At 65.1% G+C, this 230,686-nt stretch carries 199 protein-coding genes, 9 tRNA genes and 1 pseudogene (2 of these 209 only partly in view); 62 read left to right on the top strand and 147 right to left on the bottom strand.

Going from position 1 to position 230,686, the window contains the following annotated elements; translation table 11 throughout:
* The 4 genes from tadA to C7411_RS07710 form a co-directional block, all read right to left on the bottom strand.
* A protein-coding gene (tadA, locus tag C7411_RS07725; RefSeq protein ID WP_110384180.1) for a tRNA adenosine(34) deaminase TadA crosses the window boundary here: on the bottom strand, window positions 1-408 show its 5' portion. It extends 186 nt beyond the left edge of the window; 408 of the gene's 594 nt are visible here — the first part of the coding sequence; the start codon lies at window positions 406-408; its stop codon lies beyond the left edge, outside the window.
* Window positions 409-506: 98 nt separating this feature from the next.
* Window positions 507-917, bottom strand: coding sequence for a DnaJ family domain-containing protein (locus C7411_RS07720; protein ID WP_110384091.1), 411 nt, complete (start codon window positions 915-917; stop codon window positions 507-509).
* A 304-nt stretch (window positions 918-1,221) separates the two neighbouring features.
* Window positions 1,222-2,418, bottom strand: a complete 1,197-nt coding sequence (locus tag C7411_RS07715) for an amino acid aminotransferase (protein ID WP_110384090.1) — start codon at window positions 2,416-2,418, stop codon at window positions 1,222-1,224.
* Between the two features lie 43 nt (window positions 2,419-2,461).
* Window positions 2,462-3,856: an amino acid permease gene (locus C7411_RS07710; RefSeq protein WP_110384089.1), complete on the bottom strand. Its 1,395-nt coding sequence runs from the start codon at window positions 3,854-3,856 to the stop codon at window positions 2,462-2,464.
* Window positions 3,857-4,110: 254 nt separating this feature from the next.
* On the opposite strand from C7411_RS07710, the gene C7411_RS07705 reads away from it, so the two are divergent.
* The 4 genes from C7411_RS07705 (at window position 4,111) to C7411_RS07690 (ending at window position 7,749) form a co-directional block, all read left to right on the top strand.
* Entirely contained in the window at window positions 4,111-4,584 is a 474-nt protein-coding gene (locus C7411_RS07705) for an Lrp/AsnC family transcriptional regulator (protein WP_069265638.1), read from the top strand.
* A gap of 209 nt (window positions 4,585-4,793) precedes the next feature.
* Window positions 4,794-5,534: an ATP-binding cassette domain-containing protein gene (locus tag C7411_RS07700; RefSeq protein ID WP_110384088.1), complete on the top strand. Its 741-nt coding sequence runs from the start codon at window positions 4,794-4,796 to the stop codon at window positions 5,532-5,534.
* Between the two features lie 53 nt (window positions 5,535-5,587).
* The gene (locus C7411_RS07695; RefSeq protein WP_110384087.1) at window positions 5,588-6,583 is read left to right on the top strand and encodes an ABC transporter permease; all 996 of its coding nucleotides are present in this window, start codon (window positions 5,588-5,590) and stop codon (window positions 6,581-6,583) included.
* A 173-nt stretch (window positions 6,584-6,756) separates the two neighbouring features.
* Window positions 6,757-7,749 carry a sugar-binding protein gene (locus C7411_RS07690; protein WP_165822760.1) on the top strand — a complete coding sequence of 331 codons (993 nt, stop codon included), beginning with the start codon at window positions 6,757-6,759 and terminating at the stop codon, window positions 7,747-7,749.
* Window positions 7,750-7,846: 97 nt separating this feature from the next.
* Here the strand turns inward: C7411_RS07690 and C7411_RS07685 are convergent, their stop codons facing one another.
* From C7411_RS07685 to C7411_RS07665, 5 genes are all read right to left on the bottom strand, one after another.
* Window positions 7,847-8,773 (bottom strand): 3-hydroxyacyl-CoA dehydrogenase, encoded by a 927-nt coding sequence (locus tag C7411_RS07685; RefSeq protein ID WP_110384086.1) that lies wholly within the window; start codon window positions 8,771-8,773, stop codon window positions 7,847-7,849.
* Window positions 8,774-8,857: 84 nt separating this feature from the next.
* Window positions 8,858-9,814, bottom strand: a complete 957-nt coding sequence (locus C7411_RS07680; RefSeq protein WP_110384085.1) for a PDR/VanB family oxidoreductase — start codon at window positions 9,812-9,814, stop codon at window positions 8,858-8,860.
* A 6-nt stretch (window positions 9,815-9,820) separates the two neighbouring features.
* The gene (locus C7411_RS07675) at window positions 9,821-11,062 is read right to left on the bottom strand and encodes a porin (RefSeq protein WP_243413082.1); all 1,242 of its coding nucleotides are present in this window, start codon (window positions 11,060-11,062) and stop codon (window positions 9,821-9,823) included.
* Between the two features lie 60 nt (window positions 11,063-11,122).
* Window positions 11,123-12,475 (bottom strand): MFS transporter, encoded by a 1,353-nt coding sequence (locus tag C7411_RS07670; protein ID WP_110384083.1) that lies wholly within the window; start codon window positions 12,473-12,475, stop codon window positions 11,123-11,125.
* A 112-nt stretch (window positions 12,476-12,587) separates the two neighbouring features.
* Complete coding sequence (locus C7411_RS07665; protein WP_243413081.1) at window positions 12,588-13,859, bottom strand: Rieske 2Fe-2S domain-containing protein; 1,272 nt, start codon at window positions 13,857-13,859, stop codon at window positions 12,588-12,590.
* On the opposite strand from C7411_RS07665, the gene C7411_RS07660 reads away from it, so the two are divergent.
* The gene (locus C7411_RS07660; protein WP_309147576.1) at window positions 13,858-15,075 is read left to right on the top strand and encodes a LysR family transcriptional regulator; all 1,218 of its coding nucleotides are present in this window, start codon (window positions 13,858-13,860) and stop codon (window positions 15,073-15,075) included. The two genes, C7411_RS07665 and C7411_RS07660, sit on opposite strands and share 2 nt — an antisense overlap.
* 110 nt (window positions 15,076-15,185) lie before the next feature.
* A complete protein-coding gene (locus C7411_RS07655) occupies window positions 15,186-15,743 on the top strand; it encodes a hypothetical protein (RefSeq protein WP_207786526.1) in 558 nt (185 codons plus the stop codon).
* A 65-nt stretch (window positions 15,744-15,808) separates the two neighbouring features.
* Here the strand turns inward: C7411_RS07655 and C7411_RS39115 are convergent.
* The 8 genes and pseudogenes from C7411_RS39115 to guaB form a co-directional block, all read right to left on the bottom strand.
* Window positions 15,809-15,928 (bottom strand): annotated as a pseudogene (locus tag C7411_RS39115) (tyrosine-type recombinase/integrase); the annotation flags it as partial.
* A gap of 28 nt (window positions 15,929-15,956) precedes the next feature.
* Entirely contained in the window at window positions 15,957-17,204 is a 1,248-nt protein-coding gene (locus C7411_RS07645; protein ID WP_110384079.1) for a type II toxin-antitoxin system HipA family toxin, read from the bottom strand.
* Complete coding sequence (locus C7411_RS07640) at window positions 17,197-17,484, bottom strand: helix-turn-helix domain-containing protein (protein WP_243413080.1); 288 nt, start codon at window positions 17,482-17,484, stop codon at window positions 17,197-17,199. The genes C7411_RS07645 and C7411_RS07640 overlap by 8 nt, the downstream gene beginning before the upstream one ends.
* Before the next feature lie 663 nt (window positions 17,485-18,147).
* A complete protein-coding gene (locus tag C7411_RS07635) occupies window positions 18,148-18,825 on the bottom strand; it encodes an MAE_28990/MAE_18760 family HEPN-like nuclease (protein WP_133253622.1) in 678 nt (225 codons plus the stop codon).
* Window positions 18,826-18,854: 29 nt separating this feature from the next.
* Window positions 18,855-19,910, bottom strand: coding sequence for a DUF262 domain-containing protein (locus C7411_RS07630; protein ID WP_110384076.1), 1,056 nt, complete (start codon window positions 19,908-19,910; stop codon window positions 18,855-18,857).
* A gap of 754 nt (window positions 19,911-20,664) precedes the next feature.
* A complete protein-coding gene (guaA, locus tag C7411_RS07625; protein WP_110384075.1) occupies window positions 20,665-22,248 on the bottom strand; it encodes a glutamine-hydrolyzing GMP synthase in 1,584 nt (527 codons plus the stop codon).
* Between the two features lie 195 nt (window positions 22,249-22,443).
* Complete coding sequence (locus C7411_RS07620; RefSeq protein WP_110384074.1) at window positions 22,444-23,166, bottom strand: hypothetical protein; 723 nt, start codon at window positions 23,164-23,166, stop codon at window positions 22,444-22,446.
* Window positions 23,167-23,172: 6 nt separating this feature from the next.
* A complete protein-coding gene (guaB, locus tag C7411_RS07615; RefSeq protein WP_110384073.1) occupies window positions 23,173-24,633 on the bottom strand; it encodes an IMP dehydrogenase in 1,461 nt (486 codons plus the stop codon).
* A gap of 277 nt (window positions 24,634-24,910) precedes the next feature.
* Between guaB and C7411_RS07610 the strand changes: the two genes are divergently transcribed.
* Window positions 24,911-25,960, top strand: coding sequence for a DMT family transporter (locus tag C7411_RS07610; RefSeq protein WP_110384072.1), 1,050 nt, complete (start codon window positions 24,911-24,913; stop codon window positions 25,958-25,960).
* Window positions 25,961-26,056: 96 nt separating this feature from the next.
* Here C7411_RS07610 and C7411_RS07605 read toward each other — a convergent pair whose 3' ends face one another.
* Together C7411_RS07605 and C7411_RS07600 are read right to left on the bottom strand one after the other, a co-directional pair.
* Complete coding sequence (locus C7411_RS07605) at window positions 26,057-26,389, bottom strand: RnfH family protein (RefSeq protein ID WP_110384071.1); 333 nt, start codon at window positions 26,387-26,389, stop codon at window positions 26,057-26,059.
* A complete protein-coding gene (locus tag C7411_RS07600; RefSeq protein ID WP_042265786.1) occupies window positions 26,386-26,823 on the bottom strand; it encodes a type II toxin-antitoxin system RatA family toxin in 438 nt (145 codons plus the stop codon). The genes C7411_RS07605 and C7411_RS07600 overlap by 4 nt, the downstream gene beginning before the upstream one ends.
* Before the next feature lie 102 nt (window positions 26,824-26,925).
* On the opposite strand from C7411_RS07600, the gene smpB reads away from it, so the two are divergent.
* Window positions 26,926-27,372: an SsrA-binding protein SmpB gene (smpB, locus tag C7411_RS07595; RefSeq protein WP_042265787.1), complete on the top strand. Its 447-nt coding sequence runs from the start codon at window positions 26,926-26,928 to the stop codon at window positions 27,370-27,372.
* Between the two features lie 72 nt (window positions 27,373-27,444).
* Here smpB and C7411_RS07590 read toward each other — a convergent pair whose 3' ends face one another.
* From C7411_RS07590 to ppsA, 3 genes are all read right to left on the bottom strand, one after another.
* Complete coding sequence (locus C7411_RS07590; protein ID WP_110384070.1) at window positions 27,445-28,404, bottom strand: SPFH domain-containing protein; 960 nt, start codon at window positions 28,402-28,404, stop codon at window positions 27,445-27,447.
* 56 nt (window positions 28,405-28,460) lie between these two features.
* Window positions 28,461-28,946 (bottom strand): NfeD family protein, encoded by a 486-nt coding sequence (locus tag C7411_RS07585; RefSeq protein WP_110384069.1) that lies wholly within the window; start codon window positions 28,944-28,946, stop codon window positions 28,461-28,463.
* 142 nt (window positions 28,947-29,088) lie between these two features.
* Window positions 29,089-31,488 carry a phosphoenolpyruvate synthase gene (gene ppsA, locus C7411_RS07580; protein WP_110384068.1) on the bottom strand — a complete coding sequence of 800 codons (2,400 nt, stop codon included), beginning with the start codon at window positions 31,486-31,488 and terminating at the stop codon, window positions 29,089-29,091.
* Between the two features lie 399 nt (window positions 31,489-31,887).
* Between ppsA and ppsR the strand changes: the two genes are divergently transcribed.
* Entirely contained in the window at window positions 31,888-32,703 is an 816-nt protein-coding gene (gene ppsR / locus C7411_RS07575) for a posphoenolpyruvate synthetase regulatory kinase/phosphorylase PpsR (RefSeq protein ID WP_110384067.1), read from the top strand.
* A 69-nt stretch (window positions 32,704-32,772) separates the two neighbouring features.
* On the opposite strand, the gene C7411_RS07570 is transcribed toward ppsR, so the two are convergent.
* The 16 genes from C7411_RS07570 to rpsB all read right to left on the bottom strand — a co-directional run bounded on the left by C7411_RS07570 (window position 32,773) and on the right by rpsB (window position 49,167).
* The gene (locus C7411_RS07570) at window positions 32,773-33,558 is read right to left on the bottom strand and encodes a TrmH family RNA methyltransferase (protein ID WP_110384066.1); all 786 of its coding nucleotides are present in this window, start codon (window positions 33,556-33,558) and stop codon (window positions 32,773-32,775) included.
* Between the two features lie 103 nt (window positions 33,559-33,661).
* Window positions 33,662-34,450 carry a ribonuclease HII gene (gene rnhB / locus C7411_RS07565; RefSeq protein ID WP_110384065.1) on the bottom strand — a complete coding sequence of 263 codons (789 nt, stop codon included), beginning with the start codon at window positions 34,448-34,450 and terminating at the stop codon, window positions 33,662-33,664.
* The gene (gene lpxB, locus C7411_RS07560) at window positions 34,447-35,616 is read right to left on the bottom strand and encodes a lipid-A-disaccharide synthase (protein ID WP_110384064.1); all 1,170 of its coding nucleotides are present in this window, start codon (window positions 35,614-35,616) and stop codon (window positions 34,447-34,449) included. The genes rnhB and lpxB overlap by 4 nt, the downstream gene beginning before the upstream one ends.
* Window positions 35,617-35,619: 3 nt before the next feature.
* Window positions 35,620-36,408 (bottom strand): acyl-ACP--UDP-N-acetylglucosamine O-acyltransferase, encoded by a 789-nt coding sequence (gene lpxA / locus C7411_RS07555; RefSeq protein ID WP_110384063.1) that lies wholly within the window; start codon window positions 36,406-36,408, stop codon window positions 35,620-35,622.
* Between the two features lie 78 nt (window positions 36,409-36,486).
* A complete protein-coding gene (gene fabZ / locus C7411_RS07550; protein ID WP_028204052.1) occupies window positions 36,487-36,951 on the bottom strand; it encodes a 3-hydroxyacyl-ACP dehydratase FabZ in 465 nt (154 codons plus the stop codon).
* 235 nt (window positions 36,952-37,186) lie between these two features.
* The gene (gene lpxD, locus C7411_RS07545; RefSeq protein WP_110384062.1) at window positions 37,187-38,260 is read right to left on the bottom strand and encodes a UDP-3-O-(3-hydroxymyristoyl)glucosamine N-acyltransferase; all 1,074 of its coding nucleotides are present in this window, start codon (window positions 38,258-38,260) and stop codon (window positions 37,187-37,189) included.
* A gap of 72 nt (window positions 38,261-38,332) precedes the next feature.
* Complete coding sequence (locus C7411_RS07540; RefSeq protein WP_181431325.1) at window positions 38,333-38,878, bottom strand: OmpH/Skp family outer membrane protein; 546 nt, start codon at window positions 38,876-38,878, stop codon at window positions 38,333-38,335.
* A gap of 71 nt (window positions 38,879-38,949) precedes the next feature.
* The gene (bamA, locus tag C7411_RS07535; RefSeq protein ID WP_110384060.1) at window positions 38,950-41,256 is read right to left on the bottom strand and encodes an outer membrane protein assembly factor BamA; all 2,307 of its coding nucleotides are present in this window, start codon (window positions 41,254-41,256) and stop codon (window positions 38,950-38,952) included.
* Between the two features lie 68 nt (window positions 41,257-41,324).
* Entirely contained in the window at window positions 41,325-42,713 is a 1,389-nt protein-coding gene (gene rseP / locus C7411_RS07530) for an RIP metalloprotease RseP (RefSeq protein WP_110384059.1), read from the bottom strand.
* 109 nt (window positions 42,714-42,822) lie between these two features.
* Window positions 42,823-44,004, bottom strand: coding sequence for a 1-deoxy-D-xylulose-5-phosphate reductoisomerase (locus C7411_RS07525; protein WP_110384058.1), 1,182 nt, complete (start codon window positions 44,002-44,004; stop codon window positions 42,823-42,825).
* A 37-nt stretch (window positions 44,005-44,041) separates the two neighbouring features.
* Entirely contained in the window at window positions 44,042-44,851 is an 810-nt protein-coding gene (locus tag C7411_RS07520) for a phosphatidate cytidylyltransferase (RefSeq protein WP_110384057.1), read from the bottom strand.
* On the bottom strand, window positions 44,845-45,621 hold the full coding sequence (locus C7411_RS07515; RefSeq protein WP_110384056.1) for an isoprenyl transferase: 777 nt from the start codon (window positions 45,619-45,621) through the stop codon (window positions 44,845-44,847). The genes C7411_RS07520 and C7411_RS07515 overlap by 7 nt, the downstream gene beginning before the upstream one ends.
* Window positions 45,622-45,693: 72 nt before the next feature.
* Entirely contained in the window at window positions 45,694-46,254 is a 561-nt protein-coding gene (frr, locus tag C7411_RS07510; RefSeq protein ID WP_110384055.1) for a ribosome recycling factor, read from the bottom strand.
* A gap of 92 nt (window positions 46,255-46,346) precedes the next feature.
* Window positions 46,347-47,063, bottom strand: a complete 717-nt coding sequence (gene pyrH, locus C7411_RS07505) for a UMP kinase (RefSeq protein WP_042265870.1) — start codon at window positions 47,061-47,063, stop codon at window positions 46,347-46,349.
* 256 nt (window positions 47,064-47,319) lie between these two features.
* Complete coding sequence (tsf, locus tag C7411_RS07500) at window positions 47,320-48,201, bottom strand: translation elongation factor Ts (protein WP_110384054.1); 882 nt, start codon at window positions 48,199-48,201, stop codon at window positions 47,320-47,322.
* 210 nt (window positions 48,202-48,411) lie between these two features.
* Window positions 48,412-49,167: a 30S ribosomal protein S2 gene (gene rpsB, locus C7411_RS07495; RefSeq protein ID WP_110384053.1), complete on the bottom strand. Its 756-nt coding sequence runs from the start codon at window positions 49,165-49,167 to the stop codon at window positions 48,412-48,414.
* A gap of 432 nt (window positions 49,168-49,599) precedes the next feature.
* Here rpsB and map point away from each other — a divergent pair, with 432 nt between their 5' ends.
* The 4 genes from map to C7411_RS38725 all read left to right on the top strand — a co-directional run bounded on the left by map (window position 49,600) and on the right by C7411_RS38725 (window position 55,335).
* A complete protein-coding gene (gene map / locus C7411_RS07490) occupies window positions 49,600-50,421 on the top strand; it encodes a type I methionyl aminopeptidase (RefSeq protein ID WP_110384052.1) in 822 nt (273 codons plus the stop codon).
* Between the two features lie 280 nt (window positions 50,422-50,701).
* Window positions 50,702-53,281 carry a [protein-PII] uridylyltransferase gene (locus C7411_RS07485; RefSeq protein ID WP_110384051.1) on the top strand — a complete coding sequence of 860 codons (2,580 nt, stop codon included), beginning with the start codon at window positions 50,702-50,704 and terminating at the stop codon, window positions 53,279-53,281.
* Window positions 53,282-53,611: 330 nt separating this feature from the next.
* Window positions 53,612-54,400, top strand: a complete 789-nt coding sequence (locus C7411_RS38730) for a hypothetical protein (RefSeq protein WP_309147575.1) — start codon at window positions 53,612-53,614, stop codon at window positions 54,398-54,400.
* Window positions 54,397-55,335: a pseudouridine synthase gene (locus C7411_RS38725; protein ID WP_309147574.1), complete on the top strand. Its 939-nt coding sequence runs from the start codon at window positions 54,397-54,399 to the stop codon at window positions 55,333-55,335. The genes C7411_RS38730 and C7411_RS38725 overlap by 4 nt, the downstream gene beginning before the upstream one ends.
* Before the next feature lie 97 nt (window positions 55,336-55,432).
* On the opposite strand, the gene def is transcribed toward C7411_RS38725, so the two are convergent.
* From def to C7411_RS07455, 5 genes are all read right to left on the bottom strand, one after another.
* Window positions 55,433-55,966, bottom strand: coding sequence for a peptide deformylase (gene def / locus C7411_RS07475; RefSeq protein ID WP_110384049.1), 534 nt, complete (start codon window positions 55,964-55,966; stop codon window positions 55,433-55,435).
* Window positions 55,963-58,032 (bottom strand): NAD-dependent DNA ligase LigA, encoded by a 2,070-nt coding sequence (ligA, locus tag C7411_RS07470; protein ID WP_110384048.1) that lies wholly within the window; start codon window positions 58,030-58,032, stop codon window positions 55,963-55,965. Before ligA ends, def begins: the two co-directional genes overlap by 4 nt.
* 308 nt (window positions 58,033-58,340) lie before the next feature.
* Window positions 58,341-59,624, bottom strand: coding sequence for a cell division protein ZipA C-terminal FtsZ-binding domain-containing protein (locus tag C7411_RS07465; RefSeq protein WP_110384047.1), 1,284 nt, complete (start codon window positions 59,622-59,624; stop codon window positions 58,341-58,343).
* Between the two features lie 128 nt (window positions 59,625-59,752).
* On the bottom strand, window positions 59,753-63,271 hold the full coding sequence (gene smc, locus C7411_RS07460) for a chromosome segregation protein SMC (RefSeq protein ID WP_110384178.1): 3,519 nt from the start codon (window positions 63,269-63,271) through the stop codon (window positions 59,753-59,755).
* A 168-nt stretch (window positions 63,272-63,439) separates the two neighbouring features.
* Window positions 63,440-64,543 (bottom strand): DMT family transporter, encoded by a 1,104-nt coding sequence (locus C7411_RS07455; protein WP_110384046.1) that lies wholly within the window; start codon window positions 64,541-64,543, stop codon window positions 63,440-63,442.
* A 310-nt stretch (window positions 64,544-64,853) separates the two neighbouring features.
* On the opposite strand from C7411_RS07455, the gene dapC reads away from it, so the two are divergent.
* From dapC to cls, 6 genes are all read left to right on the top strand, one after another.
* Complete coding sequence (gene dapC, locus C7411_RS07450) at window positions 64,854-66,077, top strand: succinyldiaminopimelate transaminase (RefSeq protein WP_110384177.1); 1,224 nt, start codon at window positions 64,854-64,856, stop codon at window positions 66,075-66,077.
* An 81-nt stretch (window positions 66,078-66,158) separates the two neighbouring features.
* On the top strand, window positions 66,159-66,986 hold the full coding sequence (gene dapD, locus C7411_RS07445) for a 2,3,4,5-tetrahydropyridine-2,6-dicarboxylate N-succinyltransferase (RefSeq protein ID WP_110384045.1): 828 nt from the start codon (window positions 66,159-66,161) through the stop codon (window positions 66,984-66,986).
* Window positions 66,986-67,351, top strand: coding sequence for an ArsC family reductase (locus C7411_RS07440; RefSeq protein WP_110384044.1), 366 nt, complete (start codon window positions 66,986-66,988; stop codon window positions 67,349-67,351). The genes dapD and C7411_RS07440 overlap by 1 nt, the downstream gene beginning before the upstream one ends.
* A gap of 125 nt (window positions 67,352-67,476) precedes the next feature.
* On the top strand, window positions 67,477-68,616 hold the full coding sequence (dapE, locus tag C7411_RS07435) for a succinyl-diaminopimelate desuccinylase (RefSeq protein ID WP_110384043.1): 1,140 nt from the start codon (window positions 67,477-67,479) through the stop codon (window positions 68,614-68,616).
* Between the two features lie 33 nt (window positions 68,617-68,649).
* A complete protein-coding gene (gene prmB / locus C7411_RS07430; RefSeq protein ID WP_110384042.1) occupies window positions 68,650-69,546 on the top strand; it encodes a 50S ribosomal protein L3 N(5)-glutamine methyltransferase in 897 nt (298 codons plus the stop codon).
* A 53-nt stretch (window positions 69,547-69,599) separates the two neighbouring features.
* Window positions 69,600-71,042 (top strand): cardiolipin synthase, encoded by a 1,443-nt coding sequence (gene cls, locus C7411_RS07425; protein WP_110384041.1) that lies wholly within the window; start codon window positions 69,600-69,602, stop codon window positions 71,040-71,042.
* A gap of 18 nt (window positions 71,043-71,060) precedes the next feature.
* Here cls and C7411_RS07420 read toward each other — a convergent pair whose 3' ends face one another.
* Window positions 71,061-71,549: a glutathione peroxidase gene (locus C7411_RS07420; RefSeq protein WP_110384040.1), complete on the bottom strand. Its 489-nt coding sequence runs from the start codon at window positions 71,547-71,549 to the stop codon at window positions 71,061-71,063.
* A gap of 189 nt (window positions 71,550-71,738) precedes the next feature.
* Here C7411_RS07420 and C7411_RS07415 point away from each other — a divergent pair, with 189 nt between their 5' ends.
* Together C7411_RS07415 and C7411_RS07410 are read left to right on the top strand one after the other, a co-directional pair.
* The gene (locus C7411_RS07415) at window positions 71,739-73,697 is read left to right on the top strand and encodes an ATP-binding cassette domain-containing protein (protein WP_110384039.1); all 1,959 of its coding nucleotides are present in this window, start codon (window positions 71,739-71,741) and stop codon (window positions 73,695-73,697) included.
* 66 nt (window positions 73,698-73,763) lie between these two features.
* Window positions 73,764-75,002, top strand: coding sequence for a CaiB/BaiF CoA transferase family protein (locus C7411_RS07410; protein WP_110384038.1), 1,239 nt, complete (start codon window positions 73,764-73,766; stop codon window positions 75,000-75,002).
* Between the two features lie 70 nt (window positions 75,003-75,072).
* Here the strand turns inward: C7411_RS07410 and C7411_RS07405 are convergent, their stop codons facing one another.
* The 3 genes from C7411_RS07405 to alr all read right to left on the bottom strand — a co-directional run bounded on the left by C7411_RS07405 (window position 75,073) and on the right by alr (window position 77,941).
* Window positions 75,073-75,336: a DUF2866 domain-containing protein gene (locus tag C7411_RS07405; protein ID WP_042265827.1), complete on the bottom strand. Its 264-nt coding sequence runs from the start codon at window positions 75,334-75,336 to the stop codon at window positions 75,073-75,075.
* A 141-nt stretch (window positions 75,337-75,477) separates the two neighbouring features.
* Window positions 75,478-76,854: a DNA repair protein RadA gene (radA, locus tag C7411_RS07400; RefSeq protein WP_110384036.1), complete on the bottom strand. Its 1,377-nt coding sequence runs from the start codon at window positions 76,852-76,854 to the stop codon at window positions 75,478-75,480.
* 16 nt (window positions 76,855-76,870) lie between these two features.
* Window positions 76,871-77,941, bottom strand: a complete 1,071-nt coding sequence (gene alr / locus C7411_RS07395; RefSeq protein ID WP_110384035.1) for an alanine racemase — start codon at window positions 77,939-77,941, stop codon at window positions 76,871-76,873.
* A gap of 219 nt (window positions 77,942-78,160) precedes the next feature.
* Here alr and lplT (C7411_RS07390) point away from each other — a divergent pair, with 219 nt between their 5' ends.
* The gene (gene lplT / locus C7411_RS07390) at window positions 78,161-79,471 is read left to right on the top strand and encodes a lysophospholipid transporter LplT (RefSeq protein WP_110384034.1); all 1,311 of its coding nucleotides are present in this window, start codon (window positions 78,161-78,163) and stop codon (window positions 79,469-79,471) included.
* Window positions 79,472-79,587: 116 nt separating this feature from the next.
* Window positions 79,588-80,394 (top strand): bifunctional hydroxymethylpyrimidine kinase/phosphomethylpyrimidine kinase, encoded by an 807-nt coding sequence (thiD, locus tag C7411_RS07385; protein ID WP_110384033.1) that lies wholly within the window; start codon window positions 79,588-79,590, stop codon window positions 80,392-80,394.
* A gap of 16 nt (window positions 80,395-80,410) precedes the next feature.
* On the opposite strand, the gene C7411_RS07380 is transcribed toward thiD, so the two are convergent.
* The 4 genes from C7411_RS07380 to tsaB are packed head-to-tail and all read right to left on the bottom strand — an operon-like array spanning window position 80,411 to window position 83,694.
* Complete coding sequence (locus C7411_RS07380; RefSeq protein WP_110384032.1) at window positions 80,411-81,457, bottom strand: DUF1853 family protein; 1,047 nt, start codon at window positions 81,455-81,457, stop codon at window positions 80,411-80,413.
* A complete protein-coding gene (locus C7411_RS07375; RefSeq protein ID WP_110384031.1) occupies window positions 81,454-82,401 on the bottom strand; it encodes a uracil-DNA glycosylase in 948 nt (315 codons plus the stop codon). The genes C7411_RS07380 and C7411_RS07375 overlap by 4 nt, the downstream gene beginning before the upstream one ends.
* Window positions 82,388-82,882, bottom strand: coding sequence for a ribosomal protein S18-alanine N-acetyltransferase (gene rimI, locus C7411_RS07370; RefSeq protein WP_110384030.1), 495 nt, complete (start codon window positions 82,880-82,882; stop codon window positions 82,388-82,390). The genes C7411_RS07375 and rimI overlap by 14 nt, the downstream gene beginning before the upstream one ends.
* Entirely contained in the window at window positions 82,879-83,694 is an 816-nt protein-coding gene (tsaB, locus tag C7411_RS07365) for a tRNA (adenosine(37)-N6)-threonylcarbamoyltransferase complex dimerization subunit type 1 TsaB (RefSeq protein ID WP_110384029.1), read from the bottom strand. The genes rimI and tsaB overlap by 4 nt, the downstream gene beginning before the upstream one ends.
* A 189-nt stretch (window positions 83,695-83,883) precedes the next feature.
* Between tsaB and C7411_RS07360 the strand changes: the two genes are divergently transcribed.
* The 3 genes from C7411_RS07360 (at window position 83,884) to aceA (ending at window position 87,993) form a co-directional block, all read left to right on the top strand.
* Window positions 83,884-84,153, top strand: coding sequence for an acyl-CoA-binding protein (locus C7411_RS07360; RefSeq protein ID WP_110384028.1), 270 nt, complete (start codon window positions 83,884-83,886; stop codon window positions 84,151-84,153).
* Window positions 84,154-84,566: 413 nt separating this feature from the next.
* Window positions 84,567-86,264 carry a DEAD/DEAH box helicase gene (locus tag C7411_RS07355; RefSeq protein ID WP_110384027.1) on the top strand — a complete coding sequence of 566 codons (1,698 nt, stop codon included), beginning with the start codon at window positions 84,567-84,569 and terminating at the stop codon, window positions 86,262-86,264.
* 421 nt (window positions 86,265-86,685) lie between these two features.
* Window positions 86,686-87,993 carry an isocitrate lyase gene (aceA, locus tag C7411_RS07350; RefSeq protein ID WP_110384026.1) on the top strand — a complete coding sequence of 436 codons (1,308 nt, stop codon included), beginning with the start codon at window positions 86,686-86,688 and terminating at the stop codon, window positions 87,991-87,993.
* Window positions 87,994-88,091: 98 nt separating this feature from the next.
* Here aceA and C7411_RS07345 read toward each other — a convergent pair whose 3' ends face one another.
* Both C7411_RS07345 and C7411_RS07340 read right to left on the bottom strand, forming a co-directional pair.
* Window positions 88,092-88,526, bottom strand: a complete 435-nt coding sequence (locus C7411_RS07345) for a universal stress protein (protein WP_110384025.1) — start codon at window positions 88,524-88,526, stop codon at window positions 88,092-88,094.
* A 178-nt stretch (window positions 88,527-88,704) separates the two neighbouring features.
* Window positions 88,705-89,607 (bottom strand): LysR family transcriptional regulator, encoded by a 903-nt coding sequence (locus C7411_RS07340; protein ID WP_110384024.1) that lies wholly within the window; start codon window positions 89,605-89,607, stop codon window positions 88,705-88,707.
* 165 nt (window positions 89,608-89,772) lie between these two features.
* On the opposite strand from C7411_RS07340, the gene C7411_RS07335 reads away from it, so the two are divergent.
* Together C7411_RS07335 and aceB are read left to right on the top strand one after the other, a co-directional pair.
* On the top strand, window positions 89,773-90,546 hold the full coding sequence (locus C7411_RS07335; protein ID WP_110384023.1) for a haloacid dehalogenase type II: 774 nt from the start codon (window positions 89,773-89,775) through the stop codon (window positions 90,544-90,546).
* Between the two features lie 68 nt (window positions 90,547-90,614).
* Window positions 90,615-92,207, top strand: a complete 1,593-nt coding sequence (gene aceB, locus C7411_RS07330; protein WP_110384022.1) for a malate synthase A — start codon at window positions 90,615-90,617, stop codon at window positions 92,205-92,207.
* Between the two features lie 94 nt (window positions 92,208-92,301).
* Here the strand turns inward: aceB and C7411_RS07325 are convergent, their stop codons facing one another.
* Window positions 92,302-92,709, bottom strand: a complete 408-nt coding sequence (locus C7411_RS07325; protein WP_110384021.1) for a gamma-glutamylcyclotransferase family protein — start codon at window positions 92,707-92,709, stop codon at window positions 92,302-92,304.
* Window positions 92,710-92,895: 186 nt separating this feature from the next.
* Here C7411_RS07325 and C7411_RS07320 point away from each other — a divergent pair, with 186 nt between their 5' ends.
* Window positions 92,896-93,789 carry an AraC family transcriptional regulator gene (locus C7411_RS07320; RefSeq protein ID WP_110384020.1) on the top strand — a complete coding sequence of 298 codons (894 nt, stop codon included), beginning with the start codon at window positions 92,896-92,898 and terminating at the stop codon, window positions 93,787-93,789.
* A 16-nt stretch (window positions 93,790-93,805) separates the two neighbouring features.
* Here C7411_RS07320 and C7411_RS07315 read toward each other — a convergent pair whose 3' ends face one another.
* The 9 genes from C7411_RS07315 to gltX all read right to left on the bottom strand — a co-directional run bounded on the left by C7411_RS07315 (window position 93,806) and on the right by gltX (window position 97,112).
* Window positions 93,806-94,270: a GNAT family N-acetyltransferase gene (locus C7411_RS07315; protein ID WP_028204095.1), complete on the bottom strand. Its 465-nt coding sequence runs from the start codon at window positions 94,268-94,270 to the stop codon at window positions 93,806-93,808.
* A gap of 166 nt (window positions 94,271-94,436) precedes the next feature.
* Window positions 94,437-94,513: transfer RNA gene (locus C7411_RS07310), tRNA-Asp, on the bottom strand.
* A gap of 96 nt (window positions 94,514-94,609) precedes the next feature.
* Window positions 94,610-94,685 (bottom strand) — tRNA-Glu (locus C7411_RS07305).
* 82 nt (window positions 94,686-94,767) lie between these two features.
* Window positions 94,768-94,844 (bottom strand) — tRNA-Asp (locus C7411_RS07300).
* Between the two features lie 107 nt (window positions 94,845-94,951).
* Window positions 94,952-95,027, bottom strand: a tRNA-Glu gene (locus tag C7411_RS07295).
* A 71-nt stretch (window positions 95,028-95,098) separates the two neighbouring features.
* Window positions 95,099-95,175, bottom strand: a tRNA-Asp gene (locus C7411_RS07290).
* 75 nt (window positions 95,176-95,250) lie between these two features.
* A tRNA-Glu gene (locus C7411_RS07285) sits at window positions 95,251-95,326 on the bottom strand.
* Window positions 95,327-95,379: 53 nt separating this feature from the next.
* A tRNA-Ala gene (locus C7411_RS07280) sits at window positions 95,380-95,455 on the bottom strand.
* Between the two features lie 235 nt (window positions 95,456-95,690).
* The gene (gene gltX, locus C7411_RS07275; protein ID WP_110384019.1) at window positions 95,691-97,112 is read right to left on the bottom strand and encodes a glutamate--tRNA ligase; all 1,422 of its coding nucleotides are present in this window, start codon (window positions 97,110-97,112) and stop codon (window positions 95,691-95,693) included.
* A gap of 485 nt (window positions 97,113-97,597) precedes the next feature.
* Here gltX and C7411_RS07270 point away from each other — a divergent pair, with 485 nt between their 5' ends.
* Window positions 97,598-98,542, top strand: a complete 945-nt coding sequence (locus C7411_RS07270; RefSeq protein WP_110857266.1) for a patatin-like phospholipase family protein — start codon at window positions 97,598-97,600, stop codon at window positions 98,540-98,542.
* Window positions 98,543-98,631: 89 nt separating this feature from the next.
* Here the strand turns inward: C7411_RS07270 and C7411_RS07265 are convergent, their stop codons facing one another.
* The 5 genes from C7411_RS07265 to C7411_RS07245 all read right to left on the bottom strand — a co-directional run bounded on the left by C7411_RS07265 (window position 98,632) and on the right by C7411_RS07245 (window position 105,223).
* The gene (locus C7411_RS07265; RefSeq protein ID WP_110384017.1) at window positions 98,632-99,330 is read right to left on the bottom strand and encodes a C40 family peptidase; all 699 of its coding nucleotides are present in this window, start codon (window positions 99,328-99,330) and stop codon (window positions 98,632-98,634) included.
* A gap of 160 nt (window positions 99,331-99,490) precedes the next feature.
* The gene (locus tag C7411_RS07260) at window positions 99,491-101,119 is read right to left on the bottom strand and encodes an ABC transporter ATP-binding protein (protein WP_243413079.1); all 1,629 of its coding nucleotides are present in this window, start codon (window positions 101,117-101,119) and stop codon (window positions 99,491-99,493) included.
* Complete coding sequence (locus tag C7411_RS07255) at window positions 101,116-102,222, bottom strand: ABC transporter permease (protein WP_373682577.1); 1,107 nt, start codon at window positions 102,220-102,222, stop codon at window positions 101,116-101,118. The genes C7411_RS07260 and C7411_RS07255 overlap by 4 nt, the downstream gene beginning before the upstream one ends.
* Before the next feature lies 1 nt (window position 102,223).
* The gene (locus tag C7411_RS07250) at window positions 102,224-103,261 is read right to left on the bottom strand and encodes a microcin C ABC transporter permease YejB (protein ID WP_028204101.1); all 1,038 of its coding nucleotides are present in this window, start codon (window positions 103,259-103,261) and stop codon (window positions 102,224-102,226) included.
* 27 nt (window positions 103,262-103,288) lie between these two features.
* Window positions 103,289-105,223 (bottom strand): extracellular solute-binding protein, encoded by a 1,935-nt coding sequence (locus C7411_RS07245; RefSeq protein ID WP_110384016.1) that lies wholly within the window; start codon window positions 105,221-105,223, stop codon window positions 103,289-103,291.
* A 107-nt stretch (window positions 105,224-105,330) separates the two neighbouring features.
* On the opposite strand from C7411_RS07245, the gene fabI reads away from it, so the two are divergent.
* Window positions 105,331-106,119, top strand: coding sequence for an enoyl-ACP reductase FabI (gene fabI, locus C7411_RS07240; protein WP_028204103.1), 789 nt, complete (start codon window positions 105,331-105,333; stop codon window positions 106,117-106,119).
* A 149-nt stretch (window positions 106,120-106,268) separates the two neighbouring features.
* On the opposite strand, the gene C7411_RS07235 is transcribed toward fabI, so the two are convergent.
* From C7411_RS07235 to cysS, 8 genes are all read right to left on the bottom strand, one after another.
* Window positions 106,269-106,616 carry a hypothetical protein gene (locus C7411_RS07235; RefSeq protein ID WP_110384015.1) on the bottom strand — a complete coding sequence of 116 codons (348 nt, stop codon included), beginning with the start codon at window positions 106,614-106,616 and terminating at the stop codon, window positions 106,269-106,271.
* A 410-nt stretch (window positions 106,617-107,026) separates the two neighbouring features.
* Entirely contained in the window at window positions 107,027-107,404 is a 378-nt protein-coding gene (locus tag C7411_RS07230; RefSeq protein WP_110384014.1) for a hypothetical protein, read from the bottom strand.
* Window positions 107,405-107,825: 421 nt separating this feature from the next.
* Window positions 107,826-107,919: transfer RNA gene (locus C7411_RS07225), tRNA-Ser, on the bottom strand.
* A 132-nt stretch (window positions 107,920-108,051) separates the two neighbouring features.
* The gene (locus C7411_RS07220) at window positions 108,052-109,302 is read right to left on the bottom strand and encodes an aspartate kinase (protein WP_042265048.1); all 1,251 of its coding nucleotides are present in this window, start codon (window positions 109,300-109,302) and stop codon (window positions 108,052-108,054) included.
* A gap of 515 nt (window positions 109,303-109,817) precedes the next feature.
* Window positions 109,818-111,248, bottom strand: coding sequence for a tRNA lysidine(34) synthetase TilS (tilS, locus tag C7411_RS07215; protein ID WP_110384013.1), 1,431 nt, complete (start codon window positions 111,246-111,248; stop codon window positions 109,818-109,820).
* A gap of 41 nt (window positions 111,249-111,289) precedes the next feature.
* Window positions 111,290-112,261: an acetyl-CoA carboxylase carboxyltransferase subunit alpha gene (locus C7411_RS07210; protein WP_110384012.1), complete on the bottom strand. Its 972-nt coding sequence runs from the start codon at window positions 112,259-112,261 to the stop codon at window positions 111,290-111,292.
* A 127-nt stretch (window positions 112,262-112,388) separates the two neighbouring features.
* Window positions 112,389-113,273 carry a DNA-3-methyladenine glycosylase family protein gene (locus tag C7411_RS07205; RefSeq protein WP_110384011.1) on the bottom strand — a complete coding sequence of 295 codons (885 nt, stop codon included), beginning with the start codon at window positions 113,271-113,273 and terminating at the stop codon, window positions 112,389-112,391.
* A 47-nt stretch (window positions 113,274-113,320) separates the two neighbouring features.
* On the bottom strand, window positions 113,321-114,718 hold the full coding sequence (cysS, locus tag C7411_RS07200; protein WP_110384010.1) for a cysteine--tRNA ligase: 1,398 nt from the start codon (window positions 114,716-114,718) through the stop codon (window positions 113,321-113,323).
* A 275-nt stretch (window positions 114,719-114,993) separates the two neighbouring features.
* Between cysS and C7411_RS07195 the strand changes: the two genes are divergently transcribed.
* From C7411_RS07195 to C7411_RS07180, 4 genes are all read left to right on the top strand, one after another.
* Complete coding sequence (locus C7411_RS07195) at window positions 114,994-115,710, top strand: tetratricopeptide repeat protein (protein ID WP_110384009.1); 717 nt, start codon at window positions 114,994-114,996, stop codon at window positions 115,708-115,710.
* A gap of 58 nt (window positions 115,711-115,768) precedes the next feature.
* Window positions 115,769-116,353, top strand: a complete 585-nt coding sequence (locus tag C7411_RS07190; protein WP_110384008.1) for a peptidylprolyl isomerase — start codon at window positions 115,769-115,771, stop codon at window positions 116,351-116,353.
* A 160-nt stretch (window positions 116,354-116,513) separates the two neighbouring features.
* Window positions 116,514-117,008: a peptidylprolyl isomerase gene (locus C7411_RS07185; protein WP_069265573.1), complete on the top strand. Its 495-nt coding sequence runs from the start codon at window positions 116,514-116,516 to the stop codon at window positions 117,006-117,008.
* 33 nt (window positions 117,009-117,041) lie between these two features.
* Window positions 117,042-117,839 carry a UDP-2,3-diacylglucosamine diphosphatase gene (locus tag C7411_RS07180; RefSeq protein ID WP_110384007.1) on the top strand — a complete coding sequence of 266 codons (798 nt, stop codon included), beginning with the start codon at window positions 117,042-117,044 and terminating at the stop codon, window positions 117,837-117,839.
* A gap of 38 nt (window positions 117,840-117,877) precedes the next feature.
* Here the strand turns inward: C7411_RS07180 and cysE are convergent, their stop codons facing one another.
* Complete coding sequence (cysE, locus tag C7411_RS07175; protein WP_110384006.1) at window positions 117,878-118,702, bottom strand: serine O-acetyltransferase; 825 nt, start codon at window positions 118,700-118,702, stop codon at window positions 117,878-117,880.
* A 221-nt stretch (window positions 118,703-118,923) separates the two neighbouring features.
* The gene (locus C7411_RS07170; protein WP_373682576.1) at window positions 118,924-119,808 is read right to left on the bottom strand and encodes an RNA methyltransferase; all 885 of its coding nucleotides are present in this window, start codon (window positions 119,806-119,808) and stop codon (window positions 118,924-118,926) included.
* Window positions 119,809-120,286: 478 nt separating this feature from the next.
* On the opposite strand from C7411_RS07170, the gene C7411_RS07165 reads away from it, so the two are divergent.
* The 4 genes from C7411_RS07165 to C7411_RS07150 all read left to right on the top strand — a co-directional run bounded on the left by C7411_RS07165 (window position 120,287) and on the right by C7411_RS07150 (window position 126,787).
* On the top strand, window positions 120,287-121,087 hold the full coding sequence (locus C7411_RS07165) for an inositol monophosphatase family protein (RefSeq protein WP_110384005.1): 801 nt from the start codon (window positions 120,287-120,289) through the stop codon (window positions 121,085-121,087).
* A 155-nt stretch (window positions 121,088-121,242) separates the two neighbouring features.
* Window positions 121,243-122,541 (top strand): lysophospholipid transporter LplT, encoded by a 1,299-nt coding sequence (gene lplT / locus C7411_RS07160; RefSeq protein ID WP_110384004.1) that lies wholly within the window; start codon window positions 121,243-121,245, stop codon window positions 122,539-122,541.
* Between the two features lie 96 nt (window positions 122,542-122,637).
* Window positions 122,638-125,322, top strand: coding sequence for a DNA mismatch repair protein MutS (gene mutS, locus C7411_RS07155; protein ID WP_110384174.1), 2,685 nt, complete (start codon window positions 122,638-122,640; stop codon window positions 125,320-125,322).
* A gap of 73 nt (window positions 125,323-125,395) precedes the next feature.
* The gene (locus C7411_RS07150; protein ID WP_110384003.1) at window positions 125,396-126,787 is read left to right on the top strand and encodes a hypothetical protein; all 1,392 of its coding nucleotides are present in this window, start codon (window positions 125,396-125,398) and stop codon (window positions 126,785-126,787) included.
* An 11-nt stretch (window positions 126,788-126,798) separates the two neighbouring features.
* Here the strand turns inward: C7411_RS07150 and C7411_RS07145 are convergent, their stop codons facing one another.
* Window positions 126,799-127,344 (bottom strand): FKBP-type peptidyl-prolyl cis-trans isomerase, encoded by a 546-nt coding sequence (locus tag C7411_RS07145; RefSeq protein WP_042265025.1) that lies wholly within the window; start codon window positions 127,342-127,344, stop codon window positions 126,799-126,801.
* Between the two features lie 32 nt (window positions 127,345-127,376).
* Here C7411_RS07145 and C7411_RS07140 point away from each other — a divergent pair, with 32 nt between their 5' ends.
* Entirely contained in the window at window positions 127,377-128,609 is a 1,233-nt protein-coding gene (locus tag C7411_RS07140) for a ribosomal protein uL16 3-hydroxylase (protein WP_110384002.1), read from the top strand.
* A gap of 232 nt (window positions 128,610-128,841) precedes the next feature.
* Complete coding sequence (locus C7411_RS07130) at window positions 128,842-129,111, top strand: hypothetical protein (protein WP_110384001.1); 270 nt, start codon at window positions 128,842-128,844, stop codon at window positions 129,109-129,111.
* A gap of 166 nt (window positions 129,112-129,277) precedes the next feature.
* On the opposite strand, the gene yoaA is transcribed toward C7411_RS07130, so the two are convergent.
* From yoaA to C7411_RS07115, 3 genes are all read right to left on the bottom strand, one after another.
* On the bottom strand, window positions 129,278-131,548 hold the full coding sequence (yoaA, locus tag C7411_RS07125; RefSeq protein ID WP_110384000.1) for a DNA repair helicase YoaA: 2,271 nt from the start codon (window positions 131,546-131,548) through the stop codon (window positions 129,278-129,280).
* A 76-nt stretch (window positions 131,549-131,624) separates the two neighbouring features.
* The gene (locus tag C7411_RS07120; RefSeq protein ID WP_110383999.1) at window positions 131,625-131,858 is read right to left on the bottom strand and encodes a DUF465 domain-containing protein; all 234 of its coding nucleotides are present in this window, start codon (window positions 131,856-131,858) and stop codon (window positions 131,625-131,627) included.
* Between the two features lie 87 nt (window positions 131,859-131,945).
* Complete coding sequence (locus C7411_RS07115) at window positions 131,946-132,956, bottom strand: colicin transporter (RefSeq protein WP_373682579.1); 1,011 nt, start codon at window positions 132,954-132,956, stop codon at window positions 131,946-131,948.
* 193 nt (window positions 132,957-133,149) lie between these two features.
* Here C7411_RS07115 and C7411_RS07110 point away from each other — a divergent pair, with 193 nt between their 5' ends.
* Complete coding sequence (locus tag C7411_RS07110; protein WP_110383998.1) at window positions 133,150-135,504, top strand: Tex family protein; 2,355 nt, start codon at window positions 133,150-133,152, stop codon at window positions 135,502-135,504.
* Between the two features lie 98 nt (window positions 135,505-135,602).
* On the opposite strand, the gene C7411_RS07105 is transcribed toward C7411_RS07110, so the two are convergent.
* From C7411_RS07105 to ndk, 17 genes are all read right to left on the bottom strand, one after another.
* Complete coding sequence (locus C7411_RS07105) at window positions 135,603-137,489, bottom strand: potassium transporter Kup (RefSeq protein WP_110383997.1); 1,887 nt, start codon at window positions 137,487-137,489, stop codon at window positions 135,603-135,605.
* A 262-nt stretch (window positions 137,490-137,751) separates the two neighbouring features.
* Window positions 137,752-138,321, bottom strand: a complete 570-nt coding sequence (locus tag C7411_RS07100; RefSeq protein WP_110383996.1) for a phosphoribosyltransferase — start codon at window positions 138,319-138,321, stop codon at window positions 137,752-137,754.
* Window positions 138,322-138,344: 23 nt separating this feature from the next.
* Window positions 138,345-139,691 carry an adenylosuccinate synthase gene (locus C7411_RS07095; protein ID WP_110383995.1) on the bottom strand — a complete coding sequence of 449 codons (1,347 nt, stop codon included), beginning with the start codon at window positions 139,689-139,691 and terminating at the stop codon, window positions 138,345-138,347.
* Window positions 139,692-139,870: 179 nt separating this feature from the next.
* The gene (locus C7411_RS07090) at window positions 139,871-141,022 is read right to left on the bottom strand and encodes an ATP phosphoribosyltransferase regulatory subunit (RefSeq protein ID WP_110383994.1); all 1,152 of its coding nucleotides are present in this window, start codon (window positions 141,020-141,022) and stop codon (window positions 139,871-139,873) included.
* Between the two features lie 122 nt (window positions 141,023-141,144).
* Window positions 141,145-141,336: a DUF2065 domain-containing protein gene (locus tag C7411_RS07085; protein ID WP_028210024.1), complete on the bottom strand. Its 192-nt coding sequence runs from the start codon at window positions 141,334-141,336 to the stop codon at window positions 141,145-141,147.
* A 47-nt stretch (window positions 141,337-141,383) separates the two neighbouring features.
* Window positions 141,384-142,298, bottom strand: coding sequence for a protease modulator HflC (gene hflC / locus C7411_RS07080; RefSeq protein ID WP_110384172.1), 915 nt, complete (start codon window positions 142,296-142,298; stop codon window positions 141,384-141,386).
* A gap of 13 nt (window positions 142,299-142,311) precedes the next feature.
* Window positions 142,312-143,787, bottom strand: a complete 1,476-nt coding sequence (hflK, locus tag C7411_RS07075; RefSeq protein WP_110383993.1) for an FtsH protease activity modulator HflK — start codon at window positions 143,785-143,787, stop codon at window positions 142,312-142,314.
* A gap of 98 nt (window positions 143,788-143,885) precedes the next feature.
* Window positions 143,886-145,070 (bottom strand): GTPase HflX, encoded by a 1,185-nt coding sequence (hflX, locus tag C7411_RS07070; protein ID WP_110383992.1) that lies wholly within the window; start codon window positions 145,068-145,070, stop codon window positions 143,886-143,888.
* Between the two features lie 59 nt (window positions 145,071-145,129).
* On the bottom strand, window positions 145,130-145,366 hold the full coding sequence (gene hfq / locus C7411_RS07065) for an RNA chaperone Hfq (protein WP_027793540.1): 237 nt from the start codon (window positions 145,364-145,366) through the stop codon (window positions 145,130-145,132).
* Window positions 145,367-145,531: 165 nt separating this feature from the next.
* The gene (gene der, locus C7411_RS07060; RefSeq protein ID WP_110383991.1) at window positions 145,532-146,866 is read right to left on the bottom strand and encodes a ribosome biogenesis GTPase Der; all 1,335 of its coding nucleotides are present in this window, start codon (window positions 146,864-146,866) and stop codon (window positions 145,532-145,534) included.
* Between the two features lie 356 nt (window positions 146,867-147,222).
* Window positions 147,223-148,368: an outer membrane protein assembly factor BamB gene (gene bamB / locus C7411_RS07055; RefSeq protein ID WP_110383990.1), complete on the bottom strand. Its 1,146-nt coding sequence runs from the start codon at window positions 148,366-148,368 to the stop codon at window positions 147,223-147,225.
* Window positions 148,369-148,464: 96 nt separating this feature from the next.
* Entirely contained in the window at window positions 148,465-149,094 is a 630-nt protein-coding gene (locus C7411_RS07050; protein ID WP_110383989.1) for a YfgM family protein, read from the bottom strand.
* Between the two features lie 79 nt (window positions 149,095-149,173).
* Complete coding sequence (hisS, locus tag C7411_RS07045) at window positions 149,174-150,511, bottom strand: histidine--tRNA ligase (protein ID WP_110384171.1); 1,338 nt, start codon at window positions 150,509-150,511, stop codon at window positions 149,174-149,176.
* 63 nt (window positions 150,512-150,574) lie between these two features.
* Window positions 150,575-151,882, bottom strand: coding sequence for a flavodoxin-dependent (E)-4-hydroxy-3-methylbut-2-enyl-diphosphate synthase (gene ispG, locus C7411_RS07040; protein ID WP_181431324.1), 1,308 nt, complete (start codon window positions 151,880-151,882; stop codon window positions 150,575-150,577).
* Between the two features lie 124 nt (window positions 151,883-152,006).
* Window positions 152,007-153,185 (bottom strand): helix-turn-helix domain-containing protein, encoded by a 1,179-nt coding sequence (locus C7411_RS07035; RefSeq protein WP_110383987.1) that lies wholly within the window; start codon window positions 153,183-153,185, stop codon window positions 152,007-152,009.
* A gap of 213 nt (window positions 153,186-153,398) precedes the next feature.
* A complete protein-coding gene (gene rlmN, locus C7411_RS07030; RefSeq protein ID WP_110384170.1) occupies window positions 153,399-154,574 on the bottom strand; it encodes a dual-specificity RNA methyltransferase RlmN in 1,176 nt (391 codons plus the stop codon).
* Window positions 154,575-154,721: 147 nt separating this feature from the next.
* Window positions 154,722-155,147 (bottom strand): nucleoside-diphosphate kinase, encoded by a 426-nt coding sequence (gene ndk / locus C7411_RS07025; protein WP_042264931.1) that lies wholly within the window; start codon window positions 155,145-155,147, stop codon window positions 154,722-154,724.
* A gap of 303 nt (window positions 155,148-155,450) precedes the next feature.
* Between ndk and C7411_RS07020 the strand changes: the two genes are divergently transcribed.
* Complete coding sequence (locus C7411_RS07020; RefSeq protein ID WP_110383986.1) at window positions 155,451-156,149, top strand: Bax inhibitor-1/YccA family protein; 699 nt, start codon at window positions 155,451-155,453, stop codon at window positions 156,147-156,149.
* A gap of 121 nt (window positions 156,150-156,270) precedes the next feature.
* Here the strand turns inward: C7411_RS07020 and C7411_RS07015 are convergent, their stop codons facing one another.
* The 10 genes from C7411_RS07015 to C7411_RS06970 all read right to left on the bottom strand — a co-directional run bounded on the left by C7411_RS07015 (window position 156,271) and on the right by C7411_RS06970 (window position 165,483).
* Window positions 156,271-157,047: an MBL fold metallo-hydrolase gene (locus tag C7411_RS07015; protein WP_110383985.1), complete on the bottom strand. Its 777-nt coding sequence runs from the start codon at window positions 157,045-157,047 to the stop codon at window positions 156,271-156,273.
* Window positions 157,048-157,058: 11 nt separating this feature from the next.
* Window positions 157,059-158,198, bottom strand: a complete 1,140-nt coding sequence (gene bamC, locus C7411_RS07010; protein WP_110383984.1) for an outer membrane protein assembly factor BamC — start codon at window positions 158,196-158,198, stop codon at window positions 157,059-157,061.
* 136 nt (window positions 158,199-158,334) lie between these two features.
* Window positions 158,335-159,240, bottom strand: coding sequence for a 4-hydroxy-tetrahydrodipicolinate synthase (gene dapA, locus C7411_RS07005; protein WP_110383983.1), 906 nt, complete (start codon window positions 159,238-159,240; stop codon window positions 158,335-158,337).
* A 44-nt stretch (window positions 159,241-159,284) separates the two neighbouring features.
* Entirely contained in the window at window positions 159,285-159,917 is a 633-nt protein-coding gene (locus C7411_RS07000; RefSeq protein WP_110383982.1) for a class I SAM-dependent methyltransferase, read from the bottom strand.
* A gap of 8 nt (window positions 159,918-159,925) precedes the next feature.
* Window positions 159,926-161,128, bottom strand: coding sequence for a tryptophan--tRNA ligase (locus C7411_RS06995; RefSeq protein ID WP_042264918.1), 1,203 nt, complete (start codon window positions 161,126-161,128; stop codon window positions 159,926-159,928).
* A 4-nt stretch (window positions 161,129-161,132) separates the two neighbouring features.
* Entirely contained in the window at window positions 161,133-161,798 is a 666-nt protein-coding gene (locus C7411_RS06990) for a site-2 protease family protein (RefSeq protein WP_110383981.1), read from the bottom strand.
* 72 nt (window positions 161,799-161,870) lie between these two features.
* Window positions 161,871-162,509, bottom strand: coding sequence for an L-threonylcarbamoyladenylate synthase (locus C7411_RS06985; RefSeq protein ID WP_110384169.1), 639 nt, complete (start codon window positions 162,507-162,509; stop codon window positions 161,871-161,873).
* A 163-nt stretch (window positions 162,510-162,672) separates the two neighbouring features.
* A complete protein-coding gene (locus C7411_RS06980) occupies window positions 162,673-163,503 on the bottom strand; it encodes a 3',5'-nucleoside bisphosphate phosphatase (RefSeq protein ID WP_110383980.1) in 831 nt (276 codons plus the stop codon).
* Window positions 163,504-163,610: 107 nt separating this feature from the next.
* A complete protein-coding gene (locus C7411_RS06975; RefSeq protein ID WP_110383979.1) occupies window positions 163,611-164,504 on the bottom strand; it encodes an alpha/beta fold hydrolase in 894 nt (297 codons plus the stop codon).
* A 61-nt stretch (window positions 164,505-164,565) separates the two neighbouring features.
* The gene (locus tag C7411_RS06970; RefSeq protein WP_110383978.1) at window positions 164,566-165,483 is read right to left on the bottom strand and encodes a ferritin-like domain-containing protein; all 918 of its coding nucleotides are present in this window, start codon (window positions 165,481-165,483) and stop codon (window positions 164,566-164,568) included.
* 189 nt (window positions 165,484-165,672) lie between these two features.
* Between C7411_RS06970 and C7411_RS06965 the strand changes: the two genes are divergently transcribed.
* The 3 genes from C7411_RS06965 (at window position 165,673) to C7411_RS06955 (ending at window position 167,821) form a co-directional block, all read left to right on the top strand.
* On the top strand, window positions 165,673-166,197 hold the full coding sequence (locus C7411_RS06965; RefSeq protein ID WP_110383977.1) for a gamma carbonic anhydrase family protein: 525 nt from the start codon (window positions 165,673-165,675) through the stop codon (window positions 166,195-166,197).
* A gap of 79 nt (window positions 166,198-166,276) precedes the next feature.
* Entirely contained in the window at window positions 166,277-167,239 is a 963-nt protein-coding gene (gene hslO, locus C7411_RS06960) for an Hsp33 family molecular chaperone HslO (protein ID WP_110384168.1), read from the top strand.
* 249 nt (window positions 167,240-167,488) lie between these two features.
* Window positions 167,489-167,821: a hypothetical protein gene (locus C7411_RS06955; protein ID WP_110384167.1), complete on the top strand. Its 333-nt coding sequence runs from the start codon at window positions 167,489-167,491 to the stop codon at window positions 167,819-167,821.
* Between the two features lie 21 nt (window positions 167,822-167,842).
* Here C7411_RS06955 and ftsB read toward each other — a convergent pair whose 3' ends face one another.
* From ftsB to C7411_RS06910, 9 genes are all read right to left on the bottom strand, one after another.
* Window positions 167,843-168,265 carry a cell division protein FtsB gene (gene ftsB / locus C7411_RS06950; RefSeq protein WP_110383976.1) on the bottom strand — a complete coding sequence of 141 codons (423 nt, stop codon included), beginning with the start codon at window positions 168,263-168,265 and terminating at the stop codon, window positions 167,843-167,845.
* Window positions 168,266-168,366: 101 nt separating this feature from the next.
* Window positions 168,367-169,650 (bottom strand): phosphopyruvate hydratase, encoded by a 1,284-nt coding sequence (gene eno, locus C7411_RS06945; protein ID WP_110384166.1) that lies wholly within the window; start codon window positions 169,648-169,650, stop codon window positions 168,367-168,369.
* Window positions 169,651-169,924: 274 nt separating this feature from the next.
* Complete coding sequence (kdsA, locus tag C7411_RS06940; protein ID WP_110383975.1) at window positions 169,925-170,779, bottom strand: 3-deoxy-8-phosphooctulonate synthase; 855 nt, start codon at window positions 170,777-170,779, stop codon at window positions 169,925-169,927.
* Window positions 170,776-172,437, bottom strand: coding sequence for a CTP synthase (locus C7411_RS06935; protein WP_110383974.1), 1,662 nt, complete (start codon window positions 172,435-172,437; stop codon window positions 170,776-170,778). The genes kdsA and C7411_RS06935 overlap by 4 nt, the downstream gene beginning before the upstream one ends.
* Window positions 172,438-172,588: 151 nt before the next feature.
* Entirely contained in the window at window positions 172,589-173,392 is an 804-nt protein-coding gene (locus C7411_RS06930; protein WP_110383973.1) for an alpha/beta fold hydrolase, read from the bottom strand.
* 76 nt (window positions 173,393-173,468) lie between these two features.
* A complete protein-coding gene (locus tag C7411_RS06925; RefSeq protein WP_110383972.1) occupies window positions 173,469-176,117 on the bottom strand; it encodes a ComEC/Rec2 family competence protein in 2,649 nt (882 codons plus the stop codon).
* 90 nt (window positions 176,118-176,207) lie between these two features.
* Window positions 176,208-176,996, bottom strand: a complete 789-nt coding sequence (locus C7411_RS06920; RefSeq protein ID WP_110383971.1) for a TatD family hydrolase — start codon at window positions 176,994-176,996, stop codon at window positions 176,208-176,210.
* 21 nt (window positions 176,997-177,017) lie between these two features.
* On the bottom strand, window positions 177,018-177,749 hold the full coding sequence (gene lolD / locus C7411_RS06915) for a lipoprotein-releasing ABC transporter ATP-binding protein LolD (protein ID WP_110383970.1): 732 nt from the start codon (window positions 177,747-177,749) through the stop codon (window positions 177,018-177,020).
* Window positions 177,742-178,995, bottom strand: coding sequence for a lipoprotein-releasing ABC transporter permease subunit (locus C7411_RS06910; protein ID WP_110383969.1), 1,254 nt, complete (start codon window positions 178,993-178,995; stop codon window positions 177,742-177,744). Before C7411_RS06910 ends, lolD begins: the two co-directional genes overlap by 8 nt.
* Before the next feature lie 320 nt (window positions 178,996-179,315).
* Between C7411_RS06910 and C7411_RS06905 the strand changes: the two genes are divergently transcribed.
* The 5 genes from C7411_RS06905 (at window position 179,316) to C7411_RS06885 (ending at window position 186,197) form a co-directional block, all read left to right on the top strand.
* Window positions 179,316-180,443 carry a regulator gene (locus C7411_RS06905; protein WP_181431319.1) on the top strand — a complete coding sequence of 376 codons (1,128 nt, stop codon included), beginning with the start codon at window positions 179,316-179,318 and terminating at the stop codon, window positions 180,441-180,443.
* 33 nt (window positions 180,444-180,476) lie between these two features.
* Complete coding sequence (recJ, locus tag C7411_RS06900; protein WP_110383968.1) at window positions 180,477-182,183, top strand: single-stranded-DNA-specific exonuclease RecJ; 1,707 nt, start codon at window positions 180,477-180,479, stop codon at window positions 182,181-182,183.
* A 119-nt stretch (window positions 182,184-182,302) separates the two neighbouring features.
* Window positions 182,303-183,407, top strand: a protein-coding gene (gene prfB, locus C7411_RS06895; RefSeq protein WP_110383967.1) for a peptide chain release factor 2 whose coding sequence is annotated in 2 segments (ribosomal slippage) — window positions 182,303-182,383 and window positions 182,385-183,407 — 1,104 coding nt in all. Because the reading frame shifts where the segments join, the coding sequence is not laid out codon by codon here.
* A 211-nt stretch (window positions 183,408-183,618) separates the two neighbouring features.
* Window positions 183,619-185,154 (top strand): lysine--tRNA ligase, encoded by a 1,536-nt coding sequence (gene lysS / locus C7411_RS06890; protein WP_110383966.1) that lies wholly within the window; start codon window positions 183,619-183,621, stop codon window positions 185,152-185,154.
* 305 nt (window positions 185,155-185,459) lie between these two features.
* A complete protein-coding gene (locus C7411_RS06885; protein ID WP_110383965.1) occupies window positions 185,460-186,197 on the top strand; it encodes a glycine zipper 2TM domain-containing protein in 738 nt (245 codons plus the stop codon).
* Between the two features lie 90 nt (window positions 186,198-186,287).
* On the opposite strand, the gene iscX is transcribed toward C7411_RS06885, so the two are convergent.
* From iscX to C7411_RS06825, 12 genes are all read right to left on the bottom strand, one after another.
* Entirely contained in the window at window positions 186,288-186,485 is a 198-nt protein-coding gene (gene iscX, locus C7411_RS06880; protein WP_028204168.1) for a Fe-S cluster assembly protein IscX, read from the bottom strand.
* 30 nt (window positions 186,486-186,515) lie between these two features.
* On the bottom strand, window positions 186,516-186,857 hold the full coding sequence (gene fdx, locus C7411_RS06875; RefSeq protein WP_110383964.1) for an ISC system 2Fe-2S type ferredoxin: 342 nt from the start codon (window positions 186,855-186,857) through the stop codon (window positions 186,516-186,518).
* Window positions 186,858-187,041: 184 nt separating this feature from the next.
* Window positions 187,042-188,913, bottom strand: coding sequence for a Fe-S protein assembly chaperone HscA (hscA, locus tag C7411_RS06870; RefSeq protein ID WP_110383963.1), 1,872 nt, complete (start codon window positions 188,911-188,913; stop codon window positions 187,042-187,044).
* A 75-nt stretch (window positions 188,914-188,988) separates the two neighbouring features.
* Window positions 188,989-189,537 (bottom strand): Fe-S protein assembly co-chaperone HscB, encoded by a 549-nt coding sequence (gene hscB / locus C7411_RS06865; protein WP_110383962.1) that lies wholly within the window; start codon window positions 189,535-189,537, stop codon window positions 188,989-188,991.
* Between the two features lie 106 nt (window positions 189,538-189,643).
* On the bottom strand, window positions 189,644-189,967 hold the full coding sequence (gene iscA, locus C7411_RS06860; RefSeq protein WP_110384164.1) for an iron-sulfur cluster assembly protein IscA: 324 nt from the start codon (window positions 189,965-189,967) through the stop codon (window positions 189,644-189,646).
* 151 nt (window positions 189,968-190,118) lie between these two features.
* Window positions 190,119-190,523, bottom strand: a complete 405-nt coding sequence (gene iscU / locus C7411_RS06855) for a Fe-S cluster assembly scaffold IscU (protein WP_028216879.1) — start codon at window positions 190,521-190,523, stop codon at window positions 190,119-190,121.
* A 110-nt stretch (window positions 190,524-190,633) separates the two neighbouring features.
* On the bottom strand, window positions 190,634-191,857 hold the full coding sequence (locus tag C7411_RS06850; protein ID WP_110383961.1) for an IscS subfamily cysteine desulfurase: 1,224 nt from the start codon (window positions 191,855-191,857) through the stop codon (window positions 190,634-190,636).
* An 80-nt stretch (window positions 191,858-191,937) separates the two neighbouring features.
* Window positions 191,938-192,471, bottom strand: a complete 534-nt coding sequence (gene iscR / locus C7411_RS06845) for a Fe-S cluster assembly transcriptional regulator IscR (protein WP_042264865.1) — start codon at window positions 192,469-192,471, stop codon at window positions 191,938-191,940.
* Between the two features lie 154 nt (window positions 192,472-192,625).
* On the bottom strand, window positions 192,626-193,108 hold the full coding sequence (locus tag C7411_RS06840) for a low molecular weight protein-tyrosine-phosphatase (protein ID WP_110383960.1): 483 nt from the start codon (window positions 193,106-193,108) through the stop codon (window positions 192,626-192,628).
* A gap of 109 nt (window positions 193,109-193,217) precedes the next feature.
* Window positions 193,218-193,448 carry a hypothetical protein gene (locus C7411_RS06835; RefSeq protein WP_110383959.1) on the bottom strand — a complete coding sequence of 77 codons (231 nt, stop codon included), beginning with the start codon at window positions 193,446-193,448 and terminating at the stop codon, window positions 193,218-193,220.
* Window positions 193,449-193,607: 159 nt separating this feature from the next.
* Entirely contained in the window at window positions 193,608-195,044 is a 1,437-nt protein-coding gene (locus C7411_RS06830; RefSeq protein WP_110383958.1) for a lactate utilization protein B, read from the bottom strand.
* Between the two features lie 99 nt (window positions 195,045-195,143).
* Window positions 195,144-195,866: a (Fe-S)-binding protein gene (locus tag C7411_RS06825; RefSeq protein ID WP_110383957.1), complete on the bottom strand. Its 723-nt coding sequence runs from the start codon at window positions 195,864-195,866 to the stop codon at window positions 195,144-195,146.
* Between the two features lie 268 nt (window positions 195,867-196,134).
* On the opposite strand from C7411_RS06825, the gene C7411_RS06820 reads away from it, so the two are divergent.
* The gene (locus tag C7411_RS06820) at window positions 196,135-196,935 is read left to right on the top strand and encodes an IclR family transcriptional regulator (protein WP_028204180.1); all 801 of its coding nucleotides are present in this window, start codon (window positions 196,135-196,137) and stop codon (window positions 196,933-196,935) included.
* Between the two features lie 162 nt (window positions 196,936-197,097).
* On the opposite strand, the gene pbpG is transcribed toward C7411_RS06820, so the two are convergent.
* Window positions 197,098-198,282, bottom strand: a complete 1,185-nt coding sequence (gene pbpG, locus C7411_RS06815) for a D-alanyl-D-alanine endopeptidase (RefSeq protein ID WP_110383956.1) — start codon at window positions 198,280-198,282, stop codon at window positions 197,098-197,100.
* Window positions 198,283-198,994: 712 nt separating this feature from the next.
* Between pbpG and C7411_RS06810 the strand changes: the two genes are divergently transcribed.
* Window positions 198,995-199,567, top strand: coding sequence for a phasin family protein (locus C7411_RS06810; RefSeq protein ID WP_042264853.1), 573 nt, complete (start codon window positions 198,995-198,997; stop codon window positions 199,565-199,567).
* A 231-nt stretch (window positions 199,568-199,798) separates the two neighbouring features.
* On the opposite strand, the gene lpdA is transcribed toward C7411_RS06810, so the two are convergent.
* The 3 genes from lpdA to aceE all read right to left on the bottom strand — a co-directional run bounded on the left by lpdA (window position 199,799) and on the right by aceE (window position 206,130).
* Window positions 199,799-201,574, bottom strand: a complete 1,776-nt coding sequence (gene lpdA, locus C7411_RS06805; RefSeq protein WP_110383955.1) for a dihydrolipoyl dehydrogenase — start codon at window positions 201,572-201,574, stop codon at window positions 199,799-199,801.
* Window positions 201,575-201,669: 95 nt separating this feature from the next.
* Window positions 201,670-203,334, bottom strand: a complete 1,665-nt coding sequence (aceF, locus tag C7411_RS06800; protein WP_110383954.1) for a dihydrolipoyllysine-residue acetyltransferase — start codon at window positions 203,332-203,334, stop codon at window positions 201,670-201,672.
* A gap of 78 nt (window positions 203,335-203,412) precedes the next feature.
* Complete coding sequence (gene aceE, locus C7411_RS06795) at window positions 203,413-206,130, bottom strand: pyruvate dehydrogenase (acetyl-transferring), homodimeric type (RefSeq protein ID WP_110383953.1); 2,718 nt, start codon at window positions 206,128-206,130, stop codon at window positions 203,413-203,415.
* Between the two features lie 295 nt (window positions 206,131-206,425).
* Here aceE and fixL point away from each other — a divergent pair, with 295 nt between their 5' ends.
* From fixL to C7411_RS06775, 4 genes are all read left to right on the top strand, one after another.
* Entirely contained in the window at window positions 206,426-208,939 is a 2,514-nt protein-coding gene (gene fixL, locus C7411_RS06790; protein WP_110383952.1) for an oxygen sensor histidine kinase FixL, read from the top strand.
* Window positions 208,936-209,583 carry an oxygen response regulator transcription factor FixJ gene (fixJ, locus tag C7411_RS06785; RefSeq protein ID WP_042264842.1) on the top strand — a complete coding sequence of 216 codons (648 nt, stop codon included), beginning with the start codon at window positions 208,936-208,938 and terminating at the stop codon, window positions 209,581-209,583. Before fixL ends, fixJ begins: the two co-directional genes overlap by 4 nt.
* A 237-nt stretch (window positions 209,584-209,820) precedes the next feature.
* The gene (gene folD, locus C7411_RS06780) at window positions 209,821-210,675 is read left to right on the top strand and encodes a bifunctional methylenetetrahydrofolate dehydrogenase/methenyltetrahydrofolate cyclohydrolase FolD (RefSeq protein WP_110383951.1); all 855 of its coding nucleotides are present in this window, start codon (window positions 209,821-209,823) and stop codon (window positions 210,673-210,675) included.
* Between the two features lie 247 nt (window positions 210,676-210,922).
* Window positions 210,923-213,022, top strand: coding sequence for a M3 family metallopeptidase (locus tag C7411_RS06775; protein WP_110383950.1), 2,100 nt, complete (start codon window positions 210,923-210,925; stop codon window positions 213,020-213,022).
* An 83-nt stretch (window positions 213,023-213,105) separates the two neighbouring features.
* On the opposite strand, the gene C7411_RS06770 is transcribed toward C7411_RS06775, so the two are convergent.
* Window positions 213,106-214,392 carry an amidohydrolase family protein gene (locus C7411_RS06770; RefSeq protein WP_110383949.1) on the bottom strand — a complete coding sequence of 429 codons (1,287 nt, stop codon included), beginning with the start codon at window positions 214,390-214,392 and terminating at the stop codon, window positions 213,106-213,108.
* 113 nt (window positions 214,393-214,505) lie between these two features.
* On the bottom strand, window positions 214,506-215,675 hold the full coding sequence (gene dinB, locus C7411_RS06765) for a DNA polymerase IV (RefSeq protein ID WP_165822759.1): 1,170 nt from the start codon (window positions 215,673-215,675) through the stop codon (window positions 214,506-214,508).
* 180 nt (window positions 215,676-215,855) lie between these two features.
* On the opposite strand from dinB, the gene C7411_RS36945 reads away from it, so the two are divergent.
* Complete coding sequence (locus tag C7411_RS36945; protein ID WP_133253620.1) at window positions 215,856-216,569, top strand: aspartate/glutamate racemase family protein; 714 nt, start codon at window positions 215,856-215,858, stop codon at window positions 216,567-216,569.
* Between the two features lie 86 nt (window positions 216,570-216,655).
* Here C7411_RS36945 and C7411_RS06760 read toward each other — a convergent pair.
* Window positions 216,656-216,732 (bottom strand) — tRNA-Met (locus C7411_RS06760).
* 114 nt (window positions 216,733-216,846) lie between these two features.
* Window positions 216,847-217,413: a PadR family transcriptional regulator gene (locus C7411_RS06755; protein ID WP_110383947.1), complete on the bottom strand. Its 567-nt coding sequence runs from the start codon at window positions 217,411-217,413 to the stop codon at window positions 216,847-216,849.
* A gap of 188 nt (window positions 217,414-217,601) precedes the next feature.
* On the opposite strand from C7411_RS06755, the gene C7411_RS06750 reads away from it, so the two are divergent.
* On the top strand, window positions 217,602-218,591 hold the full coding sequence (locus tag C7411_RS06750) for an NAD(P)H-dependent flavin oxidoreductase (RefSeq protein WP_110383946.1): 990 nt from the start codon (window positions 217,602-217,604) through the stop codon (window positions 218,589-218,591).
* A gap of 64 nt (window positions 218,592-218,655) precedes the next feature.
* Here the strand turns inward: C7411_RS06750 and C7411_RS06745 are convergent, their stop codons facing one another.
* Window positions 218,656-219,276 (bottom strand): 2-hydroxychromene-2-carboxylate isomerase, encoded by a 621-nt coding sequence (locus C7411_RS06745; protein WP_110383945.1) that lies wholly within the window; start codon window positions 219,274-219,276, stop codon window positions 218,656-218,658.
* 100 nt (window positions 219,277-219,376) lie between these two features.
* Here C7411_RS06745 and C7411_RS06740 point away from each other — a divergent pair, with 100 nt between their 5' ends.
* Together C7411_RS06740 and xth are read left to right on the top strand one after the other, a co-directional pair.
* Window positions 219,377-220,105 carry an SDR family oxidoreductase gene (locus tag C7411_RS06740; protein ID WP_110383944.1) on the top strand — a complete coding sequence of 243 codons (729 nt, stop codon included), beginning with the start codon at window positions 219,377-219,379 and terminating at the stop codon, window positions 220,103-220,105.
* A gap of 83 nt (window positions 220,106-220,188) precedes the next feature.
* Window positions 220,189-220,974, top strand: coding sequence for an exodeoxyribonuclease III (xth, locus tag C7411_RS06735; RefSeq protein ID WP_110383943.1), 786 nt, complete (start codon window positions 220,189-220,191; stop codon window positions 220,972-220,974).
* Window positions 220,975-220,983: 9 nt separating this feature from the next.
* On the opposite strand, the gene C7411_RS06730 is transcribed toward xth, so the two are convergent.
* The 5 genes from C7411_RS06730 to C7411_RS36940 form a co-directional block, all read right to left on the bottom strand.
* A complete protein-coding gene (locus tag C7411_RS06730) occupies window positions 220,984-223,077 on the bottom strand; it encodes a prolyl oligopeptidase family serine peptidase (RefSeq protein WP_110383942.1) in 2,094 nt (697 codons plus the stop codon).
* A 117-nt stretch (window positions 223,078-223,194) separates the two neighbouring features.
* Window positions 223,195-224,778, bottom strand: a complete 1,584-nt coding sequence (gene ntrC / locus C7411_RS06725; RefSeq protein ID WP_110383941.1) for a nitrogen regulation protein NR(I) — start codon at window positions 224,776-224,778, stop codon at window positions 223,195-223,197.
* A 75-nt stretch (window positions 224,779-224,853) separates the two neighbouring features.
* The gene (gene glnL / locus C7411_RS06720) at window positions 224,854-225,996 is read right to left on the bottom strand and encodes a nitrogen regulation protein NR(II) (RefSeq protein ID WP_110383940.1); all 1,143 of its coding nucleotides are present in this window, start codon (window positions 225,994-225,996) and stop codon (window positions 224,854-224,856) included.
* Between the two features lie 243 nt (window positions 225,997-226,239).
* Complete coding sequence (gene glnA / locus C7411_RS06715; protein ID WP_110383939.1) at window positions 226,240-227,655, bottom strand: type I glutamate--ammonia ligase; 1,416 nt, start codon at window positions 227,653-227,655, stop codon at window positions 226,240-226,242.
* A 15-nt stretch (window positions 227,656-227,670) separates the two neighbouring features.
* Window positions 227,671-228,120, bottom strand: a complete 450-nt coding sequence (locus C7411_RS36940; protein WP_133253619.1) for a hypothetical protein — start codon at window positions 228,118-228,120, stop codon at window positions 227,671-227,673.
* Between C7411_RS36940 and C7411_RS06710 the strand changes: the two genes are divergently transcribed.
* On the top strand, window positions 228,119-228,583 hold the full coding sequence (locus C7411_RS06710) for a rhodanese-like domain-containing protein (protein ID WP_110383938.1): 465 nt from the start codon (window positions 228,119-228,121) through the stop codon (window positions 228,581-228,583). The two genes, C7411_RS36940 and C7411_RS06710, sit on opposite strands and share 2 nt — an antisense overlap.
* Window positions 228,584-228,699: 116 nt before the next feature.
* Here the strand turns inward: C7411_RS06710 and C7411_RS06705 are convergent, their stop codons facing one another.
* The 3 genes from C7411_RS06705 to C7411_RS06695 form a co-directional block, all read right to left on the bottom strand.
* Window positions 228,700-229,557, bottom strand: a complete 858-nt coding sequence (locus C7411_RS06705; protein ID WP_110383937.1) for a competence/damage-inducible protein A — start codon at window positions 229,555-229,557, stop codon at window positions 228,700-228,702.
* 35 nt (window positions 229,558-229,592) lie between these two features.
* A complete protein-coding gene (locus tag C7411_RS06700; RefSeq protein ID WP_110383936.1) occupies window positions 229,593-230,426 on the bottom strand; it encodes an EI24 domain-containing protein in 834 nt (277 codons plus the stop codon).
* A gap of 139 nt (window positions 230,427-230,565) precedes the next feature.
* A protein-coding gene (locus tag C7411_RS06695) for a sterol desaturase family protein (RefSeq protein WP_373682578.1) crosses the window boundary here: on the bottom strand, window positions 230,566-230,686 show its final stretch. It continues 887 nt past the right edge of the window; only the last 121 of its 1,008 coding nucleotides appear in the window; the start codon falls outside the window, past its right edge; it ends in the stop codon at window positions 230,566-230,568.

Genomic DNA, 230,686 nt, shown 5'->3' with positions numbered 1-230,686 from the left:
GTTGGCGAAGGCATCGACCACGCTGCCGCACGCGCCGGTTTTCGGGTCGGGCGCGCCGAACACCACGCGCGCGATGCGCGCATGCATGATCGCGCCGGCGCACATCAGGCACGGTTCAAGGGTCACATAGAGTTCGCAGCCCGGCAAGCGGTAGTTACCCAGCGCGTGCGCGCCTGCGCGCAAGGCCGCCATTTCGGCGTGCGCGGAGGGATCGTGCGCGCCGATCGGGTGATTGAAGCCCGAGGCGATCACTTCGTCACCGCGCACGAGCACCGCGCCCACGGGCACTTCACCGGCGGCGCGCGCCTGTTCGGCGGCGGCCTGCGCAAGACGCATGAAATGCCGGTCACGCCCGGAGACGGGATCGGGTTCGACGTCGGATAGAGGCACGGCCGCGGACGCCGTCACGAGCGGATCGGCCGGAACCGGTCCGGCAGGCGAAGCGACCGCCGGCTGAGCCTCTTCGCGTTCGCCGCCGGGGGCGTGTGGCTGGACGGGGGAGCCCGTCACGCGGCCCCCGCCGGGAGACCCGGGAGGTCGGACTCGCCTGCCGCACGTTCGGACAGACGCTCCGCGATGCGGCGGCAATATTCGTGCGGCACGACCATCGGTCCGCCGCGCAAGGATTCGAGCGCCATGTCGAGCGCCAGCATGCGCGCGCGCAGACGGCATTGCGCGGCCTTGTCGCCCATCGTGGCGAGCGCTTCCTCGAGGTCGCGCAAGGCCCGCAACTGTTCGACTGCGGGCGGCACGAAGCCCGCGTTCTTCAGGATGCGGTGGGCGATGCGCACTTCTTCGGGCACGAGCAGGTCGTCGTCGAGCGTCTGCGGCGCACCGGCGCCGGGCAGGTCGTCGAAGTCACCGCGCGCGGCCGCGGCGGCAATCCGTTGTTCGACGAGGGCATCAAGCAATTTCATCAGCAATCCACTACGTTGCGGCTCACGCATTCTATCAGGGTAAGACCTGGAAGACCGTGCGCGGCCGGCACGTGAGCCATCGACGCCCTGCAGCTTGACAGAACGGCGGCCTGATGCCGGACGAATAGAGGCAAGCGACGCAGCCCGGAATCGTCTGATAGCAGCCAGCGGCGGCGTTGCCGGTGGATGTGGCACCGGCATGCGGTTCTGGGGCTGGATGCAAAAACGCCGCTGGCGCGTCCGGCTCATACCGGCACGCCAGCGGCGCTCACGGGATATCGGGGCACTCGGCCCCACCCTTCCCTCAGTCCTTCATCACCTTGCCGACCGCGTCGACCACCACGCTCACGTTCTTCCCGTTCAGGCCTGCCACGCACATGCGGCCCGAACGCAGAATGTACACGCCGAATTCTTCCTTCAGGCGCTCGACCTGCTTCTCGCTCAAGCCCGTGTACGTGAACATGCCGCGCTGCTTCACGTAGCGCGCGAGCGCCGCTTCGCCCGCATGCGCGCGCAGGCCGTCGTGAATCGCCACGCGCATGCGCGCAATGCGCTCGCACATCGCGGCCAGTTCCTGCTCCCACGACGCCTTCAGTTCCGGCGTGCCCAGCACGCGCGTGACGATCTTCGCGCCGTGAGTCGGCGGATTGCTGTAGTTCGCGCGCACCGAGCCCGTGAGCTGGCCGAGCACACGGTCGGCGGCCGCCGCGTCTTCGCAGATCACATGCAGGCCGCCGCAACGCTCGCCGTAGAGCGAAAAGTTCTTCGAGAACGAATTCGCGACGAGCGCCGGCACGCCGCGGCGCGCAAGCTCGCGCACCGCGAACGCGTCGTCCTCGAGGCCCGCGCCGAAGCCCTGATACGCCATATCGACGAACGGCAGCAGGTCGCGTTTTTGCAGCACGTCGATCAGCTGCTCCCACTGCGCGCGATCCAGATCGACGCCCGTCGGGTTATGGCAGCACGCGTGCAGCAGCACGACGCTTCTCGCCGGCAGCGCGTCGATGGCGGAGAGCATCGCCTCGAACTTCAGGCCGCCCGTCACCTCGTCGTAGTACGGGTACGTGTTCACCGTGAACCCCGCGCGCTCGAAGATGAAGCGATGGTTCTCCCACGTCGGATCGCTCACCCACACCTGGCTGGTCGCAAAGTAGCGCTTGATGAAATCGGCGCCGACCTTGAGCGCGCCCGAGCCGCCCAGCGTCTGCACGGTCGCGATGCGGCCGGCCGCGCGCGACGGACAGTCGGCGCCGAACACCAGTGCCTGCACGGCGTCGCGGTACTGCGCGAAACCCGCCATCGGCAGATACGGCTTCGGACCCGGCTCCTCGAGAATCGCCGCCTCGGCCTTGCGAACGGCCTGCATGACGGGCAGACGGCCTTCGTCGTCGAAGTAGATGCCAATGCTCAGATTGACCTTGTTCTGACGCGGGTCCTTCTGGAAGTTCTCGTTGAGCGAAAGGATCGGGTCGCCGGGGTAGGCATCGATGTGTTCGAACATGCTGTTTAACTCTCTGGACGAAATTCGGGACGAATATCAGCGCTTACGGAGCCGGCACGCCACGTTGCAGCGCCGGCGCCGACTTGCGGCACCACAGGCGGTAGGCGAGCCCAAGCACGCCCAGCCAGACCGGAATCAGGTACACGGAAATCCGCAGATCCGGAATCAGATACATTACAACGAGAATGCCGCCGAGGAACGCGAGGCACACGTAATTCGTCAGCGGATAGCCGAGGCTGCGGAACGTGGTGCTTTGGCCGGTACGCGCCTTCTCGCGGCGGAATTTCAGGTGAATCAGGCTGATCATGGCCCAGTTGATGATCAGCGCGGACACGACGAGCCCCATCAGCAGTTCGAACGCCTTGCCGGGCATGAAGTAATTGATGATCACACAGGCGGCCGTGACGAGCGCCGATACGCCGAGCGCCGCCAGCGGAATGCCGCGCCGGCTCACCTTGAGCAGCGCCTTCGGCGCATTGCCCTGCTGCGCGAGGCCGTAGAGCATGCGGCTGTTGCAGTACACGCCGCTGTTGTAGACCGAAAGCGCCGCCGTCAGCACGACGACGTTGAGCACATTGGCCACGAGGTCGCTGTTCATCGCATGGAAGATCAGCACAAAGGGGCTGCCGCCGGCCACGACCTTCTGCCACGGATAGAGCGAAAGCAGCACACCGAGCGCGCCGATGTAAAAAATCAGGATGCGGTAGATCACCTGATTCGTCGCGCGCGGAATGCTATGCGAGGGATCGTCGGCCTCCGCCGCGGTGATGCCGACCAGCTCCAGCCCGCCGAACGAGAACATCACGACGGCCATGGCCATGACGAGACCCGAGACGCCGTGCGGGAAGAAACCGCCATTGCGCCAGAGGTTCGAGACGCTCGCCTCGGGACCGGCCGAGCCCGAGAACAGCAGCCAGCCGCCGAAGGCGATCATGCCGGCGATCGCCAGCACCTTGACGATGGCGAACCAGAACTCGAGCTCGCCGTACGACTTCACGCTCGTGAGGTTGATGCCGTTGATCACGACGAAGAACACCAGCGCCGAGACCCACGTGGGCAGCGTCGGCCACCAGTAGTGCATGTAGATGCCGACCGCCGAAAGCTCGGCCATGCTCACGAGCACGTAGAGCACCCAGTAGTTCCAGCCGGAGAGAAAGCCCGCGAACGGGCCGAAATACTTGTCGGCGAAATAGCTGAACGAGCCGGCGACGGGCTCGTCCACGACCATCTCGCCCAGTTGCCGCATGATGAAGAACGCAATGATGCCGGCGATGCCATAGCCGAGCAGCACCGAAGGGCCGGCGGTCTGAATCGTCTGCGCAATCCCGAGGAACAGGCCCGTGCCGATCGCCCCGCCCAGCGCAATGAGCTGAATGTGGCGATTCTTGAGGCCGCGTTTTAGCTGGCCGCGGTTTTCACGCGTGTCGTTTGAAACCATGTCTCTTCCTGTCTCCGACTTATCTGCGCGGGGCCAAAGCATCCGGGCAGGATGCCGGCTCCGCTCCACGAAATAAAATTGCGCGCACAACGTTCTGCGCCGGCGCGCTGCCAGGCTTGGGGTTATCGGCCGCCAGCCCGATCGGGTGCGCCCAGTGTATAGTTGGCGCGGAAAAATATGATTTCATCTCGTACGCAGGCAAACCCTGATTGATACAATTGTCTCTCGCCTCAAACCCATCTCACGCAAGATAAATGCAAAATCTCGCGCTCGACACGATCGACATGCGGCTTCTCGCTGCACTGCAGGAGCGCGGCCGCGCTTCGAACCTCGAACTCGCGGCCGCGATCAAGCTCTCGCCCGCTCAGACGCTCAGGCGTCACCGGCGCCTCGAAGAGCTCGGCGTGATCCGGCGCTACGAGACGCGCCTCGACGCGCAGGCGCTCGGCTTCGGCGTGGTCGCCTTCATCCAGGTAACGATGGAGCGCGGGCACATGCGCGAGCTCGTCAAGTTCAAGGAACTCGTCGCGACGTTGCCGCAGGTGCAGGAGTGCTACTCCGTGACTGGCGATATCGACTACGTTCTGAAGGTGGTGGCGCGCGATCTCAAGGCGCTTTCCGAGTTCCTGCTCGATACGCTGATGCGCGCGCCCGGCGTGAACAGCGTGCAGTCGATCGTCTGCCTCGATGAACTCAAGGGGACGAGCGCGATGCCGCTGGAAGCCTGAGACGAGCGCGCCAGGTCCGTCTGGCGGGGGTTTTCGGCAAAAATGCAATTTTATCTCATCGGCGGCCTGCTCGCGGCGCAGCAGGACCGGCCGATGAAATAGTCTTGCTAAAAGCGCCATCGTGCTCTAAAAAACAGGCTAGTTAGCATGTCGACTGGCCGCCCTGGACACTGCAACGGGCGGCCTCACAAGCGCGAGCGCGACAGTCCATGAGTCTTCTTGAACTCAGAGGCGTTTCCAGGCACTTCGGCGCCATTCAGGCGCTGACCGACGTCACGTTGAGCCTGGAACCGGGCCAGGTGGTCGGACTCATGGGCGACAACGGCGCCGGAAAATCGACGCTGGTGAAGGTCATCGCCGGCAACTTCCCGCCCTCTCACGGCGAAGTGCTCATCGACGGCAAGCCCGTTCATTTCAGCAGACCCGTGGATGCCCGCGCCAAGGGCATCGAGGTCGTGTATCAGGACCTCGCGCTCTGCGACAACCTCACGGCGGCGGCCAACGTCTTTCTCGGGCGCGAGCCGCGCATCGGCATATGGCCCTTTCGCGTGCTCGATCACGCGGCCATGTACCGGCGCGCCGCCGATCTGTTCAAGGAACTGAAGTCCGAAACGCGCCCGCGCGATCTCGTCCGGCAGATGTCGGGCGGTCAGCGCCAGGCCGTGGCGATCGCGCGCACGCGACTGTCCGAGGCGCGGCTCGTGCTCATGGACGAACCCACTGCCGCGATCAGCGTGCGCCAGGTGACGCAGGTGCTCGACCTCATCAAACGCCTGTCCGAGCACGGTATTGCCGTCATTCTCATCAGTCACCGCATGCCCGACGTTTTCGAAGTCGCCCACCGTGTGGTCGTCATGCGGCGCGGGCGCAAGGTTGCGGACAAGCAGACCGCGGCGTCATCGCCGGAGGAAGTCACCGGCCTGATCACAGGAGCCATCCCCGCCGCCTGAAGCCCCCGACAGGAGACCCGAAATTGAACGATGCGCCGCAAAGGCCAAACCCCATGCCGACACTGCTTGACGACCCCCAGTCCGCGAAGACCCACACGCGCTGGAGCGGATTGCTCGCGAGCCAGGTGTTCTGGGTCGTGCTTGCCACGCTCGTTGCCTGCGTCCTGCTCTCGTTCGTCACCTCGACGTTCGCCACGCAGCAGAACCTCTTCAACGTCACGCGCAACTTCGCTTTCGTCGCCATCGTCGCGCTGGGGATGATGGCCATCATCGTCACGGGCGGGATCGACATTTCGGTCGGCTCGACGATCGGCCTGAGCGGCATCGTGCTTTCCGTCACGATGAATGCGGGCTTCCCGATCTGGGCCGGCATCGGCCTCGGCCTGCTCACGGCGGGGCTCGTCGGCCTCGTGAACGGCCTGCTCATCGCGTATCTCAACATGCAGCCGTTCGTCGTGACGCTGGGGATGCTGAGCGTAGGCCGCAGCCTCGCGCTCGTGATCTCCGGCAGCCGGACGATCTTCGAATTCGGACCCGACGGACACAAGCTCCTCGTGCTCGGCGGCGGCAAGACGCTCGGCGTGGCCAATCCCGTGTGGTTTCTGATCGTCCTCGGCGTGCTGTTCTGGTTCGCCTTCGCCTTCACGCGCTGGGGCCGCTATGTCTTTGCGGTCGGCGGCAACCGTCATGCGGCGAATCTCACCGGCGTGCCGGTGCGCCGCGTGATCTGTTCTGTCTATGTGCTGGGCGGACTGATGGCAGGCGTCGCGGCCGTTCTGGAAGTGGGCTGGCTCGGCGCGGTGACTACCGGCCTTGGCACCGGCGACGAGCTGCGTGTGATCGCCGCCACGGTGATCGGCGGCACCAATCTCGCGGGCGGCGTGGGCAGCGCGTTGGGCACGATCGTCGGCGCCGCGCTCATCGAAGTGATCCGCAACAGCCTGATCCTGCTCGGCGTCGACTCGTTCTGGCAAGGCACCGTGGTGGGCGGCTTCATCATCATCGCCGTGCTGTTCAACCGGCTGGGCGGCGAGCGGCAAGAAGACTGAACCGGTTTCAGGGAGGCGCGGCCGGACTGCACGCGGAACCGCCGGGCGCCAGCCATCACACATAACGCAAGGTTCCGCAGGAAGCCCAAGGCACGGGCGCGGGCTTTCCTTCCGATGAAGAAAACTGTACGAGACACGCGCGCCGTACAACCGGCGCCAAACAGGAGGAAACCATGAAGAAAGCGTGGAAGTATCTCGCTGCGATCGGAGGGCTCGCCATGCTGGCCTCTTCCGCCTATGCAGCGGACAAGACCCTCGCGCTGGTCGTGAAGGGCCTCGACAATCCGTACTTCGATCTCATGCACCAGGGCTGCGACCGGGCGAACAAGGAGCTCGGCAAACAGGGTTACAACTGCTACTACACCGGACCCGCGACAGCCGCGGACGAAAGCGCCGAAGTGCAGATCGTCGACGACCTGCTGACCAAGGGCGTGGCAGCGATCGCCATTTCGCCGTCGAATGCGCCGGCCATTGCCGAAGTGATCCGCCGCCGCAACGCGAAGATCCCGATCATCACCGCGGATGCCGATCTGCTGCCGAAGGACCAGTCGCTGCGCAAGGCGTATGTGGGCACCGACAACTACGAGCTGGGCGTGAAGCTTGGCGAACAGTTGAAGATGCTGATGCCCAAGGGCGGCAACATCTGCCTCGTGATGGGCAACCCCGCGGCCGAGAACATCAACCAGCGCGCCCAGGGCACGCGCGACGTGCTCTCGGGCAAGAAAGGCATCAAGAAGCTGGCGGGCGAAAACAACTGGCATGAGATCAGCGCCTGCCCGCTCTACGTGAACGACGACGCCGCGAAAGCGAACCAGATGATGCAGGACACGCTCACCGCGAACGCCGGCACGCTGCAGGCGTTCGTGTTCGAGGGCGGCTGGCCGCTCTTCGCACCCGAGGCGTATTCGCAGGTCGTCGCGCCGATCATGGACAAGATCAACAGCGGCCAGTTCGTGATCGTTTCAGCCGATACGCTCGGGCCGGAGCTGCAGGCCCTCAAGGATCACAAGGTCAACGCGCTGGTCGGGCAGCGGCCTGAGGAAATGGGCTATCAGGCGGCGATGGTGATGCGCGATCTGGCGGAGGGGAAGACGGTGAAGCCGATCGTTCACACGGGTCTCGACGTTTGCACCTGGAAAAACGCGGATACGTGCCTGAAACATTGAGCGCGTAGCCGGGCGCGAGCCGGGGCCCGGATAGCCCGGCTTGCGCAGGAGGTTCGGCGGGTGGCGAGCCAGACCTTCCAGCGACCGCATCAAAACGTCAGACGGTGCTCGACTGCGCGCCGAGCACGCGCTGTTTGACGTCGGCCAGCGCGGCCAGACAACGATCTCGCCAGGCCCGCCGTGCAGGCAGATTCTCCGCGGCGGTCACCTGCCTGCACTGTCTCTCAACTTCAGCGACCAGATCGGGTCCCCATTCGCGCGCATCCGCCTGCTCTTTCGCGAGGCCGTAGTACATCGGGCCAAGGTTGCGGCAATATTCGGCGATGCCGTGCTGCGCATTCAGGTCGATCGTCTCGAACGGCCCCATGAAGAACCATCGCAGGCCGAGACCGTCCGCGATCGCGCGGTCTATATCGGCGACGCTGCACACACCGTCTTCCACGAGGCGAAACGCCTCGCCGAGCAACGCGCCCTGCAGCCGGTTGACGACGAAGCCGTTGATTTCGCGGGAAAGCCGGATGGGCGCCTGCCCCGCACGCACCATCAGCGCGGCGGCGCGCTCGACGACGCCATCGTCGGTCCAGGGAGCGGGTACCAGTTCGACGAGCGGAATCAGATGCGGCGGATTAATCGGATGCACGACGAGGCATCGCGCGCGGTTCGCCAGATGGTCGGTGAACGACGACGCGGGCAGACCCGAAGTCGAACTGGCGAGCACGACATCGCGCGCCGCGAGCGTATCGATTCGACGATACAGATCGCGCTTGATCTCAAGGCGCTCGGGCGCGCTTTCCTGCACGTAATCGACGCCGTCGAGCGCATCCTCCAGCGACGCGCAGACCCGCACGGGCGCAATCGTCGATTCGACGCCGTCGCGCACAAGCGCATTGCTCACGAATGTACTCGCCTGTCGGGCGACCTCCGGCGCGGCGTCCCACACCCTGACGTCGAACCCGGCCCGTGCAAATACCAGCGCCCACGACGACCCGACCACACCACATCCTGCAACGGCAACCTTTACCATAAGCTCTCCAGAATTTTCGGACCACGTGCGTGAACCGGAACGAACGCGCACATGCAACTGATTCGAAACAACGTATTTTCCAGGCTAAAGATCCAGCACAAGTAGCGGCCCGCGGCTGCCCGAGCAGCAGATCATCATGGTGTCGCCCTTCGCCCGTTCGGCCGCACTCAGTACGTGGTCGCGATGGTCGGGCTCACCGGACAGCACACGTGATTCGCAAACGCCGCACACCCCCTGTTCGCACGAGGACGGCATCGCGAATCCGGCATCTCGCAGCGTCTGCAGAATCGTATTCCCCTCTGCGACGAACAGCTGTTTTCCGCTGCGCTCCAGCCGCACCTCGAAGCCCCCTGCTGCAGCGATTCCCGTCGTCGCCGAAAAGCGTTCGAGATGCACTTTCTCCGACGGCAGGCCTGTCGCTGCGTCGACGAACGCATCGACCATCCTCTCTGGACCGCAGCAATAGAACTCACTGCCGGCGGGCGCGGCCTCGATGACCTTCGCAATATCGACGCGTCCGTCCCCGGGATGATCCGAGCGCACGATGCGAACCTTGTCTCCGTAGCCACGCAACGCCTCACCGAAGACGGTCTTCGCATCGCTGCGGACCGCGTAGTGCAATTCCCATGACGCGCCGCGGCGCTCCAGGTCGACGAGCATCCCGTAAAGCGGCGTGATCCCGATGCCGCCGGCGATCAACACGCTGTGGCTCGCGGTGCGTACGAGCGGGAAGTGATTGCGCGCCTCGCTTACGAAGTACACGTCTCCGACGTGCGCCTCGCGTGCGAGAAAACGAGACCCGCCCCGCCCCGTTTCGTCGGTCTGCACCGCGACCCTCAGGCGCCCGTCGTCGCCCGGCAGAAGCGAATACTGGCGCACCAGATCGTCTCTCAGCTGGAGATCCACGTGCGCGCCAGGTTCGTAAGAGCAGAATGGCGAACCGTCGAGCGTAGCGAATTCATAGATGTTCACCTGTTCGGCGGCCAGCCTGATTGCCATCAGCCTGACGGGCCACATGCTGCGATTGAGCAAACCTTTCATCGAATTTCAGAAACGGTGAATGATCCCAAGCCGGACGACAGCCTGATGATCCGTTGCCGAGGGCGACACACCCGTAATGGATGCCACGGCGGGTTGATTCAGCGAGTCTTTACCAGTCGCCTTCTGGTAGATCGCAATGGCATAGAGTTCGGTGCGCTTGGAAAGGAAATACGCAGCGGACAGGAGTCCCTGGTGATACGTCACACCGCCGGTCGGCCCGGCCTTTCCACTCACGCTCGATCCGTGCAGATAGTCGTATGCGGCCGCCACCTGAAATGCGGGGCCGAATGAATATCCGCCGTTGATTTCCACGTCGTTGAAAATCGCGGAACCGGCAAAGCCGAGTGGATTGGGTCCCGAGGTCAGATCGCCGAGATTGGCGAAATTTATGTGACTGAACGTGGCGCCGACGGTGCCGTCGCCGATCTGATACCGCGCTCCGCCTTCCGCGATGCGCAGGGAACGTGCGGACGCGTAACCCGAAAACACCGGATTCGACGAGGCCTCGGTTGCCGAGCCGATGGATCCCATGTTGTTGCTCGTCGCCGGGCCGGACGTCCCGCCCGTGCCGAAGTACGAGAGGTTGGGATTGCGCGCGTCGGTGTACCCCGCCGCGACGGTGAGCGGACCGCTTGCATAGCTCACGGCTCCCGACCAGAACTGCTTGCCGGTGAAATTGCCGGCGACGCCACCAAGCCCGTACATGCCACCGACGGTAAAGCCATGGAAAGTCGCCGACTTGAACTTGATCGTATTGTTGATGCGCTGCGAGTGCCCGAGATCGTCGATGTCGTCCGGATGCGCGCCCATATGTCCCGGCACGAGCCCCGCCACGGACGTCGGGAAAACAAAGTCGGTCATCGTGTTGTACTGGCGCCCGACCGTCACGGTGCCCATCGGCGCGGACAGACCGACGAACGCTTGTCGCCCGAACATCAGGCCACCTTGCGCGAGGCCTCCAGTATTGATGTTGAAACCGTTTTCGAGGGTGAAGATCGCCTTGAGACCGCCACCGAGATCCTCAGCACCCGTAATCCCCCAACGCGTGCCGCCGATGCCGGACGCGCCGTCGACGAGCGCCACCTGCGACTTGCCGTTGTGTGCCCCTGGGGCTGCGCTCGTCTGTACGCTATTCGTGTACATCAATCCCTCGTCGATCAGACCGTAGAGTGTCACGCTGGACTGCGCGTGGGCCTGTCCGGCGACGAACCCCAAAAACACGATACCGAGTCTCCTGTCCATTCTCATGATATATAGTCTTCCTAATTGTTATGTCGATTGCCGATTGGGAATCGGCATTTTTACGGCTCAGGATGCGACGATCGCGGACTTCCCCCGTTTCAGACGGGCCGCAAGGGTCAGCACCGCAATGCTCGCGATGACGAACACTCCGCAGACGATGGGAAAACCCGCGGTCAGGCTACCCATCCATCCCTGCACGCGGCCGATCATCGCGATCACGACGAAGCCGGTCATACTGCCCATCGCATTGACGAACGCGATACCGGTGGCGGTGATTTCCTTCGGCAGATACGACTGGGGCATCGTCCAGAAGATGGTATTGACCGAATAGACAGCGACATTCGCGATGACGAAGCCCACGATCGTCGCCGCCGGTCCGGCCGAAATCGTGACGACCACGTAGCCCAACGCGGCGACCAGCAGCAGGAAGAACGTGTGATAGACGCGCTCGCGCGTCCGGTCCGAGTGGCGGGCGATGAAGAACATGCCGACCACGGCCACGAGCGGCGGAATGGCCGCGACCGGCCCTATCCAGTGCAGCGGCAATCCGAACGAGCGGACGATCTGCGGCAGCCACGCACCGAGCGTCGCGAGTCCGCCGTAGATGCCCGTATTGACGGCGGCAAGCAGCAGCACGGTCGGGTGCCGCACGACGTCGCGCAGCCGCGCGTGCGGACTGCTGCCAGCCAGCAGCGCTTCGCGGTCGATCGTCGTCTGCAGCCAGCTCCGCTCGTCGGGCGTAAGCCAGTGCGCCTGGGCGGGCCGGTCCGTGAGATAGAGCAGCGTGATGATGCCGAGCGCGATGGCGGGAAAACCTTCGAGCAGGAACAACCACTTCCAGCCGGCCAGGCCAAACAGGCCGTTCATCTGCAGTATCGAGCCCGACACGATGGAGGCCACCGCATACGATGCGGGAATCGCGTACGCGAATACCGCGTTGTAGCGTGCCCGATACGAGTACGGAAACCAGTAGCTGATGTACAGCAGCATGCCAGGCGCCAGGCCCGCCTCGGCGGCACCGAGCAATGCCCGCAGCACATAGAACGAGGTGGGCCCCGTCTCGAACGCCATCAGCATCTGCACCAGCCCCCATGCGATCGCGATCCGCGCGATCGTGAGGCGTGCGCCGTAGCGAGCCATCATCATGTTGCTCGGGACTTCCAGCAGCGAATAGGCGAAAAAGAATACGCCCACGCCGATGCCGAAGGTGGCGCTGGTCAAACCGAGATCCTTGTTCATCTGCAGCGCGGCGAAGCCGAGATTGCCACGGTCCAGCACGGCGACGAAGTTCAGCGCGAACATCAGCCAGGTCATACGGCGACCGACCTTGCGAATTGTCTCCGGGCGATCGTCTGCTCTTGCTGCGAGTCGACCCAGTGCATCCGGCAACTCGACCGGAGCGTCTGCGTGGGGTTCCATGCGGGGTGTCTCTCCATCCTGACAGGTTATGTTGTGAGCCGTCGGCGCGCCTGCGTTGGAACGCGCCTTGTCCGGCTATCGACCGTCCGTCGCGTTGACGGGCGGGCGCAAGTCAGCCCGCGTCCAGTGCCCGCTCGGGTTCGCCCGCTTTACGCACAGCGAGTTCCAGATTCTGCTCGTAGGCCTGCTGCCAGTCGAGCTTGTCCGACGCGATGAACGAGCCGCCCCTCGCACCGAGATAGACATCCGGATTGTCGACCGCCTCCGGCGCTTCGCCGTTCTCCACGAGCGCGCGCGCCGCCTGGATCAGGCGACGACGCGTCACCATGATCATCCGGTCGCTCGCGGCCAGATGCTCGAAGGTGCGATCGACGACTGCCCCCATGCTCTCGATCACCGCCTGGTCCTGCCGCCCGATGCCCTGAATGCCGGTGAAGCTCACCGTGCGCTGCTGCTCGCGATCGATGAAGTAATCATTCTCGCGATTGGCCACGAGCCGCCAGCGGCCGAACCAGTCGTTGGTACGCGGCAGGAACTCCATATCGGCCGCGAGACCCGGAATCGGTTCCCCGGTCTTGAGCGTCTGCAGCGGCATGGTCCGCTTGTCCCAGGCAATACGATAGGACATCGTATGTTCGTCATCCATCGGCACGTTGATCGTGCATGCGATCAGATCGTTGAAGCTGCCATTGGGCGTGAACGTGAAGAACGGGAACAGGAAGTGGGCAAAGCGATAATACAATTCGCCCTGCTCGGCGGCGCGATACGCCGCGTACATCGTACCCCACGGCGTTTCCTTCACGCTGTATTCCGGCGCGCGGCCCACGATACCCCATTTGTGCATCGATTCGGGATCGACTTCGTCGACCTCCAGACCGCCGACATGAAGAAAACCGAAGTGCGACGTGTCGATATCGCCCTCGGCCGACTGAAGCCAGTTGCAGTCGCGCTGATGAACGAACACCGACCGCTCGCCTTCCGGAATCTGCAGGCAGTCCATGTTCGGGAACGCCGGCGGCTGCTCGCGCGGCCCCATGTAGGCCCACACGAGGCCCGTGCGCTCCAGCACCTTGTATGCCTTCGCCTTCACGCGGTTCTTGAAGTCCTGCTCGGGCGGCACGTTGGGCATGTCGACACAGTTGCCTTCGGTGTCGAATTTCCAGCCGTGGTAGACGCAGCGCACCCCGCCTTCCTCATTACGACCGAAATACATCGACGCGCAGCGGTGCGGGCAGCGGTGATCCATCACACCGACCTTGCCATCGGTGTCGCGGAACGCGATCAGGCGTTCCCCCAGCAACATCACGCGCAGCGGCTCCCCATCGCGGACAAGCTCGGATGAGAGACAGACCGGCACCCAGAACTGTCTCATCAGTTTGCCCATGGGCTTATCGGGGCCCACCTGTGTCAGCAGATCGTTATCGGAAGCAGCAAGCATTGAAATTCTCCAGGCAAAAGATTCACATATCAGCGCGCCGGGCGCCGTCGAAGTCGAAGCAGGGATGAACTACCGGTCTCGTGGACCGGTGCGCCGTACGGATGGCGTGCGGGCTATCGCTAATGTGCGACTGCACACGGTTGTGAAAAGATATGACGTGGATCAACGACGAACAATATCGGTTCGTGAAATCAGTTTTTTGGCTACTGGAAAACTGGAGTGGGGAGTGGACTACTGGAATCAGTTGCGCCTGTTCATTCAGATTGCCGAGACGGGCAGCATGAGCAGGGCCGCCGAAGCGCTCGGGCAATCGAACGCTGCGGCCAGCCGGTATCTCGCGGAGCTGGAGCGCCGCCTTTCTGTGCGGCTCGTCGAACGGAACACAAGGCGCCTGTGGCTCACGGAGTCGGGCGAAGCGTTCTACGCTCGCTGCAAGAGCGCTGTCGCCGAAATCGAGGAGGCCGAAACGGCGGCAGCGGCAGCGACGGCGCACGTTGCGGGAAATCTGCGCGTCACGGGGCCGCTCTCATTTTGCATGATCCACATCGGGCCATTGCTACCCTTGTTCAGACAGCGTTATCCCGATGTGATCGTCGAGGTGATTGCAGCCAATCGCTACGACAACATCATCGATAGCGGAATCGATGTCGCGTTCAGGACGCGCTACGCGGAACCCGATTCGAGCATCACTGTGCGGCGTCTCGCGCGCACCTCACGAGCGATCGTCGCGTCGCCGTCATATCTCGCGAGGCGGGGTACACCGACGCATCCCGATGACCTGGACGAGCACGATTTCCTGACCTATCTGCACACGACCTATCCGAAGGACCTGCATTTCGAGCGCGACGGCGAAACCATCACGAAAACGATACGCGGCGTGGCAAGCGCAAACGAAGCGCAGATTCTCAGACAGGCCGCGCTCGGTGGGTTAGGTATGCTCGTTCAACCCAACTATTTGCATTACGACGACGTGCGCGCCGGGTCACTCGTTCGCGTATTGCGCGACTGGAAGCTGCCGTCGATCGATATCAATATCGCGTATCCGAGCAGCAGCTATCTTCCGGCGCGCTCGCGGGCATTCATCGACTTCGTCATCGAGCATTTCAGGGCAATGAAATTCGAGCAGAAATGGACAGACCGGTTTGCGGAAGCAGGGTCATAAGTTTGACTAACAGATTTTCCCGCATTTGGCCTGCCAATGTTTGGCGTTTGGTGAAACCGTGTTTTCTGTGCCCCTATTCCTGGTATCACTCCAACAAGGAAGGAATCCATATGCGCCTTAAAAATCATCGTTTAGGTTACCTGCTGGCGTGCAGTGCGTTGTCGCTGACTGCCATGTCTTATACCGGCGCTGCTTTCGCGGCACCGGTCACGAGATCGGCAAAGGTCCGACTGAACCACGTGTTCGCGACGCTGCAGACCGGGCAGCCTGACCAGAAGCCGGAGGATATCGCCGCCTGCCGCAAGCAGGTGTCGTCTGCGAACTCGCGGTATCTGGGTATTACCGTCAGCACGCAATATTCGATCGATTCACAAACGCTGCTCATGAGCGCAGCGTCGATGCTACCGTCTCCGCAGGCTATAAAGCCGGCATTGCTCACGATCGAACTTGCGCCGCTGGGCATTGAGGGGCAGTACGCGTTCGGCGCGTTCCATCCTGATACGCTGCCGAACAATTATGTGTTGTTCTCGATCGGAACCCATTTCAAGGGCGCCAAATCGTCGATTCTGGTACTCAACAAGGGCAAGGCTTACAACTGCCTGGTCACCAGTGATGCGTCGCCGTTCAACAGTGCCTTGAGCGAAAAGTTCGAGGCTAATCAGCAATAAGGCATAGGCACACAGCTGCGCTTCGATGGCATCCGTGAGCACTTGGCGCGCTATGCTTTTGCACAGCGCGCCATCGCCAGTGAGATGCCGCCCGGGCCATAGCGCTTGACGGTCAGCGTCTCGCGGCGTCCATTGAGGTAATAGTCGTAGCGGAAGGTGACGGTACCGCCAGGCGATGCCGTCAGGCTCGTTCGGACGTGGTCCTTGATATCGTCACAACCGCAATGCTGCACTTAGATCGTCGTGCTCGAAGGCGCTTGCCATGCGGACGATCTCTGCGCGCCTGCAGCCAACCTCCTCGGCAACTGCTTGCCATGTCCGGGTCACGTCCGCCACCTCACGAATCGTGGCCCGAGCCTGTTTCAGCGACAAGCCGAAAAACTCCGCCGCATTTTCCAGGAGGCCGACCGAACACGTCCCCTCGTCGAGATCGATGTTGGTCGTCAGGATGCGCGCCTTGACGTCGGTTGGCGTGGGATTGAGGTCATAGGCCGGTGATAATACCCAGCCGTCGCGGCCGGCCCAGAGGAAACCGTGGTTGCGCAAATGGTCGTCGACATTGGAGATCAGAACATTGAAGGTCACGCGGCGATACAACTGTGCGGCATCGGCCCGCGCCTTCGCACCGTGTTGTGTCAGTACATCAACCAGTTCGGGATAGCTGCCGCGTTGGCCGTCCCGCGATCCTGTCATCGACATGGCCGAGAGAAAGGGAATGCGAATACTCCCGGCTCGATCGAAGCGACGCGACAGCAGCACAGGCTTGCCCGCTACCTGGAGCAGTTCGTGATGCGGGGTGGAAATGCCGGCACGTTCAGCCAATCGGAGGGCGACTTCCTCCCAGGCCTCGATACTGTATTCGTCGGTCTCTTTGGGGAATTTGGCAATCGACAAATGGCCGTGCTGGTCGATGACCGAGGCCTTGGGACGTGCGCCGCCGAGTGACGACCCAAGCGCGAAGATCAGTTGCAAATCCTCATCGGTCTCCTCGTCCCGCAGGATGCGCTCGGTGATTTGCAGCAGCCGCCCCAATTCGATCAGCGCAGGGACACCGGCAGGCACGGGCGCCTGGAGTTCGTCTTCTCCGTTCCAGCGAAATCGCAGCGCGCCCAAGCGCGTTTCATCCGCTACGCCCAGCAGATAATCCAGTTCACCTAGCGTGCGGACGCGCCGTCCTTCACGTTCCGCTTGTCGACGCTCCGCGCGCTGCATGAGGCGGCGTCCCCATGTATCGGGCGCCGAATCGCCAATCGAACCAAAGATGGATTGGTCAGGCGGCGGTGGGAAGACACCGCGCGTCAACGCCAGCGCCGGCTCAATCGAAAAGCGCTCGACGTCGGCCAGCCAGGTCTCGTCATATTCGAACGTGACCGTTTCTTCCCGACGCGACGCATGGCGCCGGAGCAGTCCCACCGGTTGCGGCGTGCCGGCGAGATCGATATGTACCTCGACATCAACCATGGTCGCCCTTCCCTCCGCCGCCACGCGGCAACCGGACCCGCTGAGGCAATGCGGCAGTTGCCAGCGACTGCCCCACTGTATCCCGGGCGGCGTCGGCAACCTCCAGTAGTCCATCCAGGAGCCCAAGCGCCTGCAGCACGGCCGCATAGATGCCGATGCTGACGCCGGGATCACCCGCCTCGACCCGCTGCAAAGTCGCTCTTGACGTGAAAGCCCGTTCGGCAATCACAGCCATGGTCAACCGGCGGCGGCGGCGCGCGTCGTGAATATCGGCGCCCAATTTGCGCAGCGCCCGCCGAACGCCGGCTGAGGGAGCGTGAGGGGTCGGCATTTTGCTATCTTCATGAGACTCTAATGACGTTAATGTATCACGAAGATAGCATTTATGCTCAATTCAACTAAACTGGTAGAGCAGCTTGACGTCATACGGACATGGGGCGCGCTCATCGCGAGTTTTTGACGACCACGACCTGCGTGCAACGGTCCGCCGAGCACATAGTCGACCTCCCGCCCTCGCGAAGCCACAGGCAGGCCCGCCGACGCTTCGTTGGCCGCCTTTACATTTACACAGCAAACACTGCTTGCACTAATAACGGAAAACGGAAGGAAAGGGCCGTTCGCCCGAACGGCGAATGAGTCTTGTCGACCCATATCGGACGCTCGACCGGTGGTCGCGACAAGAGCCGCTTCCAACGTACAAGGGCCGTTCGCGCGGCCGGCTCGGGCGCAATAGACGTGCGAAAGAGTACGATGCGCAACAAGACGCGATGAGGCGCGGATTCATCGGCGGTTTTCAGGATGGACCGCACCATTTTTTGCACGCTGCCGTAGAGATCATCGAAGGTGCTCGCTGCGCTTGCCCCCGGCTAACCGCGTTCGTTTGCCGAAGCTTCGGTATCCGTCCCCGAGCGCATCAAATCGAAAACCCTTACATTTCGCGGATTTAGTCCGTTTCAGCCTGCAAGAATTTCGTTTGAGCAGGGGTGTTAAGAAACGCATATGAGTCGAAGTGCTTTTCCAGCAACTCCACAAACAAATCCACAGTGCGTCGAACGCCATCGAGTCGAAGCTCTAAGTCGGGTGAACGCCCTCGCGCTCCCACTGAAGCGGGGCTTGCCCGCCCGTGAGCCACTTCATGACGCTTGTGCACCACCTCATCGACGAAGAAGCGATCCGGACTGGTTTTAATCGCATCGGTGGCAATGCCGAGATAGCTCGCGATATCGGCAATAGTCTCCATTTCAGAGTTTTGCAAATGAGGAGCGAAGACGGAACTCTCAATCCGACAGGCATGGCCGTCATAGATGGAGTTGACAAAATCCAATCGCTTTTGCCATTTTTTCTGCGACTGAGCGTCTGATAGACCCTTGAACTGTGCATTCATGGCCGTGGGCAAGAAGCGCAGGGACAAATCCAAGTTTTGGAGCCCAAGCGCAGACGCTGCTCGAAGAAAGCTCTCCGTAGCTTCGTTTAATGACTGCTCCAGCGCGCCGTATAGATGGACATAAAACAGCCCGCGAAGAATTTTAACTTCTTCGGTATCTATTGGAGGCACTTCAGCCGATTCCGTCGCCTTAATATGTGAAAGTAATGTTCGTATTTCCCGAAATCTTTCGGCCATCGGGGTGCGTGAGATTAATAGTGCCATTTTTATAGCAAATGATCGCGCACCAATTCAATTCTTCCACTCACCATCCGTTTGTTGTTTGTTCCGGCTGTTGTGAGTTTTTTTAGTTCCTTATTGCCAACGAGGTCCCGCAGTTTTTTAATATCAGGTACAGTTCCGGCCTGAATGGCTAAGGCAGTTCCAACAGATAGTGCTTCAAAAAGATTTGCCGGCGTAATAGTGGACTGGCCTCGCGTTATTCCATGTGGAAAGGCCGTCGCTAAAGCTGATAGAGATTTTTTGAATAGGTTGATTTTAGAAGGCGAGATGAGTTTGCTAGAATTTTCCCTCATGTAATTATTGAGAAAATCTTTGACACTCTTTTCAAAATTATTGTAGTTATAAAGATATGCGAAATATCTGAGAGCATATTCCTCCGAAGTGCCATTCTTAGTGTCACTCTCCCGTAGTCGCACCGCCTTTTTGAAATCGTCAAGGGCAGCCATTTTTTTCAACGAATCATTGAAAGGCCCACGATAAATGCAATTCCGTATTTCTTGATTCGTCAAAAGAACGCCGCCCGTATTCAGTCTCTCAAAAAGGTCGAAGCGAACATTGAGGTCACTTTTGTCGTTGAGCACAGTGACTCGAATCGGGCGCGTCATAAACATGAGCTGCATCGATTTTGGAAGCTCACTGAACCTCAGATCGTTTAATGCGCTCAGTTTTTCAAGATCAGAAATCCCAAGCGGAGCTTTTCGGTTAATGGATCCAAGCAGCTTTGGGCTATCTCCGACAAAGTGGGCAATCGTCGATAGGCGTTGAACCCCATCGACAATTTCCCATGTTGCGTCAGGATTCGTTGCCATAAAGAGGCTCGGCACAGGGATTCCAAGAAAAATCGACTCTATAAGCTCCGATTCGCGTCCCTCGTTCCATACAAACTGCCGCTGGTACTCAGGGGGAACGAAGATGGCGCCCTCGACGAACATGTCGTAAATCTGCCGGATGGTCATGTCGTAACTGTCGAACGACACCAGTCGACGTTCACTGTCCAGCTGTTGTTGGAGTTCAACGAATGAGAGGGGGGCGTTTGACATATGTTAGTAATCTTGTAGTGTCGGATTCTGCTTCGACTCGATCTCTCGTCCTTTCGGACTGTATGTGACCGGAGGATTGTCTAAGGGTGTGGAATAGCGGAAACAATACAACAGCGGACCGAACTGCACTAGGGGCAGATGGCGGGTGACAAGTGGGATCAGCGACGCTGTTGCCGGCGTCTACGCAAATCCGCGAACGCCTCGACAGATTCCCCAGAGCGAGCGTCGGCCATCGGGATGGATTTGCCGTTCGAACGACCATCGGGGCGCTCGGCTGACTGGCCGAGTCTGGCCGCTATCTGCCCGATGTCTATTGACGTAGGTTCGATCTGACATGGAGTCCGGCTCACAAAGATCCAGGAGCGAGAAAATTAACTCTCCATAAGCTATGTCATCCCAATTTCCAACCCGACGACAATCGGGAGCCGTGGTCAGAAGCCGCCCCCTGTCAATCGAGCTACTGACACGTTGGCGCCCAGGCGATCAAGCCGCTGTCGTAGCGTTCCAGATACCGTCACGTATACCGTCAACGCCGATGACGGTATCAGGAAGGTCTCTGCGCACGCCCCCCCGTATACCGTCAGAAATACCGTCAAATTGGGCCCGCTACCACTCGGCACGGAATCTGATTGACATGAAAAAATCCCCGTATATTTCAATAGGTTAGAAATCGACCCCGGCAATTTATCACCGGAGCACCGATTATTTATCCGTCGACGTAACCAATTGATTTAAAAGAGGATTTTTTCACCCCTCACTCCCACTCAATCGTCGCCGGCGGCTTCCCCGAAATGTCATAAACAACACGATTAATCCCACGCACCTCATTAATGATGCGATTCGACACATGCCCAAGCAGTTCATGCGGCAGATGCGCCCAATGCGCCGTCATGAAGTCGAGCGTCTGCACCGCGCGCAACGCGACGACATACTCATAAGTACGCCCATCGCCCATCACACCCACGCTCTTCACGGGCAGAAACACCGCGAACGCCTGGCTCGTGAGTTCGTACCACGACTTGCCAGTCTCCTTGTCGATCGTGCTACGCAGCGTCTCGATGAAGATCGCATCGGCACGGCGCAGCAGATCCGCAAAGTCGCGTTTCACTTCGCCGAGAATGCGCACGCCGAGGCCCGGGCCCGGGAACGGATGGCGATACACCATCTCGTGCGGCAGACCGAGCTTCACGCCCAGTTCGCGCACTTCGTCCTTGAAGAGTTCACGCAGCGGTTCGAGCAGCTTGAGGTTGAGCGTTTCCGGCAGACCGCCCACGTTGTGGTGGCTCTTGATCGTGTGCGCGGCCTTCTTGCCCTTGCCGGCCGACTCGATCACATCGGGATAGATCGTGCCTTGCGCGAGCCATTTGGCGTCGGTGAGCTTGCCCGCTTCGGCCTGGAACACCTCGACGAACTCCGCGCCGATAATCTTGCGCTTCGCTTCCGGGTCGGTCACACCCGCGAGCTTCGACATGAATGCTTCGCTCGCGTCGACATGGATCACCTTCACGCCGAGGTTGTCGGCGAACATCGACATCACCTGCTCGGCTTCGTTCAGACGCAGCAGGCCGTGATCGACGAACACGCAGGTCAGCTGGTCGCCGATCGCACGATGCAGCAGCGCCGCCGCCACCGACGAATCCACGCCGCCCGAGAGGCCGAGAATCACGTGCTCGTTGCCCACCTGCTTGCGGATAGCCTCGACGGCTTCGTCGATGTAGTGGCCCATCTCCCAGTCGGCCTTGGCGCCGCAGATGCCGAGCACGAAACGCTCGAGCATCGCGCGGCCCTGCACCGTGTGCGTGACTTCCGGGTGCCATTGCAGGCCGTAGAAGTGGCGCGCTTCGTCGGCCATTGCCGCGATCGGGCACGACTCCGTCGAGGCCATCAACTGGAAGCCCTGCGGCATTTCCGTAACCTTGTCGCCATGGCTCATCCATACCTTGAGCATGCCGTGGCCTTCGCTCGTGCGGAAGTCTTCGATGCCTTCGAGGAAGCTCGTGTGGTTGCGCGCGCGCACTTCGGCGTAGCCGAATTCGCGCAGATGGCCGCCGTCCACCTTGCCGCCGAGCTGCTCGGCCATCGTCTGCATCCCGTAGCAGATACCGAGCACCGGCACGCCCAGTTCGAAGACGGCTTGCGGCGCGCGCGGCGTGTCGGTGTCGGTGACCGAGTTCGGGCCGCCCGAGAGGATGATGCCCTTCGGTGCGAATTCGCGAATGAACGCGTCGTCCACATCGTACGGATGGATCTCCGAATAGACGTGGGCTTCGCGCACGCGGCGCGCGATGAGCTGGGTGACTTGCGAGCCGAAGTCGAGAATCAGGATTTTGTCGTGCATGGCTGCGGACGAGACCTAAAAAAAGAACGGATACAGAAAGCCGCGCGACAGTGCAAACGCGCGCAGCGTGAATTCATCAGGACCAACAAGGCAGCGCACTACGGCGGAACCGGGTAGCGCAAATTCGGGTGTGCTCTGGACGCTGCTTTGGACGCATTGAGTCTGGTGCTTCGGAGGCCGGGTCTGCGCGCGGCCTCAGCCACGCAGCGGCGGCCTCGGTGCGTCGGCCGCTTCGTCGCGAGCCGCCTGGCGAGCCTCTTGAGCTTGCGCCGTGCTGGCGGGCGGCGGCGTGACCGGCGCTGGACGGGGCGTCACCGGCGCAACGGCTGCGGGCGTCACGGTCGGGACTTCCACGACGGGCTCGACCGGCGCTGCGGGCCGTTTCGCCTCGCGCGCGCCGCCCCACGCCATCGCTCCCAGAAAGCCCGGCTTCGCGTACGTGACCGGCTCGTCGCGACGCTCGGGCCGCTGCTTCTCCGCCTTACGCTGCTGCGCTGAGGCGCCGTTCGCCAGCCCTTTCTGGCGCTTGCGCACCGCGCCCGCGAGCCGCGCGCCGCCGAGGCCGAGGATGATCAGCCACACCCCAACCGCACCGGCCACCAGTTGGCCCAAACCCGTGAGCCGCGGCGCACGCAGCCCAATCAGCCAGACCAGCATCAGCACGCCGGCAATCCAGTTGACGTGCCCCACGGTGCGGCCCACTGGCACGGTCATCTCCCCGTGGAAGGCCGCGCGCAGCGCGAGCCACGCGAAACCCAGCAGCACCACGCCGAAAGCCTGCCCAACGACCGCCGGCTGCGTTTGCACCAGTTGCAGCGCGTCGTAGACCTGGGTCCAGGGCGTGAGAACGAACAGCACGCCGAACCCCAGCAACGTCAACGCATCGACAACCAGCAGCACGCGCAGCAGCGGCTTCATCGGGGTTTAGTCCACGTGATAGTTGGGCGCTTCCTTCGTGATCTGCACGTCGTGCACGTGCGACTCGTGCAGGCCGGCGCCGGTAATCTGCACAAACTCCGCCTTCGCATGCAGCTCTTCGATCGTACGGCAGCCGCAGTAGCCCATCGAGGCGCGCACGCCGCCGATCAGTTGAAACAGGATCGCGTTGATGGGGCCCTTGTAGGCGACACGGCCTTCGATGCCTTCCGGCACGAGCTTGTCGATGTTCGCCGAGTTGTCCTGGAAGTAGCGGTCCGCGGCGCCGTCCTTCATCGCACCGACCGAGCCCATGCCGCGATACGACTTGTACTGGCGGCCCTGATACAGGAACACGTCGCCCGGCGACTCTTCGGTGCCCGCGAACATGCTGCCCATCATCACGGCGTTCGCGCCGGCGGCCAGCGCCTTCGAAACGTCGCCCGAGTAGCGCACGCCGCCGTCGGCGATGCACGGCACGCCCGTGCCCTTGAGCGCTTCCGAGACATTGGAGATCGCGCTGATCTGCGGCACACCCACGCCGGCCACGATCCGCGTCGTGCAGATCGAGCCCGGCCCGATACCGACCTTGACGCCGTCCGCGCCGTACTCGACGAGCGCGCGCGCCGCATCGGCCGTGGCGATGTTGCCGCCGATCACATCGACGTGCGGGAAGTTCTTCTTGACCCAGCGAACGCGCTCGAGCACGCCCTTGCTGTGGCCGTGCGCCGTATCCACGACGATCACGTCCACGCCGGCCTGCACCAGCAACTCGACGCGCTCCTCGTTGTCCGGACCGACGCCGACTGCCGCGCCCGCGCGCAGCTTGCCGTGCTCGTCCTTGCAGGCAGCCGGGTGCTCGGTCTGCTTGGTGATGTCCTTGACGGTCATGAGACCGCGCAGCTCGAACGCGTCGTTCACGACCAGCACGCGCTCGAGGCGGTGGCTGTGCATGAGCGCCTTGGCTTCGACGAGCGGCGTGCCTTCCTTGACGGTCACGAGGCGCTCGCGCGGCGTCATGATCGAGCGCACCGGCTCATCCAGGCGCGTTTCGAAACGCAGGTCGCGGTTCGTGACGATGCCGACGAGCTGCGCGCCTTCCACGACCGGGAAGCCCGAAATGCCATGCTGCTGCGAGAGCGCGATGACGTCGGCGACCTTCATTTGCGGCGGAACCGTAATCGGATCGCGCACGACGCCCGACTCGAAGCGCTTCACCTTCGCGACCTCGCGCGCCTGCTCGGCCGGCGTGAGGTTCTTGTGAACGATGCCGACACCGCCCTGCTGCGCCATGGCGATTGCCAGACGGCCTTCCGTGACGGTATCCATAGCAGCCGACACGAGCGGAATGTTCAGGGAGATATTGCGGGTCAGCCGGGTCTTCAGGCTGGTGTCGCGCGGGAGAACGTCGGAAAAGGCGGGGACGAGGAGCACGTCATCGAACGTGAGTGCTTTCTGGATCAGACGCATGGCAAATCCTATAGGCGCAAAAGCAGATTATACGCGATAGCGCCCTGGAAATCATCAGCGCTAACAGTAGCTTAGCGCCGTTTTCGGGATTATTTCCACGCTCCGGCCGCGCCGGTGGGCGCTATGCGTGCGCGCCGCGCCTCCGACCCGAATATCGGACGCACGCTGCAGGATTGAACAAGACGGGTGCGCACGCCTCCAGTTATGCTTCGGGCCGTCCTATCAAAGCGGCCCGATTGCACGATTGGGCCACCCGAAGTTTCTGGAGGCAATAGAAATGCAGCGTGGTGTGTTGTACGGCGTGCTCGCCGGCGCGTTATGGGGAACGGTGTTCGTCGTGCCCCGGCAACTGGCGGAGTTCTCGCCACTGCTCCTGGGCGCGGGCCGCTATGTGATGTATGGGCTCGTCTCGCTCGCCGCGCTCGTGCCCATGCTGCGCCGCGTCTGGCCGCGCCTGACGCGCGCCGATCTTGTCGCGCTCGTGAAACTCGCGCTGGTGGGCAACGTGCTGTATTACCTGTTTCTCGCTAGCGCCATCCATCTGGTAGGCATCGCGCCGGCCTCGCTGATCGTCGGCGTGCTGCCCGTCACGGTCACGCTGCTCGGCCGCCGCGACCATGGCGCCGCGCCGCTTTCACGCCTCGCCTTGCCGCTCGCCATGATTGCGGCAGGCATTGTGTGCATCAACGTGGACGTGTTCACCGCTGGCGAGGCAGGCGGTGCTGGCGTCCTCACGCGCATCGCCGGCATTGGCTGCGCCGTCGGCGCGCTCGTGTGCTGGACCTGGTTCGCAGTCGAGAACGCCCGTTATCTGCAGCGCAATGCGCACTTCGGCGGCAATGAATGGTCGGTGCTCTGGGGCGTGGTGACGGGCGCGCTCGGCGGGGTGCTCTGGCTCGGCATTCTCGCCGTGCCGTCGCACTGGGTGCAGGACACCGTCGCTGCCGGCCGCTGGACCACGTTCTGGCAGTTGAATCTCGTGCTCGCGATCGGCGCCTCGTGGCTCGGCAACGGTCTGTGGAACGCCGCCGCCAAGCGCCTGCCGCTCACGCTCTCGGGTCAGATGATCGCCTTCGAGACGCTGTTCGCCCTGCTCTACGGCTTTATCTACGATCATCGGCTGCCGCGCGGACTGGAAATCGCGGCGATCGTGCTGCTGGTGGCGGGCGTGAGCTGGTCAGTGCGCCAGCATTCGGGCGGTCCCGAAGATACCGCGCACGGCGACGGCATCGTGCCGGACGGCGATCTGCCAGGCATCGGCAACGCAAGCCGGCTCGCGCAACGCAGCGTCGACGCGACGCGAAGCAGCCGCACGACCGCAGCCTGAGCGCGCCGGGCCGCAAAAGACCGAATGGGCGAGACAGCGCAAGCTGTCCCGCCCATTACGTTCGTGCGGCAAAGCCGTGACAACCCGGCACGAACCTTAGCGCGAATCCTTGGGCAGCCACTTGCGCCCTTCGATCGAGCCTTCCTTGCGCGTCTTGTCGACGCGGCGTTGGCGCGCCATCTTCGGGTCGACGATCAGCGGCCGATAGATCTCGACGCGGTCGTGGTCGGTGAGCACGGTGTCGAGCGGCTTGAGCTTGCCGTACACGCCCACCTTGAGCTTCGCCAGATCGATCTCGGGATGGCGCGCGAGAATGCCGCTCGCGTCAATGGCCTGCTGGACGGTCGCACCCGTCGGCAGCTCGATGCTGATGAGCGTCTGCGCATCCGGCAGCGCATAGCAGACGTCGATGGAAAGATTCGCGCTCATGGCTTGCCGTAGCGCTGGTCGGCGCGCTTCACGAAGGAGTCGACGAAGGTGTTCGCGATGTGATGGAACACTGGCCCGATGAGCTTCTCGAGAATGATGTTTGAAAACTCGTAATGCAGCGCAAACTCGATCTTGCAGGCGTCGGCGCGCAGCGGCGTGAAACGCCAGTAGCCCGTGAACTTGCGAAACGGGCCGTCGGCGAATTCCATGTCGATGCGCTCGGGCCGCTTTTGCGAGTTGCGCGTGGCGAAATGTTGCTTGATGCCCTTGAAGTTGATGTCGATCTTCGCCTCCATACCGCTCTCGTCCTGACGGCGAATCTCGACGCCGCCGCACCACGGCAGGAAGTTGGGGTAGTCGGCGACGTCGGTGACGAGGTCGAACATTTGCTCCGCCGAATGGCGAATCAACACGGTTTTCTGGACATCCGCCATAAATTGCGCAATGCGTGGCTAGGGTGAAAGCGCCACGGGCTTTCGGAGGCCCGCTTTGCTAAAATCGTAATTTTAAACGAGTTGGGCCGATCCCATTTTCCTATGAGCATCATCGACAACAGAAAAGCGTTCTTCGATTACTTCATCGAAGAGCGCCACGAGGCCGGGCTCGTGCTGGAAGGATGGGAAGTCAAGGCCATGCGCGCCGGGCGAGCCAACATCAAGGAAAGCTATGTCGTCATCAAGGACGGCGAACTCTACCTGATCGGCACGCACATCAGCCCGCTGCCCGAAGCCTCGACGCACATCCAGCCTGACCCCACGCGCATCCGCAAGCTGCTGCTCCATCGCGAGGAAATCGACAAGCTGATCGGCAAGGTGGAGCAGCGCGGCTTCACGCTCGTGCCGCTGAACTTTCACTACAAGGGCGGCCGCGTGAAGTGCGAGATCGGCCTCGCCAAGGGCAAGAAACTGCACGACAAGCGCGAAACCGAGAAAAAGCGTGACTGGGAACGCGAAAAGGCGCGCCTGATGCGCTCACCGACCTGATTCTTCCGCGATCGTTCAGATGGAGAACGGGCCGCTCACGCGGCCCGTTGTCATTTTCGGCGGTCCCGGCGCTCATGCGCCCTTCGTCGCGCCAGTCCCGCTGATCTGCCCCTCACGCAAGCCTGCGCGGTTCACGATCGTCAACGCCGAAGCGATCATCGTGCTCAGGTCGCCCATGTTGCCGGGCACGATCAGCGTATTGCCCTGCTTCGCAAGATTGGCGAAGGCGCTCACGTACTGCTCGGCCACCTTGAGGTTGACGGCATCCATGCCGCCCTCCGCCTGGATCGAGTTGCCGATCTTCTGGATGGCCTGCGCGTTCGCCTCGGCCACCGCGAGAATGGCGGCCGCCTGACCCTGCGCCTGGTTGATCGCCGCCTGACGCTCGCCTTCCGACTTCTGGATCGCCGCCTCGCGCGCCCCGGCTGCCAGGTTGATCTGTTCCTGCTTGCGGCCTTCCGAGGCCGCGATGAGCGCGCGCTTTTCCCGCTCGGCGGTGATCTGCGCCTGCATGGCGTGGAGGATTTCCTTCGGCGGCGTGAGATCCTTGATTTCGTAGCGCAGCACCTTCACGCCCCAGTTCGATGCGGCTTCGTCGAGCGCCGACACGACGCTATGGTTGATGAAGTCGCGTTCCTCGAAGGTCTTGTCGAGTTCGAGCTTGCCGATCACCGAGCGCAGCGTGGTCTGCGAGAGCTGCGTAATCGCGAAGACGAAATTGCTCGAGCCGTACGACGCCTTCATCGGATCGGTCACCTGGAAGTACAGCACGCCATCCACCTGTAGCTGCGTGTTGTCGCGCGTGATGCAGACCTGGCTGGGCACGTCGAGCGGAATCTCCTTGAGGACGTGCTTGTAGGCCACGCGATCCACGAACGGCAGCACGATCGTCAACCCCGGCGTGAGCGTGGCGTGATAGCGCCCAAGCCGCTCGAGCACCCAGGCATGCTGTTGCGGCACGATCTTGATGGTCTGCGCGATCAGCACGACGACGATCACGAGCAGAATCAGGCCGACGACTGGGACTTGCATACGGGACCTCCGTTCGCTTCCGTGTGGTGTGTTGGTGTGGTTTTGAATCCGGCCAGTCACGCGTGGCGCGCGCCGTCGCGAGCGGCGCCGTGCGTATTGGCTTCGCGGCGCTCGCGCTTCGCCGCAACGACGAGGCAACTGCCGCGCACCGCCTTGATTTCATAGAGCGGCGCATCTTCGGGCTCGCCAGGCGCGAGTTCGACGTCCCATTCGGCGCCGCGATACATCGTGCGCGCGCGGCCGTCGCGCCAGGCGGCGACGGCAAGTGTCGCGCCAATGTCGAGGTTCACGCCCGGGTCGGCCGAGGCGTCGGCCATGCGCCGGCGGCGGCCAAAGCGCGAGCGCCGCAGCGTGACCACCGCCGCGAGCCCGACCGCCGCCGCGACGATCAGTTGCACGTCGAGCGGCGCGCCAAACTCGTAGCTGAGCGCGCCGGCGAGAAAACCGAGCGCGATCATCAATAAGTAAAAGGTGCCGGTCATCAGCTCGGCGACGATGAGCACGCCAGCGGCAATCCACCAGAACAAACCATGCGGACCCACGACGACCTCCCAAAGTAAAACACCCCGGATAGACCGGGGTGTTATAGCACGAAGCTGACACTTTTTTCCGCAGCGTGCAACGACGCACGGGAACCTGCATCAAGCTCCGCATGTGCCGAGGATTCGCACCCCGGCACCGCGCTTACTTCGACTGAGACTTCGCCAGCTGCTGCCAGGTTTCCACAACCGAATCCGGGTTCAGCGAGATCGAAGCGATACCTTCTTCCGCGAGCCACTGGGCGAAGTCCGGATGGTCGGACGGGCCTTGACCGCAGATGCCGACGTACTTGTTCAGACGGCGGCAGGTTTCGATCGCGCGCTTGAGCATGAACTTGACGGCCGGATCGCGTTCGTCGAAGTCGACAGCCAGCAGTTCCATGCCCGAGTCCCGGTCGAGGCCGAGCGTGAGCTGCGTGAGGTCGTTCGAGCCGATCGAAAAGCCGTCGAAGTACTGCAGGAACTCTTCGGCGAGAATCGCGTTCGAGGGCACTTCGCACATCATGATCAGCTTGAGGTCGTTCACGCCGCGCTTGAGGCCAAACTTCTCGAGCAGGCCCACCACGCGCTCGGCTTGCTTGAGCGTGCGCACGAACGGCACCATGATCTCGACGTTCGCGAGACCCATCTCTTCACGCACGCGCTTGAGCGCGAGGCACTCCATTTCGAACGCCTGCGCGAAGTCTTCGGCGATGTAGCGCGACGCGCCACGGAAACCCAGCATCGGGTTTTCTTCATCCGGCTCGTAGCGCGAACCGCCGATCAGCTTCTTGTACTCGTTCGACTTGAAGTCGGACAGACGCACGATCACGGGCTTCGGATAGAACGCCGCCGCGATCGTGGCGATGCCTTCCGTGAGCTTGTCGACGTAGAACGCGCGCGGCGATGCGTGGCCGCGTGCAACGCTTTCCACGGCCTTCTTCAGGTCGGCGTCGACGTTCGGGTACTCGAGGATCGCCTTCGGGTGCACGCCGATGTTGTTGTTGATGATGAACTCGAGACGCGCGAGGCCAACACCTGCATTCGGCAGTTGCGAGAAGTCGAACGCGAGTTGCGGATTGCCGACGTTCATCATGATCTTGACCGGAATGGCTGGCAGATCGCCACGCTGGACTTCGCTGACTTCGGTTTCGAGCAGACCGTCGTAGATGCGGCCTTCGTCGCCTTCCGCGCACGAAACCGTCACGAGCGCACCGTCCTTCAGCATGTCGGTGGCGTCGCCGCAGCCCACCACAGCCGGCACGCCCAGCTCACGCGCGATGATCGCCGCGTGGCAGGTACGGCCGCCACGGTTCGTGACGATGGCCGAAGCGCGCTTCATCACCGGCTCCCAGTTCGGGTCGGTCATGTCGGCGACCAGCACGTCGCCCGGCTGCACGCGTTCCATTTCGGACGGATCGTGAATCACCTTCACGCGGCCCGCGCCGATCTTCTGGCCGATTGCGCGGCCCGTTGCGAGCACCTGCGACTGGCCCTTGAGCTTGAAGCGCTGCTCGACCTTGCCCGCTGCCTGGCTCTTCACCGTTTCCGGGCGAGCCTGGAGAATGAAGATCTTGCCGTCGAGGCCGTCCTTGCCCCACTCGATGTCCATCGGACGCTGGTAGTGCTTCTCGATGATGACGGCGTACCTGGCCAGCTCGATCACGTCTTCGTCGGTGATCGAGAAGCGGTTGCGCTGCTCGTGCGAAACGTCGACCGTCTTCACGCGGCCAGGTTCCCCCGGCTGCGTGAATTCCATCTTGATGAGCTTCGAGCCGATCGAGCGGCGGATGATCGGCGCCTTGCCTTGCGCAAGCGTGGTCTTGAAAACGTAGAACTCGTCCGGATTCACCGCGCCCTGCACGACCGTTTCACCGAGGCCGTAGCTCGACGTGATGAAGACGGCGTCCTTGAAGCCCGATTCCGTGTCCAGCGTGAACATCACGCCTGCGGCGCCGCGGTCCGAACGGACCATGCGCTGCACGCCGGCCGACAGCGCGACTTCCGCGTGGGTGAAGCCCTTGTGGACGCGATAGGAAATGGCGCGGTCGTTATAGAGCGACGCGAACACATGCTTGAGGCGATCGAGCACGTCTTCGATGCCGACCACGTTGAGGTAGCTTTCCTGCTGGCCGGCAAACGATGCGTCGGGCAGGTCTTCCGCCGTTGCCGACGAACGCACGGCGAACGACAGCTCAGACGGCGAACCGTTCTGCAACGTCTCGAAACCGGCGCGGATGTCCGCTTCGAGCTTCGGCTGCAGCGGCGCGTCGACGATCCATTGACGGATCTCCTTGCCGGCTTCGGCCAGCGCCTTCACGTCGTCGACGTCGAGCGTCGCCAGACGAGCGGCGATCCGTTCGGTCAGGTTGTTATGTTTCAGGAAATCGCGGAAGGCGAGCGCGGTCGTAGCGAAGCCCGTGGGCACACGCACGCCTGCTTCAGCCAGCTGGCTGATCATTTCGCCGAGCGAGGCGTTCTTGCCGCCCACGATCTCGACATCGGTCATCCGCAACTGCTCGAAAGGCACTACATAAGCCTGATCCTTGGCAACGGTGTTAGTCATACAAGCCCCTAAGTGTGAAAAAAATTCACGATTGCGCAAGTGGGCTCGAACGCGGTCCGCCCATTGGAAGCGGATTCGCGTCTTGCGCAACCTGTTGGAGAAGCAATCGCTCAGGCGCCGAGCGAATTTCCGTTCAATGGAAAAGCACGAAGATGCGCGCGATTACATGGAATTAGGCGAAATCGCTGCAAATTGACACCAGAATGCGCCGCGATAGGCGGCTGTTTGGCGCGGTTGCACTGCAATTGCTTATCCAACAGGTTGCCGCTATTCTACCGTGCCGACTCTGGAAATTGTGCCAGTCGGCGAGAATTGCCCCTCGGTCCCGCCGGACGGGGCTTTCCGGGCGCCCAAGCCTGTCCCGAGCGGCCCTGCAGCTCACGTACCCAGCCTCAACCGATGCCGCCTACCGTATTCATCGTCTCCGACGGTACCGGGATCACTGCCGAAACTTTCGCGCATTCGATCCTGTCGCAGTTCGACCAGAAATTCCGCCTCGTGCGCGTGCCCTTCGTCGATTCGGCCGAAAAGGCCTACTCGACCGCCGAGAAGATCAACGAGGCCGCCGTGCAGGAAGGCCGCCGCCCGATCGTGTTCACGACGCTCGTGGACAGCAACTCCAACGAGATCGTCAAGCGCGCGAATGCGCTCGTGATGGACATGTTCCAAACCTTCGTGGAGCCGCTCGAGCAGGAGCTGGAGCTCAAGTCGAGCCACGCCATGGGCCGCGGCCACCAGAACGCCGACACCGACGAATACAAGAACCGCATCGAGGCGATCAACTTCTCGCTCGCGCACGACGACGGCCAGTCCGACCGCAATCTCGCCGACGCCGACGTGATCCTCGTGGGCGTGTCGCGCAGCGGCAAGACGCCTACGAGCCTGTATCTCGCGATGCAGTACGGCGTGAAGGCCGCAAACTACCCGCTGATTCCCGACGACTTCGAGCGCGCCAAGCTGCCGAATGCGTTGCTGTCGCACCGCTCGAAGATCTTCGGGCTCTCGATCGATCCGCAGCGTCTCACCGAGATCCGCAACGAGCGGCGTCCGGGCAGCAAATACGCCGCCCTGGAAAACTGCCGCTACGAAGTGAACGAAGCCGAGGCGATGATGCGCCGCGAAGGCATCAAGTGGCTCTCGTCGACGCACAAGTCGATCGAGGAAATCGCCACCACGATCCTGCAGGAAATCCGCATCGACAAGCCGTCGTATTGAAACGGTCTGCCTGAAGCTAAAAAGCCCGCGTCACGACGCGGGCTGTTTATTGCGGGCTGCCGGCGAGCGTCAACGCGCGTGCCGCTGCTGCCGGCATTGCTCGAACACGCACACCGCCGCCGCCGCCGCGACGTTGAGCGACTCCATGCCGCCCGGCTGCGGAATTGTCACGCGCAGCGCGGCCGCGTCGCGCCAGACCTGCGAGACCCCCGCTCCTTCGTTGCCGAATACCCACGCGACCTGGCCGGTGAGATCGGCCTCGTCGATCGCCTGCGCACCGTGCGAGTCGGTGATGACGACCGGCACGCCGAGCATCCCGACGAGCGTTTGCGCCTCCACGTTCTCGAACACCTGCAAGAGGAAATGCGCGCCCATTGCCGAGCGCAGTACCTTCGACGACCACACATAGGCCGTGCCCGGCGTGCAGAACACCTTGTCGATGCCGGCCGCCGCCGCGCTGCGCAAAATCGAGCCGACGTTGCCGGCGTCCTGCAATCCGTCGAGCACAAGGCAGGTCGATGCAACGCGCCCGGGCAACTGCGCTTCGGGCATATCGACGAGCAGCAGCAACCCCACGCCGTGCACGACGTTCGAGAGCTGCCCGAAGAGCGCATCGGGCAGCGTGATCACGCGGCGCTCGTCCACGCGGGCGACGATCGCCTGCGCTTCTTCATGCGTGAGCGCGCCTTCGGTCACCACGCAAAATTCGGGTTGCGTGCCGCCATCGAGCCACGCACTCGCGAGGTGGAAGCCTTCGAGCAAGGCCTGATGGCTGCGCCGCTGTTGATGCGTCGAGCCGGCGAGCGCCTTCAGGCGTTTGTAGAGCGGATTGTCGCGCGAGGTAATGGCTTTCACGGGCGGCCCTGGCGTGTCAAATGAGGATCGGGAGAGAGAAAAACGCCGGCGCCGGCACTACGCAAAACGGCGCCGGCTCGATCGAGGCGCCGTCAGCGGCGGCTCATGGGAGCGGCGCGAAGGCGTCGTCTTCTTCGAGGCCGGCGGCGTCGCTGATTACCGTCGCAACACCGGGCAGGACAATGCCATGCAGCGCATAGGCGTCGCGCACGGGCGCAAACGAGCGCCGGTGATGCTCGCACGGACCATGCACGCGCAACGCTTCGAGGTGCTGCGGCGTACCGTAGCCCGAGTGGGCGTCGAAGCCGTAATGCGGATGGCATTGATGCAGATCGACCAGCATGCGGTCACGCGTGACCTTGGCGATGATCGACGCCGCCGATATGCTCGGCACGAGCGCGTCGCCGCCGATCACCGCCTCGCTGCGCACCGGCATCACGGGACAGCGATTGCCGTCGATCTTCGCGAGCGTCGGCACGATGCTCAAGCCTTCGACCGCACGCCGCATCGCCAGCATCGTCGCGTGCAGGATGTTGAGCCTGTCGATTTCCTCGACACTCGCCGACGCGACGCACCACGCGAGCGAGCGTTCGACGATGCGCTCGTAGAGCGCCTCGCGCACCTGCGCCGTCAGTACCTTCGAATCGTTGAGCCCGCGAATCGGCCGGGCCGGATCGAGAATCACGGCCGCCGCCACTACCGGCCCGGCGAGCGGCCCGCGGCCGGCCTCGTCTACGCCGCAGATCACGTCGTCTGGCGACTCGAACAGCAACCCGGCCTGCCGCGCCGCCTTGCGGCGCGCGGCGAGCTTGAGCGCCGCCTGCGACGGCGGCTTTTTGACCGCCGGCGCAGCCGTGCGCCTCGCCGCGCGCTTGATCGTACCCTCGCTCATGCCCGCCCCTTTCGGCCTTCGACGATGCCCGCGACCACCTCGGCCGCGCGCTCCGCGGTGTTCTGACGCAGGGTCAGATGCATCTGCGTGAACACCTCGGTCAGCGTGCGCCGGTTTGCCTCGTCCTGCAACTGCGTGAGCGTCGCGTCGGCAAGCGCCTGCGGCGTCGCGAAGTGCTGCAGGATTTCCGGCACGACGAAGCGGCCCGCGAGAATGTTCGGCAGGCCCACGTAAGGCAGATAGCCCTGGCGGCGCATGATCTGCCCCGTGAGCCAGGGCACCTTGTAGGAGATGACCATCGGCTTTTTGAGCAGCGCCGCTTCGAGCGTGACCGTACCGCTCTTCACGAGGATCGCGTCGGCGGCCGTCATGGCGAGTTGCGACTGGCCGTCGATGAGCGTGAGCGCGAGACCCTGATGCGCGTTCGCAAGTTCCTGCAACTGCGCGTGGATGGCCGGCGTCGCCGCCGGCATCACGAAACGCAGCACCGGCTCGCGCCGCTGCATGATCTGCATCGCGTCGAAGAAAGTCGGGCCGATCAGGTTGATTTCCGAGCGGCGGCTGCCCGGCAGCACCGCGATCACCGGCCCGCTTTCGGGCATGCCCAGCGTGCGGCGCGCGCCGGGCATGTCCGGTTCGAGCGGGATCTCGTCGGCGAGCGGATGGCCCACGTACGATGCCGCCACCCCGGCCTTCTCGAGGAGCGCCGTTTCGAACGGGAACACGCACAGCATGTGATCCACGGCCTTCTGGATCTTCTTGATACGACCGCCGCGCCACGCCCAGATCGACGGGCAGACGAAGTGAATGGTCGGAATGCCAGCGTCGCGCAGCGCGTGCTCGAGGCCGAAGTTGAAGTCTGGCGCATCCACGCCGATGAAGGCGTCAGGCGGCTCGGCCAGCAGTTGATGCTTGAGCTCGCTGCGAATGCGCAGAATCTCGGGAATGTGCCGCAGCGCCTCGACGTAGCCGCGGACCGAGAGCTTTTCCATCGGCCAGTGCGCGTCGAAGCCGGCGGCCGTCATGCGCGGGCCGCCGATTCCGTAGTACTGCGTAGTGTCGGGCAAGCGGGCCTCGAGACCCGCAAGCAACGATGCCGCAAGCAGGTCGCCGGACGGCTCGCCGGCAACCATTGCGAGGCGCAGCGGACGCGTTTGCAGCGCCATCGATCAGCGAATGATGCCGCGTTGCGACTGCTCGACGAAGTCGAGCAGCGCCTTCACGTACACGTCGCCGTCGCCGCCCGCCTGCGCGAGGTCGGCGAGCTGCACCTTCGCCTCTTCGAGCGAGAGCCCGTTCTTGTAGAGCGTGCGATACGCCGAGCGCAGCGCGGAAATCGCGTCAGGCGAAAAGCCGCGACGGCGCAGGCCTTCGACGTTGATGCCGTGCGGCACCGCCTTGTTGCCGGCGGCGATCACGAACGGCGGCACGTCCTGCACGAGCGCCGAGGCTCCCCCGACCATCGAATGCGCGCCAATGCGCACGAACTGGTGCACGCCGGTCATGCCGCCGACAATCGCGTGGTCGTCGACGAACACGTGGCCCGCGAGCTGCGCGTTGCTCGACATGATGACGTTGCTGCCCAGACGGCAGTCGTGGCCCACGTGCACATAGGCCATGATCCAGCAGTCGTCGCCGATGATCGTGACGCCGGTGTCCTGCACCGTGCCCGTGTGCAGCGTCGTGAATTCGCGGATGGTGTTGCGGCTGCCGATCACGAGCTTCGTGGGCTCGCCCTTGTACTTCATGTCCTGCGGACGGCCGCCGATCGACGCGTAGTGGCCGATCGTGTTGTCTTCGCCAATCGTCGTGTGGCCTTCCAGCACGCTATGCGAACCGACCTTCGTGCGCGCACCGATGCTGACGTTCGCGCCGATGACCGCGAACGGCCCGATTTCGACCGATTCGTCGATTTGCGCGCCCGACTCGACGACCGCAGTGGGATGGATCCTGCTCATTCGTCCTCGCTCTCCGATTCTGTTGCCGCGCGCCGGCGCCTCGACGTCAAGGCGCGCTGCGGCATGCGGCGGCGCTTCTTATTGCGCCGCGTCCATTTTCTTGACGGTGCACATGAGTTCCGCCTCGCAGGCCACGGAGCCTTCCACTTCGGCCACCGCCTTGAACTTCCAGATGCCGCGCATGTAGCGCTCGAACGTCACGTTGAGGATGAGCTGGTCGCCCGGCTCGACCACGCGCTTGAAGCGCGCGCCGTCGATGCCCACGAAGTAGTACAGCGTATTCTCGAAGTCCTGCTCTTCTTCCGAGAACGTGAGCAGCGCGGCGGTTTGCGCCAGCGCCTCGAGAATCATCACGCCGGGCATGACCGGACGCTGCGGGAAGTGCCCCGTGAAAAAGGGCTCGTTGACCGTCACGTTCTTCAACGCCTTGATGCTCTTGTGCGGCTCCAGCTCGATGACCCGGTCCACCATCAGGAACGGATAGCGGTGCGGCAGCAGCGTGAGAATCTTGTGGATGTCGAAGTTGAGTTTTTCGATGTTCATGGTGGTTCTGCTCACGCAGGAATTGCGTGTGACTTTCGATTTCGATATTCGAGGCGCCGGACCAAACGCTCGCGCTGACGCGAAGTATGCGCCACGCCCGGGCTCCCGTGCATGCGTATTGCCCCGGGCGGGTAGCCCCGGGCGGGCAGCTCCCGACGAGGCGCTTTACTCGTCCGCGACGCAAAGCGGCGCGCCGCTCCCGCGACACGCCGCCCGCTCCCTCGATACGGCTTTCTTATTCGCCCTGCGGCTTCTGGGCAACCGCCGCCTCCAGCGCCTTGATACGGTCGCGCAGCTTGTCGATGTTACGCAACAGCGCGGCGCTCTTGTTCCAGTCGGCGTGATCGACCGCCGGGAAAGCGCTCGTGTAGATGCCGGCCTTCGGCAACGACTTCGAGACACCCGACTTTGCCGTGACGATCACGTAGTCGCCCAGCGTGACGTGCCCCGCGATACCCACTGCGCCGCCGATCATGCAGTGGCGCCCGATCGTCGTGCTGCCCGCAATGCCTGCGCAGCCCGCGATGACCGTGTACGCCCCGATCTTGCAGTTGTGGCCGATCTGCACGAGGTTATCGATCTTCACGCATGCTTCGATGATCGTATCGGCCATCGCGCCGCGGTCGATCGTGGTGTTCGCGCCGATCTCGACGTCAGGCCCGGTAACCACGCCGCCCACCTGCGGAATCTTGACCCAGCTACCGGTGCGCGCATCGCCCTCGCCCGTGAAATCGGGGGCAAAGCCAAAGCCGTCGGAGCCGATCACGGCGCCCGCATGCACGATATTGCGCACGCCGAGCTTGCAGCCGTGATAGACGCTCACGCCCGGATACAGGTGCGAGCCCTCGCCCACCTGGGTGCCGCGGCCGATGAAGACGTTCGCGTCGAGCCGTACGTTTTCCCCGATCACCGCGCCCGCTTCGACCGTGACGTTCGGGCCGATCACCGCGCTCGCGGCAACCTGCGCCTTTGCGTCGACGTGAGCGCTGGCGTGGATGCCCGGCTGCGCCTTCGGCGCAGCGAGGTCGATATACGCCTGCGCGACACGCGCGAAGTAAGCATACGGATTCGGTGTGACGATGAAGTTGCGCCCCTCGCGCGACGCGAGCTTCTCGAGGTCGCCGGGGCTGATCAGCACCGCGCCCGCGCGGGTCGTCTCGACCTGCGCGAGGTACTTCGGATTGGCGAGGAACGCGAGCTGTTGCGGACCAGCCTGGTCGAGCGGCGCCAGCGATGCGACGCGCTGCGTCGCATCGCCCACCACCTCGCCGCCGAACCGCCCGACGATCTCCTCAAGCGTAAATGCCATGCGCGTGCTGCTCCTGCCTTAGTTGCCTTTAAATGCGTTGCCTTTAAATGCGTTACTTTTAAATGCGTTGCCTTAGTTGCTGCTGCCGCCGGCGCTGTTCGCTGCGAGCGCCTTCAGCACCTGGTCGGTGATGTCGATGCGCGGGCTCACGTACACCGCTTCCTGGACGATCAGGTCGTAATGCTGCTGCTCGGCGATCTGCTTGATCACCTTGTTTGCCCGGTCGAGCACCGCCGCCAGTTCCTCATTGCGGCGCTGGTTCAGGTCTTCGCGGAATTCGCGCTGCTTGCGCTGAAAGTCGCTGTCGAGCGCGGAAAGGTCGCGCTGCTTCTGCGCGCGATCGGCCGGCGACATCGACGGGCCGTTCTTGTCGAGCGAATCGGACATCGACTTCAGGCGCTGCGCCATGTCCTGCAGATCCTTGTCGCGCTTGGCGAACTCGGCTTCGAGCTTGGTCTGCGCGGCCTTCGCGGGAGCGGATTCGCGCAGGATGCGATCTGAGTTCACCGCCGCGATCCTTGCTTCCTGCGCCTGCGCCACGCCCATGCCAAAACCGAGGAGCGCCAGCGACACGGTAATCGCCCCGATCGTCCGTCTGGAAAACATACCCGTTAGCAAAGTCATCCTCTCGTTTCCTGGATTCCGGCGCCGTGCGCTGCGCGCGCAACCAACGCCGGGCAAAACATACGTCAGAATGCCGTCCCGATCTGGAACTGGAACTTCTGGTACTGGTCGCCGGTGTGCTTGGTAACCGGGAAGCCCATGCTCAGCTTGAGCGGGCCGATCGGCGAAATCCACGCGAGACCGAAGCCGTAGCTGTAACGCAGGCCGTTCGCGCCGATGCTGTTGCCTTCCGTGCCCCAGACGTTACCACCATCGACGAACGTGAAGACGCGCAGCGTGCGGTCGTAGCCCGTGCCCGGCAGCGGGAAGGTCAGCTCGATGTTGCCGACCAGCATCTTCGAACCGCCGATCGGGTCGTTCGTCGTCTTGTCGCGCGGACCCAGCGAGCTCGGCTCGTAGCCGCGCACCGACCCGATACCGCCGGCGTAGTAGTTCTTGAAGATCGGATAGGGCTTGCCGCCGAGGCCGTTACCGTAGCCGCCCTGGAAGTTCATGCCCAGCACGAAGCCGCGCGCGAACGAGTAGTAGTACTGCGCCTGAATATCGGCCTTGTAGTACTGCGTACCGCCGACCGGCGTGCCGTACTCGGCATTCGCCTGCGTGAAGTAGCCCTTGCTCGGCACGAGCGCGCTGTCACGCGCGTCGCGCGACCAGCCCACCGTGAGCGGCACGTTGTTCGACACCCGGCCGAACTGGTTCACGTAGTCGATATAGCTCTGCGGCGTGTTCGAGTCGATGTCGAGCGTGTCCTGCTCGAAGCCCGCGCCGAAGTACACCGTGTCGACTTCCGAGAACGGAATGCCGAACTTCAGGTCGCCGCCCATCGTGATGATGCGGAAGCTCGAGTCGGTCGAGTAGTACAGCGGCTGGTACGTGCGGTAGTAGACGTCGGTAATGCGCTTGATGCCGTCCACCGTGAAGTACGGGTCCACCTGCGTGAGGGCCAGCGTGCGGTATGTCTTCGCGGTGTTCACGTTCAGCGAGAGCGAGGTACCCGAACCAAACACGTTGTCCTGCGACACGCCCGCCGACAGCACCACCTTGTCCGTGGACGAGAAGCCCGCACCCAGCGTGATCGCGCCGGTCGGCTTTTCGGCGACCTTCACGTTCACGTCCACCTGGTCGGCCGTGCCTTCTACGGGCACCGTGGTCACGTCGACGTCGGTGAAATAGCCCAGACGGTTGATACGGTCCTTCGAGAGCGCGAGGCGGTTCGAATCGAACCACGAGCTTTCGAGCTGGCGCATTTCGCGGCGCACGACTTCGTCGCGCGTGCGCGTGTTGCCCACCACGTTGATGCGGCGCACGTACACGCGGCGGCTCGGATCGACCTGCAGCGTGAGGTTGACCGTGTGATTCGCCTGATCGATCTGCGGCAGCGCGTTGACGGTTGCGAACGCGTAACCGTACTCGCCGAGCTTGTCGACGATGGCTTTGGTCGTGGCCTGCAGCTTCTCGGCCGAGAAGGTATCGCCCGGCTTGATCTTGATGAGCTTTTTGAGCTCGGCCTCGCGGTCGAGCAGGTTACCCGACAGCTGGATGCCCGACACCTTGTACGGCTCGCCTTCGTGAATACCGATGGTGAGGTACATGTCCTTCTTGTCGGGCGAGATCGAGACCTGCGTCGAGTCGATGTTGAACTCGAGGTAGCCGTGGTTCAGGTAGTACGAGCGCACGTTCTCGAGGTCGCCCGTGAGCTTTTCCTTCGAGTAGAGGTCGTTCTTCGTGTACCACGAGAACCAGTTCGGCGTGGACAGCTGCATCTCCGAGAGGAGCGTGCCGCTGCTGTACGTCTTGTTGCCGATAAAGTTGATCTGGCGGATCTTGGCGCTCGGACCTTCGACCACCGAGAACAGCAGGCCGACGCGATTGCGGTCGATCGGCGTGACCGTGGTCGTGACCTCGGCGGCGTAGAAGCCGCGCGTGAGGTACTGGCGCTTGAGCTCCTGCTCGGCCTTGTCGACGAGCGCCTTGTCGTAGTAGCGGCCTTGCGAGAGACCGACCGCGCGCAGCGCCTTCGTGAGGTTGTCCTTGTCGAATTCCTTGATGCCCGCGAAGTCGATCGTGCCGATGGCCGGGCGCTCCTGCACCTGCACCACCACGACGCCGCCTTCGGCGGCAATCTTCACGTCGTTGAAGAAGCCCGTCGCATACAGTGCGCGGATGGCCTCGGACGCCTTGTCGTCGGTGAACGTGTCGCCCTGCTTGATCGGCAGGTAGGCGAACACCGTGCCCGGCTCGACGCGTTGCAACCCTTCGATGCGGATGTCCTGAACCACGAAAGGCGTCGTTGCTGCGTGGGCAACGAGTCCATGTGCGGCGATCGCCGCGGCCGCAACCGTTTTTGGAACCAAGCGATGAGGTCTAAACAACGTGCTTCCCCAATTATGTATAGCTGCATCAGGTCAGGCGGCCCGCCCACGGACGCCGCCAGACATCTTTAGAAATGGATTAACCGAGCCAGATCATTGAACAACGCGATCGCCGACAGTGCGACGATGCAGGCAAGTCCCGCGCGCTGCAGCACGAGCTGCCAGCGGTCCGAGACGGCTTTGCCCGTTACGGCTTCAACCGCATAATATAACAGATGCCCCCCATCCAATACCGGAATTGGGAGCAGATTCAATACGCCGAGGCTGATGCTGACCAGGGCGAGGAACGACAGGAACGCCGAAGGACCGAGTCTCGCGCTCTTGCCGGCATAGTCGGCGATCGTCACCGGGCCCGACAGATTCTTCAGCGATGCTTCGCCCGTGATCATGCGGCCGAACATCCGCAGCGAATACACGGCGATGTCCCACGTGCGATACGCACCGAGCCGCACGCTCTCGAGCGGCCCGTAGCGCACCTCCACGGAAGGCGTCTGCGCGGAGAGCGCCGCACCGATTCGGCCCACTTCCTCACCTGTCTGCGCGTCGCGCTGCAATGCGGGCGTAACGGTGAGCGTGAGCGTCTGCTGCGCGTGCTGGGCAGCATCGCCACGCGCGACCGTGAGCCGCACGGGCTTGCCGGCACGCGCTTTCACGTATGCGATGAAAGTGCTTGCGCTGTCCACGGGCCGGCCGTCGACGGCGCGCAGTTGATCCCCCGCTTGCAGCCCGGCATGTTGCGCCGCACTACCCGCCTCTACGGCCGCCACCCTGAGCGTGTTGCCGCCCGCCTCGAAGCCGAGCTTCGCCATGAAGTCGTCGTCGAGATCCTTGCTGGTCAGTTGCGAGAGATCGAGCGGGAAATCGTAGGTGCCCTCGCCGTCACGCGCGGCAAGGACGACATGGCCCTGGTCGAACGCAGTTGCGAGCAGTTTCCAACGCAGGTCCGACCACGAACGCACGGGCTCGGTGCGGCTGCCGTTTGCATCGCTCACGGAAAGAATCGTTTCGCCGCCCTGGAAGCCGGCCCGCGCCGCCGCCGATTGCGCGGGCGGCGCTGCGACGATGGCCTTCTGCTCGGTCACGCCGCTCGCGTAGACCGCTGAAAAGAGCGCGACGGCCAGCACGAAATTGGCGATCGGCCCGGCCGCGACGATTGCAATGCGCTTGCCGACCGACTGGCGGTTGAACGCGTGCGGCAAATCGCTCGCGGGAATCGGGTCCGGCGACTCGCGCTCGTCGAGCATCTTCACGTAGCCGCCGAGCGGCAGCGCCGCGATGGTCCACTCGGTGCCGCTCTTTTTGCTGACCCACTGGACGAGCGGCCGGCCAAAGCCGATCGAGAAACGCAGGACCTTCACGCCGCACAGACGCGCGACGCTGTAGTGCCCGTATTCGTGCACGACGACCAGCACGCCGATCGCCACGACGAATGCGACCAGTTCGGTAAGCAGGTTCATGAGCGCCTCCTTGGCTGGAAGCAGCGCACCGGTGCGGGAGCGGCCCCGAGGTCAGGCTCGCGTGCCTGAGGGGCCGCCAGGGCCCTTCCGCAAGCCCCTCGCTGACCTGTCAGGCCGGCACCGGCAGGCTGTCGATGATGGTGTGAGCCGCGCGGCGGGCGGCCGCGTCGGCTTCGAGCACGACTTCGAGACTCGACGCGTTGCGGTTCTCGAGCGCGTTCAGTACGGCATCCACCGTCTGGGCGATGGCCATGAAGCCGATGCGCCGGTTCAAAAATGCTTCCACTGCAACTTCGTTCGCCGCGTTGAGCGCCGCGCTCGCCACGCCGCCGGCGGCCAATGCCTGCATCGCGAGTGCGAGACACGGAAAGCGCGCGTAGTCGGGCTTTTCGAACGTCAGCGTCGCAATTTGCGCGAGATCGAGCTGCGCGACGCCGGAATCGACACGGTCCGGGTACGCCAGCGCGTGCGCGATCGGCGTGCGCATGTCGGGGTTGCCTAGTTGCGCGAGCACCGATCCGTCGGCGTACGAAACCATCGAATGGATCACGCTCTGCGGGTGAATCAGCACGTCGATGCGCTCGCCCGGCAGGTCGAACAGGTAGTGCGCCTCGATCACTTCGAGGCCCTTGTTCATCATCGTGGCCGAATCGACGGAGATCTTGCGGCCCATCGACCAGTTCGGGTGCTTGCAAGCCTCGTCGGGCGTCACGTTCACGAGCGTCGCAGGCTCGCGGGTGCGGAACGGGCCGCCCGAGGCGGTCAGGATGATCTTCGTGACGCCGTCGCGCTCGGCGTTTTCGCGCGGAAAGCACTGGAATACGGCGTTGTGCTCGCTGTCGAGCGGCAGCAGCACGGCGCCGCTGTCGCACACGGCGTTGATGAAGATGTCGCCCGACATCACGAGCGCTTCCTTGTTGGCGAGCAGGATCTGCTTGCCGGCCTTCGCCGCTGCGAGCGTGGGCGCGAGACCCGCCGCGCCGACGATGGCTGCGACCACCGTGTCGCAGCCATCGCTCTTCGAGACTTCGACGAGCGCCTGCGGCCCGTAGGTCACGACGGTTTTCGAGCCGGCCGCGCGCAGCTTGCGCTCGACCTGGGCGGCGGTGTCGGCGTCGCCGACCACGGCCACTTCGGGCGCGAAGCGCAGGCATTGTTCGACGAGCTTCTCGCCGTTGCGATGCGCGGTGAGCGCATAGACCGAGAAGCGTTGCGGATGACGCGCGACGACGTCGAGCGTGCTGTCTCCGATGGAGCCCGTGGAACCGAGCAGTGTGAGTCGTTTTTGCATATTCAAATCTCTAACCGGGCGTCCTGGCGAGGCGCCTTTAGCCGAGCAGCAGCATGGCGAGCGGCAGCACGGGCAGCAGTGCGTCGATGCGGTCGAGGACCCCGCCGTGGCCCGGCAGGAGGCCGCTCGAATCCTTCACGCCGGCCTGGCGCTTCATCATCGACTCGAACAGATCGCCGATCACGCTGAACGCGACCAGCACGGTAAGTACGAAAAGCGCACGGCCGAGCCCGATCTGGGCGGCGAGCGCGGAATACAGCGTGGGTTCGAACGCGTGCAGCGCGATCGCGGCGCCCGACACCACCATCACGGCGGCCCAGCCGCCCACGGCGCCTTCCCAGGTCTTGCCGGGGCTGATCGCAGGCGCAAGCTTATGCTTTCCGAATGCCTTACCTGCAAAGTATGCGCCGATATCGGCCAGCCAGACCACGAGCAAGAGGGACAAAACGAACGCCACGCCGGCCGTGCGCGCGGCCACGAGGGCGTGCCAGCAGGCCGCGAAAACCACGAGTCCGGCGGCCAGCAGGAAGGCGCGCCAGGCGCCCGCGGCGAGCACGGGCTTGCGCAGCAGCACGTAAGGGCCGGCGATGATCCAGAACACACCCGCCGCCTGAAAGAGCGGCCGGGGCACGGGCAGGCGCGTGCTGAACGCCACGGCGGCCGCGGCGATCACGGCGTAGACGATCGAGCCGGCCGCGCCCGCCTTCAGGAGGCGCGCCCACTCCCACGCAGCGAATACGACCACGACGCCGATCAGCGCGCCGAACGCCGCCACGGGCGCGAACAGCGTAATCGGCAGCAAGACTGCCAGCAGGACGAGCGCCGTAATGACGCGGGTCTTCAGCATGAAAGCGAATCGGCGTTCTGGGCGACGACCTGCGCGCTCGTGCGGCCGAAGCGGCGCTCGCGCTCGGCATACGACGCAATGGCGCGGCTGAGCGCTTCGGCGTCGAAATCCGGCCAGAACGTGTCGGTGAAATAGAACTCGGCGTAGGCGAGTTGCCAGAGCAGGAAGTTGCTCACCCGCTGCTCGCCGCCCGTGCGGATGAAGAGGTCCGGCTCCGGCGCATAGGCCATCGCCAGATGCTGGGACAGCGTGTCCTCGGTGACGGGCACCGGCTGCCCTGTGGCCGCGGCCTCCTCGACCAGCTTGCGCGTGGCCTGGAGGATGTCCCAGCGGCCGCCGTAGTTCGCGGCGATCGTGAGCGTGAGACGGGTGTTGCGCGCAGTCTTGGTTTCCGCGCGGCGAATCAGGTCCTGGATGCGCTCATTGAACATCGACAGGTCGCCGACCACGCGCAGGCGAATGCCGTTCGCGTGCAGGCGCGCCACTTCGCGCTCGAGCGCGGTGACGAAAAGGCGCATGAGGAACGACACTTCGTCGGTCGGGCGACGCCAGTTCTCGGAACTGAAGGCGAAGAGCGTGACGTATTCGACGCCGCGCTCCACGCACGCTTCGACGACCGAACGCACGGCATCGACGCCGCGCGTGTGGCCCGCGACGCGCGGCAGGCGCCGCTGGGTTGCCCAACGGCCATTGCCGTCCATGATGATCGCGATGTGGCGCGGCACGGCCGCCACTTCGGGCACGCGAACGGTTGAGCTGGTATAGGTCATGGCCGTCGGACTGTAACTGCGATGAAAAAGGGAAACCGCCGGAAATATGGCGAATCGGGAAGCCCTGAGGCCTCAGACCGTCATGATCTCGGCTTCCTTCGTCTGTACGAGCTTGTCGATCTCGGTCACGAAGCGGTCAGTCAGCTTCTGGACTTCGTCGCTGCCACGGCGCTCGTCGTCTTCGGAAATTTCCTTGTCCTTCACGAGCTTCTTGAGCTGCTCGTTGGCGTCGCGACGCAGGTTGCGCACTGCCACCTTCGCCGTTTCACCTTCGTTCTTGACGACCTTCGTGAGCTCCTTGCGGCGCTCTTCGGTGAGTGCGGGCATCGGCACGCGGATCAGGTCGCCGTGCGTAGCCGGGTTCAGGCCGAGATCCGACTCGCGGATGGCCTTTTCGATGACCGGCACCATCTTCTTTTCCCATGCCTGCACGCCGATCGTACGCGCGTCGACGAGCGTGAGGTTCGCGACTTGCGAGATGGGCACGGGCGAGCCGTAGTAGTCGACCTGGATGTGGTCGAGCAAGCCAGTATGGGCGCGGCCCGTGCGGATTTTCGCCAGATCGCTCTTGAACGCTTCGATCGAGCGCTGCATTTTCTGCTCGGCGCCCTTCTTGATGTCAGCCACAGCCATTTTGATACCTCCGAACCTTCATAACGGAACGGGCCCGCCGGCGCGCTGATGGGCGGCGCGGCCCGTGTTCGAACCTCTCGTGAAACGAGAGTTTACACGTGGACGAGCGTACCTTCGTCTTCGCCCAGAACGATGCGCTTGAGCGCACCCGGCTTGACGATGGAAAAAACGCGGATCGGCAGTTTCTGGTCGCGGCACAGCGCGAACGCGGTGGCGTCCATCACCTGCAGGTTGCGGCCAATTGCCTCATCGAAGCTGATCGTCGAGTAGCGCGTGGCGGCCGGATCCTTCTTCGGGTCGGCCGAGTAGACGCCGTCGACCTTGGTGGCCTTCAGCACGACTTCGGCGCCGACTTCCGAGCCGCGCAGCGCAGCAGCGGTGTCGGTGGTGAAGAACGGGTTGCCGGTGCCGGCGGCGAAGATCACGACCTTGCCTTCCTCGAGCTGACGGATCGCGCGGGGGCGGATGTACGGCTCGACGACCTGGTCCATGCGCAGCGCCGACTGCACGCGCGCCTCGATGCCCGCGTGACGCATGGCGTCCTGCAGCGCGAGCGCGTTCATCATCGTGGCCAGCATGCCCATGTAGTCGGCCGTGGCGCGGTCCATACCGGCCGCGCCGCCCGCGACACCGCGGAAAATGTTGCCGCCGCCGATCACGACTGCGAGCTGGGTACCCAGACGCACCACCTCGGCCACGTCTGCCACCATACGTTCGATCGTGGCGCGATTGATGCCAAAGGCATCATCGCCCATCAGGGCTTCGCCGGAAAGTTTGAGCAGGACGCGTTTATAGGCGGGTGTGGGCATGGAGGTATCCAGGATCGCGCGCAAAGGGCAATAACTTGAAACTGTAGGGGTGAAATACGGCTTCGGGCAAGCGCCGCCAGAAATAGCGAAGATTTCCGACGCCGCGCACGGCGGGGGACTGCCATGCGCGTCGCCGCTACGCTGCCCGCCGCGGCGGATTGCTCCGCCACGGCTTACAACTCAGCAGACTGCGGTGTTGCAACCACTGCGGTTGCCGCTCGCCGCGCCAGGCGCGGCGAGACGGGCCGACCGGTCTTTATTGCTGCTTTGCAGCAGCGACTTGCGCGGCCACTTCGGCAGCGAAGTCGTCCTGGCGCTTCTCGATGCCTTCGCCCACCACGAAGAGGGCGAACTTCTGCACCGTCGTGCCGGCAGCCTTGAGCATCTGCTCGATCGTCTGCTTGTCGTTCTTCACGAACGGCTGGTTCAGCAGCGAGACTTCCTTCAGGTACTTCTGGACCGAACCTTCAACCATCTTCGCGACGATCTCAGCCGGCTTGCCCGATTCGGCGGCCTTCTGCTCGGCGATGCTGCGCTCCTTGGCGATCAGGTCGGCCGGCACGTCGTCCGACGACAGCGAGACCGGCTTCATCGCGGCGATGTGCATCGCGACGTCCTTGCCCACTTGCTCGTCCGCGCCCGTGTATTCGACCAGCACGCCGATGCGCGTGCCGTGCAGGTACGCGGCGAGCTTGTTGGCGGTTTCGAAACGCGCGAAACGGCGGATCGAGAGGTTTTCGCCGATCTTGCCGACGAGGGCGAGGCGCACTGCGTCGACCGTCGAGCCGTCCAGCGGCAGCGCCGAGAGAGCCGCGACGTCAGCCGGGTTTTGCGTGGCGATCAGTTCGGCGACCTTCTTCGAGAAGCCGATGAAGTCATCGTTCTTCGAAACGAAGTCGGTTTCGCAGTTCAGTTCGACGATCGCGCCGGCGCCGCCTTCGATGAACGAAGCGATCACGCCTTCAGCCGTGACGCGCGAAGCGGCCTTGCTGGCCTTGTTGCCGAGCTTCACGCGCAGCAGTTCTTCGGCACGCGCCAGGTCGCCGTCAGCTTCCGTCAGCGCCTTCTTGCATTCCATCATCGGCGCATCGGTCTTCGCGCGCAGTTCTGCCACCATGCTTGCGGTAATTGCCGCCATCATTCGCTCCTTGAGTCTGTCTGGTACACGCCGCCCGCCTTTCGACGCGGCCGGCAGAAATTCGTTTCCGTCTGAGCCTGCCGTGAAACGCTTTTTTACAGCTGCTTCTACAGGGCTACAGTGCCGCTCATATGACGCGGCGACGAAAGTCGCGGCTTAAAAAAAAGGGGCCTATGGAAAGCCCCCTTTTCTTGCCGGACACGGGGCAGCTTACGCCTCCGAATTGACCTCGACGAACTCGTCGTCGCCGTCGTTGCCGCGCACGGCCGCAACCACGTCGTTGACCGCGTTCGCACGGCCTTCGAGGATCGCGTCAGCCACGCCTTGCGCGTAGAGCGCAACGGCCTTGCTCGCGTCGTCGTTGCCCGGGATCACGTAATCGATGCCTTCCGGCGAGTGGTTCGTATCGACCACGGCGATCACGGGGATGCCCAGCTTGTTCGCTTCCGTCACGGCAATCTTGTGGTAGCCGACGTCGACCACGAAGATCGCGTCCGGAATGCCGCCCATGTCCTTCACGCCGCCGATCGACTTTTGCAGCTTGGCGATTTCGCGTTCGAACAGGAGCGCTTCCTTCTTGCTCATCTTCTCGAGCTCGCCCGCTTCCACGGCGGCTTCCATGTCCTTCAGGCGCTTGATCGAGACCTTCAGCGTCTTGAAGTTGGTCAGCATGCCGCCGAGCCAGCGTGCGTTCACGAACGGCATGCCAGCGCGTTGCGCTTCCTGGGCGATCGTGTCGCGCGATTGACGCTTCGTGCCGACGAACAGGATCGTGCCGCGGTTCGCTGCCAGTTGACGCACGTACTTCAGTGCGTCGTTGTACATCGGCAGCGTCTTTTCGAGGTTGATGATGTGAATCTTGTTGCGATGACCGAAGATGAAGGGGGCCATCTTCGGGTTCCAGAAGCGCGTTTGGTGACCGAAGTGGACACCGGCTTCCAGCATCTGGCGCATGGTAACTGCCATGTTTCAATTCTCCGCTAGGGTTTGGGTCTGAAGCCGGCTGCCGTATCGGTGCGCCATCCCCATTTCGGACATGGACGCGCCCGACACCCTGGGTGCGCCGGCTTGCGAGTGTGCTGCCTGAAGAAGATGCTTCCGGATGTTCTTCGCGCGCCCGCCAATTTTTTTTGGCAAAGCGCTCCGCGGCAACGGCGGATTCAGCCGCTCCACCGACATACTCGGCCAGCATAAATCCCGAAGATGAATTCGAAAGATATGGGAAGCGACTTAGCCCGAGAGTATAGCACGCGACCCGCCCCTTACTCAAGCCGGCTATTACCCGCGGAATACGGCGCGCAAGCGCGTGCCGGATTGCGGCCCGCCTTTTCAAAAGTCAGCGACCGCAAGCATTAGGTGCGATAATTCAATATTCGACTGCATTTTCGGGCGCATACCATGGCCATTTCGATCAAGAACGAACAAGACATCGCGCAAATGCGCGTCGCCTGCCGGCTGGCGAGCGAGGTGCTCGATTACATCACGCCGTTCGTCACCGCGGGCGTGACGACGGGCGAACTCGACCGCCTGTGCCACGAATACATGACTAACGTGCAGGGCACGGTGCCCGCGCCGCTGAACTATCAGCCGCCGGGCTATCCGCCCTACCCGAAGGCGATCTGCACTTCCGTGAACGACGTGATCTGTCACGGTATTCCCGGCGACAAGGCGCTGAAGAACGGCGACGCGCTCAATATCGACATCACCGTCATCAAGGAAGGCTATTTCGGCGACACGAGCCGGATGTTCATCGTCGGCGAAGGCTCGATCCTCGCAAAGCGCCTCGTGCAGACCACTTATGAATGCATGTGGCTCGGCATCGACCAGGTGCGCCCCGGCGGCCATCTGGGCGACATCGGCCATGCCATTCAGCGCTACGCCGAAAGCCAGGGCTACAGCGTGGTGCGCGAATACTGCGGCCACGGCATCGGCACGGTGTTCCACGAGGACCCGCAGGTCCTGCACTACGGCCGCCCCGGCACCGGCATCGAACTCGTGCCCGGCATGATCTTCACCGTCGAGCCGATGATCAACGCCGGCCGCCGCGACATTCGCACCATGCCGGACCAGTGGACCGTCAAGACGAAGGACCGCAGCCTCTCGGCGCAGTGGGAGCACACGGTACTCGTGACCGAAACGGGCTACGAAGTGCTGACGGTCTCGGCGGGTACGCCCGCCAGGCCGGCCATCGTCGCGCAGATGGCGGGCACGGCGGCCTGAGCGCCGGAAAAACGCCGGAATGCGCTTCGTGGCGCGTTCCGGCGCAAAATGGATGCGATCGCAGAGAGCGGCCTGTGCCTCGGGCCGGTATGCCAACGCGAGCGAGGCACGACTTGCTGTCGCCGCCAGGCGCACGCAGCACGCAGCACGCTGAGTCAGCCCGCAAAGCAGCCGACGCACTAACCGACGAAGCAACCGACGAACCAACGCGGCCAGACGCGAGGCCTGCCGCGCGCACGACCAGCCGCCTGCCCAACCACGCCAGACACCACCCGAGCCCATGAGCGTTCCCGCTGCCGCCGTTCCCGATACGTCGTCGCTGAAATCCGACTACAAGGCCGCCAAGGCCCAGTTGCTCGAGCGTTTCAAGACCGCGACCAATGTCGACTCGCTGATGCGCGCCCTCGCCCGCACCACCGACGACACCTTGTGCAACGCGTGGAATCTCTGCGAGCTGCCGGCCACGCTGGCGCTCGTGGCCGTGGGCGGCTTCGGGCGCGGCGAACTCGCGCCCTGGTCCGACGTCGACATCCTCGTGCTGCTGCCGGACGACGAACCGCTCGCGCCGCTCGAAGAACGCATCGAACGTTTTATCGGCCTTGCGTGGGATCTCGGACTCGATATCGGCAGCAGCGTGCGCAGCGTCTCGCAATGCCTCGAAGAAGCCGCCAACGACGTCACCGTGCGCACGTCGCTCCTCGAGGCGCGCTGCATCACGGGCAGCGCGACGCTTTTCGGCGACTTCGCGCAGCGCTATCGCGACGCCATGGACCCGCGCGCGTTCTTCCAGGCGAAAGTGCTCGAAATGCGCCAGCGCCATGCGCGCTTCCAGGACACGCCCTATTCGCTCGAACCCAACGTCAAGGAGAGCCCCGGCGGCCTGCGCGACCTGCAACTGATTCTCTGGATCACCGAAGCCGCCGCCTTCGGCAGCAGCTGGAAGGAGCTGGACGAGCGCGGCCTCATCACCGGGCGCGAAGCGCGCGAACTGCGCCGCAACGAGGCATTTCTCAAGGCGCTGCGCGCGCGCCTGCATGTGATCGCGGGCCGCCGCCAGGACATCCTCGTGTTCGACCTGCAGACGGCCGTGGCCGAAAGCTTCGGCTACAAGGCCAGCAGCGCGCGGCGAGCGAGCGAGCAGCTCATGCGCCGCTATTACTGGGCCGCGAAGGCGGTCACGCAGCTGGCCACCATCCTGATCCAGAATATCGAGGCGCAGCTCTTCCCGAGCACGAGCGGCATCACGCGCACGCTCTCGGAGTACTTCGTCGAGAAGCAGGGGATGCTGGAAATCGTCAGCGACGACGTGTTCGAACGCGAGCCGCACGCGATTCTCGAAGCGTTCCTGCTTTACGAGCAGGTGCCCGGCGTGAAGGGGCTGTCGGCACGCACGCTGCGCGCGCTCTACAACGCGCGCGAGACCATGGATCAGCGCTGGCGCCGCGACCCGGAAAACCGCCGGCTCTTCATGGAGATCCTCAAGCAGCCGGCCGGCATCACGCACGCCATGCGGCTCATGAACCAGACGAGCGTGCTCGGGCGCTATCTGCTGAACTTCCGCCGCATCGTCGGGCAGATGCAGCACGACCTGTATCACGTCTATACGGTCGATCAGCACATCCTGATGGTGCTGCGCAACATGCGCCGCTTCGCCGTGGCCGAGCATGCGCACGAGTATCCGTTCTGCAGCCAGCTCATCGCGAACTTCGAACGCCCGTGGGTGCTTTACGTCGCGGCGCTGTTCCACGACATCGCCAAGGGCCGCGGCGGCGACCACTCGCAGCTCGGCATGGCCGACGCGCGGCGCTTTTGCCGCGAGCACGGCATCACGGGCGACGACGCAGATCTGGTCGTCTGGCTCGTCGAACAGCACCTGACGATGAGCCAGGTCGCCCAGAAGCAGGACATCACCGACCCCGAGGTCGTGAAGCGCTTCGCCGAGCTCGTCGGCACGGAGCGGCGTCTGTCGGCGCTCTACCTGCTGACGGTCGCCGATATTCGCGGCACGAGCCCGAAGGTCTGGAACAACTGGAAAGGCAAGCTGCTCGAAGACCTCTACCGCTCGACGCTCGCCGTGCTAGGCGGCGCCAAGCCCGACGCGCACTCGGAGCTCAAGACGCGCCAGGAGCTGGCGCTTGCGCTGCTGCGCCTCGAGACGGTGCCGGAGCACGCGCACCGCGCGCTCTGGGACAAGCTCGACGTCGGCTACTTCCTGCGCCACGACGCCGCCGACATCGCCTGGCAAACGCGCGTGCTCTATCGGCACGTCGAGGCGCCGGAGCCGGTCGTGCGGGCCCGCCCGTCGCCGATCGGCGAGGCGCTGCAGGTGCTCGTCTACGCGCAGGACCGCCCCGACCTCTTCGCGACGATGTGCGCGTACTTCGATCGCAACGGCCTGTCCGTGCTCGACGCGCGCGTGAGCACCACGCGCCACGGCTACGCGCTCGATAACTTCATCGTCGCCCACACCGAGGGCGACGTGCATTACCGCGATATCGCGAATCTCGTCGAGCAGGAACTCGCGGCGCGCCTGAAGGCGACGGGCAATGCGCTGCCCGAGCCGTCGAAGGGCCGTCTCTCGCGCCTGTCGCGCACCTTCCCGGTGACGCCGCGCGTCGACCTGCGGGCCGACGAGCGCGGCCAATACTACATCCTGTCCGTGTCGGCGAACGACCGGCCGGGCCTTCTCTATTCCATCGCGCGCGTGCTCGCGGAGCATCATGTCGGCGTCCATGCGGCGCGCATCAATACGCTCGGCGAACGGGTGGAAGACGTGTTTCTGCTCGACGGTTCCGGACTCTCCGATAACCGCCGGCAGATTCACGTCGAAACCGAATTACTGCGCGCGATCGCAGTGTGAATGACCCAAGCGAAATACCCAGATCCATGCGAGCCAAACTGACAGCCAAACATCCGCGCCCGACCACTCCGGAACGCGCCCCCGTCCGCCGCGGCAGCACGACCGCGCGCAAGCCGGTGCGGCCGGCAGAGGCGAGGCCGGCGGACGCTCGGCCGGCGTCGGCTGCGAAAAAGACATCGACGGGCAAGCCTGTGCGCGCCTCAGCCGAGCGCACCACGCCTCGCGCTGGCGAGACGCGCCCGGGCGAGCGCCAGGCACGGCCAGCCATGGCGCGTGAGCGCGACGGCTCGAGCCGTCCAGCGCGGCCTGCCCGCGAAGGCGGCTTCGGCGATGAGCGCCGCCCCGCCCGTCGCTCAGGCGACGAGGCGCGTGGATTTGCGCGCGGCCGTGACGAAGGCGGTGCACGACGCCCATTCGCGCGCAGCGCCGAAGGCGATGAGCGACGTCAGCCGCGCGGTCGTGAAGAAGGCAATGCACGTCCGTTTGCGCGGCGCGCCGAAGGCGACGACCGCCGCCCGCCTCGCAGCCGCGAAGAAGGCAACGCGCGTCCCTTTGCGCGGCGCGCCGAAGGTGACGACCGCCGTCCGCCGCGTAGCCGTGAAGAAGGCAACGCACGTCCCTTTGCGCGGCGCGCCGAAGGTGACGACCGCCGCCCGCCGCGTGCCCGTGAAGAAGGTGGCACACGTCGCTTCGAGCGGCGTACCGAAGGCGACGATCGCCGCCCACCGCGTAGCCGTGAAGAAGGCAATGCACGTCCGTTTGCGCGGCGCGCCGAAGGTGACGACCGCCGTCCGCCTCGCAGCCGCGAAGAAGGCAACGCACGTCCCTTTGCGCGGCGCTCCGAAGGTGACGACCGCCGCCCGCCACGTAGCCGTGAAGAAGGCAATGCACGTCCGTTTGCGCGGCGCACCGAAGGTGACGACCGCCGTCCGCCGCGTGCCCGTGAGGAAGGTGGCGAGCGTCGCTTCGAAAGGCGCTCCGAAAGCGACGACCGCCGCCCGCCGCGAAGCCGCGGCGACGCTAGCGAGGGACGCTTCGCGCGCCGCACGGACAGTGACGAGCGCCGCCCCGCACGCGCCCGCGACGAGAGAACGGAGCGCAGTTTCGCGCGTCCGGTGAAATCCGCCTCGCGCGATGACCGTGAAAGCGCCGCGCCGCGCGCACGCCGCAGCGCCGAAGAAAACGGAGGCGCCCGCAAGTCGCCCCGCCCCGTCAAATCGGCCGAAAAACCCCCGCGGCACACCGACGCCGCCGAATCCGCACCGCGCCGCACGCCGCGGGCGGAAGTCGATGGCGACAACACCCTGCGCCTGTCCAAGCGCATGTCCGAACTGGGCCTGTGCTCGCGCCGTGAAGCCGACGAATGGATCGAAAAAGGCTGGGTGTATGTGGACGGCGAAGTCGTCGACACGCTCGGCGCCAAGGTCACGCCGAATCAGCGTATCGAAGTCGATCCGGCGGCACTCGCCGCGCAGGCGCGCCAGGTGACGATCCTGCTGCACAAGCCCGTGGGCTACGTGTCGGGCCAGGCCGAGGACGGCTACGAGCCGGCCGCCACGCTCATCACCGGCGAGAATCATTGGGACGGCGACCACTCGGGTATCCGCTTCTCAGCGAAGCATCTGCGCACGCTCGCGCCGGCTGGCCGGCTCGACATCGACTCGACTGGCCTGCTCGTGCTGACCCAGGACGGTCGCGTGGCCAAGCAGTTGATCGGCGAGAGCTCGGACATCGACAAGGAATACCTCGTGCGCGTCACCTACAACGACATCGAGACCGAAATCGACCAGCACTTCCCGCCCGAGTTGCTCGCGCGGCTGCGCCACGGCCTGTCGCTCGACGACGTGCCGCTCAAGCCCGCGCAGGTGAGCTGGCAAAACGGCGAGCAGTTGCGATTCGTGCTGCGCGAAGGCAAGAAGCGCCAGATCCGCCGCATGTGCGAACTGGTGGGCCTCAAGGTCGTAGGCCTCAAGCGTGTGCGCATGGGCCGCGTACTGCTCGGCGCGTTGCCGCAAGGCCAATGGCGCTATCTGGCCGCCGACGAAGCGTTCTAAAGCCACGTCCGGCCACAACCGACTACATCGGCGCCTGGCGTCGCGCCGAATGAAAACGGGAGCCATCTGGCTCCCGTTTTTCCTCGTGCTTCGATCTTCAGTCGTCGCGATTCGGGTCGAGTTCCGGAAACAGAACCTCGGTAAAGCCGAACTTCGAGAAGTCGGTAATGCGCATGGGGTACAGCTTGCCGATAAGGTGATCGCATTCGTGCTGGACGACGCGCGCATGAAAGCCCTCGGCCACCCGCTCGATGGGCGTGCCGTACTGATCGAAGCCGTCGTAGCGGATCATCGAGTAGCGGCTCACGGCGCCGCGCATGCCCGGCACCGAAAGACACCCCTCCCAGCCCTCTTCCATGTCGTGTGACAGTGGATGGATGACCGGGTTGATGAGCACCGTTTGCGGCACGGCCGGCGCTTCGGGATAACGCTCGTTCTGTTCGAAACCGAAGATCACCACCTGCAGATCGACGCCGATCTGCGGGGCAGCCAGCCCCGCGCCGTTCGCCGCGTGCATGGTGTCGAACATATCGGCAATGAGTTCGTGCAGTTCGGGCGTATCGAAGTGATCGACGGGCCTGGCAATGCTGAGCAGGCGCGGATCGCCCATTCTGAGAATTTCGCGAATCATGTCGTTTGCCCCTCCAGGAGCTTGCGCATTCCTTCTTCGTCGAGCACCGGCACGCCGAGTTCCTCGGCTTTTGCGAGCTTGCTGCCCGCGTCGGCGCCCGCCACCACGTAATCGGTCTTCTTCGACACCGAGCCGGCCACCTTCGCACCGGCCGCCTCCAGCCTCTCCTTTGCCTCGTCGCGCGAGAGCGTGGGCAGCGTGCCGGTGAGCACCACCGTCTTGCCGGCCAGCGCGCCCACCGGCGCCTTCGGCGCGGGCGGACCCTCCGCCCATGTTACTTTGCCGGGCGCGCGCAGTTGCTCGATCACCGTGCGGTTATGCTCTTCCATAAAAAACTCGTGGATCGCGAGCGCGACGATAGGACCCACATCGTTGACTTCGAGCAATTCCTCGACCGACGCGTTCATGATTGGATCGAGCGAGCCGAAGTGCCTCGCAAGATCCTTGGCCGTCGATTCGCCCACGTGCCGGATACCGAGCGCGTAGATGAAGCGCGCAAGCGTCGTGGATTTGGCTTTCTCGAGCGAGTCGAGCAGGTTCTGCGCCGATTTGTCCGCCATGCGCTCGAGCTGCGCGAGCGTGCCGAAGCCAAGACTGAAGAGATCGGCGGGCGTGCGCACGAGGTTCTGGTCGACCAGCTGGTCGATGATCTTCTCGCCCAGGCCGTCGATATCGAGCGCACGGCGCTGGGCGAAGTGCCAGAGTGCCTGCTTGCGCTGGGCCGGACAGAACAGCCCACCCGTGCAGCGGGCGATTGCCTCGTCGGGCAGCCGCTCGATGCGCGATCCGCAGACCGGGCATTCAGTCGGCATCACGAATTCGTGGGCGTCGGCCGGACGGCGGTCCATGAGCGCACTGACCACCTCGGGAATCACGTCGCCGGCGCGCCGCACGATCACCGTGTCGCCGATACGGATGTCCTTGCGCCGCACTTCGTCTTCGTTGTGCAGCGTGGCGTTGGTCACCGTCGCGCCGCCGACGAACACCGGCTCGAGCCGCGCCACGGGCGTAATCGCGCCCGTGCGGCCCACCTGAACGTCGATGGCCAGAAGCTTCGTGAGCGCTTCCTGGGCCGGGAACTTGTGCGCGAGCGCGAAGCGCGGCGCACGCGAGACGAAGCCGAGCGCGTCCTGCTCGTCCCGGCGGTTCACCTTGTAGACCACGCCGTCGATGTCGTATGGCAGGCGATCGCGCTTCTCGCCCACGGCGCGGAAAAAATCCAGCAGGCCCTGCGCACCCTTCACGACCGCTCGCTCGGCATTGACCGGCAGGCCCATCTCCGCGTACCAGTCGAGCAGCTCGCTATGGGTGGCCGGCATCGGCTCGCCCTCGAGCACGCCCATGCCGTAAGCGAAAAACGAGAGCGGCCGCTGCGCGGTGATTTTCGGATCGAGCTGGCGCAGGCTGCCCGCCGCCGCGTTGCGCGGGTTCGCGAATTCCTTGTGGCCGGCGTCGCGCTGACGCTGGTTCATGCGCTCGAAGTCGCGGCGGAACATCAGCACCTCGCCGCGGACGTCGAGCACCTTCGGCACGCGCTTACCCTTCAGCCGCAGTGGCAGCGAGCGGATCGTGCGCACGTTTTCCGTGACGTTTTCGCCCGTCGCGCCGTCGCCGCGCGTGGACGCCTGGACGAACACGCCGTCGACATAGCGCAGCGAGATGGCCAAGCCGTCGAACTTCAGTTCGGCGGCGTATTCGACCGCGCCGACTCCGGCGCCCTCGATCTTGCCGAGCGCATCGGCCACGCGCTTGTCGAACGCGACGATGTCCTCGTCGGCAAAACCGTTGTTGAGTGACAGCATCGGCACGTCGTGGACCACGGGCTCGAAGCCCCCGGCGACTTCGCCACCCACACGCTGGGTGGGCGAATCGGGCGTGATGAGGTCGGGATGCGCGGCCTCGATCTGCTGAAGTTCGCCGAACAGCTTGTCGTATTCCGCGTCGGGCAGCTCCGGCTGGTCGAGCACGTAGTAGGCGTGATTCGCACGCTCGAGTTCGGCGCGCAACCACGCCGCGCGCTGCGCAGCGGTAGCTTCTTCGGGACGACGGGCGGGAGTACGGACCATGCCTTGGGCAACTCGCTGTTGGGTTGATTTCGGACGTCAGATTATCTCAGGAAGCGGCGCGTGTCGCATCGGCTGATCGGCCATCTTCGTGCCATCTTCGTGCGCCGCCGAACGGGCCTCGCCGAGGGCCTGGCCGAACGGCCAACGCTGCGTCGGCCGCATTGACGCCCAAATCCAGTCATGCGAACCTGAATGCACTGCAACACGTGTGCCGGCTCCCTTCATGCCGCACCGCATGCACGCAAAAAAAGGCGCGGCGCCCTTACGGCGTCGCGCCTTGTCTGTCGGCCGCTTGCAGGCCCTCGGCGTTACTGGCTGAACAGTCGCCGCGTGGCCGGCGAGCCGGCCGGAATGCCAGCCTGCTCCAGCTTCGCGTAAAGCGTCATGAGCTGCTTGTCGATCGACTGCAGCACCGATTCCGGCAGCGGCCGGCGCTGGTCGTCGACCACGCGCCCGCCAATGCGCTCGGCGAGCGACTTCGCGTAGTCGCACATCAGGCGGAACGGCAGGATGTCTTCGTCGGCCACAGGCACGTCGAGGATCAGCGTGATCAGTTCGCCACCCTTGTACGTGAGGTCGTCGCGCAGGAAGTTGGTGTCGCCGAACTGCAGCATGAAAACCGGGCTCTGCTTCGCGTCGAGCTTCACGAAGCGCGTGCCGTCGCGCGAAAGCAGCAAGCCGTCCTGCGCGGCCACCGCCTGCACATAGTTTGCCGACCACGGCGCGCCGTCCGACATCACGTTCACGGAAAGCTGTGCGTCGCATTGCGCCGCGAAGCCGTCCAGTTCGCGCGCCATGGCGACCGTCTCCATCATGTCCGGGAACTCGGGCGCAGCGTCGAGCGCGTCGGCAAACTGCTGCACGCCGGTCACGAATTCCGAGAACTCGAGCTCGTTGAGCGGGCCGTTGCGATTCGCGAGTTGCGCAGCCGCGCGCAGTTCCTCGTAGCGCACGCCGCTTTGGAGCAGTTCCCAACCGTCGCCGCCTTCGGGTTTGCCTTCGATGTGAACCGGTTTGCTGCCCGCGCGGCGCAGCCGCTGCGCAAACGGAATCACCCTCTCGCCCGCCGCCGGCGCGCCAAGCCGGATCGGCACGATGCAGTCGATGCGGCGGTCGACCACAGCGGGCGGCGCCGAAGAGATCGTCGTGGCGGCCGGCATGACCGGCTCGATGCGCTCGGCTTCGTCGGCGTCGTCCTTCACGGGTTGCGGGGCAGCCGCACTCGCGGCCGGCGCCTTGTCGGCATCCTCGTGCGCACCGGTTTCCGCTTCGGGAAAGCCGTTGGGTGTCGTCGTTTCGGCCTGGATGTCGGCCGGCGTGTCGAGCGGCGCCGCGGTCCCGAAACCCGGCTCCACCCGCCCGGCTTCCGTGCTGCCCGCGAGCGACGGCTCGCGGCGCGACGGTGCATGCGCCGGTGCGATGAACGGGCCCGGCTCCTGGAACTCGTCGCGCTGCGGCGCCTCGACTGCCTCTTCGGGCATTGGGCGCGGCATGCGCCGGCGCACTCTCGCACCCTGCCACGCGTTGTACACCACCACGCCCCCGACTACCACGGCGCCCGCGCCGATCAACCCGAGAGTCAACTCGTCCATGCATGCTCCATCAGCAATTCTTTTTCGACGGCGCGCTCGTTGCGCGCGCCGCTTCTCTGGCAGGCGCATTGCGCACGGCGGCCGCCTCTCACCGATGGCGCCGCCGGCCGCGCAACGCGTGCCGTCCGTTAGACCGTATTCTGGGCAAAACCCGCCGCAGTTTCCATGTCGACCGCGACGATGCGCGAAACGCCCTGCTCCTGCATCGTCACGCCAATGAGCTGTTGTGCCATCTCCATGGCGATCTTGTTGTGCGAAATGAACAGGAACTGTGTTTTGTCCGACATCGCGCGAACAAGGTTCGCGAAACGCTCGGTGTTCGCGTCGTCGAGCGGCGCGTCCACTTCGTCGAGCAGACAGAACGGCGCCGGGTTGAGCTGGAACATCGCGAACACGAGGGCGGTGGCCGTGAGCGCTTTCTCGCCGCCCGAAAGCAGGTGAATCGTCGAATTCTTCTTGCCGGGCGGCTGCGCCATCACCTGCACGCCCGCGTCGAGAATCTCGTCGCCGGTCATGATGAGCTTCGCCTGGCCGCCGCCGAAAAGACGCGGGAACAGTTCGCCGAAATGACGGTTCACTTCGTCGAACGTGCCCTGCAGCAGCGTGCGCGTTTCCTGGTCGATCTTGCGGATGGCGTCTTCGAGCGTTTCGATCGCGCTCGTGAGGTCGGCCGACTGCGCGTCGAGGAAGGTCTTGCGCTCCTTCGCCGCGGCCAGTTCGTCGAGCGCGGCCATATTTACAGGCCCGAGCGCTGTAATCGCATTGTTGATGCGCGTGACTTCGCCTTGCAGGTACGACGGCTTCATATCCGCCGTGAGCTTTTCCTGCAGCGCGGCCTCGTCGACGCCCGCGGCCTGAAGCTGCTCGACAAACTGCTCGCCATTCAGACGGGCCGCCTGTTCCTTCAACTGAAGCTCGGTGATGCGATCGCGCAGCGGCTGCAGCGCGCGCTCCGCGGCGAGGCGTGTTTCGTCGGCGGCGCGCAGCTTCGCAGTCAGGTCGTCGAGTTCGGCGCGCGCGGCGCGCAGCGTGTCTTCCTTTTGCGCGCGAATTTCCAGCGCATCCTGCAGGCCCGTGTGTGCGGTCTGCTCGTTGATCGTTTCCAGTTCGGCGCGCGCGTCTTCGAGCGACGCGGCCACGCGTTCGCCTTGATCGTGCGCGACCTGAATGTTGCGCTTGAACTCTTCGATGCGGTTCGCCATGTTGCGCGCGGCAAAGCGCGCGTCGGCCGCCGCGCGCTCAAGGTCGCGAGCCTGGTTGCGCGCAGCGCCGAGTTCCTCGTCGAGCGCCTCGAAGGCGAGCTGATTGTCCTCGAAGCGGGCCTGCAATTCGGCGAGCTCCACATCGTGGCGCTCGAAGTTCGCTTCCGACTCCGCGCGCAGCGCGCGCTGCTCTTCGATCTGCGTGCGGATCTCGTCGAGTTCTTCGCGGATCTGCGTACTGCGCGCCGTGTAGCGCTCATGCGCCTGGGTCAGCTTCAGCACATCCATCTGCAGCGCGTGCACGCGCTGGGTCGCGCGCTCGGCCTGCTGACGCACATCCGTGAGCACCTGCGCGGCCTGCGTGTGCGCCGCTTCCGCGCGCACGACTGCCGTGCGTGCCTCGTCGGCGAGCAATGCCTGGGCGCGCACCTGGCGCTCGAGATTCTCGATTTCCTGCTGACGTGCGAGCATGCCGGCCTGCTCGGTGTCGGCGGCGTATAGCTGCACGCCCACGCGCGTTACCACGTGACCCGCCTTCACGACGAACGCACCGCTGCCCGGCAGTTGCGCGCGCTGGGCGAGCGCCTCGGCGAGATCGTTGGCGACGTAGGTCGAGCCGAGCCATTCGGTGAGCACCGCGCGCAAGCCCGCATCGTCGATACGCACGAGCGAGAGCAGCGGCGTGAGCCCCGCGGCCGCAGCGCCCGCCTGACCCGCGGCCGGCGGCGAATAGAACGCGAGCTTCGCAGGCGGAGCGTCGCTCGCGAATGCCTTCACCCAGTCGAGATTCGACACCTCGAGCGCGGCGAGCCGCTCGCGCAGCACCGATTCGAGCGCCGTTTCCCAACCCGCTTCGACGTGCAGCTTCTTCCAGAGGCGCGGCAACGCGCCCAGTTCGTGACGTTCGAGCCACGGCTGGATCTTGCCTTCCGTCTGCACGTTTTCCTGCAACTGCTTGAGTGCGGCGAGACGGGCTTCGAACTGGTGGATCTGCGCGTTTTCCGCCTGCACGCGCTCGTGCGCGGCGCGGCGCTGCGCGTCGAGGCGCGGCACCGTTTCCTGCGCGTCGGCGAGGCGCGCCTGCGCTTCCTGCAGGACTTCCTCCTGCTCGGCCAGCTGCATGCGCAGCTCTTCGAGCTGGGCTTCGTCCGGTGTGTCGAGGCCGCCTTCCTCCGACTTCAGACGCTCGTGGCGCTGCTGAAGCTGCTGGAGCATCTGATCGGCGTTGCGTTGATGCGCGGCTTCGAGCTTGATGGCCTGCTCGGTGCGCGCGATGCCCGCGCGCTCGTCGTTCAGTTGCGCCTGTGCATCGCGCCAGCGGTTTTCGAGCGCGGGCAGCGCTTCCTGCTTCGCCGCCGCATCCTCCTCGGCCAGCGCCGCCTTCTCCCCGGCGACCGCCAGCTGCTCTTCGGCGTCTTCGATATCGTCCTGCGCCTTCTGCGCCTGGACTTGCCACTGCTCGCGCTGCGCGGTCAGCGCGGCGATCTGCGCCTGCACGCGGTTGCGCGACTCGACGATGAACTTGATCTCGGCTTCGAGGCGGCTCACCTCGGCGTTCGCTTCGTAAAGCGCGCCCTGCGCGCCCTGCATGGCGTCGCTTGCCGAGTAGTGGGCCACGCGCAGCGTTTCGAGCTGCGCTTCCACTTCGCGCAGCTGCGCGGTATGGCGTTCCAGGTCGATCTGCGCCTGCTCGATTGCGCGCTGCTGGCGTTGCTGCTCGCCCGCTGCCTCGTTCTTGCGCAGAAGCCACAGAAGGCGCTGCTTTTCCTCGCCCTCGGATTGCAGCTCGCGGAATTTCGTGGCGACGACCGCCTGGCCCTCGAGCTTTTCGAGGTTGCTGGACAGCTCGCGCACGATGTCTTCGACACGTGTGAGGTTCTCGCGCGTGTCGTGCAGGCGGTTCTCGGTCTCGCGGCGGCGTTCCTTGTATTTCGAAACACCCGCGGCTTCTTCGAGGAACACGCGCAGCTCTTCGGGCTTTGCCTCGATGATCCGCGCGATCATGCCCTGCCCGATGATCGCGTAGGCGCGCGGGCCGAGGCCCGTCCCCAGGAAAATGTCCTGGATATCGCGCCGGCGCGCCGGCAGGTTGTTGATGTAGTAGCTCGACGTGCCGTCGCGCGTGAGCACGCGCTTCACGGCGATCTCGGCATACTGGCCCCACTGGCCGGCGGCGCGGCCGTCCGCGTTGTCGAACACCAGTTCGACGCTTGCGCGGCTGCCCGGCTTGCGCGCGGTGGAACCGTTGAAGATGACGTCCTGCATCGACTCGCCGCGCAGCTCGGACGCCCGGGATTCACCCAGCACCCAGCGCACCGCGTCGATGATGTTGGATTTCCCACAGCCGTTTGGCCCGACCACCCCGACGAGTTGGCCCGGAACCTGGAAATGCGTGGGATCGACGAATGATTTGAAGCCAGCGAGTTTAATCGAGGTCAGACGCACGGCGATATCGCTGTTTGAATAGTGGTGAACGGGACCGCCCGTGCCGTACGTCGCTCGCCGCCGCGCGTCCGCTATCGATCGCGCGGCGGCGGAGTGCGCACTGGCAGCCGCCACGGCTCGCCGTGCGAACGCGCATGCGCGCGTGCGGCCGGCGGGAATCAGCGGCAATCATACCATCGCGCGCGCGCCATTCCGCGCGCGGGAAGGCCCCGGGCCCGTGCCGCCGCCTGCGCTGCCGCCACCGTTGCCATCGCTGCCGCCATCGCCGCCGCCGGGGCCGCTGCTGTCGGCGTCGTCCGCGTCATCGGTGCGGGTCGTGTCGGCGTGGGTCATGACGCTCGCGTCGGCGCTCGCGTGTGTACCGCCCTTGCGCGCGTCCTGCGCCCGGTGCACCCAGCTCGACAGCAGGGAGGCAAGCACGATGCACGCGCCGCCCGCCCATTCGCGCGGGCCCGGCGTCTCGCCGGCGAAGAGCCACGACGTGAGCGCCGTCACGACGATCTCGAACAGCATGATGATCGAGGCGCGGTTCGCCGGCACGCGGGCAAGGCCGTACTGAACGAGCATGTTGTTGGTGCCGAGCACGATGCCGAGCGCGAGCACGAGCAGCACGACGCGCGCGAGGTGCTCGCCGGCCGGTGCAGCCGCCATCGGCTCGAAACAGGAGGTCAGCGCGCCGAACAGCGCCGCGCCCGCGAAGATCACGGCGGTGCGCATCTCCGGCTTCATGTGCGGCAGCACGCGGCTCGTCTTCACGACGAGGACGTTGCTCATCGCGAAACCCATGCCGCCGATCAGCCCCGCCCATTCGGCCGCGTTGGCGGGCAGCGGCACGCCGAGCTGCGGCGACCAGAGCATCAGCACCGCACCCAGCAGCGAAAGCGCCGCAAGCGCGCCGCCTGCCCAGTTCAGGCGCTCGTGCAGGATGAAGTGCGCGAAGATCGCCGTCCACGCCGGGGTCAGATAAAAGAGCAGCAGCACGCGCATCACTTCGCCGTGGATCGCGCCCCACACGAACCCGACGTTGGTCACGCCCGCGGCGAGTCCGAGCATCGGCAGCACCCAGTGCCAGCGCACGCTCGCGAGCGAGCGCCAGCGCAGCACCAGCACGAAGAGGCAGCCGGCCGCACTCGTTGCGGCGCTGGAGGCCGTGCCGGTGAGCCCGGCTGCCGCCAGCATGCGCAGCGGATACCAGACAAAACCCCAGACGGACGCGCCAATCATGATGGCGAGCGTCGGCCAGGCGGCGCGCAGGCTCGTGCTCTGGCTCATGGCTCGCGCTTGCCCTGGTCCGGCAACGCGTTCGCAGCACACGGGCCCTCGTTCGCAACGTCGTTCGAGAATTTCATGCTTTTCCTTTATTGCGTCGCCCGGCAAGCACCGGCGGCGAGCGCCCGGGATCCGGCCGGCGCCCGCGGCAGCAGCGGCGCCACGCTATAATCGACCGCTTGCAGCCGCAACGCCGCGCTGCGCGTCCGTGTTTTTCGCCCAGTGCGGTGCAACCGGCTCGCCGGCCCGCAGCGGCCGCTCCAATCCTGCGCGCCACGCCATCCGTCTTTCGCCCACGCCTGTCCAGCCCCAAGTGAATCCGCTACTCGACACCCTTCAGTCCTACCCCTTCGAAAAGCTGCGCCTGCTCTTCAAGGACGTCGCGCCGAACGCCGGCCTGCGCCACATCAGCTTCGGAATCGGCGAGCCGAAACACCCCACTCCCGCGCTGATCCGCGACGCCATCGTCGCTTCGCTCGACGGCCTCTCGTCTTACCCGGCCACGGCGGGCACCCCGGCGCTGCGCGAGTCGATTGCGAGCTGGGTGAAGGCGCGCTACGGGCTGCCGGCGATCGATGCGAATACGGAAATCCTGCCCGTCTCGGGCTCGCGCGAAGCGCTGTTCGCGCTCGCGCAGGCCGTGATCGACCCGACAGCGGGCGTGAAAGACCCGGCAAAGCGGGCGATCGTACTCTGCCCGAACCCTTTCTACCAGATCTACGAAGGTGCCGCGCTGCTCGGCGGCGGCGAGCCGTACTTCGTGAACAGCGATCCGGCCCGCAACTTCGCCTGCGACTACTCGCAGGTTCCCGAAGAAGTCTGGGCGCGCACGCAGCTGCTGTACGTGTGCTCGCCGGGCAATCCCACCGGCGCCGTGATCACGCTCGACGACTGGCGCGAGCTGTTCGCGCTCTCCGACCGCTATGGCTTCGTGATCGCCTCGGACGAGTGCTACTCGGAAATCTATTTCGACGAAGCGAATCCGCCGCTCGGCGGTCTCGAAGCGGCGCACAAGCTGGGCCGCGGCTTCGAGCGCCTCGTCATGCTGTCGAGCCTGTCCAAGCGCTCGAACGCGCCGGGCATGCGCTCGGGGTTCGTCGCCGGGGACGCCGCCATCCTCAAGCCGTTCCTGCTCTACCGCACCTATCACGGCGCTGCCTTGTCGCCGGTCTGGCAGTCCGCCAGCATCGCGGCCTGGGGCGACGAGGCGCACGTGCGCGAAAACCGCGCGAAATACGTAAAGAAGTTCTCGACCGTCACGCCCATGCTCGCCGACGTGCTCGACGTGAAATTGCCCGACGCCGCGTTCTATCTCTGGGCCAACGTCGCGCGCACCGGCCTCACGGACACCGCGTTCGCCCAGCGTCTCTACGCCGACTATAATGTGACGGTTCTGCCCGGGTCGTACCTCGCACGCGAGGCGCACGGCACGAATCCGGGTAAAGACTTCGTGCGCATGGCGCTCGTCGCCGACGTCGAGGAGTGCATCGAGGGCGCGCAGCGCATCGTCGAGTTCTGCCGCTCGCTCAAACCGTAAAGCCTTCGCGTGCGCGCCGGGGTCCCGCACCTCGCGGCGCGCAACACCGCTTTCCACCATCAATCTCACGAAATCACCACCATGTCGCAACAACTTCAGCAGATCATCGACACCGCCTGGGAAAACCGCGCCGACTTTTCGCCCAAATCGGCCCCGAACGACGTGCGCGAAGCCGTCGCCCACGTCATCGCCGAGCTGGATCGTGGCGCGCTGCGCTGCGCCGAGAAGAAGGACGGCGACTGGGTCGTCAACCAATGGGTGAAGAAGGCCGTGCTGCTGTCGTTCCGTCTGGAAGACAACGCGCCGATGCCCGCCGGCGGCTACAGCCAGTTTTACGACAAGGTGCCCTCGAAGTTCGCCAGCTACACGGCCGAAGACTTCGCCGCGGGCGGCTTCCGTGTCGTGCCGCCGGCCATCGCGCGCCGCGGCTCGTTCATCGCGAAGAACGTCGTGCTGATGCCGTCGTACACCAACATCGGCGCGTATGTCGATGAAGGCACGATGGTCGATACGTGGGCCACCGTCGGTTCGTGCGCGCAGATCGGCAAGAACGTGCACCTCTCGGGCGGCGTCGGCATCGGCGGCGTGCTGGAGCCGCTGCAGGCCAACCCGGTCATCATCGAAGACAACTGCTTCATCGGCGCGCGCTCGGAAGTCGTGGAAGGCGTGATCGTCGAAGAGAACTCGGTCATCTCGATGGGCGTGTACCTCGGCCAGTCGACCAGGATTTACGACCGCGAAACCGGCGAGGTCTCGTACGGCCGCATTCCGGCGGGCTCGGTCGTGGTCGCGGGCAATCTGCCCTCGAAGGACGGCTCGCACAGCCTGTATTGCGCCGTGATCGTCAAGAAGGTCGACGCTAAAACGCGCGCCAAGGTCGGCCTGAACGAGCTGCTGCGAGGCGACTGATGGCGAAGTCCGCCAAGACCGTCGTGTACGGCATTCCGAACTGCGACACCGTGAAGAAGGCCCGCGTGTGGCTCGAAGAGCACGGCGTCGAGTTCGAGTTTCACGACTTCAAGAAGGCGGGCGTCTCGAACGCGCTCGTCCAGGACTGGCTCAAGGACGTCTCGCTCGACCAGCTCATCAACAAGCGCGGCACGACCTGGCGCGGCCTGTCGGAGGTGCACAAGGCCGAAGCCGACACGACCGCCGGCGCGATCGCGCTGATGATCCACAAGCCGTCGATCATCAAACGGCCCGTGGTCGTGGTGAACGGCCGCGTGAAGACGCTCGGCTTTTCCGCCGACCAGTATGCGGAGCTGTTCGCCTGAGCGCCGCATGAGGCCGGTGCGCCCGATCTGCTGCACGGCAAGGCGGGCGCACACGGTCATGACACGTTGTTGCCGGCCCCTGCTCCATCAGCGGCGCCGGCATTTTTATTGAAAGTGGTCTTTTTATGTCCGCCACCCTCGCCCTTACCGAAGCCCTGATCGCGCGCGCGTCCGTCACGCCCGACGACCAGCACTGCCAGCGCATCATGACCGAGCGCCTCGCCGCGCTCGGCTTCGCATGCGAAACGATCGAATCCAATGGCGTAACGAACCTGTGGGCCGTCAAACGCGGTACCGCGGGCGCGCAAGGCCCGCTGCTCGCCTTCGCGGGCCACACCGACGTCGTGCCGACCGGCCCCATCGAGCAATGGCGCTCGCCGCCGTTCCAGCCCTCGCACCGCGACGGCGTTCTCTACGGCCGCGGCGCCGCCGACATGAAGACCTCGCTCGCGGCGTTCGTGGTGGCGAGCGAAGAGTTCGTGGCGGCGCATCCGCAGCATCGCGGCGCCATCGCGTTCCTCATCACGAGCGACGAGGAAGGCCCGGCCACCGACGGCACCGTGAAGGTCGTCGAGGCGCTGCAGGCGCGCGGCGAGAAGATGGATTACTGCATCGTGGGCGAGCCGACTTCGACGCATACGCTCGGCGACTGCGTGAAGAACGGCCGCCGCGGCTCGATGTCGGGCAAGCTCGTCGTGAAGGGGGTGCAGGGGCATATCGCCTACCCGCATCTCGCGAAAAACCCCGTGCATCTGCTGGCTCCCGCGCTCGCCGAACTCGTTGCCGAAAAATGGGACGACGGCAACGAATACTTCCCGCCCACCACGTGGCAGGTGTCGAACCTGCACAGCGGCACGGGCGCGAGCAACGTGATTCCGGGCCACGCCGATGTGATGTTCAACTTCCGCTTCTCGACTGCGAGCACGGTGGAAGGTCTGCAAAAACGCGTCCACGCGATCCTCGACAAGCACGGCCTCGAATACGACCTGCACTGGAGCGTGAGCGGCCTGCCCTTCCTCACGCCGCGGGGCGCGCTCTCGGACGCGCTCGAAAAAGCGATCCGCGACGAAACCGGCGTCACGACCGAACTTTCGACGACGGGCGGCACGTCCGATGGCCGCTTCATCGCGCGCATGTGCGAGCAGGTGGTGGAGTTCGGGCCGCCGAACGCGAGCATCCACAAGATCGATGAGCATATCGAAGTGAAATTCATCGATCCGCTCAAGAACGTGTACCGCCGCGTGCTCGAACAGCTGATCGCCTGACCGGCCAACCGAATACGCTCTGGAGTCCAGAACATGACCCATCCGCTAGCCGCCACCTTTGCCACCGTTCGCGACCTGCTGCGCTATGGTGTCTCGCGCTTTTCGGCCGCGCAACTCGCGTTCGGCCACGGCTCGAGCAACGCCTACGACGAAGCCGCGTACCTGATCCTGCACACGCTGCATTTGCCGCTCGACCTGCTCGACCCGTTTCTCGATGCGCGCCTCACGAGCGAGGAAATCGACAAGGTGCTCGGCGTAATCGAGCGCCGCGCGACCGACCGCGTGCCCGCCGCCTACATCACGCAGGAAGCGTGGATGCACGGCCTGCGCTTCTATGTGGATGAGCGCGTCATCGTGCCGCGCTCGTTCATTGGCGAGCTGCTCGCAGACGGCCTGCAGCCCTACGTGGAAGATCCCGAACAGGTCACCGCGGTGCTGGAGTTGTGCACCGGCTCGGCGAGCCTCGCGATTCTCGCGGCGCACGCGTTCCCGAACGCCGATATCGACGCCGTCGATCTGTCCGCGCCCGCCCTCGAAGTGGCGCGGCGCAACGTACACGAACACGGCCTCGACGAGCGCATCGCCCTCTTCGAAGGCGACCTGTACGCGCCGCTGCCCGAGCGCCGCTACGACGTGATCATCACGAACCCGCCCTACGTCAACGCCGACTCGATGCAGGCGCTGCCGCCCGAGTACCGCCACGAGCCGGAGATGGCGCTCGCGGGCGGCGCAGACGGCATGGACATCGTGCGCCGCATCATCAAGGACGCACGCAACTGGCTCACCGACGACGGCGTGCTGGTGGTCGAGATCGGCAACGAGCGCGAAAACGTGGAAGCGGCGTTCGGCGGCCTCGATCTCGTCTGGCTCTCGACGAGCGCCGGCGACGATCAGGTCTTCCTGATTCAGGCCTGCGACTTGCCGGTCTGATCGTCCTGCCTTGTCCGGCCCTGCGCCCGGCTGAAGGAGCGTCCCACGCATCTATGCGATTCGACTGGTCACACCTCGGCACGCTGCTCGCGATCATCCATCTGCTTGGGCTGATCGCGGCGTGCCACGCGATCCTCAACACGCGCACCTCTCAGGGCGCGATTGCCTGGGCCGTCTCGCTCGCGACGATGCCCTACCTCACGCTCGTCCCGTATCTCTTTCTCGGCCGCAGCAAGTTCGCGGGCTATGCCGACGCGAGGCGCCTGCGCAACGAAACCTTGCGCTCGCGCGCCCACGCGCCCGACTGGGACACGCTCGTCCGCGCAGGCGAATGGCCAGCCGACGAGCTGGGCGTGCGCGTGATCCGCACGTTCGCGCGCCTGGGCGGCATGCCGCTCGTGCCCGGCAACGCCGTGCGCACGCTCGTGAACGGCGACGCAACCTTCTCCGCCATCTTCGATGCGATCGAGCAAGCCCGGCACTACGTGATCGTGCAGTTCTTCATCGTGCGCGCCGACGCGCTCGGCGACATGCTCAAGGACGTGCTGCTCGACTGCGCAAAACGCGGCGTGCGCGCGTACCTTCTGTACGACAGCATCGGCTCGTTCGACCTGCCCGCCAGCTACGTGCACGAGCTGCAGGACGGTGGCGTGGAAGTGCACCCGTTCTCCACGAAGCGCCACTTCGTCAACCGCTTCCAGCTCAACTTCCGCAACCACCGCAAGATCGTCGTGGTGGACGGCCAGCAAGCGTTCGTGGGCGGCCACAACGTCGGCATCGAATACCTGGGCGCGAATGCGCGCCTCTCGCCCTGGCGCGATACGCATATCGAACTGCGCGGACCCGCGGTTGCCAACGTGCAGTTCGCCTTCACCGAAGACTGGTACTGGGCCACCCAGCAGCTTCCCGGCTGCGAGCCGCCCACCGTCGTGCCGCGCGACGGCGACGACATGTACTGCCTGGTGTTGCCCACAGGTCCGGCCGACCGCCAGGAAACCTGCTCGCTCTTCTTCGTCGAGGCGATCAACGCCGCGAAAAAGCGCCTGTGGATCACCACGCCCTATCTCGTGCCCGACGAAGCCGTGTTCTCGGCGCTGCGCCTCGCCGCGCTGCGCGGCGTGGACGTGCGCATCATGATCCCGAGCCGGCGCGACCATTACGTGGTGTTCGAGGCGTCCATGCTGTACGCCTTCGATGCGGTGCGGGCGGGCATTCGCATCTTCCGCTACAAGCCGGGCTTTTTGCACCAGAAAGTCGTGCTGATCGACGACGTGGCCGCGGCCATCGGCAGCGCGAATCTGGATAACCGGTCGTTTCGCCTGAACTTCGAGATCATGGTGCTGACCGTGCATCGCGGCTTCGCGGCCGAAGTCGAGGCGATGCTGCTGCGCGACTTCGAAGAGACGTTCGAGATCGACCGCAGCGAGTACCGCGACGCGCCCGCGTGGCGCAAGATCACGATGCACCTTGCACGGCTCTTCGCGCCGATTCTCTAGCGCGCCTGTGCCGCCTGGCTACGCTCCGAGCTGCTTTTCGATGTCCGCTGCAATGGCCTCGGGCTTCGTCACGGGCGCGTAGCGCTTCACCACGCTGCCGTTGCGGTCGACCAGAAACTTCGTGAAGTTCCACTTGATGCCTTCGAGCCCGAGGAGCCCCGGCGCCTCGCCCGTGAGCCAGCGATACAGCGGGTGCGCGTTCGCGCCGTTCACGTCGATCTTCTCGAACATCGGGAACGTGACGCCGTAGTTCTTCTCGCAGAAGCTGCCGATCTGCGCGGCGTCGCCGGGTTCCTGCTTGCCGAACTGGTTGCACGGAAAGCCGAGTACCGCGAGCCCGCGCGCGGCGTACTGCTCGTAGAGCTTTTGCAAGCCCGCGTACTGCGGCGTGAATCCGCACTCGCTCGCGGTGTTGACGATCAGGAGTACCTTGCCCGTATAGCGTTCGAGGCTCACCGGCTCGCCGCCGCCGAGCGGTTGCGCCGAAAACGAATAGATCGATGTCATCTGGCTCTCCCTTGGAAAAGCGCCAGTCTACGTGAGAAAACATGCAATGAGCACTCGGCCAAATGGCTAGCCGTGCGGCCAATGCCGGCCTGGGCGCGCTCAGGCTGCGCACCCCGGTCTATGCGCCCCGGTCTGCGCGCCCCGGTCTAAAATAGCGCTTTCTTTCGTTTTCTTCCCGCCGGCGCCGTCGTGATCCGCTTCAACCAATTCAGTCTTGCCCGCGGCACCAAGCCGCTTTTCGAACAAACCTCGTTCACGCTGAACCCCGGTGAAAAGGTCGGTCTCATCGGCGCGAACGGCGCGGGCAAATCGACCCTGTTCGCCGTACTGCGCGGCGAACTGCACGCGGACGCCGGCGACTTCTCGCTGCCGCCGTCCTGGCGCATCGCGCACGTCGCGCAGGAAACCCCGGCGGTCGAGCGCACCGCGCTCGACTACGCGCTCGACGGCGACGCCGCGCTGCGCGAAATCGAGGCCCGCATCGCCGCGGCCTCGGCCGCGCACGACGGTGCGGCCGAGGCCGAAGCGCACGGCGCCTTCGCCGACGCCGATGGCTACACCGCCCCCGCGCGAGCCGAAGCGCTGCTGCTCGGCCTCGGCTTCACGCTCGAGCAAACGCGCCAGCCCGTGGCGAGCTTCTCGGGCGGCTGGCGCATGCGCCTGAACCTCGCGCAGGCGCTCATGTGCCGCTCCGACCTGCTGCTGCTCGACGAGCCCACGAACCACCTGGATCTGGACGCGATCGTCTGGCTGGAAGACTGGCTGCACCGCTATCCGGGCACGCTCGTCGTGATCTCGCACGACCGCGAATTCCTCGACTCGATCTGCAATGTCACGCTGCATCTGGAAAACCAGCAGATCAAGCGTTACGGCGGCAATTACTCGCAGTTCGAGATCCTGCGCGCGCAACAACTGGCGCTCCAGCAAAGCGCGTACGAAAAGCAGCAGCGCACCGTCGCGCACCTGCAAAGCTTCATCGACCGCTTCAAGGCCAAGGCCACCAAGGCGCGCCAGGCACAAAGCCGCGTGAAGGCGCTGGAAAAGATGGAGTTGATCGCGCCCGCGCACGCGAGCTCGCCGTTCACCTTCGAGTTCCGCACACCCGACTCCGCCCCCAACCCCATGCTCGTGATGGAAGACGTGCGCTGCGGCTATCGGGCCGAGGACGGCAGCGAAACGCCGATCGTCGAACGCGTCACGCTCTCGATCCAGAACGGCCAGCGCATCGGCCTGCTCGGTGCGAACGGCCAGGGCAAGTCCACGCTCATCAAGACGCTCGCGGGCACGCTCGCGGCGCTCTCCGGCGAGCTGCGCACGGGCAAGGGGCTGCAAATCGGTTACTTCGCGCAGCATCAACTCGAAACGCTGCGCCCGGACGACTCGCCGCTCCAGCATCTCGCCCGTCTCGCGCCCGACACGCGCGAGCAGGAACTGCGCGACTTCCTCGGCGGCTTCAACTTCCCCGGCGAGATGGCCACGGCGCCCATCGCGCCGTTCTCGGGCGGCGAGAAGGCGCGCCTCGCGCTCGCGCTCATCATCTGGCAAAAGCCCAACCTCCTGCTGCTCGACGAGCCGACCAACCACCTCGACCTCGAAACGCGCCATGCACTGACCATGGCGCTCGCGCAGTTCGAAGGCACGCTGATCCTCGTCTCGCACGACCGGCATTTGCTGCGCGCCACGACCGATCAGTTCATGCTGGTGGCGAAGCATCGTCTGCAGCCGTTCGACGGCGACCTCGACGACTACCGCGACTGGCTGCTTCAACACGCGGCCGAGCAACGCGCGGCCCTCAAGGAGGCCGCTTCCGGCACGGCGAATGCGGCAAACGGCGCAAATGCCGCAAATGCCGCCGATGGCGTCAATCGCAGGGAACAACGCCGCCAGGAAGCGGAGCAGCGCCAGAAGGTTGCGCACCTGAAGAAGCCGTTACAGGCGAAAATCGGCAAGATCGAAAAGGAAATGGATGCGCTCAACAGCGAAAAGAGCACGCTCGATGCTTTCGTCGCGGATCCGGCGAGCTACGAGCCGGAGCGGAAGAGCCGCCTGACCGAAGCGATCCGCCGCCAGGCCGAAGTCGCCTCGCGCCTCGAAACGCTCGAAGCCGAATGGCTCGATGCGCACGAGGAACTCGAGCAGATCGGCTAGCGCAGCGCTGGGTCGCCGTCGCGCCATCAGGCGCTTTCGCCAGGTATTTTCGCCAGGGAGTCACGAGTGTCGTCACCCGCCGCATTGCAGGGCCTTCGCGTACTGGATCTGACCCGCCTGCTGCCCGGGCCCGTGGCCACGTTGCGGCTGGCGGAAATGGGCGCCGATGTCCTGAAAATCGAGCCGCCCGGCGCGGGCGATGCGGCGCGCGTGATGATGCAGAGCGCAGTGGACGAAGTGGCCGCGCGCCCCGGTGCGTTCTATCGTCTCGTCAATCGCGGCAAGCGCGAAACGCGAGTCGACTTGAAGACCGAGAGCGGCCGCTCGGTGTTACTCGCGCTCGCGCGCGACGCCGACGTGCTCGTCGAAAGTTTCCGGCCCGGTGTGATGGACCGCCTCGGCGTAGGCTACGAGGCCTTGCGCAAGGTCAATCCGAAACTCGTCTACTGCGCGATCACGGGCTACGGCACGACCGGCCCGTTCGCCGGCCATCCGGGTCACGACATCAACTATGTCGCCTATTCGGGCGTGCTCGACCAGTTGGCCACGCGCGACGGCGTGCCGGTGCTGCCCAATTTTCAGATCGCCGACCTGCTCGGCGGCGCGCTGAGCGCGGTCACGCAGATTCTCGCGGCGCTCTGGCATGTGGCGCGCGGCGGCGAGGGCCGTTTCGTCGACGTTTCGATGGCGCACGCGAGCTACGCGCATAACGTGGTCGCCCAGGTCGCGCTGGCCAACGACGACGCCGCTGCGCTGCAGCCAGGCGGCGGCCTGCTCAACGGCGGCGTACCCTGCTATAACCTCTATCGCACGCAGGACGGGCGGTGGCTCGCCGTCGGGGCGCTCGAGCTGAAGTTCTGGCAGACGCTGTGCCACGCCATTGGCCGCGACGACTGGGCCGAGCGCCACTGGAGTCTCGGTCAGGCGATCGGCGGCGCGGATGCCGCCGCGCTCACGCGCGAACTGGCGGCCATCATCGAGTCGGAGTCACTGCAGACCTGGATCGACCGCCTGGAGGCGATCGACACCTGTGTTTCGCCCGTCCTCACGCCAGGCGAGGCTTCGCGCCATCCCCTCTTCAATGCCAAAGTGCTGCAAGCCATGCTGGACGAAATGGCCGCGAGACAAGCGCAGCAGGCTGCGCCCGGCATGCAGCCGGCGCCCTTTCAGCGAGGTGGTCAGCCGCCGGACACGCATTCCGCCCAACCCGCCCGGCCGGTCCAACCTGCCCAGCCCGGCCAGGGCGCCGACACGCCGGCTGCGCCTGGCGGCAAAAAGCCTTTCACTTACGGCCCCTGGGGCTAGCCTGCGGCGCATGCCGCGTCACCCGTGATGCCCAATGAAAAATGGGCGCCTCGCTGCGCCCATTTTTCGTTTAGCGTCGCGGCAGCGTTTGCCGCGGCGACCGTTCGTCGTCGTACATCACGTACTTGCGGCCTTCCACGTGGTGCGCGATGGTGCTGCGCACCTCGGCCGCCGTCACGTCTTCCGCCACGACGCGGCGCGAAATGCGCCCGTCGCCATCGATCCACTCGACGATGCGGCACGTGCTGCCCCAAGGTTGCATGAGCGGCTCGGACACCCGGCAGCCGCGCACGACGATCGAACGACCGCCGAAGGACGTATCAGTCTGTTTCAAGTCGCTATCCTTTCCGCTCGACACGGGTTGAACATCGCGCCAAGGATAGGGAAATCGCAGTCCGAAATGGTTACAGCCGGAACCAGGGTTGTTACTAATCATTACGCGCCAGTACAGGCCATCTGCACGTGCGCGGCGTGCTCAATCCAGCTCGCGCACGCGGTCGATCGCTTCTTCGAGACGCTCGACCGCCATTACCTGCAAACCATCGATCGGCTGTTTCGGCGCATTGGCGCGGGGAATCAGGGCGCATGAAAAACCCAGCTTCGCCGCTTCCTTCAGACGATCCTGGCCGCGCGGCGAGGGTCGGATCTCGCCCGCGAGACCGACCTCGCCAAAAACGATCAGACCCTTGGGCAACGCCTTGTTACGCATCGAAGAGTGGATGGCGAGCAGCACGGCGAGATCCGCGGCCGGCTCCGTGATTTTCACGCCGCCCACGGCGTTGAGGAAAACGTCCTGATCGAAGCACGCAATGCCGGCATGGCGATGCAGCACCGCCAGCAGCATCGCGAGCCGGTTCTGTTCGAGGCCGACGGCAAGGCGCCGCGGATTCGGCACATGCGCCGTGTCGACGAGCGCCTGTACCTCGACGAGCAGCGGCCGCGAACCTTCCTGAGTCACGAGCACGCAGGAGCCCGGCACGCTCTGCTCGTGCTGCGAGAGAAAGAGCGCCGAGGGATTTGCCACGCCGCGCAGGCCCTTCTCGGTCATCGCGAACACGCCCAGTTCGTTGACCGCGCCGAAGCGGTTCTTGAACGCGCGCACGAGCCGGAACGACGAATGCGTGTCGCCTTCGAAATACAGCACGGTATCGACGATGTGCTCCAGCACCCGCGGCCCCGCGAGGTTGCCCTCCTTCGTCACGTGGCCGACCATGATGATCGCCGTGCCCGACTGCTTCGCGATGCGCGTGAGCTGCGCCGCGCACTCGCGCACCTGCGCGACGGAGCCCGGCGCGGAAGTCAGCGCCTCGGAGTAGATCGTCTGGATCGAGTCGATGACCGCGACGTCGGGCTTCTCGGCCTCGATCGTCGCCTGGATCTTTTCGAGCTGGATTTCGGCGAGCAGTTGCAGTTCGCTCGCCATGGAGCCGGGATCGAGCAGCGACAATCGTTGCGCGCGCAACGCAATCTGCGCGGCCGACTCCTCGCCGCTTACATATAGCGCGCGCCGCTGCGACGCGATCTGCGCGAGCGACTGCAGCAACAGCGTCGATTTGCCGATGCCCGGATCGCCGCCGATCAGCACCACGCCGCCCGCCACGAGGCCGCCGCCCAGCACGCGATCGAACTCGCCTACGCCGGTCGTGAAGCGCGGTACGTCGGATGCCTCGATATCGGCGAGACGCCGCACCGGTGCGCTCTTTGCGAGCGACTGAAAGCGGTGGGAGCTCGCCGATCCGGCAACGCCTTCCACCAGCGTGTTCCACGCGCCGCACGCGGGGCACTGGCCTTGCCACTTGGGTGCCTGCCCGCCGCATTCGGTACACGTATACAGTGTCTTGACCTTCGCCATGCTCTTTGCCATGGCGTTATTCGGCCCGCACGGGAACACGCGGCGCGACGGCGCACATCAGCTCGTAGCCGATCGTGCCACAGGCTTTCGCAACGTCGTCGATCGGCAGGTTGTTGCCCCACAGCTCCACGCGCGCGCCCACGCCCGCGCTGTGCACGGGCGTGAGATCGACGGTGAGCATGTCCATGGAGACGCGGCCCACCACGTGCGTGAGCACGCCGTCGACGATCACGGGCGTGCCTTCGGGCGCGACGCGCGGATAGCCGTCGGCGTAACCGCATGCCACCACGCCGATGCGCATGGGCTTGCGCGCCGTGAAGATCGAGCCGTAGCCGACGGTCTGCCCTTCGGCGACGTGCTGCGTGGCGATGAGTTCGGACGCGAGCGTCATGGCCGGCTGCAGGCCTGTGCCTTCGAGCGCCGAGGAAAAGCCTGAGGGCGAAGCGCCATAAAGAATGATGCCGGGGCGCACCCAGTCGAAATGCGTCGAAGGATGCCAGAGCGTGGCGGCCGAATTGGCGAGGCTGCGCGCGCCCGCAATGCCCTGCGCGCCGCGCTCGAACGTCTCCATCTGCTCGCTCACGCCGCGCGGTGTGTCGGCGTCTGCAAAGTGCGTCATCAGCGTGATCTGGCCGATGCCGGCACAGGCGCGCGCACGCTCCCACGCGGCGCGATATTTCTCGGGCGTATAGCCTAGCCGGTTCATGCCGCTGTTCATCTTGAGCTGGACGTTCACCGGCTTCGAGAGACGCGCCATTTCGAGCATGCGCATCTGCTCGTCGCTGTGCACGACGGTCGTGAGGCTGTAGCGGTCGATCACGTCGATGTCGGTGGGCCGGAAAAAACCCTCGAGCAGCAGGATCGGCCCCGCCCAGCCGAGTTCGCGCAGCTTCACGGCCTCCTCGAGGTCGAGCAGGCCGAAACCGTCGGTTGCGCGCAGGCCGGGAAACGCGCGCGCGAGCCCGTGCCCGTAGGCGTTGGCCTTCACTACGGCCCAGATTTTCGACTTTGGCGCGTACTTGCGGACAACGGCGAGGTTATTGGCGAGAGCGGCGGTGTGGATCGTTGCTGAGAGGGGGCGAGGCATGGGAGATTTTTCGCAAAGACGCTTTCGAATCAGGAGCTTACAGGGTGTTTTCAGCGCCCCGCAGGCCCGCCTGACGGGCGCTCAAGGATTGTGCTAGTCCGAATGCACCTATTTTCATGATATAAAGCCCTGCGCACAACCCATTTCGAACGTAATAAGCCCGGATGCCTCCCACCCGTCCGGGGCGGACGGACCGCAGCGAGGAAAGCATCGCATCAGATGAAAAAAGGCTTTTACACCATCATGGCCGCGCAGTTTTTTTCGTCGTTGGCCGACAATGCGCTCCTCATCGCTGCAATTGCACTGCTGAAAGACCTCCACGCCCCGAACTGGATGACGCCGCTGCTCAAGCTGTTCTTCGTCCTCTCCTACGTCGTTCTTGCCGCCTTCGTCGGCGCCTTCGCAGATTCCCGCCCCAAGGGCCGCGTGATGTTCATCACGAACACGATCAAGGTCGTGGGCTGCGCCATGATGCTGGCAGGCACCCACCCGTTGTTCGCCTATGGCGTAGTGGGCTTCGGCGCGGCGGCCTATTCGCCCGCCAAGTATGGCATCCTGACCGAGTTGCTGCCGCCTGAGCGCCTCGTCGCCGCCAACGGCTGGATCGAAGGCACGACAGTCGGCTCGATCATCCTCGGCACCGTACTCGGCGGCGCGTTGATCAGCCCCCACATCGCCTCGCATGTGCTTCGCCATACGCCCGCCGCGATCAGCACACCCGCCGAAGCCGCGATGGTCGTCATCATGGTGATTTACGTGATCGCCGCCCTCTTCAATCTGCGCATTCCCGACACCGGCGCGCGCTACCCGCGCCAGCAGCACGGTGTCATCCGCCTCATCACCGATTTCGCCGACTGCTTCAACACGCTCTGGCACGACAAGCTGGGCCAGATCTCGCTCGCGGTCACGACGCTCTTCTGGGGCGCGGGCGCGACGCTGCAATTCATCGTGCTCAAGTGGGCCGAAGTCTCGCTCGGCATGTCGCTCTCCGAGGGCGCGGTGCTCCAGGCCGTGGTGGCCGTGGGCGTGGCAGCCGGCGCCATGATCGCGGCCGCGCGCGTGCCGCTCAAGAAGTCGCTCTCGGTGCTGCCGGTCGGCATCGTCATGGGTCTTGCCGTCATGCTCATGGCGTTCTACACGCGCCATCTCCTTCCGCCGCATTGGGGCCTGCATATCGGCCACATGCGCATTCCCGGCTACCTGATTTTCGCCTACCTCTTCCTCATGGTCGTGGGCGGCCTGTCCGGCTTCTTCGTCGTGCCGATGAACGCGCTGCTTCAGCACCGCGGCCACGTGCTGCTCTCCGCCGGCCACTCCATCGCCGTGCAGAACTTCAACGAGAACCTCTCGGTGCTCGTGATGCTGTGCCTCTACGCCGTGCTCGTCTGGCTCGACGTGCCGGTGACCATCGTGATCGTGCTGTTCGGCACCTTTGTCTGTCTGATGATGTGGCTCGTGATGCGCCGCCACCAGGCAAATCAACGCTCGTTCGACTCGGTCGCGCTGATCGGCGAGAATCACAGGCATTGACGCTCGCGCCTGTGGGCCCACCGTCCGGCCACCGCGTCTGCCGAATCGATCCTTTCCTGCGCACGCGCGGCACGGCAACCCGACCCCGCCGCGCGCGACGCGCACCTGACGCTGCCATGACTTCACCGATATTCAACGTTCTCACGATCGCCGGCTCCGACTCGGGCGGCGGCGCGGGCATCCAGGCCGACCTCAAGGCGTTCTCCGCGCTCGGCGCCTACGGCGCGAGCGTCATCACGGCGCTCACCGCGCAGAACACGCGCGGCGTCACCGCGATCCACGCGCCCGACGCGGGTTTCGTCACCGCGCAGCTCGACGCCGTGTTCGAGGACATCCGCATCGACGCCGTGAAGATCGGCATGCTCGCCAACGCGGCAATCGTGCGCGCCGTCGCCGACGCGCTGCGCCGCCATCAGCCGGCGCGCGTCGTGCTCGATACCGTGATGATTTCGAAGAGCAACCACGCGCTGCTCGCGCCCGAAGCCGTCGCCGCGCTACGTGAAGAACTGCTGCCGCTAGCGGGCGTCGTCACGCCGAACCTGCCGGAAGCCGCCGCGCTGCTCGGCGTCGCGCCCGCCGCCGACGAAGCCGCGATGGTCGAGCAAGGCGAAGCGCTGCGCGCGCTCGGCGCGCAGGCGGTGCTGATGAAAGGCGGCCATCTGGAGAGCGCGGACAGCCCCGACTGGCTCATCGAAGCCGGCGGCACGCTGCGCCTGGCCGGCGCTCGCGTGCCGGTCACGAATACGCACGGCACGGGCTGCACGCTCTCGTCTGCCATTGCCGCACTGTGGCCACAGCGCGGGGCGCTCGCCACGGCCGTCGCCGAAGCCAAGCAGTATCTGACGGCGGCGCTCGTGGCCAGCGAGCGGCTCGACGTCGGTCATGGCGTCGGGCCCGTGCATCATTTCTGGCGCTGGTGGTGAGCGTGCTTGCGCGCGCTCATTGACGTGCAAATGCCGCGGCGCGCGCAGGCCAGTCGTCGGGAACGATGAAGCCGCGCGACTGTTCGCGGTAGCCGCCTGTGCTGTCGGCCGTGAATGCCGCGATCAGCACGGGCTCGTCGGGCCGGGTTAGCGCATCGACTAACGCGTCGGGGTCGACGCAGGGCGCAGCCGCCAGCCTGCGCGGCGCGAGCCACGCGAGCCTTGGCAGCACGCTCCAGCCATCAGCCGCCTGTTGCCCGGCGAACGCCGGCCAGTCCGAGCGCGTCGCCCACCAGCCGCGCCCATGATCTGCGGCCAGCTCGGGGGCGTCTTGCACGCGTGACGGCGCCGCCTCTCCCGCCCGATAGAAAAGCCAGCCTTTCACGAACATCTGCGCGAGCCACTGGCCTTGGTAACCCAGCGAGGCGAATTCCTCGCGCGCGCTCAACCGCAGTTGATGGTCGCGCAGATGCGTGAGTTTCAGATCGAAGCGATCGCGCAGATTCGGCCCGACGAATTCGGCGAGCGACGCACGCGCGTCATCGCCCGGTCCTGCGTGCAAGTAGCACTTCACCGCCAATTCCCAATGCAGACGCTCGCCGGCGCGCGTGCGCACGAGAAAGTCGCACTCGCCGAGCGTGAGTCCCGCACGCCGCAGCGGCACGTTCTGCGCGACGAGCTGCGCCGCCGGTCCGTGCGCGAGAAACCATCCCAGCAAGTTTTCGGCATAGCGGCCAAGACGGTGCGTCGGCGCGGCCATGAGCGCTTCGTGCAGCTGCGCCGGATCGCGATCGAGTTGCGCGAGCCAGTCCCGCGTGGCGCGCGCTTCAGCGGCATTGGCGCACCATTGCGCGAGCGGTGCGAGCGGTGGTTGCGCACGCAACAGATCGGCGCTGAAAAGCAGCCACGCGAGATCGCGCACGGCCGGATCGGCGAGGCGATCGATGATGTCGCGGCTTGCGCCTGCACCGGCGAGGCGCTCCGATCCAGCCTCATCTTGCGGGCCGCCGTCGCCCCCGGCACATTGGGCACCGGACACGTCCGCGGGCCGCGCGGCGTTCATCGCCCGCCGCCGGACGCCGCGCGCCAGGTGTCGCGCGCGAGGCAGAGGTCGGTCCAGGCCTTCGCCTTGTCGTGCAGGCTGCGCAGCAAATAAGCGGGGTGATAGGTGACGATGACGGGCACGCCCTCGTACTCGTGGACGCGTCCGCGCAGCGACGCGATGCTGCCGTCAGTCTTGAGCAGGCTTTGCGCCGCGAAACGCCCGAGCGCGACGATGATCTTCGGTTTCACGAGCGCCACCTGACGCTGCAGATACGGCTCGCAGCGCGCGACCTCGTCGGGCTCCGGATTGCGGTTGCCGGGCGGCCGGCACTTGATCACGTTCGCAATATAGACGTTCTCGCCGCGCGCGAGCGAGAGGGCGCGCAGCATGTTGTCGAGCAGCTTGCCGGCCTGGCCGACGAAAGGCTCGCCCTGGCGGTCCTCGTTCTCGCCGGGCGCCTCGCCGATCAGCATCCAGTCGGCCTCGCGATCGCCCACGCCGAACACGGTGTTGGTGCGTTTCTCGCACAGACGGCAGCGCGTACACGAGGCCACGCGTTCGGCGAGCGCGTCCCAGTCGAGCGTCGCGACGTCGTTGCGCGGCGCGCCGCCAGCCTGAGCCGGTTCGGCGTCGTGTGGCAGAACCGGCTCGGCCGCAGCGTCGAACCAGGCGAAATCTTCGTCGGCGAGGGGCGGCGGTTCGCCGGATGCATGCGGCGCGGGCTTCGATGGCGAAGCGGCGCGCGCAACGGGTTGCGGCTGCGGCGCAGCGGCCGGACGCGTCGTTTGCATCACCGGCGCCGCCGGCGCTTCGGCTTCGGCACGTGTCGCCGCGGACGACGGCGCAACGGCCTCGTCTTCGCGAGCCGCTTCGAGCGGCGCTATCAACCGCGCCCGCGCCCCTTTGCGCACCCAGCGCGGCGCGAGCCCAAGCTCCTCCAGCGCGATCTCATCGAGCGGCATCCGCGCCCTCCCCTGCAAAAGAAAAACGCATCACGAGTGCGTCCTCGCGGCTGTGATGCCTCGCCGGATAGTAGTTCTTGCGACGGCCGATCGTGACGAAGCCGAACTGTTCGTACAGCCGGATTGCCCGGTGATTCGAAGGCCGGACTTCGAGCAGCAAGCCTTCGAGACCCTGCGTGCGTGCAATGCGTACCGCCTCGCGCAGCATCGCGAGCCCCGCGCCCGCGCCCTGTGCCGGCGGCGCGACGCAAAGATTCAGCAGATGCATCTCGTCGACCACGGGCATCAGCACGCAATAGCCGATCAGCGTGCCCGTGACGTGGCGCATGCACAGACCGTAATAGCCATTGCGCAGCGAGTCTTCGAAGTTGCCCCGCGACCACGGAAACTCATACGCCGAGCGCTCGACGATCGCGACTTCGTCCAGGTCGCTTTCGGTCATCGGCGACAGATAGCGGTCGGTCATGAGCACGCCGCTCATTGCGCGCCCTCGCCGCCTTCGCCCGCGCCACGGTGCGCGGCGGCCTTCGCGGCGAGGCGTTCGGCCGTGGTCTGGGCGACCTTGTTGCGCACGTATTCGGGCGCGGCCTGGTCCGCCGGTTGCGTGCGGCCCGCGCGATACGCGCGCAACGCCGCGTGCGCCAGCGGCAACGCGTGCGGGAGCGCCTCGGCGTCGATCGCGCGCGCGGCGGCGGCGGCCGTCAGGCGCGCGCCGAACGCGGCGGCGGCGTTGCCCGCCAGCGTGAACGGCGCGTCGGGCGCGGCGATGTGCTCCGGCGAGTCGAGCGATGCCGCCTGCAGCGTACGCCAGTCGCCGGCTGCGGCGTCCCACGCGTAGTCGGCCCAGTAGGCTTCGTCCATGCGCGCATCGAGCGCGGCCAGCACGCGGGTCGCGGCGGGATCGCGCAGCCGCGCGCTCTCCGCGCACACGAGCAGCGTGCCCACGGGCACCACCGGGATATCGAGGCCGAACGCGAGCCCTTGAGCCACGCCCGTCGCCGTGCGCAGCCCCGTGAAGGAGCCGGGGCCCGCGCCGAACGCGATTGCGTCGCAGTCGGCGAGCGTGAGGCCGGCTTCGTCGAACAATTCGCCGATGGCCGGCAGCAGCCGCGTGCTGGAGACGGCGCCGGTGGCTTCGTGGCGCACCCAGACGCTGACTTCCGAGCGCGACGCCCAGGCAGTCTCGCCGCCAGGGCAGGGAGAACAATCTGCGCCGCCGGGGGCGACGCGAAGCAGCGCGACCGAGCAATATTCGGTCGAAGTATCGAGGGCAAGCAACACGGTTTCGGTCATGAGCGCTATTGTAATGCCCCGCCCCCCGCGCCGGCCCAGGGCTCTCGCCAACTGGCGCATGCACACGCGTCATGGCCTCTTCCGGCTCCCCCGTGCCCGGCGCGAGTGGAGGAATCGCTCCAGCTTTTGCGGGGATTGCACTGCTACCATCGGCGCGCTGACCTGAACCACCATGCGGAGGAAACCACCATGAGCGACGTGAACACACAGTTCGCCCAAGCCCAGCAAGACGTGCAGCAGCTGCCGGAGCGTCCCGGCAATCTGACGCTGCTGCGCCTCTATGCGCTCTTCAAGCAGGCCACCGAAGGCGACGTGCAGGGCGACAAGCCCGGCTTCACCGATATCGTCGGCAAGTACAAGTACGAAGCGTGGGCCGCGCTGCAAGGCACCGCGCAGGAAACGGCCATGCAGCAATACGTCGAACTCGTCGAATCGCTCAAGAGCGGCGCCACGAGTTGAACCCGTGCAACTGAAAAGGCGCGCGTGACGGCGGCGGGCCGCTCCGCCAGCCGCCGTCACGCCGCCGACCCGTGTCCTGAGAGTGCGTCGCTCTGGCGCGCCGCAACAAAACGAGATATACTGCGCGCTGCGTTGCGCTCCGGTCGCTCGTTCGATCAGCGCGACGCCTCGTAGCGTTAAGCTCCAATCCAGTTTAGAACCTGTCCCCTCCTGCCGTGGCCCTGTTTTTGGGCCGTCAAGTATCAGGCTGGCGACTGGCCAATCCCGGCTCAAGTCGCACCCAAAACAGCTTCTAACGAAAAATCCGCCATTGTGGGCGGATTGCCCCCGTTTTTCGATTTGTTCGCACAATCCGACGACTTGGGTATGCCGATTGGCGCCGACGTTCTATTTCCTGTGTAACAAGGATTTTCATGACTTCGAGCAATACCCAAAGCCCCCTGGACGCAATCGCCGATCAGGCCCTCGGCCTCTCCGCCGCCGACGCTTCCGCTGAAGCCCCCGCGCAGGCCGCCGAAGCGACCGACGGTTCGGCATTCGCGTCGCTCGGTCTGTCGCCGGAGATCGTCTCCGCGCTGATCGCAGCGGGCTACAAAGCCCCGACGCCCGTGCAGGAACGCGCCATTCCTGTCGCCATCGCCGGCCGCGACCTGCTGGTCTCGAGCCCGACCGGTTCGGGCAAGACCGCTGCGTTCATGCTGCCCGCCATCGAGCGCTTCGCGCAGATCCAGAAAACCCAGGCCGCGCAGCCGCGCGAGCCGCGCCCGCAAGGCGCGAACGGCCAGCAAGGCGATCGCCGCCAGCGCCGCCCGCAACCGGTGGCACGCCCCGGTCTGCTCGTCCTCACGCCCACGCGTGAGCTCGCCATGCAGGTGACCACGGCCGCTTCGACGTACGGCAAGCATCTGCGCCGTCTGCGCACGGTCAGCATTCTCGGCGGCGTGGCGTACGGCCAGCAGCTGATGCTGCTCGCGAAGAACCCCGAGATTCTCGTGGCGACCCCGGGCCGTCTGCTCGATCACCTCGAGCGCGGCCGCATCGATCTGTCCGAACTCAAGATGCTCGTGCTCGACGAAGCCGACCGCATGCTCGACATGGGCTTCATCGACGACATCGACACGATCGTCGCCGCTACGCCCGAAACGCGTCAGACGATGCTGTTCTCGGCCACGCTCGACGGCAAGATCGCTTCGATCACCGGCCGCCTGTTGAAGGACCCGGAGCGTATCGAGATCGTGCGCAAGGTCGAGGCAAACTCGAACATCGCGCAGACCGTGCACTACGTGGACGACCGCGATCACAAGGATCGTCTGCTCGACCACCTGCTGCGCGCCGAGAGCCTCGACCAGGCGATCGTGTTCACCGCAACGAAGATGGATGCCGACCAACTCGCCGGCAAGCTCGCCGACGCTGGCTTCGAAAGCGCCGCGCTGCACGGCGACCTGCCGCAAGGCGCGCGTAACCGCACGATCCGTGCGCTGCGCGAGCGTCGCGTGCGCGTGCTCGTCGCGACCGACGTCGCGGCGCGCGGCATCGACATCCCCGGCATCACGCACGTCTTCAACTACGACCTGCCGAAGTTCGCCGAAGACTACGTGCACCGTATCGGCCGTACCGGCCGCGCAGGTCGCTCGGGTGTGGCAGTGAGCCTCGTGCATCACGCCGAGCAAGGCGCGCTCAAGCGCATCGAGCGCTTCGTGCGCTCGACGCTGCCCGTGAACGTCGTGGAAGGTTTCGAGCCGCGCAAGGCGCCGCCGGCCAACCGCGGCTTCGGCGGCCGCGGCCGTCCGGGTGGCGGCAATGGCGGTGGCCGTCGCTTCGGCAACGGTAACGGCAAGCCGGGTGGCTACGGCGCCCGTGGCGGCAACGGCGGCGATCGTAACGGCAACAGCTGGGGCAACAAGCCGGAAGGCTCGCGCGGCGGCTACGGCGCCCGCGAAGGCGGCTACGGTTCGCGTGAAGGCGGCTTCGGCGGCGGCTCGCGCGGCGGCGAAGGCAACCGCGGCGGCTACGGCCAGCAACGCGAAGGCTACGGCCGCTCGCGCGAAGGCGGTGGCGGTTACGGCGCGCGCCGTAACGACGGCCCGCGTGGCGCACGCCGCGACAGCTAAATCAGCCAGAACGGCGCGTGGCGCGGCCTTCGAGCCGCCCCGCCGCCGCAGCGAAATGCTCAGGACCGGTGCTCAGGCACCGGTCTTTTTTTATCTCCGCGTAGATTTCACGATACGAAAAATTTTTTTGCTTCGTAAAAAATCGTGCTGCGCGGCACAAAGGGAGCGATTGCAAGATGGAAAATAGCGTTTCACATCATAGAATAAATTATGTAAATCATTGATTTTATTTAAATAAAAAATCTCGAAAAAGCGCATTGCCGGTCTGTTGCCAGTCGGTCGATTTGCCTAGACTCTTATATAAGAGTTCGCGAAACGAAACGCCTAAACCCAGAACCCCGGCGCTTGCGTTTCGCGAGATTCAGCGGTTCAACCGTTTCGTTTCAGCGATCCACCTATCAGGCAAACGAAGGAGCCCACCATGTCGCCCCGTCAACAGCAAGCTCAGCAACTCCAGCAGCAGTGGGAAAACGATCCGCGCTGGAAAGGCATCAAGCGCAACTACACGGCTGAAGACGTGGTGCGCCTGCGCGGCTCGGTCCAGCCTGAGCACACGCTCGCGAAGAACGGCGCCGAAAAGCTCTGGAAAGGCGTGAACACCGAGCCGTTCATCAACGCACTGGGCGCGCTCACGGGCAACCAGGCCATGCAGCAAGTGAAGGCCGGCCTCAAGGCGATTTACCTCTCGGGCTGGCAGGTTGCAGGCGACGCCAACCTCGCCGGAGAAATGTACCCGGACCAGTCGCTCTACCCGGCCAACTCGGTGCCGCAGGTCGTCAAGCGCATCAACAACACGCTCACGCGCGCCGACCAGATCCAGTGGTCCGAAGGCAAGAACCCCGGCGACGAAGGCTATGTGGATTACTTCCAGCCGATCGTGGCCGACGCGGAAGCCGGCTTCGGCGGCGTGCTCAACGCGTTCGAACTGATGAAAGCGATGATCGAAGCGGGCGCTGCGGGCGTGCACTTCGAAGACCAGCTTGCCTCAGTGAAGAAGTGCGGCCACATGGGCGGCAAGGTGCTCGTGCCGACGCGCGAGAACATCGCCAAGCTGACGGCCGCGCGTCTGGCCGCCGACGTCTGCGGCGTGCCGACCGTCCTGCTCGCCCGTACCGACGCGGAAGCCGCCGACCTCGTCACCTCCGACATCGACGACAACGACCGCCCGTTCCTCACCGGCGAGCGCACCGTGGAAGGTTTCTTCCGGACGAAGAACGGCCTCGGGCAGGCCATCTCGCGCGGTCTCGCCTACGCGCCGTACGCCGACATGATCTGGTGCGAAACGGGCAAGCCGGATCTGGAGTTCGCGAAGAAGTTCGCCGAAGCGATCCACAAGCAGTTCCCGGGCAAGCTGCTCTCGTACAACTGCTCGCCGTCGTTCAACTGGAAGAAGAACCTCGACGACGCGACGATCGCCCGGTTCCAGCGCGAGCTGGGGGCGATGGGCTACAAATTCCAGTTCATCACGCTCGCGGGCTTCCACTCGCTCAACTACTCGATGTTCAACCTCGCGCACGGCTATGCCCGCCAGAACATGAGCGCGTTCGTGGAACTGCAGCAGGCCGAGTTCGCCGCCGCCGAGAAGGGCTTCACCGCGGTGAAGCACCAGCGCGAAGTGGGCACCGGCTACTTCGACGCCGTGACGCAGACGGTCGAGCGCGAAGCCTCGACCACGGCGCTGCACGGTTCGACGGAAGACGAGCAGTTCTTCGACAAGAAGGTGGCGTAAGACCACCGGCAGCAACGGCGGCGCGAGCCGCCGCGCTCGAACAGGCAGCCGGCACGCGTACCTTGGCGGGGCGCGCCGGCCGCCTGCCGGCGCGCCAGCTAGCGATACACGATCACCGGAATCTTCGTATGGGTGAGCACACGCTGCGTTTCGCTGCCGATCAGCAGGCTGCCGAGCCCGCGACGCCCATGCGAGGCCATGAAGATCACGTCGCAGCCGCCCGCTTCGGCGGCCTCGATGATGCCGAGATACGGCGATGGATGCACGCTCGTGCGGCTGTCGCAGATCACGCCGGCGCTGCGTGCCGCCGCCTCGATTTCGTCCAGATGCACGCGCGCCTCTCGCTCACTGCGCGTCTGGAAGTCGCCGGGCGGCTCGATCACCACGTCGGCGTAAGGCGAGTATGGATATTGCGGCAGGCACGCGTAGGCCGTGACGCGCGCGCCCACGGTGCGGGCGAGGTCGATCGCGCCGTCGATCGCCTTTTTCGACAGTTCCGAACCATCCGTCGGAACGAGGATGTGCTTGAACATGGCGCCCTCCGTGGTCTATCGGATTACGGGCAAGTCAAGGGTGAAGACGCGGGGCAAAGACTCGGCTGGCGTCTCACGCAGGCGGGCGCCTCTACCCTCAGGTCGATTGTAGTGCGCGAAAAATCCGTGCAAGACGTGCGTGCGGGTCATCCCGGATATCGGAAACACGCACGGCGCCCTATCCCCAGTAACCGGGCTGACCGTAGGTATGCTTGAGATAGTCGAGAAAGAGGCGCACGCGCAGCGGCAAATGGCGGCGCTGCGCAAACACGGCATGAATGCCGATGGGCGGCGCAGCGAACGCGTCGAGCACGGTCACGAGCCGGCCCGCCGCGATGTCCTCGCCGACTTCCCACCAGGAGCGCCACGCCAGGCCGTGGCCCGCGAGACACCACTCATGCAGCACGGCGCCGTCCGAGCATTCCATCGTGCCCGCCACGCGGATCGACACCACTTTGCCATCCTGCTGGAACGCCCAGCCGCGCTGCTGGTTCAGGCTCGCGCCGAAGGCGAGGCAGTTATGGCGCGCGAGGTCGGCGGGCGTTGCGGGCTCGCCGCGGCGCGACAGATACGCAGGTGCCGCCACGCACACGCGCCGGTTCTCGCCGAGCTTGAGCGACACGAGGGACGAATCGGCCAGTTCGCCGAGGCGCACGGCGCAATCGAAGCCTTCGTTCACGAGGTCGACGAGCCGGTCCGAAAGATCGAGCGCGATGCTCACGTCCGGATGCGTGAGCGTGAAATCGGGCACGAGCGGCGCGACATGGCGACGCCCGAAACCGGCCGGCGCGGACACGCGCAGGTGCCCGCTCGCTTTCACGCCGCCCTCGGACACGCTCGCCTCGGCGTTCTGCATGTCGTGAATGATGCGCTGGCAGTCCTCGAGGAACGCCGATCCTTCGAACGTGAGCGTGATGCGCCGCGTGGTGCGCACGAGCAGCTTCACGCCGAGGCGCTCTTCGAGCGCATCGATGCGCCGGCCGATGATGGCGGGCGCCACGCCCTCTGCCTGGGCAGCGGCGGAAAGGCTGCCCTTGGCGGCAACCGCGACGAAAGTCTCGATCTGTTTGAAGCGGTCCATCGGCAGACAGTGCGCGCACCGGGCGGCAGAAACAGCGGAAAAGAGAAGGTAGGCCGACAGATTAGGTGGGTAAAAGTAAAAGATCAAGTGATCAATCCCGCCTTTTTCAGTCATACGACTCATGAATACAATCGACTTCGACCTCTGAAGACGGAGTGCAAGGCTATGTCGGCCACAACGACACCCTCAACGACACGCTTTCCCAAGGCAGTGATCTTCGACGCGTACGGCACGCTTTTCGACGTGCATTCGGTCGTCGCTGCCGCCGAGCAGATGTTCCCCGGCCAGGGGGAAGCGCTCTCGCAGCTCTGGCGCGCGAAGCAGATCGAGTACACGCAGCTGCGCACGCTCTCCGACCCGGCCGGTGCGCGTTACCGCCCGTTCTGGGACATCACGCTCGACGCGCTGCGTTATGCCGCGCGCCGCCTGAACCTGCCGCTCACGGGCGCGGGCGAAAAGCGTCTCATGGACGAATACGCGTGTCTTTCGGCGTTCCCCGACGTGCTGCCCGCGCTGCGTCGCCTGCGTGAGCCACGCGAAGACGGCACGCGCATGGGCCTTGCGATCCTCTCGAACGGCAACCCGCAGATGCTCGACATCGCCGTGAAAAGCGCCGGCATGAGCGGCCTCTTCGACCACGTGCTATCGGTCGACGCGGTGCGCGCCTACAAGCCGGCCGCCGCCGCGTATTCGCTCGGCACGCACGCTTTCGGCGCCGCGCCATGCGACCTGGTGTTCGTCTCGTCGAACGGCTGGGACGCCGCGGGCGCCGGCTGGTTCGGCTACACCACGTTCTGGATCAACCGCCAGCGGCTGCCCGCCGAAGAACTCGGCGTGGCGCCGCATGGCACCGGCGGCGGCATGGCAGAACTCGCCGCCTTTCTCGAAACCGCTGCGCCCGAACGGCAAAACCGCCCTCGCCCCAGCCCGGGCGCGTGACGGACACGCCGCTCGCCGCAGCCACAACAACCACACATTCACACTCTGACCGACCAAGGAGCAAGCAAATGGCGAACACGTTGCAACTGCCGCAAGGCATGCAGATCACGGCTGACATCCAGCCCGGTTTCGAAACGATCCTCACGCCCGAAGCGCTCGAACTCGTCGCGAAGCTGCATCGCGCGTTCGAGCCGCGCCGCCAGGAACTGCTGAAGGCACGCGTCGAGCGCACGAAGCGCCTCGACGCCGGCGAGCGCCCCGACTTTCTTGCCGACACGAAATCGATCCGCGAAGGCGACTGGAAGATCGCGGCACTGCCCAAGGATCTCGAATGCCGGCGCGTGGAAATCACCGGCCCGGTCGAGCGCAAGATGATCATCAACGCGCTGAACTCGGGCGCCGATTCGTACATGACCGACTTCGAGGACTCGAACTCGCCGAACTGGGAAAACCAGATCGTCGGCCAGCTCAACCTGAAGGACGCCGTGCGCCGCACGATCTCGCTGGAACAGAACGGCAAGACCTACAGGCTCAACGACAAGATCGCCACACTGATCGTGCGTCCACGCGGTTGGCACCTCGACGAAAAGCACGTGACGGTGGACGGTCAGCGTGTGTCGGGCGGCATCTTCGACTTCGCGCTCTATCTCTTCCACAACGCGAAGGAGCTGATTTCGCGCGGCAGCGGCCCGTACTTCTATCTGCCGAAGATGGAAAGCCACCTGGAAGCGCGTCTGTGGAACGACGTCTTCGTTGCGGCGCAGGAAGGCGTGGGCATCCCGCGCGGCACGATCCGCGCGACGGTGCTGGTCGAGACGATCCTCGCCGCGTTCGAAATGGACGAAATCCTCTATGAACTGCGCGAGCACAGCTCGGGCCTGAACGCCGGCCGCTGGGACTACATCTTCTCGGCAATCAAGAAGTTCAAGAACGACAAGGACTTCTGTCTTGCCGACCGCGCGCAGATCACGATGACGGTGCCGTTCATGCGCGCCTACGCGCTCGAACTGCTCAAGACCTGCCACAAGCGCAACGCACCCGCTATCGGCGGCATGAGCGCGCTCATCCCGATCAAGAACGACCCGGCCGCCAACGACAAGGCCATGGGCGGCGTGCGCTCGGACAAGGCGCGCGACGCAACGGACGGCTACGACGGCGGCTGGGTTGCGCACCCGGGCCTCGTGCCCATCGCGATGGAAGAGTTCGTGAAGGTGCTCGGCGACAAGCCGAACCAGATCGGCAAGCAGCGCGCCGACGTGAACGTCGCGGGCAAGGATCTGCTCGACTTCCGCCCGGAGGCGCCGATCACCGAGACGGGCCTGCGCAACAACATCAACGTGGGCATCCACTACCTCGGCTCGTGGCTCGCGGGCAATGGCTGCGTGCCGATCCACAACCTGATGGAAGACGCCGCGACCGCCGAGATCTCGCGCTCGCAGGTGTGGCAGTGGATCCGCTCGCCCAAGGGCAAGCTCGAAGACGGCCGCAAGGTCACGGCCGAACTCGTGCGCGAACTGATCCCGCAGGAGCTGGACAAGGTGAAGGCGTCGGTCGGCGGCGACACGAAGCCGTACGAGCGCGCCGCGCAGATCTTCGAGCAGATGTCGACGTCGGAAAACTTCGTCGAGTTCCTGACGCTGCCGCTCTACGAAGAGATCTAATCGCTCTGCAGGTCTAACGAATAGCCGATAAAAAAGGCCCGGCGGGTATGAGCCCGCCGGGCCTTCGTGCTTTCATGCACCGTTTCCCGAACGATCAGCGCGTGCGCCGATGCGCGACCCAGTCGCCGCCTGCGATCTCGGGGCGTCCTGCAACGGCCGCGGACGCAACCGGATAGTAGAGGCAAGCGATGCGTTCGCCCTGCACCTCGATATCCACTTCCTTCGAAACAAAGAGACCGTCGACACCCGGATAAACCTGCTCGATTTCGTCGAGCACGGCAAGGAGCGCGTCGTCGATTTCGTAGACGTCGCCGACGACCGTCGATTGCGCATCCGCCGACCCGGCCACCATCCCAGGATAGCTGCCGAAATCGAAGAGCCGCCCGGCGAGCGTCGTGAGACCGAGGTGACGCGGGCGGGCGATCGCGTTGCTATCCGCCGCGAGGTTGATGTCGTTGATCTCGCCCGCGCGCAGCGTGCCGTAGACGAACACGTATTTCATGGCATTGATCTCCTTCAGGGCGGCTCGCGCCATACGAACACGCTGTCGATTCGGCCACATTATGCCCGGCCATAAAGACGGGCGGCCCAGGCCCACGAGCGCGAGACGTCTACAATGGGTGCCTATTCGCCAAATCCCTCGCCAAATCCCTCGCCGAACTCGTCGCCAAGCCAACCCCTGCCCGTCATGCCCGAGGACCTGCCCCACTTCGCACCCGGCGACGCACGCAACAGCGCGCCGCCGCGCGCCGAACTCGTCGATATCCCGCCCGAGTTCGCACCGACGCCCACGCATCCTGTGCGCGTGCGCTCGCGCCCCATGCCGGCGGGGGTCTGCATCGCGCAGCACACGCATGCCTGGGCGCAACTCGCCTACTCGTCGCGCGGCGTGCTGCGCATGGCGACGCCCGGCACGACGTGGATGGTGCCGCCCTCGCGCGCGATCTGGGTGCCGCCTCACATCACGCATGAAGTGACGATCGTCGAGGACGCGTTCCTGCGCACGCTCTACGTAGACGAATCGGTGATTCCGCCCGGCCTCGACGCTTGCCGTGTGGTCGAAGTCTCGGGCCTCCTGCGCGAGACGATCGCGGCCCTCGACGAGCGCGGCATTCCCGCCGCGCGCGAGCGCCTGCTCGGCGCGCTGGCGCTCGACGAGATCACGCGCTCGGCGCCGCTGCCGCTCGCCGTGCCGATGCCCGAGGAAAAGCGCCTGCGCGCGTTGTGCGAAGCGCTGATCGCCGACCCGGCGGGACCCGGCTCGCTCGAATACTGGGCCGCCCACGTAGGCGCGAGCACGCGCACGATCGCTCGGCTCTTTCGTCAGGAGCTTGGGGTGAGCTTTTCGCAGTGGCGCCAGCAGGCGATTCTCGCGCGCGCGATCCCGCTGCTCAATCAGGGACGCCCGATGGCCGTCGTGGCGCAGGAACTCGGCTATCAGAGCCAAAGTGCGTTTTCGGCGATGTTTCGCCGTGCCTTCGGCGAAAGCCCGCGCGCCTTCATCGCGCGCGGCACGGGCGATCGCGACGAGGACGAACCGGAGGATTCCGTGGCCGCCGGGCGCGACGACAACACGCGTTGAGCAGGAGCGGCCAGGTTCAGACGAGCCGCGTCATGTGGCGAATCGAGCCGAGGCGGGCGAGCCTCGGACCCGCCACGCGATAACCCATGCGCAGATAAAGACGCGCAGCCGGATTGTCGACGAACACGCGCAGTTGCAGCTCGCGCAGGCCGCGCTCGCGCGCCCACTGGTGCGAGATGTCGAGCAGGAACGTGCCGGCGCCATTGCCTCGATATCCCTGAGCGATCTGCACGTCGCGAATGTGCAGCGAGTCGCCCTCCTGCGTCACGCGCAGCACGCCGATTGCCTCGCCGTCGAGTTCGAGGATGAAATTCTCCGACTCGCGATAGCTCGCCAGAAAGAGATCGCCGCGCCAGACGAGGTGATGCCGCAGATAGTAGCCACCCATGTTGTTGCGCGTGAGCGTCTCCGCGAACTCGAAATCGTCCATGGTGGCGCGGCGCAACTGAAACGGCGACGGAATGTCGTTCGGTGCGAACATTGTCGGCAAGCGAGGAAACCAGGTTTCGACAACGCTACGATAACGCGCGGCCGCAGGCAATCGCAGATTGTCCGTACGGCAAACGAAACGAAAGTTGGGGGTGCAAGCGTGAGAAACGTCTGCGGAAAAGAAAAAGCCCGTTGGACGTATCCAACGGGCTTCGTTCTGGCGGAGCGGACGGGACTCGAACCCGCGACCCCCGGCGTGACAGGCCGGTATTCTAACCGACTGAACTACCGCTCCAGCTTGCTGCTCACCGGCGGGCGTCGGTCGATTCCCGCTGGCGGCGTCGCCACACTGCTCGCAGTGCTATTTCTTCTTTGGCGCCGCATTTTGATCTGGCGTCCCCTAGGGGATTCGAACCCCTGTACTCACCGTGAAAGGGTGATGTCCTAGGCCTCTAGACGAAGGGGACAACACGGGCATAAGCACTGGCCTACACCTTTGAACTGCAGCGGCTCGCAATTACCGAAGCAACTGCGCAACCGCTTCGAATCTGGCGGAGCGGACGGGACTCGAACCCGCGACCCCCGGCGTGACAGGCCGGTATTCTAACCGACTGAACTACCGCTCCAGCTTGCTGCTCACACCGGCGGGCGTCGGTCGATTCCCGCTGGCGGCGTCGCCACACTGCTCGCAGTGCTACTTCGCAGTGTTACTTCCTTGGCGCCGCATTTTATCTGGCGTCCCCTAGGGGATTCGAACCCCTGTACTCACCGTGAAAGGGTGATGTCCTAGGCCTCTAGACGAAGGGGACAACACGGGCTTGCGCCTGTAATCGTCACTTTAACTAAAAAGCCCGCTCACAGCTTCTGAACGGGCTCGATCTGGCGGAGCGGACGGGACTCGAACCCGCGACCCCCGGCGTGACAGGCCGGTATTCTAACCGACTGAACTACCGCTCCAGTTCGACACAGTCAGATGGATGTCGGTTGATTTCCACCTGATGCCTCGCCAATCTCATCGACGACGCTCATGTCTGGCGTCCCCTAGGGGATTCGAACCCCTGTACTCACCGTGAAAGGGTGATGTCCTAGGCCTCTAGACGAAGGGGACATGATCTTTTCAGATAATGCCTTTACCACACCACTGCTTACTACGTGCTCTGTTGGTGGAGGTAAGCGGGATCGAACCGCTGACCTCTTGCATGCCATGCAAGCGCTCTCCCAGCTGAGCTATACCCCCTTGCAGAACAGAAGCGAGATTTTAAACAGCAATTTCGCTTTCGTCAAGAGCTTTTGAATCGTTTTTTGAAGCGCTTCGAGGTTTCCTTGAAACATCGTTGCCCGATTCTGCGGCTCTTTGCGTGAGATTTGCCGCTTATTTGCCGCTATCTCGCGCTCCGTATTCAACGGAGCCCGAATACTACAAGAACTGTCACCCAGGCGCTAGGGTCCGGGCGAAAAATTCTTCAAATATTTTACCTTGCAGCCGAAATACCCTTCTCGATGCGGCTCACCACCGCATCGCGGCCGAACAGCACGAGCACCGCATCGACCGACGGCGTATGCATCGTACCCGCCACGAGCAAGCGCGCCGGCATCGCGAGTTGCGGCATCTTGAGCTTGTGCGTGGCGAGCGTGGCCTTGAGCGCAGCCGAGACGCCCTCCTTCGTCCACTCGGCGCCCTTGAGCGCGGCGGCGAGATCAGCGAGCGCGGGGCGCACCGTTTCGGTAATGTGCTGTGCGAGTGCTTCGGCTTCCGGCTGCGGCTCGCGGTAGAACATCATCGCGCTCTCGGCAATCTCCTTGATCGTGTTCGCACGGTCCTTGAAGAGCGCGACCACGCCTTCGAGCGACGGGCCCCTGGCGAGCGCCGCCTCGTCCACGCCGAGCACGGCGAAGAACGGTTTCGAGAGCTCGGCGAGGCGCGCATTGTCCACTTCCTTCAGGTAGTGGTTGTTGAGCCAGTTGAGCTTGTTATGGTCGTACTGCGCAGGCGACTTGCCGAGATGCTCGAGATCGAACCACTCCACGAACTGCTCGCACGTGAACACTTCGGCGTCGCCGTGCGACCAGCCCAGACGCGCGAGATAGTTGAGTACCGCTTCCGGCAGATAGCCTGCGTCGCGATAGCCCATTACGCTCATCGCGCCGTGGCGTTTGCTCATCTTTTCGCCCTGCTCATTGAGCACGGTAGGCAGGTGCGCGTAGACCGGCGGCTCGCCGCCGAGCGCGCGCAGGATGTTGATCTGGCGCGGCGTGTTATTCACGTGGTCGTCGCCGCGAATCACGTGCGTGATCTTCATGTCGAGGTCGTCCACGACCACGCAGAAGTTGTAGGTCGGCGTGCCGTCCGGGCGCGCGATCACGAGGTCGTCGAGCTCTTCGTTCGAGATCTCCACGCGGCCCTTGACGGCGTCGTCCCATGCCACCACGCCCGTGAGCGGGTTGCGAAAGCGCAGCACCGGCTGCACGCCCGCCGGCGGCGTGGGCAGCACCTTGCCCGGCTCCGGGCGCCACGTGCCGTCGTAACGCGGCTTCTCGCCGGCGGCGCGCTGGCGCTCGCGCAGCGCGTCGAGCTCCTCGGTCGACATGTAGCACGGGTACACGAGGCCCTGTTCCTGCATCTGCCCGAGCACTTCGCGATACCGGTCCATGCGCTGCATCTGGTAGAACGGACCTTCGTCGAAATCCAGGCCGAGCCATGCCATGCCTTCGAGGATCGCATCGACCGATTCCGACGTCGAACGCTCCAGGTCGGTGTCTTCGATGCGCAGCACGAAGACGCCCTTGTTGTGGCGCGCGAACGCCCACGGATAAAGCGCGGAGCGGATGTTGCCGAGGTGGATGAAGCCGGTCGGGCTCGGCGCGAAGCGGGTACGGACGACAGAGGTAGTCATGGGCGATTACTCGAAGGCGATGCCATCCCGCGTGCGGCGCTGGCCATAAAAGCGGCGACGGCGGCGGATGGCCAGGGTTCGCGGCGCGTTCGGCCCGCGCGGCTGGCGCGCAAGCGCCGGGGGCGCAGCCTCGCGCATACGAACGGGAATCCGGAAAATTAGAGACGGGATTATACCCGCCATGCACCGCTTCGGCCTGCAGGAGAGGCCCGGGGGGCGCGCTGGCGCCCCGGGCCTCTCCTGCAGACGTCACCGCGAGCGCAAGCCGTCTGGCGCTTTGTCATCTGCCGTCACATCGCGGACACATCGCGTTACATGCACGCCTGCTAAACCGGCCGCGCTTTGCCTTATGATGTCGGCGCGCCGCCACTACGATGCGGCGTCGCGCGCGCAAACACCGGTATTCGGCCGCCCGCGCGCGAGAGAGACCGGGGTACCGCGTCGTTCCTTGCCGGACACGCCCGCGGACCGCATGGAGAACCTTCTTGAAGCAGTCATCGCCCTCGTTGAACCGCCGGCACTTTGCGCTTGCGGCCGCTTCCACCGTCCTTGCCGCCTGCACGACCGCGGGCACGCAAACCGCGAGCGTCCCGCCACCCGTCACCACCGCGCCCCCGCCGCCCGGCGCGAGGCCGACGCGCCCCCTTAGAGTGGGCCTTGCACTCGGCGGCGGCGCGGCGCGCGGCTTCGCGCACATCGGCGTGATCAAGGGGCTCGAGGCGCGCAACGTGCAAGTCGACTTCGTGGTCGGGACGAGCGCCGGCTCGGTCGTCGCGGCGCTTTACGCCTCGGGCATGAACGGTTTCGCGCTCAACAAGCTCGCGTTGACGATGGACGAAGCCTCGATCAGCGACTGGGCGATGCCTTTTCGCACGCGCGGCCTCCTGCAAGGCGTGGCGCTGCAGAACTATCTGAACACCACGCTGCACGACCGGCCCATCGAGAAGATGGCGAAGCCGCTCGGCGTCGTCGCGACCGACCTGCGCACCGGCCAGCCCATCCTGTTCCAGCGCGGCAACACGGGCACCGCCGTTCGCGCGTCGTGCAGCATTCCGTCGATTTTCGAGCCCGTGAAGATCGCGGGCCATGAATACGTGGACGGCGGCCTCGTGAGCCCGGTGCCGGCCTCGTTCGCACGCAGGATGGGCGCGGACTTCGTGATCGCCGTGGATATCTCGGCGCGCCCCGAAACGGCCTCGACGCTGAGCCAGTTCGACGTGCTGATGCAAACCTTCACGATCATGGGCCAGACGATCAAGACCTATGAGCTCGACAAGTACGCCGACGTCGTGATCCGCCCGAACCTCAACGCGATGTCGAGCAGCGACTTCACGCAGCGCAACGCGGCGATTCTCGCGGGCGAGGAAGCGGCGGCGCGCATCATGCCGGAACTCGAGCGCAAGCTCGCCTCGGCGCGCCTGACGGCCTGAGCGCCCGACCTGCCCCTTTTGGCGGGCGCACAAACGCAAAAAACCTGCTTCGCAAGAAGCAGGTTTTTTTGTTCACGACAGAACCTCGATCAGTTGCCGCCGTTGCCGTCGAACTGTGCGCTCACGCGCTTGAGGCTTTGCTGCTGGTCCGGCGTGAACGACGTTTCGACGCGGCGCGCGCCCGTGAAGCGCTTTTCCCAATAGCCGTCGTCGAGGTCGTCGACGCGGATCGTGCTGCCGGTGGACGGCGAATGCACGAACTTGTTGTCGCCAATATAGATGCCGACGTGCGAGAACGTGCGGCGCATCGTGTTGAAGAACACGAGGTCGCCCGGCTTCAGGTTGCTCATGCTGACCTTCTCGCCCACGCGGCTCATTTCCTCGGCGCGGCGCGGCAGCGACATGCCGAGCGTGTCCTGGAACACGTAGCGCACGAAGCCGCTGCAATCGAGGCCAGAGTCGGGCGAGTTGCCGCCCCAGCGGTAACGCACGCCAATCATGTTGAGTGCGCCGACAACCACGTCGCCGGCTTTACCGGCCATGCCGGAAAGGAATGCCTTGGCGCCGCCTTCGGCCGGGGCCGGGGTCGCCTGATTGGCATTCTGGAGTACGTTCTGAACTGCGGGGACGGACTGCGGATTCGCCGCGTTGCTGGGCGAAAATGAGGCATTCTGGTTAAAGCTGCTTACTTCGTCGGCGAACGCGCCGGGAGCTGCGGCCATCAGTACGCCGATGAACATCCCGGCGACGGCGCGCGTGCAAGCCTGGGTCAGGTATCGGTGCTGCATTGGTCGGTAGAAATTGCCCGTAAATCAGGGAGTTAGTAGAAAAGTTTGGACGATACTAGCCAGTAAGTATTTGTGTGTCAAAACAAATAGAAAAATTCAATCGCGACATTCACCTCATTGGTGAATTTCACCGAAATTCGCCCTAAAGTTCCGCCAAAGCCTAGCGATCGAACGCGGCTTTCAACAATTTTCGGGTGTAAGGATGGGCCGGTCTATCGAAGATATTCGAGACCTCGCCGGACTCGACGATCGCCCCGTTCTGCATCACCACGATCCGGTGCGCCATCGCACCGATCACTTCCAGGTCGTGGCTGATGAACACGTAGCCCAGGTTGTACTTGCGTTGCAGATCCGTCAACAATCTCAACACCTGTTGCTGGATCGACACGTCGAGCGCACTGGTCGGTTCGTCGAGCACGATCACGCGCGGCTCAAGGACCAGCGTGCGCGCAATGGCGATACGCTGGCGCTGGCCGCCCGAAAACTCGTGCGGGTATCGTTGCAAAGCAGTGCGATCGAGGCCCACTTCGCGCAGCACGCCGACAACGCGCTTGCGCCGCTCCTCGGTGGAAAGATCGGGCCGATGCAGCACGAGCCCCTCCCCCACGATGCGCTCGATGGTCTGGCGCGGAGAAAGCGAACTGAACGGATCCTGAAAGACAACCTGCAGATGCGAGCGCAACGACAGCCTCTCGCGCCCCTGATAGCTCGCGATCGGCCGCCCCTGGAACTCGACGACACCGCCTGCGGTTCGCTGCAATCCCAGCATCGCCATTGCCAGCGTCGTCTTGCCCGATCCGGACTCGCCGACGATGCCAAGCGTTTCGCCCTGCCGCACCGCAATGTTCGCGTCGTTCACGGCGCGATAGCGCCCCTTCTGCCACCAGCCGCGAAAACCGGGCAGCCTGGTTGCGAAGTCGACGATCACGTCTTTCGCCTGCAGGAGAACCGGCGCGATCGGCAGCACGGGCAGCACGTGACGCTCGGGCCGGCTGGCGATGAGCCGCTGCGTGTACGGGTGTTGCGGCGCCTCGAAGATCTGCTCGACGCTGCCTGACTCCACGAGCCTGCCCTTCTCCATCACGGCCACGCGCTGCGCGAAGCGGCGCACGAGATTCAGGTCGTGCGTGATGAGCAGCACCGACATGCCTGCGCCAGGATGGCGCGCCGCCTCCTCGCGCTGCAATTCGAGCAGCAGATCGACGATCTGGCCGCGAATCGTCACGTCGAGCGCCGTGGTCGGCTCGTCGGCGAGCAGCAGGCGCGGACGGCACGCGAGCGCCATCGCGATCATCACGCGCTGGCGCTGGCCGCCCGAGAGCTGATGCGGATAACTCGACACGCGCCGCCGCGCTTCGGCAATGCCCGTGCGTTCGAGCAACCCCACCGCCTGCTCATAGGCCGCTCTCTTCGACACGCCGTCATGCAGCACGATGGTCTCCGCGATCTGCTCGCCGATCGTGTAGAGCGGATTGAGCGCCGTCATCGGCTCCTGGAAGATCATCGCGACGTCGCTGCCGCGCAGGCCGCGCATCGCGCGCTCGCTTTTGGCGAGCAGATCGTCGCCGTCGAAGCGGATCGTTCCGCTGATCTGCGCGTCCTGCAAGAGGCGCAGAACCGCGAGCGCGGTGACGGTCTTGCCCGAACCCGACTCGCCGACGAGCGCCACGCGCTCGCCGCGCCCGATCGCGAGCGTCACGTCGTCGACGGCGAGCGTCTCGTCAAAACGCACGCTCAAATGCTCGATCGAGAGGAGCGGCGTGGCGATGTCCTGAGGCACGCCGCTCACTGGTTGCCTCCGGCCTTCATGGCGTCGGAAATGCGTGTGTCGAGCGCGTTGCGCAGCGCGTCGCCGATGAAGGTGAGCAGCAGCAGCGTCGCCACCAGCACGCCGAAGGTCGAGAACGCGATCCACCATGCGTCGAGATTGCGCTTGCCCTGCGCGAGCAGCTCGCCGAGGCTCGGCGTGGGTGCAGGCACGCCAAGTCCCAGGAAGTCGAGACTCGTCAGTGCGAGTATCGCGCCGCTCATGCGAAACGGCAGGAACGTAATGACGGGCGTGAGGCTATTGGGCAGCACGTGATGCCAGATGATCTGCCAGTTCGAAAGGCCCATCGCGCGCGCGGCGAGCACGTAGTCCTGATTGCGGTTGCGCAGGAATTCGGCGCGCACGTAGTCGGACAGTCCGATCCAGCCGAACAGCGAAAGCAGCACGATCAGCAACACGAAGCCCGGCTCGAAGATCGCCGCGAAAATAATCAGCAGGTAAAGCTCCGGCAGCGAGCTCCAGATCTCGATGAGACGCTGCCCGACGATATCGACCTTGCCGCCGAAGTACCCCTGCACCGCACCCGCCAGCACGCCGAGCAGCGTGCCGATGGCGGTCAGCACGAGCGCGAACTCCACCGACACGCGAAAGCCGTAGAGCAGGCGCGCGAACAGGTCACGGCCGCTCTCGTCGGTGCCGAGCCAGTTCTGGCGCGACGGCGGCGCGGGGTTCGGGACTTTCGCGAAGTAGTTGAGCGTGTCGTAGTAGTACGGGTTCGGCGGATAGATTGCGAAGTTGCCCGGCGCGTCGAAGCGGTGGCGGATATACGGATCGAGGTAGTCGGCGGGCGTCGGGAAATCGCCGCCGAACGCGGTTTCCGGATAGTCCTTGAACAACGGGAAGTACAGGTGCCCGTCGTAGCGCACGACGAGCGGCTTGTCGTTGCACCAGAGCGGACCCGCGAGACTCGCCGCGAACGCGACGAGAAACACGATCAGGCTCCAGTAGCCAAGACGCTGCTGCTTGAAGCGCAGCCATACGCGGCGGGCGGGCGTGGGCGACTTGAAGGCGCGCACGCTCCCGGTACGCAGTTCGGGCTCGGCGCCAACGCGGACTCGGTTCAACTCAGCGCTCCAGTTGTTCGAATTGGATGCGGGGATCGACCCACACGTAGCACAAATCGGAAATCAGCTTGGTTAGCAGTCCGATCAGCGTGAAGAGATACAGCGTGCCGAGCACGACCGGATAGTCGCGCCGCACGACGGATTCATACGAAAGCAGGCCCAGCCCGTCGAGCGAAAAAAGTGTTTCGATCAGCAGGCTGCCGGTGAAGAACGCGCCGATGAACGCCGCCGGGAACCCCACCACGAGCGGCAGCAGCGCGTTGCGAAAAACATGCTTCCAGAGCACGGTGCGCTCCGAGAGCCCTTTCGCGCGCGCAGTCAGCACGTATTGGCGGCGGATCTCTTCGAGAAAGGCGTTCTTGGTCAGCATGGTCGTGACCGCGAAACTGCCCACGACCGACGCCGTCACGGGCAGCGTGATGTGCCAGAGATAGTCGAGAATCTTGCCGCCGAGCGAGAGCGTGTCCCAGTTGTCAGACGTGAGATTGCGCAGCGGAAAGAGCTGCAGAAACGAGCCGCCGCCGAACAGCACGAGCAGCAGCACGCCCAGCACGAAGCCCGGAATCGCGTAACCGACGAGCACGACGAGGCTCGTCACGAGGTCGAACCGCGAGCCGTTGCGCACCGCCTTCGCGATGCCCAACGGCACCGATATCAGATAGGTGAGAAAGAACGTCCACAGGCCAATGCTGATCGAAACCGGCAGCTTGGAAATAATCAGCGACCACACGCTCTGGTGGTGGAAATAGCTCTGTCCGAGATCGAAGCGCGCAAAGCGCCCGAGCATCAGGAAATAGCGTTGCAGCGGCGGCTTGTCGAAACCGTAAAGCTGCTTGAGCTGTGCGATCTGCTGCGCGTCCACGCCCGAATGTGCGCGCATGCCGAACGGCATCCCCTGTTCCGCGCCCCGTCGCAATTCGCGCACCGCCTGTTCGACGGGGCCGCCCGGCACGAACTGGATCACGCCGAAAGTCAGCGTGAGCACGCCGAGCAGCGTCGGGATCATCAGCAGCAGGCGTTTGACGATGTAGCTCCACATGATTCGTTGCTTCCGTCGTGTCCGTTGTTAATGACCCGCCGCCTGTGGCCCGGGCTGCGGCTGGGGTTGTGACTTCAGCCACCACGTCGAGATGATCCAGTCGTTCGCACCATAGTACAGCGGCAGCTTCGCCGGATAGGCCAGCGTGTTCCTGAACGCCACGCGGTGCGTCGCGCTGTACCACTGCGGCACCACATAGTAGCCGTGCATCAGCACCCGGTCGAGCGCATGGGTGGCGTCGAGCAGCTGCTGGAGCGTCTGCGCCTGCGTGAGCGCCTTGAGGATCGCATCGACAGCCGGCGACTTCAGGCCGAGCAGGTTGCCCGAGCCCGGCTCGTCGGCGGCCTTGCTGCCGAAGCGGTCGACCTGTTCCGCGCCCGGCACCTGGACGTCGGGGAACTTGATGGTCGTCATGTCGTAGTCGAAGGCGTCAAGCCGCTTCTGGTAAAGCGCGAAATCGACCGAGCGATAGTTCACCTGGATGCCGAGCCGCCTGAGCGCCTGCGTGTACTGCGCCATGATCGGCGCCCACTGCGCCGAAGCGCTCGTGTCGTCGAGCACCTCGAACGTGAACGGCTCGCCCTTCGCGTTGCGCAGCGCGCCGTCGCGATAGGTCCAGCCGGCGTCGGCGAGCAGCGCGCGCGCCTTCAGCAGATTCGCGCGCAGCGATCCCGGCGGGGTCGTATCGGGCTGCAAGGGCGGCGGCCCAAACACGGCCGGATCGAGCGACTTGCGCCATGGCTCGAGCAAGGCAAGCTCCCCAGGCGACGGCAGCCCCTTTGCCTGCAGCTGCGTGTTCGCGAACCAGCTGTCGATGCGGCGGTACTGACTATAGAACAGCATGCGGTTGAGCCACTGGAAGTCGAGCGCAAGGTCGAGGGCGCGGCGCACGCGCACGTCCTGGAACACCGGCTTGCGCAGATTCATGACGAAGCCCTGCATGCCGGTGCCGTTGTGCTGCGGGAACTCGCGCTTGACGAGCTCGCCGCTGTCGAAGCGCTTGCCGACGTCGCGCCGCACCCAGTTGCGCGCGACATATTCGACGAGCGCGTCGTACTCGCCCGCCTTGAAGGCTTCCAGGCGCGCCACGTCATCCGAATAGAGCTTGTAGGTGATGCGCTCGAAGTTGTTGGTGCCCACGCGCACCGGCAGGTCGCGGCCCCAGTAGTTGGGGTCGAGTTTGTAGGTGATCGTGCGGCCGTTCGAGTAGCGGTCGATCACATACGGACCGCTGCCGATCGGCTGCTCGAACGCGAGCTGATCGAAGGCGATGCGGCTGCCGTCCGGGCGCAAGCCCCACTTGTGCGAGAACACCGGCATGCCGCCCGCGATGAGCGGCAGTTCGCGGTTCTTGCTGCGGAAATCGAAGCGGATCGTCGCGGAATCGACCACCACCGCGCGCGTGATCTCGCTGAAATACGCCTGCATGGAGGGCGCGGCCTGGCGGCTCTTCAGGGTATCGAGCGAAAACTTCACGTCTTCGGCCGTCACCGGGTCGCCGTTCGAGAAGCGCGCCTTCGGGTTGATATGGAACGTCACCGAAAGCGCGTCGGGCGCGATGCGGATGTCGTCGGCGAGCAAACCGTAGGCCGAGGCCACTTCGTCGAGACTCCCCGTCGTGAGGCTCTCGAACAGCATGCCGAGCCCCGGGGCCGCGTTGCCGCGCAGCGTGAACGGGTTGAACTTGTCAAAGCTCGTGAGGCGGTCGGGATTGGCGAGGACGAGCGTGCCGCCCTTGGGCGCATCCGGATTCACGTAGTCGAAGTGCGCGAATCCCGGCGGATATTTGGGCTCGCCGTACTGCGCGATGGCGGAAACCGCATGGGCGGACGGCATGGCCAGCAGTCCGAATGCGAGCGTCAGGCACATCGCCGCCAGCCTTTTGGCAAGTGCGAGCCGAGCCGCAGGAACGGTTGCCCCAAGCGCGCCGAGCGCCGTCCTGCCTCGCGTTCCTGTCGTCATAGATCGGTATTTGTCCAGGCTGACTTGTCAGTTGTGAGAGAATTCTACCCAAACCACGCGGCGCCGCCCCACAGGCGCTGGCGCATTGACCTGATTTAGGAGAATTCATGGGCTTCCTCGCTGGCAAACGCATCCTGTTGACCGGCCTGCTGTCGAACCGTTCGATCGCGTACGGCATCGCGCAGGCATGCAAGCGCGAAGGCGCGGAACTGGCGTTCACGTACGTCGGCGACCGCTTCAAGGACCGTATCACCGAGTTTGCACAGGAATTCGGCAGCAACCTCGTGTTCCCCTGCGACGTGGCCGACGACGCGCAAATCGAAGCGCTCTTCACGGACCTCAAGCAGCACTGGGACACGCTCGACGGCCTCGTCCACTCGATCGGCTTCGCGCCGCGCGAAGCGATCGCGGGCGACTTCCTCGATGGCATGACCCGCGAAAACTTCCGCATTGCGCACGATATTTCTGCATACAGCTTCCCGGCGCTCGCCAAGGCTGCCAAGCCGATGCTCGCCCAGAACGCCTCGCTGCTGACGCTTACCTATCTCGGCGCAGAGCGCGCCATTCCGAACTACAACACCATGGGCGTCGCGAAAGCCGCACTCGAAGCGAGCGTGCGTTATCTCGCGGTGGCGCTCGGTGCGCAAGGCGTGCGCGTGAACGGCATCTCCGCCGGCCCGATCAAGACGCTCGCGGCGAGCGGCATCAAGGGCTTTGGCAAGATTCTCGATTTCGTCGAGCAGAACGCCCCGCTGCAGCGTAACGTGACCATCGAGCAGGTCGGCAACTCCGCCGCGTTCCTGCTCTCCGATCTGGCGGCCGGCGTGACCGCCGAGATCATGCACGTCGACTCGGGCTTCAACGCCGTGGTTGGCGGCATGGCCGGCCTCGAGTAAGCCTCTCTCTGCGTTGCGTGCGCGTCGTTGCGCGCGCAACGGCAAGAATGCAAAAGCCGCCCGGTGGGCGGCTTTTCTATTTAGGGCGATGCTTGACCCTGCCATGCGCGCCGTATCACGCGCATCACGCCTGCGACAAGCCTCGCAGCTTAGTGCCAGTGTCCCGGAGGCCCGCCGTGGTCGCGATCGTAGTGGCCGCGGCCCGGACCGCCATAGCCGCCGTGGTGGCGATACCAGTCGTCGCGCGCCCAGTAGCGGCGGCCATCCCAGTAACGATCGCCATGCCAGCCGATGACGATGGCCGGCGGCGCCGCATAAACAGGAGCCGGCTGATAGACGACAGGCGGCGGGGGCGGCGCGTAGACCGGTTGCGGAGCGACATAAACCGGGGCCGGAATACCGATGTTGACACCAACGCTCACGCCAGCCATAGCAGCGCTCGATGCGCCGATAGCCACGCCCCCGAGCAGCATTGCAACAACACGTGGGAACTTCATGGACTCACCTTTCGGGTTTGATGTTTTGTTCAGGCCAATATAACGCACGGCTTTCGCCCGCGTATTTCAAACTTGTAATAACTGATGCACAAACCTGGCCGGCGCTCGATGGCGTTACGTCTCGTTACACCGGCGCCAAGGCTTGTGGCGCGCAACGGACTGCGTATGCGCAGATCAGGCGCGTTGCGTCTCGCGACCCGCTTTTGCCGCTAGCCTGAACGACACGGCGAACTACGGCGCAGCGGAGGATAGCATCGCTGGCGCCAAAGCGTGCGGATTACAACAGGGTCCCGATCTCACGCACGCGCAGCACGCAGCGATCCCCCGCGCGGCTGTCACGCTCGCGCGACCCACTTCACTTCATTCGCATTACGAATTACTTTCCGTGCAACCCGCTTTGACCGACAGGCTCAGCGATAGTCCATCAGCACGGTCGCGTGCGACGCGTCCGCCGTCTGCGCCGCGTACCTCGGCGCAAGCGTGAGTATGCCGCCCGAAGCGCCGATGAAATAGCGTCCCGCGGCGTCCGGAGACACGCGCCGCCCGGCTCCGTTGATGAATCGCACCCGAATGCGCTGGCGCCACACCGAACTCCCTTGCGCCACCCTGCTGTTTGCAGGCAGGACCGACAAGTTGGCGCGTGGCGCAACGCGCGCTTCACTGCTAAAGGCGATGGTCGTGAAACCGCGAAGGCCATCGTAGTCTTGCCGCCTTTCCATCGTCGCCGACGCGCCGGTTGCGCTGTGCCCCATGGCGATGTCGAAGGTTGGCGCGACGAGCGCACCCACAAAACGTATCGTTCCGCCGTCAGCCCATGCCGTTGCGCACGCGCACAACGTTGCCGACGCGCAGAGGGTTGTTAGCGTGCTTCGTATCGATGCCTGACAGACTTGTCTTGTTTTCATCGCACTCTCCGCTCGAGAAGTTCTCGGGACCGCTTGATGGCGGTACACAACAACACTCGTATTGACAGCGTAGACGCGAAAATGTTGACTTTAGTCGACTAAATATTGCGCATATCGGAGATGCCTACAGATTTTCCTGACAGACGCAGGTCCAACGCAGTCATCGCAGTCCTAAGCGAATGGACTGGAACAGGACGACTCGAAGCGACAATCGCCGCACCGTTCGAAACCGGCTTTGTGCATAGCGGGAGCCACAAAACAAAAACCCCGCAAGCCGAGACTTGCGGGGTTCCACCGCCATTTCTGGCGGAGACGGAGGGATTCGAACCCTCGATCCAGGTTTTGGCCCAGATGCTCCCTTAGCAGGGGAGTGCCTTCGACCTCTCGGCCACGTCTCCCGAAAACTTCGTTCGCGCCAGGGAGGCAGCGCAACGAAGCCAAGATGATAGCGGGTTAGCGCCTTCCGGTCAATTCATACGGCGCTTTTTTGCAAAGTTTTTTCTGCAAGCGCACAACGAACGCCGCGCGGCTTACGCGTGCTCGAGGTCGAACGCCTTGTGCAGCGCGCGCACCGCCAGTTCCATGTACTTCTCGTCGATCAGCACCGAGATCTTGATTTCCGAGGTCGAGATCATCTGAATGTTGATGCCCTCTTCCGAGAGCGTGCGGAACATCTTGCTCGCCACGCCCACGTGCGAGCGCATGCCCACGCCGACCACCGAAACCTTCGACACCTTCGCGTCACCGAGCACCTTCTCCGCGCTCACGTGGCCCTTCACCTGGTTATTCAGGACGTCGATGGCGCGCTGATAGTCGCCGCGCGGCACCGTGAACGTGAAGTCGGTCTTGCCGTCCACGCTCTGGTTCTGGATGATCATGTCGACGTCGATGTTAGCGTCCGCCACCGGGCCGAGGATCTGATACGCGATGCCGGGCTTGTCGGGCACGCCCATCACGATGATGCGGGCCTCGTCGCGCTGGAACGCGATACCCGAGATGACTGCTTTTTCCATGGTCTCGTCTTCTTCAAAAGTAATCAGGGTGCCCGAGGACATTTCCTCGTCGAGGTTCATCATCGGGTCGGTCAGGCTGGAGAGCACACGCGTCTTCACCTGATACTTGCCCGCGAATTCCACCGAGCGGATCTGCAGCACTTTCGAGCCGAGGCTGGCCATTTCCAGCATCTCTTCGAACGTAATGCGGTCGAGACGGCGTGCGTCGTCGACCACACGCGGGTCGGTCGTGTAGACGCCATCGACGTCCGTATAGATCAGGCATTCGTCGGCCTTCAGCGCCGCTGCGACCGCCACCGCCGACGTGTCCGAGCCGCCGCGGCCGAGCGTGGTGATGTGGCCTTCCGGGTCGATGCCCTGGAAGCCCGTGATCACGACCACCTTGCCGTCGTCGAGGTCGGCCAGCACGCGCTCGCCGTCGATGTCGTTGATGCGGGCCTTGGTGAACGAGCTGTCGGTTTTGACCGGCACTTGCCAGCCGGTGTAGCTGATCGCGTCGACGCCCGCTTCCTGCAGGGCGATCGAGAGGAGACCGACGCTCACCTGCTCACCGGTCGACGCAATCATGTCGAGCTCGCGCGGGCTGGGCTGGGGCGAAATTTCTTTCGCGAGGCCGAGCAGACGATTGGTTTCGCCGGACATCGCCGAAGGCACGACGACCATCTTGTGGCCGGCCTTGTGCCATTTGGCGACGCGCTTCGCGACGTTCTTGATGCGCTCGACCGAGCCCATCGAGGTGCCGCCGTATTTGTGTACGATGAGTGCCATTGTCGTTCTGAACTGGAGATGTTACCGCGCTGGCGCACTGAAGAACCGGGCCGCCCGGACGCCTTGGGGCCACGGCGGCGGCTTCAGCGCGTGCAGCACGCGCGGGTTTTGCCTCAGGGGCGCGAAGGCCGGCGCATCGTATCCACATCGTGGCGATGCGTATCCGACGTGTATCGATACGCTGATGCCTTGCACTCGCGCCCTGCCCGCATGCCGCTACGACGTCCCTGCAACCGTCGGTACCGTTCGAAGGAGAAGTCGCGCCTTTTCACAGCACGCCGTTTTTAACGGCGTTCGTGTATATGCCGTTTTTAACAGCGTGTGTATCCGCCGTTTTTGACGGCGTCCGTGAACGCGAAAAAAGCGGGCTGGACAAACGACTTACACTACCCGATTGACGCCAAAATTACAAGACAGAACAAGCTTGCAGATGCCGATAAAGGCTTGTGCGGCAAGGATTTGCGGGGGAACGATCGTCTTCCATCGGCGACTGGGCGCAGACGGCGGGCGCGGCTTCAGGCGATCAGCCAATCTTCGCGCCATTCGATGCGACGCCAGGCCGCACCAGGCTCGCCAGGCAGTGCGCCGAACGCCGACCGGCTCACGCCGATACGGGGCACGAACAGCAAGGTCTTGCCCACATAGAGCAACGGCACGTCGCGCTCCCACGCAGGCACGCCGCGCGCCTGGAACAGGTTTTTGAGCGTGCGGCTCACGTTCGCAGCTTCGTCGCGCAAGCGCTCGCCGCCGCTGCGCTCGCGCGCGATAAGCGGCGCGCTCGCGAGCACGCGCTCGGGAACGGCGTCGGCATCGTCGGGGGCAGCCGGTGCGAAAACGTAGGTCCCGCGCCATGACGGCAGGCGCCAAACTTCCTCTCCGCGCCAGATCAACGACACCGGCTCGCGCGCATGAGCGGCGCCCTCGCCTGCGCGTTCGTCGCGCGCACGCCCGGCTTCCCACGAAACGATGCCGCGATACGCGCGCAAGCGGCGTCCGGCGTGATCGACGCGCAATGCGTGAGCGCCCGGGTCGTCGCGCACCACCTCGCGCAACTGCCGCAGCATATCCGCAAGCCGCGCCGCCGATGCCGCCGGCAGGCCAAGCGAGCGCATCCAGTAACGCAGCAAGTTGAGCGCGCGCGCATCGTCGAGTGCGAGCAGCGCAGCGTGTGAAAGCGCGCTGCCGCCCTCGCGTCCAGCGTCGCGCAAATCGATGCGCGCGAGATCGTCGAGCAGACGCTGCGCAGCAGCCGCATGCGCCGCCGTGCGCGCAAGCGCATCGCGATAGCCGGGGAAATGGGCCGAGAGCGCCGGCACTACGTCGTGACGCAAGGCGTTGCGTGCGTAGCGCGTGTCGTCGTTCGATTCGTCGTCGATCCAGCGCAGGCCCTGCGCGTGCGCATAGCGCTCCAGTTGCGTGCGCAACAACGCGAGCAGCGGCCTCATACGCACGACGCCATTCACGCTTGCACGCGCCGGCGCCATCGCCGCCAGCCCCGCGAGCCCGGCGCCGCGCAGCAACTGCAACAGCACCGTTTCCGCCTGATCGTCCGCATGCTGCGCGAGCCAGAGCGCCTGCACGCCGTGCGCCGCGCACATTGCGTCGAGCGCGCGGTAGCGGGCGTCGCGGGCGGCCGCCTCCACGCCGGCCGCGTCGTCGCGCGCCAACTCCACGCGCATCGCGTCGAACGTCACGCCATAAGCGCGCGCAGTTGCCTCGCAATGGGCGAGCCATGCGTCGGCGTTCGGGCTCAGGCCGTGATGCACATGCAGTGCGACGAGACGCGCCGCCCCGGCCACCCGCACCGCAGCGTCCAGCAGCACGGACGAGTCGAGCCCGCCGCTATACGCGACCGCGATGCGGGCGTCGCCGGCAAGCGTGGAAAGCACAACGCCGAGCGCATCGAGAACGATGCGCCCGGCGTCGGATTCGGGATGGCCGGTCACAGCACGACCGCAGACGTCGAGGAGCGTTGACGTCGCGCGCCTTATGCGCCCGGCGTCGTTTCCTTGAACTTGCCGTAGGCCATCAGGCGCTCGAAACGGCGCTGCTTCAGGTCGGCGACGCTCATGCCCTGGAACTGGCGCAGCGAGTCGGCAAGCGCACGGCGCAGCAGCGCGGCCATGCCCTTCGGGTCGCGATGCGCGCCGCCGAGCGGCTCGTTCACGATCTTGTCGATGAGGCCCAGCGCCTTGAGGCGGTGCGCCGTGAGGCCCAGCGCTTCGGCGGCTTCGGGCGCCTTCGCGGCGCTCTTCCAGAGAATCGACGCGCAGCCTTCCGGCGAGATCACCGAGTAGGTCGAGAACTGCAGCATCATGACCGTATCGGCCACGGCCACTGCGAGCGCGCCGCCCGAACCGCCTTCGCCGATGATCGTCGTGATGATCGGCGTTTTGAGTTCGGCCATTACGTAGAGATTGCGGCCGATGGCTTCCGACTGGCCGCGCTCTTCCGCGCCGATGCCCGGGTACGCACCCGGCGTGTCGACGAACGTGAAGATGGGCAGGCCGAATTTCTCGGCGAGGCGCATCAGGCGTTCGGCCTTGCGATAGCCTTCCGGGCGCGGCATGCCGAAGTTGCGCGCGGCGCGCTCCTTCGTGTCGCGGCCCTTCTGGTGACCGATCACCATGCAGGCCTGGCCATTGAAGCGCGCGAGGCCGCCGACGACGGAGAGGTCGTCCGCGAACGAGCGGTCGCCATGGAGTTCGTGAAAATCGGTAAAAAGCTCGTGCACGTAATCGAGCGTGTACGGACGCTGCGGATGACGCGCGATCTGCGAAACCTGCCACGGGCTCAGGTTCGCATAGAGGTCCTTCGTGAGCTGCTGGCTCTTCTTCGACAGCCGCTCGATTTCTTCCGAAATATCGACGGCCGAATCGTCCTGAACGAAGCGCAGTTCTTCGATCTTCGCTTCCAGTTCAGCGATCGGCTGTTCGAAATCCAGAAACGTGGTCTTCATGTGTGGGAATCCTTCACTTTGCGGCAGCGCGTATTCTAACCGCGCCAGAGCGCGCCGAAATCGGCTCAGAACTATCAATTTCTTCGATCGATAGATTTTTCTTGATCACTGGCGGCTGACACCGCCTTCACGACGGCTCGAGGCTGCGCCACATATACCAGGTCGCGACGGTACGCCACGGCTCCCAGTTGGCCGCGACTTCGCGCGCTTCGCTGCGCGTGACCGGCTCGCCGCTGAAATAGTTGACGCTGATCGCGCGGATCAGCCCCAGATCGTCGAGCGGCAGCACATTCGGGCGCGCGAGATTGAAGATCAGAAACATCTCGGCGGTCCAGCGGCCGATGCCGCGAATCGCCGTGAGCTCCGCGATCACGTCTTCATCGTCCATCGACGTCCACTTGCCGACGTGCAGTGCACCCGATACGAAATGCTGCGCGAGATCGAGGATGTATTCCGTTTTGCGTTTCGAGAGGCCGCACGCGGCCAGCTTTTCGTGACCGAGTTTCAGGAACTGCTGCGGCACGAGTTTCGGACACGCGGCTTCCACACGCTGCCAGAGCGCCTGCGCCGCCGCCGTCGAAATCTGCTGGCCGACCACCGAGCGCGCGAGCGTGACGAACGGATCGTCGCGGCTCAGCAAATGCACGGGGCCGAACTTCGGAATCAGCTTCTTGAGAATACGGTCGCGCTTGACGAGGTCCGCGCAGGCCTTGTCCCAATAGTCGGGACGCTGCACTTCGAATTCGAGATCGCCCAGCGCATTCGCCGCGGGCTCCACGGCTTCGAGCACCGCCGGACCATTGGAGAGCGCGGCCTCGATTGCCGCGCCGTCGAGCACTTCGTGCGAGCCGGACGCGCCGTTGGTTTTCCCACGCGCCGTCTTCGCAGCCGGCTTTGCCGCCGCCTTGCCGCCCGCCCCATTGAGCGCACGCTTTGCACCTGCGGGTGCACCCGCAGTTCCGCCCGTTAGCGACGCGGACCGCCTGGTCTGCGTCTTCGTGGCCGTTGCCATCCTGCCTCCTGCCTCGCGAATCGATCAGTGGAAACTGGACAGCCCGCTTACACGCGGCGCCACTCGGTCAACCCGCCCGGTTTGTCTTCGAGCGCGACACCGGCTTCGAGCAGTTCGGCCCGAATCCGGTCCGCCTCCGCATACTGCTTCGCCTGCTTGGCCGCCGTGCGCGCCGCGATCTTCGCTTCGATCGCCGCCACGTCGAGCGCGCCTGCATCCTGTGCGCCCGCGGCCTGTTGCAGGAACACGCGCGGCTCGCGCACGAGCAGCCCGATCACACGTGCGAGGCGCTGCAACTGACGCGCGAGCACCGCGTCGCGCGTACGGTTCACCTCGCTCGCGAGTTCGAACAGCACGGCGATCGCCACCGGCGTGTTGAAGTCGTCGTTCATCGCCGCGCGAAAACGCTGCGCGTACGGTTCGTTCCAGTCAAGCTCGCCCGCATCCGGCGTCACGTCCTTCAACGCCGTGTAAAGACGCGTGAGCGCGTTGCGCGCGTCGTCGAGATGCACGTCGCTGTAATTCAGCGGCGAGCGGTAATGCGCGCGCGCCATGAAGAAGCGCACCACTTCGGCATCGTACTTCGCCAGCACTTCGCGGATCGTGAAGAAGTTGCCGAGCGACTTCGACATCTTCTCGTTGTCGATATTCACGAAGCCGTTATGCATCCATGTATTGACGAACGTCTTGCCGGTCGCGCCTTCGCTCTGCGCGATCTCGTTCTCATGGTGCGGAAACTGCAGGTCCTGGCCGCCGCCATGAATGTCGAAGTGCTCGCCGAGCAACGCGCAGCCCATGGCCGAGCATTCGATATGCCAGCCCGGACGCCCGCGCCCATACTTCGAGTCCCAGCTCGTGTCGGCCGGCTCTTGCGGTTTTGCCTGTTTCCACAGCACGAAGTCAAGCGGATCCTGCTTGGCATCGTTCGTCGCCACACGTTCGCCCGCACGCAGGTCTTCGATCGACTTGCCCGAGAGCGCGCCATAGTTCGCGAACTTGCGCACCGCGTAGTTCACGTCGCCGTCCGCACCCTGGTACGCGTAGCCGTTGCGTTCGAGCTTGCCGATCATGTCGAGCATCTGCGGGATGTACTGCGTCGCGCGCGGTTCGTGATCGGGACGCTCGATGCCGAGCGCGTCCGCGTCTTCGTGCAGCGCCGCGATGAAACGGTCGGTGAGCTGCTTGATCGTCTCGCCGTTTTCTACCGCGCGGCGAATGATCTTGTCGTCGATATCGGTAATGTTGCGCACGTAGGTCACGTTGTAGCCGAGCGCGCGCAGCCAGCGTTGCACGATATCGAACACCACCATCACACGCGCATGCCCGACATGACAATAGTCGTACACCGTCATCCCGCAGACGTACATACGCACGACGCCGGGCTCGAGTGGCACGAAATTTTGCTTGTCACGCGCGAGCGTGTTGTAAATGCGCAGTGATTCCATAAAGGCGATGGATACGTGGGTCGAAAGAAATCCGCGGCGGCGCCGACCGCAGCCTGCGGGTGGTGGCCCGCATTGCTCAGGCTGCTTCTGTCGGCGTCCGGACTGCAAACAGGTTGCTGTTCTCAGCGGAGACGACCACGAGTGGCGTTGGAAAGCCCGGCGACTCGCGCAAGCGCCCGTCATGCACACGAAACGGGCGAGGGACAAAGCGCGCGACGAAAACGCACAGACCTTTTGTTAGAATGGCTCGGAGTATAACACCGCGACCTCACCCTATGAAACCTTCCAGCGGCCGCGCGCCCCGTGCTGCGACCCTTGCCGCGTCGGCTCTCTCGAGCGTCGCGATCGTGCTGTGCAGCGTGAGCATTGCGCATGCCGCGCCCCCCGCGACGTCGGACGCCACGCCAGGCGCCGACGCGGCGATCAGCCAGCACGACTGGGCTGACGCGCTCAGCCAGCTCGACGCACGCATCAAGACGAACCCGCGCGACGTGCAGGCGAAGTTCAAGCGCGCGACCATTCTCGCGCGCCTGAACCGCGACGACGACGCGATCGAGGCGTTCACCGAGCTCACGCAGCTCTACCCCGAATTGCCCGAGCCTTACAACAATCTCGCGGCGCTTTACGCGAAGCATGGCCGCTACGACGAGGCGCGCGTCGCGCTCGAAACCGCGGTGAAGGCGAACCCGTCTTACGGACTCGCGTGGGAAAATCTCGGCGACCTGTACCTGCGTCTGGCCGATGCGTCGTACCGCCGCGCGCAAACGCTCGGCCACGCAAGCGGCACCACGCAGCAGCGCCAGGCCGACATTGCGAAGATCATCTCGCCGCCGCCCGCGCCGAAGAAGTCGAGCACCGCAGCGGCAGCGCAAGAAGCCGCATCGGGAGCGACCCCGACGGCCGTCGTGCCCGCGTTCACGAACCCCGCGTACCAGTTCGGCGGCTCGACGGGCTCGCTCGCGATGCCGCCTTTCGTGGCGCCGTCGAACTAACATCTGGCGCGCAACATGCGCGCCGCGACACGTTTTTCCCGCACTTCCGAGGATACTCATGAAATGGTTGATGTTGGCGCTCGGCAGCGCCGCCCTGATCGCGAACGCACCCGCCTTTGCGCAAAACGGCCAGCCGGCCGCCGCGCATCCGCAAGTGCTCTTCAAGACCAGTGAAGGCGACATTCGCGTCGAGCTCTATCCGGAGAAAGCGCCGAAGACCGTCGACAATTTCCTGCAGTACGTGAAGGCCGGCCAGTACAACGGCACGATCTTTCATCGCGTGATTCGCGGCTTCATGATCCAGGGCGGCGGCTACACGCAAAGCTTCGTCGAGAAACCCACGCGCGCGCCTATCGCACTTGAAAACAGGAACGGCCTGAAAAACCTCACGGGCACGATCGCGATGGCGCGCACGAGCGACCCGAATTCGGCCACCGCCCAGTTCTTCATCAACACGGTCGACAATGCCGGCCTCGACTATCCGAACCCGGACGGCAACGGCTATGCCGTGTTCGGCAAGGTCACGCAGGGCATGGACGTCGTGAAGAAGATCGAAGCGGCGCCCACCACCTCGCGCGGCCCCATGGCCGACGTGCCGCAAAAGGAAATCGTGATCGAGTCGGCGAGCGTCGTCGGCAAGTAAAGACGCCGGCAACACGCCGGTTAATCATCGACTAACCGGGCGGCAGCGCCGCCCTCACCCGTCGCACGCCGCGGCGCCGGCACACGCGTTGGGCAACACGCCCCGCCTCTTGCCGATGCCGCGGCGTTCATTCCCCCAGCCACAGGCAAAGGATCCCATCATGGTCGAACTGCACACGAACCACGGCGTCATCAAGCTCGAACTGAACGCCGAGAAGGCCCCGAAGACGGTCGCCAACTTCCTCAACTATGTGAAGAGCGGCCACTATGACGGCACGGTGTTTCACCGCGTCATCGACGGGTTCATGATCCAGGGCGGCGGCTTCGACGCCGGCATGAAGCAAAAGCCGACCGAAGCGCCGATCGAAAACGAAGCGAACAACGGCCTGAAGAACGAGCGCGGCTCGATCGCCATGGCGCGCACCAACGACCCGCATTCGGCATCGGCACAGTTCTTCATCAATGTTGCCGACAATGACTTCCTGAACCACTCGTCGCCGACGCCGCAAGGCTGGGGCTACGCCGTGTTCGGCAAGGTCGTGGAAGGCCTCGAAGTGGTCGACAAGATCAAGAAGGTCAAGACGGGCTCGAAGGGCTTCCATCAGGACGTGCCGGTCGACGACGTCGTGATCGAGAAGGCCGTCGTCGTCGAATAAGCTTCATACCACTCTCACGCACCCCCTTCATCGATGCTGCAGGAAAAAGCTTTACGACACGCTGCCGCGGGCGTGCCCGGCGAGGGCAAGCGCCCGCACGCGGCTCGTCCGTTCCTGTTCATTTCCGATGTGCATCTGAATGAAGGGATTCCGCGCACGGTCGCCGCGTTCGAGCGCTTCATCCGGGTCACGGCCGATCAGGCCGACTCGGTGTTCATACTCGGCGACCTCTTCGAATACTGGATCGGTGACGACATGCTCGCCGATCCCTTCCCCGCGCGCATGGCTGCGCTGATGCATACACTCTCCGAGCGCGGCATCGCGCTCTACATCATGCACGGCAACCGCGACTTTCTGATGGGCAAGCGCTTCATGAAAGCCGCGGGCGCAATCTGGCTGCCCGACCCCATCGCGATCACCGCGTTCGGCACGCGCCTCGCACTCGCGCACGGCGACGCGTTGTGCACCGACGATCACGGCTATCAGCTCTTTCGCAAGCTCGCGCGAAACCGGCTCGTACAGTTGCTGTTTCTCGCATGGCCGTTTCGCTGGCGGCGCGCGATCGCCGAGCGGGCGCGCCGCGCGAGCGATACCAAGCGCAGCGGGCCGCGCCTGCCGAAGTACGACGTCACGGTCAAAGGCGTGGCGGCGCTCTTCAAGCGCGCGCGCGCGAACACCATCGTGCACGGCCACACGCACCGGCCGGCGCGCCACCAGGAGCCCGGCGGCACGCGTTGGGTCCTGCCCGACTGGGATCTCGATCACGGCAAGCCGCGCGGCGGCTATCTGCGCGTGGATGCCGAAGGCTTCAGGGTCTTGCCGCTGGACTGAGGTACGCCGCTTTTAGCGCGCGCCAGTCGCGCCACGCGTCAAACGCGCGCAGGCGCCTTCTCTTCTTCGCGGCTCGCCGCCTCGGCTTGCGGGCCGCCGCACTCCAGCCCTTCTGACAAACGCCGCAATTCGGCGAGTGCCGCATCGGCGCCATGCAGCGCCTCGAGTCGCGCGCCGAGCCGCTCGAGCGCGACGACGATCGCATCGACGCGCTGGGTCTGCGTAGCCGCGTGATCGATCAGCCCGTGGATCGCGAGCGAAACCGGGTCGTCGGCATTCGGCGTGATGCCGTAGGCGCAAAAGCCCTCGCGCGCCGAAGCCGGCCTCGCCTGCACCTGCGCGGTCTTCGCGGGCGCGACGACGCGCGCGGGGTTGCCCACCGCCGTCGCGCGTTCCGGCACCGGCTTCACGACCACGGCGTTCGAGCCGATCTTCGCCCCGGCGCCCACCGTGAAGCCGCCGAGCACCTTTGCGCCTGCACCGACGATCACGCCCGCGCCCAGCGTCGGATGGCGCTTGGCCCCTCGCGTGAGCGAAGTGCCGCCGAGCGTCACGCCCTGGTAGATCGTGCAGTCGTCGCCGACCTCGGCCGTCTCGCCGATCACGACGCCCATGCCGTGATCGATGAACACGCGTCTGCCGATGGTCGCGCCTGGATGGATCTCGATGCCCGTCAGAAAACGCGCGATCTGCGAAACATAGCGCGCGAGCCAGCGGCGCCTCGCGCGCCAGCACGCATGCGCGAAACGATGCAGCACGAGCGCATGCAGACCCGGATAACAGGTCAGGACCTCCCACGCGCTGCGGGCGGCGGGATCGCGCTCGCGGATCGTGGCGATGTCTTCGCGAAGTCTCTTGAACATGGCAGTCACGCTATAAACGGGTGAAACGTGGGTCATGGCGGCCGCGCGACGCAGCAGCGTGCATGCAGGCGGCGCAACGGCTATTGCAGCCGCGTGCATTTGCTTATGAATTTTTAGCCGGTTTTCAGCCGATTGTAGGCGCAAAGCCGATTTGAGGTCGGAAGTCCCCGTCGGCGGCAAGGTTGGAGCCGCTGCGCACGCGGCCGTGCCGGCGCAGAGGATCAGCGGTTCTCGCCCCTGCCTTCGCCTTTGCCCTTGAGCAGGAGGATGTGCTTGGCGATGCCGCGCACGATATTGACCTCCTCGCGCTCGAGCCCCGAGCGGGCGAAGAGCCGCCGCAGACGCGACATCAGCTTCTTCGGATTGGCGGGATCGAGAAACTCGAGTGCGATGAGCGCGTTCTCGAGGTGCACGTACATGCGCTCGATGTCGTCGCTCGTCGCGAGCGGCGACCCGGCCGCAGGCTGCGCGGCGCCGCCCGCACCGCCAGCCGCCGGCAGCGCGGCAGCGGGCGCGCTCTCCCCGAGGTACGCGAGGCGCAGCTCGTAGGAGAGCACCTGCACCGCCTGGGCAAGATTGAGCGAGCTATAGGCGGGATTGGCCGGAATATGCGCAAGCGCGCTGCAGCGCTCGACATCGTCGTTCGACAGGCCCGTGCGTTCATTGCCGAATACGAGCGCGATGTCGCCGCCGTGCACCGCCTGGCGGCAGGCGTCCTGGACCGCCTGGCGCGGCGCAGCGGGCGGCGGCCCGTACTCGCGCGTGCGCGCCGTCAATGCGAGCGACCATTGCACGCCCGCCAGCGCGTCGGCAAGCGTTGGCACGATGTGGGCGGCCGCGAGCACGTCGTCGGCGCCGCTCGCCATGGCCACGGCTTCCGGGTCGCAGTGGACTTGCGGCACGCGCGGCGCCACCAGCACGAGACGCGAGAACCCCATGGTCTTCAGCGCGCGCGCCGCCGCGCCGACGTTGCCGGGGTGGCTCGGCTCGACGAGCACGAAGCGGGTAGACGTGAAGCCGCCGCGCAGCGGCTCGTGGGCGTCGCCGGAAGCCGGCGCCGTTGCGTGGGACGTTGCGTGGGAATCGAGTGAATCGGGGTACGCCAAGATGGATCTCTAACCGCGAAAAAGGATATTGAAATGTCTATGTTAGCGCGCCCGGCGCGGCGGCGATGTCCGCTCATGCGCCTCCTGCCGCGCGAAGCCGCCGCCGTGCGCCGCGGTTGCCCGGGCGAGCGCGCCGGCCAAACGTCATATCCATGGAAATCCCGATATCCTGCCCGGGAGAAGCCATGAAATGGCCGATACTCGGGTAAAATGGCGGTTTCGCGCGCGCCGGGCGAATCGTGCAGCCGTTCAGCGGCCCGCCAGGCGCCCGGCAAGCCGCTGGCCAATTGTTGGCAAACAGGTCGGCAAACAGCGCCGCCGCGCACCGCTCTTATCCAATTCGTCTCCGTTGACGGGACAGGTTCCGCAGGTCCGCTCGAGGCCCGCGCCCTGTCCAATCGTTAGACGCTTTTATCTTTTGCACCACCGGTGCGCGCATCCAGCCCTTGCGCGCGCCGGACAACAAGGATCCAGGCTCATGCACCCCATGCTCAACATCGCTGTCAAGGCCGCGCGCCGCGCCGGACAGATCATCAACCGCGCGTCGCTCGACCTCGACCTCGTGCAGGTCGCGAAGAAGCAGCACAACGATTTCGTCACGGAAGTCGACAAGGCGGCCGAAGCCGCCATCATCGAAACGCTCAAGACCGCCTACCCCGACCACGCCATCCTCGCCGAGGAATCGGGCCAGTCGGAGAACGAGTCCGAGTACCAGTGGATCATCGACCCGCTCGACGGCACCACGAACTTCATCCACGGCTTCCAGTACTACTGCGTCTCGGTCGCGCTCGCACACAAGGGCCTCGTCACACAGGCCGTGGTCTACGATCCGACGCGCAACGACCTCTTCACCGCTTCGCGCGGCCGCGGCGCGTTCCTGAACGACCGCCGCATCCGCGTGGGCCGCCGCGACCGTCTCGCCGACGGCCTGATCGGCACCGGCTTCCCGTTCCGCGAAAAGGACGGCCTCGACAGCTACTGCGAACTGTTCGCCGAAATGACCAACGCGTGCGCGGGCCTGCGCCGTCCGGGCGCGGCCGCGCTCGATCTGGCCAACGTCGCCGCCGGCCGCATGGACGGCTTCTTCGAACAGGGCCTCAATCCGTGGGACGTCGCCGCGGGCGGCCTGCTCGTGACGGAAGCCGGCGGCCTGATCGGCAACTACACGGGTGACTCGGACTTCCTGCACGTGGGCGAAGTCGTCGCGGGCAACCCGAAGATCTACGCGCAGATGGTGCCGATCCTCTCGAAGTACACGCGCGTGCCCAAGGCGGCGTAAGCGCTCATGCGCGTCGCGGTGCGTGGCTTGTTCCGCTGCGACGCGTGCAAGGCGCGCGCCAGGTCACGCCCCGCCCACGCATGCGCATCGAGCGGCTTCGGCCGCTTTTTTGTTTCGCCCGCCGCCCTGCTGCAAGAGGACCCCGCACGCATCCGATGAAAAAAGGCTTCTACACGATCATCGCCGCGCAGTTCGTGTCGTCGCTCGCCGACAACGCGCTTCTCATCGCGGCGATCGCGCTGCTCACGGTGATCGCTTCGCCCGCCTGGGTGACGCCGCTGCTGCAGATCTTTTTCACGATTTCCTACGTGCTGCTCGCACCTTTCGTGGGCGCGTTCGCCGACGCGCTGCAAAAGCGCCACGTGATGTTCGTCTCGAACGCGCTCAAGGCGTGTGGCTGCCTGCTGATGATCGCGGGCGTGCATCCGATGATCGCGTATGGCGTGGTCGGCTTCGGCGCGGCGGCCTACTCGCCCGCAAAGTACGGAATCCTGACGGAATTGTTGCCGGCCGAAAAGCTCGTCGCCGCCAATGCGTGGCTCGAGTCGGCCACCGTGCTTTCCACCATCGTCGGCACGATGATGGGCGGCGCACTCGTTTCGACTTACGCCGAGCGTTTCGTCGCGCGCCATCCGGTGCCGGCGATCCATTCGGCTGCCGACCTCGCGATGCTCGCCGTCATGATCACGTATGTGTTCGCCGCGATCATCAACATCGGCATTCCCGACACGGGCGCGCGCTACGAAAACCGGCTCAGAGAGCCGGCTCGCCTCATGGGCGATTTCACGCATAGCTTCAACGTGCTCTGGACCGACAAGCTCGCGCAGATCGCACTCTGGGTCACGACCCTGATGTGGGGCGCGGCGGTCACGCTGCAACTGCTCGTGCTCAAGTGGGCCGACGCGAATCTCGGACTCTCGCTCTCGAAAGCCGCCGTGATGCAGGGCGTGACGGGACTCGGCATCGCGCTCGGCGCGGGCGCGGCAGCCGCATGGGTGTCGCTGCGCGCCTCGCTGCGCGTGCTGCCCGTGGGCGTGCTATGCGGCGCGGTGGCGATCGGCATGGCGTTCTACAGCAAAGGCCTCTTTCCGCAAGGCGTTGGCGTGCGCTTCGGCACGTTCATCGTGCCCTTCTATCTGCTTTTCGCATACCCGCTGATGGTGCTGCTCGGCGTGCTCGCCGGTTTCTTCATCGTGCCGATGAACGCCCTGCTCCAGCATCGCGGCGCGACACTGCTTTCGGCGGGCCACTCGATCGCAGTGCAGAATTTCAACCAGAATCTCGCGGTGCTGCTCATGCTCGGCGCGTATGCGCTGCTGCTTACCGCGAAGGTCCCCGTACAGTGGATCATCGTCGTGTTCGGCATATTCGTTTCCGCGATGATCTGGCTCGCCATGCGACACAGTGCGGCAAACGCGCGCACCGTGGACCTGCAGGCACTGGTCGACGAATGACGGGAGCAGTCGTGACGGCGTTAGCCGGATGGCTGGCTTTACATGCAATCGGCGCGCGTTAAACTCACGCCCTGAACCCCTGGCAAGACACCGATGATGGCTACACACACCACAGGCGCAGCTGACATCGCGCAGCACACTCCCATGATGCAGCAGTACCTGCGCATCAAGGCCGACCATCCGGGCACACTCGTGTTCTACCGGATGGGCGACTTCTACGAGCTCTTCTTCGAAGACGCCGAGAAGGCCGCGCGCCTGCTCGACCTCACGCTCACGCAGCGCGGGGCCTCGGCAGGCAATCCGATCAAGATGGCGGGCGTGCCGCATCACGCGGTCGAGCAATATCTCGCGAAGCTCGTGAAGCTGGGCGAGTCGGTGGCGATCTGCGAGCAGATCGGCGACCCGGCCGCTTCCAAGGGTCCGGTCGAGCGCAAGGTCGTGCGCGTGGTGACGCCCGGCACGCTAACCGACGCAGCGCTCCTTTCCGACAAGAACGACGTCTACCTGATGGCGGTTTGCCCCGGCCACAACCGGCGCGGCGTGACCGTCAACGTGGGCCTCGCATGGCTCAATCTCGCCAGCGGCGCGTTGCGCCTGGCGGAAGTCGCGCCGGAGCAGGTCGCCACGGCGTTCGAGCGCATCCGGCCCGCGGAAATCCTCGTCGCCGAAATGCCGGCGGAAACCGCCGCCTGGGCGCCGCCGTCCGGCTCGGGGGCGCTCACGCGCGTGCCTGCCTGGCACTTCGACGTCGGCTCGGGCAAGCAGCGCCTGTGCGACCAGCTCGACGTGGCGAGCCTCGACGGCTTCGGCGCGCAAACGCTCACGAGCGCGTGCGGCGCGGCGGGCGCGCTGCTGCTCTATGCGGCGGCCACGCAGGGTCAGCAGTTACGGCACGTGCGCAGCCTGAAAGTCGAGGCCGAATCGGAATACATCGGGCTCGATCCGGCCACGCGTCGCAATCTCGAACTCACGGAAACCCTGCGCGGCACCGAATCGCCCACGCTTTGCTCGCTGCTCGACACGTGCAGTACGGCCATGGGCAGCCGCTTGCTGCGTCACTGGCTCCATCACCCGCCGCGCGAAGCCGCTATCGCGCAAATGCGCCAGCAGGCCATCGGCGCATTGCTCGAGGCGCCGCCACAAGCGAGCGTCGATACGTTGCGCAGCGCCCTGCGTCAGATCGCCGACGTCGAGCGTATTACCGGGCGCCTCGCGCTGCTTTCCGCGCGCCCGCGCGATCTGTCGAGCCTGCGCGACACCTTTGCGGCGCTGCCTGGGCTGCGCGAACAGGTCGCAGCCGCAAGCGGCGCGGCCGCGTCGCTCGCGCACATCGCCGAGGCGCTCGAACCGCCCGCCGAGTGCGCGGCGCTCCTGCAGCGCGCAGTCGCGCCGGAACCGGCGGCGATGGTCCGCGACGGCGGCGTGATCGCACGCGGCTACGACGCGGATCTCGACGAACTGCGCGACATCTCCGAGAACTGCGGTCAGTTCCTGCTCGACCTCGAAACGCGCGAGCGTGCGCGCACCGGCATCGGCAATCTGCGCGTCGAGTACAACAAGGTGCACGGCTTCTATATCGAAGTCACACGCGGCCAGACCGACAAGGTTCCCGACGACTATCGCCGTCGCCAGACGCTCAAGAACGCCGAGCGCTACATCACGCCGGAACTGAAGACGTTCGAGGACAAGGCGCTCTCGGCGCAGGAACGCGCGCTCTCGCGCGAAAAGGCGCTCTACGACGCGCTGCTGCAATCGCTGCTGCCATTCATTCCCGATTGCCAGCGCGTAGCCGCCGCACTCGCGGAACTCGACCTGCTGGCCGCGTTCGCGGAACGCGCCCGCGCGCTCGACTGGAACGCGCCCACGTTCACGCAGGCGCCCGGCATCGAGATCGAGCAAGGCCGTCATCCCGTGGTCGAAGCGCAGGTCGAGCAGTTCATCGCCAACGACTGCCTGCTTTCGGCCGAGCGCAAGCTGCTGCTCATTACCGGCCCTAACATGGGCGGTAAATCGACCTTCATGCGGCAGACCGCGCTGATCGCCCTGCTCGCTTACGTGGGCAGCTACGTGCCGGCAAAGCGCGCCAGCTTCGGGCCGATCGACCGCATCTTCACGCGCATCGGGGCCGCCGACGACCTCGCGGGCGGCCGCTCGACCTTCATGGTCGAGATGACCGAAGCCGCGGCCATTCTCAACGACGCCACGCCGCAAAGCCTCGTGCTCATGGATGAAATCGGGCGCGGCACGTCGACGTTCGACGGCCTCGCCCTCGCGTGGGCCATCGCGCGGCATCTGCTCGCGCACAACGGTTGCCACACGCTGTTCGCCACGCACTACTTCGAGCTCACGCAACTGCCGGCCGAATTTGCGCAGGCGGCGAACGTGCATCTTTCGGCCGTCGAGCATGGCCACGGCATCGTGTTCCTGCATGCGGTGCAGGAAGGCCCGGCGAACCAGAGCTACGGCCTGCAGGTCGCGCAGCTCGCGGGGGTGCCTGCCGCCGTGATCCGCGCCGCACGCAAGCATCTCGTGCATCTGGAGCAGCAATCGGCGGGACAGCCTACACCGCAACTCGACCTGTTCGCCGCGCCCGCCGCCGAGTACGACGACGAAGCGACCTTCGTGGAAGATCGCGCCGCGCCGGTCGAGGAGGATCGTGGCGCGTCGCTCGTCGCACAGCGGCTGCGCGAACTCGATCCGAACGAACTGCGCCCGCGCGACGCGCTCGACCTGTTGTACGAACTGCATGAGCTGGCCACGGCGCCGGACGCCAGACGCTGAGCGTCGCCTCGCGACGCCGCCGCGACCACCGCATCCGGCGGGTCGCGGCAGTCCCCGCTCGCGCTATCTGAAAATGATGCGCCGTGCGTCGTGCGCGTTGCTGCTGGCTTCGTTACTGGGTTCGCCGCTCGCAGCGTTCGCCCAGGCGCCTCGCTATGCCTTCGCGGTCGTGGCGAACGCGCTCAGTTCGCAGTCCGAGGAACCGTCGGCGCAGCGGCTCATCGACGCCATCGGGCGTGATCCGCAAATCGCGTTCACGGTCTACGACGGCAATATCAAGGGCGCACGCGAAACCTGTGCCGACCATCTTTACGAGCGCCGTCACGACCTGCTCGATGCGTCACGTGCGCCGCTCGTGTTCGTGCCCGGCGAACGCGACTGGATCTCCTGCGGCATGAACGGCTCGGGCGCCTACGATCCCGCTGAGCGACTCGACTTCCTGCGCCAGAACTTCTTCTCCGATCCCAACGCGCTCGGCCAAACCCCCTTGACGCTCACGCGCGAAAGCGAAGTCTCGCGCTTTCGGCCGTACCGGGAAAACGTACGCTGGCAACTCGGCGACACGGTGTTCATCGGGCTGAACGTGCCGGACGGCAACAATCACTATCTCAATGCGGGCGGGCGCAACGGCGAGTTCGAAGACCGCGTGATCGCCAACGGCTTCTGGCTCGAACATGCGGCCGAGTATGCGAAGCGCCGCAACGCGCGCGCGATCGTCATCTTCATGCAAGGCAACGCGATGCCCGAGCATTACGAGCGCCCCGACCGCTTCGCGTGGCTGCGCTTTCACCGTGCACCGCGCGACGGCTACCTCGAGTTGCGCCGCAGCCTCGTGAAACTCGCCGAGATCTTCCGCGGGCAGATCATCGTCGTGAATGCCGACGACTCGAAGCTCGCCCATGGTTTCACGATCGATCAGCCGCTGCGTAACGACAAGGGCGCAAAGATAGAAAACGTTACGCGCATCGCATTCTCATTGCGCGACCCGCTCACGCAATGGCTGCAAGTGGACGCCGACATGGCGCGCCGAACGCCCCTGCGCGTGAGCGTGCGCGATGTGCCGAAGCATCTGCCGCTGTTGCCGGCGCAGCCGTCGCCGAACACGCCCGGCGCGGGATCGTCGCCCGCGATGCCGGAAATGCCCGAAGTGTCGTCGATGCCCGATGTGACCGAGATTCCCGGCATGCCGCAGTCGCCTGACGTCGCGCCCGCGACGCCTGGCGCATCGGGAACCGCCGTGCCTTCCGGCTTGCCGCCGGCCGGCAACGGCGTGCTCGTGCCGGCGTGGCCCACGCAGGGCGGACAGAATGGACTAAATGGTCGAAACGATGCGAACGGCCAGAACGGCCTGGATGGCAGCAACGGCAACGGCGGCGGAAACGGAAACGGAAACGGCGGCAATGGCCAGCCGCCTGACCCGCTGCAGCCGCCCGGCGCACCGGCGTCAGGCGGCTTCGCGCATTGAGCGGCGATTAGTTAGTGCAGGGTGGGTTTCGAGGCGCCTTCGTCGCCGTCGTCTTCCTCGTCTTCGTCGACGATTTCGAGGCCGTCCGCGCCATGCGCGTGCTCATGTTCGATTTCGTCTTCGGTGGCGGTGCGCACTTCCTTGACCGTCAGCGCGAAACGCAGCGCCATGCCCGCTAGCGGATGATTGCCGTCGAGCACGACCTTGTCTTCGGCGACGTCGGTGACCGTGTAGATGAGCGTGTCGAGATCTTCGTCGCCTTCTTCGGGCGTGCCTTCGAACTGCATGCCGACTTCGAGCGGCTCGGGAAAGCGGTTGCGCGGCTCGATCTTCACGAGCTCGGGATCGTATTCCCCGAAAGCGTCTTGCGGCTCAAGCTGGATCTGGGTCTCGAAGCCCGGCTCCTGCCCGTCCAGCACTTCCTCGATCTTGGGGAACGTGCCATCATAGCCGCCGTGCAGATAGACCATCGGCTCGTCGCTTTCCTCGATCAGATTGCCCTGCGCATCCGATAGCTTGTAAGCGACCGACACGACGGTGTCCTTTGCAATTTTCATTCGATCCTCCAGATTACAGACCACATTATACGATGCCGAAGCGGTCCCCAGACCACCCGGTGGACGCGCGCAAGCGGCGCGCCTCCCTCCCCCCGGCATGCCCCGCGCCCGATGTTGCCACGCCGCTTCTGGGCGGCCTGACGCCGGCGCAGTTCATGCGCAAATACTGGCAGAAAAAGCCGCTGTTGATCCGCCAGGCGATTCCCGACATCGAAGCGCCGCTCTCACGCGAAGCCCTTTTCGCGCTCGCAGACAACGACGATGTCGAGTCGCGTCTCATCACACATTTTCGCCGCCGATGGGCACTCGAACACGGCCCGTTCTCGCCGGACGAACTGCCCACGCCGAAGACCCGCCAGTGGACGCTTCTGGTACAGGGCGCCGACCTGCACGACGACCGCGCGCGCGCGCTGCTCGAGCGCTTTCGCTTCGCGCCCGACGCGCGGCTCGACGACCTCATGATCTCGTACGCATCGGACGGCGGCGGCGTCGGCCCGCACTTCGATTCGTATGATGTCTTCCTGCTGCAGGTGCACGGCAAGCGCCGCTGGCGCATTGGCGCCCAGCGCGACCTTTCGCTGCAGGAAGGCCTGCCGCTGAAGATCCTCGCGAACTTCCAGCCTGAAGAAGAGTGGGTCCTGGAGCCGGGCGACATGCTGTACCTGCCTCCGCACATCGCGCACGACGGCATCGCCGAAGGCGAATGCATGACGTGCTCGATCGGCTTTCGTTCTCCTTCCACGAACGAATTGACGAGCCAGTTTCTTTACTGGCTCGCGGAGCGCGGCGTCAGTAACGGCAGCGACAAGCCCACGCTCTACCGCGACCCCGACCAGCCGGCCGTGGCGCATCCCGCGCAGCTTCCTCCTGCACTGGTAGAGCGTGTTGGCGGCGTGCTTGCTAAAGTGCGCTGGAGCGACGCCGACGTCTCCTCGTTCGTGGGCTCGTGGCTGTCGGAACCGAAAGCGAATGTGGTGTTCGATGCCCCCGTAAAACCGCTCGACGAAGCCCGTTTCGTTGCGCAAGCAGCAAAAAACGGGATAACACTCGACCGCAGGACGATCCTGCTTTACGATTCGCGGTCGTATTACCTGAACGGGGAACAGTACTTGCTCAAAGAAGCAAGAAAGTGGCTGCCGGCACTGGCCGACAGGCGCTCTTTGGACGGGAAACGCTTTGTAACACTCTCACACGATTCGTGTGTGACAGCGTTGCTACACGAGTGGTATCGTGCGGGCTGGATTCGGACCGGGGTGCTTGCCTAAGCGCTTCGGACTGTTATACCGTACTAAAATAGTGCTTGTATGAGAAAGACAACGTATTGTCCCCGGATTTGTCGACGGTCGATACGAAAGTGCCTATAATTTCCGGCCAGGCCGTAGGGAAGATTCACGCTCTTGCAGTGCGTCTCCACCAGCGGCTCAGGTCGGTGTTGGGGCACATTTACCGGTATTATTTTGCGCTGTTGCTTACCTTTAACCATAAAAGGACGTGATCATGAAGAAATCCCTCCTCGTAGCATCCCTGCTGGCAGCTGTTGCACTCGCTGCGTGCAACAAGAGCAGCGACCAGGCTGCTGCGCCGGCTAGCGATGCTGCCGCTGCTTCGGCACCGGCTGCTGCTGCTTCGGACGCTGGCGCATCGGCTCCGGCTGCTGCTGCGAGCGACGCTGCTCCCGCGGCTACGGCCCCCGCTTCGGACGCTGGCGCTGCCGCTTCGGACGCCGGCGCATCGGCTCCGGCTGCTGCTTCGGGCGCAAGCCAGTAAGTTGCGTACGCGCGAGGCTCGACTGGGGCTTCGGTCCCTGCGAGCTTCGCAGCGCACCGTCGTGCGGTCTGCTGCTTGCGTCAATCGCGCTTCAGACATACGGCGAGCAAACAAAAAAGCCACGAACTCATGTTCGTGGCTTTTTGTTATGCGGCGCGCATGAGGCTCAATGCGCTTCGCCAGACTCCCCTGCCTGCTGGTTCTTCTCTTCGAAGAACGCCTGCACCACCTCGATCTCCCGCGTCCGCCTGAACGGCGGCAGGCTTTGCCAGATACGTCGCCCATACGGTTTGTCGACGAGACGGGTGTCACAAATCATCAGCACGCCGCGGTCGGTTTCCGCACGAATCAGTCGCCCGGCGCCCTGCTTGAGCGTGATCACCGCCTGCGGGAGCTGGTGGACCGCGAACGGACTCAGACCTTTCTTTGCCAGCGCGTCGAGGCGCGCCGCCAGCACCGGATCGTCGGGCGGCGCAAACGGCAGCTTGTCGATAACCACGAGCGAGAGCGCATCGCCGCGCACGTCCACGCCTTCCCAGAAGCTCTGGCTGCCCACGAGGATCGCATTGCCATAGGCGCGGAAGCGCTCGAGCAGCTCCGTGCGGCTCGCGTCGCCCTGCACGAGCAACGGCGTATTCCAGCCGCGCGCCTCGATCGTGTCGCGCAGCTTCTGGGCAATGCGGTCGACTGCACGCAACGTCGTGCATAGCATGAAGACACCGCCGCCCGACGCCTCGATCGCCGGCAGCGCCGCATCGAAGACGGCGTCAGTGAACTGCGGCGAGGACGGCTGCGGCATGTTGCGCGGCACGTAAAGCAACCCTTGCGTGGGATAGTCGAATGGACTCGGCAGCGTCATCGAGCGGCGCGAACTCAGGCCCATTTGCGCCGCGTAGTGCGTGAAGTCGCCGCGCACCGAAAGCGTGGCCGACGTGAAGACCCACGTGCGCGGCACACCGGCGCGCTGCCTGGCGAAGATCGGCGCCACGGAGAGCGGGGTTTCGTGCAGCTGAACCGTGTGCGAGAACACCTCGACCCAACGGACTTTCTCGTCCGCGTCGTCTTGCGCATGAGCGCTTTCGTCCTGCCCTTGCGCATCGGCCTGGTGTGTTTCACGCGCCGGCGCGGCGCCCTGCGGCGCGGTCCAGCCCTCGAGGACGCCTTGCAGCTCGCGCGCGCGGCGCAGGCACGCGCCAATCGATTCGGCGCGCTCTGCCTGCCCTGCGAGTGCCGTGGCAAGCGTGCCCAGTTCGGTCTGCAGCGCGTCGAGCGCATCGAAGAGGGGGTGATCCTCGGGCAACTGCGTGATCGACAGCCGCAGCGAATCTTCCTTGAACGCAAGCCGCACGTCGCGTGCGGCGCGCTCCAGCGCCGCACCGAGCTTGACCCATTCCACCGCGTCGCGCGCGTGGCTCAGGCCTTCGGCCACGCAATCGCGCGCGAGCTCGAGGAACTGCGCGGTCGAAAGCGTTTCGCCGAAAAAGAGCGTGGCCGTTTCGGGCAACTGGTGCGCTTCGTCGAAGATGATCGTATTCGCGCTCGGCAGCAGCTCGGCCATGCCGGTGTCGCGCAGCATGATGTCGGCGAAAAACAGATGGTGGTTCACCACCACGATGTCGGCCTGCTGCGCCTCGCGGCGCGCCTGCATCACGAAGCAGTCCTTGTAATGCGGGCACTCCTGGCCAAGACAGTTATCGCGCGTCGACGTGACCATCGACCATACGGCCGCCGTCTCGGGCACGCTCGCGAGCTCTGCCTTGTCGCCCGAGCGCGTGATCTTCGCGAAGCGCACGATTTCCTGCAGATACGCGGTTTCCTGACGCGACGGCAGCCGGCCGTTGTCGGCCGTGCGCTGCAGATAATAGTGGCAGAGATAGTTGGCGCGGCCCTTGAGCATCGCCACGCTCACCGGCACCGCCAAGGCGTCGCGCACCGTGGGGATGTCGCGCGCGAAAAGCTGGTCCTGCAAATGCTTCGTGCCCGTCGAGACGACCACCTTGCCGCCCCACAGCATGGCTGGCACAAGGTATGCGTACGTCTTGCCGGTACCCGTGCCCGCCTCGACGATCAGCGTGTTGTCGCCGTTCCCGGCTGCGGCGCGCGCCGCTTCCTCGGCGCCGGGCTGCGCCGGCGCACCACGCTCGACCCGCCGCGCCGGGCGCGACTGGAGTTCGAACGTCGCGGGATCGGGCAGGGATTGCGCGGCGGCTTCCATTGCGGCCGCGACCGCGCGCGCCATTTCGATCTGCGCCGCGCGCGGGCGATAGCCGTCGATCTCGCGGGCGAGCAGGCCGTCGGCCGCGAAGAGCTCTTCGAGTTCGGCGGCGCGGCGTGCGCTCAACGTGGGTGCAGCGGCTGTTTGCTCCGCGCGCGCGGCAGCCTCCGGCGCGCCGCCTTCGCGCGCGGGCCGGGAACGGGAAACGGTCGTTGAATTCAAGGCAAGCGGTTCCTGCTCGGTCCGGAACGGCGCAACACGCCGGCTGCCGCGCCCCGGCGCCTGCCAGGACCCGGAATCAGGCGTGCCCGTCCGAAGTCTTCGTTGAATCGGGGTCCAGCTGCAGTTGCAGCAGGAGGATGTTGTCCTTGACCTTGAGCTTGCGCTTCTTCAGCCTCTGCAGTTCGAGATCGTCATAGTCCGGGGCGTCGGACATCCTGTCTATCAGGCGGTCCAGATCGCCATGTTCCGATTCCAGTTGCAGAATGCGGTCACGAAGGACCTCGGTCTTGACTTCACGATGCTCGCGCATGCTCGCCTCCTCGACATATGCGGCGCGCGCTTGCGAAGGACGACGCGCCTGAGGTTGCAGTCCGACTGAAAAAGCGTGCTACTCGTGCTACTGGTCCTGCTGTTCTTCCTGCTGCTGCTTTTGCTGCTGCTTCTGCTGTTCTTCCTGCTGCTGCTTTTGCTGCGCCTTCTCGGCCGCCTGTTTCTGACGCTCCTCGACATCGGCCTTGTGCTTCGCCGCGTCTTCCTGCTTCTGCTGGTAGCGCTCGGCCTTCCCGGCGCGTTCCTGAGCCTTCTGTTCGCCCTGGCGGCGCGCTTCGTCAAGCTGGTTCTGGTAGTTCGCCTGCTTCTGGTCGTACGCCGCCTGGTTCGCGTTGCGCTGCGATTGCTCGCCCTGGCGCTGTGCCTGTGCCAACGCGTGCTGCCGCTGCTTTTCCTGATACGCCTGCTCGTTCGCCGCACGCTGCGGCGCCTCAGCCTGACGCTGCGCCTGATCGAGCGCGTGTTGCTGCTGCTTCTGTTCGTACGCCTGCGCGCTGGCCGCTTCGTTGGCGGCGCGCTGCGGCGCATTGGCTTCGTCCTGCGCGCGTTGCAAGGCGGCCTGCTGGTCGCGCTGCTGCGCATGCGCGGCACGTTTTTCGTCGTCGAGCGCAAGCTGCTCGCGGCGGATATCGGCCTGCACGACACGCATCTTGTCGCGCGCCTTGCCGATGCAATGATTCACGAAGAACGTGCTGTAGCAGTTGTGCTGCGCGACGGCAAACTGATAGTTGTTCTCCGCGGTACGACGGTCCAGCACCTGTTGCCGCGCGTCGAAGTCACTCTGCTGCGACTGCGGCGTGCCAGCAGCCCCGGCTGCGTCGGACGCTGCGAGCGGCGCACCGACTGAAGGCGCCTGTTGCATCGTCGCAGTTGCCGCACCTGGCTGCTGCAGCGGCCCTGTCACCCCGACCGCCTGCGCGAGGGCCGGAACGCTCGCACCGAAGCTCAACGCGACGGCACAAATTGCCCCAAGAGCGGGGAAGCGCCGCGTGACGCCAACAGGCGTGCGAAACCGGGCAAGGGGCCAATCAGGGGAGAAGCGGGAGGTCGTCAACGTCTTCTGTGGGCAGCGGAACATGGCTGAAATTCTAACACCCCCCGGGTTGAGCGCTCGGCCATTTATGGCAAAATGCCCCGCTCCACCGGCCGGCGGGCGCACCCGGCAACGCGCCTTTTCGCGCACCGGGCGCCCCGGGGCGATCGAGCCCGCACCGGCCGCCGGACCGCAAATGCGGACCGCAATCCGATCCTCGCAGGAATATCCAGACCCTATGACGGAAACCGTAGCACTCAAGATCGTCCAGCGTATCGCCACTGAACTGAGCGTGCAGCCGCGCCAGGTCGCAGCCGCCGTGCAGCTTCTCGACGAAGGCTCGACCGTTCCGTTCATCGCCCGTTACCGCAAGGAAGTCACGGGCAATCTCGACGATACGCAACTGCGTACGCTCGAAGAACGCCTGCTCTATCTGCGCGAACTCGAAGACCGCCGCGCGGCGATCCTCGCGAGCATCGAGGAACAAGGCAAGCTCACCGACGAATTGCGCGGCGCCATCGAAGCGGCCGACAGCAAGCAGGTTCTCGAGGACCTCTATCTGCCCTACAAGCCCAGGCGCCGCACGCGCGCGCAGATCGCGCGCGAAGCCGGCCTGCAGCCGCTCGCCGACGCGCTGCTAGCGAACCCGCTGCTCGACCCGCAAACGGAAGCGGCGCAGTACGTGGACGCCGAAAAAGGTGTCGCCGACGTCAAGGCCGCACTCGACGGCGCGCGCGACATCCTCTCCGAGCAGTTCGGCGAAACGGCCGAACTGCTGGGCAAGCTGCGCGACTGGCTGCACAACCAGGGCGTGGTGATGTCGAGCGTGGTCGAGGGCAAGGAAAACGAGGAAGGCGAGAAGTTCCGCGACTACTACGATTATTCCGAGACCATCAAGACCGTGCCGTCGCACCGCGCGCTCGCGCTGTTCCGCGGCCGCAACGCCGGTGTGCTGATGGTCAAGCTCGGCCTTGGCGGCGAACTGGACGCACAGGTGCCGCATCCGGGCGAAGCGATGATCGCGCGTCACTTTGGCATTGCGAACCAGAACCGTCCCGCCGATAAATGGCTCTCCGATGTCTGCCGCTGGTGCTGGCGCGTGAAGGTGCAGCCGCATATCGAAAACGAACTGCTCACGAACTTGCGCGAGCAGGCCGAAAACGAAGCGATCCGCGTGTTCGCACGCAACCTGAAGGATCTGCTGCTTGCCGCGCCGGCCGGCCCCAAGGCCGTGATCGGCCTCGACCCGGGCCTGCGCACCGGCGTGAAGGTCGCCGTGGTCGACCGCACGGGCAAGCTGCTCGCCACCGACACGATCTACCCGCACGAGCCGCGCCGCGACTGGGACGGCTCGCTCGCGAAGCTCGCGCGCATCGCCGCGCAGACGCAAGCGGAACTCATCAGCATCGGCAACGGCACGGCTTCGCGTGAAACCGACAAGCTCGCGAGCGAGCTGATCTCGAAGCATCCCGAACTGAAGCTGCAGAAGATCGTGGTCTCCGAAGCCGGGGCATCGGTTTATTCGGCCTCCGAACTGGCGGCGAAGGAATTCCCCGAACTCGATGTGTCGCTGCGCGGCGCTGTCTCGATTGCGCGCCGTCTGCAGGACCCGCTCGCCGAACTCGTGAAGATCGAGCCAAAAGCGATCGGCGTGGGCCAGTACCAGCACGACGTGAACCAGCGCGAACTCGCGCGCTCGCTCGACGCGGTCGTCGAGGACTGCGTGAACGCCGTGGGCGTCGATGCGAACACGGCCTCGGTTGCCCTGCTCGCCCGCGTGTCGGGCCTGAACTCGACGCTCGCGCGCAATATCGTCGAGTACCGCGATGCGAACGGCCCGTTCCCTTCGCGCGAGCATCTGAAGAAGGTGCCGCGCCTGGGCGACAAGACCTTCGAGCAAGCCGCAGGCTTCCTGCGCATCAACGGCGGCGACAATCCGCTCGATCGCTCGTCGGTGCACCCGGAAGCGTACCCCGTCGTCGAGCGCATGCTCGCGAAGATCAAGCGTACGATCGGCGACGTGCTCGGCAGCCGCGAGGCGCTTTCGGGCCTCGCGCCCACCGAGTTCGTGGATGAACGTTTCGGTCTGCCGACGGTGCGCGACATCCTGAGCGAGCTGGAAAAGCCGGGCCGCGATCCGCGCCCCGAGTTCAAGACGGCAACCTTCCGCGATGGCGTCGAAAAAGTCTCCGATCTCGTGCCGGGCATGCTGCTCGAAGGTGTCGTGACGAACGTGGCTGCGTTCGGCGCATTCATCGACGTGGGCGTCCATCAGGATGGGCTCGTGCACGTCTCGGCCATGTCGACGAAGTTCATCAAGGACCCGCACGAAGTCGTCAAGGCCGGCCAGGTCGTGAAGGTGAAGGTGCTCGACGTCGACGTGAAGCGTCAGCGCATCGCGCTCACGATGCGTCTGGACGACGACCCCGCGAGTGCGGGCGCCTCACGTAGTGGCGGCAGCGGCGGCGGCCAGTCGGGCAACCGCGACAATCGCGGCGGCGGCAGTCGTGATAACCGCGGCGGCCAGCGTTCACGCGATGCGGAACCGGCAGGCGCGATGGCGGCGGCATTCGCGAAGCTCAAGCAGCGCTGATGCCCGCATGACGCAACGTGGGCCGCATCGGCTCACGTTGCGCGCGCAACAAAAAAGGCACCTGGGGGGTGCCTTTTTTACTGGTCGAGACGACGCGATCAGATCTCGATCTTCGTGCCGAGTTCGACCACGCGGTTCGCGGGAATGCTGAAGAAGTCGGTAGGCTTCGCGGCGTTCTGATGCATCCACGCGAACACGCGTTCGCGGAAGATCGACATGCCCGGAAGCTGCGTCGGCACGACCGTCTCGCGCGCGAGGAAGAACGACGTGTCCATCATTTCGAACGTCATGTTGTGCGTGCGCGAGATTTCGTCGAGCACCGCCTGCACGTCGGGCGTTTCGTTGAAACCGTAATCGGCCTTCACCAGATAGAGTCCGCCGCCGATATCCTTCACCGTCACGCGCTCCGCGTCCGCCACGTATGGAATGTCGCGAATCACGAAGGTGAGGAAGATCGTGCGTTCGTGCAGCACCTTGTTGTGCTTGAGGTTGTGCAGCAGGCTCACCGGCACGAGCGATTCGCTGCCCGTGAGATAGATCGCCGTGCCCGAGACGCGATGCGGCGGGTGCGCGAGCAGTCCTTGCAGGAAGGGCATGAGCGGAATGCCGTCGGCGGCCGTGCGGTCCTTCACGATCATGCGGCCCTTGAACCAGGTCATCAGCAGGAAGAACAGCAGTGCGCCGATGCCGAGCGGCAGCCAGCCACCCTCCTCGACCTTCAGCAGGTTCGCGCCGAAAAAACCCAGATCGACGGCCAGCAGCACCGCGATGATGCAGGTGACGAGCGCCTTGTTCCACTTCCACACTTTCGTCATCACGACGGCGACGAGCACCGTGGTGATCACCATCGTCGCGGTCACGGCGATACCGTATGCGGCGGCCAGATTGTCCGAACTCTTGAAGGCGACCACGATGCACAGAATGATGAAGAGCAGCATCCAGTTCACGACCGGCACGTAGATCTGCCCGATGGCGAGGTCCGACGTGTGCAGCACCTTCATGCGCGGCACGTAGCCCAGCAAAATGGCCTGACTCGTGAGCGAGTACGCACCCGAGATCACGGCCTGCGAGGCGATCACGGTCGCGACCGTCGAGAGCACGACAAGCGGCAGCAAGGCCCATTCAGGCGCAAGCAGGAAGAACGGATTTTCGATCGCGCGATGGTCCTGCATCAGGAGCGCGCCCTGGCCGAAGTAGTTGAGCACGAGCGAGGGCATCACGAGCGTGTACCAGGCACAGCGGATCGGCTGCGCGCCGAAGTGGCCCATGTCGGCGTAGAGCGCTTCCGCGCCGGTCAGCACCAGCACGACCGAGCCGAGCACTACGTAGGCCTGCAGCATGTGCGCGCCCATGAAACTGATCGCGTAGAACGGGCTGAGCGCTGCGATGACGCCGGGAGCCTGGACGATGCGCGAGACGCCGAGCACACCGATGGTGATGAACCAGAGCACCATGATCGGGCCGAACAGGCGGCCGACCAGCGCGGTGCCGTGTCGCTGGATCCAGAACAGCAGGATCAGGATCACCATCGTGAGCGGCAACACCAGATGCGAGAGCTTGGGCGCGGCGATTTCGAGGCCTTCCACCGCCGACATGACCGAGATGGCCGGCGTGATGACGGCATCGCCGTAAAACATGCACGCGCCGAAGATTCCCAACGCCGTGAGCAGCGCGGCCGATCTGCTCTTGCGGTTGAACGAGCGCATGGCGAGCGCCATGAGCGCGAGCACACCGCCCTCGCCGTTGTTGTCGGCGCGCATCACAAAAAGGACATATTTGACGCTGACGACGATCACGATCGCCCAGAACAACAGCGAAATGACGCCGAGGATCGAGGTCTCGTTGAGCGGAATGCCGTGCGACGGGCTGAACGCCTCTTTCAGCGAATACAGCGGGCTCGTGCCGATGTCGCCGAACACCACGCCGATGGCCGCTACGGCGAGAGTAGGTAGCGGCTGCTTGGCCACGTGTGTGCTAGTTGTCATATACGCGGTAATCCGTTGCGAGGCGGAAAAAACGAGCGCTATTCTAAACCGGGCTGCGGCGGAAACCGAGCGGCCGTCGCGGCACTGCGACATCCCCCTGTCCCCGCGCAGTTTAGCACCGGCCCCAGATGCCGTCTGCCCGCCTGCGCCACTGCTGGGAAACGACGGCGATGCGCACAAAAAAACGGAGCCATGAAGGCTCCGTCTCAGAATCTGTCCGCAGCGGATCCGAAAACCACCCGGGCGGCGGCACAACGCGTGATTATTTCTGCGAATCCTGCGCCTGCTGCAGACCACGCTTGATCCATGCCCCGAGATTGTGCGGGCGCACCGTATCCCACTCCTCGAACGGCTGGTGGATCCACGGGTTGGTCGGCAGATGCTGGACGAAATAATCCGGCGTCACCTTCGAGCAGCCCTTGTACCAGAGCACCGCCGAGCGCACGCCGGTCACGGCCGGGTAACGCTCCCTGAGGTGCTCCTGCACGCGGGCGAGCGTGACGCCCGAATCGACGAGATCGTCGACGAGCAGCACGTTGCCTTCCAGGTGACCGCGCGTCATCGTGATGTATTGCGCGATGTCAAGCTCGCCCTGCTCCGTGCCGGCCGCTTCGCGGTACGAGCTGGTCGCGAGGATCGCCAAAGGCAGATCGTAGATGCGCGAGAGCTGGTCGCCCACGCGCAAGCCGCCGCGCGCGAGGCACAGGATCTGGTCGAACTTCCAGCGCGACTCGTGCACCTTGAGCGCGAGCAGTTCGATCAGCCGGTGGTATTCGTCCCAGCCGACCCACAGGTTCTTGTCGTCGTTGCGCGGGTCCATCATCTGAATCATTTTTGCTTCTGCCTTCTTGCCACTTAGACCTTGAACGGATGACGCAGGAGGATCGTTTCGTCGCGATCCGGGCCGGTCGAAACCATGTCGATCGGCACGCCGGCGACTTCCTGCACGCGCGTGAGATACGCCTGCGCGCTCTTCGGCAGCGCGTCGAACTGCGTAATGCCGATGGTGCTTTCGTTCCAGCCTTCAAACGTTTCGTAGACCGGCTCGCACGCGGCCACTTGCGAAGCGCCGCGCGGGAGAATGTCCACGTCCTTGCCGTCCACCTTGTAGCCGACGCAGAGCTTCACTTCGTCGAGACCGTCGAGGACGTCGAGCTTCGTGATGCACAGACCCGTGACGCCGTTGATCTGGATCGAGCGGCGCAGCGCGGCCGCGTCGAGCCAGCCGGTGCGGCGCGGACGGCCCGTGACCGAACCGAATTCCTTGCCGACCTTCGCGAGCGTGAGACCCACTTCTTCCTGGCGATCGGCGTTGTCGGCGTCGTACAGTTCGCTCGGGAACGGGCCCGAGCCGACGCGCGTGCAGTACGCCTTGGTGATGCCGAGCACGTAGTTGAGCTTTTGCGGACCGACACCCGCGCCAGCGGACGCCGCGCCCGCAACACAGTTGCTCGACGTAACGAACGGATAGGTGCCGTGGTCGATGTCGAGCAGCGTGCCTTGCGCGCCTTCGAACAGGAGATTGCCGCCTTCGTGGTTGACGTCATACAGACGACGCGAAACGTCCGTTACCATCGGCTTCAGACGATCGGCGTACGAGAGCATCGTGTCGAGCGTTTGCTGATAGTCGACGGACGGCGCACCCAGATACTGCGTGAGCACGAAGTTGTGATAGTCGAGGTTCTCGCGCAGGCGCGCGGCGAAATTCTCCGGCTCGAACAGGTCCTGCACGCGCAAGCCGCGGCGTGCCACCTTGTCTTCGTAGGCCGGACCGATGCCGCGACCCGTCGTGCCGATCTTCGCGGCGCCGCGCCTGGCTTCGCGCGCCTGGTCGATGGCGATGTGGTACGGCAGGATGAGCGTGGTGGCTTCGGAGATGAATAGGCGCTTCTGGACGTCGATGCCCGCTTCTTCGAGCTCGCCGATTTCCTTGAAGAGCGCTTCAGGCGAGAGCACCACGCCGTTGCCGATGTAGCAGGCGACGCCGGCGCGCATGATGCCCGACGGGATCAGCCGGAGAATGGTCTTCTTGCCGCCGATGATGAGCGTATGGCCGGCGTTGTGGCCGCCCTGGAAACGCACCACGCCTTGCGCGTGGTCCGTCAGCCAGTCGACGATCTTGCCCTTGCCCTCATCGCCCCATTGGGTGCCCACGACGACGACATTACGTCCCGGGGTTACATTCACTGCGCTGGCAGACATGGTGTTTCGTTAGCTGGTTAAAAACGTATTCTACCTGGGTTCAGCGGCAAGGCCGCCTTTTTTTCCCGATATTCGCGGAATTTCCTTTTGCACTCAACGGCATGCGCGATGCGAAGCGTGCTTTGGCGTGCCTGCGCGGCGGCGCCAGTCACCGCCCGGAAGACCGCCCGGATGCGCTATCAGGCGTGCTTTTCGACGACCCAGACGCCATCGCGCTCGACGAGCACGCGGTCGCAGGCGAACTCGTCCATGTCGTGCTCGTGGCCCGGCAGCGCCTGGATCACGACCTCGCCTGCATCGCGCAGCGCGGCGACAGCGCTGCGCAGCGCCTCGTCGTGGCGCCATGGCGCGAGGATCGCGCTGCTGCGCGCTTCGACCGGCGAAATACGCGCCACTTCGCGCAAATCGAGCGAGAAGCCCGTTGCCGCGCGGGCGCGTCCGTAGGCCTCGCCCACCTTGTCGTAACGGCCGCCGCGGGCTACGGCATTCGGCACGCCGTCCACGTAGGCCGAGAACATCACGCCGCTGTGGTACGCGTAGCCGCCGAGATCCGCAAGGTCGATCATCAGCTCCGCACCCTCGATCCCGCGCACGAGGAACGCAAGGTCGTCGAGCGCGCGTGCGATGCCTGGCAGCGCGGGCAGACGCTTGCGCGCCTCGTCGATCACACTCCCGTCGCCGTAGAGCGACGGCAGCGCCCGCAAGGCGTCGCGCGTGGCGGCGCCGAGGTGCTGCGTGAGTTCGGCAAGACGGGGCACGTCCTTGCCTGCGAGCGCCTCATACAAAGCATCGCCGAGCGCAGCCGCAGCGGGATCCGCTTCGAAGATCGCTGCGAGCACACCGGCGTGCGAGAGGTCGAGGCGCACCTTGGCCAAGCCCGCGAGACGCAGCGCATCGAGCATCAGCTGCTGGATTTCGAGGTCGGCTTCGAGGCCCGCGTGACCGTAGATTTCCGCGCCGGTCTGGATCTGTTCGCGCGTGGCGTGCAGGCCGCGCGGCAGCGTGTGCAGCACGTTGCCCGCGTAGCACAGGCGCGTCACGCCCTGGCGGTTCAGGAGGTGCGCGTCGATGCGGGCGACCTGCGGCGTCATGTCGGCGCGCAGGCCGAGTGTGCGGCCCGAGAGCTGATCGACGAGCTTGAACGTGCGCAGGTTCAGGTCGCGCCCGCTGCCCACGAGCAGCGACTCGAGATACTCGAGCAACGGCGGCATGACCATTTCGTAGCCATAGGCGCGGAAACGGTCCAGCAGGCGGCGGCGCAGCTCTTCGATCTTGCGCGCTTCGGACGGCAGCACGTCCGCAATATTCTCGGGGAGTAACCAGGTCGACATCGGTTGAGTCCTGCCACAATGAGGGCCGAGCGCAGCGAAACGCCACGCGGCCCGATAATTCGGAATCCGTCAAAAAACGCCAACCGCACACCGCATCTGCGGGCGGCTGCGGCACGAGGCCCTCAGGTCGCCAGCATCAGCAGGACGAGGCCGAGCCCCATCACGATAAGCCCGCCGATCCTGATGTGATGCGGCGGCCGTTCCGCGATTTTACGGAATGTGTCACGCCACGCCGTCGGAAAAACGAACGGGAACATGCCCTCGATAATCAGCATCAGCGCGATCGCGAGCAAGAGGGAGCCAGCTATGTCCATGCGAAGAAATACGCCGCGCGGTGCGCGGCGCGTGTGTCTCGTTTTGTCTAATGTTTGCGCGGGGTGGCGGGAGCGGGAGCGTTATCTGCGCTATTCGCGCCGCCGTTCGGACCACGCATGAAGCGGAAGAAGTCGCTCGACGAATCGACCACGATGACGTCGCCGGGGCGGAAGCTCTCGCGGTACGCGAGCATGCTCTGATAGAACCGGTAGAAGTCCGGGTCGCGCCCGAACGCCTCGGCGGCGATCGCGGCGGCCTTGCCGTCGCCCTCGCCCTTGATCGCTTGCGCCTTGGCGTAGGCATCGTCGAGCACGCCCTGCTGCTTGCGCTGCGCGTCGTCCTTGATCTGCTGCGCTTCGGCCGCGCCCTTTTCGCGAATCTCGGCGGCGGCCTGCTCGCGCGCGGCGCTCATGCGCTTGAAGACCGTCTGCGCCAGCTCCGGCGGGTAATCGACGCGCGTGAGCTCGATCGCGATCACGTCGATGCCGAGCGGCGCCGCGGTTTGTCTGAGCGCGTCGCGCGCGCCGTTGGCGATAGCTTCCTGCTGCGCGAGCGCCTCAGCGAGCGTGACCTTCGAAATCGCGTCGCCGAGCGCGTCGCGCGAGAGCGAGGCGAGACGGTCGGAAAGCGTCTGCGCATCGCCCCTGGTGGCCGCGAAGAGCTTGAGCGGATCGGCAATACGATAACGCACGACCGGGTTCACGAGCAGCTCGGTCTTGTCCGAGGTCGTGTAGCGGTCGGCGTCGGGCGCATCGAACGCCTGAATGCGCGTGTCGATGAACGTGACGGTCTGGAACGGCGGCGGCAGCTTCACATGCAGCCCGGGACCGGCGAGCGTGGCATTGGCCCCGCCCGACGAAGAAATGATGGCGACGTGGCGCGGATCGACCATGAAGACGGCCGACGACGCAACCAGCACCACAACCACGACGGCAACGACGAGCGCAATGATCTTGTTCATATCGGCGCGCCCCTTATTGCACGTCGCTTTCGCGGCCGCGCGAGCGGAACGCATCGCGCGAACGGAAGGCGTCGCTCGCGGCGGCCGCCGCGTCGCTGGCCGTGGTGGCGGGAGCCGCGCCCTGCTGCTGGGCGCCCGGTTGAGCCCCTGGCGGTACGCCCGACTGCGCGCCCGACTGCGCGCCTTGCTGTGATTCGCTGCCGGCTGCCGGCGCGGACGCCGCGTTGGCGTCCGAAGCCGCGCCTGCCGTTGCCGCACCAGCCGAGGCCGCGCCCGTTGCGCCCGCCGCCACGGCGGCGTGCTGTCGCGTCGTGTCGACGAGCTTGTCGAGCGGCAGATAGATCACGTTGTTGCCCGACTTGCTGTCGACGAACACCTTCGTCGCATTCGAATAGATGTGTTGCATCGTCTCGAGATACATGCGCTCGCGAATCACGGCCGGCGCCTTCGCATACTGTTCGTAGACCTGCGTGAAGCGTTGCGCGTCGCCCTGCGCCTGCGAAACCACACGCTCGCTGTACGCCCTGGCTTCGTCGACGAGACGCGCCGCGTCGGTCTGCGCGCGCGGCAGCAGCTGGTCGGCATAGGCCTGCGCGTCGCGCTTCGCGCGGTCGCGGTCCTGGCGCGCCCTGGCTTCGTCGTCGAGCGCAGGCTGCACCTGATCGGGCGCCGAGACACCCTGGATCGCGACGCCGGTCACGCCAAGGCCCGTCTTGTACTCGTCGAGCGAGTGCTGGATCGTGTCCGCAAGCTGGGCGCGAATCGGCTCGCGGTCCGCGTACAGCATGTCGTTCGTACTGCGCGCGCCCACCACGGTGCGCACCGCCGCCTGCGCGGCCTGCGTCACGGTGAGGTCGGGATCGACGCTGCGGAACAGATAGTCTGTTGGCTGCTTGACCTGGTACTGCACGGTCAGGCGCACGTTGAGAATGTCGCCGTCATGCGTGATGACCGCGGCATCCTTCACGTTCGCCGGACGCACGAGGTTGCTGCGGCCGATCTCGACGGTGCGGATCTGACCGACATTGACGATTTCGTGAGTCTGGAACGGATACGGCATGCGCCAGTGCACGCCCTGGCCAACCGTGTGGCGATATTGGCCGAACTGCAGCACGACGCCGGCCTGGCCTTCCTGCACGACGAACACGCCGCTGCCCACGTAGATCGCGATGAGCACGCCGAGCACGATGCCCACGCCGATGCGCGCGCCATGGCCGTTGTCCGGGCGCGGTCCGAAGCCGCCCGGGCCCTTGCCCTTGCGGCCGAAGAAAGCGGACATGCGGCGGTTGAAGTCGCGCCACATTTCGTCGAGATCCGGCGGACCGTCGCCCTTGTCGCCGTTGCCACCCTTGTTGCCGTTATTGCCCGGCGGGCGGCGCCCGTCGTCAGAACGCTGGCCATTGCCGTCGCCTCGACCCCAACGCGGATCGTTCAGCGAGAAAATGGCACGGGCGCGCTGCCAGCCAGTCCGCTTGTTGTAATCGTTCACCTGTGTTCGTTCACCAGAGTAGACAGCGGGTCAATTGCGTGCGGATTCCATCGGAGCCGCTGGGCCGGCCTTGCGTGCAAGACAATGCCGGGCGCGCCTCAGCGCTCGTGTTCGGGTTCCCGGCGAGGTTCTTCCTGCACCGCGCTCCAGTCTGCGGCCAGGGACTGCGGCGCATCGGCAAGCGGCTCGGCAGTCGCGATTTCGGCGATGGCGGAGCGCAGCGCATCCAGTCCGACACCTGTGCGGGCGCTCAAAAAGACGCGCGAAATATTACCATATTCATCACGCTCGACCGTTCCGCCGCGGGCCGCCAGTTCCGGCACGGCGTCGATCTTGTTGAAGACCAGCACCTGGCGGATCGTGTCCGCGCCGATATCGTGCAGCACCCCGTTCACCTGATCGATCTGATCGAGGCGCACGGCGCTCGACGCGTCCACCACGTGCAGCAGCAGGTCGGCCTGCACCGTTTCCTGAAGCGTGGCGCGAAACGCGGCGACGAGCTGGTGAGGCAGCTCGCGGATGAACCCGACTGTGTCGGACAGCACGATCTGCCCCACTTCGTCGCCGAGCCAGACGCGCCGCGAGGTCGTGTCGAGCGTCGCGAACAGCTGGTCGGCGGCGTAGGCCTGCGCCTTTGTGAGGGCGTTGAAGAGCGTGGACTTGCCCGCGTTCGTATAGCCCACGAGCGACACCGACATCGTGCGGTTGCGCTCGCGCTGACGCCGCTGCGTGCCGTGCTGGCGGCGCAGCTTCGCGAGCTTGCCTTGCAGCATCTTGATGCGCTCGCCGATGAGCCGGCGGTCGGTTTCCAGCTGCGTCTCACCCGGGCCGCGCAGGCCGATACCGCCCTTCTGGCGCTCGAGGTGAGTCCAGGCGCGCACGAGGCGCGTGGCGAGGTATTGCAGCTGCGCGAGCTCGACCTGCAGCTTGCCTTCGTGGCTGCGGGCGCGCTGGGCGAAGATATCGAGGATGAGGCTCGTGCGGTCGACCACGCGGCGATCGAGTGCGCGCTCCAGATTACGTTGCTGGGCAGGCGACAGCGCGTGATTGAAGATGACGATTTCGATGTCGTTCGCCTCACAGGCGAGACGCAGTTCCTCGGCCTTGCCGCTGCCGATGAACATGGCGGCGTCGGGGCTTGCGCGTCGCCCGGTGAGCGTGACAGCGGGAGTGGCGCCCGCGCTTTTGGCGAGCAGGCTGAGTTCTTCGAGACTGGCTTCGAACTCGGTCTTGCCGAAGTCGATGCCGACGAGTGCGGCGTTGATCAAATTAGAGGATGTCAAAATGAAAGCGGCCGGACCCGAGCAGCCTGCGAGGCGCCCCGGGCCGGCCGCGTCATGGGTCAGGACGCTTCCGTATCCGGGTGGAAGTTCACCGGACGGGCGGGAACCACCGTGGAGATGGCGTGCTTGTAAACCATTTGCGTAACCGTATTACGGAGCAACACGACGTACTGGTCGAACGATTCGATGTTCCCTTGAAGCTTGATGCCGTTGACCAGATAGATCGAAACAGGCACGTGCTCCTTGCGCAGCGCGTTCAGAAACGGGTCTTGTAACAATTGCCCTTTGTTGCTCATAGCAAACTCCGTATTTTTTTGCAGGTTTAACTTATATTGGGGTGAAGAAAAAGAAATCAACCACCAATCGCTACACTATAGCCGATTCTCGTTCCCCCGCGCGGTTACTGGCGGTTCGGCCAGGCGGGCTTTGCGGGGTAGCGAACGCTATTCAGCAACAGCTGATTATTTTTCCGTATAGGGATTCGTCGAGGAGCGAAACTCTATGCGCAATGGAGTGCCGGTGAGCGAGAAAGTTTCCCGGAAACGGTTCTCCAGGTAGCGCTTGTAGGTTTCCGTCACGGCGTCGAGTGCGTTGCCGTGAATGACGATGATCGGCGGGTTCTGTCCCCCCTGGTGCGCATAGCGCAGCTTGGGGCGCACCGGACCGCGGCGGCGCGGCTGCTGAAACTCCACCGCTTCGATGAGCGCGCGCGTGAGCTTTGGCGTGGGCAGTTTCGCCATGGCGGCAGCGTAGGCGTCGTCCACCGAACGCATCAGCGGGCCAATGCCGAACTTCTCCGTCGCCGAGATGAAGCGCATTTCCGCGAAGTCGAGGAACTTCAGCTTGCGCTGCAGGTGGTGCTTGGTGCGCTCGCGCGCGTGATCGTCCATCCCGTCCCACTTGTTCACGCCCACCACGAGCGCGCGGCCCTGTTCCACCACGAAGCCGGCGATATGCGCGTCCTGGTCCGAGATTTCCTGCTGCGCATCGAGCAGCAGAATCACCACGTTGGCGTCGGCGATCGACTGCAGCGTCTTCACCACCGAGAACTTCTCGATCGCTTCGAACACCTTGCCGCGGCGGCGCAGACCCGCCGTGTCGATCAGCGTGTACTTCTTGCCGTTGCGCTCGAAATCCACGTAGATCGAATCGCGCGTCGTGCCCGGCATGTCGAATGCGATCACGCGGTCTTCGCCGATCAGCGTGTTGACGAGCGTCGACTTGCCCACGTTCGGGCGGCCGACGATCGCAATCTTGATGCCGTGCTTCGCAGCGTCCTCTTCGCTTTCCTCGGGCTGATCGGCGTACGCCTTGTCGAGCGCCTCGTTGATCATTTCCGTCACGCCGTCGCCGTGCGCCGCGGAAATCGCGCGCGGGTCGCCAAGACCGAGTTCGTAGAAGTCGGCAGCCACGGCGCTGTACTTCATGCCTTCGGCCTTGTTGACGACGAGGAAGATCGGCCGGCCGGTCTTGCGCAGGTAGTCGGCGATGTGCTTGTCCTGGGGAGCCAGGCCATTGCGGCCGTCGCAGATGAACACGACGATATCGGCCTCTTCCACGGCCTGGCGCGTCTGACGCGCCATCTCGTGCAGAATGCCGTCCTTGGCGACCGGCTCGAAACCGCCGGTATCGACTACAAGATACGGGCGATCACCCACGCGCCCTTCACCGTAGTGACGGTCGCGCGTGAGGCCAGGCAGGTCGGCCACCAGCGCATCGCGCGAACGCGTGAGCCGGTTGAACAGCGTGGATTTCCCCACATTGGGGCGCCCGACGAGGGCGATTACGGGTTTCATCTGATCTTTTCTACAGTAAGGCGCAGCGCCGGAGAGTCCGGCGCGCTGCGCGGCAAGCCTCGCGCCTGCGGGGCTGCATCAGTTGCAAATTATCACGAAATTCACGAGCCGGGCCGCGGCCCCGGGCCGAAAGCGCGGCGCGAGCGGGGCTGGACGCCGCACGACCGCCGGGTGGCGGTAACGGTGAAGCGGGTGAACAGCGGGTGAACGGCGGGGTCGCGCACGCCGCCGTCCCAAAATGCGCATGGCCGGCTCGAGCCGGCCAGCGGGCGAGACATCGGAGCCTGCCGGCTCCAGCGCCTCATGCACCTGCATCCAGCAGCGCGCCGCTCGTGAGGCGCGGCCGCGGACGACGCTTAGTGCGGACGCAGACCGTACAGGTCGCCGTCCTTCGTCTGCACGACCAGCGTGTTGCCTGCGAGCACCGGCGCCGCCGTGATCGGGCTGCCGTCGGTCTTCACGCGCGAGACGAAGCTGCCGTCGTCGAGCGAGAGGAAATGCACGTAGCCCTGAAAGTCGCCGAGCACGACCGCATGGCCCAGCAAGGCGGGCACGCTCACGTCGCGGCTCTTGAGTTTCTCGTTCGTCCAGGCCGGCTCGCCCGTCGACACGCTGAAGGCCCTCACGACCGACCAGTCGTCGCCGCCCACCACCGTCGCTTCGTCCTGCGCGATGCCACTCGTGCTCGAGAACGGCTTTTGCCACATCGGACGACCCGAATTGGCGTCGAAGCAGCCAATCTGCCCCTGGAACGTGACCGCGCAGGTCGTCGCTCCGACCAGCGTGGGCGGACCGCTCACGTCGTTGATGCGCTCGACCTCGGTCACGCCCTTCGGGTACGAGACCGGCGTCTCCCAGAAGGCGTCGCCGCTTTGCAGGTTGATCGCCGCGAACGAACCGCCCGGGAAACCGGCCAGCACGGCCTGGTCGCCCGCGAACGTCATGCCCGCCGAAACGCGCAGGTTCAGCGGCACGGCGCGGTTGCGGTAGATCCACTTCTGCTCGCCCGTCTGGCCGTTGAAGGCGACGATCTGGCCGTCGATCGTGCGCACGATCACGAGGCCGTTGCCGACAAGCGGCGGCGAGATGATCTCGCCCGGCGCCTTGGCCTGCCACGAGAGCTTGCCGTTCGCGTCGAGCACGTAGACGTCGCCCTTCAGGCCGCCGACGGCCGTCAGATTGCCGTCGCTGCCCACGCCCGCCGAGATGTCGTCCTTGAGCTTGGTGCGCCAGATGTCCTTGCCCGACGCGGCATCGATCTTCGCGACCGAGCCGTTCTCGCCCGCCGCGTAGACGGCGTCGCCCACGGCGACCGGCGAGAACAGATAACGGCCGGCCTTGCCGACACTCGACTTCCACACCTGCTGGACGTCCAGCGCCGGCTTGAATTCGGTCAGCGGCACCGGCACGCGGCGCACGTCTTTCGTCGATGAGCAGGCTGCGAGAGCCAGGACGGTCATCGCGAGCGCGACGGGCACAACGGTTCGTTTCAGCAGATTCATCGGTGAACGACGCATGAATGAAGTTGGTATGAGTGATTTCGCAATGCCGTACGTACGTGACGCACGCCGGACGCGCTTCGCAATCCGGCCGGCCGCTTAGCCGCCGAGCGCGTCCAGCTTGAACTGGATCAGCTGGCGCTCGGAAGCGTCGCTCTTCGGCAGGCTGTCGAGGGCCAGTTTGTAGGCCGCGCGCGCGTCGTCGCGCTTGCCGGCCGCAGCCAGCAGATCGCCACGGCCGTCGGCCACGATGCCCTTGAACGGACCCGAATCGGGTTGCGGAATCAGCGCGAGGCCCTGATCGTAGGCCTTTTCGTCGAGCAGAAGCGATGCGAGACGCAGCTTGGCGATCTGGCGGAATTCGTCGTCCTTCGCGTGGTCGGCGGCCCATTGCAGCTGCGCCTTCGCGCCCGCGGTGTCGCCCGCCATATAAAGCGCCTTGGCCACGCCGAGCGCCGTCATCTGCGCGTACGCCGTGCCGCCGAAGCGATCTTCCATGTCGGATGCCACGCGCGTGAGCATGGCCTTGTCGCTGCCGTTCGCGGCCTGCTGCACCTGGTCGTACAGTACGGCGGCTTCGGCCGCCTGGCGGCGCTGCCAGAAGTTCCAGCCGTTCCACGCTGCGAGCGCGAGCAGAACGATCAGCACGACCCACGTAGTGGCGTTACCCCACTGCGCCCACCATGCCTTGAAGCTCTCGATCGATTCCTGTTCGTCGTGGTAACTCATCGCGTAGCGATTCCTCGTTTATTCTGAAGCCTGTTTTCGAATGCTCAGCGAACTGGGCGGCCGCATTGGAACGGCCCCATTAGTCGTCGCCATCTTCGGCGGATGCAACCATCGCATTGATCAGATATTCGGTCAAGTCCTCAAGCGCTACCGTTTGTTGCTCGCTGCGGGCCTCTGCGGCCGTGCCGCGCAGCGCCTTCACACCGGCCTCGCCCTTCGCCACTTCGTCCTCGCCGAGCACCACGGCAAAAGCCGCACCGCTCGCGTCCGCGCGCTTCATCTGCGACTTGAAGCTCGCGCTCTGACCGTCGGCACTGCAATGCAAAATCACGTCGAGGCCCGTGTCGCGCAGACGCTCCGCCACGATGAACGCCTTCTCGCGCGCGGCTTCGCCCTGGTGGACAACGTAGACATCGCAACCCTCTTCTTCCGGCACGAGGTCCTCTTCCTTGAGCAGTTCGAGAATGCGCTCGATGCCCATGGCCCAGCCGCACGCTGCCGTCGGCTTGCCGCCCAGCTGCTCGATCAGCGGATCGTAACGGCCGCCCGCCGCGACGGTGCCCTGCGCGCCGAGCTTGTCGGTCACCCATTCGAACACGGTCAGATTGTAGTAATCGAGACCGCGCACGAGACGCGGATTGATCTTGAACGGAATGTTGTTCGACTTGAGAATGCGCTGCAGCCCTTCGAAGTGCGCGCGCGAGCCCTCGCCGAGGAAATCGATGAGCTTCGGCGCCTTGTCCGCGATTTCCTGCAGCGCGGGATTCTTCGTGTCGAGCACGCGCAGCGGGTTCGTGTAGAGGCGGCGCTTGCCGTCTTCGTCGAGCAGATCGACGTGCTGCTCGAGATACTTGATGAGTTCGACGCGATGCGCCGCGCGCTCTTCGGCCACGCCGAGCGAGTTGATCTCGAGCTTGATGCCGGTGAGGCCGAGATCGTCCCAGAGGCGTTGGCACATCAGGATGATTTCAGCGTCGGCATCGGGGCCGGCGAAACCGAGCGCCTCGACGCCCACCTGATGGAACTGGCGATAGCGGCCGCGCTGCGGACGCTCGTGGCGGAACATCGGGCCGATGTACCAAAGGCGCTTCGGACCGTCGTACAGCATGTTGTGCTCGATCGACGCGCGCACGGCAGCCGCCGTGCCTTCCGGGCGCAGCGTGAGGTTCTCGCCGTTGAGCGCGTCGGTGAAGCTGTACATCTCCTTCTCGACGATGTCGGTCACTTCGCCGATGCCGCGCGTGAACAGTTGCGTATGCTCGACGATCGGCGTGCGGATATTTTGATAGCCGTACGAACGAAGCATCGACTTCACCGTGGTTTCGAAGAATTCCCACAGCCCTGCCTCCTGCGGCAGGATGTCGTTCATGCCCTTCACGCCCGAGAGCTTTTCGGGCTTGCGTTTTTGTTCAGTCATTGCGTTGCGAATTGGCTTGATGCAGTTGTGCGTTTCGAGCGACAGGCCCATTGACCGGCTTGCTCAGTTCGTCGCTTCGGCCTTGCCGTACTTGCGCGCGACGTAGTCGCTCACGATCTGCTGGAATTCTTCGGCGATGCGCTCGCCGCGCAGCGTCTTCACCTTCTCGCCATCGATGAAGACCGGCGCCGCGGGGTTCTCCCCCGAGCCCGGCAGGCTGATGCCGATGTTCGCGTGCTTCGACTCGCCCGGCCCGTTCACGATGCAGCCCATCACGGCGACGTTCATCGTCTCGACGCCAGGATACTCGTCGCGCCAGATCGGCATCTGCGCACGCAGATAGCCCTGGATCTGCGAAGCCAGTTCCTGGAACAGCGTGCTGGTCGTGCGCCCGCAGCCGGGGCAAGCGATGACCATCGGCGTGAACGAGCGCAGGCCCATGGTCTGCAGGATTTCCTGGCCAACCACGACTTCACCCGTACGCGCCCCGCCCGGTTCCGGCGTGAGCGAGATGCGGATCGTGTCGCCGATGCCCTGCTGGAGCAGCACGGAAAGCGCCGCCGTCGAAGCGACGATGCCCTTCGAGCCCATGCCCGCTTCCGTGAGGCCCAGGTGCAGCGCGAAATCGCAGCGCTTCGCGAGTTCCTGGTAGACGGCGATCAGGTCCTGCACGCCGCTCACCTTGCACGAGAGGACGATCTTGTCGCGGCCGAGGCCGAGCTCGACTGCGCGTTCCGCCGAGCCGATGGCCGACTGAATGAGCGCTTCGTACATCACGCTTTGCGCTTCCCACGGCTCCTTGCGCGCACCGTTCTCGTCCATCATGCGCGCGAGCAGGTCCTGGTCGAGACTGCCCCAGTTCACGCCGATGCGCACCGGCTTGTCGTACTTGATGGCCGCTTCGATCATCTGCGCGTACTGCGTGTCGCGCTTCGCGCCCTGGCCCACGTTGCCCGGGTTGATGCGGTACTTCGACAGCGACTCGGCACAGGCGGGATAGTCGCGCAGCAGCAGGTGGCCGTTGTAGTGGAAGTCGCCGACGAGCGGCACCGTCACGCCCATGCGGTCGAGCTGCTCGCGGATATGCGGCACAGCCGCCGCGGCTTCCGGCGTGTTGACCGTGATGCGCACGAGTTCCGAACCCGCCTGCGCGAGTTCCTTGATCTGGATCGCGGTGCCGATGGGATCCGCGGTGTCGGTGTTGGTCATCGACTGCACGCGCACCGGCGCGTCGCCGCCGATCGTCACCAGCTGGCCACCCCAGCGCACATGCACGGCGTGCGACTTGCGGCGCGGCGCGTGGCCGCCGAGAACCGGCTCGTTCGAGCAGATCTGACTGTTGCTGGTCGAGGATTGCGTTTCGCTTTGCATCGAAAAACCCATTTACGCCTCACGCACACTATCGCCGACTGGTCGGCGGCGGCACTGCGTGAATTGAAAAAGCGTCGCGGCCGGCAACGAGACTTGCCTGGCCGCGACGCATGCCATGTCTTGATCAGGGCAGCACGAAGCGCGCGACATTGCCACGCGCCGACGCGTACTTCGCCGTGTCGACGGGCTGGCCGTCGATGGTCATCGACTCGATGCCGGCCTTGTTGCCCACGGTGACCTTGAGCGGCTCGGTGCCGGTGATCTCACGCGCGTCGCTGCCGTGGATCAGCCCCGAGAACACTTCCTTGCCGTCCTTCTGGCGCACACTGACCCAGGTGTCCTGCGTCACGCGGATCGCGAACGTCGAGGTGTCCGCGCCGTTGTCGGCAACCGCAGCCTGGGCTGCCGCTGCGGCCGGCGCGCTCGCCGCCTGGGCGCGCGCAGCGCTTGCCGCGTTGGCGACGGCTGCCGCCGGCGCCGCGCTTGCAGCAGCGGGCTTCGCGGCCTGGGGCGCCGGTTGCGTCGCCTGAGGCACGGGTTGCGACGGTTGCGCAGCTTGCTGCGCGCTCGCCGCGGCGCCTTGATCGGGAGCCGCGTTGGCGTTCTCGCCCGCCTCGTTTGCGTCACCGGCCTGCGGCGCAGCGGACTGGCCGGCGCCCTGCACAGCCGATGCATCGGTGCTGCCGGTTGCAACGCCCTGCGTCACCGTCGGCGACGACGCGCCCGTCTGCACGCTCGCACCGTTGGCCATCGCCTTCAGGCGCGCAAACCAGGCCGACGACTCGCCGCTGTTCGTGTGCCACATGGAAAGCGCAAGCACCGCGACCACGATGATGGCCACACCCCACAACCACGACGCGCGGCGGCGCGGCGCCCGCGCGCCGCTGCCGCCGAGCGACAGCGATACGCGGCCGCGCGGCAGATCCGAGCCGGCCGAAGCCGGCATCGACAGATCGGGCTGCGCAATGCCGCGCTCGCGGCGCAACGCCTGCGTGAACGGCGCGGAATCCGTACCCAGCAGCTTCGCGTAGGCGCGCACCACGCCAAGCGCGAACGTCGTGTCCGGCAGATGGCTGATATCGCCCGCTTCGAGTTCGCGCAGCTTCGACACCGACACCTTCAGGCGCGCCGAGACGTCTTCGATCGCCCAACCCTTGGCCTCGCGCAGTTGCGCAAGACGCGCACCGGCCGCGGCCAGCGTGTCGGGCACTGCCTGCACCGGCGAAGGTGTGGCGCCCGGCGCCGAACGACCTGCGTTGCTGTCAGTTCCGTCTGTCCCGAAAGGGTGCTGCGGCTCGCTCATCCCAAAGTCCTTGCGTCGATTCTTTTCAATACTGGAACCGGTCAGGCGCGTCCCGCCCCGCCTCAACCCGATTCGCAGACCGTTTATAACAAAATGCGCGGCCACATTGTGAGACCTTTGACCGCTGCCGATCGCTTCTGCAACGTTTCTTTTGCTACCGCCCAGGGTGGCGCGTTTCCCCCGCGCGCCGCCGTGGACCCTCCTGATGCCGGCTCAGTGCTGAACCGGCCGTACTTCGATGACCTTGCCCGCGGCCCGGCCCATGCGCTCAGCGAGGCGCGTGCGGTCCTTCACTTCGCCGGCGAGCTGCCCGCATGCCGCGTCGATGTCGTCGCCGCGCGTCTTGCGCACGGTCGTGACGACGCCCGCATCCATCAGAATCTGCGCGAAGCGCTTGATCTGGTCCGATTTCGAGCGCAGCAAGCCCGACTCGGGGAACGGATTGAACGGGATCAGATTGAACTTGCACGGGACGTCGCGCGTCACCGCGAGCAATTCCCGCGCGTGCTTTTCGGTGTCGTTGACGCCGTCGAGCATGCAGTACTCAAACGTGATGAAGTCGCGCGGCGCGACTTCCAGGTAGCGCTGGCACGCGGCCATCAACTCGCGCAGCGGGTACTTGCGGTTGAGCGGCACGAGTTCGTCGCGCAGCGCGTCGTTCGGCGCATGCAGGGAGACGGCGAGCGCCACGGGCAGCTCGGCCCCGAGGCGATCCATCATCGGCACGACGCCCGACGTGGACAGCGTGACGCGCCGGCGCGACAGGCCATAGGCGTTGTCGTCGAGCATCAGGCGCATGGCGGGAACGACCGCGTCGTAGTTCAGAAGCGGCTCGCCCATACCCATCATCACGACATTCGTGACGACGCGCTCGCCCTTGCCGTCACCGCCGGTCGCACGGCCGCCGCGATTTTCAGCTGCGTCGCCCAAAAGCGAAGCGCGCAGGGCGAATTCCGCCATGCGCAGCTGGCCGATGATCTCGGCGGTGGTGAGATTGCGTGAAAAACCTTGCTTGCCGGTGGAGCAAAACCGGCAATTGACCGCGCATCCCGCCTGCGAGGACACGCACAGCGTGCCGCGGTTGTCTTCGGGGATGAACACGGTTTCGACCGCGTTGCCGTTGCCGACGTCCACGAGCCACTTGCGCGTGCCGTCGGAGGAAACATTGTCGCTGATGATGCCGGGCATGCCGATGGTGGCGCGCCCTTTGAGCTTCTCGCGCAGCGATTTGGCGAGATCCGTCATACCGTCGAAGTCGGCGGCGTTGTACTGATGGATCCAGCGCTGAAGCTGTTTGGCGCGAAACGGCTTCTCGCCCAGGCTCTCGCAATAGGCGACGAGCCCTTGGGCGTCGAGATCGAGAAGGTTGACGGTGGAACTGCTCGTCATGTCGAATCCTGCCATTTCAGTGCGAGAGCGCGCCCACCGCCCGCGTTGCCCGGCTGCCTGCGCACTTGCGCGGCACCGGGAACTGGACGGTAAGCGTCATCGCCGTTCGCGACCCTATGCTACTACTGCAGTCTGCCCGCGCCTTGCTTAGCGCGAGTAGACGTTAACTTGCGGGAAGAAGAACGCAATTTCCACGGCAGCCGTTTCAGCGGCGTCCGAGCCGTGCACGGCGTTCGCGTCGATGCTGTCGGCGAAGTCGGCGCGGATCGTGCCCTTGTCGGCCTTCTTCGGGTCCGTTGCACCCATCAGATCGCGGTTCTTCAGGATGGCGTTCTCGCCTTCCAGCACTTGAATCATCACCGGGCCCGAGACCATGAAGTCCACGAGGTCCTTGAAGAACGGGCGCGCTGCGTGAACAGCATAGAACTTCTCTGCGTCGGCGCGCGAGAGGTGGACCATACGGGCGGCAATGATCTTCAGACCAGCGTTTTCGAAGCGGCTGTAGATCTGGCCGATCACGTTCTTTGCCACTGCGTCCGGCTTGATAATCGACAGGGTGCGTTCGATCGCCATAAAAGCTCCAAAAAATTAAGAGGTTACAGATTCAAATGAATCCGCAATTGTAGCATGTTCCCATGTATGATTGCGATTGAACCCTCATAGGCCGGCGAACCGGGGCAAATGAGCGCAAGCCGGGCATATGCACCGCGCTGCCGTGCCATTCAGAGAGGCTTAAGATTGGCGGCATATGGTGTGCAAACATAACGGAAACTGTGTGGCAACCCGTTGAAACTCTGGGTCGGCGCACTTATCTTATGGGTGTGCGGACCGCGCACCTGCGCCCCCTCACCCACGCGTCTCACGCAAGGAGAAAGCATGAACGAGTATCCCTATAACTTCGGCCGCGGCGGCGCCGTCACCTCGGCGGAGACCCGCAACCGCGTACTGCGCAACACCTACTGGCTGCTCGCGCTGTCGATGGTGCCGACGGTGCTCGGCGCGTGGGTGGGCGTCGCGACCGGCTTCTCGCTTTTTGCCGCTACCAGCCCGGCCATGAGCCTGCTCGCGTTCTTCGCGATCGCCTTCGGCTTCATGTTCGCCATCGAGCGCACCAAGAACAGCTCGGTGGGCGTGTTCGTGCTGCTCGGCTTCACGTTCTTCATGGGCCTGATGCTTTCGCGCCTGCTGTCGTTCGTCCTCGGCTTTTCGAACGGCCCGCAGCTCATCATGCTCGCGTTCGGCGGCACCGGCATCATTTTCACCGCCATGGCCACCATCGCCACGGTCAGCAAGCGAGACTTCTCGGGCCTTGGCAAGTGGCTCTTCATGGGCGTGATCGTGATCCTGCTGGCCGGCGTGGCGAACATGTTCCTGCAGTTGCCCGCGCTGATGCTCACGGTTTCGGTGCTCGCCATCGCGATCTTCTCGGCCTACATGCTGTTCGACGTGCAGCGCGTCGTGAACGGCGGCGAGACGAACTACATCTCGGCCACGCTCGCGATCTATCTGGACCTGTATAACGTGTTCACGAACCTGCTCGCCATCCTCGGCATCTTCGGCGGCAACCGTAACTAAAGCGTCACACTCTGATGGGGCCGGATCGAAAGACTCCGGCCTCAGCAAGCAGAAAGCCCATGATTTTCGTCATGGGCTTTTTTTTCGTCTACTGGCTTTGGCTGTCGCGCGGGCGCGGGATTCAGAGCGCGATCCAGTCGAAACCCGCGGCTTGCGAAGCGACCCCGATTTGCGTCGCGGCATTTCCCAGAACCGCGGCCATTGCCGCACGCGCAAGCTCCGGTGTGTTGTTCTGCTGGCTCAGGTGCGCAGCGATCAAATGCCGCAGCTTCGCGCGATCCAGTCCCGCTAGGATACCGCCGGCCGCCTCGTTGTTCAGGTGACCGTGCGATCCGCCAATGCGCGCCTTGAGCGAAGCCGGATAACGGCTCGCCGCGAGCATCTCGAGGTCGTGATTGCATTCGAGGACCAGTGCGTCACACCCGCTCAGCACATTGCTGATATGCGATGTCGACTCGCCAACGTCGGTCAGCACCCCAAGCCGGCTCGCGCCGTCGCTGAACACGAATTGCAGCGGCTCGCGCGCGTCGTGCGGCACCGTGTAGGGCAAAACGCCGAGTTCGCCGACTTCGACCGTCTCGTCGCCCCACAACACGTTGAGCTCGACGCCTGCCGCGTCGTCGGCACCCACGGCCTGCGCCGTGCCCCAGCTCATGTAAAGCGGAACCGACCAGCGGCGCGCCAGCGTGAGCGCACTGCCGACGTGATCGCTGTGTTCGTGGGTGATGAGAATCGCGCTGAGCGAGTCCGCGGCCAGGCCCGCGCGGGCGAGGCGCCGCTCGACTTCCTTCGCTGAGAATCCGCAGTCGAGCAGCACGCGCGTGGGCGTCGTGCCGCTGCCTGCTTCTACGACCAGTGCGTTGCCCTCGCTGCCGCTGCCGAGGCTCGCAAATCGCATGTCAGCGCACGTCAGTTCAGCTGCGCGTGGAGCGCGGAGACGATGCGCTGGGCGTCCGACGAGGTATCGATGCGGCCGCTCTGGTCGACCACGGCAACCTGGGTCGAATTGCCCGTCGAGCGAACCGCTACGACGTATTCCGGACCCTGATCCTTCGCGGCCTTCTTCGGGTTGTAGAAAAGCTTGCCGAGCAGTCCGTCGCCCTTGAGCTCCTGCATCGAATCGGCGTAGCGCACGTAGTAGAGGCCCTTCTCGCGGTCGCGATTATCGACCGTGAAATTCGTGCGGTCGAGCGCGAGGCCCACACGCAGCCACGCGGTGTCGAACGCTTCGGGCAGGTCGAGCGTCGTGCCGTCAGGACCGGCGGCGACCTTGACGCCAGCCGTCGACGGGCGTGCGTCGGTCAGCAGTTGCTTGGATTGCGCGTCGGTCAGGCCGAACTTCTGCATGATCTTGGCGAGGAACGCGGCTTCGAGCGCCGGGTCGCGCGGACGCTCGACCCACTTCGACCCGGTCTTGTCCTGCCCCGTCAGCACTTCTTCCATGGCGTTATGCGTGACGGAAATGTCGGTTTGACCGTCCGGGCCACGCGAAACCAGCACGCGGAAGCGGTCGCGCGTGCCCGACGAGTACGCGAAATCGATCACGCGGCCGATCGTGCGGCGGAACCAATCGTCCGGAATGTTGGCGCGGTTCTCGGCCCAGTCGGTCGTCATGATGCCCGTGGACGGAGAATCGGTCGTCAGCGTGAAGCCGTTTTCCGTCCAGAATTCCTGCAGCTGCGGCCAGACGTCGTCAGGCGAGCGGCCGTCCACCACGAGCCAGCGGCGGTCGCCGTCGCGTTCCACGTGCATGCCGAGCGGATCCTGCGCATCCGGCACGCCGAGCGTGGCGTTGCCGGCCGGCGTGAGCGTGCGCTGCGCGGCGCCGCCAAGCGTGACCGTGGGCGGCGGCGCGACGTACTTCTGGTCGTTCGGCGCCGACGACAGATCCTGCGGCACGTTCAGCGGCGGCGCGCTCGGCGTGTCCTTGTAATTGACGCGATCGGACGCGAACATGTCGTTCAGCGACTCGCAGCCTGCGAGCGAGCCGAGTGCAAGCGCCAGCACCGCCATGCGGGTTGCGTGGAGGGAAAAAGCGGAACGTTTCATGTGGGCCTTCGTGATACGGGAACGCTAAGCCTTGCTCTGCGAGACGGTGGGGCCGGGGTCGGTCCGAGGTCTTTCAGTGGTTGGGCGGCTGGGCCTTGGCGGCGTCGGTTGATAAATCGGCGACTGGCTGACCGGATCAGCCAGCCAGACCGGCTTCGCGCAGCGCGGCGCGCACCACGTCGTGGTAGCGCGCATCGAGCGGCGTGAGCGGCAGTCGGATGCCGCCTTCGATGCGGCCGAGTTCCTGCAGCGCCCACTTCACCGGAATCGGATTCGACTCGATGAACAGGTTCTTGTGAAGCGACAACAGCTTCATATGGATCGCACGTGCCGTTTTCGCATCGCCAGCGAGCGCGGCCTTGCACAGGTCGCTCATCTGGCGCGGCGCAACGTTCGCGGTCACCGAAATATTACCGTGGCCGCCGAGCAGCATCAGCGCGATCGCCGTGGGATCGTCGCCGCTGAAAATCCTGAAGCCGTTCGGCGCGTGCTTGATGAGATACGCAGCGCGGTCGATGTTACCCGTCGCTTCTTTCACCGCGATGATGCCCGGCACTTCGGCCAGACGCAGGATGGTCTCGTTCGCCATGTCCGCGACCGTGCGGCCCGGCACGTTGTAGAGGATAACCGGCAGGTCCACGTCTTCGGCGATCTTCGCGAAGTGGCGGTACATGCCTTCCTGGGTCGGCTTGTTGTAATAGGGCACGACCTGAAGCGACGCCTGCGCGCCCACTTCCTTCGCGTGCTTCGTGAGTTCGATGGCCTCGGCCGTGGAATTGCCGCCGGCGCCCGCGATGATCGGCATCCGGCCAGCGGCGTGCTCGACCGCCGTCCTGATCATCAGGATGTGCTCTTCGACGTTCAGCGTGGCGGACTCCCCGCTCGTACCGACGACGACGAGGGCATCCGTCCCCTCTTCCACGTGCCAGTCGATCAGCTTGCGAAATGCCGGCAGGTCGAGACTGCCGTCTTCGTGCATGGGGGTGACGATCGCGGGAATGCTGCCTTGCAGCGTAATGCCGTCCTGAGTGCCGTTAGCCATGAAACGCCAGAAAAATGAGTCGGTTAAACCGCGATTGTAGCGGATTAGCCGGTCAGATCGTAACGCGTTACGGGAAGGACCTGGTTCTCAGGTACATTACCGGCTCTTTCGGGGGACACTGAGGTCGTTTTTTCCCGTACTGCGCAGATGCGCTGAATATACGCCTCACGCGGCTGCGAAAGAAATCCGTCCTGATAGGCGATTACCCGCAGCGCGGGCGTACAGGCGGCCAGCAGTTCGCCGGGAGCGAGCAGGAAAGCGGGGTTCGATGGCTTTCCCACTGTCTCGTTACCCTGAGCGAAAGTTTCGTAGATCAGGACGCCGCCCGGCGCCAGCACCTCGACGAGTCGGGGCATGAGGGGGCGGTGCAGGTAGTTCGTGACGACCACGGCTGCAAAGCGGGCGTCCGCCGCGAGCGGCCACGGCGCGCCTTCGAGGTCGCACTCCAGAGTCGCGACACCCGCTACGCCGTGCAACGTGGCGAGCGCGGCGGCGTCGCGATCGAGCGCCGTCACCGGATGGCCTTGGCCAGCCAGCCAACGCGCGTGGCGTCCCGCGCCGGAGGCCACGTCGAGCACCGTGCCGCCAGGCGCGATGAGGTGCGCCCAGCGGCGCACCCAGCGCGACGGCCCGGAGAGCCCGTGGGCGAGCGGGCCGGCGGCAGGCGTCGACGTCATCGGCCGGGTCAGCTGTACGAGAGGCCCATGGCCTCACGCACGTCGCGCATCGTCTCGTTGGCGAACTTGCGCGCCTTGTCGCAGCCATCCGCGACAATTGCACGCAGCAGCGACGGATCGTCCATGTACTTCTGTGCGCGTTCGAGCATGGGCTGCTGCTCGCGCAGGATGCCCTCGATCACCGGCTGCTTGCACTCCAGACAACCGATGCCGGCCGAGCGGCAGCCCTTCTGCACCCAGTCGTGCGTCTGCTCATCCGTGTAGACCTGGTGCAGTTGCCACACCGGGCACTTGTCCGGATCGCCCGGATCGGTGCGGCGCACGCGCGCGGGGTCGGTCGGCATGGTGCGGACCTTCTTCGTGATCGACTCGGCGTCCTCGCGCAGGCCAATGGTGTTGCCGTACGACTTCGACATCTTCTGGCCGTCGAGGCCCGGCATGCGCGAAGCCTCCGTGAGCAGCACCTGCGGCTCCGGCAGGATGATCTTGCGCGAGCCTTCGAGGTAGCCGAAGAGACGTTCGCGATCGCTCATCGAGAGGCTTTGCGACTCCGAGAGCATCGCGCGGGCCTGTTCGAGCGCCTCCTCATTGCCTTCCTGCTGATAGGCGTTGCGCAGCTCATGGTAGAGCTTCGAGCGCTTGCCGCCCAGCTTCTTCGCCGCATCGTTGGCCTTTTCTTCGAAGCCCGGTTCGCGGCCGTACATGTAGTTGAAGCGGCGCGCCATTTCGCGCGCCATCTCGACGTGCGGCACCTGATCCTCGCCCACCGGCACGAGCGACGCGCGGTACAGCAGAATGTCGGCTGCCATCAGCACCGGGTAGCCGAGGAAGCCGTAGGTGCCGAGATCCTTGTCGCGCAGCTTTTCGATCTGCTCCTTGTAGGTCGGCACGCGTTCGAGCCACGACAGCGGCGTGCTCATGCCGAGCAGCAGCGCGAGTTCGGCGTGCTCGGGCACACGGCTCTGGATGAAGAGCGTGGCCTGGTTCGGGTCGATGCCCGAGGCGAGCCAGTCGATCAGCACGTCCCAGACGTTCTTCTCGATGACATCCGGCGTTTCGTAGTGCGTAGTGAGCGCATGCCAGTCGACCACGCAAAAGAAGCACGGATACTCGGACTGCAGGCGCACCCAGTTTTTCAGCACGCCGTGATAGTGGCCGAGGTGCAGCGACCCGGTGGGCCGCATGCCGGAGAAGATACGGTCTGGGAACATGATGTTATGAAAAGAGCGACACAAGAGGGGTAAGGATGGCCGTGACCGCGTCGTAACCTAGACTGACGAGCGGGCGCAGCCAGAATCGCGTGAAGATGCCACTCACGAGCAACCCCATCACGATGATGAAACCATAGGGCTCGATACGGGCGAGCGCAATGCTCGCGCGCGTGGGCAGGAGCGCCCCGAGCACGCGGCCGCCGTCGAGCGGCGGCAGCGGAAAGAGGTTCAGCACGCCCAGCACGAGATTCACGCCCACGCCGGCGGCGGCCATGCGGGTAAAGAACGGCTCGTCCACGCCGAGCACCGCGAGTGCCACGCCGAACACGCCCCAGACGATGGCCTGCACGAAGTTGCACAGCGGCCCGGCCGCCGCGACCCACAGCGTGCCCCAGCGCGGATTGCGCAGATTGCTGAAGGCGATCGGCACGGGCTTCGCGTAGCCGAACACGAATGCGCCGTTCGTCAGGAAATACAGCACGAGCGGCATGGCGATCGTGCCGATCGGGTCGATGTGGCGCATCGGGTTGAACGAGACGCGGCCGAGCACATACGCGGTGTTATCGCCGAGCATGCGCGCGACGTAGCCGTGCGCGGCTTCGTGCAGCGTGATCGCGAAGATGACCGGCAAGGCGTAGACGACGATCGTCTGAATCAGATTGGCTTCCATGGCGGGCTATTGTATCAATGCGTCAATGCGCTCAGGCCACGGTCATGCCGTGTTCCCGCCGCGCACGTCCGTTCACGCCTCTTCTTCTTCGATGCCGAACGGCGCCAGTGAACCCCGCCCCGGCCGCACGAGCACCGGTTCCTCGCCCGTCAGATCGATCACGGTGGACGGCTCGCACGGGCACGCCCCGCCGTCGATCACGAGATCGAGCTGTTTCTCGAGGCGCTCGCGAATCTCGTCGGGGTCGTTGAGCGGCTCCGTGTCGGGCGGCAGGATCAGCGTGGAGGCAAGCAGCGGCTCGCCCAGTTCTTCGAGGATCGCCAGCGGAACAGGATGCCCGGGCACGCGCAGGCCGATCGTCTTGCGCGACGGATGCGAGAGGCGGCGGGGCACTTCCTTTGTCGCCACCAGCACGAACACATATGGCCCCGGCGTCACAGACTTGATGAGCCGGTATTGGCGGTTGTCCACCATGGCGAAGTTCGCGAGTTCGGACAGGTCCCGCACCATCAGCGAGAGCAGCGCCTTTTCGTCGAGCCCGCGGATGCGGCGCAAGCGCTCGGCGGCGTGCTTGTCGTCGATGCGGGCGGCGAGCGCGTAGCTCGAATCAGTCGGCAACGCGATTACACCGCCGTCGCGGATGATCTCCGCCGCCTGCTTGACGAGCCGCGGCTGCGGGTTTTCCGGATGAAGCCGAAAGAACTGGGACATGGCAGTAATCAGCTGACGAATGACGAGGGAAACAGCGGGACGGCGCGCCACCACGGCACGCGACCGCACGTAGTACCACAAAGCGACGACAAAGCTGGATTGACTGGCGCGAAACGCCTTGCAGCAAACAGGCGGGATGAGTGGGCCGCGCGCCGTGCGCGGCCTACAGCCATCGCTCCCAGACTGGCTTGAGACCGGAAGGCAACGGCGGCAGCGTGCCCGGCTCGATCGCGTCGGGCCCAGGCGCATGGAAGTCCGAGCCGCGCGACGCTTCGAAACCGAAGCGCCGTGCAACGGCCGCATATTCGGCGTACTGGTCGGGCGTATGGCTGCCCGTGACGACTTCGATGGCCTTGCCGCCCAGATCGATGAATTCGCCGAAGAGCGTGTCGAATTCGAGCGGGCTGTAAGCATAGCGGCCCGGATGCGCGATGATCGCTTCGCCGCCCGCCGCCTTGATCCATGCTACGGCGTCGGCGAGCTTCGCCCAGCGGTGCGCGACGTAACCGGGCTTGCCTTCGCCGAGCCAGCGCGAAAAGGCGTCCTGGGTGTTCTGCGCACGACCGCTTTCCACGAGAAAGCGCGCGAAGTGAGTACGCGAGATCAGGTCGGGATTCGAGACGTACCGGAGCGCGCCTTCGTACGCATCGGCAATGCCGAGTTCGCCGAGCCGCTCGCCGATGGCTTCCGCGCGCGCCGCGCGGCCGTCACGCGTGCGCGCGAGTCCGTCGACGAGCGCAGCGCACTCCGGATCCACATGCAAGCCGACGATGTGCACCGTGCGCGACGCCCAGGTGACCGAAATCTCGACGCCGCTCAAATAGCGCATGCCGAGCGCCTCGGCCGCCTCGCGCGCTTCGCGCTGCCCGCCGAGCACGTCATGATCGGTGAGCGCCCACAAGCCCACGCCACCCGCTTTCGCCAGCTGCGCGACGGCAGCCGGGGCCAGTTGCCCGTCGGAGACAGTGGAGTGACAGTGGAGATCGGCGTTCATTGGATGCGGGATAGGGATGAACGTCCATTTTACTGCAACGCAGTGAAGTCGTCGGACGGCACCCGGCGTCTGGCGCCGCCCGAATGCGCGGCCGATGCGCCCTGCGCTCAGGCGCAGAACGCCTCGATCAGGCGTGCGACCTCTTCCGGCTGGTCGTGGTGCACCATGTGCCCCGCCCCGTCGACGATCCGTTCGCGCCAGTCGGCAAACGCCTCGAAACGCTTCTTGAATTCGCCGATGGGCACCGCCCCGGCGAGCCGCGCGAGCGTTTCGGAGCCGGCCGCTTCGACGTGCAGCACCCTCGCACTCACCTGCGACCAGATCGCCATGACCTCGTCGAGCTGGTACAGCAGCGGACCGCGCATTTTGTGGGCCGGATCGCCCAGCAGCACATAACCGCCCTCGCCGTCCGGCTTCGACCAGTGTTCCGCGAGAAAGCGCGCGCGCGGTGCGATCAGACGCGGATTGGTCTTCACGAGCCGCGCGGCCACCTCGTCGAGCGACGCGTAGGTGCGCAGTTGCGGCGGTGTGCGCACTGCATCGAGCCACTCGCGCATGCGGCCCGGCGCCTGTCCGGGTGACGGCGCCGGCAGGCCGAAACCCTCCAGATCGACCACGCGCCGCACGCGCTCGGGCCGCACGCCCGCATAGAGGCAGACGATGTTCGCGCCGAGACTGTGCCCGACGAGATCGACCTGACCCTCGGGCGCGTAGTGGGCAAGCAGAGCATCGAGATCGGCGAGATAGTCGGGGAACCAGTAGTTGCTGGCCTGTCCTTGCGCAACGGGCCAGTCGGAGAGGCCGAAGCCGCGCAGGTCGGGCGCGATAACCTGCCAGTCGCCGCCGCGTGCATCCAGCGCATCGACGACAAACTGGAACGACGCCGCCACGTCCATCCAGCCGTGCAGCATGAAGAGCACGGGCGCGCCTTGCGCGCCCCAGCGGCGCACGTGCAGCCGGATGCCATTGACGTCGACGAATTCGGATCGGGATTGATTCATTGAGGCTGCCGCAAAAAACGAATGATCGTTCGATTATATAGGCGCGGGGCGTCTGTGCCAGTCATTCGGTCGAGTGACGCTCCGTTGCCTTGTTTGTGGCAGCCTGTTCTGCGGCGTCCTGGGCCGCCAGCGCATCCAGTTCGGCTGCGTCGAAACCCGCCGAGCGGCGCGCCTCGAAGTTGAACGGACCGCGCAGGCGCGGCGCGTGGTATTGCCTCGCGAGCGCGAGCCACGCCGCATGCGGGTCGAGATCGCGCGCCTCGCACAGGTGACGGAACCAATGGTTGCCGATGCGCACATGTCCTACTTCGTCGCGCAAGATGATGTCGAGAAGCGCGGCCGATGGGTCGTCGCCAGCCTGCTTCAGGCGCGCGCGTATGGGCGGCGAGGCGTCGAGCCCGCGCGCCTCCAGCACGCGCGGCACGAGCGCCATGCGCGCGAGCACGTCGGCGCTCGTGCGCTCGCACATCTCCCACAGGCCGTTGTGCGCGGGGAAATCGCCGTATGCGTGACCATAGTCGGCGAGCCGCGCGCGCAGCAGCGAGAAGTGATACGCCTCCTCCGCCGCGACCTTGAGCCAGTCGGCGTAGAAGGCGTCGGGCATGGCGGGGAAACGCCAGACTGCGTCGAGCGCCAGATTGATCGCGTTGAATTCGATGTGAGCCAGCGCGTGCAGCAGCACGACGCGGCCCTGGGGCGTGCTCATGCTGCGGCGCTGCAGTTCGCGCGGCTCGACGAGCGGCGGCTCGGCGGGCCGGCCAGGCAAGCCGGCCGGCGTCGGGATGACGCGTTGCGGTTCCCAGTGAGGCGCAGCGGCCTGAGCCTGACTCTGCGCGTACAGCCCGCGCACCGCGTCGGCCTTGGCGACCGGATCGCATTCGCGCAGCGCGGCGAGCGCGGCGAGACGCCAGCAGGCAAGTTCGGCATCGGCTGGTGCCGGGACATCGGCGGCGCTTGCGGTGGAGAAAACGGAATTCATCGGCAAAAGAAACAGGGACCGAAAACGGGAGTAGAAAACTGTCGCGCGGAGGTGCTCGAATTGCCCCCCAAGCGGATCGCGCACGCAACCGTTTACAATACGCGATTCACCTGCCTTGCGTCGTGCGCAGCCGTTGCGCGTCGCCCGCAGACCGGCAGCAGCCCCGCAAGACATAGGAGACTCGACACCGTGGCCATCTACAAGCTTGGCGAAGCCGCACCAACCATTCACGAAAGCGTGTTCGTTGCGGACAACGCGACCGTCGTCGGCAAGGTCGAACTGGCCGAAGACTCGAGCGTCTGGTTCGGCGCGACGCTGCGCGGCGACAACGAGCCGATCACCGTCGGCGCGCGCAGCAACGTTCAGGAAGGCGCGGTGCTCCACACGGACCCCGGCTACCCGCTCACGCTCGAAGCGAACGTGACCGTGGGCCATCAGGCCATGCTGCACGGCTGCACCGTGAAGGAAGGCGCACTGATCGGCATTCAGGCCGTGGTCTTGAATGGCGCGGTAATCGGCCGCAACTGTCTGGTTGGCGCGGGTGCGGTGGTCACGGAAGGCAAGGTGTTCCCCGATAACTCGCTGATTCTCGGCGCCCCGGCCAAAGTCGTGCGCGAGCTGACCGAGGCCGACATCGCCGGCCTCAAGCGCAACGCGGATGTCTACGCGCAGCGCCGCGAATATTTCAAGGCGCAGCTCGTACGCATCGGCTAAGCGCCGCGGGGGCGAGCCACAAGCGCTCGCCGTGTGCGGCGCGGGCCGCGCCGCCCCGATTGAAACGAAGGAAAAGATTGTGAACGACCAGTTGCAAAAATTCATGTTCAGCGCAGCGCCGGTGCGCGGCGAGATTGTCTCGCTGGGCAACACGTGGCAGGAAGTGCTCAAGCGCCGCCAGTATCCGGCGCCCGTGCGCACCGTGCTCGGCGAGATGATGGCGGCGTGCGCGCTGCTCTCGGCGAATCTCAAGTTCGACGGCACGCTGATCATGCAGATCTTCGGCGACGGCCCCGTGAAGATGCTGGTCGTACAGTGCGGCTCGGATCTGACCATGCGCGCGACCGCCCGCCTCGGCGAAGACTTCACGGGCGAAAACGCCCTGCCGCTCGGCGAGGAACTCACGTTCGCCGATCTCGTGAATCCGGACGGCCAGGGCCGCTGCGTGATCACGCTCGACCCCGCGAAAAAGCTGCCGGGCCAGCAGCCCTACCAGGGCATCGTGCCGCTGAACGGCGAAGACGGCCCCCTCAAGTCGATCGCGGCCGTGCTCGAGCATTACATGCATCACTCGGAACAACTCGACTCGCGCCTTTGGCTCGCCGCAAACGACGACCGCGCGGTCGGCATGCTGCTCCAGAAGCTGCCGGGCGACGGCGGGATCGTGCCGCACCAGGGCGAGCACGACCTCGACACCTGGGAGCGCGTCTGCACGCTCGGCGGCACGCTCACCCGCGACGAAATGCTCAAGGAAGACGGCGAGACGTTGTTCCGCCGCCTCTTCTGGCAGGAGAACGTGCGCCACTTCGAGCCGCTTGCGCCGCGCTTCCAGTGTTCGTGCTCGCGCGAAAAGGTGGGCGCGATGCTCAAGATGCTGGGCCGCGAGGAAGTCGACGGCGTGATCGAGGAACGCGGTCATGTCGAGATTCATTGCGACTACTGCAATCAGCGCTATGAGTTCGACCCTGTGGATGTCGCGCAACTTTTTGCCGTGACGGGGCTCTCAGAAAGCGTGAGCCCCGCTGCGCAGCGTCGCCACTGAGGCAAACCAGGGCAAGCCAAGGCGCACCAGGGCACACTGAGGCGATCACGTCGATGCGGCGCGCAACACGGGTTGCGGCGCCGCCCCGCTTGGCGGCACGCAGACAGGCCCGGGCACCGAAAACGCAACGCCGACCTGCCTTTGATCCCAAATTGCTTAGGCGTCCGACAGATGGAGAGAAGCATGGTCAAGAAAAAACGCTTCATACGTCCATTGCGCGAGCGCACGCCGTGCGTGAGCGCGTTGCTCATGCTCACGACGTTCGGCGCCGTTGCGTCGACGAGCGGCTGCATGATGGACCCGCCGGGCCCGTCGCCGATCTACAGCCGGCTGCCTGCGGCGCAGTCGGGCCTCCCGGCCGCCGCGCCCGTGCTCACGCCCGACGAAAAAGCGCGCTACGACGCGATCGACCGTCAGGTGCTCGCCGAACAGGACAATGCCATGGCCGCGGAAGCGGCCGCACAGGCCTGGTCGCGCGCCTATGCGCCGCCGGTCACGGTCTTCGGCAGTTATTACAGCGGCGGTTGGGGCCACGGCTGGGGTACGGGGATTGGCTACGGCTATCCAGGTTGGGGTTGGTAATCGCCAGCGCAAGCAGCGCACTTAGCCCGCCTTCTTCGCTTCCTTCCCGTGCCCATGCTTCTTTTCCGGCACGCGCGAAACGGGGTTCGGGACCACCCTCACCGGCGCCGCCGACATCTCGCCGCGCGTCGAGGTATTCGACGAACCGCTCGGCGTAACCGGCGGCGTCTGGTTCGGCGAGACGAATTGCACGAACACCTCGCTGTCCTTCACCATGCCCATCTCATAGCGGGCACGCTCCTCGACCGCCGCCGTGCCGTTCTGCAGATCCTGCACTTCGCCCGCAATGCGTTCGTTGCGCAGTTTCTCGTCGTCGTTCTGCTTTTGCTGCTGCGCGAGTTGCTGCTGCAGTTCGTGCACACGCAGCCAACCGCCATGGCCCCACCAGAGCGGATACTGGATCAGCACAAGCAGGATGATCAGAACGACAGTGACAAGCCGCATGAAAGGTGCCGGATAAATACACGCCGCCCTGCGCTATACGCAGGGCGGCGGACAGAGATGACGAAGGGTGACAGCAAGGCTGCTGCCGGCGCTGGGTCCGCTTAGCGGAGGTTATAGAACGCCGACTTGCCCGGGTAGCTGGCGATATCACCGAGATCTTCCTCGATGCGCAGCAGCTGGTTGTACTTCGAGATGCGGTCGCTGCGCGAGAGCGAACCGGTCTTGATCTGACCCGCGTTCAGGCCCACGGCGATGTCGGCGATCGTCGAGTCTTCGGTTTCGCCCGAACGGTGCGAGATCACGGCCGTGTAGCCCGCGCGCTTGGCCATTTCGATTGCCGCGAAGGTTTCCGTCAGCGTGCCGATCTGGTTGATCTTGATGAGGATCGAGTTGGCGATGCCCTTCTCGATGCCTTCCTTCAGGATGCGCGTGTTCGTGACGAACAGGTCGTCGCCAACGAGCTGGATCTTCTTGCCGAGCTTCTCGGTCAAGAGCTTCCAGCCTGCCCAGTCGGACTCGTGCATGCCGTCTTCGATCGAGACGATCGGGAACTTGTCGGCGAGCGTAGCCAGGTAGTCGGCGAATTCGGCCGACGACAGTTGCAGGCCTTCGCCCGCGAGCTGGTACTTGCCGTCGTGGTAGAACTCGCTCGCTGCGCAGTCGAGCGCGAGCAGCACGTCTTCACCGGCGCGGTAGCCGGCCTTCTCGATGGCTTGCAGGATGGTCGAGAGGCACTCGTCGTTGCTGCCGAAGTTCGGTGCGAAGCCGCCTTCGTCGCCCACCGCCGTGCTCATGCCGCGATCCGAGAGGATCTTCTTGAGCGCGTGGAACACTTCCGCGCCGCAACGCAGCGCTTCACGGAAGGTCGGCTGGCTCACCGGCACGATCATGAATTCCTGGATGTCGAGGCTGTTGTTCGCGTGCGCGCCGCCGTTGACGATGTTCATCATCGGCACCGGCAACTGCATCGCGCCGGAGCCGCCGAAGTAGCGGTACAGCGGCAGGCCGGCTTCTTCAGCGGCGGCCTTCGCGACGGCCATCGACACGGCCAGCATGGCGTTTGCGCCGAGGCGCGACTTGTTGTCGGTGCCGTCGAGCTCGAGCAGGGTCTTGTCGAGGAAGGCCTGTTCCGACGCGTCGAGGCCCATGATCGCCTCGGAGATTTCGGTGTTGATGTGCTCGACGGCCTTCAGCACGCCCTTGCCGTTGTAGCGGCCGGCTTCGCCGTCGCGCAGTTCGATCGCTTCGCGCGAGCCCGTGGATGCGCCCGACGGCACGGCCGCGCGGCCCATCGTGCCCGATTCGAGCAGCACGTCGCATTCGACGGTGGGATTGCCGCGCGAATCCAGAATCTCGCGACCGATGATATCTACGATTGCACTCATGGTTTCCTCAGGAAATGACAGTAATTCTTGCGCGAGCTGCGCCGCCTGCATTAGCCCGCGAGGCACGACTTCCATGCTCGTTCGGGGCACACCGTCACATGGGACAGGCTGCGTGCTCGCCAGGTTCAACTTGCCGCAGCGCAACGCTCACATTCCCGTGACCGTTACGCTGCCACGCTGCCTTGTACATCGAACGCGGCGCATTGCGCCGCGCTGCTCCTCCATCGCGCCGCTCATGCAATCGAAGCGGCGCGCCCTACCACACAATTCCTGCTCAGCTGAAGTCGTTCTCGAGGAACGGCGTGCGCTTGACCGCCTGGTCGAGCGTCACGAGCGTTTCGAGCAGGTCGGCCATGCGGTTCAGCGGCACGGCGTTCGGGCCGTCGGACTTCGCCTGCGCGGGGTTCGGATGCGTCTCCATGAAGAGACCCGCCACACCCGTGGCGACGGCCGCGCGCGCCAGCACCGGCACGAATTCGCGCTGACCGCCCGAGCTCGTGCCCTGCCCGCCCGGCAACTGTACCGAATGGGTCACATCCATCACGACCGGCGCACCCGTCTCGCGCATGATAGCGAGCGAGCGCATGTCCGAGACGAGGTTGTTGTAACCGAACGAAACGCCGCGTTCGCAGGCGAGGAAGCGGTCTTCGGAAAGCCCTGCCTCACGCGCGGCTTCGCGAGCCTTGTCGATCACGTTCTTCATGTCGTGCGGCGCGAGGAACTGGCCTTTCTTGATGTTCACAGGCTTGCCCGAGCGCGCGCACGCGTGGATGAAGTCGGTCTGGCGGCACAGGAACGCGGGCGTTTGCAGCACGTCCACGACCGAAGCCACGGGCCCGATCTCTTCTTCCGTGTGCACGTCGGTCAGCACGGGCAAACCGAGCTGACGCTTCACTTCGGAAAGGATACGCAGGCCCTCGTCCATTCCGAGGCCGCGAAACGACTTGCCGCTCGAACGATTGGCCTTGTCGTAAGACGACTTGTAGATGAACGGAATACCGAGCTTCGACGTGATTTCCTTCAGGCGGCCCGCCGTGTCGATCGTCATCTGTTCCGATTCGACGACGCAAGTGCCTGCGATCAGGAAGAACGGCCTGGACAGACCTACCTCGAAACCGCACAGATTCATGCTTTCTCCTCGGCGCGCGCCTCATGGTGCGCGACTGCCGCTTCGACATACGCCTTGAAGAGCGGATGGCCGTCACGCGGCGTGGACGTGAATTCCGGGTGGAACTGGACGCCGACGAACCACGGGTGCATGTCGCGCGGCAGTTCCATCATTTCCGGCAGATCTTCGGTCGGCGTGCGGGCGCTGATGATAAGGCCGCCGGCTTCGAGCTTGGGCACGTAGCCGTTATTGACTTCATAACGGTGACGGTGACGCTCGTTCACGTCCTTGCCATAGATTTCTGCCGCGAGCGTACCGGGCTTGATCGGGCAGCGCTGCGAACCGAGGCGCATCGTGCCGCCGAGGTCCGAGTCTTCGCTGCGCTTCTCGACCTTGCCTTCGCGGTCGGCCCATTCGGTGATGAGCGCGACGACGCGGTCGGGCGTGTCCGGATCGAATTCCGTGCTGTTCGCGTGCTTCAGGCCCACCACGTCGCGCGCGAATTCGATCACGGCCAGCTGCATGCCGAGGCAGATGCCGAGGTACGGCACCTTCGCTTCGCGAGCGTACTGGATGGCCTTGATCTTGCCTTCGGTGCCGCGACGGCCGAAACCGCCCGGCACGAGGATCGCATCGAGATGCTTGAGGCTCTCGACCCCCTCTTCGTCGATCTGCTCGGAATCGATGTACTCGATGTTCACCTTCGCCGAGGTCTTGATCGACGCGTGGCGCAGCGCCTCGATGAGCGACTTGTACGACTCGGTCAGGTCGACGTACTTGCCGACCATGCCGATCGTGACTTCGTGCTTCGGTTGCTCGAGCTTCTCGACCATTTCCGCCCAGATGGACAGATCGGCAGGCTTGGCCGAGAGCTTCAGCTCGTCGCAGACGATCGAGTCGAGGCCCTGGTCGTGCAGCATCTGCGGGATCTTGTAGATGCTGTCGGCGTCCCACACCGAGATCACGGCGTCTTCGGGCACGTTCGAGAACATCGAGATCTTCGCGCGCTCGTCGTCGGGAATGCGGCGGTCGGCACGGCACAGCAGCACGTTCGGATAGATACCGATTTCGCGCAGCTTCTGCACGCTGTGCTGCGTAGGCTTGGTCTTGAGCTCACCCGCCGTGGCGATGAACGGCACGAGCGTGAGGTGCACGAAGCACGCACTGTTGCGGCCAAGGCGCAGGCTCATCTGCCGCGCAGCCTCGAGGAACGGCAGCGATTCGATGTCGCCCACCGTGCCGCCCACTTCGACGATCGCCACGTCCGGCTCGCCGCACGTCGCCGACGCGGCGCCGCGTTCGATGAACGCCTGGATTTCGTTGGTGATGTGCGGAATGACCTGCACGGTCTTGCCGAGATAGTCGCCGCGGCGTTCCTTGCGGATCACCGATTCGTAGATCTGGCCCGTGGTGAAGTTGTTGGCCTTGCGCATCTTCGTGGTGATGAAGCGCTCGTAGTGGCCGAGGTCGAGGTCGGTTTCCGCTCCGTCTTCCGTCACGAACACTTCGCCGTGCTGAAACGGGCTCATCGTGCCGGGGTCGACGTTGATGTAGGGATCGAGCTTGAGGAGGGTGACTTTCAGACCGCGCGATTCGAGGATCGCGGCGAGGGAGGCGGCGGCAATACCCTTGCCAAGGGAGGAAACTACGCCGCCGGTGACGAAAACATATTTGGTCATCGCTGGATGCTCGCGGGAAAAACGGATTATACCTGAAAGCAAGGGCTAACCCTGAATTTTGAGCGAGCCGGATGCGGGTGGAACGCGCTGCCCGATGCGCTGCCCTGCGCGCTCCCCAGCCTCACAGGCAACCGCGCCGGAAAGCGATCGCTCAGGCTCCGTTTTCCATGGCGTAAAGCATGCGCTGCACCACGCGCGCAGTCTCGATCGGACGCTCCATGGGATACAGATGACTGCCCTCGATCCACTCGAAGCGCTCGCCTGCAATGCGCCGCGTTGCCGCCAGCCCGACCTGGCGGACTTCACGCGACTGCGTGCCCGCGACGAAGCCCACCGGCACCGGCGCCCCGTGCACGAGCCGCGCGCCGAGCGTGTGCGGCAGCGTGCGGTAGATCATGTATTCGGTGTCGCGGTCGAAGGCGAGCGTGCGTCCTCCGTCCACCGAGGTCTGAGGAATGCCGAAGTCGACATAGTCGGACAGCACACGCTCGTCCCAGCGCGCGAACGCCGCCTTCGAATGGAAATGCCGCCAGGCCTCGTCGCGGCTCGCCCAGTTCATGCGGCGCGTGCGCGTGGCGGCGGCCGGCGACAGGCGCTCGTCGAGGCCGGTCCACTGCGAGACCCGCAGCATGCTGCTGCGCCAGCCCGCGATCACCGGCGAATCGAGCATCACGACGCCCTTGACCCACTGCGGCTTTTTCAGCGCGGCCATCAGCGAAAGATAGCCGCCGAGCGAATGGCCGACGAGCCATACGGGCTCCTCGTAGGTGCGGCCAATGTCGTCGAGCAGTTGCTCGACGAGATGCGGCCAGTCGCGGGTGACGGGAAAGCGCGCGTCGTGTCCGATGCGCTCGATGTAGCGCAACTCATAGTTGTCGCCCAGTTCGGCGAAGAACGTGCGATACGTCGAGGCCGGAAAGCCGTTCGCGTGCGAGAAATGGATGACGTTTTTCAAAGGCGGCGTGTCTCTCTATTTTGTTGATCTCGTTCGTCGTGCACGCTTTCGCTCACGCGGCGATCGGCCCGGCGCGTCAGTCCTGCGTCGGTGGTTCCATCCAGTAGCGCCGCTGCGTATCGCGAAAGCGCTCCACGGCGAGCGCGCCGGGCCGCGCCTCGACGCGCGCGGCGCCGTCGGCGTCGCTGCGCGCGAGCACGATCGGGCGGGGCGCGTAGCGCGCGTAGACGCCCGCATGCGGGTGATGAAAGCGGTTCAGATAGCCTACCTGAAATATCGCGACGAGCGGCCAGACAGAATCGAGGAACGGTTCAGTCGACGAGGTGCGGCTGCCGTGATGCGGCACGACGAGCACCTGTGCGCGCAGCCGCGCGGGGTCGCGCGCGATCAGCGTGCGCTCGACGCCCGCCTCGATGTCGGCGGCGATCAGCGCGGAAACCGCGCCCGCCTGTGTTTCGCGCGCGGCGCGCGCCGCCGTCGTCATCCGCAGGACGCAGCAATGCGCGTTGGGTTTGCCCGTGAGCGGCCCGGGGTCGGGCCAAAGCACTTCGAAGTCGACGCCGTCCCACTGCCAGCGCTGGCCCGCGGCGCACTGCACGGTCTGCGCGCCGTTGGCGCGCGCGCTCGCCCAGAGCGGATGCGTGGGCAGGACGCCGGCCACGAATGCCCCCACGTCAACGGCATCGAGCACGGCTTGCGCGCCGCCGGAATGGTCCGAATCGTCGTGGCTGATCATCAACGTGTCGAGACGCCCTATGCCGTGCGCCTGTAGATACGGCACGACGATCCGCTCGCCCGCCTGGGTCGATTCGGGCCCCGGGCCCGCGTCGAAGAGCAGGCGGTGACGGGCGGTTTCGACCAGCACCGACGTGCCCTGGCCGATGTCGAGCGCCGTGAGCCGGAACGAGCCCGGCGGCGGCCCCGTTGGCGCGGGCACCAGCAACGGCAGCCACGTGAACGGCGCAAGCCAGCGCAGCGGCCAGCCGCGCGGTGCAAGCCACCAGGCGACGCCCACCGCCGCGCAGGCGAGCGGCCACGCTCCGGGTTGAGGCACTCGTAGAACCGCCCACGGCAAGCTCCCAAGCGTGCTCAGCGATATGGCAAGCCAGTCGAAGCAGGTATGAGCCGCGCGCAGCGTAAAAGCATCGATCGGCGCGGGCAGCGCCGCGCTCCCGATGACCAGCGGCGTGACGAACATGCTCACCCAGGGAATCGCAAAAGCATTGGCGAACGGTCCGATCAGCGGTATTTGCGCGAACCAGCAGGCCGTGAGCGGCGCGAGCGCCAGCGTCACGGCCCATTGCACGCGAGCGCTATCGCCCAAGCGCGAGGCGATGCGCCGTATCGCCCCACGCCAGCCGCCTCGCGGAAAAGCCATGGGGACGAGACGCCGAAGCCAGCCGACGCGCGTAGCTGGCTCTGCAGTCGGCTCGACCCGGTCGCGCATCGGATCGATGTCGTCAGCGGAAAAATCCTGTGGCGCGTCCCGGTGCAAGCGCGGCACGCCGCTCGCCGCAAAGAGGATTGCCCCGACCGCGCAAAACGAGAGCCAGAATCCGGCTGCCGTCACCGCCCACGGTTCGCGCAGCAGCACAAGCCCGAGCGCCCACGCCAGCACGTGCGAACGCGCGACCTCGCGCCCGGCGAACAGCGCGAGCGCCACGACCGCCAGCATCCAGAGCGCACGCTGCACCGGCACGTTGAAGCCGGCGAGCGCGGCATAGACGCCCGCCGCGAGCAACGCGCCCGCCACGGCAACCTTTTGTGCAGGCACGAGGAGCGGCGCCTCGACACCGCGCCAGCGTGCGCGCCGCCACAGCGCGCCCGCGACCCACCCAGCGAGCCCCGCGACGAACGCGAGATGCAGCCCGGAAATCGCCACCAGATGGCTCGTGCCCGTATTGCGCATGAGACGCCAGTCCGCGTCGCTGACCGCGTCCTGCGCACCCGTGGCGAGCGCGATGACCACGCCGCGATGCGGCGCGTCGCCGAGCACCGCGTCGATGCGCGTGCGCAGCGTGGCGCGCGCCCGCTCGATGCGCACGCCGATGCCGGAAGCGTCGACGGACAGACGCACGGCATGCTCCGGATCGCTCACATAGCCGGTGGCGCGCACGCCGCGCGCGAGCAGCGCAGCTTCCGTGTCGCGCAGGCCGAAGTTGCCATTACCGTGCGGGCGTTTGAGCCGCACGGCAAAGCGCCAGCGCGCGCCGGGCATGAGCGGCGGCAGCGGCGCCTCGCGCGCCACCCAGGAGAGCTGGATCAATTGCGGCAACCGTGTGGCGGCTTGGCGCGCCTCTTTGTTCGCTTCCCACGACTCGACGCGAAAGAGAAAGCTCGCGCCGTTCGCGCCGTAAGAAGGCAAGCTGGAGAGATAGCCGGTGACGTGGAGATCGCGCGTCTGCCAGGCAGAGGGAAGCGCCTCTGCAAGCCTCGTTTCGGCACGCCAGGCCGCGTAGCCAAAACCCGCACATCCCGCCGCAAGCCACACCGCCGCCCAGCCGCTCGCCATGCGCCAGCGTCGTCCGTAAAACAGGCCGGACACGCGGCGAGCCGCTTCGTGAGAGTCATCCGCCGGCGCAGCGGCGCCGAGCGCCCAAACCGCCCACGCCGCCGCAAGCACGGTTGCCAGAACGAGCCCGACCCACGCGCCCCGCCCCGGCAATGCCGCCTGTCGCTGCAAGACAATCACGCCCAGCGCAAACCCGCACCAAATCGCCCGCATCCTGCCTCCTCGCAACGAGGGTGCCGAATGCACGGACTGCTTCAATCGCGCCGCGCCAAATGCATGTCGTGCACGCCACCCCGAAAACGATTATGCAGACGAAAGCGCGAGCCGCGGCAGCGCAACCGCAGCGTTAGCCGTCGTGCCAAGGGCGAGTTCCTCGGGACTCAAGCCCCGCAACCCCGCGAGCACGGTACCGATGCGCGGCACCTGGTCGGGCGTGTTGCGCTCGCGATAAAGCCAGGCGGGCGGGATATCCGGCGCATCGGTTTCCATGACGATGGCCTCGAGCGGCAACTGCTGCGCGAGCCTGCGGATCTGCAGCGCGCGCTCGAACGTCAGATTGCCGCCGAAGCCCAGATGCATCCCTTGATCGATGAACGCTCGCGCCTGCTGGAAGCTGCCGTTGAACGCATGCGCAATGCCGCTTGTCACGCCGTTGCGGCGCAGCCCCTTGAGCACCTGATCCTGCGACTTGCGCACATGGCAGATCGCCGGCAAGCCGAACTCGCGCGCAAGGCGCAACTGGGCATCGTAGAAGCGCTGCTGCCGGGCCTCGTCGAGGCCCGGCACGAAGTAATCGAGCCCGATCTCGCCGATGCCGACGAAGCACGGGTCGTCGAGACTCGCCTCGATCTCGTGGCGCAATACGTCAAGGTCGTCGTCACGCGCGTGCGGCGTATAGAGCGGATGGATGCCGAGCGCGTAGACCGCGCCCTCGGTGCCGTGCGCGAGCGCGCGAACCGTCGAGAAGTTCTCGCGCGCGACCGCCGGGATCACAATGCGCGACACGCCCGCCGCTTGTGCCGCCGACGCGACCGCGTCGCGGTCAGCGTCGAACTCGGCGGCGTCGAGATGGCAGTGCGTGTCGATCCACATGGCGCTCGCTCGCGTGAAGGCTCAGACCGGCACGACCGGTTCCTCGTGCAGCATGCCGTCGCGCAAACGCACGATGCGGTCGCAGCGCGCCGCAAGGTCGGGATCGTGCGTCACGATCACGAAGCTCGTATCGAACTGGTCGGAGAGTTCTAGCATCAGGTTGAAGACCGTATCGGCCGTCGCGCCGTCGAGGTTGCCCGTGGGCTCGTCGGCGAGCACGCAGGCGGGCTTCGTCACGAGCGCGCGTGCGATCGCCACGCGCTGGCGCTCGCCGCCCGACAGCTCGCCCGGCCGGTTGCGCGCGCGATGCGAGAGGCCCACGCGCTCGAGGATCTGCATTGCCTCGGCGCGTGCATCTTCCTGCGTCATGCGGCGAATGCGCAGCGGCATCGCTACGTTGTCGAGCGCCGAAAACTCCGGCAGCAGATGGTGGAACTGATAGACGAAGCCCAGCGCGCGATTGCGCAGCTCGTTGCGCTCGCGCTCGGACAGCTCGGTGAACGGCTTGCCGAGCACCGAGACCTTGCCCGCGCCCGGCTCGTCGAGTCCGCCGAGCACATGCAGCAGCGTGCTCTTGCCTGAGCCCGACGCGCCCACCACGGCGAGCTTCTCGCCGCGCTTCACTTTCAGATCGGTGTCGTGCAGCACCTGCACTGCAAGCGGGCCCTGGCCAAACACCTTCGAGACGCCGTGCGCTTCGAGCACGTACGGATAGTCGCCCGCCGAGGCGATCAGCGATTGACGGTCATTCATAGCGCAGCGCCTCCGCGGGACGAACCTTGGCCGCGCGCCAGCTCGGATAGAGCGTGGCGAGCGCGGACAGCACGAAGGCGATCACGCCAATGCGGATCACGTCGGAGGCCACGAGTTCCGAAGGCAGTTCGCTGATGAAATACACCGAAGGCGGCAGGAACTGAATGCCGAGCAGATGCTCGATCGCCGGCACGCTCCATGGAATGCTCCACGCGATCAGGCAACCGAGCGCGATGCCGATGGCGGTGCCCACGAAGCCGATCGTCACGCCCTGCACGACGAAGATCTTCATGATCGAGCGCGGCTGCGCGCCGAGCGTGCGCAGGATCGCGATATCGGCCTGCTTGTTGGTGACGGTCATGACGAGAGACGAAACGAGATTGAACGCCGCCACCGCGATGATGAGCGTGAGAATGATGAACATCATGCGTTTTTCGATCTGCACGGCCGAGAACCAGGTCTTGTTCTGCTGCGTCCAGTCGCGGATATAGAGGTCGCCCGAGAGCGTATGCACGAGCTGGCGCGCCACCGCCGGCGCGCGCTGCATGTCCTTCAGGCGCAGGCGCACGCCGCTTGGCGCGCCGAGGCGATAGAGCACTTGCGCGTCGTGGATGTTGGTGAGCGCGAGCGTGCTGTCGTACTCGTAATGGCCCGATTCGAACACGCCCACCACCGTGAACTGCTTCAGCCGCGGCAGCATGCCGGCCGGCGTGATCGAGCCCTCGGGCGCGACGAGCGTGACCTTGTCGCCCACCGTCACACCGAGGTTCACCGCGAGATCCGCGCCAAGCACGATGCCGAAGCTGCCCGGCGTGAGGTCGTTCAGGCTGCCCGCCTTCATTTCCTTGCCGATGTCCGAAACCTGCGGCTCCTCGGAAGGCTCGATGCCGCGCAGCGCGACGCCGTTCACGCTGTCGCCGCGCGTGAGCAGCGCCTGGGCGTCGACGTAAGGCGCCGCACCGATGACTTCGGGATTGGTTTTCGCTTCCTTCGCAGTGAGCTGCCAGTCCGGCATCGTGCCCGTGGGCGAAAAGATCTCGATGTGCGCGAGCACGGAGAGCATGCGGTCGCGCACGTCGCGCTGGAAACCGTTCATCACCGAGAGCACGACGATCAGCGCCGCGACGCCGAGCGCGATGCCCGACATCGAGATGAGCGCGATGAACGAGATGAACCCGTTGCCGGTCGTGCGTTTACCGGCGCGGGTGTAGCGCCAGCCTATCTGCCATTCGTAGGGAAGTTTCAAGCGAATCCTTTTGCGTCTTCGTTGCGCTCCGGCGCCGTATTGACCCTGGGGCCAGTGCGCCGGATGCGCCGGAGAATATCGTGCCGGGTTGGGCGGCGATCAACCGCGAAGTTTGCCACACTGGCGACCCTCCACGGACATTCGACGGGGTTTGCGCGAACTTTCACGCCTGAGAACCGCTCCGCCGGGGGGGCGTTTGCCCGCTCTCTCCTTCGAGCCACATTTCGTCCACAAGTGCCGCTGCACGCGAATAACGAAGGCAGCGCAAAGCCGGTGCGGCACGCCCGGGGGCGGCCCGGCGTGCGCAGCGCCGAAGTACAATGCGCACCATCATGCCCGCCGACCGACTCCATCTCCTTGTCCCCTTTGCCTTGCCATCCGCGGCGGCCGCCTCCACCGCGCTCGCGGGCCTCGAATACCCGGCGCTCGCGAAACTGGTTGCGCGCGCGACGCTCGGCGAGCAGGTGATCGGCGAGGACTTCCAGCGCACGCTGCCGCACGAGCGCTGGGTTGCGCGCCAGTTCGGCGCGCTCGGTACCGCGAGCGCGAGCGGCGCAAAGCCCGCGCCGGCCGCCGACGACGAGGCGCCGCTTGCGCCCTACATGCTGCTCGCCGACGGCGGCACGCCCGGGAACGCCACCTGGGCGTGCGTGCAGCCCGTGCACGTGCGCATCGCGCACGATCATCTGGTGCTGATCGACCCTGCCTCGCTCGAACTCGCCGATAACGACGCCGCGACGCTCTACACCGTCGCCCGCCCGCTGATCGAAGAACTGGGCGTGCGCATCGAGGCGCCGACGCCGCAGCGCTGGTATCTCTCCTCGGAAGCGTTCGGCACGCTCGCGGGGGCGTCGCCCTTGCGCGCGAGCGGCCGCAACATCGAGATCTGGCTGCCGCACGAGGCCCATTCGGGCCAGCGCTCGCGCGCCTGGATGAAGGTGCAGAACGAAGTGCAGATGGCGTGGTTCGAGCATCCGGTGAACGAGGCACGCGAGGCGCGCGGTCTGCCCGCCGTCAATTCGATCTGGTTTCACGCCCAGGGCGTGCTGCGCACCGTCACGAGCCCCTATGCGCGCGTGCGCTCCGATGCGGCTGCCACGCGCGGCCTGGCGCTCGCCGCGAAGGCGGAAGTCGGCGCCGCGCCCGCGACCTTCGCCGCGCTTGCAGCCTCGCTCGGCAACAGCACGGTCACCGGCGCGACGCTCGTCGAGCTCGATCCGTTCTCGGCGGCCTTCATCCAGCAGGACTGGGGCCGCTGGAACGCCGCGTTCGCGCAACTGGAGCGCGACTGGTTCGCGCCCGCGCTCGCCGCGCTGCAAACGGGTGCGCTCGCCGCGCTCGACCTCACGCTGTGCGGCGACACCGGCTCGGTCACGCTCTCCGTCACGCGCGGCGATTTGCGCAAGTTCTGGCGACGCCGCCTGTTCGCGTCGCTCTTTATCGAATGATTCCCGAATGACCTCTTTCTTCCGCCGCCCCGCATGACCCGAATCGTCACCCGCGCCTGCTCGCCCGCCGACACCGAAGCGCTCGTGCGCCACGGCCTGCATCCGGTGCTCGCGCGCCTCTACGCCTCGCGCGGCATTTGCCAGCCCGACGAAATCGAAACCGGCCTTGCCCGCCTCATCCCGCCTACCGGGATGAAGGGCCTCGACGAGGCCGCCACGCTGCTCGCCGACGCGCTCGAAGCGGACTGCCGCATGCTCGTGGTCGCCGACTACGACTGCGACGGCGCGACGGCGTGCGCCGTGGCCGTGCGCGGCCTGCGCATGTTCGGCGCGCAGATCGACTATCTCGTGCCGAACCGCTTCGAGTATGGCTACGGCCTCACGCCCGAGATCGTCGCACTCGCCGCGCAGCGCAAGGGCGGACCGCCCGACGTCCTGATCACGGTGGACAACGGCATCGCCAGCGTGGAAGGCGTGGCGGCGGCCAACGAGCTCGGCATCGAGGTGCTCGTGACCGACCACCACCTGCCCGGCGACACGCTCCCCGACGCGCGCGCCATCGTCAATCCGAACCAGCCGGGCTGCGAGTTTCCGAGCAAGTGCATCGCGGGCGTGGGCGTGATGTTCTACACGCTGCTCGCGCTGCGCGCGGAATTGCGCAAGCGCGGCGCGTTCGGCGATGGAAACCCCGAGCCGCGCCTCGACGGCCTGCTCGATCTCGTCGCGCTCGGCACCGTCGCCGACGTCGTGAAGCTCGACTGCAATAACCGCGTGCTCGTCGCGCAGGGTTTGCAGCGCGTGCGCAACGGCCGCATGCAGCCGGGCATCGCCGCACTCTTTCGCGCCGCGGGCCGCGACGCGAAAAGCGCGTCGGGCTTCGACTTCGGCTTCGCGCTCGGCCCGCGCCTGAATGCGGCCGGCCGGCTCTCTGACATGTCGCTCGGCATCGAGTGCCTGACCACCGACGACGTGGGCCGCGCCTGGGAACTTGCACAGCAGCTCGACGGCATGAACCGCGAGCGCCGCGAGATCGAAGCCGGCATGCAGCAGCAGGCGCTCGCCGATCTCGCCGATATCGATCCGCAAGGCAAGGCCACGCTCACGCTCTTTAACGAAGGCTGGCACCAGGGCGTGATCGGCATCGTCGCGGGGCGGCTCAAGGAGCGTTTTCACCGCCCCTCGTTCACGTTCGCCCCTGCCGACGAAGACGGCGCACTCGTGAAGGGCTCGGGCCGCTCGATCCCCGGTTTCCATCTGCGCGACGCGGTCGATCTGATCAGCAAGCGCGAGCCTGGACTGATCCAGAAGTTCGGCGGCCACGCCATGGCCGCGGGCATGACGATCGCCGCCGCCGACGTGCCGCGCTTCGCCGCCGCCTTCGAGCGCGTGGGCCGCGAATGGCTCACCGAAGAAGCGCTCGCGCGCACAGTCGAAACCGACGGCGACCTCGAAGACGCCTACTTCACGCCCGATTTCGTCGAGATGCTCGACGCCGCCGTGTGGGGCCAGGGCTTCCCGGCGCCCGTGTTTTCGGGGGAATTCGAGGTGGCCTCGCAGGCGCTCGTGAAGGACAAGCACCTCAAGCTGCAACTGCTGCGCGGACGCCAGCGCTTCAACGCAATCTGGTTCAACCACACGGAGTCGCTGCCGCAGCGCACGACGGTCGCCTACCGGCTCGTGCGCGACACCTGGAACGGCGTGTCGCGCGTGCAACTCGTGGTGGAGCACGCTGCGCTCTGAACCTGCCTTGAACTGCACGTTGCGCTGAAAAGCGCGGGCCGCCCGAACAGCCCGCGCCGCCCTTGATCCGGGCCCAATCGGCTATAATTCAATGTTTTACACGCCGGATCACGATACAAATGGAAGCGGAACGTCTCAACGCGATCGAAGCCCTTTTGGCGGACCTGCGCACGCGCGCGGGCGAGCTACGGGGGTATCTTTGACTACGACGTAAAAGCCCGACGGCTCGTCGAAGTCAACAGCGAACTCGAAGACCCCAACGTCTGGAACGACTCCAAACACGCCCAGGGTCTCGGCAAGGAAAAGAAGCTGCTCGAGGGCGTGGTGCACGTGCTCGACGGCATCGAGAACGACACGCGCGACACCCAGGATCTGTTCGAGATGGCGCGCGAAGAAGGCGATGAAGACACGCTCGTCGCCGTCGAAACCGACGCTCACGCAATCGAAGCGCGCGTCGCCGACGTCGAGTTCCGCCGCATGTTCGCGAATCCGGCCGACCCGAACAACGCGTTCATCGACATCCAGGCCGGCGCCGGCGGCACCGAGGCCTGCGACTGGGCGTCCATGCTGCTGCGCCAGTACGTGCGCTACTGCGAGCGCAAGGGCTTCAAGACCGAAGTGCTCGAAGAATCCGAAGGCGACGTGGCCGGCATCAAGAGCGCGACGATCAAGGTCGAAGGCGAATACGCCTACGGCTTCCTGCGTACCGAAACCGGCATTCACCGTCTCGTGCGCAAGTCGCCGTTCGACTCCTCGGGCGGTCGTCATACGTCGTTCTCGTCGGTGTTCGTGTATCCGGAAATCGACGACTCGTTCGAGATCGAAGTCAATCCGGCCGATCTGCGCATCGACACGTACCGCGCTTCGGGCGCGGGCGGTCAGCACATCAACAAGACCGACTCCGCCGTGCGTATCACGCACGTCCCGTCGGGCATCGTCGTGCAGTGCCAGAACGACCGCTCGCAGCACCGCAACCGCGCCGAAGCCATGGCCATGCTGAAATCGCGCCTGTACGAAGCCGAGATGCGCAAGCGCCAGTCGGAACAGGACAAGCTCGAAGCGGGCAAGTCGGACGTGGGCTGGGGTCACCAGATCCGCTCCTACGTGCTCGACAACAGCCGTATCAAGGATCTGCGCACCAACGTCGAAATCAGCAACACCAAGGCCGTGCTCGACGGCGATCTCGACGCCTTCATCAGCGCGAGCCTGAAACAGGGCGTGTAAGCTTGCCGCACGCCGCGGGCGCAGCAGTTCACCGCATGCCGCCCTCTCCTGCCGCGCCGCCCGCAACGACCGCGAGGCGCGCGACGCGCGGCAGGAACCGAAGTCCGCTTATCTGCGCGCGATGCGCGCCGTGTCCCGCGAAGGACCATGCCGGGGCCGCAGCCCCGAAAACTCGCCGAAACACCTGCGTATCCAAGAACTCCGAGCCATCATGACCGAACCGACCCAGCAGAACGCGCCCAGCGCCGCGCCCGAACTCGACGACAACCAGATCATCGCCGAGCGCCGCGAGAAACTGCGCGCGCTGCGCGAGGCAGGCGTTGCCTATCCGAACGACTTCCGCCCGACCCACCACGCCGCCGACCTGGCGCGCGACTACGCCGACACCGACAAGGACGCGCTCGAAGCGAACCCGCTCGAAGTGGCCATCGCCGGCCGCATGATGCTCAAGCGCGTGATGGGCAAGGCGAGCTTCGCCACGGTGCGCGACGGCTCGGGCCAGATCCAGTTCTTCATCACGCCCGCCGACGTGGGCGAGGCAACCTACGACGCGTTCAAGAAGTGGGACCTCGGTGACATCGTCGCGGCCAAAGGCGTGCTGTTCCGCACCAACAAGGGCGAGCTTTCGGTGCGCTGCACGGAACTGCGTCTGCTCTCGAAGGCGCTGCGTCCGCTGCCGGACAAGTTCCACGGCCTCTCCGACCAGGAAATGCGCTATCGCCAGCGCTATGTCGACCTGATCGTCACGCCGGAAGCGCGTCAGACGTTCCAGGCGCGCACCAAGGCGATTTCCTCCGTGCGCCGCTTCATGGCCGACGCGGGCTTCATGGAAGTCGAAACGCCGATGCTGCACCCGATCCCGGGCGGCGCGGCCGCGAAGCCGTTCGTCACGCACCACAACGCGCTCGACATGCAGATGTTCATGCGCATCGCGCCCGAGCTGTATCTCAAGCGCCTGATCGTAGGCGGCTTCGAGCGCGTGTTCGAGATCAACCGGAATTTCCGTAACGAAGGCGTTTCGCCGCGTCACAATCCGGAATTCACGATGATGGAGTTCTACGCCGCGTACACCGACTACGCATGGCTCATGGACTTCACCGAGCAGTTGATCCGCCAGGCCGCCATCGACGCGAGCGGCACCGCCGTGCTGACGTATCAGGGCCGCGAACTCGACCTCTCGAAGCCGTTCCATCGCTTGACGATTCAGCAGGCGATCCAGAAGTACGCGCCGCAATACACGAACGAGCAGCTTGCCGACGCCGCCTTCCTGCGTACGGAACTCAGGAAGTTCGGCGTGGACACGAACCAGCCGGCGTTCCTGAACGCGGGCGTGGGCTCGCTCCAGCTGGCGCTCTTCGAAGAGACGGCCGAGTCGCAGCTGTGGGAGCCGACCTACATCATCGACTACCCGGTCGAAGTCTCGCCGCTCGCGCGCGCCTCGGACACGCTGCCGGGCATCACCGAGCGCTTCGAGCTCTTCATCACGGGCCGCGAGATCGCCAACGGCTTCTCGGAGCTCAACGATCCGGAAGACCAGGCCGCGCGCTTCAAGAAGCAAGTCGAGCAGAAGGACGCCGGCGACGAGGAAGCGATGTTCTACGACGCCGACTACATCCGCGCGCTCGAATACGGCATGCCTCCGACGGGCGGCTGCGGCATCGGCATCGACCGTCTGATCATGCTGCTCACGGACAGCGCAAGCATCCGCGACGTGATCCTCTTCCCGCACCTGCGTCGCGAAGACTAAGCGGAAGATTGCCTGACACGACGGGGCGCATGCGGTTCACGCCGTATGCGCCCCGTTTCTTTCGGGCCTCTGAGCACGCACGTTTGTAACCATCGGTAAAATCTGCCGACTAGCGCAGCGGCTGGGACGGGTACCCCAATTGCGCCAGGGTCGAAAACCGCGCTGAGCAACGCTGCGCGACGACCGCGCCCTCGGCGTCTGCGCGCGCTCACCGCGCGGGGTTACAAATTGAAACGCCCACCGACCTGGATTGGCTCAAACTGGGTCTCACACGAGAGCCAACTCTGCCAAAGACGGAGCCTGTCATGAACACCACCGATTCGACCACACCGAAACGCCGCCTCCATCCGCTGATCGCAACCGCGGCGGCAGCCGTCATCGTCGCGAGCCTGGCGGCCACCGCAGCCATCACCGGCGTTTTTCCGAAGGCTTCCAGCACCGCCGAACAGAGCGCCCAGGTTCAGACGGGGCAGACGGCCATGAAGACCTCACAGCCGCCGGTCGTCGACTCGACGAAGCCGGTCCAGGCCTCGCAATATGCGCAGAACGAGCAGAATGCGCCCGCCGAACCGCAGCCGGCCCCGGCACAGGCTCAACAGCAGGCGGCCGTGCCCGTCGCCCCGGCGCAGCAGTACGGTCAACAGCCCGGCCAGCCGCCGCAGCCGGCGCAGCAGCAATACGCGCAGGAAGCGCCGCCCGCGCAGCCCGCATGCTCGACGTGCGGCACGGTCGTCGCGATTTCCGAGGTCAAGCATGAAGGCCACGGCACCGGTATCGGCGCGGTAGGCGGCGCGGTGGCGGGTGGCGTGGTCGGCAACCAGTTCGGCTCGGGCAACGGCCGCACGGCCATGACGCTGCTCGGCGCACTGGGCGGCGGTTTCGCAGGCAACTCGGTCGAAAAACACCTGCGCAGCACGACGAGTTATTCGGTGCGCGTGCGCATGGAGAACGGCAAGACGCGCTACTTCACGTACCACGAGGCGCCGCCGTTCCAGCAAGGCGAGCGCGTGCGTGTGGAGAACGGCACGCTGGTCGCGGGTTGAACGCGCTGAAGCGGGCGCTGCGATAAAAAAGGCGATTTGCCGTCATGGCAAATCGCCTTTTTCTCGTCTCTTTGCCGGGCGTGCCGGAAATCAGTAGTCCGCGTCTTCGATCCACGCGGCCTGGATCGCTTCGAGAATCTTCTCGTTCGAGCGCTCGGGGTCGTCGTCGAAACCGTCGAGCTGGGTGATCCAGCGGTGCAGATCGGTGAAGCGCACGTATTGCGGATCCACTTCGGGATGGGTATCCGTCAAGGCCATCGCGATGTCTTGCGTATCGGTCCATTTCATGGCTGCGCACTCCTCCTGGTGTTCAGTGGCTCAGTGGTTTTCCTTCGCGTGGTTGATCGAGTAACGCGGAATCTCGACCACCAGGTCGTCGTTCTCGGGCACGATGGCCTGACACGACAGCCGCGACGTCGGCTCGAGGCCCCACGCCTTGTCGAGGAGATCGTCTTCGTCTTCCTCGGACGGCACGAGTGCATCGAAACCTTCGCGCACGATCACGTGACAAGTCGTGCAGGCGCACGACTTTTCGCATGCGTGCTCGATTTCGATGCCGTGTTCGAGCAGTGCGTCGCACACGCTCTCGCCCGGCCTGGCGTCGATGACCGCGCCTTCAGGGCACAGTTCGACATGGGGCAGCACCACGATTTGAGGCATTGTGATTTCCGTATCCAATAACTTTCATATCGGGCGCATGCCCCGCCTCCGACGGCGGCATGTGCCCATTCTACTGTCGGCGCGCGCCCAGCCACATCGGGAAAGCACGCACGCCTGCGCCGTTTGCTAACGACGCGTTTGCCTTTACGCTGTTGAGGCTGTAGCCGCGTCCTTGGGCGCGCGTTCAGCCGATCTCGTCGAGCTTCTTGCCCGCCAGCGCGCGCTTGATGCCCTTGTCCATCCGGCGCGCCGCAAACTCGTCGGTGCCTTCGGAGAGCGCCTTCGTCGCGGCTTCGATCGCGCCGGCGTCCTCGCCCTGCGCGAGTTGCGCCAGCGCGGCGATCAACGCGTCGACCTGCGCGCGCTCGCCTTCGTCGAGCAGTTCGCCATCGGCGCCCAAAGCGGCACTCGTCGCCTCGATGATGCGTTGCGCCTCGACCTGCGCCTCGCGCAACGCGCGGGCGCGCATGTCGACTTCGGCGGTCTTGAAGCTGTCTTCGAGCATGCGGGCCACGTCGTCGTCGGCGAGACCGTAGGACGGCTTCACCACCACCGAGGCTTCCACACCCGAGAGCTGCTCGCGCGCGAACACCGACAAGAGGCCGTCCGCATCCACCTGATAAGTCACGCGGATGCGCGCCGCGCCCGCCGCCATCGGCGGAATGCCGCGCAGTTCGAAACGCGCGAGCGAGCGGCAGTCGGCGACAAGCTCGCGCTCGCCCTGCACCACGTGAATCGCCATGGCCGTCTGGCCGTCCTTGAAGGTCGTGAAGTCCTGCGCACGCGCGACCGGAATGGTCGAATTGCGCGGGATGATCTTCTCGACGAGGCCCCCCATCGTCTCCACGCCGAGCGAAAGCGGAATGACGTCGAGCAGCAGCCAGTCGTCGTCGCCGCCGCGGTTGCCCGCGAGCAGGTCGGCCTGGATCGCCGCGCCGAGCGCGACGACCTGATCCGGGTCCAGATTCGTGAGCGGCGCCTGGCCGAAGTACTGCTCCACGGCACGCCGGATCACGGGCATGCGCGTCGCGCCGCCAACCAGCACCACGCCCTTCACGTCCTTCGCGGCCACCTTCGCGTCGCGCAGCGCCTTCTTCGTCGGCGTGAGCGTGCGCTGCACGAGCGTCTGCGTGAGCGCTTCGAAGCGCGGCTCGTCGATCGTCAGCGCGATTTGCCGGCCGCCCGACAGAGTCGCCTCGATGCGCGCCTCGGGCGCGCTCGAGAGCGCTTCCTTCGCATCGCGCACGCGGTCGAGCAGCAAACGGACGTCTTCGGGCGCGAGCGACGCGCGCTCGACGCCGGACTGCTCCAGCGCATAAGCAAAGAGCGCGTGGTCGAAATCGTCGCCGCCGAGCGCCGAATCGCCGCCGGCCGCCAGCACTTCGAACACGCCCTTCGTGAGCTTGAGAATCGACAGGTCGAAGGTGCCGCCGCCGAGGTCGTAGACCGCGTAGAGGCCTTCGGCGCCGTTGTCGAGCCCGTACGCAATCGCCGCCGCGGTCGGCTCGTTCAGCAGACGCAGCACGTTCAGGCCCGCGAGACGCGCGGCGTCCTTGGTCGCCTGGCGCTGCGCTTCGTCGAAGTAAGCCGGCACCGTGATGACCGCGCCCACGAGCTCGTCGCCGAGCGTGTCTTCGGCACGCTGGCGCAGCGTCGCGAGAATTTCCGCCGACACTTCGACGGGGCTCTTCACGCCATCGACAGTCTGGATCTGCACCATGCCCGGCGCGTCGACGAAGTCGTACGGCGCGTTGGCCGCGCCTTCGACATCGGACTTGCCGCGCCCCATGAAGCGCTTGACCGACACGATCGTGTTACGCGGGTCGGTGGCGGCTTGCGCCTTCGCCGTGCGGCCGATGCGGCGACCACCGTTGGCGAGATAGCGCACGACCGAGGGCAGCAGCACGTGGCCGTCTTCGTCGGGCAGCACGTCGGGCACGCCGCTGCGCACCGCGGCGACCAGCGAGTTCGTCGTGCCGAGGTCGATGCCGACGGCGAGTCGCCGCTGATGCGGCGCCGGCGCCATGCCGGGTTCGGAGATTTGCAGTAAGGCCATCTGTGTAATCTGCTTTTAAACCTGCTTTTTTACCTGGTAGGCGCAAGCGCCCGACATCCGTTTCAGCGCACGGCTTCAGCCCTCGAGCCGCTCGATCTGCGAATCGATTTCGCCCGCCACGCGCTCGATGAACATGAGCTGGCGCACCGCCTCGGCCGCGGGCTGGTTCGAGCCGCTGTCGAGCAGCGCCGCGAGCTTCGTGAAGCGCACGCGTTCGTCGTCGCGCAACTCGCCCGCGAGTGCGTCGAGCGCATCGACGTTCTTCGCGCCGACCGCGTCTTCGATCGCCTCGCGCCACTCCATCTGCTGCATGAGGAACGCGGGCTCCATCGCCGTGTTGTTCTCGGCGCCAACGTCGATGCCGCGCAGATGCAGCAGATACTTCGCGCGCTTGAGCGGATCGCGCAGCGTCTGATACGCCTCGTTCGTGCGCGTGGCCCATTGCATGGCGATGCGCTTTTGCGCCTCGCCTGCCGCGGCGAAGCGGTCGGGATGCACCTGCGCCTGCACCGTGCGGTAGGCATGGTCGAGCGCGTTCGCGTCGATCGCGAACTGCTCGGGCAGGCCGAACAGCACGAAGTGGCTGTCGGAGAGCGAGCGGGAAGGCGTGGAAGGCGTGCTCATCGGCTGGAACGTTCTTGTGGGGCTATGAGAGGCCGAGTGGGACTAACCGGCGGCCGTCAAAATCAAAAAGGCGGCACAGGCCGCCTTTTCACCGCTCGACGCGGGCTCAAACGCGGAAGGACTCGCCGCAGCCGCACTCGTCCTTCACGTTCGGGTTGTTGAACCGAAAGCCCTCGTTCAGGCCTTCGCGCACGAAGTCGAGCTGCGTGCCGTCGATATAGGCGAGACTCTTGGGGTCGACGATGACCTTCACGCCGTGGCTCTCGAAGATGTTGTCCTCGGGCGCGAGTTCGTCGACGTACTCGAGCTTGTACGCGAGGCCCGAGCAGCCCGTCGTGCGCACGCCAAGACGCAGGCCCACGCCCTTGCCGCGACGGGTCAGGTACTTTTGCACGTGCTGTGCCGCTTTTTCAGTCAACGTAATTGCCATAGCATCTTCGCCGCGCCTCGCGCCGCCGGTTGGACTTTCGCCTTGCCCGGCGTCGCGACGCAACCCTGCTGCATCCAGAATCGTTAGTCACAGAGCGCCGAACCTGCCGGTTCGACGCCGTCCTGCATCTACTGCGCCGCTGCGCTGCGCTTTACGCCGCGTCGGCCTTCGCTTCGGTCGTGTGACGCTGGCGATAGTCCGCAACCGCTGCCTTGATCGCGTCTTCCGCGAGAATCGAGCAGTGGATCTTCACCGGCGGCAGCGCCAGTTCTTCGGCGATCTGCGTGTTCTTGATGTCGAGCGCCTGGTCGAGCGTCTTGCCCTTCACCCACTCGGTCACGAGCGAGCTCGAAGCGATCGCCGAGCCGCAGCCGTAAGTCTTGAACTTCGCGTCCTCGATCACGCCGTCCGCGCCCACGCGGATCTGCAGCTTCATCACGTCGCCGCACGCCGGCGCGCCGACCATGCCGGTGCCCACTGCGTCGTCGTCCTTGGCGAACGAGCCGACGTTGCGCGGGTTTTCGTAGTGGTCCAGAACCTTGTCGCTATATGCCATGATCACACTCCTTCAATTCGTTGGCCGCGCTGCACGCAGTTGACTGCTCATTGCGCTGCGGCCGGTTCGTTTTCGCTGTTGACTGCGCTGCTTAAAGCCTCAGTGGGGCGTTAGTGCGCCGCCCACTGGATGGTCGACAGATCGATGCCGTCCTGATGCATTTCCCACAGCGGCGAAAGCTCGCGCAGCTTGGCGATCTTCGTCTTCAGCAGGTTGATCACATAGTCCACGTCCTGTTCGGTCGTGAAGCGGCCCACCGTGAAGCGGATCGAGCTGTGCGCCAGCTCGTCGTTGCGGCCGAGCGCGCGCAGCACGTACGACGGCTCGAGCGATGCGGAAGTGCACGCCGAACCCGACGAGACCGCCACGTCCTTCACCGCCATGATCAGCGACTCGCCTTCGACGAAGTTGAAGCTGATGTTCAGGTTGTGCGGCACACGCTGTTCCATGTCGCCGTTCACGTAGGTTTCGTCGATTTCCTTCAGGCCGCGCAGGAGCTTGTCGCGCAGCATGCGCACACGCTCGTTTTCCGTGGCCATCTCCTCGCGCGCGATGCGGAACGCTTCGCCCATGCCGACGATCTGGTGCGTGGCCAGCGTGCCCGAGCGCATGCCGCGCTCGTGGCCGCCGCCGTGCATCTGCGCTTCGATGCGCACACGCGGCTTGCGGCGCACGTACAGCGCACCGATGCCCTTCGGGCCGTAGGTCTTGTGCGCCGAGAACGACATCAGGTCGACCTTGAGCTTTTGCAGGTCGATGGGTGCCTTGCCCGTGGATTGCGCAGCGTCGACGTGGAAAATGACGCCCTTTTCGCGGCAGATTTCGCCGATCGTCGCGATGTCCTGGATCACGCCGATCTCGTTGTTCACGTGCATGACGGAAACGAGGATCGTGTCGGGGCGCAGCGCGGCCTTGAACGCTTCGAGGTCGATCAGGCCGTCGTCCTTCACGTCCAGATAGGTGACTTCGTAGCCTTCGCGCTCCAGTTCGCGGCAGGTGTCGAGCACGGCCTTGTGCTCGGTCTTCACCGTGATGATGTGCTTACCCTTGCTCTTGTAGAAGTGCGCGGCGCCCTTGATCGCGAGGTTGTCCGATTCGGTTGCGCCGGAGGTCCAGATGATCTCGCGCGGGTCGGCGTTGACGAGCGCGGCAACCTGCTCGCGCGCTTCCTCGACGGCGCGCTCCGCATCCCAGCCATAGGCGTGGCTGCGCGACGCCGGATTGCCGAACTGCTCGCGCAGATACGGAATCATCTTGTCCACCACGCGCGGGTCGACGGGGGTCGTCGCGCTGTAGTCCATGTAAATGGGCAGGTGGGGAATGTCGTTATTCATCTATCGCTCCGGGGAATCTTGTGTGCTGCGCTGTACTGTCTGTTTTGCAAACTGCGGCGTTCTGGCGGCGCCCGAAGGCCTTACGAGCCCGCCATGTTGAAGATCGAGTTCGGACCCAGCGGCATCGCCCTGACCGGCTCCACCGCCGGCGCCTCGGCGCGGCGGTCGCGCAGGACGGCGGGCGCGGCGCCTTCGCGGGCGCGCTGCTTGTCCACCAGATCCTTGAGCGACACCGAATCGAGGTACTCGACCATTTTCTGGTTCAGCGTCGACCAGAGTTCGTGCGTCATGCAGTGGCCGTCGTGCTGCTTGGTGCCTTCGCAGGCGCCCTTGCCGCCGCACTGGGTGGCGTCGAGCGGCTCGTCCACGGCGATGATGATGTCCGCGACGGTGACGTCCTCCGCGCGGCGCGCGAGGTTATACCCGCCGCCCGGCCCACGGACCGATTCGACGATTTCATGACGGCGCAGCTTGCCGAACAGCTGTTCGAGGTACGACAGCGAGATGTGCTGGCGCTGGCTGATACCCGCAAGCGTCACCGGGCCCTGCTCCTGGCGCAGCGCCAGGTCAATCATCGCCGTGACGGCGAAACGGCCTTTGGTGGTGAGTCTCATGATGTATGGGAACCGCAATTCTCGACAATTTTCGTCAAGTATAAATACATGACTAGTTTAGTCAAGTATCAATGTCGCGATTCGGGTTATTAGGTGCGCAGCGAAGCGCAAAAATGGCGCGATTTCTGCATTCGGCAGATTCGCGCCGCTCATTTCAATCGGCCAGTTGCGGACGCAACGCAGCGAGCAAGCCCGCGCATGCGGCCTCGCATTGATCGAGCACCGCTTCGAAACCTGCGTCGCCGCCGAAATAGGGATCGACCACCACGCGCGTTTCGGCCTGCGGCGCAAATTCCATCAACAGGCGGATCTTGTCGCGCTCGCTCGCCGGGCAGACGCCCTGAAGCGCGGTCACGTTGGCGTCGTCCATCGCGACGATCAGGTCGAAACGGCGAAAATCTTCGGCGGCGATCTGCCGGGCGCGCAGCGGCGCGAGATCGTAACCGCGCAGGCTGCCCGTGCGCTGGGCACGCTCGTCGGGCGCCTCACCGATGTGCCAGTCACCCGTGCCCGCCGAATCGACCTCGACGCGCCCCGCCAGTCCCGCCTCGCCGACGAGGCGCAGCATCACGGCCTCGGCCATGGGCGAGCGGCAGATATTGCCAAGACAAACGAAGCAGACGGAAACCTTTTTCATTCGTGGGGGCGGGGCAACGGCAGGCGTTCAGCGCGCGGCGGCGAATTTCAAATTATACAAAGCGCACGACGTACACGCCGCGCGGCGCGTTGTGGCGCCAGCGCAATCGTCAGATCGCGCTCGAGCGCGGCAGCGTGGCGATGCCGTTCATCGCCTTCACCGGCGTTTTGCCTTCGCTGCCCACGAGGCCATACGACACCGCGCGCGCGAGTTCTGCGGTGACCTGATCGGCGGCGAGCGGCATTTGCTGCTCGGCGGTCTTCCATGCATGGACCCATGCGATCACCGCGAGCGGCACGATCAGCGCCAGTGGCCAGTACACCGTTATTTTCTTTCTCATGATGCGACTCTCTATCGACTGTGAAGCGACAGGTGCGGACGCACTATCGCCAGTCGAGATGATATAGAGAGTCGCAATCAGGAAAAACCCGGTCCGAACGAACACACTGTTGCGCCAGCTTAAATAGTTGGCGAACTGGACTTGACCGTTGCGCGCGTGTCAGGCTTGTCCGGAGCGCTGGGTGGCGTCCAGATGCGTGTGCCGCGCCGCGTACAGTTCGCGAAACGTCCGGCCGACCGGCGCAGGCATGTCGCGACCGTTGGTCCAGCCGCGTGCGAATGGCAGCTTGCGAATGAGCCTCGTCTGCCCGCCCATGCGCTCGAGTACCCGCACGCCGAGTTTGGTGAGCAGCGCGTAGGCCGTCGGGTGAAGCGCGAGCCAGCCCCAGGCGGCAAGCGCCGCGCGCTCGCGCCACGGGCGCAGGTGCCGCTCCGTCTGCTTCTCGCGCAGTTTGCGCAGCAAGTCCGAAAGCGGGATGCCCACCGGGCAAACGCTATTGCACTCGCCGCACAGCGTTGCGGCCTGCGGCAGATCGAGCGTCTTTTCGATGCCGACGTAGCTTGGCGTGAGCACGGAACCCATCGGCCCCGGATAGACCCAGCCGTACGCGTGGCCGCCCACCTTCTGATAGACCGGGCAGTGATTCATGCACGCCCCGCAACGGATGCAGCGCAGCATCTCCTGGAATTCTCCGCCAATCAGGCCAGTGCGGCCGCCGTCTACGAGCACGACGTACATGTGCTCCGGGCCGTCCTGGTCCTCGGGGCCGCGCGGGCCCGTCAGAACCGAGAAGTAGTTCGACGTGGCCTGCCCCGTTGCCGAACGCGGCAACAAACGCATGGCGGTGGCGAGGTCCTCGAGCGTGGGCAGCACCTTCTCGATGCCCGTCACCGCCACGTGCACGCGCGGCATGACGGTGCACATGCCCTCGTTGCCCTCGTTGGTCACCAGCACGACCGAGCCCGTTTCCGCCACGAGGAAGTTGCCGCCCGTCACGCCCATGTCCGCCGAGAGAAAATGCGGGCGCAGGACTTCGCGCGCCTCGCGGGTCATGTCGGGAATTTCGGTCAGGCGCGGCTTGTCGTGCGTCTTCGCGAAGAGATCGGCGATCTCGTCTTTGTCCTTGTGGACGACGGGCGCAATGATGTGGCTCGGCGGCTCGCTGTCGTTGATCTGCAGGATGTACTCGCCCAGATCGGTCTCGATGGACTGCACGCCCATTTCCGCGAGCACGGTATTGAGCCGCATCTCCTCCGACACCATCGACTTGGTCTTGATGACCTTGCGCACGTCGTGGCGCCGCGCGATGTCCGCGACCAGCCTTGCAGCGTCTTGCGCCGTTTCCGCGTAGAGCACGGTCACGCCGCGCCGCGCCGCCTCGGTCTCGAACTGCTCGAGCCAGACGTCGAGATGGTCGAGCGCACGGTTGCGGCGCGCCTTGAGCGCCGCGCGCGTGGCGGGGAAATCGATTGCGGTGATCGCCTCGGCGCGCGCCGAGACGAACTTGGTCGAAAGTTTCTTGAGGTTGTGCTGCAGACGCTGATCGGCCAGCTTCTGACCGGCACGCGCCTTGAACTGCATCGATTGGACTTGCATGGCGTGAGGGCGTTGTTGAGCGGTGTTCGGCGAGGTCCGGGATCGAAGTCCGGGGCGATTCGCACATGCCGTGCAAAACGCACGGCAGTCAGCGGCGCTTCACACGTCGCCGGCCAGCACTTGTGCGATGTGCAGCACCCGAGTCGCGGTGTCGCCGGTGCGGCGCAAACGCCCTTCGATATTCAACATGCAGCCGAGGTCGCCGAGCACCAACGCGCCCGTGCCGCTCGCCTGCACATTCGCGCATTTTTCGTCCGCAATGGCCGTCGAGATGTCCCCATACTTCACCGCAAAGGTGCCGCCGAAGCCGCAGCAGTGCTCGCAGTCTTTCATCTCGCGCACTTCGATGCCGCGCTGGGCGAGCAACGCGCGCGGCTGCGCCTTGACCCCAAGCTCACGCAGGCCTGAGCACGAGTCGTGATATGTCACTGGTCCGTTGAACTCTCCTTGCGGCAGCGTGACCTTTGCGACGTTGACGAGGAAATCCGTGAGTTCGTAGACCCGCTCGCGCAACTTGCCATAGCGCGCCATCAATTCCGGATCGTCGCGAAACAGATCGCCGTAGTGCACGCGGACCATGCCGCCGCAAGACCCCGAAGGGACGACGAGATAGTCGAACTGCTCGAATTCGCGCAGCGTCTTTTCCGCGAGGTCACGCGCGATCGCGCGCTCACCCGAGTTGTAGGCCGGCTGGCCGCAGCAGGTTTGCGTAGGCGGCACGGCGACTTCATAGCCCGCCTGTTCGAGCAATTTGAGCGTCGAAAAGCCAATTTCCGGACGCATCGCATCGATGAGGCACGTGACGAACAAACCGACTCGCATGGAGACTCCTCGTTAAAACCGTCCCCGATTATCCGCTGTTTCGCCGCCATGACCAACGCCGGCCTGCATCACCCTCGCCGGTCGCCCTCGCCGGTCGCCCTCGCCGGTCGCCCTCGCCGGTCACCCTCGCCGGTCACCCTCGCCTGTCGCCTTCGCCGGTCGCGCGCGATGCCGCAGCGCAGCGCGAATCTCCGTCCCGGCGCTTACTTTTTTCACGATACGAGATACAATGCATTTTCCGCCTCACGTGTCAAACGAATCTGAACTCATGAGCGACACCCACCCAGATCCGAAGACCTCGATTCAGGTGATCGAGCGCATGATGCGCCTGCTGGACGCGCTGGCCGCCCACAGCGACCCTGTCAGCCTGAAGGAACTTGCGCAGCGCACCGAACTGCATCCTTCGACTGCGCACCGCATCCTGAACGATATGGTGAGTTGCCGTCTCGTCGACCGCTCCGATCCCGGCACCTACCGGCTTGGCATGCGGTTGCTCGAACTCGGCAACCTCGTGAAAGCGCGGCTTTCGGTGCGCGACGCGGCGCTCACGCCGATGCGCGAACTGCACCGTCTCACGGGCCAGACCGTCAACCTCTCCGTGCGCCAGGGCGACGAAATCGTCTATATCGAACGCGCCTATTCGGAGCGCTCGGGCATGCAGGTAGTGCGCGCGATTGGCGGCCGGGCCCCGCTGCACCTCACGTCGGTCGGCAAGCTCTTTCTGGCCGCCGACGAAGCGAACCGCGTGCGCGCCTACGCCACGCGCACCGGCCTGTCGGGCCATACGCGCAACAGCATTACCGACCTCGGACGCCTCGAGCGCGAACTCGCCCACGTCCGCCAGCAATTCTGCGCGCGCGACAACGAAGAGCTCGAACTGGGCGTGCGCTGCATCGCCGCCGGCATCTACGACGACACCGGCAAACTGGTGGCAGGTCTTTCGCTCTCGGCGCCCGCGGACCGCCTGCAGGACTCATGGCTCGGCCAGTTGAGCAAGACGGCGCTGACAATTTCGGAGTCACTGGGCTATCACCCAGAGCCCGCTGAAGGCAACGTGCAGCCGGCCTGAAGTCAGGGTGAAGGGCAATCAGGAAGAGCGAGAGGCGTGCCCTCCGCTTTTTTGGCTTGCTGACCGCCTCACGCGTCGACAAAGGACGAACAGCACGCGCCGGAAAACAAAACGCCCCGCGGTTGCGGGGCGTTCGTTGGGTAAATCCGGGACAGGCGCAGATCAGGTCCCGGCACCGCCTGCGTCGGCGCTCGTAATGCGCGGCTGCTGGTCGGCGCCGCCGTTGTCGAGCCACGTGCGCACGCGCGTGGCATCCGCGAAGCGCGAGTACTTGCCGCTCGAATCGAGCAAGACCATGATCACCGGACGATTGTGAATCGTCGTCTGCATGACGAGGCACTCACCCGCTTCGTTGATGAAGCCTGTCTTCTGCAGGCCGATGTCCCACGACGCATTGCGGACCAGGGCATTCGTGCTGTTGTAGGCGAGATTGCGCTTGCCCGTGAACACGTCGTAGCTGCGGTCGGTCGAGAACTGGCGAATCATCGGGTACTGGTAGGCCGCGTTCACCATCTTCACGAGATCACGCGCCGTCGAGACGTTGTGGCTCGTGAGCCCCGTCGAATTCTCGAAGTGCGTATCGGTCATGCCGAGCTGCTTTGCCTTCGCGTTCATCGCCGCGATGAACGCCGGACGGCCGCCCGGGTAATAGCGCGAGAGCGCCGCCGCCGCGCGGTTTTCCGACGCCATCAGCGCGATGTGCAACATGTCCTCGCGCGAGAGCACCGAGCCCACCGAAAGGCGCGAGCCCGTGTTCTTCTCGTAGTCGCGGTCTTCGTCCGTGACTTCGATCGGTTCCGAGAGCGATGCCTTCGAGTCGAGCACGACCATCGCGGTCATGAGCTTCGAGATCGAGGCGATGGGCACAACGGCGCGCGAGTTCTTGTCGAACAGCGGCTCGAGCGTGTTCTGGTCGACCACGTACGCAACGCCCGAGCGCAGCATCAGCGAGTCGGGCGTCTCGTGCAGACCGAACGCCTGACCAACGGTCGGCTGACGCGGTTCGAACGCGACACGGCGCACCGCCGAATGATGGCGGCCGTTCATCGTATAAGTGACACGGCGTTTTTTGGCCACCGGATGCGCATCGTCGTCCCTGGCGGCGACGGTACGGGCTGCGCCCGCCTTCTTGCTGGCCCTGGCCGTTTCCGGCTCGGCCTTCGCAACCTTCTTGGTGGCTTTTTTCGCCTTGGCCGTTTTGGCCGGCGCAGCGTCTTGCGACGCAGCAAAGGCGCCCTCAGGCGCCACGAGCGTCGCACTGATCGCGACGGAAACAGCAACCGACAATGCGGTGCTGATAACCGACGACGGCATCAGTGAGAACGACAGGAGCTTGTCGGATTTCATTAGTGTTCTTGATGGAGCGGCGGGATCGTTCGCCAAGTGTAGTAAAACCACGAAAAATTCGCAAATTGAAGCACTTATAGGCGCTCATTAAACCGAAGTATGACCTCCGATTGATCTGGCCAATGCACTTCCCGCATTCGATGGAGTCAGACAATTGCCTGGCCGCTCCTCTCCCCATGACGCCGCTTGCTGACAACGTTTGCGGCACACGCAAAATGCGCTTGCTGCGTTAACGGCGTTCGTCGCAGGAACTTGAACTGAGGAAAATACAGGTGAGATTTGTCTGACTACCGGCGCCGCCGTGCCGCGCGACGCGCGTTCGACCGCAATAGATCATTAACGTTCCATCCAGGAATTCGGTGCACGCACCCAGGTGAAATCCCATAGACGCGTCACGCGATCCATGCCGCATCTTGCCAGAAGCCGCGTTCGCGCGCTTGCACCACCCTGCGCGCGGCCTCGTTGAACTCGCCGCGAGCCCAGCGCAACGGGCATTGGCGCGTTGTCGCGGTTGCGCCATGCGCGAGGCATAAGTGTTTGTTTAATAATAAATTATCGACATTGTGCGACGCACCAAAAGGCCTTGACTTTCTTCCGGAGCATCCTAAAATTCAATCAATGTTGCGACGCACAAAGTGAGCGACAGAGCACCATCGCCGTGCCACTTACTTCAGGCGACCCACGAAGGCCGCCGACATACAGGAGCGTAAACATGAGTCTGCTGACCCCTGAGCAATTCGCCGCTGCCCAGAAAGCCAACCTCGAAACCCTGTTCGGCCTCACCGGCAAGGCGTTCGAAGGCGTGGAAAAGCTCGTCGAATTGAACCTTCAGGCCGTCCGCTCGAATCTGGCGGAATCGCAGGAACACGCCCAGCGCGCACTGTCTGTGAAGGACGCGCAGGAATTCCTGGCCCTGCAAACGAGCTACGCCCAGCCGCTGACCGAAAAGCTGCTGTCGTATGGCCGTCATGTGTATGAAATCGCCTCGGCCACCCAGGCTGAGTTCGCGAAGGTCGCCGAAGCCCACTACGAAGAGCAGAACCGCAAGGTTCAGTCGCTCGTCGACAACGTCGCGAAGAATGCGCCGGCCGGCTCGGAGACCGCAGTTGCCGTGATCAAGTCGGCCATCAACGCCGCGAACACGACCTACGAAACGGTCCACAAGGCCACGAAGCAAGCCGTGGAAATGGCGGAAAGCAACTTCAACGCCGCCACCGCTGCTGCGAGCAAGGCTGCCGCCCAGGCATCGCGCTCGGCTGCCGCTTCGGCCAAGAAGACGGTCTGAACGTTGTAGATCGAACCGGTGCGTGCGCTGAAGCAGCGGCGCACCGGGCGCCGGGCCTGAACGCTCCGGCATGCCGCGCGGCATGTCACTTGCCCGGTCGCCGACCGGGAATCTTTTTTACGCCCCGGCGCCTCTCGTAGCCCATACTGCAGAACCCAAAAGCAAACGGCGCACCCCTCGCGGAGTGCGCCGTTTTTTCATGCGCGCCGCACCGAGCGGCGCGGCACCGTCTTACTTCTTCTTCTGCGGCGGCAGGTCGGTACAGACGCCTTCGTACAGCTCGGCGGCCATGCCGATCGACTCGCCCAGCGTCGGGTGCGGGTGGATCGTCTTGCCGATGTCGGTCGCATCCGCGCCCATTTCCACCGCGAGGCAGACTTCGCTGATGAGGTCCCCCGCGTTCAGGCCGACGATGCCGCCGCCGATCACGCGATGCGTCTCTTCGTCGAAGATCAGCTTGGTGAAGCCCTCGTCGCGGCCGTTGGCGATCGCGCGGCCCGAAGCGGCCCACGGGAACACCGCCTTGCCGTACTTGATGCCTTCGGCCTTGCACTGGTCTTCGGTCTTGCCGGCCCACGCCACTTCCGGATCGGTGTAGGCCACCGAAGGAATCTGCAGCGCGTCGAAGTACGCCTTCTCGCCGTGCGCCGCTTCCGCCGCCACGTGGCCTTCATGCACGGCCTTGTGCGCGAGCATCGGCTGGCCGACCACGTCGCCGATCGCGAAGATGTGCGGCACATTGGTGCGCATCTGCTTGTCGACTTCGATGAAGCCGCGATCCGTCACCGCCACACCGGCCTTGTCCGCGCCGATCTTCCTGCCGTTGGGCGAGCGGCCCACGGCGACCAGCACGAGGTCGTAGCGCTGCGGCTCGGCCGGGGCCTTCTCGCCCTCGAACGAGACGTAAATGCCGTCGTCCTTCGCCTCGGCCTTTGTCGTTTTGGTCTTGAGCATGACGTTCGCGAAGCGCTTCGCGTTGTACTTCTCCCAGACCTTCACGAGATCGCGGTCCGCGCCGGCCATCAGGCCGTCGAGCATTTCCACGACGTCGATCTGCGCGCCGAGCGTTGCGTAGACAGTCGCCATTTCCAGACCGATGATGCCGCCGCCGATCACGAGCATCTTCTGCGGAATCTGGCGCAGTTCCAGCGCGCCGGTCGAATCGACCACGCGCGGATCTTCCGGCATGAACGGCAGCTTCACGGCCTGCGAGCCCGCAGCGATGATCGCCTGCCTGAACTTGACGATCTTCTTGCCGTTTTCGCCCACCACTTCCATGTGGTTCGGATCGAGGAACGCGCCCACGCCCGTCACGACTTCGACCTTGCGCGCCTTCGCCATGCCGGCGAGACCGCCCGTGAGCTTCTTCACCACGCCCGACTTGAAGTCGCGCAGGCGGTCGAGGTCGATCTGCGGCTTGCCGAACGTGATGCCGTGCGAGCCGAGCGCTTGCGCTTCGTCGATCACGAGCGCCGTGTGCAGCAGCGCCTTCGACGGAATGCATCCCACGTTCAGGCACACGCCCCCAAGCGTCGAATAACGCTCGACCAGCACGGTCTTCATGCCGAGGTCGGCGGAGCGGAACGCCGCCGAGTAGCCGCCGGGGCCCGCGCCGAGCACGAGCATGTCGCATTCGACGTCGGCGCTGCCGCTGAAGCTGCCAGCTTGCGGCGCCGCGGTTTTGGAAACTTCGGCGGCCTTCGGTGCCTCGGCGGCCTTCGGCGCTTCAGCGGCCTTGGGCGCTTCGGCCTTCGGTGCGGCCGCGCCCTCAGCGGCTTCGACCAGCGCGATCACGGTGCCTTGCGACGCCTTGTCGCCGGCCTTGATCTTCACTTCCTTGACGGTGCCCGCGACGTCGCTGGGCACTTCCATCGTGGCCTTGTCCGACTCGAGCGAGAGCAGCGTCTGCTCCTTCTCGATGACGTCGCCCGCCTTGATATTGACTTCGATGACGTCGATATCCTTGAAGTCGCCGATATCCGGCACTTTCACTTCGACGAGACTCATGGTGTCCCCTACCCCTAAAGGAAGACCGGCCGCGCCTGCCGCAGCGCGCACGTCATGGACGCGCGGCGCGGCGGCGCGAGCCGGTCAAATCGGTTTTACAGAATCACGCGGCGGAAATCGCCGAGGATCGAAGCGAGGTACGCATTGAAGCGCGCGGCAGCCGCGCCGTCGATCACGCGGTGATCGTACGAGAGCGACAGCGGCAGCGTGAGGCGCGGCACGAACTGCTTGCCGTCCCACACCGGCTTCATCGCGCTCTTCGACAGGCCGAGGATCGCCACTTCCGGTGCGTTGATGATCGGCGTGAAATGCGTGCCGCCGATGCCGCCGAGCGACGAGATCGAGAAGCAGCCGCCCTGCATCTGGTCCGGCTTGAGCTTGCCTTCGCGCGCGAGCTTCGAAAGCTCGGCCATTTCCTTCGCGATGTCGACGAGGCCCTTCTTGTCCGCGTCGCGGATCACCGGGACGACGAGGCCGTTCGGCGTGTCGGCGGCAAAACCGATGTGGTAGTACTGCTTGAAGACGAGGTTGTCGCCGTCGAGGCTCGCGTTGAACGCCGGGAACTTCCTGAGCGCCGCGACGCAGGCCTTGATGACGAACGCGAGCATCGTGAACTTCACGCCCGCCTTCTCGTTTTCCTTGTTCAGCTGCACGCGCAGCGCTTCGAGATCGGTGATGTCCGCTTCGTCGTTATTCGTGACGTGCGGGATCATGACCCAGTTGCGGTGCAGGTTCGCGCCCGAGATCTTCTTGATGCGCGAGAGCGGCTGCGTGTCGATCGGGCCGAACTTCGTGAAGTCGATCTTCGGCCAGGGCAGCAGGTTCAGGCCCGCGCCGCCACCGGCCGGCGCGGCGGCAGCGGGAGCCGCGAGCGCACCCGCCATCACGCCCTTCACGAACGCGGTGACGTCGTCCTGGGTGATGCGGCCCTTCGGACCCGTACCCGTCACGCGGCCAACGTCCACGCCGAGTTCGCGCGCGAACTTGCGCACGGACGGCGAGGCGTGGCTCGGACGGCGCGTGCCGCCTTCGCCCGCCGGAATGATCGGCGCCTGCGCGAGTGCAGACGGTGCGGCAGGCGCGGGCTTGGCCGCGGCGGGTGCAGGCGCGTCCGACGGCTCTTCGACCGGCGCCTTCTGCGCGGGTGCGGCAGGCGCCGCTGCACCTTCCGCTTCGACCACGACGATCTCGGTGCCTTCCGACACGTTATCGCCGACCTTGACCTTGATTTCCTTGACGACACCGGCCACCGGGCTCGGCACGTCCATGGTCGCCTTGTCCGACTCGAGCGTGACGAGCGACTGCTCCTTCTCGACGCGGTCGCCGACCTTCACGCCGATCTCGATGACCGGCACGTCCTTGTAGTCGCCGATGTCCGGGACCTTGACCGTCTGCACGCCGCCGCTCGCGGCAGGCGCTGCGGCCGGGGCCGGCGCGGCAGCCTGCGCGGGCGCGGCGGCAGGCGCGGCCTGCTCTGCCTTCGCGGCGGAAGCGGGAGCGGCGGGCGCAGCGGCTGCGCCGGCGCCGTCCAGCACCAGTACGAGCGAGCCTTCCGACACGTTGTCGCCGACCTTGACCTTCACTTCCTTGACCGTGCCCGACGCCGGGCTCGGCACATCCATGGTCGCCTTGTCCGACTCGAGCGTGATGAGGGACTGCTCTTTTTCGACGGTATCGCCCGCCTTCACCAGCACCTCGATCACAGGGATGTCCTTGTAATCGCCGATGTCCGGCACCTTGACTTCGATCGCTTGACTCATTGTTAGTGTCTCCGGGGCCGCATACGACACGCCTCCCCGCTTCGGGGAGGCGCGCATGCCATGCACAGGGGTGATGGGTTAGACGGTCATCGGGTTGGGTTTGGACGGATCGAGGTTGTATTTGGCGATCGCCTCGCCAACCACCTTGCGCTCGATCTTGCCTTCGTCCGCGAGCGCGCCCAGCGCCGCAACCGTGGTCCAGTAACGATCGACTTCGAAGAAGTGACGCAGCTTCTCACGCGTGTCCGAACGGCCGAAGCCGTCAGTGCCGAGCACCACGAACTTGCGCGGCACCAGACCGCGGATCTGGTCGACCAGGGCGCGCACATAGTCGGTCGAAGCGATGACCGGACCTTGCGTATCCTTGAGCAGCTTTTCGACGTGCGATTCGCGGCGCGGCTCGCTCGGGTGCAGCAGGTTCCAGCGCTCGACTTCGTGCCCTTCGCGCGCGAGTTCGGTGAAGCTCGGCACGCTCCAGAGGTCGGCTTCGACGCCCCAGTCGTTCTTCAGCAGGTCCGCGGCGGCGATCACTTCGTTGAAGATCGTGCCTGCGCCCATGAGCTGCACGCGCGGCGCGCTCTTGACAAATGCGGCGTTCGCGTCTGCCTTGCGGAACGAATACATGCCCTTGATGATGTCCGCCGCCACGCTTTCCAGGCCTTGGCCCTGCGGGATCGCCGGGTGCTCGTAGTTCTCGTTCATCACCGTGACGTAATAGAACACGTCTTCCTGGTCCTGCACCATGCGGCGCAGACCGTCCTGCATGATGACCGCGAGTTCATAGCCGAACGTCGGGTCGTAGCTGACGCAGTTCGGCACCGAAGCCGCCCACAGGAGCGAGTGGCCGTCTTCGTGCTGCAGACCTTCGCCGTTGAGCGTCGTGCGGCCCGCCGTGCCGCCCAGCAGGAAGCCGCGCGAACGCATGTCGCCTGCGGCCCAGGCCAGGTCGCCGATACGCTGGAAGCCGAACATCGAGTAGAAAATGTAGAACGGGATCATGATCTCGCCGTGCGTCGAGTACGACGTCGCAGCTGCGATCCAGTCCGACATGCCGCCGGCTTCGTTGATGCCTTCCTGCAGGATCTGACCGGTTTCCGATTCCTTGTAGAACATCAGCTGGTCGGAATCTTCCGGCACATACTTCTGGCCTTGCTGATTCCAGATACCGATCTGGCGGAACAGGCCTTCCATACCGAAGGTACGCGACTCGTCCGGCACGATCGGCACGACGCGCTTGCCGAGCGCCTTGTCCTTGAGGAGGATGTTCAGGATCCGCACGAACGCCATCGTCGTGGAGATCTCGCGGCCTTCGCCCGTGCCCTTGAGCAGCGGCTCGAATGCGTCGAGCACCGGCACCGGCAGCGACTCGGCCTTCTGGCGGCGAGCCGGCAGGTAACCGCCGAGGTCCATGCGCTTCTGGCGCATGTACTCGAGTTCCTTCGAGCCTTCCTCGAACGTGAGATACGGCACGTCGACGATCTGCTCGTCCGTGATCGGCAGGCGGAACTGGTCGCGGAACTTCTTGAGCTGATCCACCTGCATCTTCTTCTGCTGGTGGGTGATGTTCATGGCCTGGCCGGCTTCGCCCATGCCATAGCCCTTGATCGTCTTCGCGAGAATGACGGTCGGCTGGCCCTTCGAGTTCGAAGCTTCGTGGAACGCCGCGTAGATCTTGTGCGGATCGTGGCCGCCGCGGTTCAGGTTCCAGATGTCGTCGTCGGACCAGTCGGCGACCAGCGCCTTCAGTTCAGGCGTGTTGAAGAAGTGCTCGCGCACGAACGCGCCCGACTCCGACTTGTACGTCTGGTACTCGCCGTCGACCACTTCCATCATGCGGCGCATCAGCGCGCCCGACTTGTCGCGTGCGAAGAGCGCGTCCCAGCGCGATCCCCAGATGACCTTGACGACGTTCCAGCCGGCGCCGCGGAACTCGCTTTCGAGTTCCTGGATGATCTTGCCGTTGCCGCGCACCGGACCGTCGAGACGCTGCAGGTTGCAGTTGATGACGAACACGAGGTTGTCCAGACGCTCGCGCCCGGCCATGCCGATCGCGCCGAGCGATTCCGGCTCGTCCGTTTCGCCGTCGCCGAGGAACGCCCAGACCTTGCGGCCGTCGGTCCTGGCGATGCCGCGCGCCTGCAGGTACTTCATGAAGCGCGCCTGGTAGATCGCCATGATCGGGCCGAGACCCATCGAGACGGTCGGGAACTGCCAGAAGTCCGGCATGAGCCACGGGTGCGGGTACGACGAGATGCCCTCGCCGCCCACTTCCTGGCGGAAGTTGTCGAGCTGCTTTTCGGTCAGGCGGCCGAGCAGGAACGCGCGCGCGTAGACGCCCGGCGACGAGTGGCCCTGCACGAACACGAGGTCGCCGCCATGCTCGGCGGAAGGCGCGCGCCAGAAGTGGTTGTAGCCGACGTCATAAAGCGTGGCCGCCGATGCGAACGAAGCGATGTGGCCGCCCACGTTCGTGTGCTTGCCCGCGCGCAGCACCATGGCCATGGCGTTCCAGCGCGTGTACGAGCGGATGCGGTGTTCGATGTCCTGGTCGCCCGGGTTCCTGGCCTGGTTGGCGACAGGGATCGTGTTGATGTACGGCGTGTTCGCCGAGAACGGCAGATGCTCGCCATGCACGCGGGCGAATTCGATCTGCTTTTCGATCAGGTAGTGGGCACGATCGGGGCCGACAGTCGAAATGACGCCGTCCAGCGCTTCAAGCCATTCGGCGGTTTCCTGGGGATCCTCGTCCTTGTCGGCGGCAACGTACTTGAGGACTTCGTCGGGTACAGCGGACATGCTCGTCTCCTGGATGTAGGGGAACGCTGTTGATCGGACCATGCGGACGGCGACGCTTGAGACGTGACCGGGCCAACCGCAGCAGCTTCGGGGCGATTGTAATGACCCCCCTGACCATCGCGCAACAAAATTTTCGAATTGCGAGATGTGATTTTATAATGTGAAAAATTGGTGCAGCGCACGCTTAATCGTTCGCGCCCCTGGGCCGATAACGGCCAGTTTGCACCTGTTTATCGGCGATTTACGGCTTTTTTCGCGGCATTTCCGTGTCTTACGCTGAGCTACAATCCTTGCCATGTTGACCGAACGGCTTTTCGCACGCTCGGCGCGGCCGCCCGGAACGCCCGGCGAGTCGTCGCCATCCCGCTGGCACCACGGACCCTGGTGGTCGAATTCCTATTTGCTGACGCCGCTCCTGTCGATCCTCGTGTTCCTGATCGTCATGAGCCTGATCTTGTGGAGCCTGAACCGGCGCGAGCAACAGCAGCAGGAAGACACGCTCTACCGCAACGTCGCCTGGGCCCAGCAGCAGATCCGGCTTTCCATGACAGGCGCGCAGGAGCAGCTGCAGGCGCTCGCTCGCGACCTGGCCTCGGGCCACAGCGATCCGCAGTTTTTCCAGACGTCCACCACGGACATCATGCAGGGCCATCCGGAGATCCTCTATCTCAACTGGTACACAAGCCAGGAGGAGCCGCGCTGGCCCAACACGGCGATGCCCGTATTCGGCCAGCGCCTCGCGAAGCCCAACGACGCGCAAATGGACGAGGCCGTGAAGGCCGCCTTCGCCGAGGCGCGCGCCACGCGCCGCCAGGTGTATTCGCCGCTTATTTATGACGACGTCGGCAATGGCTACATCACGCTGCAGACGCCGGTATACCGCGATCGCGACTTTCTTGGGTCGATTGCGGCCGTGTTCTCGGTCGAAGGCATCCTGAAGCACGACATCCCGCCCGAGCTGTCGGCCAAGTACAAGATTTCGATTCTCGACGCGAATAACCGCGAGCTCGCCACCACCTCGACGCGCCCGCGCCTGCCGCGCGACGTCTATTACGACCTGCCGCTCGACCCGCCTGGCCAGGGCATTTCGGTGCGCGTGTACTCGTATCCGCAGATGACCAACTTCACGAACAACACGCTCGTGTGGCTGGTCGCGGGGCTGTCGTGTTTCGTGCTGTGGAGCCTCTGGAGCCTCTGGAAGCACACGCGCCAGCGCTTCGAGGCGCAGCAGGCGCTCTACGCGGAGGCGTTCTTCCGCCGCGCGATGGAAAACTCGGTGCTGATCGGCATGCGCGTGCTCGACATGCACGGCCGCATCACGCACGTGAATCCGGCGTTCTGCCGCATGACCGGCTGGGACGAAAGCGACCTCGTGGGCAAGAACGCACCGTTCCCCTACTGGCCACGCGACGCCTATCCCGAAATGCAGCGCCAGCTCGACATGACGCTGCGCGGCAAGGCGCCCTCATCGGGGTTCGAGCTGCGCGTGCGCCGCAAGGACGGCTCGCAGTTCCACGCGCGGCTCTATGTCTCGCCGCTGATCGACAGCTCGGGACGCCAGACGGGCTGGATGTCGTCGATGACCGACATCACGGAGCCCAAGCGCGCACGCGAAGAACTCGCCGCCGCGCACGAGCGCTTCACCACCGTGCTCGAAAGCCTCGACGCCGCCGTCTCGGTGCTCGCCGCCGACGAAGCCGAGCTGTTGTTTGCGAACCGCTACTATCGCCACCTCTTCGGCATCCGCCCGGACGGCCATCTGGAACTCGCGGGCGGCGGCGGCTTCGATTCGGCGAGCGCCTCCTCGGACTCGATCGACATGGTCGACGCCTTCGCCGGCCTGCCCGCCACCGCGCTCACCGAGAGCACGGCGGATGCGCAGGAGGTCTACGTCGAAAGCATCCAGAAGTGGTTCGAAGTGCGCCGCCAGTACATCCAGTGGGTGGACGGCCACCTCGCGCAGATGCAGATCGCGACCGACATCACCACGCGCAAGCAGGCGCAGGAACTGGCCCGCCAGCAGGACGAGAAGCTCCAGTTCACGAGCCGCCTGATGACGATGGGCGAAATGGCCTCGTCGCTCGCGCACGAGCTGAACCAGCCGCTCGCCGCGATCAACAACTATGCCTCGGGCACCGTCGCGCTCGTGAAGTCGGGCCGCGCCGCGCCCGATAACCTGCTGCCCGTGCTCGAGAAAACGGCGCAGCAAGCCGTGCGCGCGGGCATGATCATCAAGCGCATCCGCGAGTTCGTGAAGCGCTCCGAGCCCAAGCGCCAGGCTACGCGCGTGGCCGACATCGTCGCCGACGCGGTGGGCCTCGCCGAGATCGAGGCGCGCAAGCGCCGCATCCGCATTGTGACCGACATGCGCTCGCGCATGCCCGTGATCTACGTCGATCCGGTGCTGATCGAACAAGTGCTCGTCAATCTCCTGAAGAACGCTGCCGAAGCCATGGCCGAAGCGCGCCCGAATGCGATCGACCCGGTGATCCGCGTGATCGTGAAGCGCGAAGGCGGCAACGTGTGCATCAGCGTGGTCGATCAGGGCCCCGGCGTCGACGAAGCCACGGCCGAGCGCCTCTTCGAGCCCTTCTACAGCACCAAGTCGGACGGCATGGGCATGGGCCTGAACATCTGCCGCTCCATTATCGAATCGCATCGCGGGCGTCTCTGGGTGGTCAACAACGTCGAATCCGACGGCCACATCAGCGGCGCAACGTTCCATTGCAGTCTGCCCATCGGCGAATCGGACACCCCCTCGCGGAACACCGACGAACCGACTCCACAAACCGTTACGGGAGAGCCATGAACAGCCCAGTCACCACCCAGGAAACCGTCTTTGTTGTCGATGACGACGAGGCCGTACGAGACTCCCTGCGTTGGCTCCTCGAAGCGAACGGCTACCGCGTCCAGTGTTTCAACAGCGCGGAGGAGTTCCTCGAGGCATACCAGCCGGCGCAACAGGCCGGGCAGATTGCCTGCATGATTCTGGACGTGCGCATGCAAGGCATGAGCGGCCTTGAACTGCAGGAACGTCTGATCGCGGAAAACGCCTCGCTGCCGATCATCTTCGTGACGGGCCACGGCGACGTGCCGATGGCCGTCTCGACCATGAAGAAGGGCGCGATGGACTTCATCGAAAAGCCGTTCGACGAAGCCGAGCTGCGCAAGCTGGTGGAGCGCATGCTCGACAAGGCGCGCAACGAAAGCACCAACGTCCAGCAACAGCGCGCGGCCGCCGAGCGTCTCGGCAAGCTCACGGCGCGCGAGCACCAGGTGCTCGAGCGCATCATCGCGGGCCGCCTGAACAAGCAGATCGCCGACGATCTCGGGATCAGCATCAAGACGGTGGAGGCGCACCGCGCCAACATCATGGAGAAGCTCAACGTCAACACGGTCGCCGACCTGTTGCGTCTCGCGCTTTCCAACAAGCCGCAACAGGCGCAGCAGTAAGCGCGTCTTTCCCCGGCAGCATGCGCGCGCGCCACGGCCCGCGAATGCTGCCGGCGGCGTCTCGCCGCGACTCTCTTCCCTCGTGTATTGCCCCCTCCTCGTCCGTTCAGGCCGGAGCACGCCCGCCGCGCGGGTATAATGTCGGCCTTCGAATGGCGCCCGCCCCATGCGCGCCAGCGCTCGAGCCTGAACAGGCCTGAACGAGCCCGCATTGCCCACTCTCGACCCCGACCGACCATGACTGCCACTATCATCGACGGCAACGCCCTCTCCAGGAAACTGCGCGCGCAAGTCGCCACGCGCGCTGCAGCCCTCACCGCCCGCGGCCATCAGCCGGGACTCGCCGTCGTGCTGGTCGGCGACAATCCGGCGAGCGAAGTCTACGTGCGCAACAAGGTCAAGGCCTGCGAAGACAACGGCCTCTACTCGTCGTACGACCGCTATCCCGCATCGCTTTCCGAAGCCGACCTGCTCGAGCGCATCGACGAGTTGAACCGCGACCCGAAGATCGACGGCATTCTCGTGCAGTTGCCGCTGCCGAAGCACATCGACAGCCACAAGGTGATCGAAGCCATCGCGCCCGAAAAGGACGTCGACGGCTTTCACGTCGCCAACGCGGGCGCGCTCATGACCGGCCAGCCGCTCTTTCGCCCCTGCACGCCCTATGGCGTGATGAAGATGTTCGAGGAATACAGGATCCCGCTCGAAGGCGCGAACGCCGTGGTGATCGGCCGCTCGAACATCGTCGGCAAGCCGATGGCGCTCCTGCTGCTCGAAAAGGGCGCGACGGTCACGATCTGCCACAGCAAGACGCGCGACCTCGCGAAGCACACGCGCGACGCGGACATCGTGGTCGCCGCGGTGGGCAAGCGCAACGTGCTGACCGCCGACATGGTCAAGCCCGGCGCGACCGTGATCGACGTGGGCATGAACCGCGACGACAACGGCAAGCTCTGCGGCGACGTCGATTTCGCGGGCCTGAAGGACGTGGCCGGCTTCATCACGCCGGTGCCGGGCGGCGTCGGCCCGATGACCATCACGATGCTCCTCGTGAACACGATCGAAGCGGCGGAGCGCGCGGCAGGCGCGTAAGCCACACGCGGCGACGCGTCGCGGCATGACGTTCCCGAAGCGGTCCATCACGGGCCGCTTTCTTTTTGTGGCGCCGCCCGCTCGCGCGGCGACAGCCGCGATTGCGCCACCGCCCCCCCGACATCTGTTAATTTGCTCGGATAACCCGGTTGGAAAGCGCGCCTCGCGCCCCAATACTCTGGCAATCGGGCGCGCGCATGCGGCGCCCCGGTCCCCTAACCCGCGACAGACAGGAACAGGAAGCATCATGGCTACTACCCCCTCCGACAATCCGCTCCTCGACTTCACCGGACTGCCGCGCTTTGGCGAAATCCGCCCCGAGCACGTCACGCCCGCGCTCGACGTCCTGCTCGCGAACGCGAAGGCCGCGGTCGAACGCGCCGCGCAACCCATGACGCCCGCGCAATGGAGCGACGTGGTCGAGCCGGTCGAACGCGCCAGCGAGCCGCTTTCGCGCGCCTGGGGCGTGGTTGGCCATCTGAACGCCGTCGCCGACACGCCGGAACTGCGTGCCGCCCACGGCGAGAACCTGCCGCGCGTGACGGAATTCTGGTCGAGCGTCGGCCAGAATCTCGAGCTTTTCAGGAAGTACAAGGCCATCACGAATCACAACTCGTTCGAGCTGCTCTCGGGCGAGCGCAAGAAGATCCTCGACAATTCGCTGCGCGACTTCCGCCTCTCCGGGGCCGAATTGCCCGAAGACCAGAAGCCGCGCTTCGCCGAACTGCAGGAGCGCCAGGCCGCACTCGCCAAAGCCTTCTCCGACCATGTGCTCGACGCGACCAATGGCTACGCGTTCTACGCAACCAAAGAAGCCGATCTCGCGGGCCTGCCCGAGGACGTGATCGCCGCCGCGCGCGAAGCCGCCGAGCGCGAGAACAAGGAAGGCTGGAAGTTCACGCTGCACTTCCCCTCGTACTTCCCGGTGCTGCAGTACTCGGAAAACCGCGCGATGCGCGAGACGATGTACCGCGCCTACGTCACGCGCGCGTCCGAACTCGGCCCCGTCTACGGCGGCGGCAAGGCCGAATGGGACAATACGGCGATCATCGAGGAGCAACTGAAGCTGCGCGCCGAAGAAGCGCAGATGCTCGGCTACAACAACTTCGCCGAAGTCTCGCTCACGCCGAAGATGGCGGAAACGCCGGCCCAGGTGATGAGCTTCCTCGAAGACCTCGCCACGCGCGCCCGCCCGCACGCCGAAAAGGACTGGGAAGCGCTGCGCGAATTCGCCGCGAGCGAACTGGGCCTCACGCAGATCGAGCCGTGGGACATGGCGTTCGCCGCCGAGCGTCTGCGCCAGAAGCGCTACTCGTTCTCGGAGAACGAGGTGAAGCAGTACTTCCCGGAAGACTTCGTGCTGCAGGGACTGTTCAAGGTCACGGAAACGCTCTTTGGTGTGCGCATCCGCCCGGACAGCGCGCCGGTATGGAATCCCGATGTGCGTTTCTTCCGTGTGGAAAACGCGGACGGCACGCTCGTCGCGCAGTTCTATCTCGACCTCTACGCACGTGAAGGCAAGCGCGGCGGCGCATGGATGGACGACGCCCGCTCGCGCCGCAAGCTCGAAGGCAATGGCGTGCAAACGCCCGTCGCGTATCTCACGTGCAACTTCTCGGCGCCGGTGGGCGGCCGCCCCGCGTGCTTCACGCACGACGAAGTCATTACGCTCTTCCACGAGTTCGGCCACGGCCTGCACCACATGCTCACGCGTGTGGACGAACTGGGCGTGTCGGGCATCAACGGCGTGGAGTGGGATGCCGTCGAACTGCCCTCGCAGTTCATGGAAAACTTCTGCTGGGAATGGGACGTGGTGCGCGAAATGAGCTCGCATGTCGAGACCGCCAGGCCGCTGCCGCGCGAACTCTTCGACAAGATGCTCGCCGCGAAGAACTTCCAGAGCGGTCTCGGCACGCTGCGCCAGATCGTATTCTCGATGTTCGACATGGCGCTGCACGTGGACTTCGACGCTTCGAAGGGCAAGAGCGCGAACGACCTGGCGCGCGAGATCAACGAGCGTTACCACGTGATTCCGCAGGCGCCGTTCTCGCGCTGGCCGAACACGTTCAGCCATATCTTCGCGGGCGGCTACGCGGCCGGCTACTACAGCTACAAGTGGGCCGAAGTGCTTTCCGCCGATGCCTATGCCGCCTTCGAGGAAGCCGCGCAAGCCGCGAAGTCGAGCGTGCTCGACGAAGCGACCGGCACGCGCTACCGCAAGGAAATTCTGGAGGTGGGCGGCAGCCGCCCGGCGATGGAGTCGTTCAAGGCCTTCCGCGGCCGCGAGCCGAACATCGACGCGCTGCTGCGCCACAACGGCATGGAGCAGCCGCCGGCACAGCAATGACCGTGTGACTCGCTCGTAAGCGATCCCAACTAAAACCGCGCATGGGTGTGCAACCCATGCGCGGTTTTTTATCGCCTCGCGTTTTATCGATGCAGCCTGAAATCGACGCTTGGCGGCCGTCCGTCGAGCGAGAGCGCCGCGCGCTGCGCGGGCTGCCGGCTCACCACCCTGCCCCGGCTCACGACCGCCACGCGCGCCGCGCGCAGCCGGATCGCCTCGACGGGATCGCGCGCGTCGAGCACCACGAGGTTCGCCGCGCAGCCGAGCGCGACGCCGTAGCCTTCCAGGCCGAGGATCGCCGCGGCATTCACGGTCACCGCGTCGAAGCAGGCGCGCGAGGCGCCGGTGCCCGTCATTTGCGCGACATGCAGGCCCATGTGCGCGACTTCGAGCATGTCGCCCGAGCCGAAGCTGTACCACGGGTCCATCACGCAGTCGTGGCCGAACGCGACGGTCACGCCTGCCGCCATCAACTCGGGCACGCGCGTCATGCCGCGGCGCTTGGGGTAGGTATCGGCGCGCCCTTGCAGCGTGATATTGATGAGCGGATTCGCAATCGCCGCGACACCGGACTCGCGCATGAGCGGGATCAGCTTGCTCACGTAGTAGTTGTCCATCGAATGCATCGACGTGAGATGCGAGCCGGCCACGCGCCCATGCATGCCCAGCCGGTGCGTTTGCGCCGCGAGCGTTTCGATGTGGCGCGAGAGCGGGTCGTCGGATTCGTCGCAATGCATGTCCACGCGCAGGCCCTTGTCGGCGGCGAACTCGCAGAGCAGGCGCACCGATTCGGCACCTTCGGCCATCGTGCGCTCGAAGTGGGGAATGCCGCCCACCACGTCAACGCCCATCGCGATCGCGCGCTTGAGATTGTCGAAGGCACCGGGGCTGCGCAATACGCCATCCTGCGGAAACGCCACGAGCTGAAGATCGAGATACGGCGCGACGCAGCGCTTCACTTCGAGCAGCGCTTCGACCGCGAGCAGCCGCGCGTCGCACACATCGACGTGCGAGCGGATCGCGAGCAGTCCGCGCGCAACGGCCCAGTCGCAGTACTGCAGCGCGCGCTCGACGAGCGCCTCCTGCGTGAGATGCGGCTTGAGCTCGCCCCACAGCGCGATACCCTCCAGCAGCGTGCCCGACGCGTTCACGCGCGGCAGGCCATACGAGAGCGTGGCGTCCATGTGAAAATGCGCGTCGACGAACGGCGCGCTCACGAGCGCACCCGCGGCATCGATCTCCTCGCGCGCTGCCGATGCGAGATGCGGTTCCACGGCCGTAATGCGCCCGGCCTCGATGCCGATATCCACCGTGGGATATCCGGCGGGATGCGCATGCGCGAGCACCGCGCGGCGAATGATCAGGTCCATCTGCGGCTCCTTGTTCTGGCGTAGCGGCGTGGCACTTTCGTTTTGACCCGCATCGATTCTATCGGCGCCAGAATGACGCCGCCAGCGGCATGGCCCGCCTCCACGCGAAAGCGTCACACGAGCGCGATCAGGCCGTCGTCTTCCGCGGGATCGTCGTCGAAGAGCGCGAACTGACCGCGCAGCGCGGGGTTCTCCTCTTCGAGCCGCACGCCCACGCCGAGCAGACGCACCGCCAGCTTGCGCCGCGCAAGCCCTTTTTCGAGCATCAGCAAGAGGGTACGCACGTCGGTGGCATCGGCCACGCACTCGACCGTCGTGCGCTGAAAGTTAGCGAAGCGGATCTTCACGAAGAGCTTGCGCACCGCGTGCGCGCAACCCGCCCGCTCGATGCGCGCATCGAGCTGCAGCGCAAGACGCTTGAGCTCCTCGCTGCACGCTTCGAGCGTGAGCAGATCGTTCACGTAAGTCGTCTCGACGCTCACCGACTTGCGCTCCTGATCGGCGCGCACGGGCCGGTCGTCCATGCCGCGCGCGAGTTCGTAGAGCCGCTTGCCGAACACGCCGAAATGCCGATGCAGATCGAACAGCGACCACGTGCGCAGTTGCGCGCAGGTGGCGAGCCCGAGGCTTTCGAGCTTCGCCGCCGTGACCTTGCCGACGCCGTGAATCTTGCGCACGGGCAGCGCGGCGACGAAGGCATCGACTTCAGGCGGCCGCACGACGAAGAGGCCATCGGGCTTGTTCCAGTCCGAGGCGATCTTGGCGATGAACTTGTTCGGCGCGACGCCGGCCGATACCGTCACGCCCACGGTTTCGCGCACGCGCGCGCGAATTTCCTCGGCGATCAGCGTCGCGCTGCCCTTGCAGCGCGAGGCGCGCGTGACGTCGAGATAGGCTTCGTCGAGCGAGAGCGGTTCGACGTCGGGCGTGTAGTCGCGGTAGATCGCCATGATCGCGCGCGAGGCGGTGCGGTACTTCTCCATCGCCGTGGGCAGGATCAGCAGCTCGGGACACTTGCGCATGGCGAGCGCCGACGACATCGCCGAATGAATGCCGAAGCGCCGCGCCTCGTAGTTGCAGGTGGCGATCACGCCGCGCTGGTCGGGCCGTCCGCCCACCGCGAGCGGACGGCCGCGCAATGAGGGGTCGTCGCGCATTTCGACCGACGCGTAAAAGCAGTCGCAGTCGCAATGGATGATCTTGCGGGCGGCGGCGAGTGCCGCGGCGGAGCGCCCGGGGGCGGGCGCAGGCGGCGGCGCGAGGTCGGAAGAAGGCGCGTTCACGGTCCCGATACTGTACAAAAACACAGTGCCATTTTCAAGGCAAGTGTCCGTGCCCTTTCTCTGATTCCGTACCGCTTTGCATCGGCTAGACCGTCTCTGGACTGCTGGCTGCGCGGGCCTATACTCGGGCGGACTGAACCGTCCAAGAGGGTAAGGAACGAATCGATGAAAACAATCGCGATGAAAACGATCGGCGTGATTGGCGGGATGAGCTGGGAATCGTCGGCCGAGTATTACCGGCTGCTGAACCGCCACGCGAAGGCGCGTCTGGGCGGCCATCACAACGCGCGCAGCCTGATGGTGACCGTGGACTTCGCGCAGGTCGAAGCGCTCCAGCGCGCAGGCGACTGGGACGCGCTGGGCGCACAGATGGCCGAGGCCGCGCAGCAACTCGAACACGGCGGCGCCGATATCGTGCTGCTCGCGACGAACACGATGCACCGCGTGCGCGCGGCAATCGAGGCGACGATCTCGATCCCCTTTCTGCATATTGCGGACCCGACCGGCCAGGCGTTGCGCGCTGCGGGCTTCACGCGAGCGGGCCTGCTCGGCACGCGCTACACGATGGAACAGGACTTCTACGTGGGACGCTTGCGCGAAGCGCATGGTATCGAAGCGATCGTGCCGGACGAACGGGATCGCGCGGACGTGCATCGCATCATCTACGACGAACTGTGTCACGGCAACGTGGACTCGCAGTCGCGGCGCGTGTATCAGCGCGTGATCGAAGACCTTGCGGCACGCGGCGCGCAGGCGGTCATCCTCGGCTGCACGGAAATCACACTGCTGATCGGGCAAAGCGATTCCGCTCTGCCGGTGTTCGACACTACCGCGTTGCACGCGCAGGCCGCGGTGGATTGGGCGATTGGGGGCGAGACAGGCGCCTCGCGATAGCGCATCGTTTTCGATGCCGCGGAAAACAAAAAACCCGCTCAGAGCGGGTTTATTGATTGGCACGAGGCCTTGCTGCTTAAGACGTTTGGTTGCGGGGGTAGGATTTGAACCTACGACCTTCGGGTTATGAGCCCGACGAGCTGCCAGACTGCTCCACCCCGCGTCCGTCAGAGAAAAGAATTATAGGGTGTGTGGGCCGTTGGGTCAAGGGTCTTTTTCATACGATTGAAACATCACCAGCTTGGACATCGCCAGGCAGGCAGTCATGGCACGAGAATTAGTTCGGAGAACCTGGCAAATCTCGCTGCGCCTGCGCGGACTCCACCAGCGGCCGCAACTCTTCCGCCCAGGCAAGCCACATCTCCTGCGTATGAATGCCCGCCTTGAGGATCGCGTACTGCAACTGCTGCCCGCGCGTGAGCGAAGCCGCGCCAAAATCGCGCCGCTCGATTTCCCGGTACGTCGCGAGCCGCGCGCGATTTTCTTCGATGAGCCGCGCGAGTTCCCCGGCAAGGCCAAGCGGCCCGATCACGGCGTCGGCGCGCAGCTTGAGCAGAAACACGTTGCGCGAATCGAGATCGAGCGCGGTCTCGCGCACCCAGCGCGCCACTTCATCGCGCCCCACCGGCAACACGCAATACACCTTCTTGCGCGACGCCACGGCCGTCTCGTCCTCGATGACCGACACCCACCCCGCTTCGACCATGCGGCCTAGTTCGCGATAGATCTGCTGATGCGTGGCGTGCCAGAAATAGCCGATCGCGCGATCGAAGCGGCGCGCGAGGTCGTAGCCCGACGAAGGCTTTTCCAGCAAGGCGATGAGGATGGCGTGCGGCGTCGACATGCGGCGATTCTAAACCACGCCCCGCCCGATGCCGGATCTGTTGCGGATCGAATTTCCCCTCTATGCAACTGGTTGCATAGATTCGGCACCTTTGCTATGTTTGAGCCTGCCAGCCGGCGCGCACGCCGGCGCATCGAATCACGCGACGGCAGCCGCACCCGGCGGCCGTCTCAGTCCAGGAGATATGGATGTCCCTGCCCGCAGTGCTGCGCCGCGGCCTGTCGATTCCGGTCGTCGGCTCGCCGCTCTTCATCATTTCGAATCCCGATCTCGTGATCGCCCAGTGCAAGGCGGGCGTCGTCGGCTCGTTCCCCGCGCTCAATGCGCGGCCTGAGCACGTGCTGGGCGAATGGCTCGAGCGCATCACCACCGAACTTGCCGAGTACGACGCGAAGCATCCGGATGCCCCGGCGGCGCCCTTCGCCGTCAACCAGATCGTGCACAAGTCGAACGACCGTCTCGAGCACGACCTCGGCGTGTGTGCCCAGTACAAGGTGCCGATCGTCATCACGTCGCTCGGCGCGCGCGAAGAGGTCAACCACGCGATCCACGCGTGGGGCGGCATCGTGCTGCACGACGTCATCAACAACACGTTCGCGAAGAAGGCCATCGAGAAAGGCGCCGACGGCCTGATCGCCGTGGCCGCCGGTGCGGGCGGCCATGCGGGCACGCTCTCGCCGTTCGCCCTCATCCACGAGATTCGCGAGTGGTTCGACGGCCCCCTGCTGCTGTCGGGCGCGATCGGCAACGGCAACGCGATTCTCGCTGCGCAGGCAGCCGGCGCCGATCTCGCCTATATCGGCTCGGCATTCATCGCCACACATGAGGCGAACGCCGTCGACGCCTACAAGCAAATGATCGTCGAAGGCGGCGCGGGCGACATCGTGTACTCGAATCTCTTCACGGGCGTGCACGGCAACTATCTCCGCCAAAGCATCGTGGCAAGCGGCCTCGATCCGGAGGCGCTGCCGCAGTCGGATCCTTCGGCGATGAATTTCGGCTCGACGCGCGTGAAGCCGTGGAAGGATATCTGGGGCTCGGGCCAGGGCATCGGCGCGGTAAAGAGCGTCGTGCCGGCCGCTGAACTCATCGCGCGTTTGAAGCGCGAATACGAGGCGGCGCGCGTGCGTCTGGGCGTGGCCAGCACGCCGCACGCCGAGGAACACGCCTCGCCTTGATGCGCGGCGAGGAGCGGGAGCGATCATGCCGCGTCCGTCTCGCCTCGCGATGAACCGCCGCGTATCATGCGCGCGCCTTTACGCGCGCGATTTCCTCTTCGACATCGCGCAACTGATCCTTGCCGAAGTACATCTGCTCGCCGACGAAGAACGTCGGCGAACCGAACGCGCCGCGCTCGAACGCCGACTGCGTGTTCGCAAGCAGCGCGGCTTTCACATCGGCGTCCTGAATCGACGTTTCGAACGCCATAGCGTCGAGGCCGTCCGCTTCCAGCGCCGCGCGGATCACGGCAGGGTCGTCCATCTTGAGGCCCTCTTCCCACATGTGCGCGAACATGCGGTCCACGTAGCGCTCGAACGTGCCGTTGCGCTGTGCCGCAATCGCGCCGCGCATGATCTGCAACGTGTTCACCGGAAAGTGCGGATTGTGCCGATAGGCGGTCAGCCCATACCGCTCGATGAAGCGCCGCATCTCCAGCATCATGAACTTCTGCTTGTTCTCAACGCCCGCGAACGCCTCGCCCGGCGAGCGATTGCCGCTCAGCTTGAAAAGGCCGCCAAGCAGGATCGGCACATACTCGAAACGCACCTGCTGGCGCGCTTCAATACCGCCGATCACCTTGTGGCACAGGTAAGCGTTAGGACTGCCGAAGTCGAACAGAAACTGCACCTCGATGTCACGCATCTTGTCTCCCCCATGTGAATTTGCGCACCTTTGCCCGGGCGCGCCGACGTCCTAAGATACCTGAAACCGGGCCGCCGTAATCGACAGTGAGACAAGCACCATGACGCAAAAGAAAGCCGTACTGGTAATCGGCGCAGGCGACGCCACCGGAGGCGCCATCGCGCGCCGCTTTGCACGCGAAGGCTACATTGCATGCGTGACGCGCCGCAATGCCGACAGGCTCGCACCGCTCGTGGCGCAAATCGAAGCCGGGGGCGGCGAAGCGCACGCCTTCGGCTCGGACGCGCGCAAGGAAGAGGACATGATCGCGCTCTTCGCGGACATCGAAACGCGCATCGCCCCCATCGAGGCGGCGATCTTCAATATCGGCGCGAACGTGCGCTTCGGCATTACCGAAACCACGGCGCGCGTCTATCACAAGGTCTGGGAAATGGCCTGCTTCGCCGGCTTTCTGATGGGCCGCGAAGCCGCAAAAGTCATGCTGCCGCGCGAGCGCGGTTCGATTTTCTTCACGGGCGCCACCGCGAGCCTGCGCGGCCGCGAAGGGTTCGCCGCGTTCGCGGGCGCAAAGCACGCGCTGCGCGCGCTCGCCCAGTCGATGGCGCGCGAACTCGGACCGCAGGGCATTCACGTCGCCCAGATCATCGTCGATGGCGCGATCGACACCGCGTTCATCCGCGAGAATTTTCCGGAGCGCTACAAGCTCAAGGAACGCGACGGCATCCTGAACCCCGAGCACATCGCCGACGCCTACTGGACGCTGCACCAGCAGCCGCGCGATGCCTGGACGCACGAACTCGATCTGCGGCCGTGGCTGGAGCCATGGTGAGGCGACTGTTGCCCGCTTTGCGAAGCAGGCGATAATGGCGGCGAAGTGCACCGAACGCACACCGTCACCCTATCGAGCCTTACATGAAAATCGCAACGTGGAACGTCAATTCCCTCAAGGTCCGTCTGCAACACGTCATCGACTGGCTCAACGAGAGCAGGACCGACGTGCTCTGCCTCCAGGAACTCAAGCTCACCGACGACAAGTTCCCGCGCGCCGATCTCGAGGCGCACGGCTATCGCAGCTGGTTCGCGGGCCAGAAGACCTATAACGGCGTGGGCATACTCGTGCGCGAAGGCCTGTTCGTCGACGAAGCCACCGTTGTGCGCAACATTCCGGGCTTCGAAGATCCGCAACAGCGCGTGATCGCCACGACCATCGGCGACGTGCGCGTGGTGAGCGCGTATTTTCCCAACGGCCAGGCGCCCGGCACCGAGAAGTTCGCGTACAAGCTGCAATGGCTCGACGCCCTGCACGACTGGCTCGCGCAGGAGATGCAGCGCTACCCGAAGCTCGCGCTGCTCGGCGACTACAACATCGCGCCCGAAGACCGCGACGTGCACGATCCTAAGGCCTGGGAAGGCCAGAACCTCGTCTCGCCCGAAGAACGCGCCCAGTTTCGCCGGCTAATCGAGCTGGGTTTCGTCGATGCGTTCCGCCAGTTCGAGCAGCCCGAAAAGCTCTTCACGTGGTGGGACTATCGCATGTTCGCATTTCGCCGCAACGCGGGCTTGCGCATCGACCATATCCTGCTCTCACCCGCGCTTGCCGGGCATCTCACCGCGTGCGAAGTGGACAAGGTTCCGCGCAAGTGGGAGCAGCCGTCCGATCACACGCCGGTGATCGCCACGCTCGATATGGCGGGCTGAACGCGCGCCTTACCCGTTCCCCGCGAGCGTGGTCCACAGAAAACGATAAACGAGCGCGTCGTACTCCGCGCGCTCGAGCGAATCGCTGCCGGGGCCGTGGCCGCCTTCGGTGTTCTCCAGATACCAGACATTGGCGTGCCCCTGCTGCTCCATGCGCGCGACCATCTTGCGCGCGTGCGAGGGATGCACACGGTCGTCGCTCGTCGAAGTCGTGAACAGCGACGGCGGATATGCGACGCCGGGCTTCACATGGTGGTAAGGCGAATAGGCGGCCAGCGCGCACGATTCTTCGGTATCCTCAGGATCGCCATACTCGTCGATCCATGACGCACCCGCATGCAGCAGCGGATAGCGCTGCATGTCGAGCAGCGGCACTTCGCACACCACCGCGCCGAACAGCTCGGGACGCTGCACCATGCACACGCCTACGAGCAGCCCGCCGTTGCTGCCGCCCTTGATGCCCAACTGCGCTGCGCTCGTATAGCCATCGGCGATCAACCGCTCGGCCACCGCGATGAAGTCGTCGAACGAGCGCTGGCGATGCTCGCGCTGCGCCTCGACGTGCCAGGCGGTGCCGTACTCGCCGCCGCCGCGAATGTGCGCGATCGCCACCACGCCGCCCTGCTCCAGCCAGCCGATGCCCGAGCCCACGAGATATTGCGGCGTGAGCGCGATGGCGAAGCCGCCGTAGCCCGTGAGCAGACACGGCGACGCCTTGCGTGACTCGCCTTCGAGTACGGCCTTCGGGCCGACTACGGTGAACGGTACGCTCGTGCCGTCCGCCGAGCGCGCGTGCGAGCGGATGACCGTAAGCGGCCCGGAATCGAACTGCGTAGGCCAGCGGTCGAGCAATTCCCACTGCTGGAGATCGGTTTGCGCAAGATCGGCGAGCCAGTATTCGGGCGGCAGCAGGTAATCGTCGACGTCGACGAATACCTCGTCGTTGAGCGTGTCTTCGATGGGCGAAACGTCCACCTGCGAGCTCGCACGCGCCGGGAACACCCGCGACTCCCAGCGCCACGCGCCCTCTTCCTGGTGCGGCTGCCAGAGCATCGTGCGGCTCTCTACATCGTCGAGCCAGGAAACGATCAATACGTTCAGCGTATTGGTCCAGTCGCATGCCGACGTAACGGGAGTCGGCGTGAAGAGCGCCGTGAACGCGCGATCGCCTGCGAGGAAGGCGTCCTCGCGAATCGCGAGCAACGCACCGCCCATGTACGTCACGCCCGAAACGGTCCAGTCGAGGCGCGGCTCGAGCAGCAGCCAGCCATGCCATGCGCCCACCGAAACATGGGTAGGCACGTCGTACGCCTGCCAGTCGCCGCGCTCGTCGAGGCGATAGGTGTATGAATCGAAGAAGTCGACGCTGCGCACCACGTCGTGGCGCTGTTCGACCGGATCGTAGTCGCCCTCTACGCTGATGTCGTCGAACTCGCCGCTGAACACGACGGGCGCGTCGGCGAGCGCGGTGCCGCGCGTCCAGCGGCGCACCTCGCGCGGATAGCCCGAGCGCGTGAGCATCTTCTTGCCGCTCTTGCCGCCCGCGTCCCATCCCAGGTACACGGTATCGCGATCGATCCACGAAATGTTGTGCTTGCCTTCCTTCGCGATGGCGAAACCGTCGCCGACGAATTTGCGCTTCACGATATCGAACTCGCGCACGATGACCGCATCGGAGCCGCCATCGGAAAGCTGGATCAGCGCGCGGTCGCCGTCCGGATAGAGGATGTCGATGCCCGCGCACACCCATGGCATGCCCTCTTTCGCGCCGAGCGCGTCGAAGTCGATGAGCGTTTGCCACCGCGGCTTGTGGGCGCGCCAGTCGGCCCAGAGCGCGCGGCGCCACAGGCCCTTGGGATTGTCCTCGTCCTCCCAGAGATCGTAGGCCCACTCCTGCCAGCGGCTCGGGATCACGGGCCGCTCGCGCGGCAGGTAGGCCTGCGCGAGGCGCTTTTCGAGCGCCTCGAAACGCGCACCGCCCTGCCACGCGGCGCGCGTGCGCGCGTTCTGCGCTTCGACCCAGGCCATGACGGCGGGGTCGTCGAGCGATTCGAGCGAAAGGAACGGATCGGCCTCGGCGGGCCAGGGGGAAGTCACGGGCATGATCGGTTGTCGACAGGAAAACAGCGTCGATTATGCCCTGTACGCGCGCCGGCGCACGGCGTGCAGGGCCGGCTCGCGTGGCGCGAGGCCGGCCCGTTGCTCCATGCTAATTCACGCTCATTCCAGATTGAGTTCCTGGATCTTGCGTGTGATGGTGTTGCGGCCGATGCCAAGACGCTCGGCCGCCTCGACCTTGCGTCCGCGCGTAAAGTCGAGCGCCTCGCGGATCACGGCGGCTTCGAAGCGGCGCGAGAGTTCGTCCATGACGTCGGCGCTGTTTTCGCGCAACAGACGCGCGACTTCGGTGCGCAGACCGTTCTCCCACACGCTCAGCGGCGAGACCGCGGCAGCGGCGCCGTTGGACGCGCCGAACGCGGGCGTGCCGAACACCACGCCGCCCGGGACGCCGCCGATTGCGCCGGCCAGGCCCGCGCCGGCCACGGCACCCGCAACCGGCGATACGCCGCCCGCGCCATTGGCCGCCGCGCCCGCTTCGGAAGCAGCCGCAGCATCGGCGAGATGCACCGCCGCGCCCGCCGAGCCGTGCGCAGGCACGAGGTCAGGCGGCAGATCCTTGATCTCGATGGTCTGCGCGGGCGCCATCACGGTAAGCCAGTTCGCGAGATTCTCGAGCTGACGCACATTGCCCGGAAACGGCAGCGACGACATCCACGCAAGCGCCTCGTCGGACACGCGCTTGGGCTCCACGCCCAGCTCGCGCGCGCTTTTCTGGAGGAAGTGGCGCGTGAGCAGCGGAATGTCCTCGCTGCGCTCGCGCAGCGCAGGCAAACGCAAACGGATCACATTGAGCCGGTGATACAGGTCCTCGCGGAACAGCCCCTGGCGCACGCGCGTTTCGAGGTTCTGGTGCGTCGCGGCAATCACGCGCACGTTCGCACGCAGCGGGTTGTGGCCGCCCACGCGGTAGAACTGCCCATCGGAAAGCACACGCAAGAGGCGCGTTTGCAGGTCGAACGGCATGTCGCCGATTTCGTCGAGGAACAGCGTGCCGTTCTCGGCCTGCTCGAAGCGGCCCTGGCGCATGGCCTGCGCGCCGGTGAACGCGCCGCGTTCGTGGCCGAACAATTCGGATTCCAGAAGATCCTTCGGGATCGCCGCGGTGTTCAGCGCGATGAACGGACCGTTCGCGCGTGGGCTATGTCGGTGCAAGGCGCGCGCGACAAGCTCCTTTCCGGTGCCAGACTCGCCCGTGATGAGCACGGTCGCCGCCGAATGCGAAAGCCGCCCGATGGCGCGGAACATGTCCTGCATGGCCGGCGCCTGGCCGAGCATCTCGGGCGCTTCGGCGGGACGCTCGTCCCACTGCTGCTCGCCGCGCATGCTTTCGTCCACGGCGCGGCGAATCAGCTCGACGGCCTTGTCGACGTCGAACGGCTTGGCGAGATACTCGAACGCGCCGCCCTGAAACGCGGCGACTGCGCTGTCGAGGTCGGAGAACGCCGTCATGATGATGACGGGCAAGCCCGGCACGCGCTCACGCACGGTTTGCAGCAGCTCGAGGCCCGAGCCGCCCGGCATGCGGATGTCGGAGACGAGCACCTGCGGGCTGTCGTGATCGAGCGCGCTCGCGGCTTCGCGCACGTTCGAAAAGCTGCGGGTGGCGAAGTTTTCGCGGGCAAGGGCCTTTTCGAGCACCCAGCGTATCGATTGGTCGTCGTCTACTATCCAGATCGGCTTCATAAGATCGGTCAGAAGTCCTGGTGGCGTGCGGTATCGGTAAATCTAAATTCAGGCTTGGCTATCGATTCAACGGATTCAACTATCGAGCGGCAGCAATATCTGAAACTCGGTGTGACCCGGCCGGCTATCCACTTCGATGAGTCCGTCGTGCTGCTGGACGAACGTCTGCGCGAGCGTGAGGCCGAGACCGCTGCCATCCTCGCGTCCGGAGACTAGCGGATAGAAGATGCGGTCGCGAATATCCTCGGGAATGCCGGGTCCGTTGTCAGTGATATGCAAGTCCAGTGCCAGCTTGCACAAGCGTCTGGAAATCGTGACCTTGCGCGCGATGCGCGTGCGCAACTCAATGCGCGCGTCGCCCTGGGAAATGCGTTCGCGCAACGCCTGCGCCGCGTTGCGCACGATGTTCAGCAGTGCCTGGATCAGCTGCTCCTTGTCGCCGCGCAGGTCGGGCACGCTCACGTCATAGTCGCGCTCGATGGTGAGACCGCGCGGGAATTCCGCGAGGATCACGGCGCGCACGCGCTCGCACACTTCGTGAACGTTCACGTCGCCGACGATATGCGGATGCCGGTGCGGCTCCAGCAGCCGGTCGACGAGCGTCTGCAGGCGGTCCGACTCCTTGATGATCACCTGCGTGTACTCGCGCAGTTCGTCGCGCTCCAGCGCGCCGAGTTCGAATTCGAGCAACTGCGCCGCGCCGCGAATACCGCCGAGCGGATTCTTGATCTCGTGCGCGAGATTGCGGATCAGTTGCTTGTTCACGGCCGTGAGGTCGTGAATGCGCTCCTCGCGGTCGCTGCGCAAATGCCGCTCGTTCTCGAAGAGTTCGAGCAGCACGTAATCAGGCGTGCTCTCGAGAAAACCCACGACTACATGCACGTTCAACGGTTCGCGTCCGGGGCGCTCCAGCGAAGCGTCGAGCCGCGTCGCGTGAAAGCGATGCTCGGCGATCGATGCAATCGTCGAGAGCAGTTCGTCCGCGTTCGAGAAGAGATCGGACCACGCCATCTGCGCGAGCTGCCGGCGCGAGAGATCGAGCATCGCCTCCGCCGAAGGGTTCGCGAAGGCGACACGCAGTGTGCGTTTGTCGAGCACGAGCACGACAGTGGGCAGCGCCTCGAAGCCGGCCAGCAGGCCCGACCCGACGAGCGGCGCGTCGTCGGAGAGCGGTTCGGCGTGGCCCTTTCTTGCCTTGATCAGATTCTTGAGCACCATGTTTCAGGCCGGCCGCCATGCGGCGCGCCAGCAACGGTCCTGGTCGTGAGTCCTGGTCAATACGCTGGTCAATTCGCTGGTCAACAAGCGGGGCAATACGCCTCGTCGACGAGCGACCAGGCGGCCCAACGAAAAAGGGACGGCACCGCCGTCCCTTGGAGACCCAACGCGCCCGCGTCCTGCGAGTCGAAGAAACTGAACCGGCGCTTCGCTGTGTAGCATGCAGCGAAGCGCCATCGCCAATTACAGCGAGTAGTACAGTTCGAACTCGACCGGGTGCGTGGTCATACGCACGCGTTGCAGTTCGCTTTCCTTCAGCGCGAGGTACGCGTCGATCATGCCGTCGGTGAACACACCGCCGCGCGTCAGGAACTCGCGATCCTTGTCGAGCGCTTCGAGCGCCTGGTCGAGGCCGGCGCAAACGGTCGGGATCTTTGCATCCTCTTCCGGCGGCAGGTCGTACAGGTTCTTGTCGGCGGCTTCGCCCGGGTGGATTTTGTTCTGCACGCCGTCCAGACCTGCCATCATCAGTGCCGAGAAGCACAGGTACGGGTTGGCGAGCGGATCCGGGAAGCGCGTTTCGATACGGCGGCCCTTCGGGTTCGACACGTGCGGAATACGGATCGATGCCGAACGGTTGCGTGCCGAGTAAGCGAGCTTGACCGGCGCTTCGAAGTGCGGCACGAGACGCTTGTACGAGTTCGTGCCCGGGTTCGTGATGGCGTTCAGCGCGCGAGCGTGCTTGATGATGCCGCCGATGTAGAACAGCGCGAATTCGGACAGACCTGCGTAGCCGTTACCCGCGAACAGGTTCTGGCCATCCTTCCAGATCGACTGGTGAACGTGCATGCCCGAACCGTTGTCGCCGACGACCGGCTTCGGCATGAACGTCGCCGTCTTGCCGTACGTGTGCGCGACGTTGTGGACGATGTACTTCAGTTGCTGCGTCCAGTCCGCGCGCTGAACCAGCGTCGAGAACTTCGTGCCGATTTCGTTCTGGCCCTGGCCCGCCACTTCGTGGTGGTGCACTTCGACCGGAATGCCGATCTGCTCGAGCAGCAGGCACATTTCCGAGCGGATGTCCTGGAACGAGTCGACCGGCGCGACCGGGAAGTAGCCGCCCTTCGTGCCAGGACGGTGACCCGTGTTGCCGCCTTCGATTTCGCGGCCCGACGACCACGGTGCTTCATCCGAGCCGATCTTCACGAAGCAGCCCGACTGATCCGTGTTCCACTGGACCGAATCGAAAATGAAGAATTCCGGCTCCGGGCCGAAGAAGGCGGTGTCGCCGAGGCCCGTGCTCTTCAGGTACGCTTCAGCGCGCTTGGCGAGCGAACGCGGGTCGCGCTCATAGCCCTTGCCGTCGGCCGGCTCGACCACGTCGCAGGTCAGCACGAGCGTCGATTCTTCGTAGAACGGGTCGATGAAGGCCGTGTTCGGGTCCGGCACGAGCAGCATGTCCGAGGCTTCGATGCCCTTCCAGCCGGCAATCGACGAACCGTCAAACGCATGACCCGACTCGAACTTGTCTTCGTCGAATGCCGACAGCGGAACCGAAACGTGCTGCTCCTTGCCGCGCGTGTCCGTGAAGCGGAAGTCGACAAACTTGACGTCTTCGTCCTTGACGAGTTGCATGACGTCGGCCACGGATTTACTCATAACCTATTCTCCTGATTAACGATTTCGGCGAATGCTGCCGCCGTCCCAATCTTGTTGATCCCCGCCGGCCGCCTCCTTCCCGGGTCTGCCCTGCTGACCCTGGTTGGCCGGCTGCGAATCGATCGAGACATATGAAGCAGCTTCCGTGCCATGCATGCGCCAACGTGGCGCAAATCCCTTTCGCGACACGCACTTGGAGTCAAAAATCGTGCGCCGCGCATTTACGGAGCCGCCGGCATGGCGGCTCATCGGCACCAAATTCGTGCAATCCCGAATTTGGCGCGCGAATCCCTCTTCATTATGGTGCAAAATACGTCGTTCGCACCATTTCGATGCATCTCGCCCTTCGTCCGCCCAAAGCATCGCGCGGTGCGGTTTCGCCTTGTCCGGACCTTCCTGCCCACTCCGTCCCCACGCGCTAGAATGGTTTTTTGGTCCAACGCGAAACAGGAGATCCGTTGTCATGAGTACGCTCGAACAGTTGTACGCCCAGGCCGAGAAGCGCCGCGTCGAGAACCAGTTGCCCTACGCGGGCGCGGTATCGCCCGCAGAGGCATTCGAGCTTCTGCAGCTCGACCCGCGCGCGCGCCTCGTCGACGTGCGCACGCGCGCTGAACTCGACTGGGTCGGCCGTCCCGTGGTGGGCGACGGCCAGTATGCGCACGTCGAATGGACCCGCTATCCGGGCGGCGTGCCCAACGCCGAGTTCCTCACCCAGCTCAAGAGCGCCGTGCAAACCGACGCGCCCGTACTGTTCCTGTGCCGCAGCGCCGCGCGCTCCAAGCTCGCCGCCATCGAGGCCGCCAAGGCCGGCTTCACGAAAGCCTATGACCTGCTCGAAGGCTTCGAAGGCGACAAGGACGGCCAGGGACACCGCAAGACCGTTACCGGCTGGTGCTTCCGCGGCCTGCCGTGGATCGGCGCGTAAGACCCGTAAGACCCGCCCCGCTCCGGCCCAACGGGCCACTCTGAGCGCCCCGTGTGACACGCCGATGATGCGCCGCCGGCCCTCGAGCCGCACGCGGCGCACCATCCCCTGCTGATTCAGGAACCGGCGTGCGGCCCGCTGCGGCGCTCGCGATCGGGCGTGCCTTCGCCCGGCGCCGCCGGCTCGACCACGTCGCCGCCAAGCTCGTGCACGCCTTCGCGCAGCTTCACGAAGGCGGCCGCCACGGCCTCGGGCTCCCCTTTCACGCCCAGATCGATATGCCGGCGCGCATAAATGCCGCCGCGCTCCGTATCGCCCACGCTCGGCAGGCTGAACACACGCACGCCCGGAAAATCGCGCTCGATGTGCTCCATGAGCGGCGTGAGCGTCGACTCCGGCAGCTCGAACACGAGCAGCGACTTCTCGGCGTGCGGCGTCTGGTGATGCAGGTGCGCGTACTTCGTGTCGAGCACCCATTCGATCATCGGCCAGGCCATTACCGGGAAACCGGGCACGAAGTAGTGCTCGCGAATCGAAAAACCCGGGATCTTGTTGTAGCCGTTAGGGATGATCTCGCAGCCCTGCGGGAACGTGCCCATCTGGAAGCGATGCAGGTTCTCGGGCGACTGGTAGTTCACGGGATCGGTGCCCGTGTGCATGTCGCGAATACGCTCGCGGATCGCCGCCCCGGCGTCCGGGTGCAGCGCGAGCGGCACGCCCAGCGCCGCGGCCGCACACTGGCGCGTGTGGTCGTCCGGCGTCGCGCCGATGCCGCCCGTCGAAAACACGATGTCGCCCGAAGCGAACGAGCGCCGCAGCGTTTCGGTGATGCGCCCGGGATCGTCGCCCACGTACTGGGCCCACTCGAGCGAGAGGCCGCGCGCGCCGAGCAGTTCGATGACCTTCGGCAGATGCTTGTCCTGGCGGCGTCCGGAGAGAATCTCGTCGCCGATGATGATGACGCCAAATGCCATGTATCGCCTCGCTGGATTGTCTTGATGATTAAGCGTTAGTGCACGATCGTCGCGTCACCGGACGTCTGCTGCACTTCGTGCGTGCGCATGCGCTGCAGCGCGCGCAGGCAGTAGTGCCCGAACCAGAGCGCCGTGAACACCAGAATGAACGCATAGATCCAGATGGTCACCGCCGCGAGCACCGGGAAGAACAGCAGCAGCCACGCGGAGACGGCCCAGATCGCCGTGGGCAGCGAGCCGAGCAGCCCGCTCACCACGCCGATCACGAGCAGCGGCAGGCGGTGGCCGCGCACCAGCGCGCGGCGCTCCTCGACGCTTGCGTGCAGCGCGAGCGCGTCATAGGTCATCACGCGATACGTGAGCCAGCCCCACAGCAGCGGAGGAATGAGCGCGAAGAACGGCGGAATGAGCCAGAGCGGCAGCGTCACGATCATCACGATCAGGCAGACGACAGTCGTGACGAGCGAATAGAACAGGCTGCCGTACCAGCTGCCGCCGCGCCGCATCTCGAGCATTCCGTACTGGCGCTTCGAAAGATGGCGGATCACGCGCGGCATCGAAATCGCGACGATCAGCAGCAGCACCGTGATCACGATGAGCGGAATCGTCAGGATGATGACGAGAAACGGCGCGATCGTCGCGCGCAGCCAGCCGAAGCCGAGCGCGTCGAAGAGATGATAGAGGTAGGCCGTCGACGACCCGTTCGCGAGCGCGCCGCGCATCAGGTCGAGCAGCGGCTGCCAGAACACGTAGAGCACGGCGCCCCACACCGCTGCCGCCACGAGAAACGGCACGAAGGTAAGGAGCAGCATGGCGGGATGGAACACGCTCGCGAGCGCGCGTCCGAACGAGCGCAACAGGTCATTCATGCGAGCGGAATACGGCGAAAAAGACGGGTAGAGAACACGGTGTCGGCGAAATCGGTACGGCCAAGCCGACAGCATAAACCACCGCGCGCACGACGGGTAAGACGGGTACGGGCAAGCGCAAGGACGCCGCGCCGGCCAATCAGGTCACGGTGGCGTCGTCGCGCGCCTCGGCCGGCGCGCTGGCGGCGGCCTGGGAATGCGAACGCAGGCGCCGCGCGATACGGGTAAACGCATATCCCTGCTGCGCCCAGAAGCCTTCG

It is taken from the genome of Paraburkholderia silvatlantica (assembly GCF_003096715.1).
Lineage (GTDB): Bacteria > Pseudomonadota > Gammaproteobacteria > Burkholderiales > Burkholderiaceae > Paraburkholderia > Paraburkholderia silvatlantica.
The sequence above is the reverse complement of the archived record's forward strand: the minus strand, read 5'-3'. Positions and strand labels throughout refer to the sequence as shown.

Coding starts and splice junctions, on each gene's coding strand:
- C7411_RS07720 (WP_110384091.1), bottom strand. CDS start 917: ATGAAATTGCTTGATGCCCTCGTCGAACAACGGATTGCCGCCGCGGCC.
- C7411_RS07715 (WP_110384090.1), bottom strand. CDS start 2,418: ATGTTCGAACACATCGATGCCTACCCCGGCGACCCGATCCTTTCGCTC.
- C7411_RS07710 (WP_110384089.1), bottom strand. CDS start 3,856: ATGGTTTCAAACGACACGCGTGAAAACCGCGGCCAGCTAAAACGCGGC.
- C7411_RS07705 (WP_069265638.1), top strand. CDS start 4,111: ATGCAAAATCTCGCGCTCGACACGATCGACATGCGGCTTCTCGCTGCA.
- C7411_RS07700 (WP_110384088.1), top strand. CDS start 4,794: ATGAGTCTTCTTGAACTCAGAGGCGTTTCCAGGCACTTCGGCGCCATT.
- C7411_RS07695 (WP_110384087.1), top strand. CDS start 5,588: ATGCCGACACTGCTTGACGACCCCCAGTCCGCGAAGACCCACACGCGC.
- C7411_RS07690 (WP_165822760.1), top strand. CDS start 6,757: ATGAAGAAAGCGTGGAAGTATCTCGCTGCGATCGGAGGGCTCGCCATG.
- C7411_RS07685 (WP_110384086.1), bottom strand. CDS start 8,773: ATGGTAAAGGTTGCCGTTGCAGGATGTGGTGTGGTCGGGTCGTCGTGG.
- C7411_RS07680 (WP_110384085.1), bottom strand. CDS start 9,814: ATGAAAGGTTTGCTCAATCGCAGCATGTGGCCCGTCAGGCTGATGGCA.
- C7411_RS07675 (WP_243413082.1), bottom strand. CDS start 11,062: ATGAGAATGGACAGGAGACTCGGTATCGTGTTTTTGGGGTTCGTCGCC.
- C7411_RS07670 (WP_110384083.1), bottom strand. CDS start 12,475: ATGGAACCCCACGCAGACGCTCCGGTCGAGTTGCCGGATGCACTGGGT.
- C7411_RS07660 (WP_309147576.1), top strand. CDS start 13,858: ATGGGCTTATCGGGGCCCACCTGTGTCAGCAGATCGTTATCGGAAGCA.
- C7411_RS07665 (WP_243413081.1), bottom strand. CDS start 13,859: ATGGGCAAACTGATGAGACAGTTCTGGGTGCCGGTCTGTCTCTCATCC.
- C7411_RS07655 (WP_207786526.1), top strand. CDS start 15,186: ATGCGCCTTAAAAATCATCGTTTAGGTTACCTGCTGGCGTGCAGTGCG.
- C7411_RS07645 (WP_110384079.1), bottom strand. CDS start 17,204: ATGGTTGATGTCGAGGTACATATCGATCTCGCCGGCACGCCGCAACCG.
- C7411_RS07635 (WP_133253622.1), bottom strand. CDS start 18,825: ATGGCCGAAAGATTTCGGGAAATACGAACATTACTTTCACATATTAAG.
- C7411_RS07630 (WP_110384076.1), bottom strand. CDS start 19,910: ATGTCAAACGCCCCCCTCTCATTCGTTGAACTCCAACAACAGCTGGAC.
- guaA (WP_110384075.1), bottom strand. CDS start 22,248: ATGCACGACAAAATCCTGATTCTCGACTTCGGCTCGCAAGTCACCCAG.
- C7411_RS07620 (WP_110384074.1), bottom strand. CDS start 23,166: ATGAAGCCGCTGCTGCGCGTGCTGCTGGTTGTCGATGCGTTGACGTTG.
- guaB (WP_110384073.1), bottom strand. CDS start 24,633: ATGCGTCTGATCCAGAAAGCACTCACGTTCGATGACGTGCTCCTCGTC.
- C7411_RS07610 (WP_110384072.1), top strand. CDS start 24,911: ATGCAGCGTGGTGTGTTGTACGGCGTGCTCGCCGGCGCGTTATGGGGA.
- C7411_RS07605 (WP_110384071.1), bottom strand. CDS start 26,389: ATGAGCGCGAATCTTTCCATCGACGTCTGCTATGCGCTGCCGGATGCG.
- C7411_RS07600 (WP_042265786.1), bottom strand. CDS start 26,823: ATGGCGGATGTCCAGAAAACCGTGTTGATTCGCCATTCGGCGGAGCAA.
- smpB (WP_042265787.1), top strand. CDS start 26,926: ATGAGCATCATCGACAACAGAAAAGCGTTCTTCGATTACTTCATCGAA.
- C7411_RS07590 (WP_110384070.1), bottom strand. CDS start 28,404: ATGCAAGTCCCAGTCGTCGGCCTGATTCTGCTCGTGATCGTCGTCGTG.
- ppsA (WP_110384068.1), bottom strand. CDS start 31,488: ATGACTAACACCGTTGCCAAGGATCAGGCTTATGTAGTGCCTTTCGAG.
- ppsR (WP_110384067.1), top strand. CDS start 31,888: ATGCCGCCTACCGTATTCATCGTCTCCGACGGTACCGGGATCACTGCC.
- rnhB (WP_110384065.1), bottom strand. CDS start 34,450: ATGAGCGAGGGTACGATCAAGCGCGCGGCGAGGCGCACGGCTGCGCCG.
- lpxB (WP_110384064.1), bottom strand. CDS start 35,616: ATGGCGCTGCAAACGCGTCCGCTGCGCCTCGCAATGGTTGCCGGCGAG.
- lpxA (WP_110384063.1), bottom strand. CDS start 36,408: ATGAGCAGGATCCATCCCACTGCGGTCGTCGAGTCGGGCGCGCAAATC.
- fabZ (WP_028204052.1), bottom strand. CDS start 36,951: ATGAACATCGAAAAACTCAACTTCGACATCCACAAGATTCTCACGCTG.
- lpxD (WP_110384062.1), bottom strand. CDS start 38,260: ATGGCATTTACGCTTGAGGAGATCGTCGGGCGGTTCGGCGGCGAGGTG.
- rseP (WP_110384059.1), bottom strand. CDS start 42,713: ATGAACCTGCTTACCGAACTGGTCGCATTCGTCGTGGCGATCGGCGTG.
- C7411_RS07525 (WP_110384058.1), bottom strand. CDS start 44,004: ATGCAAAAACGACTCACACTGCTCGGTTCCACGGGCTCCATCGGAGAC.
- C7411_RS07520 (WP_110384057.1), bottom strand. CDS start 44,851: ATGCTGAAGACCCGCGTCATTACGGCGCTCGTCCTGCTGGCAGTCTTG.
- C7411_RS07515 (WP_110384056.1), bottom strand. CDS start 45,621: ATGACCTATACCAGCTCAACCGTTCGCGTGCCCGAAGTGGCGGCCGTG.
- frr (WP_110384055.1), bottom strand. CDS start 46,254: ATGGCTGTGGCTGACATCAAGAAGGGCGCCGAGCAGAAAATGCAGCGC.
- pyrH (WP_042265870.1), bottom strand. CDS start 47,063: ATGCCCACACCCGCCTATAAACGCGTCCTGCTCAAACTTTCCGGCGAA.
- tsf (WP_110384054.1), bottom strand. CDS start 48,201: ATGGCGGCAATTACCGCAAGCATGGTGGCAGAACTGCGCGCGAAGACC.
- rpsB (WP_110384053.1), bottom strand. CDS start 49,167: ATGGCAGTTACCATGCGCCAGATGCTGGAAGCCGGTGTCCACTTCGGT.
- map (WP_110384052.1), top strand. CDS start 49,600: ATGGCCATTTCGATCAAGAACGAACAAGACATCGCGCAAATGCGCGTC.
- C7411_RS07485 (WP_110384051.1), top strand. CDS start 50,702: ATGAGCGTTCCCGCTGCCGCCGTTCCCGATACGTCGTCGCTGAAATCC.
- C7411_RS38730 (WP_309147575.1), top strand. CDS start 53,612: ATGAGCGCCGCCCCGCCCGTCGCTCAGGCGACGAGGCGCGTGGATTTG.
- def (WP_110384049.1), bottom strand. CDS start 55,966: ATGATTCGCGAAATTCTCAGAATGGGCGATCCGCGCCTGCTCAGCATT.
- ligA (WP_110384048.1), bottom strand. CDS start 58,032: ATGGTCCGTACTCCCGCCCGTCGTCCCGAAGAAGCTACCGCTGCGCAG.
- C7411_RS07465 (WP_110384047.1), bottom strand. CDS start 59,624: ATGGACGAGTTGACTCTCGGGTTGATCGGCGCGGGCGCCGTGGTAGTC.
- C7411_RS07455 (WP_110384046.1), bottom strand. CDS start 64,543: ATGAGCCAGAGCACGAGCCTGCGCGCCGCCTGGCCGACGCTCGCCATC.
- dapD (WP_110384045.1), top strand. CDS start 66,159: ATGTCGCAACAACTTCAGCAGATCATCGACACCGCCTGGGAAAACCGC.
- C7411_RS07440 (WP_110384044.1), top strand. CDS start 66,986: ATGGCGAAGTCCGCCAAGACCGTCGTGTACGGCATTCCGAACTGCGAC.
- dapE (WP_110384043.1), top strand. CDS start 67,477: ATGTCCGCCACCCTCGCCCTTACCGAAGCCCTGATCGCGCGCGCGTCC.
- prmB (WP_110384042.1), top strand. CDS start 68,650: ATGACCCATCCGCTAGCCGCCACCTTTGCCACCGTTCGCGACCTGCTG.
- cls (WP_110384041.1), top strand. CDS start 69,600: ATGCGATTCGACTGGTCACACCTCGGCACGCTGCTCGCGATCATCCAT.
- C7411_RS07420 (WP_110384040.1), bottom strand. CDS start 71,549: ATGACATCGATCTATTCGTTTTCGGCGCAACCGCTCGGCGGCGGCGAG.
- radA (WP_110384036.1), bottom strand. CDS start 76,854: ATGGCGAAGGTCAAGACACTGTATACGTGTACCGAATGCGGCGGGCAG.
- alr (WP_110384035.1), bottom strand. CDS start 77,941: ATGCCTCGCCCCCTCTCAGCAACGATCCACACCGCCGCTCTCGCCAAT.
- lplT (WP_110384034.1), top strand. CDS start 78,161: ATGAAAAAAGGCTTTTACACCATCATGGCCGCGCAGTTTTTTTCGTCG.
- thiD (WP_110384033.1), top strand. CDS start 79,588: ATGACTTCACCGATATTCAACGTTCTCACGATCGCCGGCTCCGACTCG.
- C7411_RS07380 (WP_110384032.1), bottom strand. CDS start 81,457: ATGAACGCCGCGCGGCCCGCGGACGTGTCCGGTGCCCAATGTGCCGGG.
- C7411_RS07375 (WP_110384031.1), bottom strand. CDS start 82,401: ATGCCGCTCGATGAGATCGCGCTGGAGGAGCTTGGGCTCGCGCCGCGC.
- rimI (WP_110384030.1), bottom strand. CDS start 82,882: ATGAGCGGCGTGCTCATGACCGACCGCTATCTGTCGCCGATGACCGAA.
- tsaB (WP_110384029.1), bottom strand. CDS start 83,694: ATGACCGAAACCGTGTTGCTTGCCCTCGATACTTCGACCGAATATTGC.
- C7411_RS07360 (WP_110384028.1), top strand. CDS start 83,884: ATGAGCGACGTGAACACACAGTTCGCCCAAGCCCAGCAAGACGTGCAG.
- C7411_RS07355 (WP_110384027.1), top strand. CDS start 84,567: ATGACTTCGAGCAATACCCAAAGCCCCCTGGACGCAATCGCCGATCAG.
- aceA (WP_110384026.1), top strand. CDS start 86,686: ATGTCGCCCCGTCAACAGCAAGCTCAGCAACTCCAGCAGCAGTGGGAA.
- C7411_RS07345 (WP_110384025.1), bottom strand. CDS start 88,526: ATGTTCAAGCACATCCTCGTTCCGACGGATGGTTCGGAACTGTCGAAA.
- C7411_RS07340 (WP_110384024.1), bottom strand. CDS start 89,607: ATGGACCGCTTCAAACAGATCGAGACTTTCGTCGCGGTTGCCGCCAAG.
- C7411_RS07335 (WP_110384023.1), top strand. CDS start 89,773: ATGTCGGCCACAACGACACCCTCAACGACACGCTTTCCCAAGGCAGTG.
- aceB (WP_110384022.1), top strand. CDS start 90,615: ATGGCGAACACGTTGCAACTGCCGCAAGGCATGCAGATCACGGCTGAC.
- C7411_RS07325 (WP_110384021.1), bottom strand. CDS start 92,709: ATGAAATACGTGTTCGTCTACGGCACGCTGCGCGCGGGCGAGATCAAC.
- C7411_RS07320 (WP_110384020.1), top strand. CDS start 92,896: ATGCCCGAGGACCTGCCCCACTTCGCACCCGGCGACGCACGCAACAGC.
- C7411_RS07315 (WP_028204095.1), bottom strand. CDS start 94,270: ATGTTCGCACCGAACGACATTCCGTCGCCGTTTCAGTTGCGCCGCGCC.
- gltX (WP_110384019.1), bottom strand. CDS start 97,112: ATGACTACCTCTGTCGTCCGTACCCGCTTCGCGCCGAGCCCGACCGGC.
- C7411_RS07265 (WP_110384017.1), bottom strand. CDS start 99,330: ATGCAGCACCGATACCTGACCCAGGCTTGCACGCGCGCCGTCGCCGGG.
- C7411_RS07250 (WP_028204101.1), bottom strand. CDS start 103,261: ATGTGGAGCTACATCGTCAAACGCCTGCTGCTGATGATCCCGACGCTG.
- C7411_RS07245 (WP_110384016.1), bottom strand. CDS start 105,223: ATGACGACAGGAACGCGAGGCAGGACGGCGCTCGGCGCGCTTGGGGCA.
- fabI (WP_028204103.1), top strand. CDS start 105,331: ATGGGCTTCCTCGCTGGCAAACGCATCCTGTTGACCGGCCTGCTGTCG.
- C7411_RS07235 (WP_110384015.1), bottom strand. CDS start 106,616: ATGAAGTTCCCACGTGTTGTTGCAATGCTGCTCGGGGGCGTGGCTATC.
- C7411_RS07220 (WP_042265048.1), bottom strand. CDS start 109,302: ATGGCACTCATCGTACACAAATACGGCGGCACCTCGATGGGCTCGGTC.
- C7411_RS07210 (WP_110384012.1), bottom strand. CDS start 112,261: ATGAAGACCACGTTTCTGGATTTCGAACAGCCGATCGCTGAACTGGAA.
- C7411_RS07205 (WP_110384011.1), bottom strand. CDS start 113,273: ATGGCAACGGCCACGAAGACGCAGACCAGGCGGTCCGCGTCGCTAACG.
- cysS (WP_110384010.1), bottom strand. CDS start 114,718: ATGGAATCACTGCGCATTTACAACACGCTCGCGCGTGACAAGCAAAAT.
- C7411_RS07195 (WP_110384009.1), top strand. CDS start 114,994: ATGAAACCTTCCAGCGGCCGCGCGCCCCGTGCTGCGACCCTTGCCGCG.
- C7411_RS07190 (WP_110384008.1), top strand. CDS start 115,769: ATGAAATGGTTGATGTTGGCGCTCGGCAGCGCCGCCCTGATCGCGAAC.
- C7411_RS07185 (WP_069265573.1), top strand. CDS start 116,514: ATGGTCGAACTGCACACGAACCACGGCGTCATCAAGCTCGAACTGAAC.
- C7411_RS07180 (WP_110384007.1), top strand. CDS start 117,042: ATGCTGCAGGAAAAAGCTTTACGACACGCTGCCGCGGGCGTGCCCGGC.
- cysE (WP_110384006.1), bottom strand. CDS start 118,702: ATGTTCAAGAGACTTCGCGAAGACATCGCCACGATCCGCGAGCGCGAT.
- C7411_RS07165 (WP_110384005.1), top strand. CDS start 120,287: ATGCACCCCATGCTCAACATCGCTGTCAAGGCCGCGCGCCGCGCCGGA.
- lplT (WP_110384004.1), top strand. CDS start 121,243: ATGAAAAAAGGCTTCTACACGATCATCGCCGCGCAGTTCGTGTCGTCG.
- mutS (WP_110384174.1), top strand. CDS start 122,638: ATGGCTACACACACCACAGGCGCAGCTGACATCGCGCAGCACACTCCC.
- C7411_RS07150 (WP_110384003.1), top strand. CDS start 125,396: ATGATGCGCCGTGCGTCGTGCGCGTTGCTGCTGGCTTCGTTACTGGGT.
- C7411_RS07145 (WP_042265025.1), bottom strand. CDS start 127,344: ATGAAAATTGCAAAGGACACCGTCGTGTCGGTCGCTTACAAGCTATCG.
- C7411_RS07140 (WP_110384002.1), top strand. CDS start 127,377: ATGCCGAAGCGGTCCCCAGACCACCCGGTGGACGCGCGCAAGCGGCGC.
- C7411_RS07130 (WP_110384001.1), top strand. CDS start 128,842: ATGAAGAAATCCCTCCTCGTAGCATCCCTGCTGGCAGCTGTTGCACTC.
- C7411_RS07120 (WP_110383999.1), bottom strand. CDS start 131,858: ATGCGCGAGCATCGTGAAGTCAAGACCGAGGTCCTTCGTGACCGCATT.
- C7411_RS07115 (WP_373682579.1), bottom strand. CDS start 132,956: ATGTTCCGCTGCCCACAGAAGACGTTGACGACCTCCCGCTTCTCCCCT.
- C7411_RS07110 (WP_110383998.1), top strand. CDS start 133,150: ATGACGGAAACCGTAGCACTCAAGATCGTCCAGCGTATCGCCACTGAA.
- C7411_RS07105 (WP_110383997.1), bottom strand. CDS start 137,489: ATGACAACTAGCACACACGTGGCCAAGCAGCCGCTACCTACTCTCGCC.
- C7411_RS07100 (WP_110383996.1), bottom strand. CDS start 138,321: ATGATTCAGATGATGGACCCGCGCAACGACGACAAGAACCTGTGGGTC.
- C7411_RS07095 (WP_110383995.1), bottom strand. CDS start 139,691: ATGTCTGCCAGCGCAGTGAATGTAACCCCGGGACGTAATGTCGTCGTC.
- C7411_RS07090 (WP_110383994.1), bottom strand. CDS start 141,022: ATGTCGACCTGGTTACTCCCCGAGAATATTGCGGACGTGCTGCCGTCC.
- C7411_RS07085 (WP_028210024.1), bottom strand. CDS start 141,336: ATGGACATAGCTGGCTCCCTCTTGCTCGCGATCGCGCTGATGCTGATT.
- hflC (WP_110384172.1), bottom strand. CDS start 142,298: ATGAACAAGATCATTGCGCTCGTCGTTGCCGTCGTGGTTGTGGTGCTG.
- hfq (WP_027793540.1), bottom strand. CDS start 145,366: ATGAGCAACAAAGGGCAATTGTTACAAGACCCGTTTCTGAACGCGCTG.
- der (WP_110383991.1), bottom strand. CDS start 146,866: ATGAAACCCGTAATCGCCCTCGTCGGGCGCCCCAATGTGGGGAAATCC.
- bamB (WP_110383990.1), bottom strand. CDS start 148,368: ATGAATCTGCTGAAACGAACCGTTGTGCCCGTCGCGCTCGCGATGACC.
- C7411_RS07050 (WP_110383989.1), bottom strand. CDS start 149,094: ATGAGTTACCACGACGAACAGGAATCGATCGAGAGCTTCAAGGCATGG.
- hisS (WP_110384171.1), bottom strand. CDS start 150,511: ATGACTGAACAAAAACGCAAGCCCGAAAAGCTCTCGGGCGTGAAGGGC.
- ispG (WP_181431324.1), bottom strand. CDS start 151,882: ATGCAAAGCGAAACGCAATCCTCGACCAGCAACAGTCAGATCTGCTCG.
- C7411_RS07035 (WP_110383987.1), bottom strand. CDS start 153,185: ATGAGCGAGCCGCAGCACCCTTTCGGGACAGACGGAACTGACAGCAAC.
- rlmN (WP_110384170.1), bottom strand. CDS start 154,574: ATGACGAGCAGTTCCACCGTCAACCTTCTCGATCTCGACGCCCAAGGG.
- ndk (WP_042264931.1), bottom strand. CDS start 155,147: ATGGCGATCGAACGCACCCTGTCGATTATCAAGCCGGACGCAGTGGCA.
- C7411_RS07020 (WP_110383986.1), top strand. CDS start 155,451: ATGAACGAGTATCCCTATAACTTCGGCCGCGGCGGCGCCGTCACCTCG.
- C7411_RS07015 (WP_110383985.1), bottom strand. CDS start 157,047: ATGCGATTTGCGAGCCTCGGCAGCGGCAGCGAGGGCAACGCACTGGTC.
- bamC (WP_110383984.1), bottom strand. CDS start 158,198: ATGAAACGTTCCGCTTTTTCCCTCCACGCAACCCGCATGGCGGTGCTG.
- dapA (WP_110383983.1), bottom strand. CDS start 159,240: ATGGCTAACGGCACTCAGGACGGCATTACGCTGCAAGGCAGCATTCCC.
- C7411_RS07000 (WP_110383982.1), bottom strand. CDS start 159,917: ATGACGTCGACGCCTGCCGCCGGCCCGCTCGCCCACGGGCTCTCCGGG.
- C7411_RS06995 (WP_042264918.1), bottom strand. CDS start 161,128: ATGTTCCCAGACCGTATCTTCTCCGGCATGCGGCCCACCGGGTCGCTG.
- C7411_RS06990 (WP_110383981.1), bottom strand. CDS start 161,798: ATGGAAGCCAATCTGATTCAGACGATCGTCGTCTACGCCTTGCCGGTC.
- C7411_RS06985 (WP_110384169.1), bottom strand. CDS start 162,509: ATGTCCCAGTTCTTTCGGCTTCATCCGGAAAACCCGCAGCCGCGGCTC.
- C7411_RS06980 (WP_110383980.1), bottom strand. CDS start 163,503: ATGAACGCCGATCTCCACTGTCACTCCACTGTCTCCGACGGGCAACTG.
- C7411_RS06975 (WP_110383979.1), bottom strand. CDS start 164,504: ATGAATCAATCCCGATCCGAATTCGTCGACGTCAATGGCATCCGGCTG.
- C7411_RS06970 (WP_110383978.1), bottom strand. CDS start 165,483: ATGAATTCCGTTTTCTCCACCGCAAGCGCCGCCGATGTCCCGGCACCA.
- C7411_RS06955 (WP_110384167.1), top strand. CDS start 167,489: ATGCTCACGACGTTCGGCGCCGTTGCGTCGACGAGCGGCTGCATGATG.
- ftsB (WP_110383976.1), bottom strand. CDS start 168,265: ATGCGGCTTGTCACTGTCGTTCTGATCATCCTGCTTGTGCTGATCCAG.
- eno (WP_110384166.1), bottom strand. CDS start 169,650: ATGAGTGCAATCGTAGATATCATCGGTCGCGAGATTCTGGATTCGCGC.
- kdsA (WP_110383975.1), bottom strand. CDS start 170,779: ATGAATCTGTGCGGTTTCGAGGTAGGTCTGTCCAGGCCGTTCTTCCTG.
- C7411_RS06935 (WP_110383974.1), bottom strand. CDS start 172,437: ATGACCAAATATGTTTTCGTCACCGGCGGCGTAGTTTCCTCCCTTGGC.
- C7411_RS06925 (WP_110383972.1), bottom strand. CDS start 176,117: ATGCGGGCGATTTGGTGCGGGTTTGCGCTGGGCGTGATTGTCTTGCAG.
- C7411_RS06920 (WP_110383971.1), bottom strand. CDS start 176,996: ATGTGGATCGACACGCACTGCCATCTCGACGCCGCCGAGTTCGACGCT.
- lolD (WP_110383970.1), bottom strand. CDS start 177,749: ATGAATGACCGTCAATCGCTGATCGCCTCGGCGGGCGACTATCCGTAC.
- C7411_RS06905 (WP_181431319.1), top strand. CDS start 179,316: ATGCGCACCATCATGCCCGCCGACCGACTCCATCTCCTTGTCCCCTTT.
- recJ (WP_110383968.1), top strand. CDS start 180,477: ATGACCCGAATCGTCACCCGCGCCTGCTCGCCCGCCGACACCGAAGCG.
- lysS (WP_110383966.1), top strand. CDS start 183,619: ATGACCGAACCGACCCAGCAGAACGCGCCCAGCGCCGCGCCCGAACTC.
- C7411_RS06885 (WP_110383965.1), top strand. CDS start 185,460: ATGAACACCACCGATTCGACCACACCGAAACGCCGCCTCCATCCGCTG.
- iscX (WP_028204168.1), bottom strand. CDS start 186,485: ATGAAATGGACCGATACGCAAGACATCGCGATGGCCTTGACGGATACC.
- fdx (WP_110383964.1), bottom strand. CDS start 186,857: ATGCCTCAAATCGTGGTGCTGCCCCATGTCGAACTGTGCCCTGAAGGC.
- hscA (WP_110383963.1), bottom strand. CDS start 188,913: ATGGCCTTACTGCAAATCTCCGAACCCGGCATGGCGCCGGCGCCGCAT.
- hscB (WP_110383962.1), bottom strand. CDS start 189,537: ATGAGCACGCCTTCCACGCCTTCCCGCTCGCTCTCCGACAGCCACTTC.
- iscA (WP_110384164.1), bottom strand. CDS start 189,967: ATGGCAATTACGTTGACTGAAAAAGCGGCACAGCACGTGCAAAAGTAC.
- iscU (WP_028216879.1), bottom strand. CDS start 190,523: ATGGCATATAGCGACAAGGTTCTGGACCACTACGAAAACCCGCGCAAC.
- C7411_RS06850 (WP_110383961.1), bottom strand. CDS start 191,857: ATGAATAACGACATTCCCCACCTGCCCATTTACATGGACTACAGCGCG.
- iscR (WP_042264865.1), bottom strand. CDS start 192,471: ATGAGACTCACCACCAAAGGCCGTTTCGCCGTCACGGCGATGATTGAC.
- C7411_RS06840 (WP_110383960.1), bottom strand. CDS start 193,108: ATGAAAAAGGTTTCCGTCTGCTTCGTTTGTCTTGGCAATATCTGCCGC.
- C7411_RS06835 (WP_110383959.1), bottom strand. CDS start 193,448: ATGAGAAAGAAAATAACGGTGTACTGGCCACTGGCGCTGATCGTGCCG.
- C7411_RS06830 (WP_110383958.1), bottom strand. CDS start 195,044: ATGCAAGTCCAATCGATGCAGTTCAAGGCGCGTGCCGGTCAGAAGCTG.
- C7411_RS06825 (WP_110383957.1), bottom strand. CDS start 195,866: ATGCGAGTCGGTTTGTTCGTCACGTGCCTCATCGATGCGATGCGTCCG.
- C7411_RS06820 (WP_028204180.1), top strand. CDS start 196,135: ATGAGCGACACCCACCCAGATCCGAAGACCTCGATTCAGGTGATCGAG.
- pbpG (WP_110383956.1), bottom strand. CDS start 198,282: ATGAAATCCGACAAGCTCCTGTCGTTCTCACTGATGCCGTCGTCGGTT.
- C7411_RS06810 (WP_042264853.1), top strand. CDS start 198,995: ATGAGTCTGCTGACCCCTGAGCAATTCGCCGCTGCCCAGAAAGCCAAC.
- lpdA (WP_110383955.1), bottom strand. CDS start 201,574: ATGAGTCTCGTCGAAGTGAAAGTGCCGGATATCGGCGACTTCAAGGAT.
- aceF (WP_110383954.1), bottom strand. CDS start 203,334: ATGAGTCAAGCGATCGAAGTCAAGGTGCCGGACATCGGCGATTACAAG.
- aceE (WP_110383953.1), bottom strand. CDS start 206,130: ATGTCCGCTGTACCCGACGAAGTCCTCAAGTACGTTGCCGCCGACAAG.
- fixL (WP_110383952.1), top strand. CDS start 206,426: ATGTTGACCGAACGGCTTTTCGCACGCTCGGCGCGGCCGCCCGGAACG.
- fixJ (WP_042264842.1), top strand. CDS start 208,936: ATGAACAGCCCAGTCACCACCCAGGAAACCGTCTTTGTTGTCGATGAC.
- folD (WP_110383951.1), top strand. CDS start 209,821: ATGACTGCCACTATCATCGACGGCAACGCCCTCTCCAGGAAACTGCGC.
- C7411_RS06775 (WP_110383950.1), top strand. CDS start 210,923: ATGGCTACTACCCCCTCCGACAATCCGCTCCTCGACTTCACCGGACTG.
- C7411_RS06770 (WP_110383949.1), bottom strand. CDS start 214,392: ATGGACCTGATCATTCGCCGCGCGGTGCTCGCGCATGCGCATCCCGCC.
- C7411_RS36945 (WP_133253620.1), top strand. CDS start 215,856: ATGAAAACGATCGGCGTGATTGGCGGGATGAGCTGGGAATCGTCGGCC.
- C7411_RS06755 (WP_110383947.1), bottom strand. CDS start 217,413: ATGTCGACGCCGCACGCCATCCTCATCGCCTTGCTGGAAAAGCCTTCG.
- C7411_RS06750 (WP_110383946.1), top strand. CDS start 217,602: ATGTCCCTGCCCGCAGTGCTGCGCCGCGGCCTGTCGATTCCGGTCGTC.
- C7411_RS06745 (WP_110383945.1), bottom strand. CDS start 219,276: ATGCGTGACATCGAGGTGCAGTTTCTGTTCGACTTCGGCAGTCCTAAC.
- C7411_RS06740 (WP_110383944.1), top strand. CDS start 219,377: ATGACGCAAAAGAAAGCCGTACTGGTAATCGGCGCAGGCGACGCCACC.
- xth (WP_110383943.1), top strand. CDS start 220,189: ATGAAAATCGCAACGTGGAACGTCAATTCCCTCAAGGTCCGTCTGCAA.
- C7411_RS06730 (WP_110383942.1), bottom strand. CDS start 223,077: ATGCCCGTGACTTCCCCCTGGCCCGCCGAGGCCGATCCGTTCCTTTCG.
- ntrC (WP_110383941.1), bottom strand. CDS start 224,778: ATGAAGCCGATCTGGATAGTAGACGACGACCAATCGATACGCTGGGTG.
- glnL (WP_110383940.1), bottom strand. CDS start 225,996: ATGGTGCTCAAGAATCTGATCAAGGCAAGAAAGGGCCACGCCGAACCG.
- glnA (WP_110383939.1), bottom strand. CDS start 227,655: ATGAGTAAATCCGTGGCCGACGTCATGCAACTCGTCAAGGACGAAGAC.
- C7411_RS06710 (WP_110383938.1), top strand. CDS start 228,119: ATGAGTACGCTCGAACAGTTGTACGCCCAGGCCGAGAAGCGCCGCGTC.
- C7411_RS36940 (WP_133253619.1), bottom strand. CDS start 228,120: ATGACAACGGATCTCCTGTTTCGCGTTGGACCAAAAAACCATTCTAGC.
- C7411_RS06705 (WP_110383937.1), bottom strand. CDS start 229,557: ATGGCATTTGGCGTCATCATCATCGGCGACGAGATTCTCTCCGGACGC.
- C7411_RS06700 (WP_110383936.1), bottom strand. CDS start 230,426: ATGAATGACCTGTTGCGCTCGTTCGGACGCGCGCTCGCGAGCGTGTTC.